The following is a 230686-nucleotide window of genomic DNA, read 5'->3' as shown; positions in this document are numbered from 1 at the left end:
TTGCGCAGGTACAGGCAAATATCGCTAAGGTTCCCAGGCCCGATCGGGATCCGGTAACCGGCCCTGGCGAAGGCATCAATACGCTGTGGCAGCCGTAGCCAGGCCGCAGGGACGCGCTGGCTAACCTTATGGACAAATCAGCTAATCAATAAAGCATTCATCATACATATCCCGCCCGTTTTATGGCTTAAATTGCTGAATCTATGCACGTCTTTACTGTAATTCTGCGGTGTGATTTCGCTCTCCTATGGATGATTAATTTCCCGCTAAAACTATCTCCAGCTCGGGTTGTAAAAACCGCTGATGCTAAAAGCTTGTTTTACATCGACCTTACCTTACGAATAAAAAAATCGATCTGGAGTACGCATGCACAAATTTACTAAAACGCTGGCGGCCATCGGCTTCGCGGCGGTTATGTCACAATCCGCTATCGCCGAGACCATGAAATTAGGTTTCCTGGTCAAACAACCTGAAGAGCCGTGGTTCCAGACGGAATGGAAGTTTGCCGATAAGGGCCGGCCAGGACCTCGGCTTTGAAGTGATTAAGATTGCCGTACCGGACGGCGAAAAAACCCTCAACGCTATTGACAGCCTGGCCGCCAGCGGCGCTAAAGGCTTTGTTATCTGCACCCCGGACCCAAAACTGGGCTCGGCGATTATCGCGAAGGCCAAAAGCTACGACATGAAAGTGATTGCGGTGGACGATCAGTTCGTCACCGCGAAAGGCAAGCCGATGGAAACCGTGCCGCTGGTTATGATGGCCGCCACCAAAATCGGCGAGCGTCAGGGCCAGGAGCTGTATAAAGAGATGCAAAAACGCGGCTGGGAGGTAAAAGACTCCGCCGTGATGGCGATTACCGCCGATGAGCTGGATACCGCCCGTCGCCGCACCTCCGGCTCGATGGAAGCCCTGAAGGTCGCGGGCTTCCCGGAAAAACAGATCTACAAGGTTCCAACCAAATCGAACGATATCCCCGGGGCGTTTGACGCCGCCAACTCCATGCTGGTTCAGCATCCTGAAGTGAAGCACTGGCTGATCGTCGGCATGAACGACAACACCGTGCTGGGCGGCGTGCGCGCTACCGAAGGCCAGGGCTTTAAGGCGCCGGACGTGATAGGCGTGGGCATTAACGGCGTGGATGCGGTAAGCGAACTGTCAAAAGCCCAGGCCACCGGCTTCTACGGTTCTCTGCTGCCAAGCCCGGACGTACACGGCTATAAGAGCAGCGAAATGCTTTACAACTGGGTGACCAAAGACGCTGAGCCGCCGAAATTCACCGAGGTAACCGACGTGGTGCTGATCACGCGGGATAACTTTAAAGAAGAGCTGGCGAAAAAAGGGCTCGGCGGTAAGTAATCAATACGGCGGATGGCGCGTGCGCTTATCCACCCCAATACCGCATTCCTCAATCCGGAACACAGGTCGGGCAAGCGCAGGCCGCCGCCCGACATCAGGTAAAGGGTAAATCATGCAACCACAAACACCGTATCTCTCTTTTCGTGGTATCGGCAAAACTTTCCCCGGCGTGAAAGCGCTCCAGGATATCAGCTTCGACTGTTATGCCGGGCAGGTGCACGCGCTGATGGGAGAAAACGGCGCGGGTAAATCCACGCTGCTGAAGATCCTCAGCGGAAACTATGCTCCGAGCCAGGGCAGCATCGTTTTACGCGGCGAAGAGGTCGCTTTTAGCGACACCACCGCGGCGCTTAACGCAGGCGTGGCCATCATCTATCAGGAGCTGCATCTGGTGCCGGAAATGTCGGTTGCCGAGAATATTTACCTCGGCCAGATCCCGCACCGGGCCGGCTTTGTGAACCGCTCTTTGCTCAATTACGAAGCGCGGCTGCAGCTGGAGCACCTTGGGCTGGATATCGATCCCCAAACGCCCCTTAAGTACCTCTCTATCGGCCAGTGGCAGATGGTGGAAATCGCCAAGGCGCTTGCCCGCAACGCGAAGGTCATCGCTTTTGATGAGCCAACCAGCTCGCTCTCCCGGCGTGAAATCGACAATCTCTTCCGCGTCATCCGCGAACTGCGCGCGGAAGGGCGGGTGATTATTTATGTCTCGCACCGCATGGAGGAGATCTTTGCGCTAAGCGATGCGATCACCGTGTTTAAAGACGGGCGCTACGTGCGCACCTTCGATGATATGCAGCAGGTGAATCACGATTCGCTGGTGCAGGCCATGGTCGGGCGCGACCTCGGCGATATCTACGGCTGGCAGCCCCGCGAGCAGGGGCCGGAACGGCTGCGGCTGGATGAGGTGAAGGCGCCGGGCGTGCGCATGCCGATCTCCCTTAACGTGCGCCGCGGCGAAATCGTCGGGCTGTTTGGCCTGGTGGGCGCCGGGCGCAGCGAACTGATGAAAGGCTTGTTCGGCGGCACGCGCATCACGGGCGGGCAGGTGTGGATTGACGGCGAAGCCGTCGCCATTAATAAACCCGGCGACGCCATTCGCGCCGGAATGATGCTCTGTCCGGAAGACCGCAAGGCCGACGGCATCATCCCCGTCCATTCGGTGCGGGACAATATCAATATCAGCGCGCGGCGCAAGCATATCAGCGCGGGCTGTCTGATCGATAACCAGTGGGAGAGTGAGAACGCCGCCGCGCACATTCGCTCATTGAATATTAAAACGCCGTCTGCGGAGCAGCTGATAATGAACCTTTCCGGCGGCAATCAGCAAAAGGCCATTCTGGGGCGCTGGCTGTCCGAAGAGATGAAAATCTGCCTGCTTGACGAACCTACGCGCGGCATCGACGTGGGCGCGAAGCATGAAATTTATAACGTAATTTATGCCCTCGCGGCCCAGGGCGTGGCGGTGCTGTTTGCGTCGAGCGATTTGCCCGAAGTGCTGGGCCTTGCGGACCGCATCATCGTGATGCGCGAAGGGGAAATTGCCGGCGAGTTGTTGCATGGCGAGGCCAGCGAGCAGCAGGCGCTGAGTCTGGCGATGCCTAAAACCAGTGCGAGTGCAGCATGAGTAAGGGGAACAAAATGTCATCATTAACTAAATCCGACGCGCCGGGAACGGCAGGCGGCGCGCGCAGGTCGACGTTAAGCCTGGGACGCATCTGGGATAACTACGGCATGCTGGTGGTGTTCGCGGTGCTGTTTATCGGCTGTGCGATCTTCGTGCCCAACTTCTCCTCCTTCGTCAACATGAAGGGGCTGGGGCTTGCCATTTCGATGTCCGGCATGGTGGCCTGCGGCATGCTGTTCTGCCTGGCCTCGGGGGATTTCGACCTCTCCGTGGCGTCGGTTATAGCCTGCGCAGGCGTAACCACCGCCGTGGTCATCAACATGACCGAAAGCCTGTGGATCGGCGTCGCGGCAGGCTTGCTGCTCGGCGTGTTAAGCGGCCTGGTGAACGGCTTTGTTATCGCCCGGCTGAAAATAAACGCGCTGATAACGACCCTTGCCACCATGCAAATCGTGCGCGGCCTGGCCTATATCATCTCTGACGGTAAAGCCGTGGGCATCGAGGACGAGCGCTTCTTTACGCTTGGCTACGCCAACTGGTTCGGCCTGCCTGCGCCAATCTGGCTGACGGTGGGCTGCCTGATTATCTTTGGCTTCCTGCTTAATAAAACGACCTTCGGGCGCAACACGCTGGCGATTGGCGGCAATGAGGAAGCGGCGCGGCTTGCGGGCGTGCCGGTTGTGCGCACCAAGATTATTATCTTCGTGCTGTCGGGCCTGGTCTCGGCAGCGGCGGGTATTATCCTCGCCTCGCGCATGACCAGCGGCCAGCCGATGACCTCGATTGGCTATGAGCTGATCGTGATTTCAGCCTGCGTGCTGGGCGGCGTTTCGCTTAAGGGCGGCATCGGCAAAATTTCATACGTAGTGGCGGGCATTCTGATTCTCGGCACCGTGGAAAACGCCATGAACCTGCTGAATATCTCCCCGTTCTCGCAGTACGTGGTGCGCGGCATGATCCTGCTGGCGGCGGTGATTTTCGACCGCTACAAACAGAAGGCCAAACGCAGCGTATAACGTTTTTTCACCGTTCGCTTCAGACTCCTCCTAATCGCAGCGCCAGTCCCCATAAGGGCTGGCGATTTATCTTATAAAATTGCCACACTGCTCTGCCTGTCTATACTTACATGGCTAATATTAATTTTAAGTTATCGGATCGGTGAATATTTTCACCTATTAAGGAGGAGCCACAGGTGGCTGAAGTCGTATCTGTACCGCCTTTACTTTCCGGCAATCTTGCCTTTTTCTTTGACCTCGATGGTACTCTGGCTGAAATCAAACCGCACCCGGACCAGGTTTACATTCCGGCCGCGGTGCGCACCCTGCTGCAGAAAATGTCCGTGATGAGTGATGGGGCGCTGGCATTGATCTCAGGGCGCTCCATGGCCGAGCTGGACAAGCTCGCCACGCCATTCCATTTCCCTCTTGCGGGGGTTCATGGAGCGGAGCGCCGCGATATCAATGATAAAACCCATGTCGTGACGCTGCCGGCACCGCTGGTTAAAACCCTGCATCAGGAACTTACCGAAGCGCTGGCGCTGCTGCCGGGCACCGAGCTTGAAGCCAAAGGCATGGCCTTCGCGCTTCACTACCGCCAGGCGCCGGAGGCGGAAGAGGCAATCATGTGGCTGGCGCAAAGGCTGACCGAACGTTTCCCGGAGCTGGCTCTGCAGCCGGGGAAATGCGTCGTGGAGCTCAAACCGCTGGGCATTAATAAAGGGGCCGCTATTCGGGCCTTTATGCAAGAAGCGCCGTTTAAAGGCCGCACCCCGGTCTTTATTGGCGATGACCTTACCGACGAGGCCGGATTTAAGCAGGTTAACGCTCTGGGAGGAGTGACGGTCAAAGTCGGTGCGGGAGACACCCTTGCAACATATCGCCTCGCCAATGTCAGGATGGTTTATCACTGGCTGGGCAAGCTTACGCACCATATAGAACAACAACAAAAGACAGAAACTTTACGGGGAGAAGATTATGAGTCGCTTAGTAGTAGTCTCTAATCGCATTGCACCACCAGATGACAAGAAAGCCGGGGCCGGCGGGCTGGCGGTGGGTATTTTAGGCGCCCTTAAGGCCGCGGGCGGGCTGTGGTTTGGCTGGAGCGGGGAGATCGGCGATCCCGATGCGCCGCTGCAAAAGGTCACGCGGGGCAACATCACATGGGCTTCATTTAACCTGTGTGAGCAAGATTACGAACAATATTATCTGCAGTTTTCTAACGCGGTCCTGTGGCCGGCTTTCCACTATCGCCTCGATCTGGTGGATTTCCAGCGTGAAGCCTGGGAAGGCTATGCGCGGGTAAATACCCTGCTGGCGAACAAGCTTAAGCCGCTGGTGGAAGACGACGATATTCTGTGGATTCACGACTACCACCTGCTGCCGTTTGCTGCGGAATGCCGCAAGCAGGGGCTTAATAACCGCATCGGCTTCTTCTTGCACATTCCTTTCCCGACGCCGGAAGTGTTTAACGCGCTGCCGCCGCATGAAGATCTGATTGAAGCGCTGTGCGATTACGATCTGCTGGGCTTCCAGACCGAAAACGACCGCCTGGCGTTCCTCGACTGCGTGGCGAGCATGACGCGCCTTGGGAACCAGGGTAAGCATCAGCATCAGGCCTTCGGCAAAACCTTCCGCACGGAAGTTTATCCTATCGGTATCGAGCCGGAAGAGATCGCGCAGAACGCCAAAGGGCCGCTGCCGCCGAAGCTGGTGCAGCTTAAGGCGGAGCTGGGCAATATCAAGAACATATTCTCCGTCGAGCGTCTGGATTATTCCAAAGGGCTGCCGGAGCGATTTCTCGCCTTTGAGGCGCTGCTGGAGAACTACCCGCAGCACCACGGCAAAATCCGCTACACCCAGATTGCGCCCACCTCCCGCGGCGACGTGCAGGCCTATCAGGATATCCGCCACCAGCTGGAAACCGAAGCCGGACGCATCAACGGCAAATACGGACAGCTGGGCTGGACGCCGCTTTACTATCTCAACCAGCACTTTGACCGCAAGCTGCTGATGAAGGTCTTCCGTTATGCCGAAGTCGGGCTGGTTACGCCGCTGCGCGACGGTATGAATCTGGTGGCAAAAGAGTACGTTGCAGCCCAGGATCCGGCCAACCCCGGCGTGCTGGTGCTGTCGAAATTCGCCGGTGCGGCTAATGAATTGACCTCGGCGCTAATTGTTAATCCTTACGATCGGGACGACGTGGCAAGCGCGCTCGACAGGGCGTTAACCATGCCTTTAGCCGAACGAATTTCGCGCCACAGCGAAATGATGGAAGTGATTTGCCGCAACGACATTAACCACTGGCAGGAGAGGTTCGTGGACGATTTAAAGCAGGTAACGCCGCGTAGCGATGCGTCGCACCTGCAGCAGAAAGTGGCGACTTTTCCAAAACTGGCATGATGTTATAAATAACGGGTAGCGATAAGGCTACCCGTTTTTACGTCATATTTAGCAGGAGATAAGCGTTAATAACCGCCGTCGCTTCTCAAACCAGCGGCACCAGCAGCACATCAATTTTACTCGACGCAACCACCGCTTTTGCAGAACAAATCGCTTTGTTGAAAAAGCCCTGATTGTGGTTGCCGCAGACCACTAAATCCACATCCTGCTTCTCACACACCGCCAGAATATGCTCGCTGAGTTCGCCCGTCGCAATCACGGTGCTCTCAATGGGATATCCCGCTTTATCCGTCAGTTCGTCCAGAAAAATCCGCGTCTCTTCGAGCATCAGCTCGCGCAAGTTTTCCATCATCGGCGCGGCGAGCTGGTTGTAGATTTCCGGATCGGAAGCCAGCGTTATCAGTGAGATACGCCCGTTAACGGGTTTAACTATCGAAACGGCCTTTTGTACCAGCCGATGGCTTTCCGGCGTGACGGCGACGGCTACCAACACGTGCGTATAACTCATCTCAACCTCCTGTGGCTCCCGGTACCCTGTGCTTAAGCATCTCATACCTTAGTTTTAACATCTGCGCAACGACAGTAACCGTAAGAAATGTGAGTCTGCTCATGAAAATAGTTCAGTTATTCTTATGTAATGAATTTGCAACATATCCAGCTAGCAGAAAAGCGCCAATAAACCATCCAACTTTAGAATTATTTTTAATGCCAAAATGCGATAGTAACCTGGGTAAACCAGCGCATCTGTAATAGTCATTAGCAGTTAAAGTTCAAAAATGATTTAATTTAACCTTTTGATAAATATAACTTTAATCGCTTATTGGCCGACGAAGCGTGATCCGCTTAACACTTTTGCAGTTGGCAGAAAAAAGGAACTAGTTGAAAAGTCACCAAATTGTTGTTCAAAAGTGAAGCTATTCCCCGGCCGCAGCGTCGGAAATTCCTGATTTGCTTAAAAAACGCTCAATTGAAAAGCCTGGCTGATGGTTTTGCCCGATATATAGGGTAAATTTATGTGATCCACGTCACATAAATTCTAAAATCGCGGCTGGCCGCATTGTATGTGCTATGTGCTACGAGTAGAGTTTGCGCGAATTAGGAAAAATCTTAGTTTTTTGTAAGAAAGCTGAGAAAGACGTTACGCATTCTGACAGCTTCAGGCTGTGGTTTTACCTGGCAGGGCCGCCGGCGGAGCACGACATCAACTAATGCATTTTTGGCCTTAACGTTTGCTTCACTTTTACCGGGTTTACCCGGCGACATCACGGGGTGCGGTTCAACCGCATACAATAATAGTTGGTTATTCTGGATGGGAAAAATGCATACATCCGAGTTGCTAAAACATATTTACGACATTAATTTGTCTTATTTACTGCTTGCACAAAGGCTTATTAGTCAAGATAAAGCTTCGGCGATGTTTCGTTTAGGGGTTGGCGAAGATATGGCTAACACCTTAAGGGAATTAACGCTGCCACAAATGGTGAAATTAGCGGAGACCAATCAGCTGATTTGTCAGTTCCGTTTTAGTGATAACCAGACTATTACTCGCTTAACGCAAGACTCGCGTGTGGATGATTTACAACAAATTCATACGGGTATTTTGTTATCCACCCGCTTATTAAATGAGGTGTCAGTCAGCGACGAGGCACCTAAGAAAAAAAGGGCGTAACAAAATGAGCGAAAAAAGCATTGTCCAGGAAGCGCGCGACATACAGTTAGCGATGGAGCTTATCACGCTGGGTGCCAGGCTGCAGATGCTCGAAAGCGAAACGCAGCTTAGCCGCGGTCGTTTGATCAAACTTTATAAAGAGCTGCGCGGCAGTCCACCGCCGAAGGGGATGCTGCCTTTCTCCACGGATTGGTTTATGACATGGGAGCAGAATATCCACGCGTCGATGTTCTGTAACGCATGGCAATTCCTGTTGCGTAGCGGACAATGCGGCGGCGTCGACGCCGTTATTAAAGCCTACCGTTTGTACCTGGAACAGTGTCCTTCGCAGGCCGACGGCCCGCTTCTGGCGCTGACCCGCGCCTGGACGCTGGTGCGGTTTGTTGAAAGCGGAATGCTCCAGCTAAGCCGCTGCAACTGCTGCGGCGGCAATTTTATTACCCATGCCCACCAGCCGCCGGGCAGCTTCGCCTGTAGCTTGTGCCAGCCGCCATCACGAGCGGTAAAAAGACGTAAACTTTCTGCAAACGCTGCCGATATTATTCCACAACTGCTGGATGAACAGGTAGAACAGGCCATTTAACAGGCCTTGTGTGTACGAGCATTCCAGCAGCGGTAAGCGATTACCGCTGCTTTTTTTTGCCCTGTGCAAGGCCCCTTTGAGGCCGCCTTCCTGTAAGTCCTCGCCACACACCACAGCAGAAGGACTGACTCGTGTTGATATTAATAGGTTACCTGGTTGTACTCGGGACAGTATTCGGCGGCTATATGATGACCGGTGGTCACCTGGGGGCGCTCTATCAGCCCGCGGAGTTTGTCATTATAGGTGGCGCGGGTATTGGGGCCTTTATCGTGGGCAACAATGGTAAAGCGATAAAAAGCACGCTTAAGGCGCTGCCGCTGCTGTTTCGCCGCTCGAAATACACCAAAAGCATGTATATGGATTTAATGGCGCTGCTTTATCGCCTGATGGCGAAATCTCGTCAGCAGGGAATGTTTTCTCTTGAGCGCGACATTGAAAATCCTAAAGAAAGCGAAATTTTTGCCAGCTATCCGCGTATTTTAGCCGACGCCACGATGCTTGATTTTATCGTTGACTATTTGCGTCTGATCATCAGCGGAAATATGAATACTTTCGAAATCGAAGCCCTGATGGATGAGGAAATTGAAACCCACGAAAGCGAAACGGAAATACCGGCAAACAGCCTCGCGCTAATGGGCGATTCGCTGCCCGCGTTCGGTATTGTCGCGGCGGTGATGGGCGTGGTGCACGCTCTGGCCTCAGCCGACAGGCCGGCGGCCGAACTCGGCGGGCTGATTGCTCATGCGATGGTGGGGACCTTCCTCGGCATTCTGCTGGCCTACGGGTTTATTTCCCCGCTGGCAACCGTGCTGCGTCAGAAAAGCGCGGAAACCACCAAGATGATGCAGTGCGTCAAAGTAACGCTGCTTTCAAGCCTTAACGGCTACGCGCCGCCAATCGCCGTCGAGTTCGGCCGTAAAACGCTCTATTCCAGCGAACGCCCCTCCTTCGTCGAGCTTGAAGAACACGTCCGTGCCGTCCGCTCTCCGAATGCCCAGGCGCGCGCCACGGAAGAAGAAGTATGAAGAATCAGGCCCATCCCATCGTTGTCGTAAGACGGCGCAAGCACAAAGGCCACGGCGGCGGACACCACGGCGGCTCCTGGAAGATTGCCTACGCGGATTTTATGACCGCCATGATGGCGTTCTTTCTGGTGATGTGGCTGATTTCCATCTCCAGCCCCAAAGAGCTGGCGCAGATTGCCGACTATTTTAAAACCCCGCTAAGCGCTGCGATAACCGGCGGACAGCGCATCGCCGACAGCTCAAGCCCGATTCCCGGCGGCGGCGATGACGTCACCCAGCAGCAGGGCGAAGTGAAAAAAAATCCGGATATCGACGAGCTGAAAAAACGCATGGAGACCAGCCGCCTGAAACGCCTGCGCGACCAGCTCGATCAGCTTATCGAGGCCGATCCGAAGCTGCGGGCGCTGCGTCCGCATCTGCAAATCGACCTGGTGCAGGAGGGGCTGCGCATTCAGATTATCGATAGCCAGAACCGCCCGATGTTTAAAAACGGCAGCGCGGAAGTCGAGCCCTACATGCGCGATATTCTGCGCAGCATCGCGCCGCTGCTCAATGATATTCCGAACAAGATTAGCCTCTCCGGCCACACCGACGATCTGCCGTACGCCATGGGCGAACGCGGCTACAGCAACTGGGAGCTTTCCGCCGATCGCGCGAACGCTTCCCGTCGCGAGCTGATATACGGCGGATTGGCCGACGGCAAGGTGCTGCGCGTGGTGGGCATGGCCTCCACGATGCGGGTAACCGACCGCGGGCCGGAAGATGCCATAAACCGTCGCATCAGTTTGCTGGTGCTAAATAAACAAGCCGAACAAGCCATCGTGCATGAAAACGCAGAGAGCGACAATCAACCGTTGAGCACTCTGAAAGAACCTGCTGCCGTGGCTCCGGCGCAGTCCACTTTACCGCCACAACCAGGTACGAGGTGATAGCGTGAGCATGGATATCAGCGATTTTTACCAGACATTTTTTGACGAAGCCGACGAGCTCTTGGCTGATATGGAACAACACCTGCTGGACCTGGTTCCCGAAGCGCCAGATTCAGAGCAGCTGAACGCCATATTCCGCGCGGCCCACTCGATAAAAGGCGGAGCCGGCACCTTTGGCTTCTCCGTTTTGCAGGAAACCACCCATTTAATGGAAAACCTGCTCGACGAGGCCCGTCGCGGCGAAATGCAACTTAATACCGACATTATCAACCTGTTTTTGGAAACCAAAGATATTATGCAAGAACAGCTGGATGCCTATAAAAGCTCAACGGAACCTGACGCTCAGAGCTTTGACTATATCTGTAAAGCGCTGCGCCAGCTGGCTCTTGAGGCCAAAGGCGAAGCGGCCGCCGCGCCTGCGAAGCTGACCGTCGTTGAAAACGAGGCGCCGGCCCAGGCGGCGGCCGCTGCGAACGACGGCAGGCTGCGCGTGGCCATCAGCGGGCTTAAGGAAAGCGAGCGCGATCTGCTGCTCGAAGAGCTCTCAAACCTCGGTACCCTTAGCGACGTCGAAAAAGGCGCAAGCTCGGTTACCGCGACGCTTGAAACCAGCGTCAGCGCCGATGACATCACCGCCGTGCTGTGCTTTGTCATTGAACCCGAGCAGATTGCGTTCCTGCCGCTGGCGGCGAGCGCTGCGGTGATGGAAGTGGTTGCGGAAACGGCTCCGGTAGCCGTTGCGGCCCAGGCCGCTGCGGTAGCGGAAGTGGCGGCACCGGCGGCAAAACCTGTCGCCCGCGCGGAAAAACCTGCGGCGCGCGTAGCTGAGTCCACCAGCATTCGCGTGGCGGTGGAAAAGGTCGACCAGCTGATTAACCTGGTAGGCGAGCTGGTGATTACCCAGTCGATGCTGGCCCAGCGTTCTAACGAGCTGGATCCGGTTAACCACGGCGAGCTTATCACCAGCATGGGGCAGCTGCAGCGCAACGCGCGTGATTTACAGGAATCGGTAATGTCGATTCGTATGATGCCGATGGAGTACGTCTTCAGCCGCTTCCCGCGGCTGGTGCGCGATCTCGCCGGTAAACTCAACAAGCAGGTGGAACTGACCCTGCTGGGCAGCTCTACCGAACTGGATAAGAGCCTGATTGAACGCATTATCGATCCGTTAACGCACCTGGTGCGCAACAGCCTCGATCACGGCATCGAGTCGCCGGAAAAACGCCGCGCGGCCGGTAAGTCTGAAGTCGGCAACCTGACGCTATCCGCAGAGCACCAGGGCGGCAATATCTGCATCGAGGTGATTGATGACGGCGCCGGCCTGAACCGCGAACGCATCCTGGCGAAGGCGCTTTCGCAGGGGATGGCGGTGAACGAAAACATGTCTGACGACGAGGTCGGCATGCTGATCTTCGCGCCGGGCTTCTCCACCGCCGAGCAGGTGACCGACGTTTCCGGCCGCGGCGTGGGCATGGACGTGGTGAAAAGAAACATCCAGGAAATGGGCGGCCACGTTGAGATCCAGTCCAAAGCGGGCAGTGGTACCACCATCCGCATTTTGCTGCCGCTGACGCTGGCCATTCTTGACGGCATGTCCGTCAAGGTCGCCGATGAGGTGTTTATCCTGCCGCTGAACGCGGTCATGGAATCCCTGCAGCCGAAAGATGACGATCTGCATCCGCTAGCGGGCGGCGAGCGCGTGCTTGAGGTGCGCGGCGAATACCTGCCGCTGGTCGAGCTGTGGAAACTCTTCGATGTGGAAGGGGCGAAAACCCAGGCCACGCAGGGCATCGTCGTTATCCTGCAAAGCGCGGGCCGCCGCTACGCGCTGCTGGTCGATCAGCTGATTGGGCAGCATCAGGTTGTGGTCAAGAACCTCGAAAGCAACTATCGCAAAGTGCCGGGCATTTCTGCCGCCACCATTCTTGGGGACGGCAGCGTCGCGCTGATTGTTGATGTGTCCGCGCTGCAAAACTTAAACCGTGAACAACGTCTGGCCGGCACCGCCGCCTGATCCTGCAAGATAAAAATAGGTACGCAAATGAACGCATTAACCAATGTGACAAAATTGACCGGCGAGCCGTCCGGTCAGGAGTTCCTGGTGTTTACTCTCGGCGACGAAGAGTACGGTATCGACATCCTGAAAGTGCAGGAGATCCGCGGCTACGACCAGGTTACCCGTATTGCCAACACTCCGGCATTCATTAAGGGCGTCACCAACCTGCGCGGCGTAATAGTGCCGATCCTGGACCTGCGCGTGAAGTTCGCGCAAAGCGACGTTGAGTACAACGAAAACACCGTGGTTATCGTGCTCAACCTCGGCCAGCGCGTGGTAGGCATAGTGGTGGACGGCGTTTCTGACGTGCTGTCGCTGACCGCCGAGCAGATTCGTCCGGCGCCGGAGTTCGCCGTCACGCTTTCTACCGAATACCTGACCGGCCTTGGCGCGCTTGGCGACCGTATGCTGATTCTGGTGAACATTGAGAAGCTGCTGAACAGCGAAGAAATGGCGCTGGTCGACGTGGCGGCCAGCCGCGTAGCTTAAGTAACTTTCGCGGTGGATAGCGCTTCGTTTATCCACCCTGCATTTCTTACAGGGCGGACAGGGCCTGCGCCATCCGCCCTGCAAATCCCGCAGTTAAGCCTCTATTTCTTCCCCAATCGCAGCCGTCTCTTCAAGCAAACCTTCGTTTTTCGATAGCATCGCCGTGGCGACGCCGTTGCCCAGCACGTTGATCGCCGAGCGGCCCATATCGAGGAAATGGTCGATGCCCATCAGCAGTAAAATCCCCGCCACGGGAATGTTAAAGCTCGGAATGGTCGCCGCCAGCACCACTAAAGCCGAGCGCGGCACCCCGGCAATGCCTTTGGAAGCCAGCATCAGGGTTAACATCAGCACCAGGATTTCCGAGAAGGAGAGGTGGATATTGTACGCCTGGGCGATAAACATCGAGGCAAACGAGCAGTAGACCATCGACCCGACCAGGTTGAAGGAGTAGCCAATCGGCAGCACGAACGAGGCAATGTTGCGCGAGCAGCCGAAGCGGGTGAGCTGATCGAGCGTTTTAGGGTAGGCCGCTTCGGAGCTGCTGGTGGTGAAGGCCACCAGCACGGGATCTTTTAGCATCGCCAGCAGGCGGAAGATATCGCCCTTAAGCACCATATAGCCGACGCTAATCAGCACCATGCAGGTCAGCACTATCGCCAGGTAATAGCCGCCGATAAAGGAGGCGTAGTTAAGCAAAATGCCCAGCCCTTCGGTGGCGATAACCGAGGAGATAGCCGCGAAAATGGCCAGCGGCGCGACATACATCACATAGCCCGTCACCTTCAGCATAATGTGCGAAACCACGTCCAGCGCGGCGACCAGCGGTGAGTTAAACTTCTCGCCAAGCGATGCGCCCGCGATGCCGAAGAACAGCGAGAACACCACGATCTGCAAAATTTCGTTGTTTGCCATCGCGCCGGCGATGCTGGTAGGGAAGGTATGGGCGATAAAGCTTTTTAGCGACATGCCGCTGACCGCAAGGCCGGTCTGCACGTCGCCCTGCGGAATTTGCAGATTCATGCCGGCGCCGGGATGCTGCAGCGTGACGATAAACAGCCCCACGAGGATAGACAGCACCGAAGAAGAGACAAACCACACCATGGCTTTGCCGCCTACGCGGCCGATGGTGGCGGTTTCGCCCATGCGCATAATGCCGACGGTTAGCGTGCTGAAGACCAGCGGGGCGATAACCATTTTAATCAGGCGAAGGAAAATATCGGTGAACAGCGTGATGTTGTCGGCGTAGTTTTTAACGGTGTCGGCGGCGGCGTATTCATGAATTGCCGCCCCGCTAAGAATGCCCGCGATCATAAATAAGATAATGAATAACGTGAGTTTGTTTGAGCTTGCCACTTACGTAATAACCCCTGTGATGATTAAGATTAACAAATACGCAACTTGTTGAGCGCTATGCTTTTTTTATAATTGTCCAACAAATGTGCAGGGCATAAACTGAAGCAAAGCGCCGGCAGATTCAACAATTTTTTACTTTTTATTGTCTTTGTTGTTTTTACCGCTTTATTGAACCAATAAGACTCATCCTAATTTCACGTAAAGTTCCCCTGGCGCATGCCGATAACCCTGATATCAAGTCATTCATAGGGTGTTATATGTTGAACCGTATTCGCGTTGTCACCATGCTGATGATGGTGCTGGTAGTGTTTGCCCTGCTGCAGCTCATGTCGGGCGGAATGTTTTTTAACGCTTTAAAAGATAATAACGATAACTCCAGAATTACCCGTGAGTTACGGGTTCAACAATCCGAGCTGCACTTTGCCTGGGACCTGATGCTGCAAACGCGCATTAACCTCAGCCGTTCGTCGGCTCGCGCCCTGCTGGACGCCAGCAACGGCCAGAGCGCGGCCAAAACCGATCTGCTCAACACCGCGAAGGCGACGCTTGCTGAATCAGGCAAGCATTACGCGGCCTTCAGGCAGATTCCGTCGGTGTCGGCGGAAATGGACGCGGTGGTGAAAAGCATCGATGTCGATTACCAGAATTATCATCAGGCGCTCAGCGAGCTGATTGGCTATCTGGAAAGCGGGAACCTGGACGCCTATTTCGCCCAGCCTACCCAGGGGCTGCAAAACGCCCTCGAGAAAGTCTTCAAGCAGTATCTGGCCCTTAATGAAAGCAACTACGAGCAGACTTATCTCACCAGCAACGCCGATTACAGCTTCGCCAAATGGCAGATGGGCGGCCTCGCCTTAGCCCTTGCTGCGGTCATCGTGCTGGTGTGGTTCGGCATTCGCAATATTCTGCTGAAACCTTTGTCCGTCGTCATCGGCCATATCCGTGAAATCGCCAGCGGCAACCTGACGGAAAATATCGTCGCGCAGGGCCGCAACGAGATAAGCGAGCTTACGGCAAGCGTGCGGCATATGCAGCAGGAGCTGATTATCACCGTGGGCAGCGTGCGCGAAGGTTCCGACGCCATTTACAGCGGCGCGACCGAAATTGCCGCGGGCAATAACGATTTGTCATCGCGCACCGAACAGCAGGCCGCCTCGCTTGAGGAAACCGCCGCCAGCATGGAGCAGCTCACCGCCACCGTGAAGCAGAACGCCGAGAATGCCCGCCAGGCTTCGCAGCTGGCGTTAAGCGCCTCCGAAACCGCTTCTCGCGGCGGGAAGGTCGTCGACGGCGTGGTGAAAACCATGCACGAAATCGCCGGCTCGTCGAAGAAAATCGCTGATATCACAAGCGTTATCGACGGCATCGCCTTCCAGACCAATATCCTTGCCCTGAACGCCGCGGTAGAAGCCGCGCGCGCCGGCGAGCAGGGACGCGGATTTGCGGTGGTGGCAGGAGAGGTGCGCAACCTGGCAAGCCGCAGCGCGCAGGCCGCCAAAGAAATCAAATCCCTGATTGAAGATTCCGTCTCCCGCGTGGATACCGGCTCCGTGCTGGTGGAAAGCGCCGGGGAAACCATGAGCGATATCGTCAGCGCGGTAACGCGCGTCACCGACATCATGGGTGAAATCGCTTCCGCTTCCGATGAGCAAAGCCGCGGCATCGACCAGGTGGCGCTTGCCGTTTCAGAGATGGATCGCGTAACCCAGCAGAACGCCTCGCTGGTGGAAGAGTCCGCCTCTGCCGCGGCGGCGCTGGAAGAGCAGGCCAGCCTGCTTACCCAGTCCGTCGCCGCTTTTCGTCTGGAGACCGAAGGCGCCGGGCCGCGGGTTACCGCCGCGCCTGTAGCCGTCGCTACGGCCGGCGCTGCGAACCTTGCCGTGCGCAAACCAGCCGTCGCCGGCGGGGACGATAACTGGGAAACATTCTAATCACCCTTTCTGACCACTAATGAACGCCGGCAGACGTGCCGGCCGAGGGAAGCTTTGATGTTAAACCGTATCCGAATTTCGACCAGTCTGTTTTTGATTTTGATCCTCTGCGGCCTGCTGCAGATTGGCAGTAATGGCTTGTCCTTCTGGGCTTTTCGTAATGATTTTCAAAACCTCAGGATGGTCGAGGCGAGTAATCAACAGCGGGATACGTTAACCCAAAGCCGGGCGGCCCTGTTGCAGGCCAGCACCGCCTTAAGCCGCGCCGGTACGCTGACCGCCCTGAGCTATCCGCCGGAGGATATTAAGCGCCTGATGGCGAACGCGCGCGGCAGCCTCAAGCAGGCGGACATGCTGTTCAACCAGTTTATGGAAATCCCGCCGACCAGCAAAGAAGGCGAGGAGATGATGGCGTCAACGAAGCAGAGCTACGCCGCCTATCGCGATGATTTACAGCATCAGTCCACCTGGCTTGAGAGCAATCAGCTTTCCGATTTCCTGAGCGCGCCGGTGCAGAAGTCGCAGGATATTTTTGACGCCAACTTCAACGCCTGGCAGCAAAGCATCAACGATATCGTGGCCGAGGCCAGCGGCGACAGCCAGGAAAACTATCATATCTCCGCGGTAATTTTTGGCAGCGTGACGGTGATTGCCATCCTGATGCTGCTGGGTTCCCTTGCCTGGTCGCGCAAGATGATCGTACAGCCGCTGGCGATTGTGCGTAACCACTTTGACCGCATTGCGGCAGGCGATCTGGCGAAGCCCGTCGCCGTCTTCGGGCGTAACGAAATCTCGGAGATTTTTCACAGCCTGAGAAATATGCAGGAGTCGCTCAAAGGGACGGTGAGCGAAGTGCGTGCCGGCAGCAGCGCCATGCATACCGGCATCGCCGAAATCGCGGCCGGCAACAACGATCTTTCGGCGCGTACCGAGCAGCAGGCCGCTTCGCTGGCGGAAACCGCCGCCAGCATGGAGCAGCTGACGGCGACCGTCGGCCAGAACGCCGATAACGCCCGTCAGGCCGCGCAGCTTTCCCGCAGCGCCGCGGATACGGCGAAGCAGGGCGGACAGCAGGCGGCGAACGTGGCCCGCACCATGCATGAAATCGCCGGCAGCTCGCAGAAAATTGGCGATATCACCAGCGTTATCGACGGCATTGCCTTCCAGACCAATATCCTGGCGCTGAACGCCGCGGTAGAAGCCGCGCGCGCCGGCGAGCAGGGGCGCGGCTTTGCGGTGGTGGCAGGTGAGGTGCGCAACCTCGCAAGCCGCAGCGCGCAGGCGGCAAAAGAGATCAAAGTGCTGATCGAAGAGTCCGTCGACCGGGTGCAGCAGGGCTCGCAGCTGGTGGATTCGGCGGCCACGACTATGGCTGAAATCGTGCGTTCCGTAACGCAGGTGAACGACATTATGGGAGAAATTGCTTCGGCGTCGGACGAGCAGCGCCGGGGAATTGAGCAGGTCGCTCAGGCAGTAAGCCAGATGGATCAGGTTACGCAGCAAAACGCCGCCTTAGTAGAAGAAGCGGCAGCCGCAACCGATGCCCTGGCCAACCAGGCTGAACACTTAACCGGTGTAGTCTCTGTGTTTAAACTGGCAAACGTTGCAGATCAACGTGAAACCGGGGAAATCGAAACCTCCGGGGTGCTGGCCACCCCATGATTGTGACTGAGAAGGCGCTATGACATCACCCCAGTCCTTTGGACAAACGTCATTAATGTTACAGATGACACAGCGTCTACCGCTGTCCGACACGCATTTTCGTCGGATATGTCAATTGATATACCAACGCGCAGGGATTGTGCTGGCGGACCACAAGCGGGATATGGTTTACAACCGCCTGGTTCGCCGCCTGCGCACCTTAGGGCTTGATGACTTTGGGCGCTACCTGGGCATGCTGGAGTCCAACCCCAACAGCGCGGAGTGGCAGGCGTTCGTCAATTCGCTGACCACCAACCTGACGGCGTTTTTCCGCGAAGGCCACCATTTCCCGGTGCTCGCGGACCATGCGCGCAAGCGCAACGGCGAGTATCGCATCTGGAGCGCCGCGGCTTCCACCGGGGAAGAGCCGTACTCTATCGCGATTACGCTTGCCGATGTGTTGGGCATGGCGCCGGGGCGCTGGAAGGTGTTTGCCAGCGATATCGACACCCAGGTGTTAGAGAAGGCGCAAAGCGGCGTTTATCGCCAGGAGGAGCTGAAAACGCTCTCTGCGCAGCAGATGCAGCGCTATTTCATGCGTGGAACCGGCCCGCACGAAGGGCTGGTCAGGGTCAGGAGCGAACTGGCCAGCCACATTGAATTCGCCAGCATCAACCTGCTGGATAAACAGGCGCCGGTGCCGGGCCCCTTTGATGCGATTTTCTGTCGTAACGTTATGATTTATTTTGATAAAACGACACAGCAGGACATTTTAAGCCGCTTTGTACCCCTGTTAAAACCGGGCGGGTTACTGTTTGCCGGACATTCAGAGAACTTCAGCAACCTCAGTCGTGATTTCTGGCTGCGTGGCCAGACGGTTTACGGGCTGAGTAAGGAAAGATCATGACAAAAATAAGAGTGCTGTCCGTTGATGACTCCGCCCTGATGCGCCAGATCATGACAGAAATTATTAACAGCCACAGCGACATGGAAATGGTTGCCACGGCGCCGGACCCGCTGGTTGCCCGCGATCTGATTAAAAAATTTAACCCGGACGTGCTGACGCTGGACGTGGAGATGCCGCGCATGGACGGGCTGGACTTCCTCGAAAAGCTGATGCGCCTGCGTCCGATGCCGGTGGTGATGGTGTCGTCCCTGACCGGAAAAGGCTCGGAGGTGACGCTGCGCGCGCTGGAGCTGGGGGCGATAGATTTCGTCACCAAGCCGCAGCTGGGCATTCGCGAAGGGATGCTCGCCTACAGCGAAACCATCGCCGAGAAGGTTCGTACCGCCGCGAAGGCGAAGCTGGCGGCGCCCGCCGCGGCGCCCGCGCAGCTTAAAGCCGGTCCGCTGCTCAGTTCCGAAAAGCTGATTGCCATCGGCGCTTCTACCGGCGGCACGGAAGCTATTCGCCACGTGCTGCAGCCGCTGCCGCTTTCAAGCCCGGCGGTGTTGATTACGCAGCATATGCCGCCGGGCTTCACCCGCTCTTTCGCCGAACGGCTAAATAAGCTGTGCCAGATCTCGGTGAAAGAAGCAGAAGACGGCGAGCGCGTATTGCCCGGCCACGCCTATATCGCGCCCGGTGATAAGCATATGGAGCTGTCGCGCAGCGGCGCGAACTATCAAATCAAATTACATGACGGCCCGCCCGTGAACCGGCATCGCCCGGCCGTGGACGTGCTGTTCCATTCGGTGGCGAAATTTGCCGGGCGTAACGCCGTGGGCGTGATCCTCACCGGAATGGGTAATGACGGTGCCGCCGGGATGCTGGCGATGCACCAGGCCGGGGCCTGGACCCTGGCGCAAAACGAAGCAAGCTGTGTGGTGTTCGGCATGCCGCGTGAGGCCATCAATAGCGGTGGCGTCAGCGAAGTGGTCGATTTAAGCCAGGTAAGCCAGCAAATGCTGGCGAAAATTAGTGCCGGACAGGCAATACGTATTTAACAAAGGAGCCCGGATTTTATGGCCGACAAAGAGCTGAAATTTTTGGTGGTAGACGATTTTTCTACCATGCGTCGCATCGTACGTAACCTGCTGAAAGAGCTGGGTTTTAACAACGTCGAGGAAGCGGAAGACGGCGTGGATGCGCTGAACAAGCTGCAGGCCGGCGGTTTTGGTTTCGTCATCTCCGACTGGAACATGCCGAACATGGACGGCCTTGAGCTGCTGAAAACCATTCGTGCCGATGGCGCCATGGCGGCGATGCCGGTACTGATGGTCACTGCGGAAGCGAAAAAAGAGAACATCATCGCCGCAGCACAGGCCGGGGCCAGCGGGTACGTTGTGAAGCCGTTTACCGCCGCGACCCTGGAAGAGAAGCTGGGCAAGATCTTCGAAAAGCTTGGCATGTAAGGAGGGGCATATGCACTCATCGACAAACCCGGCGATGGAGCTACATCAGTCGCCTACAGATATCATTGCGCGCATTGGCAGCCTGACCCGCATGCTGCGCGACAGCCTGCGCGAGCTCGGTCTGGATCAGGCCATCGCCGAAGCGGCGGAGGCCATTCCGGACGCCCGCGATCGCCTGGATTACGTGGTGCAGATGACCGCGCAGGCCGCCGAGCGCGCGCTGAACTGCGTTGAGCTTTCTCAGCCGCACCAGAACAAGCTGGAGTCCGGCGCGAAAGCCCTGACCGGACGCTGGGACGCCTGGTTCGAAAATCCTATTGAGCTAAGCGATGCGAAAGAGCTGGTGACCGATACCCGCAAGTACCTCTCGGGCGTGCCGGAGCACACCAGCTTTACCAACGCGCAGCTGCTGGAAATCATGATGGCGCAGGATTTCCAGGACCTGACCGGTCAGGTTATCAAGCGCATGATGGACGTAATCCAGGAGATTGAGCGCCAGCTGTTAATGGTGCTGCTGGAAAATATGCCGGAGCCGGACGCGCGCGCTAAACGCGTTAACGACGGCCTGCTCAACGGTCCGCAGATGGACGTTACCGCCGCGGGCGTGGTCGCAAGCCAGGACCAGGTTGACGACTTGCTGGACAGCTTAGGATTTTAACCCGGCGGCGGACGGCGCCGGCGTTGAGCCACCCGATAAATCTCGTCACCCTCTTTTGCCATGCTTAAGAGGGTGGCCTGGTTTTAACGCCAAAACAGACGCATAAATCCCCTTATTTTCCCTGCATTAGCCCAACGGCGCTCTGGCATGCTGTCGTAGAAATTGCGGCCATGAGACTGATGCGGTGTCTGAAGAGAGCGACCAGGAAAAGACAGAAGCCCCCACGCCCCACCGGCTTGAGAAAGCGCGTGAAGACGGGCAGATTCCCCGTTCCCGCGAATTAACCTCTTTGCTGATGGTGCTGGCCGGCTTAAGCATTATCTGGATGGGGGGCGAGCCGCTGGCGCGCCATCTTGCCGCCATGCTGTCCGCCGGTTTGCACTTCGATCACAAAATTATTAACGACCCGCGGCTGATTGTGAATCAGATAAGCCTGCTGATTAAGCAGGCCGTGTGGGCGTTGCTGCCGCTGATGAGCGGGCTGGTGCTGGTGGCGATAGCCGCGCCGATGCTGCTTGGCGGCCTGCTGTTTAGCGGTAAATCCATCTCCTTTAAGTTCAGCAAGCTTAACCCGCTGCCCGGCCTCAAACGCCTGTTCTCAGCCCAGGCGGGCGCCGAGCTGCTAAAGGCTTTCCTGAAGGCAACGCTGGTAGGGACGGTCACCGCCTGGTATCTGCTGCACAACTGGCCGGAGATGATGCGGCTGATGAGCGAACCGCCCGTTGCCGCGCTGCGCCACGCGCTGAATATAGTGGCGGCCTGCGGCCTGCTGATCGTGCTGGGCCTGGTGCCGATGGTGGGCTTTGACGTATTTTTCCAGATCTTTAGCAATATCAAAAAATTACGTATGAGCCGCCAGGATATTCGCGACGAATACAAGCAGCAGGAGGGCGATCCCCATGTCAAGGGACGTATCCGCCAGCAGCAGCGCGCGATTGCCCGCCGCCGCATGATGAATGATGTGCCGAAGGCCGACGTGATCGTCACCAACCCGACGCACTATTCGGTGGCGCTTCAGTACGATGAGAAAAAAATGAGCGCGCCAAAGGTGCTGGCCAAAGGCGCCGGCCTGGTTGCGCTGCGCATTCGCGAAATTGGCAATGAAAACCGTATTCCGGTGCTTGAAGCGCCGCCGCTTGCCCGCGCGCTTTACCGGCACGCTGAAATTGGCCAGCAAATACCCGGCCAGCTCTATTCCGCGGTGGCGGAGGTGCTGGCCTGGGTCTGGCAGCTGCGCCGCTGGCGCGTGGCGGGCGGACTGATCCCGAAAAAACCTGAAAACCTGCCGGTGCCAGAAGCACTGGACTTTGCGAATGAGAAGAACACCGATGGCTAATCTGCTCGCTACATTGCGTCTGCCTGGCAACATGAAATCCGGGCAATGGCAAATCCTTGCCGGGCCGATACTTATCCTGATGATCCTGTCAATGATGGTGCTGCCGCTGCCGGCGTTTGTGCTTGATTTGCTGTTCACCTTTAACATCGCGCTGTCGATCATGGTGCTGCTGGTGGCGATGTTTACCCAGAAGACCCTCGAGTTCGCCGCCTTCCCGACCATCCTGCTGTTTACCACGCTGCTGCGCCTGGCGCTGAACGTGGCCTCGACGCGTATCATCCTGATGGAAGGCCACACCGGCGCGGGCGCGGCCGGGCGCGTGGTTGAGGCCTTCGGCCACTTCCTCGTGGGCGGCAACTTCGCCATCGGCATCGTGGTGTTTATCATCCTCGTGATCATCAACTTTATGGTTATCACCAAGGGCGCCGGACGAATCGCAGAGGTCGGCGCGCGCTTTGTGCTCGACGGGATGCCGGGCAAGCAGATGGCGATCGACGCGGATCTTAACGCCGGGCTGATTGGCGAAGACGAAGCGAAAAAACGCCGTTCTGAAGTCACCCAGGAAGCGGACTTCTACGGTTCGATGGACGGGGCGAGCAAGTTCGTGCGCGGCGACGCCGTGGCGGGGCTGATGATCATGGTGATTAACGTCATCGGCGGCCTGCTGGTCGGCGTGCTGCAGCACGATATGGCGGTGGGCGCGGCGGCGGAAAGCTATACGCTGCTGACCATCGGCGACGGCCTGGTTGCGCAGATACCGGCGCTGGTCATCTCCACCGCGGCGGGCGTTATCGTAACCCGCGTGGCGACCGATCAGGACGTCGGCGAGCAGATGGTGACCCAGCTGTTCAACAACCCGCGCGTGATGCTGTTAAGCGCAGGCGTGCTGGGCCTGCTCGGCATGGTGCCGGGCATGCCGAACTTTGTGTTCCTGCTGTTTACCGCCGCGCTGCTGGGCCTCGCGTGGTGGATGCGCGGACGCCAGATGACCGCCCCTGCGGCGCCGGCGCCGGTAAAAATGCCGGAGAATCCGCAGGCGGTGGAAGCGACCTGGAACGACGTGCAGCTTGAAGACTCGCTGGGAATGGAGGTGGGCTACCGCCTGATCCCGATGGTGGATTTCCAGCAGGACGGCGAGCTGCTCGGCCGCATCCGCAGTATTCGTAAGAAGTTCGCGCAGGATATGGGCTTCCTGCCGCCGGTAGTGCATATTCGCGACAATATGGACATGCCGCCCGCACGCTACCGTATTTTGATGAAGGGCGTGGAAATCGGCGCCGGCGAAGCTTATCCGGGGCGCTGGCTGGCGATTAACCCGGGCACCGCAGCCGGAACGCTGCCTGGCGAGGCGACAATCGATCCCGCCTTTGGCCTTGCGGCGACCTGGATTGAAAGCGCGCTGAAAGAACAGGCGCAGATCCAGGGCTTTACCGTCGTTGAGGCGAGCACCGTTGTCGCGACGCACCTGAACCACCTGATTGGCCAGTACGCGCCGGAGCTGTTTGGCCGCCAGGAAGCGCAGCAGCTGCTCGACCGCGTCAGCCAGGAGATGCCGAAACTCACCGAAGATCTGGTGCCCGGCGTCGTGACGCTGACCACGCTGCATAAGGTGCTGCAGAACCTGCTGGCCGAAAAAGTGCCGATCCGCGATATGCGCACCATTCTGGAAACCCTGGCGGAGCATGCGCCGATACAAAGCGATCCGCATGAATTAACCGCCGTGGTGCGCGTGGCCCTCGGCCGCGCCATTACCCAGCAGTGGTTCCCGGGCACGGGCGAAGTGCAGGTTATCGGGCTGGATACCGCCCTTGAGCGTCTGCTGCTGCAGGCGCTGCAGGGCGGCAGCGGGCTGGAGCCAGGCCTTGCGGACCGCCTGCTGGAGCAAAGCCAGGAAGCCCTGCAGCGTCAGGAAATGCTGGGCGCGCCGCCGGTGCTGCTGGTTAACCACGCGCTGCGTCCGTTGCTGGCTCGCTTCCTGCGCCGCACCCTGCCGCAGCTGGTTGTGCTGTCAAGCCTTGAGCTGTCGGACAACCGCAATATCCGTATGACCGCGACGATAGGAGCGAAATAATGCGTACGCTGCTGGCGCTTGTGCTGTTGCCCCTGTTCGCCCAGGCCGCCGGTGAAGGCAGCTGGCAGGCCAGCGGCCCAGGGGTCACTCTTGGCAATCGCGGCGTTGCCGCCTCGTCCCGCGCGCTGGCGCCGTCGCAGCCGGTTGGCAGCGGCGTGATGACGCTGGTCGCCTGGCGCTACGAGCTCAATGGCCCCACGCCCGGCGGGCTGCTGGTCAGGCTTTGTTCAACGACGCGCTGCGTGCCGATTGAAGGGCAGAGCGGCACGACGCGCGGCTTAACCAACGTGGCCGCCGGCGAGCCGCTGCGGTTTATCTGGGAAGTGCCGGGCGGAGGTAAGCTTTTCCCGCCGCTGCGCGTGCAGAGCAACCAGGTGATCGTGAACTATCGCTGAGTGGGCGGTCCCCTGGATGACGCTTCGCTTACCCCCGTAAATCTCATCCGGCACCGCCAATAAAGGGCGCACGGTTGTTGCGCCATTCCCGTCATTACCTCTCATTTTTAATTCCCGCTTTTGATAAAAATAAACCCGTGTTTTATAAATCGGGATGCGGATGCCGAGACTCTTTGTAATTTTGCCAGCATCGGCAAAGGGGTGGCAAAAACGAAAAGGTTTCTCGCGCCCCATACTTTTACTTTAGCCGTGACAGATTTCTCGCAGGCCCGTCCGGGGCCGTGAGGTGCAATCTCCCATAACAAAAGCAACGGGGTTGACGGCGATGAAAAAACGTAAAATTGGGCTGGCGAACTATCTCGCCTACGGGGCGGGCGACTTCCTGGGGGCCGGAACCACAGCGCTGACCGCGGCCTGGTTGCTGTACTTTTATACTACCTTCTGCGGACTGACGCCCATCGAGGCCACCTTTATCTTTGCGCTGGCGAGGGTGCTTGACGCCGTGGTCAGCCCTTTGATGGGCTTTTTAACCGATAACTTCGGCTCGACCCGGCTCGGAAAACGCTTCGGCCGGCGTAAGTTCTTTATTTTGCTCGGGATACCTCTGGTTTTCAGCTACAGCTTTATGTGGGTAGGGGAGATGAGCTACTGGTATTACCTGGTAACCTACCTGATTTTTGACGTGGTCTACACCATGATTCTGGTGCCTTACGAAACGCTGGTGCCGGAAATGACCGATGACTTTAAGCAGAAAACCAAATTTTCCGGCGCGCGTATTTCTATGGCGCAGCTCTCGGCGATCCTTGCGGCCTTCCTGCCGGGCATTCTGTTGAACCATTTCGGCAAAGACAACGCGGTATCTTTCTTCTACGCAAGCCTGGTGTTCGCGACTTTGTGCGCCATCGTGCTGACCCTGGTGTGGCTTTTCACCTGGGAGCGGCCGCGTGCCGAGTGGACGGAAGCCGCGCTGCGCGCGGAAGAAGAGAAGAAAAGCCTGACCTTTGCCCAGAGCATGAAGCGCCTGAACGTGGAGCTGACCTCGACGCTGCGAATCAAGATTTTCCGTCAGCACCTGGGCATGTACCTGGGCGGCTATATCGCGCAGGACGTGTTCAACGCCGTCTTTACCTACTATGTGGTGTTCGTGCTGATGCACAGCGCCTCCACCGCCTCCAGCCTGCTGGGCACCATGGCGATTCTGCAGTTTATCTCCGTTATCGGCATGATCCCGCTGTGCATCAAATACGGCCCGGCGCCGTCGTATCGCATGGTCGTCGTGCTGTTCGGCCTGAGCTCCATCTCTTACGCCGTGCTGTTTTACGCGGGCCTGGGCGACGCGTTCTCGCTGTTGCTGCTGGTGTCCGCTATCGCCGGTCTGGGACGCGGCGGCATCAACTACGTGCCGTGGAACACCTACACCTATATCGCCGACGTGGATGAAGTGATTACCGGCCAGCGCCGTGAGGGGATCTTTGCCGGCATCATGACGCTTACGCGTAAGGCTTCGCAGGCCGGCGCGGTCATGCTGGTGGGTATCGTGATGCAGCTGTCCGGTTTTGTCTCCGGCCAGGCGACGCAGCCGCCCGCGGTCAGCCACACCATCCTGATGATCCTGAGCTTTGGCACCGTCGGCGTGCTGGCGTGCGGTTTCCTGATTTCCCTGCGCTTCAGGCTCAACCTGCAAACCCATAGCGTGCTGCGCGAAGAGACCGCCAAAATGCGCCTCGCCAACCGCGCGGTGCCGGAAGACATTACGCCGCAGGCTCGCGCCACCGTCGAAATGCTGGCGGGCATGCCTTATGAAAATCTCTGGGGTAACAACAATATCGGTTACCTCAACCACCACAAACCCGCCGCGCCGACCCTGAAACAGGCCGCGGCGATGAACGCGAATTCGAACGCTACTCAGAGGTTAAGCTAATGATTATTTACCCCGTCAGGCACAGCCCTAAACTACGCCAGCCGGAGCGCTTTATTGCCCGGGATGAATTAAAAAGCCTGATCCACAAGGTGACGGACAACCTGATCAATATCAAAGATGAAACCGGCCAGTTTTTGCTGCGCCTGGACGACGGCCGCGTGATCGACACCAAAGGCTGGGCCGGCTGGGAGTGGACGCACGGCGTGGGCCTGTACGGCATGTATCAGTACTATCGCCAGACGGGCGATGAGAAGATGCGGCAGATTATCGACGGCTGGTTCGCCGACCGTTTCGCCGAAGGCGCGACCACCAAAAACGTCAATACCATGGCGCCCTTTCTGACGCTCGCGTACCGCTATGAAGAAACGCGCGATCCGTCCTGGCTGCCGTGGCTGGAAAGCTGGGCCGAATGGGCGATGTATGAGATGCCGCGCACCGAGCACGGCGGCATGCAGCATATTACGCTGGCAGAAGAGAACCATCAGCAAATGTGGGACGACACGCTGATGATGACGGTGCTGCCGCTGGCGAAGATCGGCAAATTGCTCAATCGTCCGCACTACGTCGAGGAGGCCACCTACCAGTTCCTGCTGCACGTGCAGAACCTGATGGACAGGGAAACCGGGCTGTGGTTTCACGGCTGGAACTATGAGGGCAACCATAACTTTGCCCGTGCCCGCTGGGCGCGCGGCAACAGCTGGCTGACCATAGCGATCCCGGATTTCCTTGAGCTGGTGGATTTACCGGAGGATAACGCCGTGCGCCGTTATCTGCTGCAGGTGCTGGAAAACCAGACGGCGGCGCTGGTCCGCTGCCAGGACGACAGCGGCCTGTGGCATACGCTGCTTGACGATGCGCATTCTTATCTGGAAGCTTCGGCAACCGCCGGCTTTGCCTACGGCATCCTGAAAGGCATGCGCAAGCGCTACCTCGGCCCGCAGTATAAAGAAGCGGCTGAAAAGGCGATGAAAGGCATCGTGCAGAATATCTCGCCGGAAGGCGAGCTGCTGCAGGTATCGTTCGGAACGGGCATGGGCGGCGATCTGGATTTCTATCGTCAGATCCCGCTGACCTCCATGCCCTACGGCCAGGCGATGGCGATTTTGTGCCTGGGCGAGTATCTGCGCATTTACCTGTAGGCGTAGCGGTGGATGGCGCTTTCGCTTATCCACCCTATAAAACCTTCGGTTCACAGCAGGTCGGGCAGGCGTGAGCGCCGCCCGACATTCGACCTTCCCGGTTAAGTTCAAAAAATAAAGAAAATATATAAGACGTAATCGCGGCGCTATTTCAATATGCTTGTGCGACTCAATTGGCCTCTTGCCGGTTATTTTCTCTCCTTTTGCACCTTCTTCAGGATTGCCCGATGTCCATCTCTTCCTTAGCCCGAATCGCCGGCAGCAGCCTGGTGGAAGCCGGCGCCGTTATCGGCGCGCACGTCATCATCGGCCCTTTTTGCGTGATTTCCGCAGGCGTTGTTATCGGCGAGGGCACGGTTATCGCCTCCCATTCGGTAATCAACGGCCTGACGACCATCGGCCGCGACAATACTTTCGGCCAGTTTGCCTCCGTAGGCGAAGTGAATCAGGATCTTAAATACGCAAACGAACCCACGACGCTTGTGATTGGCGACAGAAACCAGATTGGTAAAAACGCGACCATTCACCGGGGGACGGTTCAGGGCAGGAACGCCACTCTCGTTGGCCACGATAACCGCTTTCGCAATAGCGTACACATCGGCCATGACTGTATCGTTGGCGACGGCACCTTGATTGGCGATAACAGCGGCCTTGCCGGGCACGTGGAGCTCAATGACAGGGCGCAGGTTGGCTTTATGTGCGCCATCCACCAGTTTTGCGTGCTGGGGGCGAATGCCCGCATCGCCAACCAGTCCGCGGTTGTGCAGGACGTGCCGCCGTTCGTGATGGCCGCCGGTAACCGCGCGGTACCGACGGGCGTTAATGAGCAGTCGAACGTTTTTCTCGCGTTAGAAAAGTACCAGCAGGATCTGATTTATACGTTCTATGAAATGCTCTATCACCAGTCGCGGGCGATAGACGAAGTTAAAAAGGCGCTGATGCTGATGGCGAGTGACTATCCGGTAATGGCGTTTTTTGACGGGTTCTTTGCGCGTTCGGTGCGGGGGATCATTCGCTAAGCCGAATGAAAAAAGGCCCGTCGGTAACGAACGGGCCTTTTGCTGTTACATGCGTTCGACGGTTTCGATACCCAGCGTATCCAGACCCAGCTTCAGGGTCTTCGCCGTCAGCAGCGCCAGCTTCAGGCGGCTGTTGCGGGCTTGTTCAGAATCTGCGGTAAGGATAGGGCAGTGCTCATAGAAGCCTGAGAACAGACCCGCCAGATCGTACAGATAAGAACACATGACGTGCGGGGTGCCGTCGCGGGCGACGACGTTCAGCGTCTCTTCGAACTGCAGCAGGCGCGCGGCAAGCTGCGCTTCGCGATCTTCAGTAATCACCACCGGCGCCTTAAGCAGCTCGGCCTCATCGAGCGCGGCTTTACGGAAGACGGAAAGCACGCGGGTATAGGCGTATTGCATATACGGGGCGGTGTTGCCTTCGAAGGCCAGCATGTTGTCCCAGTCGAAGATGTAGTCCGTGGTGCGGCTTTTCGACAGGTCGGCGTATTTCACCGCGCCGATGCCGACCGCGTTTGCCAGGGCTTCCAGCTCGGCGGCCGGCATGTCCGGATTTTTCTCCGCCACCAGATTACGCGCGCGCTCCATTGCTTCATCCAGCAGATCGGTGAGTTTTACCGTGCCGCCGGAGCGCGTTTTAAACGGCTTGCCGTCTTTACCCAACATCATGCCGAACATCTGGTGTTCCAGGGTGACGGAATCCGGCACGTAGCCGGCTTTACGCACGATGGTCCACGCCTGCATCAGGTGCTGGTGCTGGCGGGAGTCGATGAAGTAAAGCACGCGGTCCGCGTGCAGCGTCTCATAACGGTATTTCGCGCAGGCGATGTCGGTGGTGGTGTAAAGATAGCCGCCGTCCTTTTTCTGGATGATAACGCCCATCGGATCGCCATCTTTGTTCTTGAACTCGTCCAGGAACACCACGGTTGCGCCTTCGCTTTCCACCGCCAGACCTTTTTCCTTCAGGTCCGCTACTATGCCCGGCAGCATTGGGTTATACAGGCTTTCGCCCATGACGTCGTCGCGGGTCAGCGTCACGTTAAGACGGTCGTAGGTTTTCTGGTTCTGCGCCATGGTGATGTCGACCAGCTTGCGCCACATCTCACGGCAGTATTCATCGCCGCCCTGCAGCTTGACGACGTAACCGCGCGCGCGTTCCGCAAAGGCTTCGTCTTCGTCGTAGTGTTTCTTCGCGGCGCGATAGAATTCTTCCAGGTCGGCCAGCGCCATTTCACCGGCGTTTTCCTGCTGCTGCTTTTCAAGGTACGCAATCAGCATGCCGAACTGCGTGCCCCAGTCGCCGACGTGGTTGGCGCGGATAACTTTGTGACCGAGGAATTCCAGGGTGCGCACCGCCGCATCGCCGATGATGGTGGAGCGGATGTGGCCGACGTGCATCTCTTTCGCCACGTTCGGCGCGGAGTAGTCAACGACGATGGTTTGCGGCGCAACGGTATTTACGCCGACGCGCTCGGAGGCGACGGCGGCATCGACGCTTTTAGCCAGAAACTCCGGGTCAAGGAAGATATTGATAAAGCCAGGCCCGGCGATTTCAACTTTGCAGGCGATCCCGGTCAGATCCAGATTAGCGATAACGGACTCTGCGACTTGTCGTGGCGGCTTGCCCAGGGATTTGGCAACGGACATCACGCCGTTGGCCTGGTAGTCGCCGAACTGGACTTTGGCTGACTGACGAACCTGGGGTTCGCAATCCGCAGGCGCGCCTGCGGCAACCATCGCCTGACTGACTTTATCTGAGAGAAGAGCCTGAATATTCACCGGGGATACCTTACATTTTGCTAAGGGCCGCCGTGTCGTTACGACAGCCGTATCGTGGGGGATAAAATAAGGGCGTAAGTATAACTTTATTTATTCGCCTTCGTCAGCAAAAGCCTTGCCCCGCGCGCCCTGAACTAATATCAACGGTATAGTGAATAACCATTCATTCCATTTCGCGCGCGGGGGGTGTTGGTGCGGCTTGCGTAAACAGGTAGATTAGCCCCCTTCGTTAGCTAAGAGGACGACGCCATGGCCAACTGGCAGACAATTGCAGAACTGAATGATATTTCAGCGGATCTCCCGCGTTTTACACAAGCGTTAAGCGAACTTGCCGCGCGCCTGGATCTGGAGATCGCAACTCTTGATGCCGATCACATTTCGCTGCGCTGCCATCAGAACGCAACCGCCGAGCGCTGGCGCAACGGCCTTGAAAAATGCGGTACGCTGCTGTCGGAAAATATCATCAACGATCGGCCCATTTGCCTGTTCCGTCTCGACGAGCCGGTCTGCGTTGAGCACTGGCGGTTCACCATCGTCGAGCTGCCGTGGCCGGGCGAAAAGCGCTATCCGCACGAAGGCTGGGAGCATGTTGAAATCGTGCTGCCGGGCGACCCGCAAAAGCTTAACGCGCGGGCGCTGGAGCTGATGTCCGACGCCGGCTTACGCCAGACGGGCATCTCCGTGAAAACCAGCTCGCCAAAAGGGGAGCGCGAACGCTTGCCCAACCCAACGCTTGCGGTCACCGACGGTAAAGTCACTATCAAATTCCATCCCTGGAGCATTGAAGAGATCGTTGCCAGCGAGCAGGAATAATTTCGCGCGGCGGGACGCGCTTACCGGGCGTTAACCGCCGCCGTCATCCGACTGATGGCCTCCTCAAGCGTCGCCGAAGTGCAGCCAAAGTTTATCCGCACGAATTTCGCTTCGCCAAAATCGGCGCCCGGCGAGAAGCCTAAGCCCGCCTTCTGGAAGAACAGCGTCGGGTTCTCTACCGCTAAACCGCTTGCGTCCACCCAGCCCAGATAGGTCGCTTCCGGCGCCGTCATTTGCAGGCCTTGCAGACTATTAACGGCCCCGGCCAGCCTGTCGCGGTTGCGGCGCAGGTAGGGCAGCAGTTCCTGTAGCCACGGCTCGCCGTCGCGCCAGGCGGCGGTTGCCGCGGTTAAGGCCAGTACGTCAACGCTCGGTACAATGCCGTCGCGCGTTCTGTTAAAGCGCTTGCGCAACTCAGGGTTGGGAATAATAGCGACTGAAGCGCCAAGGCCGGCAATATTGAACGTCTTGGACGGCGAAACCAGCGTAATGGAGCGCTGTTCGGCATCGGCGCTTAAGGTGGCGAAGGGAATATGTTTTACGCCGGGTTCAAGAAGCAGGTCGCAATGAATTTCATCGGAGCAGACAAGCAAATCGTGACGCCGGGCGAAGGCCAGCTGCTGCTCAAGCTCTTCGCGCCGATAGACGGTGCCGCCGGGGTTTTGCGGGTTGCACAGCATCAGCAGTTTTTCTTTGCCGCTCAGCGACGCGCTAAGCGAGGTTAAATCTATTTTCCAGCGGCCGTCGTCGAGCTGCAGCGGGGCGCTAAGCTGCGGGCGCGCGGCAAAAGCGGAAGATTTTTTAAAGGGTGGGTAAATCGGCGTGGGGGCAATCGTCGCCGCCTCTGCGTCAGTAAAGGCCCGAACGCTGAGGTTTAACCCGGCCACTACGCCCGGCAGGATAACTAGCCATTCTGGTTTTATCTGCCACTGGTAGCGGCTGGCCATGCGTTCGATAACGACGTCGATGAGCTCATGGGGCCTGTCGCCATAGCCGAAAACGCCGTGCCCGACGCGCCGGTGGAGGGCCTCCAGGATGCAGGGCGGCGAGCGAAAGTCCATATCGGCCACCCACATAGGCAGCACGTCGTGACCATATTTGTTCCACTTCACGCTGTCGCTGTGACGCCGGTCGATCCCTTCGTCGAAATTGAATGTCATGATAGTTTACCCCTGTGTGAACATCGTTTCAGATTATCACTCTGATCCCATGGCACAACCGCAAAGCAGAAGATTTTTAAGGAGTAATCAATGGCTAAGCTGGAAATATGCTGTTATGGCATCGACTGTGCCCTGACGGCTGAACGGGCCGGGGCGGACCGCATTGAGCTGTGCGCGGCGCCAAAAGAAGGGGGGCTGACGCCTTCAGCAGGCGTGCTGCGAAAAGTAAAGCAGCTGGTTTCGATTCCCGTACACCCTATTATTCGCCCGCGCGGCGGGGATTTTTGCTATACCGGGCGCGAGTTCGCCTCGATGCTCGAAGACATCGCCTTCGTGCGCGAGCTGGGTTACGCCGGGCTGGTGATCGGCATGTTGGATGAGGAAGGGCATATTGATATGCCGCGTATGGAGCAGGTCATGGAAGCCAGCCGCGGCATGGCGGTGACCTTCCACCGCGCATTCGATATGTGCCACAACCCCGTTGCGGCCCTTGAGCAGCTAACCGATTTGGGCGTTGCGCGCATCCTGACTTCCGGGCAGCAGCAGAATGCTGAAGCAGGACTTTCACTCCTTAGGGAACTAAAACAGCATTCCCGTGCTCCAATCATTATGGCGGGTGCAGGGGTGCGTTTAAGCAACCTGCAAAAGTTTGTTGAAGCCGGGATTGACGAGGTGCACAGCTCCGCAGGCCAGAGCGTCGCATCCATGATGCGCTACCGTAAAGCAGGCGTGTCGATGAGCGCCGATGCCGAAGCCGATGAGTTTAACCGCTACTGCGTTGATGGCGACGTGGTGGCAGCAATGAAAGCCGTGCTGGCTGCCGCAAAAACGGCCGCCTGAGACGACAACAGTTTTTAACCGCGCATCATGTCGCCCAATGTGATGTTTGCTCGTACCAGGCCCCGGCGCTTTGCTGGGGCTTTTTTTATGCCCCGGGCTAGGGCTTACGCGCTACCAGCACCGCGCGCAGCGGGGCAGGGTAGCCTTCGATAGTCTTCGTGCTGTCGTTCGGGTCGAGGAAATCGGCCAGCGATTCGGTGGTCAGCCAGCCGGTACGGCGCTGCTCTTCGCTGGTGGTGTAGCAGTGGTCGACGATGCGCACGTCCACGAAGCCGCACTTCTCCAGCCAGTTTTTCAGCGCCGGCGCGGAAGGAATGTAATACACGTTGCGCATCTGCGCGTAGCGCTCGCCCGGCACCAGCACGGTATTTTCATCCCCTTCCACCACCAGGGTTTCCAGCACCAGTTCGCCCTCTTTAACCAGCTGGTTTTTCAGCTGGTAAAGGTGGTCCAGCGGCGAGCGGCGATGATAAAGTACGCCCATCGAGAAGACGGTATCGAAGATTTTCAGCTCCGGAAGCTGCTCGATACCCAAAGGCAGCACGTGGGCGCGCTGGTCGTTGCCAAGCAGCTTACGCACGGCTTCAAACTGGCAGACGAACAGCTGCATCGGGTCGATGCCTACCGCCAGCTGTGCGCCGGCGCCAACCATGCGCCACAGGTGATAGCCGCTGCCGCAGCCGACGTCCAGAATGGTGCGCCCGGCAAGCGGAGAAATATGCGGCAGTACGCGATCCCATTTCAGATCGGAACGCCATTCGGTGTCGATATCCACGCCGTAGAGGGAGTACGGACCTTTGCGCCACGGCATCAGGTTGCGCAGAAGCTTTTCAATCCCCAGCCGCTGGCCTTCGCTTAGCGGCGCCTGCGATTCGGCGGTGACGCTGTGCAGCAGGTCAAGACGATGCGGCGTAAGTTCCGGCAGGTATTCAACCGTGTTGTACCAGTGCCTGAACTGGCCGTGCAGGTTTTCGCGCTGCCAGGTGGCGATTTGCGCGGGCAGCGTTTCCAGCCACGGAGCAAGCGGGCTTTTGGCGATAAGCTGATAAAAGTTACCAAAGTCAATCATGCCGGGATTCCTGCTTTCAAAGCGACTAACGAGCCAAAGTTAAAGCACTGGAACCACAGCTCTGCGTGATCGAAGCCGGCTTTTTTCAGGCGTTTTTTATGGGTTTCCACGGAGTCGGTGAGCATAACGTTTTCCAGCATGCTGCGCTTCTGGCTGATCTCCAGCTCGCTGTAGCCGTTGGCGCGCTTGAAATCGTGATGCATGTTGAATAACAGCTCGCCCACTTCCCGGTCTTCAAAGCTGAATTTCTCCGACAGCACCAGCGCGCCGCCCGGATTCAGCCCCTGATGGATTTTCTCCAGCAGCCGCTGGCGGTCGTCCGGCTCAAGGAATTGCAGCGTAAAGTTCAGCACCACCATCGAGGCGTTTTCGATGACGATATCGCGGATATCGCCCTCAATCACCTCGACCGGCGTCTGGCCTTTAAAGGCGTTGAGATGGCGACGGCAGCGCTCAACCATCGCCGGGGAATTGTCGACGGCGATGATTTTGCAGCCGTCATGGCGAACGTTACGACGTACCGAAAGCGTCGCCGCGCCCAGCGAACAGCCGAGGTCATAAACCTGGCTGCCCGGCATCACAAAGCGTTCGGCCAGCATGCCAATCATCGAAATGATGTTGGAATAACCGGGCACCGAGCGCTGGATCATATCGGGGAACACTTCGGCCACGCGTTCATCAAAGGTCCAGTCGCCCAGTTTGTCGATAGGGGCGGAAAACAGCGTATCGCGGTCAGACATAACGTTAAATCCGGAAATTCGAAAGGGGCGTATTTTGCGTTAATGCAGCGAGAAAACCAACTCCCACGGCATATACCAGAGATTCGCCAGCACCATTAGCAACAGCGAGCACCAGGTGGCGCTCATGCCGGAGCGGCGCCAGCGGATCAGTCGGTGGTGGAAACCGTAGTAGTGCATCAGGCGTCCGGCAATCAGCAGAATGCCGCAGATATGCACCATCCAGGTTTCCGCACCGTTCATTTCCATCAGCAATAGCAGCAGCAGGGCGATGGGAATATATTCCACCGCGTTGCCGTGAATGCGAATAGCGCTCTGGAGTTCGGTAAAACCGCCGTCGCCGTAGGAGACGCGGTATTGCAGACGCATACGAACAACATCAAAGGAAAACTTAATCAGCAGTATTGCACCCAGCACGGCGTAGAGCGCGCTTACCATTCTCGCATCCTATAGAGTCAACAGCACGGCGCCTATAATAGCAGTGCAAACGGTGGGCTGTCGCTATCCCTAAAAAAGGGAGTTTTGCTGCGGAATGGCCGGTTCGTCGCCAAGCTCAGGGAAAGCCTGCCGCAGGCCAGGCCAGAGCGTGTGGACAATTTCCGGTGCCTGGCCGATATCGGGCGTATGCAAAAAGAGGTAAGGCGTGGTTGTTTCTTCCCACTTCGCCAGGGTTTTCAGCCATACCGCGAACATGGCCAGGTTTTGCTGCATGTCGTTGCTGCCGATAAAGCGCACCAGCGGATTGCCGGCGGTAACCAGGGCGTGAACGGGCAGCTTGGGTTTTTTACTCTGCGCCTGGCGGATGGCCTCGCTGTCCGGGATCGCGCTGTGCACCGGGCGGCTGTCGAGAATCGCGCGATTTACCCCGCGTTCATGCAGGCCGCGGTTGAGCGCCTGTTCCTCGGCGCCTTTTTCGAAAAAGGCGCGATGGCGGACCTCGACGCCGTAGGTGAAATCCTTCGGCAAGGCGTCGAGAAAATTCCACAGCGCGGGCAAATTTTCCGGCCCGAAGGCGGCGGGCAGCTGCAGCCAGTATTGCCCGATGCGGTCGGCAAGCGGCGACATGCGGGACAAAAAATCAGCGGTGAGATCGCCGCACTGGCGCAGCGCGGCGTTGTGAGAAATGGTGGCCGGAAATTTAAAGCAGAAACGAAAGTCGTCGCCGGTCATTTCGCGCCAGCGCAACACCGTTTCCGCGCTGGGGACCGCGTAGAGCGTAGTGTTGCCTTCCACGCAGTTAAAGTGGCGAGCGTAGTCTTCTAAAGAAGTGATGCCCAGGCGCACCCATTTAGGATGCGACCACTGTGGAAGGCCTAAGTAGATCATAATGCGCAGAGAAGCTCCTCGGTGCTGCGCACGCGGGCAATGCGCGGGAAAATATGCGTCATGCTGCTCTGGTGCTGCTCTCTGCTGGCCGCGCTGCAGGCGTCTTCGACAATCACCAGGTTGAAACCCAGCTCCCACGCGTTGCGGGCGGTGGACTCAACGCCGATATTAGTTGAGATCCCGCAAAGCACAACGGTATCGACGCCGCGGCGGCGCAGCTGCAGTTCAAGATCGGTGCCGTAAAACGCGCCCCACTGGCGTTTAGTGACTTCGATGTCGCTTTCCTGTTTGCCAAGCCCGGCCGGGTATCGCCACCAGTTATCCGGCAGGGCGTGGGCGGGCAGCTGCAGGTCTACCGGTTGTTTAAGCGCTTCGGCAAAGTCTGCTGACCAGCCCACGCGCACCATCACCACCGGCGAACCCTGGGCGCGAAATTTTTCTGCGAGCTTAGCGGCGCGGGCCACCACATCCTCAGCGGTATGCGGGCCGCCGGCAAACGGCAGGATACCTTCCTGCAGATCGATAACTACCAGGGCGGTGCGGGAAGCGTTCAGTTCAAACATAGTGACTCCGGTTCAAAAGTGGTTGGCGGCTGATACCTTACGATGGAACACAGGTTACGCAGTTTACTCTTTTTGTTAATTTTTGTGAGTTTTGACGAAACAAGGCGCTTTGAAACGCGTCAGTCGGTCGTATCGGGCTTATCGCCGGGCATTATTTCCAGTATAATAGCCCCCTTTTTTCATCCAGTTGTGACAGACAAAAATAGCTGCCAACGTGTTGCCTGAGTAGCGGGTAACCAACAGCGCGCGGCTAATTTAAGGGATATCTCATGCGTACAGTATATTGCGGGCAGCTCAATCAATCCCATGTGGGACAACAAGTAACGCTGTGTGGTTGGGTCAATCGTCGTCGTGACCTCGGTAGCCTTATCTTTATTGATATGCGCGATCGCGAAGGCATCGTGCAGGTGTTTTTCGACCCGGACCGTCAGGACGCGTTCCAGCTTGCCTCTGAACTGCGTAATGAGTTCTGCATTCAAATCACCGGCACCGTGCGCCCGCGTGATGAGAAAAACATCAACAAAGATATGGCAACCGGCGCGGTGGAAGTCTTCGCTACCGATTTGACCATCATCAACCGTTCTGAATCGCTGCCGCTTGACTCCAACCACGTCAACACCGAAGAAGCGCGCCTGAAATTCCGCTATCTGGACCTGCGCCGTCCGGAAATGGCGAACCGCCTGAAAACCCGCGCTAAAATCACAAGCTTCGTGCGTCGCTTTATGGATGACCACGGTTTTCTCGATATCGAAACCCCGATGCTGACCAAAGCAACGCCGGAAGGCGCGCGTGATTATCTGGTGCCGAGCCGCGTGCATAAGGGCAAATTCTACGCGCTGCCGCAGTCCCCGCAGCTGTTCAAGCAGCTGCTGATGATGTCCGGCTTCGATCGCTACTATCAGATCGTTAAATGCTTCCGTGACGAAGACCTGCGCGCTGACCGCCAGCCTGAATTTACCCAGATCGACGTGGAAACTTCCTTTATGACGGCGCCGCAGGTGCGCGAAGTGATGGAAGAGCTGGTGCGCAAACTGTGGCTGGACGTGCAGAACGTCGAGCTGGGCGATTTCCCGGTGATGACCTTCGCCGAAGCCGAGCGCCGCTACGGTTCCGATAAGCCGGACCTGCGTAACCCGATGGAGCTGGTGGACGTAGCCGATCTTGTAAAAGACGTTGAGTTTAAGGTCTTCTCCGGCCCGGCCAACGACGCCAAAGGCCGCGTAGCCGCGCTGCGTGTGCCGGGTGGCGCACAGATCAGCCGTAAACAGATTGACGACTACGGCAAGTTCATTGAAATTTACGGCGCGAAAGGGCTGGCATACGTCAAGGTGAACGAGCGTGCTAAGGACATCGAAGGCATCACCAGCCCGGTTGCTAAGTTCCTGAACGCCGACATCGTGGAAGAAATCCTCGCCCGCACCGGCGCGCAGGATGGCGATATGATCTTCTTCGGCGCCGACAGCAAAAAAGTCGTTGCCGACGCGCTGGGCGCGCTGCGTCTGAAAATCGGCAAGGATCTGAAAATCACCGACGAAAGCGCCTGGGCGCCGCTGTGGGTTATCGACTTCCCGATGTTTGAAGACGACGGCGAAGGCGGCCTGACGGCGATGCACCATCCGTTCACCGCGCCGAAAGATATGACGCCTGAACAGCTGGCGGCCGACCCGGAAGCGGCGGTGGCTAACGCCTACGACATGGTTATCAACGGTTACGAGGTGGGCGGCGGTTCCGTACGTATCCACAACGGCCAGATGCAGCAGACCGTGTTCGGCATTCTGGGCATTAACGAAGAAGACCAGCGCGAGAAGTTCGGCTTCCTGTTAGACGCCCTGAAATACGGCACGCCGCCGCACGCGGGCCTGGCGTTCGGTCTGGATCGCCTGACCATGCTGCTGACCGGCACCGACAACATCCGTGATGTTATCGCGTTCCCGAAAACCACCGCCGCGGCGTGCCTGATGACCGAAGCGCCAAGCTTCGCCAACCCTCAGGCGCTGGCCGAGCTGGGCGTGGCGGTGATTAAAAAGGCTGAGAAAGAATAACATGGCCTTTAAGCGTCCCGTTTCGGTACTGGTAGTGATTTTCGCGCAGGATACCGGACGGGTGCTGATGCTACAGCGGCGCGACGATCCGGATTTCTGGCAGTCGGTCACCGGCAGCCTGGAAGAGGGGGAAAACGCGCTGCATGCCGCACTTCGCGAAGTAAAGGAAGAGGTCGCCATTGATGTTGCTCACGAGCAGCTGGCCTTAGTCGACTGTCAGCGTTGTGTGGAGTTCGAGATTTTTACTCATTTGCGTCATCGCTACGCGCCGGGAATCATGCGTAATACGGAATCCTGGTTCTGTCTTGCGCTGCCTCATGAGCGCCAGATAACCATTACGGAGCATCTGGCCTGGAAGTGGGTCGACGCCAGAACGGCGGCGTCCATGACCAAATCATGGAGCAACCGGCAGGCGATTGAAGAGTTTGTAATTGATGCCGCCTGAAAAAGGCGCTTTTGGAGATTGTTATGGCAGGTCATAGTAAGTGGGCCAACACGAAACACCGCAAAGCGGCACAGGATGCCAAGCGCGGTAAAATTTTCACCAAGATTATCCGTGAGCTGGTCACCGCAGCCCGTCTGGGCGGCGGCGATCCCGGTTCTAACCCGCGTCTGCGCGCCGCTATCGATAAAGCGTTGTCCAACAACATGACGCGCGACACCTTAAACCGGGCGATTGCGCGCGGCGTGGGCGGCGATGAAGACGCCAACATGGAAACCATCATTTATGAAGGCTACGGTCCTGGCGGTTCAGCCGTAATGGTTGAGTGCCTGAGCGACAACCGTAACCGCACCGTGGCGGAAGTGCGCCACGCGTTCAATAAATGCGGCGGCAACCTGGGAACCGACGGCTCCGTGGCCTACCTGTTCACCAAAAAAGGCGTTATCTCCTATGCCCCGGGCAAGGACGAGGACACGGTGATGGAAGCCGCGCTGGAAGCGGGCGCCGATGACGTTGTGACCTACGATGACGGCGCAATCGACGTGTTCACCGCCTGGGAAGAGATGGGCGCCGTGCGCGACGCGCTGGAAGCCGCCGGCCTGAAAGCCGATGAGGCAGAAGTTTCCATGATCCCTTCCACCAAAGCGGATATGGACGCGGAAACCGCGCCAAAACTGATGCGCCTTATCGACATGCTGGAAGACTGCGACGACGTGCAGGAGGTTTATCACAACGGTGAGATCTCCGACGAGGTGGCGGCAACCCTGTAATGGCGTTGTCCGGCAGCTTGCCTGTGTTTACGGGAGACGCGCGATGACCATTATTCTCGGCATCGATCCGGGATCGCGCGTCACCGGCTACGGCGTGATTCGCCAGGCCGGACGGCAGCTCACCTATCTGGGCAGCGGCTGTATCCGTACTCAGGTCACCGACTTGCCCTCGCGTCTGAAGCTTATCTACGCGGGGGTGAGCGAAATCATCACCCAGTTCCAGCCGGATTATTTCGCCATCGAATCCGTGTTTATGGCGAAGAACGCTGATTCCGCCTTAAAGCTCGGCCAGGCGCGCGGCGCGGCGATCGTGGCGGCGGTTAACCACGAATTGCCGGTGTTTGAATACGCCGCCCGTCAGGTGAAACAGACGGTGGTCGGTATCGGAAGCGCGGAGAAAAGCCAGGTGCAGCACATGGTGCGCACCCTGCTGAAGCTTTCCGCCAATCCGCAGGCGGACGCGGCGGATGCGCTGGCCATCGCCATCACCCACTGCCACGTTACGCAAAACTCGATGCAGATGAGCGAATCAAGACTCAATCTGGCGCGGGGACGATTAAAATAACCTGCGCGGGTCAGGAAGATAAGGCTGGATATGTATCCAGCCTTTTTTATATGATAAGCGCAATTTTTGGCACAACCGCTAAACGCAGGAGCACAACGTGATTGGTCGACTCAGAGGCATCATCCTGGAAAAACAGCCGCCGCTGGTATTAATGGAAGTGGGCGGCGTAGGGTATGAAGTCCATATGCCGATGACCTGCTTCTACGAACTGCCGGAAACCGGTAAAGAAGCGGTAGTGTTTACCCAGTTTGTGGTGCGTGAAGACGCCCAGCTGTTGTATGGTTTCAATAATAAGCAGGAGCGCACCCTGTTCCGCGAGCTGATTAAGGTGAACGGCGTTGGGCCCAAGCTTGCGCTGGCTATCCTTTCGGGCATGTCCGCGCAGCAGTTCGTGAACGCCGTAGAGCGCGAAGAGATCGGCTCGCTGGTCAAGCTGCCGGGCGTAGGCAAGAAAACCGCCGAGCGCCTAATCGTCGAGATGAAGGACCGCTTCAAGGGCATGCATGGCGATCTGTTCACGCCGGCGGCGGACCTGGTGCTCAGCTCGCCGGATAACGGCGCCGCGGACGATGCGGAGCAGGAAGCAGTTGCCGCGCTGGTTTCCCTGGGCTATAAACCTCAGGAAGCCAGTCGTATGGTGAGTAAAGTGGGCCGCGCGGGCGCCGATTGCGAAACCCTGATCCGCGAAGCCCTCCGCGCCGCACTTTGAGGTAAAGGATGATTGAAGCAGACCGTCTGGTATCGCCAGACACCATCAACCCGGATGAATTAATTGACCGCGCCATCCGCCCGCGCTTTCTGGCGGATTACGTCGGCCAGCCGCAGGTCAGCTCGCAGATGGAGATTTTTATCCAGGCGGCGAAACTGCGTGGGGACGCGCTCGATCATCTGTTAATTTTCGGCCCGCCTGGGCTGGGTAAAACCACGCTCGCCAACATCGTTGCCAATGAAATGGGCGTGAATCTGCGCACCACTTCCGGCCCGGTACTGGAGAAGGCCGGGGATCTGGCGGCCATGCTGACCAACCTCGAGCCGCACGACGTGCTGTTTATCGATGAAATTCACCGCCTTTCGCCGGTGGTGGAAGAAGTGCTTTATCCGGCGATGGAGGACTACCAGCTGGATATTATGATTGGCGAAGGCCCGGCGGCCCGCTCAATCAAAATCGATCTGCCTCCGTTCACCCTGATTGGCGCAACGACGCGCGCCGGCTCCTTAACGTCGCCGCTGCGCGACCGTTTCGGCATCGTGCAGCGCCTGGAGTTTTATCAGGTGGCGGATTTGCAGCACATCGTCGGGCGCAGCGCAGCCGTGCTGGGGCTTGAGATGAGCGAAGACGGCGCGCTGGAAGTGGCCAGACGCGCGCGCGGTACGCCGCGTATCGCTAACCGTTTATTACGCCGCGTGCGTGATTTTGCCGAAGTACGCCACGACGGCACCATCAGCGCCGACATTGCCTCCCAGGCGCTGGATATGCTCAATGTGGATACGGAAGGGTTCGATTATATGGACCGCAAGCTGCTGCTGGCGGTCATCGATAAGTTTCTCGGCGGCCCGGTCGGGCTGGATAACCTGGCGGCGGCCATCGGCGAAGAGCGTGAAACCATCGAAGACGTGCTCGAACCCTTCCTGATCCAGCAGGGCTTCCTGCAGCGCACCCCGCGCGGGCGCATCGCCACGCCAAGAGCCTGGACCCACTTCGGGATTGTGCCTCCGGCGATGCCGTAAAAAAGGCGCCTCAGGCGCCTTTTTTTATGCCGCAGTCTTCTTCGCCATGCTCAGCGTAAACAGCGCCGCCGCGCACAGCACTACCGAAGGCCCGGCCGGCGTATCGTAAAACGCCGAGAAGGTCAGTCCGCCGGTTACCGCAATCATGCCCACGATAACCGCAAAGCCCGCCATCTGTTCAGGCGTGCGGGCAAAGCGCCTGGCGGTCGCCGCCGGAATAATCAACAGCGAAGTGATAATCAGCGCGCCGACAAACTTCATGGCGACGCCAATGGTCAGCGCCGTCACCAGCATCAGCAGCATTTTGACCCGCTGCAGGTTGACGCCGTCCACGTGCGCGAGATCCGGGCTGATGGTCATCGACAGCAAATTACGCCACTGCCATAACAGCACGCCAACCACCACGGCAACGCCAAGGCCGATAGAGATAAGATCCGGCAGGGTAACCGAGAGCAAATCGCCGAACAGGTAGGCCATCAGATCGACGCGCACGTTGGCCATCAGGCTGACCACCACCAGACCGAGCGACAGGGCGCTGTGCGCCATAATGCCCAGCAGGGTGTCAATCGCCAGGTGCGGACGTTTTTCCAGCCACACCAGCCCCAGCGCCAGCACCAGCGTGACGGCGATCACCGCGTAAAAAGGATTCACGTTCAGCAGCAGACCGAAGGCCACGCCCAGCAAAGAGGCGTGGGAGAGGGTATCGCCAAAATAGGACATCCGGCGCCAGACGACGAACGACCCCAACGGACCCGCGGCGCAGGCAAGCAATATCCCGGCAAACCAGCCGGGCAACAACAGTTCAATCATGGCTGGCCATTCCCTCTGCGCAGAATAATGCGTCCGGTAAGATCGTGACGATGGTTATGATGATGGCGATAAATACCCAGCTGTTCAGCGCCGCGCTGGCCGAACATGGAGATAAACTCCGGGTGCATGGAGACCACTTCCGGCGTGCCGGAGCAGCAGATGTGATGGTTCAGGCACAGCACGTCGTCGGTTTTCGCCATCACCAGATGCAGGTCGTGGGAGACCATCAGCACCGCGCAGTCCAGCTCGTGACGCAGCTGGTCAATCAGGTTATAGAGCGCCAGCTGGCCGTTGACGTCCACGCCCTGGGTCGGCTCATCAAGCACCAGCAGCTGCGGACGGTTGAGCAAGGCGCACGCCAGCAGAACCCGCTGGTTTTCGCCGCCGGAAAGTTTTTGCATGGGCGCGTCAATAAGATGCGCCGCCTGCACGCGTTTTAGCGCAGGCAGGATATCGCTTTTCTTCACGCCGGGACGCAGGCGCATAAAGCGATTGACCGTCAGCGGCAGCGTGGCGTCAAGATGGAGTTTTTGCGGCACATAGCCGATGCGTAAACCGCGGTCGCGCTTGATGACGCCGGCGTCGGGTGCTACCAGCCCCAGCACTACGCGCACCAGGGTGGATTTTCCGGCGCCGTTCGGCCCCAGCAAAGTAAGAATGCGCCCCGGTTTTAGATCGAGAGAAATATCAGACAGCACGCGGCGCTGCCCGAACGAGACGGAGATATTTTCCAGTGAAACTAAATTTGTCATGACATTTCAGGGGTTGCAGAAGTTAGCGGATGTTATAATATCACACTTCTCATATTCACAACGATGATAAGTCGCATTATGTTACATAAAAACACACTTCTTTTCGCTGGTTTTTCAGCCGCTCTTTGGGGCGCAGCCGTGCAGCCTTCCCAGGCCGCGGTGGTCGCGTCCATCAAGCCGCTGGGCTTTATCGCTTCTGCCATCGCCGACGGCGTGACCCCTACCGAAATTTTGCTTCCCGACGGCGCCTCCGAACATGACTATGCGCTGCGGCCTTCTGATGTAAAACGCTTACAGGGCGCGGGCTTAGTCGTCTGGGTCGGGCCGGAGATGGAAGCCTTCATGCAAAAATCCGTCAGCCAGCTGCCGCCGCAAAAACAGCTGGCGCTTGCGGCGTTAAAAGAAGTGAAGCCTTTGCTGATGAAAGGCGACGATGACGACGAACATGAGCATGCGCAACATGCCCATTCCGCGGAAAACAGTGATGACGATCACCATCATGGTGAATACAACATGCATATCTGGCTCTCGCCTGAGATAGCGCGCCTGTCAGCGGTTGCAATCCACGATAAATTAGTGGAACTTATGCCCCAAAATAGAACCCAACTTGACGCCAATCTGCAGAAGTTCGAGGCCGGATTATCCAGCACCGATAAGCAGCTTGGTAGCGTGCTGGCACCTTTGAAAGGAAAAGGGTATTTCGTTTTTCACGACGCCTATGGCTACTTTGAAAAACACTACGGATTAACGCCGCTTGGCCACTTTACCGTCAACCCCGAAATCCAACCCGGTGCGCAGCGTTTACATGAAATCAGAACACAGTTGGTTGAGCATAAAGCGGTCTGCGTTTTTGCTGAACCACAGTTCAGGCCAGCGGTAATTAACGCCGTCGCCCGTGGTACTAACGTCCGTTCCGGCTCGTTAGATCCGCTGGGTATCGGTATCGCGCCGGGTAAAGACAGCTATATGCAGTTTTTGACCGGCCTTGCGAATCAGTATGCGAGCTGCCTGAAAGGAGATTAACGAGGAAGTGAATACGTGCAACAGATAGCCCGCTCTGTCGCCCTGGCATTTGACAATCTGTCCCGGCCCCATCGCGTTATGCTGGGGTCGCTCACGGTTCTTACTTTAGCGGTCGCCGTCTGGCGGCCCTATGTTTACCACCCGGAAGCCAGCCCCGTCATCAAAACCATCGAGCTTGAAAAGAAAGAAATCCGCTCTTTGCTGCCGGAAGCCAGTGAACCCATCGACCAGCCGACGCTTGACGAAGGCGACGACGCTCTCCCGCAGGATGAGCTGGACGATAAAACCTCCGATGAGGCGGGCGTTCATGAATACGTCGTTTCCACCGGCGATACGCTCAGCAGCATTCTGAATCAGTACGGCATCGATATGGGCGACATCAGCCAGCTGGCCACCGTCGATAAAGACCTGCGCAACCTGAAAATCGGCCAGCAGATCTCCTGGACGCTGACCGCGGACGGCGAGCTGCAGCGCCTGACCTGGGAGATGTCCCGCCGCGAAACCCGTACCTATGACCGTTCCGGCAATACCTTTAAGCTCAGCAGCGAAATGCAGCAGGGCGACTGGGTCAACAGCGTGCTCAAAGGCACCGTTGGCGCAAGCTTCGTCAGCAGCGCGAAGGACGCAGGCCTGACCAGCGCTGAAATCAGCTCCGTTATCAAAGCGATGCAGTGGCAGATGGATTTTCGCAAGCTGAAGAAAGGCGATGAATTCTCGGTCCTGATGTCCCGGGAAATGCTGGGCGGCAAGCGTGAACAAAGCCAGCTGGTGGGCGTTCGTCTGCGCAGCAGCGGCAAAGACTATTACGCGATTCGCGGCGACGACGGCAAGTTCTACGATCGCAGCGGCTCGGGCCTGGCGAAAGGTTTTATGCGTTTCCCGACGGTAAAACAGTTCCGTATCTCCTCGAACTTTAATCCGCGTCGCCTTAACCCGGTAACCGGACGCATTGCGCCGCATAAAGGCGTCGACTTTGCGATGCCGCAGGGAACGCCCGTGCTGTCGGTGGGCGACGGCGAAGTGGTGATGGCAAAACGTAGCGGCGCGGCGGGCTTTATCGTTGCCATCCGTCACGGACGTACTTACACCACACGCTATATGCACCTGAAAAAACTGCTGGTAAAACCAGGCCAGAAGGTGAAGCGCGGCGACCGCATTGCGCTTTCCGGTAACACTGGCCGCTCTACCGGCCCGCACCTTCACTATGAGGTGTGGATTAACCAGCAGGCCGTAAATCCGCTGACGGCGAAGCTGCCGCGTACCGAAGGGCTGACCGGTTCTGACCGCCGTGATTATCTGGCCCAGGTGCGTGAAGTTGTTCCGCAGCTGCGCTTTGATTAATCCTTCACAACGCGCATAAAACGAAAGCCGGCGCCCGGGCGCCGGCTTTTTCTTTTGTCTGGCAGCAGTTGCCCCGCTAAACTACGGCTAAATTCATGACATCAATGATTTGATGCTGTACTGAGAACCTGCATGGAAAAAGCAAAAAAAAGTCATAGCGAATTTATCCCCGAATTCCAGAAGGCCTTCTGGCACCCTCGCTACTGGGGAGCCTGGCTGGGCGTTGGCGCTTTTGCAGGGCTTGCCTTATTGCCGCCGTCGCTGCGCGACCCGCTATTAGGCAAGGCTGGGCGCATCGCCGGGCGATTCGGCAAGGGCGCGCGCCGCCGCGCGCAGATTAATTTGCTCTACTGTTTCCCCGAGCTGCCGGAAGCCGAGCGCGAGGCCATCATCGACGAGATGTTCGCTACCGCGCCGCAGGCAATGGTGCTGATGGCGGAATTAGGCCTGCGCGATCCGAAGAAGGTGATGCAGCGCGTTGACTGGCACGGGAAAGAGATCGTCGACGAGCTTAAGGCCCGTGAAGAGAACGTTATCTTCCTCGTGCCTCACGGCTGGGCCGTGGATATTCCGGCGATGCTGATGGCCGCTGACGGCCAGAAGATGGCGGCGATGTTCCATAACCAGGGCAACGCGCTGTTCGATTACGTCTGGAATACCGTGCGCCGCCGCTTCGGCGGCCGCATGCACGCGCGAAATGACGGCATCAAACCCTTTATCAGCTCCATACGCCAGGGCTACTGGGGCTACTATCTGCCGGATCAGGATCACGGCGCCGAGCACAGCGAGTTCGTGGACTTCTTTGCCACCTACAAAGCGACGCTGCCGGCGATTGGCCGCCTGATGAAAGTCTGTCGCGCCCGCGTGGTGCCGCTTTTCCCGGTGTATAACAGTAAAACCCACCGGCTGGATATTTTTATTCGCCCGCCGATGGACGATCTGATTGACGCGGATGACAGCAGGATCGCCCGGCGCATGAATGAAGAGGTGGAGATTTTTGTCCGTCCGAACCTTGCGCAGTATACCTGGATCCTGAAGCTGCTGAAAACGCGTAAAGAGGGGGAAACCGAGCCCTATCGCCGCAAAGAGCTGTTTCCTAAAAAATAAGAAAGGGGCCGTTCGGCCCCTTTTTTCATCACGCTGATTTTTACTCAACGCACAGGATGCGCGTGGTGTTGGTGGTGCCGATGGTGCTCATTACGTCGCCCTGGGTGACGATAACCAGGTCGCCGGACACCAGGTAGCCTTTGTCGCGCAGCAGGTTAACGGCGTCGCTGGCGGCGGCTACGCCGTCGCTCTGGCTGTCAAAATACACCGGCGTTACGCCACGGTACAAAGAGGTCAGGTTCAGCGTACGCTCGTGGCGGGACATGGCGAAAATCGGCAGCCCGGAGCTGATACGTGAGGTCATCAGCGCGGTGCGGCCAGACTCGGTCATGGTGATGATCGCGGTAACCCCTTTCAGGTGGTTTGCCGCATACATCGCGGACATGGCGATCGCTTCTTCCACGTTGTCGAACTCTACGTCCAGACGGTGTTTGGAAACGTTGATGCTTGGGATTTTTTCCGCGCCCAGGCAAACGCGGGCCATCGCCGCCACGGTTTCGGCCGGATACTGGCCCGCGGCGGTTTCCGCAGAGAGCATGACCGCATCGGTGCCATCAAGCACGGCGTTCGCCACGTCCATAACTTCGGCGCGGGTTGGCATCGGGTTGGTGATCATCGACTCCATCATCTGGGTTGCGGTGATCACGGCGCGGTTCAGCTTGCGCGCGCGGCGAATCAGGGTCTTCTGAATGCCGACCAGCTCCGGATCGCCGATTTCAACGCCAAGGTCGCCGCGGGCAACCATAACCACGTCGGAGGCGAGGATAACGTCATCCATTGCCGCCTCATCGCAAACGGCCTCGGCACGCTCCACCTTCGCCACGATTTTAGCGTCGCAGCCCGCGTCGCGCGCCAGGCGGCGGGCGTAGTTCAGGTCTTCGCCGCAGCGCGGGAAGGAGACGGCCAGATAATCGACGCCGATTTTCGCCGCGGTGACGATATCGGCTTTGTCTTTGTCGGTCAGCGCTTCCGCAGACAGGCCGCCGCCGAGTTTGTTGATGCCTTTATTGTTGGACAGCGGGCCACCGACGGTAACCTCGGTGAACACCTTCATCCCCTGGACCTCCAGCACTTTCAGCTGCACGCGGCCATCGTCAAGCAGCAGGATGTCGCCGGGCACGACGTCGGCAGGCAGGCCTTTATAGTCGATGCCCACTTTCTCTTTGTCGCCTTCGCCTTTACCGAGGTTGGCATCGAGCAGGAACCTGTCGCCGATGCTGAGGAAAACTTTGCCTTCTTTGAAGGTGGAGACGCGAATTTTAGGACCCTGCAGGTCGCCCAGAATAGCGACATGGCGACCCAGTTTCGCGGCAATTTCACGAACTTTATCCGCGCGCAGCTGGTGATCTTCCGCTGTACCGTGGGAGAAGTTCATTCGCACCACGTTAGCGCCGGCTGCGATAATCTTTTCCAGATTATTGTCGCGGTCGGTTGCCGGGCCGAGGGTGGTAACGATTTTGGTTCTACGTAGCCGTCTGGACATGTATTACTCCGTTGACTGAAACAACTTTGGTGTTGCGTGAACAAAAAACTCGGTTAGTCAGGGGCGCTTAACCGCGCAAAGGGACAACTTAACCGAACGACCTAAAAAGTTACAGCTTTGTTATTAAAACTTAGTGATTATCGCCAGGCGCAAAGCGCCCCTTATCAAAACGCGATTCTTTGAGCGCTTCTTTGACTCGCTTCAAGTTATCCCTGAATTTCGCGCCGCGGCGTAAAGTAAAACCGGTTGCCAGGACGTCAATCACGGTCAGCTGTGCAAGACGCGACACCATCGGCATATAGATGTCGGTGTCTTCCGGGACATCGAGCAATAAAGAAAGGGTCGCTTCCTGGGCGAGCGGCGACCCCTGCGAAGTAATGGCCAGCACGATGGCGTCGTTTTCGCGCGCCAGCTGCGCCAGCTCAACAAGATTCTTTGTGCGGCCGGTATGGGAAATCAGCACCACCACGTCCTCTTCGCTGCAGTTCATACAGCTCATACGCTGCATCACGACGTCGTCTGAGTAGAAAACCGGCACGTTAAAGCGGAAAAATTTGTTCATCGCGTCGTGGGCGACGGCGGCGGAGGCGCCCAGCCCAAAGAAGGCGATTTTCTTCGCCTGGGTGAGCAAATCCACCGCGCGATTTACCGCGGCCATATCAAGGGTTTGCCGCACCTGGTCGAGGCTTGCCATCGCCGACTCGAAGATTTTGCCGGTATAGGATTCAACGCTGTCGTCCTCGTCAACATTCCTGTTTACATAAGGCGTTCCATTCGCCAGACTTTGCGCTAAATGTAATTTAAAATCAGGGAAGCCTTTGGTTTCCAGGCGGCGGCAAAAGCGGTTGACCGTGGGTTCACTGACGTCGGCGTTGCGGGCAAGGGTGGCGATACTGGAGTGAATGGCGTCCTGCGGGACGGCGAGAATCACTTCTGCGACTTTACGCTCTGATTTGCTAAGGTGTTCCAGCTGTGACTGGATTTTTTCCAGCATATTCATAGTTAACAGGCGCTCATGGATTTTGTCGATTTCAGAAAACGAAGAAATCGAGACAGGTTTTAGCAAGAATATACGCTTGCCGTACCCCTAAAGGGCAAGTAAATAGGTTTGAATTTGTTGTTTTTTTTCATTACATGATCGGCGTCTAACTTTAGATAAGATCCTGCTAAGCAAAAAAACGTCATTAAATTTCACTTAGGGATGGAAGCGGCCCGCCCGTCGCGGGCTTTCCGTCCTGAGCACGATCGGACAACCCCCGATCGTTTACGTAAATTCATAAAAGGCGCTACATTGCCTTGTAATTAAATTACAAGAGCGACCTGGTACAAGATACCCGAAACGAGGAGAACGACATGGCGGTAACACAGACAGCTCAGGCATGTGACCTGGTGATTTTCGGTGCAAAAGGCGACCTTGCGCGTCGAAAACTGCTGCCGTCCCTGTATCAGTTGGAAAAAGCGGGGCAGATCCATCCGGAAACGCGCATCCTGGGCGTTGGCCGCGCTGACTGGAGCAAAGAGGCGTACACCAAAGTGGTACGCGAAGCGCTCGAAACCTTCATGAAAGAGAAGATTGACGAAAGCCTGTGGGACAAGCTGAGCAGCCGTCTTGATTTCTGCAACCTGGATGTCAACGACACCGCGGCTTTTAACAAACTGGGTAAAATGCTCGACCAGCAAAAGCGCGTCACCATCAACTATTTTGCGATGCCGCCAAGCACCTTCGGCGCCATCTGCAAGGGGCTGGGCAAAGCGAAGCTGAATGCCAAACCGGCCCGCGTGGTAATGGAAAAACCGCTGGGCACCTCTCTTGTCACCTCTCAGGAAATCAACGATCAGGTTGGCGAGTACTTTGAGGAGTGCCAGGTTTACCGCATCGACCATTATCTGGGTAAAGAGACGGTGCTAAACCTGCTGGCGCTGCGTTTCGCCAACTCCCTGTTTGCCAACAACTGGGATAACAAAACTATCGATCACGTGGAGATCACCGTCGCTGAAGAAGTGGGCATCGAAGGCCGCTGGGGCTACTTCGACCAGGCCGGCCAGATGCGCGATATGATTCAGAACCACCTGCTGCAGATCCTTTGCATGATTGCCATGTCCCCGCCTTCCGATCTCACCGCGGACCATATCCGCGACGAGAAGGTGAAAGTGCTGCAATCCCTGCGCCGTATCGATCGCTCAAACGTGCGTGAGAAAACGGTGCGCGGCCAGTACACCGCCGGCTTCGCGCAGGGCAAAAAAGTGCCCGGCTATCTGGAAGAGGAGGGCGCTAACAAGTCGAGCAGCACCGAAACTTTTGTCGCTATCCGCGTTGATATCGACAACTGGCGCTGGGCGGGCGTGCCTTTCTATCTGCGCACCGGCAAACGCCTGCCGGCCAAATGTTCAGAAGTTGTGGTCTACTTTAAGAGCCCGGCGCTGAACCTGTTCAAAGATTCCTGGCAGGATCTGCCGCAGAACAAGCTGACCATTCGTCTGCAGCCGGACGAAGGGGTGGATATCCAGGTGCTTAACAAGGTGCCGGGTCTGGATCACAAGCACAACCTGCAGACCACCAAATTAGATTTAAGCTACTCGGAAACCTTTAACGAGTCCCATCTGGCGGATGCCTACGAGCGCCTGCTGCTGGAAACCATGCGCGGGATTCAGGCGCTGTTCGTGCGCCGTGACGAAGTGGAAGAGGCCTGGAAATGGGTCGACTCCATCACCGAAGCCTGGGCTGCGGACAACGACGCGCCGAAACCGTACCAGGCGGGAACCTGGGGACCGGTGGCATCCGTGGCGATGATCACCCGCGACGGCCGTTCATGGAATGAATTCGAGTAGGCGGAAAGTGCAAAACCGCTGGAAAAGGGAATTTATTTTACCGGTAACATGATCTAACTCAGACGTGGTAGAAATTTTTATCATTAAAAGCCCTGACTGGATTCACCAGCGGGGCTTTTTTATTTACACTAGCTGAAGCGATTTTGCCCGAATGCCATGGAGAGCGGCTGCTTCAGTAATAAAACAGCCGGTGATTTATTCCTCCTGCGCGCTGCGCTGGCAGCCACTTTATGAGGTCCCTTTATGAATCCGAATTTGTTACGCGTAACACAGCGCATCGTTGAGCGCTCGAAAGAAACCCGTGCCGCCTATCTGGCGCGCATCGAAAAAGCGAAGAGCAACACCGTTCATCGTTCCGAGCTGGCGTGCGGTAACCTGGCCCACGGCTTTGCCGCCTGCCAGCCGGAAGATAAGGCAGCGCTGAAAAGCATGCTGCGTAACAATATCGCCATTATTACCTCCTATAACGATATGCTTTCGGCGCATCAGCCCTATGAGTCTTATCCGGAGCAGATCCGCAAGGCGCTGCATAGCGTGGGCGCGGTGGGGCAGGTTGCGGGCGGCGTTCCGGCAATGTGCGATGGCGTGACCCAGGGGCAGGACGGCATGGAGCTCTCTTTGCTAAGCCGCGAAGCGATCGCGATGTCCGCCGCGATCGGCCTGTCGCATAACATGTTCGACGGCGCGCTGTATCTTGGCGTGTGCGACAAAATTGTCCCCGGCCTGACCATGGCCGCGCTGTCCTTTGGCCATCTGCCGGCGGTCTTCGTGCCGTCAGGCCCGATGGCCAGCGGCCTGGCTAACAAAGAAAAAGTGCGCATCCGCCAGCTTTACGCGGAAGGTAAAGTTGACCGCAACGCGCTGCTGGAGTCAGAGGCCGCCTCTTACCATGCGCCGGGCACCTGTACTTTCTACGGCACCGCCAACACCAATCAAATGGTGGTGGAGTTTATGGGCATGCAGCTGCCGGGCTCCTCTTTCGTTCATCCGGACGCGCCGCTGCGCCAGCAGCTGACGGCCGCCGCCGCGCGCCAGGTGACCCGCCTGACCGGCAACGGTAACGAGTGGATGCCGTTAGGCAGGATGATTGACGAGAAGGTCGTGGTGAACGGTATCGTTGCCCTGCTGGCGACGGGCGGCTCCACCAACCACACCATGCACCTGGTAGCGATGGCGCGCGCGGCGGGCATTATCATTAACTGGGATGACTTCTCCGACCTTTCTGACGTGGTGCCGCTGCTGGCGCGCCTGTATCCAAACGGCCCGGCTGATATCAACCACTTCCAGGCCGCGGGCGGCGTGCCTGTGCTGGTGCGCGAGCTGCTTAAAGGCGGCTTGCTGCACGAAGACGTCAACACCGTTGCCGGTTTCGGTTTGCATCATTACACCCTCGAGCCCTGGCTTGATAACGGCCGGCTGGCCTGGCGTGAAGGCGCCGAAACGGCGCTGGATAGCGAAGTCATCGCCAGCTTCGATAAACCTTTCTCTAAGCACGGCGGCACCAAAGTGCTGAGCGGCAACCTTGGCCGCGCGGTAATGAAAACCTCCGCCGTGCCGGCGGAAAACCAGATTATCGAAGCGCCGGCGGTGATTTTTGAAAGCCAGCATGACGTTGTTCCGGCCTTCGAAGCGGGCCCTCCTTGACCGGGATTGCGTGGTCGTTGTGCGCCATCAGGGGCCTAAAGCGAACGGCATGCCAGAATTACATAAACTTATGCCGCCGCTTGGGGTATTATTGGACCGCCGTTTCAAAATTGCGTTAGTCACCGATGGACGCCTGTCGGGTGCTTCAGGTAAGGTACCCTCCGCTATCCACGTCACGCCGGAAGCCTATGACGGCGGGCTGCTGGCAAAAGTTCAGGATGGCGACATGATTCGCGTCAACGGCCAGACGGGTGAACTGACGCTCCTGGTCGATGAGGCCGAGCTTGAGAAACGCACCGCCTTCCATCCCGACCTGAGCGCCGAGCGCGTCGGGACGGGTCGTGAGCTCTTCGGCGCGTTGCGTGAGCAGTTATCAGGTGCGGAACAGGGCGCGACCTGCATTAAATTTTAAGCACCCCCGCGGCGAGCGCCGCGGCGGTAACAGATTATAAAGTTGGCTTAAGAGGCTCTGAGATGAAAAACTGGAAAACCACCGCGGAACAGATCCTGAAAACGGGTCCGGTCGTTCCTGTTATCGTAGTGAACAAGCTGGAACACGCTGTGCCAATGGCGAAAGCGCTGGTCGCAGGCGGCGTGCGCGTGCTGGAAGTGACCCTGCGCACGCCATGCGCGATGGACGCTATCCGCGCCATCGCCAAAGAAGTGCCGGAAGCCATCATTGGCGCGGGCACCGTGCTTAATCCTCAGCAGCTGGCCGAAGTGACCGAAGCCGGCGCGCAGTTTGCCATCAGCCCGGGCCTGACCGAGCCTTTGTTGAAAGCCGCGACCGAAGGCACTATCCCTCTGATTCCGGGCATCAGCACCGTTTCTGAACTGATGCTGGGCATGGATTACGGCCTGAAAGAGTTCAAATTCTTCCCGGCGGAAGCTAACGGCGGCACCAAAGCGCTGCAGGCCATCGCAGGGCCTTTCGCCAACGTGCGTTTCTGCCCGACCGGCGGCATCTCTCCGGCCAACTACCGCGATTACCTGGCGCTGAAAAGCGTGCTGTGCATCGGCGGTTCATGGCTGGTGCCGGCGGATGCGCTGGAAGCCGGCGATTACGACCGCATCACTAAGCTTGCTCGCGAAGCGGTTGAAGGCGCGAAAGCCTGATTCAGACTGGCCTTTGCGTAGGGCGGACGGCAACAGCGCCATCCGCCGAAGCCTCTCCCTTTCCGGGAGAGGTTTTTTAACCTTCTACCCGCACCGCCGCCGCAGCCTGAACCGCGCGCTCTACCGCATTTTCGATATCGCTGCCCGTTGCCAGCGCTACGCCCATCCGACGTTTGCCGCTGATTTCCGGCTTGCCGAACAAACGCACCTGCAAACCCGCACCTACCGCCGCATGGACATTGCCAAACTTCACGTTATCGCTGGTTAGCTCCGGCAAAATAACCGCGGATGCCGCCGGGCCGTACTGACGAATATCGCCAACCGGCAGGCCGAGGAAGGCGCGCACGTGGAGAGCAAACTCGGACATATCCTGCGAAATCAGCGTGACCATGCCGGTGTCATGGGGACGAGGGGAGACCTCGCTGAAAATCACTTCATCGCCGCAGACAAACAGCTCCACGCCAAACAGGCCGTAGCCGCCGAGGGCGACCACAACTTTCTGCGCGATGTCTTTCGCGCGCGCAAGGGCCAGCTCGCTCATTTGCTGCGGCTGCCATGACTCGCGATAGTCGCCGTCTTCCTGGCGATGGCCAATCGGCGCGCAGAAATGAACGCCGTCCACGGCGCTGATGGTCAGCAGGGTAATTTCAAAATCGAAGTTAACCACCCCTTCGACGATAACTTTGCCTTTGCCGGCGCGTCCGCCTTGCTGCGCATATTCCCAGGCTTTCGCCAGCTGTTCGCGGGTACGCACGAAGCTCTGGCCTTTGCCGGAGGAGCTCATCACCGGCTTAACGATGCAGGGCAGGCCAATCTCTTGCGCCGCCTGCAGGAAATCAGCTTCAGCGTCGGCGAAGCGGTAGCCTGAGGTGGGAAGAGACAGCTCTTCGGCAGCCAGACGGCGAATGCCTTCGCGGTTCATGGTGAGTTTCGTTGCCCGGGCGCACGGCACGACGTGCTGGCCCTGCTGCTCAAGCTCGATCAGCATATCGGTGGCGATAGCCTCGATTTCGGGAACGATAAAATCAGGTTTCTCCGCCAGCACCAGCGCTTTTAGCTCCGCTGCGTCAAGCATATTGATGACGTGGCTGCGGTGCGCCACGTGCATCGCCGGCGCATCCGCATAGCGGTCGACCGCGATGACTTCCAGCCCCAGACGCTGGCATTCAATGGCGACTTCTTTTCCTAATTCCCCCGAGCCTAACAGCATAACGCGCGTGGCCGCTGGACGCAGGGCCGTTCCCAACATTGACATAATCCGCCTACCCGATGTGATAAAATAAACGGCCGCAGTATATACGAAAACGTTTGCGTACGCAGCGTCTTTCCCGCTTGCGGAGCAGGGGAAATGGACTTATACTGTATAAATACACAGTTAAACGGAGCTGCAAATATGGCGGTTGAAATTAAATACGTTGTGGTGCGAGAGGGGCAGGAAAAAATGTCTTTTGCCAGTAAAAAAGATGCGGATGCCTATGACAAAATGCTCGACCTGGCCGAGGTGTTAGGCGACTGGCTGCAGCAAAGCCCGGTCGCCTTCGAAGAAGGCCAAAGCGACGTGCTGGCGATGTGGCTGGCCGAAAACAAAGACGCGCTCTCTACGGTATTAAAAAGCGGTAAACTACCGCAAGCCGCGGCGGACAGCGCTGAACAGGCGTCGGCTGAAGATAACGTTACCGAGCATCCCGGCCGTAAACGCACTAAGGCGGCGTAGGTTCGCTTAGACGCTTGCGCAATACCGGTTTTGTACCAGGCTTTTTCTGATAACCAGGCATCAGGAGAGCCTTATGAACAAAATCGGTATTGTGCTGTGTACGGCCTGTTTTCTCACCAGCTTTCTCGCCTGCGCGGCGGAGTCTAACAAGGTTAAGTTTCCCCGCTGCGAAGGGCTGGATGCGGATGCCGTTGGCGATAGCGTGAAGAACGACTATCAACAAAACCGCATCGTGCGCTGGCCGAAGGAGCGCGAAAAGCTGGGCCAGGCCGACCCCGTCGTTTGGGTGAACAGCAAAGAGATCACCGGCAAAAACGGCCAGTGGAAGGTGCCGCTTACGGTGCGCGGCATGAACAGGGATATCCATTACACCGTGGTGGTGGATTGCAAAGCCGGAACCGCGGATTACCAGTCCTGATCTTCCCGCCGGGTTTTGCCCGGCGTGGTTATTTTCTCATCTTTAGTCTTATCAGACAGTTCTTGACGCCCGTTTGCTTACTCTCAGTCAGTTAAGCGATAACCCAAGGGGTGTCTCATGAGTAATTGGTTACAACAGATCCAGTCCATGCTGGGCCAGACCGGCCTTCCCGGCCCGCAAACGCAGCAAAACGGCGCGTCCGGCGCGGATCAGGGGCTCAGCAAACTGCTGGTGCCCGGCGCGTTAGGCGGCCTTGCCGGCCTGCTGCTGGCGAACAAATCTTCCCGCAAATTATTAACCAGGTACGGCACCAGCGCGCTGCTGGTGGGCGGCGGAGCCGTCGCCGGCAGCGTTTTATGGAATAAATATAAAGATCGTATCCGCCAGACGCATCAGGACGAGCCGCAGTTTGGGCAGCAGCAGTCGCCGGTGGACGTGCGCACCCGGCGCTTGATTATGGCGCTGGTGTTCGCCGCGAAAAGCGACGGCCACATCGATGACAAAGAGCGTCAGGCGATTGAACAGCAGCTGCGGGATGCCGATATCGAAGGGCCGGGGCGCACGCTGATTCAGGAAGCCATCGAAATGCCTCTCGATCCAAAACGCCTGGCGCAGGATGTAAAAAACGAGGAGGAAGCCCTCGAACTTTATTTCCTGAGCTGCGCGGCGATCGACGTCGATCATTTCATGGAGCGCAGCTATCTCAACGCCTTAGGCGATGAGCTGAAGATCCCGCAGGACGTGCGTGAAGGCATCGAGCAGGACCTCAAAAAACAGAAGCTAAGCCTGCCGGGTTAACCCCGGCTTTTTCCTCAAAAGCTCTCGTTGCGCTTGCAAGCCTGTCTGAATTTGCCACCCTTACAGGGTGTTAACTAAAAATGAATAATGACATGCCACCAAAAGCGCAAAAGATCCCCCACACCCTGCATAAGCATGGTGACACACGAATCGATAACTATTACTGGCTGCGTGACGACGACCGTGATAACCCGGATGTCCTCAACTATCTGCACGAAGAGAACGACTACGGGCAGCGGGTCATGGCCACTCAGCAGGCGCTTCAGGAGCGCCTGCTTAAAGAGATGGTCGATCGCATTCCCCAGCATGACGTTTCGGCGCCCTACACGCAAAACGGCTACCGCTACCGGCAGGTGTATGAGGCGGGCAACGAATACGCTATCTACCAGCGCCAGTCGGTGGTGCTGTCGGAATGGGACGAGTGGGATACCCTGCTCGATGCGAACCGACGCGCGGCCCACAGTGAGTTTTACACCATGGGCGGGATGGCGATTACGCTGGATAATACGATTATGGCGCTGGCGGAAGATTACCTGTCGCGCCGTCAGTACGGGCTGCGTTTTCGCAATCTTGAAACCGGGAACTGGTATCCCGAGGTGCTCAGCAACGTCTCAACCAGCTTTGTCTGGGCGAACGATTCCTCCACGCTTTACTACGTGCGTAAGCACCCTAAAACGCTGCTGCCTTACCAGGTGTGGCGTCATACAGTCGGGCATCCCTCAACGGATGACCAGCTGGTGTACGAAGAGAAAGACGATACCTTCTACGTCAGCGTGCATAAAACGACCTCGCAACACTACATTCTGATTTACCTCGGCAGCGCCACGACGAGCGAGGTGCTGCTGCTGGATGCGGAATTACTGGATGCGGAGCCGCAGGTTTTTGCGCCGCGCCGCAAAGATCACGAATACACCCTCGATCACTTCCAGCATAATTTTTATTTACGCTCTAACCGGGAAGGCAAAAACTTTGGTTTATATCGCAGCAAAGTCCGCGATGAAAACCAGTGGGAGGTGCTTATCCCCGCGCGTGAACACATCATGCTGGAAGGCTTTACGCTGTTCACCGACTGGCTGGTGGTTGAGGAGCGCCAGCGCGGCCTGACCAGCCTGCGGCAGATCAACCGCAAAACCCGCGAAGTAACCGGGATCGCGTTTGACGATCCGGCTTACGTCACCTGGCTTGGTTACAATCCGGAGCCTGAATCCTCGCGGCTGCGTTATGGCTACTCGTCCATGACCATGCCGGACACCCTGTTTGAGCTGGATATGAACACCGGCGAACGCCGCGTTCTTAAGCAAACCGAGGTTTCCGGCTTTGATTCCGCCGATTATCGCAGCGAACACCTTTGGGTGACCGCGCGTGACGGCGTGCAGGTGCCGGTTTCGCTGGTTTACCACCGCAAGCACTTCCAGCGCGGGAAAAATCCCCTGCTGGTTTACGGCTACGGTTCCTACGGCAGCAGCATGGATGCCGATTTCAGCAGCAGCCGTCTTAGCCTGTTGGACAGGGGATTTGTCTTTGCCATCGCCCACGTGCGCGGCGGCGGCGAACTGGGCCAACAGTGGTATGAAGACGGTAAATACCTTAAGAAGATGAACACCTTCAATGACTATCTTGACGTCTGCGATGCGCTTTTAAAGCAGGGCTATGGCGATCCGAACCTGCTGTATGGCATGGGCGGCAGCGCGGGCGGCATGCTGATGGGCGCGGTGATCAATATGCGTCCTGAATTGTTCCACGGCGTTATCGCGCAGGTGCCTTTCGTTGATGTGGTCACCACCATGCTCGATGAATCCATCCCGCTGACTACCGGCGAGTTTGAGGAGTGGGGGAACCCGGAGAACGAGGAGTATTACTTCTACATGAAGCAATACAGCCCCTACGATCGGGTTTGTGAACAGGTTTACCCGCATATGCTGGTCACCACGGGCCTGCATGATTCCCAGGTGCAGTACTGGGAGCCCGCAAAATGGGTGGCCAAACTGCGCGATACCAAGCGGGACGACAACCTGCTGCTGCTGTGTACCGATATGGATTCCGGGCACGGCGGGAAATCCGGGCGCTTTAAATCTTATGAAGGGGTGGCGCTGGAGTACGCCTTTTTGATTGCCCTGGCGCAGGGGACATTGCCAGGGCGGGCGGGGTAGCGTTATTTAGCTTCCAGATAGTGCTTTAGCGTCATGCGCAGATCCGGGGTAAGCTCCTTGATGTTATTTAACATCCAGCGCAGGTAGCCCGGATCGTCTTGCGCAATCTCTTCAATTTTTTTACCGCGGTATTTACCAAACATCATGGTGTTAACCAGCGCGGGCCGCCCGGTAATGGTAACCATCTGCTCCGGCGTCCAGCCTGATTCATCCATAATGCGAATCAGCAGGGCCGCGGTGATGTAGCAGTCGAAAAGGGCGCGGTGATGGTGCAGGCCTGCCGGCGTCTCTACGCTCAGCTTCAGGGATTTGTAGAGCGCCATATTGCTGTATTTGATGCCCGGCCATAAACGGCGGGCCAGCTTTACGGTACAAATCCACTCGCCGGGCATATCTGGCAGCATGCGGCTGTCGAAGCTGGCGTTGTGCGCAACGTAATAGGGGCTGCCGTGATAGCGGGGAATAACCTCTTCAATCCACGGCTTATTCGCCACCATCTCTTCGGTGATTTTGTGAATAGCCATCGCCTGATGGCCGATCGGGCGATCCGGACGAACCAGGTCGCTCATCGGGTTGACTATCTTTCCGTTTTCAATATCAACGGACGCCACCTCTACCACGCCGCCCTGCAGCCCGCAGGTTTCCGTATCTATAACGCGCAGCATAATTACTCCAGATTGCCATCGAGCGCTTACTCAAAACGCTAGCGTAAAGGAATGACCTCGCCATGCCAACCTTTCTCATCGCGCCGGCCGATGGTCAGCAGCTCGCCATGGTCGGCTCTGACCACCAGCTGGCCGTAAGCGTCCCAGCAGGCGCTGCGCCCGGCGGTGCGATATTGACCGCAAGAAAAAGCGTGGTTGGCGAGCAGCACCGGCAGCCGATATTTATGCGCCCAGCGCTGCAGATACATTTCGTCATGCTGATAGCTGATTTCATTGACGAACCTGCCGGTGGCATACAGATCGGCGCCCGAGTTCGCGGCGCTGTGCGGCCCGGTTTCTTCATCGCTTGCGGCATTCAGGCTAATCGCAATGCTGCGATGATGATGACTGACCAGCGGCGCAGTATTTTCCTGGCCTGCGATGTCGCTACGTCGCGGCCTGCAGCAGGCTACTCGCGAACCTTCCGGTAAAAAGCTAACGAAACCCGTGGCAACGGCTTTCCCCTTGCGCAGGGGCATGCCGACGATAATGGTCATCTGGTGGGCGATAGCCGCTTCCTGCAGCGGGCAAAGAAGGCTGTCGCTAAAGGGAAGGGCGAGGGAAGCGGCCTGTTCGAGGTCGTAGCCCGTTAGCGAAAGCTCGGGAAAAATAAGTAAATCAATCTGCTCGGCGGCGGCTCGATGAATAAAATCTAAATGGTGAGAGATATTGGCCCGGAGGTCTCCGGGACGGGCGCCATATTGCGCAGCGGCAACGTTCCATGCAGGCATCATTTCTTCCTTAATCAATCCACCTCAGCGGCCCATCCCGGGCCGTGACAGGCGAGCTGTACTCATGGTCAACTGAACGGTAAAAAGCTTAGCATCACTTTTGTAAGAATGATTAAGGAAAACGCAATTATTTTATCTTTGGCTCATAAGGCAGGCGGGACAGGTGAACAGAAGCCAGACGATGGGCAATTAATCTTTCACGGAACCAGTTTCGCAGATTTTCCGGCTGTTCACGTTCGACGACCTCGGCGATAACCGGCATGTTGTAGCGCTCTTTAAAGGGCCACGCCCGCGGCGGCGAGATCGACGTTTACTTTGTCCATTTCATCCTGGGGTAAGTCGGCGAGATTGTAGTTCATAGCGTCCTCCGTTTTTGTCACGGCAGAAGGTACTGCGTGATGAACCCGATGACAAGTTTTTACCTGCATTGATAGCCGTTCTCAATTCGACTTAGTTAACACTCGGCGTTATCCTTTCGCCGTCTCACATAATAAAAAGGAATAGTTGATATGGCTTTCACCCTCCCGCGTATCCTGGCCGCAGCAGCATTTTTCGCTGCGATCTCCGCTTCTCCTGTTGTTTTCGCACACGCGCATCTTAAAAACCAGTACCCGGCGGCGAACGCTGCGGTAACGGCTGCGCCGCAGGCCCTGACGCTCGATTTTTCTGAGGGGATCGAGCCAAATTTCAGCGGCGTGAAAATTACCGGTCCGCAAGAGGCGGCGGTAAAAACCGGGGCGGTTAAACGCAACGAGAAGAACAGCAAACAGCTTATCGTACCGCTGGAAGAGTCGCTCAGGCCGGGCGACTATCTGGTTGACTGGCACGTGGTGTCCGTTGACGGGCATAAAACCAAAGGGAACTATCGCTTCAGCGTGAAATAAAGCGAGATGCTCTCAACGCTGTATATCGCGCTGCGGTTTATCCATTTTGCCGCTTTGATGGTGCTGTTTGGCAGCACCGTTTGCAGCGTGCTGCTTGTGCCGCAGGCGTTTAAACCCGTACTGGGCCGGCGGCTGGAGAAACAGTGGCGCTGCGCCCTGTGGCTGTCTTTGCTAAGCGCCGTACTGCTGCTTGCGGTACAGGCTGGCTTAATGGGCAGCGGCTGGGCGGATACCCTCAACCCGCAGGTTTGGCTTGCCGTGGCTGGAACGCAATTCGGCGCGGTCTGGCTGTGGCAAATTTTTCTTAGCGTTGTCACCGCTGCGGTCTATTTAATCAGGCCGCGTGCGCTGCAGAACGTATTGCTGCTGCTTGCCGCCGCGCAGTTAATTTTGCTGGCGGGCGTAGGGCATGCGGCGATGCGCGAGGGCATTCCGGGCGGTTTCCAGCGCCTGAATCACGCGGTGCATTTGCTTAGCGCCGCATGGTGGGCCGGAGGCTTGTTACCGCTGCTGATGTGCATGCGGCTGGCGCGCAGGCCGCGCTGGCGACAGGCGGCCATCATGGCGATGATGCGTTTTTCACGCTATGGGCATCTTGCCGTCGCGGCGGTGATAGCGACAGGCGTCGCCAACGCTGTGCTGATCCTCGGCGGGACTTTGCCGCTTGCAAGCAGCTATGTACAATTGCTGCTGGTGAAAGTTGTTCTGGTCGCGGTGATGGTGGCAATAGCGCTGATCAATCGCTATTTGCTGGTGCCGCGGTTTACCCGTGCGGCGGCGACGGCTGCGCAGCAACGTTTTATTCAGCTAACCTGGCTGGAATTGATTTTGTCGGTGGCGGTGCTTCTCGCGGTGAGCGCTTTTGCTACCTGGGAGCCGTTTTAGCGGCATACAGATCTAAGAGAGAGTCATGAAAAAGAGTATCCTGGCGCTGTTACTGCTGACCTGCAGCGGCGCGGCCCTTGCGGCATCACAAATCATTACGGTCAGCCGTTTTGAAATGGGCAAAGACAAATGGGCCTTCGATCGCGAGGAGGTCATGCTGAGCTGTCGGGCGAATCACGCCTTGTTTGCTATTAATCCCAGCACCCTGATGCAGTACCCGCTCAATGCCGAAGCGGAGCAGCAGGTAGCAAGCGGCAAAACGACAGGACAGCCCATCTCAGTAATACAGATTGACGACCCGAACGCGCCGGGTAAAAAAAAGAGCCTTGCGCCCTTTATCGAGCGCGCCGGGCAGTTGTGTAACTAAATCCCGCCTGCGCTTTACTCCAGTTCAAAAAAAACAGCAATAACCGTCAAGCGGTTACTGCTGTTTTCGCTGTAATAATCACCTGAAGCAAGGTTTTTTTCTGAACACTTTTGTGCCGGACTGGAAAACCTGCGTCGGTAATCTATTCTTAAGGGGCAAGGCGACTTAGCCTGCATTAATGCCAACTTTTAGCGCACGGCTCTCTCCCAAGAGCCATTTCCCTGGACCGAATATAGGAATCGTATTCGGTCTTTTTTTATCTATTGAAATACAAGGCGTTTTTACGTTATCCCTAACCTTGGCAAAGTGCTGCAGGCCTCGTATTTGCTTTAAACCATAACATACTCAGCACGGCGCTCGTCCAGGTATTTTTTCGATCGTTGTTAAATTTTGTGTCCGGCTATTCGCTGCGCCATTCCTTGCCCTATCCTTGCCATCTCATCTTCTGCTCTGTACCGACCTTACCCATCGCCTTTTAGGGTGTCGGGCACGGTCAAAACCTCTTCCGCTTTAAGCTACGGAGTAGTCTGGAATCAGCGCTTCGCAGCCGTGCGGGAGATAATTGCCGGGCGGTTATATCTGAGATAGTCTATTATTTATAGTTAGTTATGCCCGCGTGAAGCACACTATCTGCAGTCACCTTACTGGCGCATTGATGCGTTTGAGAAACCAGACGAGGTAAAAATGAGTATTGAAGAACACAAGCGAAAAGCCGAAGCGGAGATCTCCGCTCTGATCGCAAAAAAGATCGCTGAATTACGTAAAAAAACGGGAATGGAAGTCTCTGAAATCGAACTTACGCCTCGCGAAACCATGGCCGGCCTTGAGGGCTATGAAGTAAAAATTAAACTCATATAACTTTTGTCTAAAATGGTCGCTGCGGCGGCCTTTTTTGTGGCCGTCGTTACCGTCAGGCGCGGCTTAAACGCTCCTTACGCCGCCATTCCTGGCTATTCTTTATTATTCCCGTACAGACTGTCTGCCTGCTGAACGGCAGTAAATCTTCTTTGATGCCAGGCTCCGGGCTTGCTTTGCCGTAGGGCCCCGGTAAACCGTTAGCAAAGGAAAAACATTCATGGCGACTTATTTTGCAAATTATCATGGCTGGTTAAGTGATGCCCGCGAGATGGAAGATCAGAGCACATTCGTTTCCACAAGCGTGGGCGATAGTCTGGAATCTTATCTCGCGCCAAAAGCACATCTGCAGGATGGCATTCATGCCGGCGGCTTTTCACTTCTGTGCAAAGTTAAAGATGCGGGGAGGCAGCCATGAAAGAGCCTTCGCCGTCAGTAGCTAATGAGCTGGGCAAGTTATTGATCGAAAGAAAGTTATTTCTGACTACCGCCGAATCCTGCACCGGCGGGCACATCGCATCCACCCTGTGCGCGGTGGAAGATACCCCCCATTTTTATGGGACAGGCTTTGTCACCTTCAACGACGATGCCAAAAAAAAGGTGCTGGGCGTGCGGCCTGAAACTATCGATCGCTACACCGCGGTCAGCGGCCAGACGGTGACGGAAATGGCCGCCGGCGCGTTACGTCTTTCGGGCGCCGATGCGAGTATCGCGGTCAGCGGCTATGCCGGCCCGGAAGGGGGAGAAGACGGCACGCCGGCAGGCACCGTATGGTTTGCATGGCAGCTGCCTGATGCGGAAACCTATATAAAATCAGCGCATTTCAAAGGCGACTGCCGGTCGGTCATAGTGCAGGCCGCGGAATACGCCCTGGCCGGCATGCTGATGCTGTTGGGACAAAGCAATCCGCCCGGGCTTTCAGAAGAGTAACGTTACGTCATCGCGGGCGATAACAGGTTAGCAGACCGCCCGCGGCTGCGATCCGCGTCGCATTCATTAGCATCCTCACTAATCTGCCAGTACAATCACGCCCGGCCCGATCCCGCCGCGTCCTGAAGGCGCGGCGATAAAAAAAATAAACCTGCAAAGACGAAACTATGACAACCACTCAAACCCAGATGCACGCGCGGGAGAACTCTCTTCGCTATGTCCTGCACTCGCCGCGCCTGCTGGTCCGGGAGTCGCTCGCCGGAGCGATTACCGCGCTGGCGCTAATCCCCGAAGTCATTTCATTTTCCGTTATCGCAGGCGTTGATCCAAAAGTGAGCCTGGTGGCGTCTGTCGTGCTTTGCCTGGCGATGTCCCTGTTAGGCGGCAGACCCGCGATGGTGACCGCGGCGGCGGGTTCGGTCGCGCTGGTTATCGGACCAATGGTTCATCAGTACGGCGTGGGTTACATCCTGCCCGCGGTGATTTTCGCCGGGCTGATTCAGATTTTATTCGGCGTAACCGGGCTTGCGCGCATGATGCGCTATATTCCGCTATCGGTGATGACGGGATTTGTGAACGCTTTAGGCATTCTTATTTTCTTCGCCCAGGTTCCGCATATCTGGGGGCATAGCCCGATGGTCTGGGGGCTGTTTGCGTTAACGCTCGCCCTTGTTTTGCTGCTGCCGCGGGTGGTGAAAGCGATCCCTTCGCCGCTGGTGGCTATCGTAGTCATCACCGCCGCCAGTACAGGTATGGGGCTTTCGGTTCCCACCGTAGGCGATACCGGCCCCATGCAGGCGGGAATGCCCGGACTCACCGAGCTGCTGGTGCCGCTGAATCTTGAGACGCTACGCATCGTCTGGCCGTGCGCGCTGAGTATCGCTTTCGTCGGCCTGATGGAGTCTTTATTAACCGCGAAACTGGTTGATGAGCTGACGGATACGCCATCCAGCAAACGTCGTGAATGCTGGGGGCTGGGGCTGTCTAATATCTTCGCCGGTTTCTACGGCGGCATCGCGGGCTGTGCCATGATTGGGCAAACCATCGTCAACGTAGAGTTAGGCAAAGGACGCACGCGTATTTCTACCCTTGCGGCGGGCCTGGTGGTGCTGCTTCTGGTCACCGTATTAAGCGACCTGATGGCTAAAATACCGATGGTGGTGCTGGCCGGCATTATGATGATCGTGGCGGTGAAAACGCTCAACTGGCATAGCCTTGCGCCCGCAACGTTAAAACGCATGCCCCTCCCGGAAACGCTGGTGATGGTTGTTACCGTCGCGGGCCACGGTCTTTACCGGGAATCTGGCAATTGGCGTGGCCGGCGGGGTGATTTTTGCGATGATGCTGTTCGCTCGCCGTATCGCCCACGTTGTGCATGCCGAGCGCCAGCTTCTGGCAGACGGCCAGTCTGTACGTTACACCGTAACGGGTCCGCTCTTTTTTGCCAGCAGCAACGATCTGTTTGAGCATTTCCATTACGCCGACGATCCGCAGAACGTGATAATCGATCTTTCCCGGGCGCAAATATGGGATGCCTCGACGGTCGCGGTGCTGGACGCCATCGAAACGCGTTATCAGCGCTATGACGCTAAGGTAAACATCGTCGGGCTTGATATTCGCAGCGCTGATTTCCATCAGCGGCTCAGCGGCAAGCTTTAAAAGCTTCGGCCGGCAACCTGCAAAGGTTACCGGCTTTTCAGCATTAATCACCAGATTTTGCGGCTCTGCTCGCGCAGGTGCCCTATATTTCTCTGCCGCAGCCGCCCTGCAACTTACAAATTGGCGAATCCAATCTTCCTGTCAATTTATCGTTGCGGACATTGCGGAAAAATCTTATTACTCTTTAACCACTTAGCTTAGCTCGCCGCGAATAAGACGGTAAAATGATAACGATAAGAAGGGGATAAAAATGGTTACGCAAGCGCCCACACTTGAAACCGAGCGTCTGATATTACGTCAGATTACGCTGGATGATTTTGATGAGCTGGCGGCCTGCTGGGCCGACCCGGAAATGGTGAAGTTTCTCGGCGGCGGCGAGCCGCAAAGCGCCGAGATGAGCTGGGGCCGCCTGCTGCGCTATATTGGCCACTGGCAGGCGCTGGGCTATGGCTACTGGGCGGTGGTTGAAAAAGCTTCCGGCCGCTACGTTGGCTCGCTGGGTTTCCAGGATGCCCATCGCGAGATTACGCCCGCGCTGGCCCTACCCGGAGGCTGGCTGGTCGCTGATTCCTGCGGTACACGGCCGCGGATACGCAACGGAAGCGCTGGCGGCTATTTTAAAGTGGGCCGATAACGCCTTTAAAGGCCCGGTGTGCTGCATTATTGACGCCGACAATCAGCGCTCTTTAAGGCTCGCCGGGCGCTTTGGTTTTCAGTTCCAGCATGCTGTCGACTATCACGATAAACAGGTGCAAATGCTCATCCGCCAGCCTGCCTGATAGCGCCCATGCCGCTGGCCTATACTTAGTATCGGGTATGAGCCGCAGGAGGCGTTATGTATCAGCGTATCGACGGTGAAAACTGGCGGCACATCTATATCGCGGGCGACCTGCACGGCTGCCTGTCGAAAATGGTTGCGCAGCTTAAGGCCCGGCGCTTCGATCCCTGGCAGGATTTAGTCATTTCCGTCGGGGATGTGATTGACCGCGGCCCGGATAGTCCGGGGTGCCTGGCCTTGCTGGACAAGCGCTGGTTTAAAGCGGTGCGCGGCAATCATGAAGAGATGGCCGTAGACGCGCTCGAGCTGGGCGACAGAATGCTGTGGGTGATGAACGGCGGCGACTGGTTTCGTGGGCTGCCGGAAGCGCGCCGGCAAAGCGTGCGCGACGCGCTGCTGCATTGCCGCGAGCTGCCGCTGGTGATTGAACTGCACGCGCGCAATCAAACCTTTGTGATTGCCCATGCGGACTATCCTTCTTCCCACTATGCCTGGAATAAGCCGGTCGACGAGCATCGTCTGGTGTGGAGCCGCGAGCGGCTGAATCAAAATATGCTGGGAAGAGGCGAGAATATTACCGGGGCCGACCATTTTTACTTTGGGCATACGCCGCTAAAAGAAGCCGCGCACTACCATAACCAGCACTATATCGATACCGGCGCGGTTTTCGGCAATAAGCTCACGCTGGTTCAGGTGCAGTGAGTGTTACAGGTCGCTGTACTCCTGCGCCGGCCGCCAGAAGCCATCGATAAAATCCTCCACCGGGTAACAGCCGCCGTGACGCATCCGTTGCTCTTCCATGGCGGTTACGCACTGCTGCTCGGTATTAAACACCTCAACCACAATATCGTCGCAGCCGCCGTCCAGGTAACAAACAAATAAAACCAAAGCAAACATTAGCGCCTCTTAACCGCTCCGTTTTGCTTAATTGTAGGGGAGATAGCGGGAAGAGGGAAAACCGTGGGGTAAATAACCCGTCTGACGGACGGGTTCATCTGGAATCAGGCAAGGCGCATGATCCATGCATCGGACTGTTGGTCATAACGTTGGCGGTAGAGTACGGAATGTTCGCCATCCAGTACGGCGGGAATGCTGGTTTCGTCATCCCACGCATCTAACTGCATGCACAGGTCAGGGTCTGATTTACAAGGGATGCTTAACGTTCGTTCGCCTTGCTGCTCGCCGTGTAATTCAGCATCTTCAATTTCGAAGTTGCCTATTCGTACGTTAGTTTTCGTCATCTCGCTCTCCTTTGGTGCACCTGATGTGGTATGACCAGTACGGCCACCCACACTTGAGCCTAGTCAATGGTGCAAAAAGTGCCAAATAAAAAACGATTATTTTTAAAGCGAACTAACGGCCGCCGGCGAAAAGCCTGCCGTCGCGAACCAGATCGCGTGGGTAGCTGTTCTTCAGGCGCGAACCGATTTTTCTCGCCAGCCCAAGCGGTTGCCCCTGATAGGTGACCACCACGTCGTCACCGGAAGGCGTCGTTTCCGGATAGATATCACGTCCGTGATACCACTCTTCGGCTTCGTGCTCCGTTAAAGCGAAAGCCAGCGGCGTACTGCCTTTAACGAGGGCGATGACCGCCTCGTGCTGCCAGCGGTAACCCTTGTTGTACTGCTCCGCAAGGCGTAGACCGATGCGCGAAAAACGCACCTTGCCGATGAGCGGAACGATTTCCGCCGGGAACAACCAGATTTCTTTGTCGCGCTGCCACAGTTTCAGCTCTTCGCCCCAGCTGATGCCCGCCTTTGCGGCTGCGGTAACGACATCCGCAGCCTGACGTCCGTGCAGGGGAGCAAACGGGAACTTGCCGACCTTGTAGCCGGGTTCCGGCAGCCGCGCGACGGAAGCGGTTTTACGCAGGCGCGCCACAAAAAAGCCTTCGCAGTCGTAAATCTGCGGGAAGACGTGCAGAAAACCTTCTTCCGTGACGGCTTTGTCCGCACCGGGGAAAAGATCGTTGAGCGGATCGATCTCAACCGCATCCCGCCATTCATCCAGCAGCCACCGGCAAATCTGCTGGTTTTCTTCGCGGTTTAACGTGCAGGTGGAATAAATCAGGGTGCCGCCGGGGCGCAGGGCGTGGAAGGCGCTGGCGATAAGTTCCCGCTGGGTGTCGGCAATGGCCGAGGTGCTTTCCGGCGTCCAGTTGCGTAGCGCATCGGGATCTTTGCGCACCACGCCTTCGCCGGAGCAGGGCGCATCAAGCAAAATCGCATCAAAGCATTCCGGCAGCGCGGCGCCGAAGACCCGGCCGTCAAAGTGGGTCAGCGCGACGTTGCTGATGCCGCAGCGGCTGATGTTAGCGTGCAGCACTTTAACCCGGCTGGCGGAATATTCATTGGCGAGAATGGCGCCCTGGTTGCCCATGCGCGCGGCAATTTGCGTGGTTTTGGAGCCGGGAGCGGCGGCGACGTCCATAATGCGCAGCGGCTGGCGGCCGTCGGCAAACAGGGCCGCGACGGGCAGCATGGAGCTTGCTTCCTGAATGTAGAACATGCCGCTCAGGTGTTCGGCGGTGCTGCCCAGCGGCAGGCTTTCTTCATCTTCGCGCTCGATCCAGAATCCTTCTTCGCACCATGGAACGGGCGTGAGCTGCCAGTTACAGGGAGCGACGAGCTCAAGGAAGTCGGCAACCGAAATCTTTAAGGTGTTGACGCGCAGGCTGCGGCGCAGCGGGCGCTGGCAGTAGTCGATAAAGCTTTCGAGCGTTTGCCCGGCGGGCAGGGCATCGCGCATAACATCAAGAAAAGGCTGCGGCAGATAAGCGGAGTGAGTTTGGGCCACTGGGGAATTCCACGGAAAAATAAGGCGCGCAGTGTAGCATAAAGCGCCCCGGCTGAGCACCGGGGCGCTTTATTTAACGCGGCAGGGCGGTGCCCCACTGACGCCACTCTTTCGGTTCACTTTCCAGCAGCAGGAAGTGTTTGCCCGGCTCGGCTTTCGGCGCCAGCGGCGTGCCCGGCGGCGTGGCAAAGGCGATACCGCCGCGAATAAACTGGTTAAAGGTGCCGGTTTTCACCACGCCGCCGGTCAGCCCGAAATCAAGGCTGTAGCCGGAGGCCAGCCAGAAGACCGAGCTGTCGCGCACCAGGTGCTGGAAGCGTTTGCTGATGCGCAGGCCGACCATCACGCGATCGGACAGGTTGCCAAGCGTCAGCCCCGTTACGGTGCCGACCTCCACGCCGCGGAACAGCACCGGCGTGCCAATGCTCAGCGCGCCGGCTTCAGGTACTTCAAGCACGATGCTCAGGCCATCGGAATAACGGGAGTCGGTAATGGAGGTTTCCTGCAGCTCAAAGTCACGTCGCGGCGAGCCGCGGCCGGGCTCCACGTTGATGTACGGCTGAAGGATGGTATCCAGATGATCGACGCCCGCCGCCGAAATTTGCGGCGTCACCACGGAGAAACGCGTGCCGCCGCGGGCAAATGTCGACACGAACTCAGGGTACAGCACCGCTTTGGCTTCCACTTCGCTGCGCGATTCGGTGAGATTCAGCGACTCAAGCTGGCCGATATTGATCCCCAGATAGCGGATTGGCATGCCGGCGGAGAGTTTGCCGGCGTCAAACGTATGCAGGGTGATTTGGCTACCCACCGCGCGGGCGGCTGTTTCCGACGCGTACAGCACGCGTTTGTCGCCTTTGGTATAGCCCGCGCCCGCGCCGGTAAGGTTATCGAAGCTGATAGCCCCTTTTAAAGCGCGAGAAAGCGGGGAGGCCCTGCACGGTTAAGCCGCTGCCGTTCAGCTGCACGCGCGCGCCGCCTTCGGCCCAGAACACGCTGCTGGAGGTAAGCAGCTTGCGATACTCCGGTTTGATATGCACATCAATATCAAAGCTGTCGGCTTTCGGACGCACGGTGATGATTTCGCCGACCTGGAATTTACGGTACAGCACCACGGAGCCTGCCTGGATATCCGGCAGGCTGGCGGCGGTAAGCGTTAAGGTGGTGGTAGGAAGATCGCTGATGCTGTTTTCGACCGCCTTTTCCAGATTGGCGTACAGCGGATAGCTGGCTTTCATCTCGCCTTTGCTGCCGGGAATAACCCGCACGCCGCCGTTTATCCATTCGCTGGCGCTGGCGCCAAGGAACTCTACGCCGTCCATGCCCAGCTTCACGTCGATGCGGCTGTTGACGACGAATTTGCTGTCGCCCTGCAGCAGGTGACGATACTGCGGCTCGATGGCGACGGCGAAGCTCACCCCTTTGGCGTTTAACGACCGTTCCAGCACCTGGCCTATCTGAATGCCGTGCAGAATAACGGGCTGGCCCGCGTCGATGCCGTAGCTTTCCGGCGCCGTCAGGCTGAGCGTCAGCACATCAGGCTGCTGCAGCGGAGTTTTGTCGCTTGGCAGAATCACAAAGTGATCCTGCGGTGAGCCTTCGCCCGGCACCAGCTCAAAGGTATTGCCCGTCAGCAGACTGCTGACGTCCGGATTGCTTAGCGAAACTTTCGGGCTGCGTAGCTCAATGCGGGTGCCGCTGCGCATAAGGTTAACCACGCCCGGATCCACCGTCATTTCACCGGTTACCGAGCCGCCCGGAACCAGATTAAGCCGGGTCAGCGTCCCGACCTCCAGCCCCTGATACATCAGCGGCGTTGAGCCCGCCTTCAGGCCTTCTCCGCCCGGCAAATCGAGTTTTATTATTACGCCGCGCTGGCTGTGGGCCAGATCCTCGTAGAGGCCGAACTCATCGTCGATTTTGGCGGGCTCCGAGCCTTCCGGCGAGTCGAAGGCGATGGCGCCGTTAACAAGCGCGGCGAGGCTTTCGAGCTGAATCTGCGCGCCGCTGAGGCTGATATTGGTTTTCACCCCCGAGACGTTCCAGAAGCGGCTGCCTTTCTTCACAAGATTGGTGAAGCGGCGGTCGATCAGCACGTCGATAGTCACGCCCTGTTTATTCTGGCTGATGGTGTAATCGTAAACGCGGCCGACGGGAATTTTGCGGAAGTAAACCAGCGAACCGCTGTTAAGCGAGCCCAGGTCCGGGGCGTGAAGATGAATCATCAAATCGCCGTTGTTCAGGCGATATTTGGGCTGCGTATCAAGGGCAACAAAGTGTTCCTTCGGCTCGCCCTTGCCGGGCATCATGCCGATATAGTTGCCGCCGACCAGCGCATCCAGGCCGGAAACCCCCGCCAGGGACGCTTTAGGCGTCACCAGCCAGAACTGCGTTTCCTCGCGCAGCGCATCTTTCATGTCGCTTTTAATGCTGACCTTGACCTCGATTTTATTAAGGTTGTCGCCAAGGCTGACGCTTTGCACGGTCCCCACTTCGACGCCCTGATAGCGTACGGGCGTGCGTCCGGCAACGATGCCGTCGGCGGAGGTGAAGTCAATGGTGGCCGTCGTGCCCCGCTCTTCATAGGTGGTCCAGATAAGCCAGCTGGCAATCAGCAGGGCGATAATCGGCAGCAACCAGAAGGGGGAAATCCGGCGTTTTGTTTTAATTCGCGCTTCAGTCGGTGAAGCGGGCGTTTCCTGACTCATGTGCGTCCCAAAGTAGTCGGCTATCCAGCCATTCGACAGCAAGAATAGTTAAAATTACCGCTGCGCCAAAATAAAACGCGGCGGGTCCCATAGTAAATGCCAACAGCTGGTCTCGATTGACCAGCGACATGGTGAGTGCAATCACGAACAGGTCGAGCATCGACCAGCGGCCGATCCAGGTAATAAATCGCAGCAGCAGGATGCGCGTGCGTAGCCCTCTTTCACACTTAAAGTGGATACTGAGCAAAAGCGTAAGCAGCACGATTATTTTAGTAAAGGGGACGAGGATACTTGCAATAAATACCACCGCGGCGACGGCGATATTGCTGCCGGCAAGGGAGATAATGCCGGAGAGAATGGTGTCTTCCTGGCGCGATCCGTTGACATAAATCACCGAGATGGGCAGCAGGTTGGCGGGCAGCAGAAACATTAAAGATGCAATCAGCGCGGCCCAGGATTTTTGCAGGCTCTGGCGCCGACGGTGGCGCAGCGGCACGTGGCAGCGCGGGCAGCGGCCACGAATGTCGGGTACGCCGGTGAAATGACAGCCGAGGCACACGCGTAGCTGGGCATTGAAGGCGCGAGGAGGCCGCTGGGGATAAAATCTTTCCCACAGCTGCTCGACGTTCAGATGAATCATGGTCAGCAGGCTCAGCACCACGAGGGCGACAAAGGCTACCAGGCCAACGCCGGGCTGCATAAAGGCATATTCTTTGACCTTGATGGAGGCCACGCCGATGCCCACCAGATAAATATCCAGCATCACCCACTCTTTCAGCCTGTCGAGCATCAGCAGGACCGGCCGTAAATTCATGCCGAGTATGTTGCCGAAATAGAGATAGATAATTGCCGCGATCAGGGTTATCGGCGCGCCTACGGCGCAAAACAGCACCATCGCAGCGGTAACCGGGTCGCCCTGCCGGGCCATCTGCCAGATGCCCTGAAAAACGTTGGCGTCAATTTTCGTCCCCAGCAGATAGATGCGCAGCAGGGGTTCGGAGAACGCCAGCGGCATTAGCAGCAACATGGCCGTGGCCATGGCCGCGAGGCGTGTTAAAGACCAGTCGCGCCCGTGATGCACTTTAGCGTCGCAGCGAGGGCAATAGGCACTTTCGGATGATTTCACCGCGGGCAAAAAGAAAAGGGTATCGCATTGGGGACAACGCTGATAACGTGCCTGCGGCGAAACCTGACTAATGGCGTATATTTTCATTTTTCGTCGTCGGCCAGAAATACCCGTGCGGCATGTTGTATCTCGCTGTAAATTGAATTTCACTCAAGCCTATAGTAATTCATAAAATGATACACCTTGTGGCAGGGCGCATTTAGTGCTTATTTTAATATGCAGGGCAGTAGAGTCAGACAACAAAATGGTTATTCAATGAACAAAGAACAATTTTACGTGGATTTAAACCGCGATTTCAGTGCGTTAATGGCAGGTGAAACAAGTTTTCTGGCAACCCTCGCGAACACCAGCGCGCTACTCTTTGAGCGTCTTGACGGCGTGAACTGGGCGGGATTTTATTTGTTGGAAGGCAATACTCTGGTTCTGGGACCTTTCCAGGGCAAAATTGCCTGCGTGCGTATTCCTGTTGGTAAAGGCGTATGCGGCACGGCGATTTCCACCGGTGAAGTGCAGCGCGTAGAAGATGTGCACGCTTTTGACGGCCATATCGCCTGCGACGCCTCAAGCAATTCCGAAATTGTCTTTCCGCTGGTGGTAAATGACGAGGTGATTGGCGTTCTGGATATCGACAGCACCGAATACGGGCGCTTCACGCCGGAAGACCAACAGGGCTTATCCCAACTGGTTACGCAGCTTTCACAGCTCATAACCGCTACGGATTATAAAAAATTCTTCACTCGATAGCATGATAAGCAACGGATAACGTGGCATTTGCCGATAGCGTCATTATAATGTCGCCTGTTCATGCCGCGGTTTGTTGGCAACTCCGTTGTAATCAGGAAATTTCATGGAAAATCAACCTAAGTTGAATAGCAGCAAAGAAGTTATTACCTTTTTGGCTGAGCGTTTCCCGCAGTGCTTTAGCGCTGAAGGCGAAGCTCGCCCCCTGAAGATTGGAATCTTTCAGGATCTGGTCGCGCGCGTTGAAGGCGAAATGAGCCTCAGTAAAACTCAGCTTCGCTCCGCGCTACGTCTTTATACTTCAAGCTGGCGCTACCTGTACGGTATCAAAGTCGGCGCGGTGCGTGTCGATCTTGACGGCAACCCATGCGGTGAGCTCGATGAGCAGCACGTCGAACATGCCCGCAAGCAGCTTGAAGAAGCCAAAGCTCGCGTTCAGGCCCAGCGTGCCGAACAGCAGGCGAAAAAACGCGAAGCCGCAATTGCGAACGGCGAGACTGTCGAAGACAAACCTCGTCGTGAACGTAAACCGCGCCCGGCCCAGGCTGCGCGTCGTAAAGAAACATCAGAACGCAAACCTCGTGCCGATAAGCCGGCCGCCCAGGCGCCGCGCGAAGAAAAACGCACGCCAGTTACGGATATTTCAGCTCTGCAGGTTGGACAGGCAATTAAAGTCAAAGCGGGTAACAACGCGATGGATGCCACCGTATTGGAAATTACCAAAGATGGCGTTCGTGTACAGCTGACTTCTGGTATGGCAATGATTGTACGCGCAGAACACTTGCAGTTCTGAAACGGAGGCCAGACCCGGGCATGAACAAACTCTTTAAGCTTACGGCCGTCGCTAGCCTGTTGTTTCTTACAGGCAGCGCGTTGGCCGTTGAGAACATCACGCGTGCTGACCAAATCCCGCAGTTAAAGGAAGAAGCACAGCATGCCACGGTGAGTGAGCGCGTAACCTCGCGCTTTACTCGTTCGCATTACCGCCAGTTCGACCTCGACCAGAACTTCTCCGCCAAAATTTTCGACCGCTATCTGAACCAGCTCGATTTCAGCCACAACGTGCTGCTCGCCAGCGACGTTGAGCAGTTCGCCGCGAGGAAAAACCAGATTGGCGACGAGCTGCGTTCGGGCAAGCTGGATGTGTTTTACGATTTGTATAACCTGGGTCAAAAGCGCCGTTTTGAACGCTACGAGTATGCGCTAAAGGTGCTGGAAAAACCGATGGATTTCACCGGTAACGACACCTTTAACCTTGACCGCAGCAAGTCGCCATGGCCGACCAGCGTTGAGGAGCTAAACCAGCTTTGGGACAGCAAGGTCAAATATGACGAGCTCAGCCTGAAGCTCACCGGCAAGAGCGAGCAGGAAATTCGCGAAACGCTGACCAAGCGCTATCAGTTTGCGATTCGCCGTCTGGCGCAGTCCAACAGCGAAGACGTTTTCTCTCTGGCGATGACCGCGTTTGCCCATGAGATTGACCCGCACACTAACTATCTCTCTCCGCGCAATACCGAACAGTTCAACACCGAAATGAGCCTGTCGCTTGAAGGCATCGGCGCCGTGCTGCAAATGGACGATGACTACACGGTTATCAACTCCATGGTGGCGGGCGGCCCGGCGGCGAAAAGCAAGGCGATTACCGTCGGCGATCGTATCGTCGGCGTCGGCCAGACGGGCAAAGCGATGGTAGACGTCATCGGCTGGCGTCTGGACGATGTGGTTGCGCTGATTAAAGGACCTAAGGGCAGCAAGGTGCGCCTGGAAATCCTGCCTGCCGGCAAAGGCACCAAAACCCGCATCGTCACCTTAACGCGCGAGCGCATACGTCTGGAAGACCGCGCCGTGAAGCTGACGGTGAAAACCGTGGGCAAAGATAAGGTCGGGGTGCTGGATATTCCTGGCTTCTACGTTGGCCTGACGGATGACGTCAAGGTGCAGCTGCAGAAGCTGGAAAAACAGAACGTGAAGAGCGTGATCATCGATCTGCGTTCTAACGGCGGCGGCGCGCTGACCGAAGCCGTGTCGCTGTCCGGCCTGTTTATTCCAGGCGGCCCGGTGGTGCAGGTTCGCGACAACAACGGCAAGGTCCGTGAAGATAGCGATACCGACGGCGTGGTTTACTACAAAGGCCCGCTGGTGGTGATGGTTGACCGCTTCAGCGCCTCCGCCTCGGAAATCTTTGCCGCCGCGATGCAGGACTACGGCCGCGCGCTGATCGTCGGCGAACCGACGTTCGGTAAAGGCACCGTGCAGCAGTATCGTTCGCTGAATCGTATTTACGACCAGATGCTGCGTCCGGAATGGCCTGCGCTGGGTTCCGTGCAGTACACCATTCAGAAGTTCTACCGCATCAACGGCGGCAGCACCCAGCGTAAAGGCGTCACGCCGGACATTACGATGCCAACCGGCACGGAAGAGACCGAAACCGGTGAGAAGTTCGAAGACAACGCCTTACCGTGGGACAGCATTAACGCCGCTACCTACGTGAAGTCGGGGGATTTGGCGCCCTTTGAGCCGGAGCTGCTGAAGCTGCACCAGGACCGCATCGCTGCGGACCCGGAATTCCAGTACATCATGAAGGACATTGCGCGTTTCAATGCCCTGAAAGAAAAACGCAACATCGTCTCCCTGAACCTCGCCCAGCGTGAGAAAGAAAACCAGGAAGAAGATGCTACGCGGCTGGCGCGCATCAACGACCGCTTCAAGCGTGAAGGCAAAGCGCCGCTGAAAAAACTCGACGATCTACCTAAGGATTACCAGGAGCCGGATCCGTATCTCGATGAAACGGTTCACATTGCCCTGGACCTTGCGAAAATGGAAAAGGACAAACCGGCAGAGCAGCCAGCCGCCGCGAAGTAATCCCCCAGCGGGCACAAGAAATTGTGCCCGTTTTTTTGCCTCCCTCAAGTCAGGTCAGCCCCGCCTCTGTAAAGTGTAAAGTTATGTATTATTAACCACTTGTGGTGCCCGGATGCTTGAAAATGGCAGGCTTGCCCCTACGATGTGGGGTAACGCACAGTGCGTATTTTTAACCGAGGTAAAAAGAAAATTATGATGCGTATCGGGCTTTTCCTGCTGACCAACCTTGCGGTTATGGTCGTTTTTGGGCTTGTGCTAAGCCTGACGGGGATCCAGTCAAGCAGCGTTTCTGGTCTGATGATCATGGCGGTATTGTTTGGCTTTGGCGGTTCAATCGTTTCACTGCTGATGTCGAAATGGATGGCGTTACGTTCGGTGGGCGGGGAAGTTATTGAGCAGCCGCGCAACGAAACTGAACGCTGGCTGATGGAAACCGTCGGCCGTCAGGCGCAGCAGGCGGGTATCGCCATGCCGCAGGTGGCGGTCTACCATGCGCCGGACATCAACGCGTTCGCAACGGGCGCCCGCCGCGATGCTTCGCTGGTGGCCGTCAGCACCGGTCTGTTGCAGAACATGAGCCGTGATGAGGCTGAGGCGGTGATCGCTCACGAAATCAGCCACATCGCCAACGGCGACATGGTCACCATGACGCTGATTCAGGGGGTGGTGAACACCTTTGTTATCTTCATCTCCCGCATCATCGCGCAGGTGGCCTCAGGCTTCCTGTCCGGCAACCGTGACGAAGGCGAAAGCAGCAACGGCAACCCGCTGGTGTACTTTGCCGTGGCGACGGTACTGGAGCTGGTGTTTGGCATTCTCGCCAGCATTATCACCATGTGGTTCTCCCGTCACCGCGAATTCCACGCTGACGCGGGTTCGGCAAAACTGGTTGGCCGTGAAAAGATGATTGCGGCGCTGCAGCGCCTGAAAACCAGCTATGAGCCGCAGGAAGCCAGCAGCATGATGGCGTTTTGTATCAACGGCAGAGCGAAATCCATGAGCGAACTGTTTATGACGCACCCGCCGCTGGACAAGCGTATTGAAGCGCTGCGTAACGGCGACTACCTGAAGTAAGAAGCTAAAACGAAAAAAGCGTGCCCTTATCGGCACGCTTTTTTTATGCCTGAACGCGGGGTTGCGACATGCGTAAGCTGCTGACGATCGCCGCAAGCGTCGCAAAACTACCGGCCAGCAGGAGGGAGGCGTGGGTGCCGTGTTCGTGGAACATATTGAACATCAGGGCTACAAGGGCGGCCCCGGAGCTTTGTCCCAGAAGGCGCGCCGTACCCAGCATGCCGCTTGCTCCACCGCTACGGTGGCGCGGCGCGGCGGAGATAATCGTATGGTTGTTAGGAGACTGGAACAGCCCGAAGCCTGCGCCGCACAGGATCATGCGCCAGACGATATCGATATCGCTCGGGTCAGGCGGCAGCAGCGCCAGGGCGAACAGCCCGGCAGCCATTACCGCAAGGCCAACTCCGCCTAATAATCCCGCATGGACGCGCTCGATTAAATAGCCGGCGAGCGGCGCCATCACCATAGTCGCAAGCGGCCACGGGGTCAGCAGCAGCCCGGTATCCACCTCGCTGCGGCCAAGAACGGTCTGCAGGAAGAAGGGCAGGGAGACAAACGCCAGCATCTGCGCCGCAAACGAACAGACGGAGGTGCCCATCGAGAGTGAAAAAACAGGAATGCGCAGCAGGTCGACCGGCAAAATCGGGAACGGCAGCGCCAGCTGGCGACGGATAAAGAAATAGCCAATGACCACCAGCGCGACCAGCTCGCCGATAATCAGGGCGCCCGGCTGTCCCTGCGAGAAGCCGCTGATGGCGGAAATCAGCAGGCCAAAAGTCAGGGCGTTCAAAATGGCGCCCGGAATATCAAACCGCTGGCCCTGAGCCTTTTGCTGATTCGGCGGCAAATAACGCACGGCTAAAAGAAACGCCATAATGCCGATGGGCACGTTGATTAAGAACAGCCACTGCCAGGAGGCGACAGAGAGTATCGCTGCCGCGACGGTCGGCCCGGCGGCCGAGGAGACGGCGACGATAAAGGAGTTAATCCCCATTCCCCGCCCCAGAAAACGCTGCGGATAAATAAGCCTGATCAGCGCGGTGTTTACGCTCATTAACGCGGCGCCGCCGAAGCCCTGCAGAACGCGCGCCAGGGTGAGCATGGGCAGCGAAGGGGAAAGGGCGCAGAATAATGACGTCAGGCAAAAAAGCACCAGCCCGCACTGATAAATCCGGCGATAGCCAAAAAGATCGCCTAAAAACGACATCGACAGGAGCGAAACGATAATGGCTATCTGGTAGCTGTTTACCACCCAAATCGATTCTGCCGGGCTGGCGTTAAGATCGCGGGCGATGGTCGGGAGCGCGACGTTCGCAATGGCGCCGTCAAGCACCGCCATAGTGATGCCCAGGGCGATGGCGAAGATGGCGCCATAACGCTGGGGCGTCGGCAACCCGTCGGGGAAAGATTTATCCATAGGAGTAGTGTGACTTTATGGGTATTATTTTATGAGTCGTTATTTTAGCATTGATATTTCTGTGATATGTCGCAGATTTGTAACGAAATAGCATTGATTCATTGCGGTAGACCGGGCGTCAATTTATACTAAAAACCGGTTCTGATTTTTATAAAACACGTGCGATCGAGGTGATTAATGGCAATCGCAGATCTGGATAAACAACCTGATTCTGTCTCTTCTGTCCTGAAAGTTTTTGGCATCCTGCAGGCCCTTGGCGAAGAACGTGAAATTGGTATCACTGAACTTTCGCAACGCGTCATGATGTCAAAAAGCACCGTCTATCGCTTTTTGCAAACCATGAAGTCGCTGGGCTACGTCGCCCAGGAAGGCGAGTCCGAGAAATATTCCCTGACGCTGAAGCTGTTTGAGCTGGGCGCCCGCGCGCTGCAAAACGTCGATTTGATTCGCAGCGCGGACATCCAGATGCGCGAGCTGTCGCGCCTGACCAAAGAGACCATTCACCTGGGCGCTCTGGATGAAGATAGCATCGTCTATATCCATAAAATCGACTCCATGTATAACCTGCGTATGTACTCCCGCGTGGGGCGTCGCAATCCGTTATACAGCACCGCGATTGGTAAAGTGCTGCTGGCGTGGCGCGATCCGCAAGAGGTGAAAGAGATTCTGGCGGGCGTGGAGTATACGCGCAGCACCGAACGCACCATCACCAGCACCGAAGAGCTGCTTCCGCTGCTGGATAAGGTTCGCGAGCAGGGCTACGGAGAAGATAACGAGGAGCAGGAAGAAGGGCTGCGCTGTATCGGCGTTCCCGTATTTGACCGTTTCGGCGTCGTCATCGCCGGGTTGAGCATCTCTTTCCCAACCCTGCGATTCTCTGAAGACCGCCTGCACGAATACGTGAAGATGCTGCACAACGCCGCGCGAACTATTTCGGAACAAATGGGTTATCACGATTATCCGTTCTGATTAGACGCAAGAAAAAAACGCCGCATTTAGCGGCGTTTTTTATTGTCCGTCGTCGATGACGGTGGTGCTTTTGCGCAGAACCGGACAGTTGGTGAGGCCGATAATGCCGCTGTCGGTGTGAACGAACTGGGCGGTGACGATATTTCGGGCGGTTAAATATTTACACTGCAGGCCCCAGGCCTGCGGCATTCTCGTTGCTGCCAATCAAAACGCCATAGCCCGATAAGAGCAAACCGATCCACAAAAGAGCTATTACAATAATGGTGCGGATCACCATACGCATGGAAACCTCATTTTTTGCTGTGAATTCTGCCTCTAAGCGTAGCGGATTGTTCTGCGCAAACAATATCAAGATTCCTAAATCGTTAAATGCAGGGACGGTTAAGCCAGGTTTAATTTAGCGGTGGTAGGCTTGAGGAAGATCAGTAATGAAGTGGAGAGATGAGTGAAAAAGTACCGATGGGTGATTCTGGCGGCAATCGTTATCGCCTGCCTGCTTTTATGGACCCAGATGTTTAACGTGATGTGCGATCAGGACGTACAGTTTTTCAGCGGCATCTGCACAATCAATAAATTTATCCCCTGGTAGGGTATTTTTAGTCGATATGATGATCTCCTTGCGCCCGGGCAGGTGTAGAATACGCGTTTTGTTGAGGTGGTAAGATGAACGAACTGAACGTTGGCATTTTTAATATTGCGTCCCTGGCAGTCTCCCTGGTTGTGCTGTTGATCGGTCTGGTACTGTGGTTCTTCGTTAATCGCGCCAGCAGCCGCGCAAACGAACAAATCGCCTTGCTTGAAGAGCTGCTCGATCAGCAAAAGCGCCAGAACGCTTTGCTGCGCCGCTTATGTGAGGCAAACGAGCCGGAAGTAGAGAAAAAAGCGACGGCCGTGAAGGATGAAGACGATGTAGAAGACGATTTCGTCCGCCTGGTCGCAGAGCGGTAACTCTCTGTCGGGCGGTTCACCGCTTTTTCTTCAGGAGCCGGTATGCCCTGGAAAAATCCCTGGTTCGATCCCGAGCTGCCGCACCATCTCCCCGATGGTTTTCGCAACCTGCACTCTGTGAAACGCCAGCCGGGCGACGTTAAGCGCTGGCGTGAAGAACGAAAAGCGCAGGGGCTCCCGCACCCTCCGGCCGGCGGCTATCCGGCCTTTATCGATCGCTGGTGGCAAAAGGCCCGGCTGGCGGGCGACGATGACCGCGCCTGGTGGCTGGGGCACGCAAGCCTGCTGCTACGTCTGCAGGGGCAGTATCTGCTTACCGATCCGGTTTTCTCTCAGCGCGCCTCACCTTTTCCTTTTGCAGGCCCCCTGCGTAAAACGCCGGTTTCATTAAGCGTTGACGAGCTTCCTCAGCTTGATGCGGTGCTTATTTCCCATAACCATTACGATCACCTCGACAGCGCCACGGTGCGCCGGATTGTCAGACGTTTCCCGAAGGTCCATTTTTTCGTGCCGCTTGGATTAAAAAACTGGTTTACAAGGCGCGGTATCCGCCATGTAACCGAACTTGACTGGTGGCAGGCGTTAACCTGGCGGGGAATGGCGGTTACCGCCGTGCCCGCCCAGCACTGGAGCATGCGCTCGCTATGGGATCGCAACCGCAGCCTGTGGTGCGGATGGATAGTTGAAACCGAGCGGCTACGCTTCTGGTTCAGCGGCGATACGGGCTATACAAGCGATCTGGCGGATATTGCGCTGCGTACGGGCCCGCTGGACGCCGCCGCTATCCCGATAGGAGCCTATGCGCCGCGCTGGTTTATGGGCAATCACCATATGGATCCCCAGCAGGCCGTCAGGTTATGGCAGCAGATTGGCCGCCCGGTGACGATACCTATTCACTGGGGCGTCTTTGAGCTTGCCGACGAGCCGCTGGATTCGCCGCCGCAGGAGCTGTTGGCGGCCCTGAAGGATGCCGGAGAACGGCAGGAAGGCTTCACGCCGTTTGTCATTGGTCAAAGCGTCGCCTTATTTAAAAATACGAATTAATTATTACCCCCGTCTTTTTAGCGATTTATTTTTTTGAAAAAAAGATACGTATTTTATGAACTATATTATAGCGAAACGTTTTTATTGCCTCGTCATGAAGCACATTGTCATTAAACTTTCATTATTTTGGTGCAATATTACAGCTTAACTGTTCAAGCTTTATTCTATTTGGCCGCTGCTTTAAAGCTTCGCCGCCCGCACAGGGATACAGGCATTTTGCATTGCACATTTTTTGCATAGTTATGCAGCATAAATCATAAGCATAACGCCTGGCGAGGCGACTTTTTCAGACTTCGCCTGGACGAAGTGAAGCCTTTGAGCTATGGTAAAAAAGTTGTCTGATTCATGCTGTTGCAGGCGCGGCGACGGGCGAAAGCCTGTTAAGTGTTTATTCATCAATCCACGTTTGTTTTCTCTGAACAAACGGGCAGTTTTTGAATCTGTGCGGCAGATCGATACGTGCTTAAAAATGGCTTGCCATTGTTTACGTTGTATGTGATAACACTTTGGGTCAAACGAGGTACAGTTCTGTCTATGTATGGCATTTTCAGTAAAGAAGTTCTGAGTAAACACGTTGTCGTTGAATACCGCTTCTCTGCCGAACCTTATATTAGTGCCTCAAGCAGTAACGTCTCTGTTTTATCTAAGTAATGCCTGCGGGCGAAGAAAACTATCTAAGGAATTTGCAAAATGGCAAAGATTAAAGGTCAAGTTAAGTGGTTCAACGAGTCTAAAGGTTTTGGCTTCATTACTCCTGCTGACGGCAGCAAAGACGTGTTCGTACACTTCTCTGCAATCCAGGGTAACGGCTTCAAAACTCTGGCAGAAGGCCAGAACGTTGAGTTCGAAATCCAGGACGGCCAGAAAGGCCCTGCTGCAGTTAACGTGACTGCCATCTAATTCAGCTGAATTAGGCTCAGGCGTCAAAACGCCTAATTGAGTTAAAAGCCTCGCATTTCACGCGGGGCTTTTTAATGGCTGAAATAAACTCAATATTTTTCAAATTATGACCAGACGCCTCTCCGCGTTGCCTCTTGTTGCAATCCTGTGAAGGATGTAGCACTCCTTTCGTCCGCGCCGTTGCCAATATCTGTTTAAATTTTCAATCGCTTAAGTTTTGATAAGGATTGATTGTGCGGAAACTTTCCCCGTCGTTGATGGGCAATTTCATCCAGTGGCGTTTCGGGCTGCTTTGTCTGGCTATCCTGCTAAGCCTGCTGTTTTTGCTGGGCAGGGTCGCCTGGCTACAGATAGTCTCGCCTGATAACCTGGTCAAACAGGAAGATATGCGTTCCCTGCGTGAAAAAACCATCGTGGTGCCGCGCGGCATGATAGAGGACCGCGATGAACGTCCGCTGGCGGTCAGCGTCCCGGTCAAGGCGGTATGGGCCGATCCTAAAGTCATTATGGAAAAAGGCGGCGTTCAGTTCGACAGCCGCTGGCAGGCGCTTGCTAACGCCCTGCACACGCCGCTGAGCGACATCGCCGCGCGCATCCATCGCAGCGACCAGAGCCGTTTTATCTACCTTGCTCGTCAGCTCGACCCGCAGCAGGCGGCCTGGATCGACAAGCTCAATATTGCGGGTATCTCCCTGCGTGAGGAATCCCGCCGCTTTTATCCCGCCGGGCACGTAGCCGCCAATCTGCTGGGCTTCACCAATATCGACGATCAGGGCATTGAAGGCATTGAAAAGAGCTTTAATCGCCAGTTAACCGGCGTGGCTGGCGAACGGCTGGTACGTAAGGACCGCTATGGACACGTGATTGAGAATATTACGGAGACGCCGCCCAGCCCGGCGCACAACATTATCCTGAGTATCGATGAACGCCTGCAGACGGTAACGGAAGATGCGCTGAGCAACGCGGTGTCCTGGAATAAAGCGGCGTCCGGCGCGGCGGTGATTATCGATGTGAATACGGGCGAGGTGCTGGCGATGGCGAGCTACCCGACGTTCAATCCGAACAATCGCGACGGGGCGACCTTAGACGACTTCCGTAACCGCGCCATCAGCGACACTTTTGAGCCCGGCTCCACGGTTAAGCCCATGGTTATTATGAGCGCCCTGAAGCAGGGCATCGTGCAGCCCGACAGCGTGGTGGACACGCATCCCTATATGCTCGACGGGCACCGGATCCGCGACGTGGGCTTTTATCCTCAGCTCACCCTCACCGGCATTTTGCAAAAGTCGAGCGATACCGGCGTTTCTCGCCTCTCCCTTGCCATGCCGATTCAGGCGCTGCTCGATACCTATAAAAACTTCGGCTTCGGAACGCCGACCGGCCTGGGGCTGACGGGGGAGAGCAGCGGCTTGCTGCCGCATCGGCAGCGCTGGGGGCAGCTGGATCGCGCGACCTTCTCCTTTGGCTACGGGCTGATGGTAACGCCGCTGCAGCTGGCGCACGTCTACGCCACCATAGGAAGCTTCGGCATTTCCAGACCGCTTTCCATTACGCGAGTGGATCCGCCCGTGGTCGGGCAGCGGGTGATGTCCGCTGAGATCGCCCATCAGGTTGAACATATGATGGAAAGCGTGGCGCTGCCGGGCGGCGGCGGCGTTAAGGCCGCCGTGCGCGGCTACCGCGTGGCGGTAAAAACCGGGACGGCGAAGAAAATCGGCGATGACGGCAAATATATCGATAAGTACGTGGCCTATACCGCAGGCGTTGCGCCCGCAAGCAACCCTCGTTTTGCCTTAGCCGTGGTTATTAACGATCCTTCTAACGGCGATTATTACGGCGGGGCGGTTTCAGCCCCGGTATTTAGCCAGATTATGGGCGACGTGCTGCGTCTGGAGAATATCGAACCGGATGGTTTACCGCCGGGCGATGAGCGTCTGGTGATGCTTAATAAGGCAAACCCGACGGCTCCGGCGCCGTAGCCGCTTTTCGTCACCGGGCGTAAGGGTTACACTTGCGCCCTCTACAGCTATCCGGAGTCACCATGTCCTATCTCTGCCCGCTTTGCCATTCCCCCCTTGCCGCGCAGGAAAAAAGTTTTCTTTGTCCGCAGGGACACCGGTTCGACGAGGCGAAAGAGGGCTACGTGAACCTTTTGCCGGTGCAGCACAAGCGCTCTAAGGATCCGGGCGACAGCGCTGAGATGATGCAGGCCCCGCCGCGCTTTTCTGGACGCGGGGCATTACCAGCCTCTGCGCGACGCTATCAGCCGGATGTTGACCGAGCATGCGCCGGCGGCGGTATTAGATATTGGCTGCGGGGAAGGGTATTACACCGCGGGCTTTGCCGAAGCGCTAAAGGGCCGGGCGGAAAATATCTGGGGGCTCGACGTGGCGAAAGTCGCGATTCGCTATGCGGCTAAGCGCTATTCACAGGTGCAGTTTTGCGTCGCCTCCAGCCACCGGCTGCCGTTCGACGACGGCAGTCTGGATGCCGTGGTGCGAATCTTTGCGCCCTGCAAGGCGCAGGAGCTGGCGCGCGTCGTCAAACCAGGCGGCGTGGTAATTACCGCCACGCCGGGGCCGCGCCATCTGATGCAGCTAAAGGGGCTAATTTACCAGGAAGTTTTACTGCATTCGGAAGAGGTGGAATCTCTGCCCGGCTTCGTTGAGGAGCAAACGCAGCGGATCGGCTGGGCCATGACTCTTAATGGAGAGGAAGCGGCGGCGCTGCTGCAAATGACGCCGTTTGCCTGGCGCGCGCGTCCTGAAGTGTGGGAAGCGCTGAAAGCGGAAACGGCGTTTGCCTGCGAAACCGATTTTGTGGTGCGTGTCTGGCGGCGCGAAGCGTAGCTTAAGGGTGAAAATGGCTGTACAGAATCTGGCAGCCGATGCCAATCAGCACCAGGCCGCCGAGGATCTCGGCGCGTTTGCCCAGCATCGGGCCGATAAAGCGGCCGACCATCATTCCCAGCGTGGACATAATCATCGTGGCGCAGCCAATCGCCAGCGCGGTTTCAATGATGTTGACCTTTAAAAACGCCAGGCCCACCCCTACCGCCATGGCGTCCAGGCTGGTGGCGATGGCGGTGGTGACTAATAGCCAGAAGCCGTGTCGCTGTAGCTTCGGCGCCTCTTCTTCATTCCCGCCGCGGAACCCTTCGATAAGCATCCTGCCGCCAAGGAACACCAGCAGCACAAAGGCCACCCAGTGGTTCCATTCCAGCACCACCTGGCTTGCCAGCAGGCCAAGACACCAGCCGATAAGCGGGGTAATAGCCTCAATAACGCCGAAAATAAGCCCGGTGCGCAGCGCTTCGGAAAATTTGGGTTTGTGCAGCGAGGCGCCTTTACCTATCGATGCGGCGAAAGCGTCCATCGACATGCCAAAGGCGAGGAGAAGAGTTGCGGAGAGATTCATTACGGCGCCTCAGTTGGGAAGATCATATACACGTCACCCATCCCCAACGTTCGATGGTTACGTGCCTATGGTCTCGCCTACTCTATCTGAGTCGTACACGCCACGTTCTTAGAACGAGTATGTTGACATGTACATTTTCACGGAAGTGAAAATCGGCTACTCCCCAACGACGGGCGCAACCTTAACATATTTTTTGAAGTTAAAACAATATTTGATATTGACCTTTAACTGCGCAAATGATAACGATTTTCATTTAATTGAAAAGGTTATCAAACCGTTAATAAATAAGCGCGCAAAATAGCCGGAAATAGCTTTGGCTATGTTTTTAAAACCCGCAAACTGGTCAAAAAATATAGGTATTGCTATGTTTTTAAGCTATTGAGTGACAACGAGAAGTTTATAAATTTTTTCCAGGTCGTCTATATTCCTGACGCGGATAAGCAAACGCCGCTGCTCTAATTGCATCACCAGAACGCCGTCCTCGGATAAATTCATCTCTTTTATACGGGAATAGAGGATCCATGCGCCGGCAAAGAAGAAACCTTCATTTTTGAACAGCAGCCTGGGCTGACGAATCCATGAGAGATAAATAGCGACCAGCGCCAGGGCAGATAATAGCCAGGTGGTCAACGCGGTGCCGTTAGCGGTGATGTTGTTGTAAATGAGGATCCCCACCAGGCCGACAAAAATCGTGCTGTCGATGCGGTTACGCCGCAGAAGGGGAATGGCCAGGCGCGTGGTGCCTTTGAGCTTATCCATAATAAATTCGTTATAAATCGCCCAGCCGAGCAGGACGGCGATAAAGACCAGCAGCACCACATCCGTTAACGTCATCACGTCTTAATCTTCCTTCTGAAATAAAAAACCGGGGCAGGGCCCCGGTTTGCATAGCAGCTTAATTACAGGCCCAGCAGGCCCGATAGCATAACCGACAATACCGATGACGAAGAAGCCCATGATTATCCACAGCGCGTTCACTTTCTTACGCAGTAGCCACATACAGGCGAAGGTCAACAGCAGCGGCACAAGGCCCGGCATCAGCTGATCGAGGATGGTTTGCACGGTGGTGACTTTAACCGCGCCGGTCTGGTCGGTGATCCTCGATACCACCAGCGGGATATTAACGTGCGTCCACTTGTTAACCAGCGCCCCCATGACAAAGAGGCCGAGAATCGACGCCCCCTCGGTCAGTTTTTGCAGGAAGCCGCCGCCCATATCCTTAACGATATCAATACCCTTACGGTAACCGTAGGCCACGCCGTAGTAACGGGTCAGCAAACGCACGGCGTTAAACAGGATAAAGAACAGCAATGGACCCAGCAGGCTGCCGCTCATGGCGATCCCGGCGCCCAGGGCTGCGAAGACGGGACGCACGGTGCCCCAGAAGATGGGGTCGCCTACGCCCGCCAGCGGCCCCATCAGACCAACTTTGATGCCGTTAATGGCGCCATCGTCGATCTCCGCGCCGTTGGCGCGCTGCTCTTCCATCGCAAGCGTTACGCCCAGCACGGGCGCCGCTACGTAAGGATGGGTGTTGAAGAACTCCAGGTGACGTTTAATCGCCTGTTTGCGCGCGTCGTTATTCTCAGGATACAGGCGTTTAATCGCCGGAATCATCGAGAAGCAGAAGCCCAGCGCCTGCATACGTTCGAAGTTCCAGGAACCCTGGAAGAGGTTCGAACGCAGGAACACGCCACGAATATCACCAGCGGTGAGTTTCTTCTCGGTAGTCGTTGTTTTGGTGGTATCAACCATTTCGCTCACCTATTAATCTAATTCGTTATCGAGGTCGTTAGAACCAGCTGCCGGCGCCGGGGCACCCGCGGAACGGTTGTATTTCGGGCTAAGCTGGATATACAGGATGGCCATCACGGCGCCAATCACGCCCAGCGCAACGAGGTTGAACTCGGTGAACGCGGCGGTTACGAAGCCCAGGTAGAAGAACGGCATCAGGTAGCCTGCGCGCATCATGTTGATAACCATGGCGTAACCAACAACAACGATCATGCCGCCGGCGATGTTCAGACCGCTGGTTACCACCTCAGGGATGGCGTTAAGCATGTTCTGCACTTCGCTGGTGCCGACGGAAATCGCCACGATGACCGCCGGGATCGCGATACGCATCGCCTGCAGGAACAGGGAGGAGACGTGGATCCAGGAAAGGGCTGAGAGGTTGCCGTTTTCGGCAGCTTTATCCGCCGCGTGCTGGAAACCAACGGTAATGGTACGAACGATGATGGTCAGCACCTGGCCTGCCGCGGCCAGCGGGATGGCCAGCGCGATACCGGAACCAATGCCCTGATGGCCGGCGATAACCAGAATGGTTGAGATAATGGAGGCGAGAGCGGCATCTGGCGCAACGGCGGCGCCGATGTTCATCCAGCCCAGCGCGATCATTTCGAGGGTACCGCCGATAATAATACCGGTTTTCATATCACCCAGTACAAGACCGATTAGAGTACAGGCGACAAGCGGACGGTGGAACTGAAATTCATCAAGGACTGATTCCATACCGGCAATACAGGCTACGATAAACACCAGCACAATCTGAAGAGTGGTAATCTCCATTGTACTTCTCCTTAAACGTATGACTTAAGTGTAAAAACTGAGCAAAACGTAGAATCAGGCAAATTCGGCAGCGGTTAGCTTTTCACCTTCGCGATCAGATCCATCATTTTGAGTTTTTGATCGGTTGAGACCTTACGGGCTTCAAGCTCAATGCCGCGCTCGTTCAGTTTCTTAAAGGCCGCAATATCTTTTTCATCGACTGAAATAGCGTTGTTCACCTGGGTTTTGCCCTGGCGGAACGCCATACCACCGATATTGACCGAAGTAATTTTCACGCCGCCTTCCACCACGCGCTCAACGTCGGTTGGATTAGTAAAGAGCAGCATCACACGATCGCCTGCATATTTCGGGTTGTTATAGACGCGGATCATTTTCGCCACGTCCACCACGTGCGCGGTAACGCCAGGAGGTGCGACCTGGGTTAACAGCGTTTTACGTACGGTATCGGCTGCGACCTCGTCGCTGACGACGATGATGCGCGTGACGTTGGTTTCTTTAGTCCAGCGGGTAGCGACCTGGCCGTGAATTAAGCGGTCGTCGATACGGGCCAGACCAATGTTCATATAGTCGTTTGGACCCATTGGCTTAGCCGGCGCCGCCGCTTTTGGCGCTGCCGCTACAGGGGCTGCTTTTTCAACGGGCTGAGCTTTCAGGGCCTTAACCCCTTCACGGCCGGTTTCTATCGCCAGCGCCACCAGTTCATCAAAGGAAGGGTTATCATCACGCGCCATCAGCGTCTCGACCAGCATCGGAATGTTGACCCCGGCCACGACTTCGTAATGCTCTTTGTCGACGACAATACGGCTTGCCGCATTGAAAGGACTACCGCCCCAGGTATCGACCAGAAACAGCACACCTTTACCGGTGTCCAGATTCGCCAGCCGCGCGTTGTACTTTTCAATCAGCGTTTCGGCGTTTTCACCGGGAACGAAATCTATCCAGCCAACGTTTTCTTGCTCGCCTAATAGCATTTCGGCGGTTTTCAGCAGCTGTTCCGCCGCCCAGCCGTGCGTGCCTATGACAATAGCAATAGTCACTTGCTACCTCCTGAGTTTGTCATTGCAACATCCTTACGAATGTTTCTTTAGATCTGAACCGATCGCATGAATCGATTCAGATAAGGGGTTAAGAAAAGTTGAATCATTTACCGGAATTATTTTAGACAGTGAAAAAATAATTTATGTGATGAAGATCCGTAATTTAACTTTGTTATGCTTTCAATGAATTGAAGTGCAAAATATGACCTGATTAAGTGACATTTAAATTGCAAAGACAGGTAAATCTTTGCAAAAGGGTATTTTGCTCTGATAATGTTGAGCTCCTGTTTAATTTCCAAGGAGTAGAGGGCAGCAGCCCGCCGTATGGACCGTCACCGACGTCTTTTCACTTCCCGGACTCAAGCCTCAGTCCAGCAACGCGACATTTCCCGTCCGTTTACCCATACCGTTAACAGCGCTGCGCCCGCGCATTGTGTGGTGCCGTTTAGCTATTGCAACAGCCGGAGTTTGTCATGGAATTCTTAATGGACCCGCAAATCTGGGCCGGCCTGCTGACGCTTGTCGTGCTGGAGATCGTACTGGGTATCGATAACCTGGTATTTATCGCCATCCTTGCTGATAAACTGCCGCCAAAACAACGCGATAAAGCCAGACTTATCGGTTTATCCCTGGCTTTAGTGATGCGACTCGGCTTGCTGTCGTTAATCTCATGGTTGGTGACCCTGACCCAGCCGCTGTTTAGCGTCATGGACAAGGCCTTCTCGGGACGCGATTTAATCATGCTGGTCGGGGGGATATTCCTGCTGTTTAAAGCGACGACGGAATTGCACGAGCGGCTGGAAAACCGCCAGCACGGCGACGGACACGGAAAAGGCTATGCCAGCTTCTGGGTGGTGGTGCTGCAGATTGTCGTGCTGGACGCGGTATTCTCGCTGGATGCGGTTATTACCGCCGTGGGGATGGTCAACCATCTGCCGATAATGATGGCCGCGGTGGTTATCGCCATGGGCGTGATGCTGCTGGCGTCCAGGCCGCTGACCAACTTCGTCAACCAGCATCCTACGGTGGTGGTGCTTTGCCTTAGCTTCCTGTTAATGATTGGTCTTAGCCTGGTGGCGGAAGGCTTCGGGTTCCATATCCCTAAAGGCTACCTGTACGCGGCCATCGGCTTCTCAATCATCATCGAGCTGTTTAACCAGATTGCGCGGCACAACTTTATTCGCCATCAGTCGAACGTTCCGTTACGCGCCCGTACCGCTGATGCGATCCTGCGTCTGATGAACGGCAAACGCCAGGAACGGGCGGAGCGCGATGAGAGCAAAACCATCACCCCGATTGAAGCGGAAGCCTTTGCGGCTGAAGAGCGCTACATGATTAACGGTGTGCTGACGCTCGCCTCACGTTCGCTGCGCAGCATCATGACGCCACGCGGCGAAATCTCCTGGGTAGACGCGCATAAATCCGTTGCGGAAATTCGCGATCAGCTGCTGGAATCCCCGCACAGCCTGTTCCCGGTGTGCCGCGGCGAGCTGGATGAGATTATCGGCATCGTGCGGGCCAAAGAGCTGCTGGTGGCGCTGGACAAAGGTGCGGACGTCACGGCTATTGCTTCCCGCACGCCGGCAATCGTCGTGCCGGAAACCCTGGATCCGATAAACCTGCTGGGCGTGCTGCGCCGCGCTCGCGGCAGCTTCGTTATCGTCAACAACGAGTTCGGGGTGGTGCAGGGGCTGGTCACGCCGCTGGACGTGCTGGAAGCTATCGCCGGGGAATTCCCGGACGCTGACGAAACGCCGGAAATTATCCGCGACGGCGCCGGCTGGCTGGTGAAAGGCTCAACCGATTTGCACGCCCTGCAGCAGCATCTGGATATCAACACGCTGGTCAATGACGAAGAGGATATCGCCTCTATCGCCGGGCTGGTGATCGCGGTTAACGGCCAGATTCCAAAACCGGGCGATGTGATTGAGGTTGCTCCGCTTAGCGTGCAGATCCTGGAAGCTAACGACTACCGCGTGGACCTGGTTCGCGTCGTAAAAGAGCGCGATCCCCACCAGGATGAAGAAGAGTAATCAGCGCAGCGGCAGCAGAGGAACTGCGTGACCGTTATGGCGAGGGGGCGGCGAATTGCGGCCCTCGAGCCAGCGCGGAAACTCGTTTAACGGCATCGGCCGCGCGTACAAATAGCCCTGCAGGATATTCACGCCGTGGTTGCGCAGATACTCCGCCTGCTCCGGCGTCTCCACCCCTTCCGCCACCAGATCGATGCCCAGGCGCTGCGCCAGCGCGATGATAATATCCGTCACCGTTGAGTTAACCGCATCCGTGCCTATCGCCGCGGTGAAGGATTTATCAATTTTTAATACGTTGGGATTCAGCGTCTCCAGATAGGCCAGCGAACTCTGGCCGGTGCCAAAATCATCAATGGCCAGTTTGACCCCCAGCCGGTGCAAATCACGCACCACGCGATAGTCGACGTCCGGCAGCGCATCACGCTCGGTTAGCTCCAGAATAAGCTGCTGCTTAGGGTCGGCCGGGAACCAGTAGCGCTTCAGGTCGTCGGTAATTTCGCCATCGTGAAAATGGCTGGCCGCCACGTTAATACCGATATGGAATTCGCGGGATTTCGGGAACATATCTATGTGGCGCACCGTTTCATCCAGCACAAAACGCGTCAGCGGCGCGATAAGATCCTGCTGTTCGGCCAGTGGAATAAAGACCTCGGGCGATATCCAGCCCTGGCGTGGATTATTCCAGCGCAGCAGCAGTTCCACGCCCACGCACTGCAGATTCAGCGCGTTTAGCAGCGGCTGGCAGAATACCTCAAACTCGCGCGACGCAAGCCCGAGGTTAATCTCCCAGGAAAAGCTCATGCGGTTGGCCGTGGCAAGCCAGGTGATATAGCCGATCAGCATGCTAAGGATCAATGCCAGGGGGAACTGGGTCGGCAAATTTTTTAGCGCCAGGTCTCCGGCGGAAGGGCCAATGGTGGTAATGGAGAACGGGAATTTCTCCGAAACCATTTCGTGGCTCACCAGGCCGTTATCCACGCTCACGCGCGCGAGTAAACCTTTCCCGTATTCCAGGTGCGAGCCGGCGACGTTGAGCACGGCGCGCGAAACCCAGGGCCGCTCGGGTACCAGCATCAAACCCGTCAGCATCTCAATGTTTATGATTTCCATCACGCCGTCGAGGCTGGAGTTCGCCAGCGGATGCCAGGACACCAGAACGGGGGTGCCTTTAAGCAATGAGCTGTCGGTGGAAAGCAGCAGAAGCGGCGACGCGGAAGGCAGGCCGGGCTGCAGCTGCGAAACAGGAACGTTGCGGGAGCCGAATATGCTCGAACAGTACAGCACGCCGTCTTTAATCAGGGTGATGGATCTTAAGGTCTGCAGGCGCGCCGCGTGCTCGCGGATCCTGAGCTGCGCCGTTTCGCAGGGCGTGCCGACCAGCTGGATGACGTCCGTACCGATCACGTCAAGCGGCGCGAGGATGCTCTCAAGCGTGGTGATAGCTCGCGTATTAAACGCCAGCATCCGCTGTTCGTTAAGGTTGCGTTCCGCGACGTACCTTACGCTGAGCGTCAGGAAGAGGACCAGCACGGCCCATAGCTGCACAGACGGTAAAGCGTCTGCGACGATACCCTTTAATTATGCGTTGCGCGGTCTGCATCCATGGTCACCTTTGCTGAGCACTGCGACCAGAAACGGCACACAGAACATTCAAAGTGTAGTGGCGGAATGGATTTGCGACGAGAAAAAACGGCGGCTTATAAAGTAAAAACGGCGCCTGAGAAGGCGCCGTGAGGGATCAGTCACACTGTACTTTGATGGCCAGCCCGCCGCGCGAGGTTTCGCGGTACTTGGCGTTCATATCCTTGCCGGTTTCATACATCGTCTCGATAACCTTATCGAGAGAAACGCGAGGCTCGCTGGTGCGACGCATCGCCATGCGGGTTGCGTTAATCGCTTTTACCGAGGCAATGGCGTTGCGTTCGATGCAGGGCACCTGCACCTGGCCCGCAACCGGGTCGCAGGTCAGGCCGAGGTTGTGCTCCATGCCGATTTCTGCGGCGACGCAGACCTGCTCAGGACTTGCGCCTAAAATCTCCGCAAGGCCCGCCGCCGCCATCGAACAGGCCACGCCCACTTCGCCCTGGCAGCCGACTTCGGCGCCGGAAATCGACGCGTTCATTTTGTACAGCGCGCCAATCGCGCCCGCAGCCAGGAAGTAACGGATGTAGGTGTCCGGGCTTACCGACTCGATAAAGTGATCGTAATAGGCAAGCACCGCAGGGACGATGCCGCAGGCGCCGTTGGTCGGCGCGGTCACGACGCGTCCGCCGGCGGCGTTCTCTTCGTTAACCGCCAGCGCAAACATGTTGACCCAGTCAACGACGTTCATCGGGTCCTTAGAGTTTTTGTCGCTGGAGACCAGCAAACGTCGCAGCGCGGAAGCACGGCGCGGTACGCGCAGCGGGCCGGGCAGCACGCCTTCGGTATTTACGCCGCGGTCGATACAGGCGCGCATGGTGTTCCATACGTTGGCGAAATACTCTTCGATCTCTTTACGGCTGTGCAGCGCCAGCTCGTTTTGCATGATCACGCCCGACAGGGACATGCCGGTATCTTTACAGTGCTGCAGCATTTCCTGCGCGGAGTTGAACGAGTAGGGCACGATGATTTCATCGACGGCGTCTTTGCCAAAATGCTCCTCATCGACGATAAAACCGCCGCCGATGGAATAATAGGTTTTGGTGAAGATCTCTTTGTCGCCGTTCCAGGCATGGATGGTCATGCCGTTTTCATGCAGCGGCAGGTTGTCGCTGCTAAAGCGCATGCCGTTGTCTTTCGGGAAGTCGACCTCATGGCGGCCCTGCGCCAGCCACAGGCGGCCGCGCGTTTCAACGTCGCGGATAAAGCCGGGAATGGCGTCGATATCTACGGTGTCCGGCTGGTTGCCCGCGAGGCCCATAATAATGGCGATATCGGTGTGGTGGCCTTTGCCCGTCAGCGACAGGGAGCCGTAGACGTCCACCGCCACGCGCGTGGTGCTCTCAAGCAGTCCTTTTTCGACCAGCGAGTCGACAAACTGCTTACCGGCTTTCATCGGCCCGACGGTATGGGAGCTGGAGGGCCCAATGCCGACTTTGAACATGTCGAATATGCTAATCACACTAAAACTCCTCTGAGGCACCGCGTTTGTAAAATATGATGCTAAAAAATGGCTGGTCGCTAGTTTAAAAAGTTATTGCTCACCTGAGTAAACTATTCACATGAATTAAACTAATGATTAAAGATAAAACACCTAATATCAGCCGGTTCTTAGCAAGACTCTCTACTAAATATAGGCTCTTTGGCAGAATTAAAGGGTGATCAAGGTTCCACACCTATCTGTAAGGCCAGCTCACGGATAATGCCGGCGGTCATTCCCCAGACAAAATAGTGTTGATACCAGGAAAGCCAGACGCGGTGCGCATTGCCGCGGCGGTGGATATCCAGCGGGTGATAGCGGCCGAGGCTCAGCGCTTCCATTAGCGGCATTTCAAACACGGCGGAAACCTCGTCTTCGCAGGCGCGGTAGGGCAGATCCGCAGGAATAATGCCGACGACGGGGGTGACCTGAAAGCCCGTTACGCTGTCCACCGGCGGAAGCATGCCGATGATTTCTACCGCTTCGGGCGGTATCGCGACCTCTTCATGCGCTTCGCGCAGGGCTGCGGCGATGAGCGAGGTGTCCGTACTGTCCACGGCTCCGCCGGGAAAGGCGACCTGGCCGGGATGCTTGCGCAGCAGCGGCGAACGCTGCGTCAGAAGCAGGCCGGGCTCCTGACGCCGCACAACGGGCACCAGCACCGCGGCCTGGCGCTTATTGCCGCTCAGGCGAACGTTGGCCGGCTGCAGCATCTGGAAGCGTGACAAAAAATCATTTAGCGTCAGGGACGGGGCGGGCATGCATCAGTTCTCCAGAATGGGAAGGATATGGTTAACTTTATCAAAAGTTTCCTGATATTCCGCCGCTTCAGCGCTGTCGGCAACTATGCCGCCGCCGGCGGAGCAGTAAAGCTTGCCGTCTTCCGCGATGAGGGTGCGGATGGTAATGCTGGTGTCCATATTGCCGCAGAAGCTGATATAGCCAATGCTGCCGCACCACGCGTTGCGGCGCTGCGGCTCAAGCTCCTCAATGATTTCCATCGCCCGCACTTTGGGCGCGCCGGTAATGGAGCCGCCCGGGAAGCTCGCGCGTAGCAAATCTGTCGCCTGCAGCCTTTCAGGAAGCGTTGCCGTAATGGTGCTGACAAGGTGATGCACCGCCGGAAAAGCCTCCACCACAAACAGCTCCGGTACGCGCACGCTGCCGGGAACGGCGACCCGGCCGATGTCGTTACGCAGCAGGTCGACAATCATCAGGTTTTCGGCGCGGTCCTTCGGGGAATGAGCCAGCTTTGCGGCCTGCTTCGCATCTTCGAGCGGGTCCGCAAGACGCGGCAGCGTGCCTTTGATCGGACGAGTCTGTATCCTTTTCCCTTGCAGTAAAATGAAGCGCTCCGGAGAAAGGCTCAGGATCGCGCTGTCCGGCAGGCGGAGAAACGCGCTAAAGGGCGCCCGGTTAGACTTGTTGAGCTTTACGAACGCCTGCCACTCATCCCCGACGTAGGAAGCGCTGAAACGCTGGGCAAGGTTTACCTGATAACAGTCGCCGCTTAAAAGATATTCCTGTACCTGGCGGAATTTACGTCCATACTGCTCGCGGGTCATATTCGACTGCCAGCCGCTCGTCAGGCGGAAGGGTTCGCGGGCCGGCACGCTTAACGATTCCAGCCACTGCAGGCGGGCTGAAATATCGCCCCAGCTTAGCAGCGTGAGCCGCTGTTGCTGATGATCGGCAATCAGCGCCCAGTCATAGATCCCCACCGCCATATCCGGCGTGTGCGCGGAGGCTTGCGCCAGAAGCGGGATTTTTTCAAAATGACGGCCCAGGTCGTATCCGAATAACCCCAGCGCTCCGCCTGAGAAAGGTAAATCCGCATGGCTTTGCGGCGCAAAACCGAAACCGTCCAGCGTCTGCTGCAGTAAAGTCAGCGGATCGCCATGATGCTCAGAGGTTGCGCCATCGCGCACGCAGGTCGTTTGCGGGCCGCGGGTAACCAGCGTGGCGCGGGGCCGGGCGACCAGAATATCAAAACGGTTATGGGGATGATCGGCGAATCCCGAATGCAGCAGCATCGCCCAGGGCTCGTCGGCAAGGGGCGCAAAATAGCGTTGAACAGCGTCTGGCTGCCAGGGAAGGGTGCGAAAAGCGGGAGTTTGCAACGTCATAACCACAACCTGAAACAAAAGCCGCCAGCCTGCCACAAAATCGCTCTTCAGGCATCAACTGATGCGGCAATTATAATTAACTTACAGCAATGTAACAGGAGTCTACGATGATTTCAGGTTTACCAGCACTGTCCCATGAACAGCAGCAGCAGGCCGTTGAGCGTATTCAGGAACTGATGTCGCAGGGAATGAGCAGCGGAGAAGCCATTACCGTCGTGGCGGCGGAGATCCGCGCATCCCATACCGGGGAGATGATCGTCGCCCGTTTTGAAGATGAAGATGAAGATGATAATGATGAAGAACAGGCGCAGGAGTATCAGCAGGATCGCGGCTACGGGCCGGACGAAGAGCAGGAAGACGACTAACTTTTTAGCTTGCGTAGGTCGGGTAAGCGCAGCGCCACCCGACTTATATCGATCACACCGCCGCGATAATCTTAATCTCAATCCTGTAGCGCGGATTCATCAGTTTCGCCTGTACGGTGCAGCGTACGGGCGCCTGTCCCGCCACCACCCACTCATCCCAGGCTTTATTCATCGCGGCAAAATCTTCGCCGTTCGGCAAAAAGATGGTCGCGTCCAGAACGCGCGTCTTATCGCTGTCGAGCTCTGCTAACAAAGCGTCGATCTGCGCCAGTGTATTGGCGGTCTGTTCATAGGCATCCGCATCGAGGTTTTCCGGCACGCCGGTGTAGTAAAGCGTCTGGTTATGGATAACCGCATCGGACATACGGGCTTCTGGTTTTATACGCACAATACTCATGACTCTTTCCTTATCGACTGGCTTAATTTTGCCAACAGACTGCCATAATCGCGGTTCGCCTTCCACCTGCTTGCTGGATTAACCACGTCAGGGCTGACATAATCGCGGGCACGAATCCTGGGGGTAATGTGACGGACGATTTTGCAGCAGACGGCCAGCTCGCTTTGGCGATACCTGGCTTTAAACCGCGTGAACCACAGCGCGAGATGGCGCAGGCCGTCGCCAAAGCCATTACCGACGGCCGCGAGCTGGTGGTCGAAGCGGGGACGGGCACCGGTAAAACCTACGCCTATCTTGCGCCCGCCCTGCGCTCCGGTAAAAAGGTGATTATCTCCACCGGCTCTAAAGCGCTTCAGGATCAGCTTTATTCCCGCGATTTGCCTACCGTTGCGAAGGCGCTTGATTTTAAAGGACGCCTGGCGTTGCTGAAGGGCCGCTCAAACTATCTGTGCCTGGAGCGCCTTGAGCAGCAGGCGCTGGCGGGCGGAGATTTACCGGTGCAAACCCTGAGCGAAGTGATCCAGCTGCGCAACTGGGCCATCGAGACCACCGACGGCGATATCAGCAACTGCACCAACGTGGCGGAAGACTCTTCCGTCTGGCCGCTGGTCACCAGCACCAACGACAACTGCCTGGGCCAGGACTGCCCGCTGTATAAGGACTGCTTTGTCGTTAAAGCGCGCAAAAAAGCGATGGAAGCGGACGTGGTGGTGGTTAACCATCACCTGTTTCTTGCCGATATGGTGGTCAAAGAGAGCGGCTTTGCGGAGCTTATTCCGGAGGCCGAGGTGATGATCTTCGATGAGGCCCACCAGATCCCGGATATCGCCAGCCAGTATTTCGGCCAGTCCGTTTCCAGCCGCCAGCTGCTGGATCTCGCCAGGGATATTTCCATTGCGTACCGCACCGAAGTGCGCGACGCCCAGCAGCTGCAGAAAAGTGCCGACCGCCTGGCGCAAAGCACCCAGGATTTCCGTCTGCAGCTTGGCGATCCGGGCTATCGCGGCAACCTGCGCGAGCTGCTGGCTCAGCCGGCTATTCAGCGCGCTTTGTTACTGCTCGACGACGCGCTTGAGCTTTGCTACGACGTGGCGAAACTCTCGCTTGGGCCGCTCCGCGCTGCTGGATGCCGCCTTCGAGCGCGCGGTGATTTACCGCGGCCGCATCAAGCGCCTGAAAGACGTCGACCAGCCGGGCTACAGCTACTGGTATGAGTGCAACTCGCGCCATTTCACCCTTGCGCTAACGCCGCTTTCCGTCGCCGACAAATTCAAAGAGGTGATTGCCCAGAAAGCCGGGACGTGGATTTTTACTTCGGCAACGCTTTCGGTGAACGACCGGCTCAGCCATTTTACCGACCGTTTAGGCATCGACAATGCCCGTACCCTGCTGCTGGCCAGTCCGTTTGATTACGCCTCCCAGGCGCTTTTGTGCGTGCCGCGCGGTTTGCCCGCGCCGAATCAGCCCCACGCCGCGCGCCATTTAGCCCGCATGCTGCAGCCGCTGATTGAAGCCAACAACGGCCGCTGCTTTATGCTCTGCACCTCGCATTCGATGATGCGTGAACTGGCGGAACAGTTCCGCGCCACCATGACTCTGCCGGTGCTGCTGCAGGGCGAAACCAGCAAAGGCCAGCTTCTGGAGCAGTTCGTCAGCGCCGGCAACGCGCTGTTGGTTGCCACCAGCAGCTTCTGGGAAGGAGTGGACGTGCGCGGCGACGCGCTCTCGCTGGTCATTATCGATAAGCTGCCCTTTACCTCCCCGGACGATCCGCTGCTAAAAGCGCGTATGGAAGACTGCCGGATCCGCGGCGGGGATCCTTTCGACGACGTGCAGCTTCCCGATGCGGTTATCACCCTTAAACAGGGCGTCGGCCGCCTGATTCGCGACGTGGACGACCGGGGCGTGCTGGTTATTTGCGACAACCGTCTGGTGATGCGGCCCTATGGCGCGGTATTCCTCAACAGCCTGCCGCCGACGCCGCGCACGCGGGACATAAATCGGGCAGTCGAGTTTCTTAACTCCCCACCGACGCAGTAATTTGTGCCAGGCTATGGTATGATGCGCGCCGATTTTTGACCTTAAACTCCCGCCAGAGGTTGGCAAGTCCATGCGAATTTTAGCCATCGATACCGCGACAGAAGCCTGTTCGGTTGCCCTGTATAACGACGGCACTGCCTGTGCCCATTTCGAACTCTGCCCGCGCGAACATACCCAACGTATTTTGCCTATGGTGCGGGACATCCTGAACCAGGGCGGCCTTTCTTTGTCTGAGCTTAGCGCGCTCGCCTACGGGCGGGGGCCGGGCAGCTTCACCGGCGTGCGTATTGGGATTGGCATTGCGCAGGGGCTGGCTTTAGGCGCCGGGCTGCCGATGATTGGCGTTTCAACGCTTGCGACCATGGCGCAGGGCGCGTGGCGGCTGTCCGGCGCGACCCGCGTGCTGGCCGCTATCGACGCGCGCATGGGCGAGGTCTACTGGGCCGAGTATCAGCGTGACGAGCAGGGCCTGTGGCACGGCGAAGAAACCGAAGCCGTCTTAAAGCCGGAAGCGGTTGCTGAACGGTTGAAGCAACTTGACGGCGACTGGGCTACAGTCGGCACCGGCTGGCAGGCGTGGCCTGATATGGCCGCGGACAGCGGCGTGACCACGCGTGACGGGCAGGTTACTCTGCCCGCCGCGGAAGACATGCTGCCGCTGGCCATGCAGGCGCTTAATGCCAACCGCACCGTGGCCGTTGAACATGCGGAGCCGGTCTATCTGCGCAACGAAGTGACATGGAAGAAGCTTCCCGGCAAAGAGTGATACTCAGCGTTACCAGGGTGCGTAACGCGGTATAAGGAGAAGGGTATGGCAGGTTTCAGGAAGTACGGTGGCTTATCGACCCTTATCGCCACGCTGTTTCTCAGCGGCTGCGTAACGGTGCCGGACGCCATCAAAGGCACCAGCGCGACGCCGCAGCAGAATCTGGTGCAGGTGATGAGCGCGCCCGAGCTGTATGTCGGCCAGGAGGCGCGCTTTGGCGGGCGAGTGGTAAACATCGACAACCAGGCGGGCAAAACCCGTCTCGAGATCGCTACGGTGAGTCTGGATGAGGGCGCCCGTCCGCGCCTTGGCGAACCGTCGAAAGGGCGTATTTATGCCGACGTAAACGGCTTCCTCGACCCGGTCGATTTTCGTGGCCAGCTGGTGACCGTCGTCGGGCCTGTTAAAGGCACCATCGAAGGAAAAGTGGGCGAGACGCCGTATAAGTTCATGCTGATGCAGGCTAACGGCTATAAACGCTGGAACGTCGTGCAGCAGGTGGTAATGCCGCCGCAGCCGATGGATCCCTGGTTCTGGGGCGGGCCTTATGCGCGTCACGGGCACTATCCCTACGGCGGATACGGCGCGTGGGGCGGCTGGTACGCGCCCGGTCCCGCTCAGGTACAGACCATCGTAACTGAATAACTTATTGTTTTAAAAGCAATCTTAAACAGCGGCCGGTCCGCTGTTTATTTATTTCCAGGACGGAATAAAAAAATTTAGTGATGCGCTTCGCAACCTTAAATCAGGCTAATTAATAAACTGGTACGCTGAGTTAATATTATGTTAACGATATGTGTATTGGTTGGGGCTGTGATGACGACAAATAATAAATTCAGAGGTGAATCCTTGAAGAAGGTTTGGCTTAACCGCTACCCGGCCGACGTTGCGGCTGAGATTAATCCCGATCGTTATCAATCCCTGGTTGATATGTTTGAGCAGGCGACAACGCGTTATGCGGATCAGCCCGCGTTTGTGAACATGGGCGAAGTGATGACTTTCCGTAAGCTCGAAGAGCGCAGCCGCGCTTTCGCAGCTTACCTGCAGCAGGGGCTCGGTCTGCAAAAAGGCGACCGCGTGGCGCTGATGATGCCAAACCTGCTGCAATACCCGGTCGCGCTGTTCGGTATTTTACGCGCCGGGATGGTGGTGGTTAACGTCAACCCGCTTTATACCCCGCGCGAGCTGGAGCATCAGCTCAACGACAGCGGCGCGAGCGCTATCGTTATCGTTTCAAACTTTGCCCATACGCTGGAAAAGGTCGTTGATAAAACTCAGGTTAAGCACGTCATCCTGACCCGCATGGGCGATCAGCTCTCGGCGGCAAAGGGCACGGTGGTGAACTTTGTCGTTAAATACATCAAACGGCTGGTGCCGAAATACCACCTGCCGGACGCCATCTCTTTTCGCAGCGCCCTGCACAATGGCTACCGGCTGCAGTACATAAAACCGGAAGTCATCGGCACCGATCTGGCGTTCCTGCAATATACCGGCGGCACGACGGGCGTGGCGAAAGGCGCCATGCTGACCCATCGCAATATGCTGGCAAACCTGGAGCAGGTGCGAGCGGCCTACAGCCCGCTGCTGTACGAACGCAAAGAGCTGGTGGTGACCGCGCTGCCGCTTTACCACATCTTTGCGTTGACCATGAACTGCCTGCTGTTTATCGATTTAGGCGGCCAGAACCTGCTGATTACCAACCCGCGCGATATTCCGGGCCTGGTGAAAGAGCTGAGCAAATACAAATTTACGGCAATGACCGGCGTCAACACGCTGTTTAACGCCCTGCTCAATAATAAAGAGTTCCAGCAGCTTGATTTCTCAAGCCTGCATCTGTCCGCCGGCGGCGGCATGCCGGTGCAGCACGTGGTGGCGGAACGCTGGGAAAAACTCACGGGACGCTATCTGCTGGAAGGCTACGGCCTGACCGAATGCGCGCCGCTGGTGAGCGCCAATCCGCACGATATCGACTACCACAGCGGCAGCATCGGCCTGCCGGTGCCCTCGACCGAAGTGAAGCTTATCGACGATGAAGGTAACCAAGTGCCGCCGGGAGAGCCGGGCGAGCTGTGCGTGAAGGGGCCGCAGGTCATGCTGGGTTACTGGCAGCGTCCGGATGCCACCGATGAAATTATGCATGATGGCTGGCTGCGCACGGGCGATATCGCCACGATGGACGAAGAGGGCTTTATGCGCATCGTCGATCGCAAGAAAGATATGATCCTGGTGTCCGGTTTTAACGTCTATCCGAACGAAATCGAAGACGTGGTGATGCAGCATCCGGGGGTGCTTGAAGTCGCCGCCGTGGGCGTGCCGGGCGGGGCATCCGGTGAAACCGTGAAAATCTTCGTGGTCAAAAAAGACGCCTCCCTTAGCGAAGAATCACTGGTGACGTTCTGCCGCCGCCACCTCACCGGTTACAAGGTGCCGAAGCTGATCGAGTTTCGCGAAGAGCTGCCAAAATCCAACGTCGGAAAAATTTTACGACGAGAACTGCGTGACGAAGTAGCCAGGGCCGATCAACAATAAAGCCCGAGCTGCGGACCAGTCGCCCCGACGCCGGGAATCCGGCGTTTTTATCGCTGACGACGGCCGAAAACCGTAATTTCCGGCCGTTTGGGGCAAAGCAGAAGATCTCATTCTTTGTTTTTACTGGTCCTGTTAGGTACTGTTAAGAACAGTGAATCTATTCAGCGTTCTGAAACGCCGGTAAGCCGGCGTTTTTTATGGGCGCAAACCTAAGAGAACCGAATTTGACTTACCATATGATTACTACCGATGAGGCCCCTGGCTGAAGTTTGCCTGGCCGCTCGTCAGGTGCCGGCCCTGGCGCTGGACACCGAATTTGTGCGCACGCGCACCTACTACCCGCAGCTTGGCCTGATCCAGCTGTATGACGGCGCGCAGGTTTCCCTTATCGATCCGCTGACCATCACCGACTGGTCGCCGTTTAAGGCCCTGCTGCAGGACGACAAGGTGATTAAGTTTTTGCATGCGGGCAGCGAGGATCTGGAGGTATTTTTAAATACCTTCGGTACGCTGCCGGATCCGTTTATCGATACGCAGATCCTTGCCGCCTTCAGCGGAAGGGCGCTTTCCTGCGGCTTTGCCACCATCGTTGAAGCGTACACCGGCATCGCCCTGGATAAGAGTGAGTCGCGCACCGACTGGCTGGCTCGTCCGCTGACCGAGCGCCAGTGTGTATACGCGGCGGCTGACGTGTTTTATCTGCTGCCTATCGCCCACAAGTTGATGGCAGAGACCGAGACGGCGGGCTGGATGAACGCTGCGCTGGACGAGTGCAATCTGATGGCCAGTCGCCGCGGGGAGATTCTCGATCCGGAAGAAGCATGGCGTGAGATTGGCAACGCCTGGCAGCTGCGCACCCGCCAGCTTGCCTGCCTGAAAAAACTGGCCTCCTGGCGGCTGCGCAAAGCGCGCGAGCGCGACATGGCGGTCAACTTTGTCGTGCGTGAAGAGCATCTGTGGCAGGTGGCGCGCTATATGCCAGGTTCGCTGGGCGAGCTGGAAAGCCTTGGCCTGAGCGGCAGTGAAATTCGCTTCCACGGCAAAACGCTGCTGGCGTTAGTCGCCGAGGCGCAGGCCCTGCCCGAAGCGCAGTGGCCTGCGCCGCTGAGCAACCTGGTGGATATGCCCGGCTACCGTAAAGTGTTTAAAGCCATTAAAGCCCTGGTGCAGGAAATCAGCGAAACCAGCGGCCTGAGCGCGGAATTACTGGCCTCGCGTCGCCAGATTAATCAGCTGCTTAACTGGCACTGGCAATTAAAAACCCGCACGACGGCGCCGGAATTAATCAGCGGCTGGCGTGGCGAATTACTGGGCGACAGGCTTAAAACGCTGCTGGCGGATTATTGATAATCAGCAAAAGCCTGTAAATAAACACAGTGAAGGCGAGAGTAATAAAGAAATTTAAAAGGCTAGTTAACGTAAGCCGCTTTATAAATATCGCAGGCGTAAGGCCAATATAATAAAACCCCCGGCATAAAGCCGGGGGTTTTAAATTTATCAGGCAGACTTTGGTGTTTCCTGCGTCTCCGGTAAGGTGACGTTAAGTTCCAGAACGGAAATATCATCGCCTTTCTGATCGAGCACGACGGTCAACATATCCGGATCGATTTGCACATATTTACAAATAACTTCCAGGATGTCGCGTTTTAGCTGCGGCAAATAGTGCGGCTCGCGGTCGCCGCGACGGCGCTCGGCGACGATAATCTGCAGTCGCTCTTTAGCGATGTTCGCAGTGTTCTTTTTCCGTGAGAGAAAAAAGTCTAGTAATGCCATAACTTATCCTCCGAACAGGCGTTTGAGGAAACCTTTCTTCTCTTCTTCAATGAAGCGGAAAGGGCGTTCTTCTCCGAGAAGGCGTTCAACGGTATCTGCGTAGGCCTGGCCTGCATCTGCTTCCGCATCCAGGATAACGGGCTCGCCCTGGTTAGAGGCGCGCAGCACGGACTGATCTTCTGGAATGACGCCCACAAGAGGAATGCGCAGAATTTCTAACACATCTTCCATGCTCAGCATGTCGCCGCGGTTTACGCGGCCAGGGTTGTAGCGGGTGAGCAGCAGATGTTCTTTAATCGGATCTTCGCCGTTTTCAGCGCGTCGGGATTTGGAAGACAAAATGCCGAGGATGCGATCGGAGTCACGTACGGAAGAGACTTCCGGGTTGGTGGTGATAATTGCTTCATCGGCGAAGTACAGCGCCATCAGCGCGCCGGTTTCGATGCCGGCAGGAGAGTCGCAGACGATAAACTCGAAGTCCATATTTTTCAGATCTTCGAGCACTTTGGCTACGCCTTCGCGGGTCAGCGCGTCTTTATCGCGGGTTTGTGATGCCGGCAGAATATAGAGCTGCTCGGTACGTTTATCGCGGATAAGCGCCTGATTAAGGGTCGCATCGCCCTGAATCACGTTCACGAAATCGTAGACTACCCGGCGTTCGCAACCCATGATCAAATCCAGGTTACGCAGGCCGATATCAAAATCGATGACGACGGTTTTTCTTCCCTTCTGGGCCAAACCCGTAGCGATGGCCGCGCTGGACGTGGTCTTACCAACGCCCCCTTTACCCGATGTAACAACAATAATGCGTGCCATAAAGGAATTCCTTGTTAAAAGGGCTTAATTCAAAGGTTGAACGGAGAGAGCACCGCCCGTAAGACTCAGGCGCGCCGCTTTCCCATAATAATCGGCCGGTATTTGATCACTCAGCCAGTATTCACCCGCTATTGAGACCAGCTCAGCTACCAGGTTGGTACAAAAAATTTGCGCGTCGCGAGAACCGTCGGCACCGGCCAGGGCTCTGCCACGCATCATGCCGTATATATGGATATTGCCATCGGCGATAAGTTCCGCGCCGGCGCTGACGTGATTGGTGACGATTAAATCACAGTGCGGCGCATAAATACGCTGGCCGGAGCGCACCGGGGTATCAATCAAACGCGTTTTTGTGACCGGCACGGCAACAGGCTCAGCGATGGTGACCGGCTCCGGGGCCGTCTCCTGTACGGCGCGAGAAATTTTCTCTTTCCCTTCCGACAGCAGCGGCAGGCCGGCGCGTTCGATTTCCCCCTTCAGGGCTTCGTCTTTACAGCCGCTGATGCCGACCACGCGCAGGCCGGTAGAAATGACCGCCTGCTGAACTTTTTTCCAGTTCACTGAACCATCGAGGCTGGCAACGTTTACAACAACCGGGGCGTTTTTAAGAAACGCAGGCGCCTGGGCGATTTTATCCTGAAGAGCCTTGCGAATAACCTCGGGTCGAGCATCATGTAAATGAACAACGGATAAGGTGAAGCTGCTGCCTTTTAACTCGATTGGCGTGTTTGACATCCTGGCCTTACTCAATTCAGTTTCAATCCCCACGGCTTGTGGGACGATATTCCGAAGCACATTAAGCATGGTATAGTCACAGGTATATTCAGGCAAGCCACCATCCGGCGAAAATAGAGTAAAAAAAATGTTTTGTGTGATCTACAGAAGTAGCAAGCGTGACCAGACTTATCTTTATGTCGAAAAAAAAGACGATTTCTCCCGCGTGCCTGAAGAATTGATGAAAGGCTTTGGCGAGCCCCGGCTGGCGATGGTATTACCGCTCGACGGCAGTAAAAAACTGGCGAACGCAGATTTTGATAAAGTAAAACAAGCGCTCAAGGACGACGGCTATTATTTACAGCTGCCGCCACCGCCGGAAAGTTTGTTAAAAATGCACCTGGAAAAAACGCCGAAAAAATAAGTTTCAGACTAGCGGTAAATCTTTCCTATACATAAAGGAGGAACATAACAGCAGCAAACTAATCGTGAGAGGGTAGATGAATACTTCAGCAATCTGTTTAACCGTCAGCACGTTACTCCTTGCCAGCTGTGCCGCAAAGTCTCCCGGCGCGGAGGCGGTGACGCCCACCGCGCCTCCCGCCGCCGTCCAGCCTGAAGCGCCATCCGCCGCAGGCGGCGCGACAACGCTTGCCGAGCAAGGACGCGACCCCGCCGAATTTCCCGCTTATGTAGAAGAGCTTAAGCAACAGGCCCGCAGCCGCGGCATCAGCGAGGCCACCATCGCCAGCGCGTTCGCCAACGTTCATTTCGTCGATCGGGTCATTAAATCCGACCGCAACCAGCTTGAGAAAAAGACCACGCTGGATGATTACCTCGCGCGCGTCATTACCCCGGCGAAAATTGCGCAGGCAAGAACGCTTTATCAGCAGTATCAGCCGCAGCTGGCTCCCGTGAGCGCGCAAACCGGCGTGCAGAGCAACTACATCGTCGCGTTGTGGGCGATGGAAAGCAACTTCGGCAAAATTCAGGGTAAGGAAGATATCGTCTCGGCGCTCTCCACCCTTGCTTTTGAAGGCCGACGTGAAGCCTTCTTTACCAGTGAGCTGATGGCCTCGTTGAAAATTCTCGACCAGGGGCAGGTTGCGGCGGATGAGCTGAAAGGTTCCTGGGCAGGCGCGATGGGGCAGAACCAGTTTATGCCGAGCTCCTATTTGCGTTACGGAAAAGACGGCGACGGCGACGGCAAGATCGATATCTGGTCTAACGTCAGCGACGTCTTCGCCTCAACCGCTAATTATCTCGCCACCGAAGGATGGCAGGCGGGCGGCGCATGGGGAACGGAAGTGAAGCTGCCTGCAGGATTTAACGCGGACCTCGCCGGCACCAAAACGGCACAGGGAAAAACGGTTTCGCAATGGCAAAAGCTGGGCGTTACCTTACCGGACGGGCTACGGCTGCCGGCGTCCAGCGAACGGGCCTGGATAGTGACGCCGGACGATAATCAGGGACGCTCCTTCCTGGTGTATAACAACTTCAGAACCATCATGCACTGGAACCGCTCCTCGTACTTCGCCATCAGCATCGGTACGATGGCCGATGCAATCGCACAATAACGCGCGCTCCCCGGTATTCACCGGGGATTTTTTTATCTAGTATCAAAAGCAGTTAACACAACGACGCAGAGGAAAGGCATGTATCAACATCATAACTGGCAGGGTGCGCTGCTGGATTTTCCGGTCAGCAAAGTAGTGTGCGTGGGCAGCAATTACGCAAAGCATATTAAAGAGATGGGCAGCGCCACGCCGGAAGAGCCGGTGCTGTTTATTAAACCTGAAAGCGCGTTATGCGATATTCGCCAGCCGCTGGCCCTGCCGCAGGGCTTAGGCTCCGTGCACCACGAAGTCGAGCTGGCCATTTTAATCGGTTCCACCCTCAAGCAGGCGACCGAAGAGCACGTAGCGAAAGCGATCGCCGGCTATGGCGTGGCGCTGGATTTGACCCTGCGCGAGGTGCAGGGACGGCTTAAGAAGGCAGGGCAGCCCTGGGAAAAATCGAAGGGTTTTGATAACTCCTGCCCAATCTCTGGTTTTATCCCGGCGGCTGAATTTGCAGGCGATCCGCAAAATACCGACATTTCCCTGAAGATAAACGGCGAGACCCGCCAGCAGGGGTCAACCTCCGATATGATCCACAAGATTGTCCCGTTGATAGCCTATATGAGCCGCTTCTTTACCCTGCGCGCAGGGGACGTGATTCTGACAGGCACTCCCGAAGGCGTAGGACCGCTTGCCAGCGGCGACGATCTGGAAGTGAGCTTCGACGGACGTAGCCTGACTACCCGCGTACTATAATGAATATGCCGCCCCAGGGCGGCAATACTTGCATCTTTTATCCATAGTGTTTATAAGGTGCAGCTTGTTTTTCAAATGCGGGCATCAATATGACACAGGCACCTTTTTGGCAGAGTAAAACGCTCGATGAAATGAGCGACGCGGAGTGGGAATCACTTTGCGACGGCTGCGGTCAGTGCTGCCTGCATAAGCTGATGGACGAGGACACGGATGAAATTTACTTCACCAACGTCGCCTGCAAACAGCTGAATATTAAAACCTGCCAGTGTAAAAACTACGAACGCCGCTTTGAATACGAGCCGGACTGCATCAAGCTTACGCGCGACAATCTGCCGACTTTCGAATGGCTGCCCCATACCTGCGCGTACCGCCTGCTGGCCGAAGGAAAGGGCCTGCCGGACTGGCATCCGCTGCTGACTGGCTCTAAGGCCGCCATGCACGGCGAACGCATTTCCGTACGCCATATCGCCGTAAAAGAGTCCGAAGTGCGCGACTGGCAGGATCATATCCTTAACAAACCTGAATGGGCAGACTGATCGTCCAGCATAGTGAAAGTACGCAAAAATAAATCGTACAAAGCGAAAACTTTGTGATACGGTGTACTTTCAATAACAAGTAAAAGAAGGCTTTTATCCAGTACTTAACATTCAAGTGTCCGTCATGTGGCGGTTCACAGTATCGCACCTCCCCCTACGATGTCCGAGACACAAATCCTCATGGCGCTGTTTGTATCTTCTGTAAATCAGGGATGCATGCTCTACATCGTCCGATGAGTGCGATCCATCAATATAACGTAGCTGCCCGCTAAGAGCTTATCCCGCTGTTTTTGCGTTCCCCATGCCTGCACTGTTAACATTCAGCCTCCATAACAGGAGGAATAATGAAGAAAATAACGCTACTGCTTGGGGCACTTATTCTCAGCGGCTGTTCGTCGCCTGAACCCATCACGCCACAACCCCCTCGGGTTATCGGTACGCCGAACCCGGCGTCAGTTTACTGCAAAGATAAGGGCGGCGAGCTGCGGGTGGTAAAAACGGATCTGGGCGAGCGCGGCGATTGCATATTGCCAGGCGGTGAGCGCATCGACGAATGGAAGCTGTACCGTCGCGACCATTGATAACAAAAAACCCGCCATGGCGGGTTTTTTACTTTCTGACGTTCATCTGCCGACCTTAGCGGCCAAACAGATCGCGGCGTTTCGGTTTGAGCGGCTGCGCAATCAGCACCAGCACGGCAATAATCAGGAACACGGCGAAAATGCCTAACAGCCACTGCACCATATCCAGGGAGAGAAATTCCCACTGGCGTACGGAGCAGTCGCCGGTGGCGACAAAGACCGACGGCAGCCATTTATCCAGCGGCAGCCAGGACGGGAAGCGCGCGGCGAAGTCACAGGTGACGAAAGGAGAAGGATGCAGCTGCAGCATGGTATGCTCCCAGGTCAGCTGAACCCCTTTGCCTGCGCTGTACAGCCAGATGGCCAGCGCGCCATAGCGCAGCGGCGATTTAGGCGCAACGGCGCCCACGATCCCCGCCCCCATAATCCCGAACAGGGCGCAACGCTCATAAATACACATGACACAAGGCTTCAGCAGCATCACGTGCTGGAACCACAACGCCACCATTTCCAGAGCAAAAGCGGTGATGGCCAGCAACAGCCAGGCGCCGCGCCCACGTGAGCATTGGTTTAAATATCGCAACATAATCTGTTTCCCTGCAATTTGCGGTGATTCGGCAGTGTAAACGAATTCGTTTTTTGCGCCAGTAGCACCGCGAAAAATATGTGATTATTCGGATGTTTAACGGCCAAATAATCTCCTGGGCAGCGAGCTGCCGGTAAAATGACCTTAGTGCGGCAGCTCGCCGGCGAGCGGAGTCGAAATCCATCCCGCATGAAGCATCCAGTCCGTCGCCGGTACCAGCGTAAACTCCACGCACAAAAGGCCGACCAGCGTTAACACCAGCGTATACGGCAGCGCCATCAGCACCATACGGCCATACGAGAGCCGAATTAAAGGCGCCAGGGCGGAGGTGAGCAGGAACAGGAACGCGGCCTGGCCATTTGGCGTGGCCACCGACGGCAGATTCGTCCCCGTATTAATGGCCACTGCCAGCAGCTCAAATTGCTTAATATCAATGGCGCCATTTGCCAGCGCGGTTTTGGCTTCGTTAATGTAAACCGTGCCGACAAACACGTTATCGGAAATGGACGAGAGCACGCCGTTAAAGAGATAGAACAACGAGAGCTGGGCGTGAGGCTCAGCCTGCAGGACGAAGTGAATAACGGGCGTAAAGAGCTGCTGATCGATAATCACCGCCACCACCGCGAAAAATACGGTCAGCAGCGCGGTAAACGGCAGCGCTTCGGTAAAGGCTTTGCCGATCGCGTGCTCGTCCGACACGCCGCACAAAGAGGTGGCGAAGATAATAACGGATAAGCCAATCAGCCCGACCTCGGCCAGGTGCAACGCCAGCGCCACCACTAGCCAGACGCCGATGATGGCCTGTACGGCAAGCTTAACGTTGTCCTGCCTGCTGCGCTTGCGGGCGCTTTGCGTATCGAAATCCTGCAGGATGCCGCGCACTTTTTCCGGCAGCGACGCGCCGTAGCCGAATATTTTGCTGTACTCCAGCAGTACGCAGGTCAGCAGCCCGCAGATAAGCACAGGGACGGAAACCGGCGCCATGCGCAGGAAGAAATCGCCAAAATGCCAGCCCGCATTTTTAGCGATAATCAGGTTTTGCGGCTCTCCCACCATGGTCATGACGCCGCCGAGGGCCGTCCCCACGCCCGCGTGCATCATCAGGCTACGCAGGAAGGCGCGGAACTGTTCGAGGACGGCGCGGTTGTCGCTTGCTATAAGGCTGTCATCCTGAATGTCGCTTTCATCGCTGCCCTGCGAGGCGACCCGGTGATAAATGCCGTAAAAGCCCACCGCCACGCTTATCACCACGGCGACCACCGTTAACGCATCGAGGAAGGCGGACAGGAAAGCTGCCGCAAGGCAAAACGCCAGCGAGAGCAGAACCTTAGAGCGGATCCCCAGCAGCAGTTTGGTGAATACCAGCAGCAACAGCTGCTTCATAAAATAGATGCCCGCCACCATAAAAATAAGCAGCAGTAAAACCTCCAGGTTGCTTGCGACCTCGTCACGCACGTGTTGCGCGCTGGTCATGCCAGCCAGCACCGCCTCGATGGCAAGCAGGCCGCCGGGCAGCAACGGATAGCATTTCAGCGCCATGGCGAGGGTGAAGATAAATTCAGCGACCAGCATCCAGCCTGCGGCGAAGGGGCTGACGAACCAGAAAACCAGTGGATTAATCACCAGAAAGCAAAGGATGGTTACTTTATACCAGTCGGACGACTGGCCTAAAAAATTGCGATAAAGGGCACGGCCAGTGGAAATTTCCATGGTGGGATAATCGTTCTCCGCAAGATTATTGTGACGACTACAACAGGTTGCCTTCAGGGTACTCGCGCCCTGCATGACTATCAAGGCACAGAAAATATTACCTGCCTCGCTATTTCAGAAAATTTAAACGCCGATCCCGTAAATGGCGGGCTGGTCTGCTATCTGGAGCGTGGTGCATCTGGTATGATGAGTGATATTTGCTAAACCTGTGTAATGGAAATCATACTATGGTCATTAAGGCGCAGAGCCCAGCGGGTTTCGCGGAAGAGTACATCATTGAAAGCATCTGGAATAGCCGCTTCCCGCCGGGGTCCATTTTGCCTGCCGAACGCGAACTGTCCGAGCTGATAGGCGTGACCCGCACCACGCTGCGCGAAGTGCTTCAGCGTCTGGCGAGAGACGGCTGGCTGACGATTCAGCACGGCAAGCCCACCAAAGTTAACAATTTCTGGGAAACTTCAGGATTAAATATTCTGGAAACCCTGGCGCGCCTCGACCACGACAGCGTGCCGCAGCTTATCGACAATCTGCTATCCGTGCGCACCAACATCGCCACTATCTTTATCCGCACGGCGATTCGCCAGCATCCGGAAAAAGCGCAGGAAGTATTAGCCACGGCCGATCGTGTGGAAGACCACGCCGACGCGTTTGCCGAGCTTGATTACAGCATTTTCCGCGGCCTTGCCTTTGCCTCCGGCAACCCTATTTACGGTTTGATTCTGAACGGCATGAAAGGGCTGTACACCCGCATCGGGCGTCACTACTTCTCAAGCCCCGAAGCGCGCAGCCTGGCGTTAGGCTTCTACCATCGTCTGGGCAGCATTTGCAAAGAAGGCCTGTATGAGCAGGTGTTCGATACCGTTCGTACCTACGGACGCGAAAGCGGGGAAATCTGGCACCGCATGCAGAAAAACCTGCCGGGCGATCTGGCGATGCACAGCCGTTAACCGTCAGCTGTTAAAAAAGGCTTCCCGAGGGAAGCCTTTTTGTTTTCAGAGGCTGTTCATCCGCGGCGGGCAGCGATCGAGCAGCTCAACGCTTCCGTCTTCGTTTTGCTGTTCCAGCATCACGTCAAAACCCCACAGGCGGTGCACGTGCTTGAGCACTTCGCGACGGCCTTTATCGAGCGGGGCGCGGTTGTGCGGGATGTAGCGCAGCGTCAGCGAACGGTCGCCGCGTAAATCCACGTTCCACACCTGAATATTCGGCTCCAGGTTGCTCAGGTTGTATTGAGCGGAAAGCTGGGTGCGAATTTCACGGTAGCCTTCTTCGTTGTGAATAGCCGAAATTTCCAGGTAGTTGTTGTGATCGTCGTCGAGCACGGTAAACAAGCGGAAATCACGCATCAGCTTCGGCGACAGGAACTGGCTGATAAAGCTCTCGTCTTTAAAATCGCGCATCGCGAAATGCAGCGTGTCCAGCCAGTCGGCGCCGGCGATATCCGGGAACCAGTATTTGTCTTCCTCGGTAGGATTCTGACAGATGCGTTTGATATCCTGGAACATCGCAAAGCCCAGCGCGTAAGGGTTGATGCCGTTGTACCACGGGCTGTTATACGGCGGCTGGAACACCACGTTAGTATGGCTGTGCAGAAATTCCAGCATAAAGCGTTCGGTCACTTTGCCTTCATCATACAGATGGTTAAGGATGGTGTAGTGCCAGAACGTCGCCCAGCCTTCGTTCATCACTTGGGTTTGCTTCTGCGGATAGAAATACTGGCTGACTTTACGCACGATACGCAGGATTTCACGCTGCCAGGGTTCGAGCAGGGGCGCATTTTTTTCCATGAAATAGAGCAGGTTTTCCTGCGGCTCGGAAGGATAACGGCGCGCTTCCGCGACGGTTTTTTCCTCTTCACGACGCGGCAGGGTGCGCCATAACGTATTTACCTGGCTTTGCAGATACTCTTCGCGGCTTTTCTGCCGCGCTTTCTCCTCCTGCAGGGAGATTTTCTGCGGACGTTTATAGCGATCGACGCCGTAGTTCATCAGCGCGTGGCAGGAGTCCAGCAGCCGTTCCACCTCGACCACGCCGTAGCGTTCCTCGCATTCGCTGATGTAATTACGGGCGAAAATCAGGTAATCGACGATCGAACTGGCATCCGTCCAGCTGCGGAACAGATAGTTATTTTTAAAGAAGGAGTTATGCCCGTAGCAGGCGTGCGCGATGACCAGCGCCTGCATGGTGATAGTATTTTCTTCCATCAGGTAAGCGATACAGGGATTGGAGTTAATCACAATCTCGTAGGCGAGGCCCTGCTGCCCGTGCTTGTACAGCCGCTCGGTTTCAATGAATTTTTTACCAAACGACCAGTGCGGGTAGTTTATCGGCATACCGACGCTGGAGTAGGCGTCCATCATCTGCTCAGAGGTGATGACCTCTATCTGATGTGGATAGGTGTCTAAGCGATACAGCTTCGCTACGCGGTCTATCTCAGCGAGGTAGACGTCCAGCAGCTCGAACGTCCAGTCGGGTCCATCACTCAGACGTTTGGAATCCTTTGTGGCGGAAAGATCAACAGTAGCCATCAGCGCGCCCTCATTGTTGGCGGCTCTCTCTGGATGGAAAGCCTCACACAAAGAATAGAACACTCCTCAAACTTAGCGGCGAGAAGAAAAATAATTTCCGCATGATTTCGTGATTTTCAGCCGCCGCTTTTTGCCCGATGCGCAGTATTTTATACCGCGGTAAATATCTTCCATCGCAGGAGATCCTGATTATGTCATGCCAGTCATAATGGGCCAGGTTGTGAGGATGCTCACCATAATAAAGCCATATGTTGAATAACATTTTCATCTGGGTTATCAATTTGTAATCAGAAGATTATTCTTTTAGCTCAAGGGTGGAACGGATATGCATGTAGTGGTGCTGGGAAGTGGGGTTGTCGGCGTCGCCAGCGCCTGGTATTTGCGCCAGGCAGGGCACGAAGTGACGGTTATCGAACGCGAAGCGGGTCCCGCACTGGAGACCAGCGCCGCCAACGCCGGACAAATCTCTCCGGGATACGCCGCGCCCTGGGCGGCGCCCGGCGTGCCGCTCAAGGCAATCAAGTGGATGTTCCAGCGTCATGCGCCCCTGGCTATCAGCCTTGACGGCACCCGCTTTCAGCTTAAGTGGATGCTGCAGATGCTGCGCAACTGCGACACGCGCCACTATATGGAAAACAAAGGGCGCATGGTGCGCCTTGCCGAATACAGCCGCGACTGCTTAAAAGAGCTGCGCCACAGCACCGGCATCCAGTACGAAGGCCGCCAGGGCGGCACTTTGCAGCTGTTCCGTACCGCGCAGCAGTATGAAAACGCGGCAAAAGATATCGCCGTGCTGCAGGAGGCCGGCGTGCCTTATCAGCTGCTGGAGGCCGGCCAGCTAGGCCAGGTCGAACCGGCGCTTGCCGAGGTGGCGCATAAGCTGACCGGCGGCCTGCGTTTGCCTAATGATGAGACGGGCGACTGCCAGCTTTTTACCCAGAATCTGGCGCGCATGGCGCAGGAGGCGGGCGTGAATTTCCGTTTTAATACGCCGGTCGACCGCCTGCTTTACGAAGGGCAAAGCATCTATGGCGTGCAGTGCGGCAAAGAGGTGGTAAAAGCGGACGCCTACGTCGTGGCGTTTGGTTCGTTCTCCACCGGGCTGCTAAAAAATATTGTCGATATTCCGGTCTATCCGCTAAAAGGCTACTCGCTGACCATTCCTATCGCCGACGAGCAGGGCGCGCCGGTTTCCACTATTCTCGATGAAACGTACAAAATCGCCATTACCCGCTTTGATAAGCGTATTCGGGTAGGCGGCATGGCGGAAATCGTCGGGTACAACACCGACCTGCTGCAGCCGCGTCGCGAAACGCTGGAGATGGTCGTTCGCGATCTTTATCCGCGCGGCGGACACGTTGAACAGGCCACCTTCTGGACCGGGCTGCGGCCGATGACGCCGGACGGTACGCCAATCGTCGGCCGCACGCCGTTCAAAAATCTTTGGCTCAATACCGGGCACGGCACGCTGGGCTGGACCATGGCGTGCGGCTCCGGCCAGATGCTCAGCGATTTAATGTCCGGCAGAACGCCTGCCATACCTTTTGACGATCTGTCCGTCGCTCGTTATCTGCCGGGCTTTTCCCCAGCGGGTTCGCAAAGGTTACACAGCGCCCATAATTGACCGGCGCTAAAAAAGGAGTAGTCATGTCTCGTCCCGTTGTGGCAACGCTCGATCTCGGCGCGATGCGCAATAATCTGCAGGTGGTGCGTCAGGCCGCGCCCGGCTCCCGCGTCTGGTCGGTGGTAAAAGCCAATGCCTATGGCCACGGTATCGACAGGGTGTGGTCCGCGCTGGGGAATACCGACGGCTTCGCGTTGCTCAATCTTGAAGAGGCGATTCTGCTGCGCGAACGCGGCTGGAAAGGGCCGATCCTGATGCTTGAGGGCTTCTTCAACGCCGATGAATTACCCCTGTTCGATAAGTATCGCCTCACCACCAGCCTGCACAGCAACTGGCAGGTGAAGGCGCTGGCTAACGCCCGGCTGAACGCGCCGCTTGACGTTTATCTGAAGATGAACAGCGGCATGAACCGCCTCGGTTTTACCGCCGACCGCGTCCACTCCATCTGGCAGCAGCTGCGCGCCATCGCCAACGTCGGCCAGCTGACGTTGATGGCGCACTTCGCCGATGCCGAGCGGCCGGAGGGGATTACTGAACCTTTAGCGCGCGTTGAGCAGGCGGCCGAAGGGCTGGACTGCGCGCGTTCGCTTTCCAACTCCGCCGCGACCCTGTGGCATCCGGAGGCGCATTACGACTGGGTGCGTCCGGGCATCATTCTTTACGGCGCCTCGCCGAGCGGGCAGTGGTGCGATATCGCCAACAGTGGGCTGAGGCCGGTAATGTCGCTGCGCAGCGAAATTATCGGCATTCAGAACCTGAAGGCGGGCGATACCGTGGGCTACGGCAGCCGCTATCGCGCAGCGGGCGAACAGCGTATCGGCATCGTGGCGGGAGGCTATGCGGATGGTTATCCGCGCCATGCGCCGGACGGCACGCCGGTACACGTCGACGGAGCGTTAACCCGCACCGTCGGCACGGTTTCCATGGATATGCTGGCGGTAGATTTAACGCCTTGTCCGCACGCCGGAATCGGCAGCCCGGTAGAGCTGTGGGGTAATGAAGTTAAAATCGACGACGTCGCTTGCGCCGCGGGAACGGTAGGCTATGAGCTAATGTGCGCTCTGGCGCCGCGGGTGCCGGTCGTGGTGCAGTCCTGACTCTTCTTTCTCCCTCTCCGTGCGAAGAGGGAGCTTGCGGCTTTACTCTTCTTGCTGGTCGGCCACGCGAACGCCTATCTTGCGCACCTGATTATTTTCTTTCTCGGCCACCGTCCAGATCATGCCGGCGAACTCCACCTGGTCGCCCACTACCGGCGCGCCGCCGAGCATGCCCAGCACGAACTCGCCCAGGGTTTGCTGGGTGTTGAAGGCTTCATCCAGGTCCAGGCCGTAGATTGTCGCCACATCCGAGAACTGCGCGTTGGCTTCCAGAATAAAGTCGCCAAAGAAGCGCTGGTCGAGGGCAACGGGAGGCGACTGGCTAAAGAGCTTGCCAAGGGCCGGCAGATCCCGCTCGCGGCCTATTACGCACAGGACATCGCCTTCGCGCAGCCTTGTGCTGCCGGTAGGGTGCAGCAGAGCATTGTCGCGGAACAGGGCGGCGATGCGCGTTTCTTCCGGCATATGCAAATCGCGCAGGGCGGCGCCCACGCACCACTTGTCTTCGCTTAGCTGGTAGACAAACTGCTCCCACGGGTTTTCCGGGTGAATATCCAGCCCGACGCGCGACACGGGCCAGCCGACTGGCGGAACCACCACTTTGGCCTTTTTCGCCGCCCAGCTCAGGGACGAGCCCTGCAGCAGAAGCGAGACCAGCACCACGAAAAAGGCGACGTTGAAGAACAGCCTTGCGTTATCCAGGCCCGCCATCATCGGGAAGACGGCGAGGATAATCGGCACCGCGCCGCGCAGTCCCACCCAACTGATGAAAATGCGTTCACGTCCGTTAAAGCCGCGGAACGGCAGCAGGCCGACAAACACGGACAGGGGGCGCGCGAAGAATATCATCCACGCGGAAAGCAGTAGCGCCGGAATGGCGATGGCTAACAGATCGGTCGGATTTACCAGCAGGCCGAGCACCAGGAACATGCCGATTTGCGCAAGCCACGCCAGGCCGTCAAAGGTTTGCAGTATGCCGAAGCGGCTGCGGATCGGACGGTTGCCGAGCAGGAAGCCACACAGGTAAACGGCCAGAATGCCGCTGCCGTTAAGAGCCGTGGTGATGCCAAACACCATGATCCCGCCGCTCAGCGCCAGCAGGGGATAAAGGCCCTGCGGCAGGGTAATACGGTTAATCATTTGCAATAACAGATAGCCGCCGCCTAAACCAAGCACGATGCCGAGGCCAAACTGCTGCAGGATATCGAAGGCGAACATCCAGCTCAGGCCGCTTTGCCCTTTCTCGATCATCTCAATAAGCGTGATGGTCAGGAATACCGCCATCGGGTCGTTGCTGCCGGATTCGATTTCAAGGGTTGCGCCCACGCGCTCGTTAAGCCCTTTGCCGCCCAGCAGGGAAAACACCGCGGCCGCATCGGTAGAGCCGACGATGGCGCCAATAAGCAGGCCCTGAATCAAATCGAGGTTGAACAGCCAGGCCGCCGCCACGCCGGTGAGGCCGGAGGTGATAAGCACGCCCACGGTGGCCAGGGAAAGCGCCGGGCCCAGCGCAACGCGAAACGAACTGGCCTGCGTGCGCATTCCGCCATCAAGCAGGATCACCGCTAACGCAAGGTTGCTGACCAGATAGGCAAAAGGATAATTATCGAACGGGATGCCGCCTACGCCGTCAATACCCGCCAGCATGCCGATGGCGAGGAAGATAACGAGGATGGGGATACCAAGACGGGAGGAAAAAGAACTTAATAAGATGCTACAAGTTACCAGTACGGAACCTAAAATAAACAGACTAATTATCGCACCCGCGTCCAAAATTATCATTCTCCTTTGTGAGAGCCGCTGTGATCGTTGCAAAATGTTAACACGGAAGTGGCTGCTTAAACGTCCGAAAAGCAGGCTTTTTTCATTTAATAACCTGATGGCCGCCGATCGTCAGCACGCTTTCGTCTCCGTTGTGCTTTAATTCGCCAAAAGCGCCGAGCGGCAGGGTCACCGTTTGCGGCTCATGCCCGAACGGCAGGCCCGGCAGCACGGGAATGGCGAGCCTTTCCGTCAGCATTTTGCACATTTCGTTAAAATCATAGCCCGCATCATAATCGCTGAGCGTCGTGCCGTTGAAACTGCCGAGAATCAGCGCTTTTTGACGCCGCAGAATTCCCGCGTTGTGCAGCTGTAGCAGCATGCGTTCAACGCGGAAAGGATGCTCGTTGATATCCTCAACCACCAGAATTCCGCCGTCGATTGCCGGCAGCCACGGCGAGCCCGTCAGCGAAACCAGCATCGCGAGATTGCCGCCCCAGAGGGTGCCGGCAGCCGAACAGGCCGGAGCCGTGTTTTGCCAGCTTACGCTAAAGCAGGGCTCGGTAATCGCCCGCCAGAAATGCTGCCAGGTGTAGCCGTCCAGCTCTTCTGCGCCGAAATTTCCCGCAAGCATCGGCCCGCTGAAGGTGATGACGCCGCACTGCGCCAGCAGGGCAAGCTGGATGGCGGTGAAATCGCTGTGGCCGCAGATCACGGGCGTACGGCTCCGTAACGCATGGCCGAGGCGGGAATAATCAATCTGATCGAGCAGGCGGGTGGCCCCGTAGCCGCCGCGTACGGCAAGAACGATATCGCACTCGGGAGAAAGCGAGGCGAGCTGGTGGATATCGGCCAGGCGCTCTTCGTCGGTGCCGGCAAAGCGTTGAAAGCGCCGGCCTACCGCCTGCTGATTATCAACCTGATGCCCGGCATCCTGCAGACGCTTAATGCCGCGCGCCGCCGCCGCCTGGTTAACACAATAGCCCGAAGGGGCAATCAAACGAATCAGAGACATGGCATTTCCTGGCCGTGGGGTAATTAGTTATGATGCCGTTATCCGGAGCGGTTGTCACTCGCCCGGCGGCGTTGAAACGGCGTAATAACGAGCAAAGTATTTAATAAGGATAGATGGCGTGAAAATAAGATGGCTGATTGTTTTGGTTCTGTTTCTGGCAGGGTGTTCCAGTCACACCGCTAAACAACCGGAATGGGATGCGACGAAACCGGTTCAGCGCGCGCTTACCTGGATGCCGATAACCGAACAGGCGGGTCAGGAGTGGGGCGTGAGCCCGCGGGTGATTACGGCGATCATCGCCGTGGAGTCCGGCGGCAATCCGGCGCTGGTCAGTAAATCTAACGCTGTCGGCCTGATGCAGATTAAAGCTTCAACCGCAGGCGCCGACGTTTATCGCCATCTGGGATGGAGCGGGCAACCGTCCACCAGCGAGCTGAAGGATCCGGCGCGTAATATCTCTATCGGGACGGCCTACCTCAGCATTATGGAGCACGGCATCCTCGCCGGCATTCAGGACCCGCAAACCATGCAGTACGCGCTGCTGGTGTCCTATGCGAATGGGGCGGGAGCGCTGCTCAGGACGTTTTCCGCGGACCGCAAAAAAGCCATCAGCGAAATCAACGACCTGAGTCCTGACGAGTTCTGGCAATACGTCGCGAAGAACCATCCTGCCGCTCAGGCGCCACGCTACTTATATAAAGTATCGCGGGCCATGGAAGCGATGTAGCGGGCAAATAAATCCTATTTAACGCGGTTGGCCTTTTCCCGGGCCGACCGCTCCAGCGAGAAAATAATCCGCTGTAATTCCCGCTCAACCGCCGGGTTGACGTTCAGAAAGCGGAAGCTCAGGCGCGGCGTGACGATGGTCTGATTCTTGCTGTCCACCACCTGGCGTTCTGAAAGCATCACCAGCTGCATATCAACGTAAAATCTCCCCCACTCCATAAGATCGATTTCCACCTGCGCAAAGCGCATGCCGGCGCAAAGCCCGTCGGGCAATGGCCCGTTGACCAAAGCGCCCATGCCGCCGAGGGATAAGTCGCACAGTCTGAAATCGAAAGGAGCGCCGTCAGGCAGGGTAGTGTGGCAGAAATAAAACGGATGGAGCGGGGCGTTGATACGGAAATACTCCCGACGCTGCACGAACCACAACGTTTGCGGCAGCGGCGCGCTAAAGGCCGGCAGGTTAAGGTAATTCACGGCCTGCAGCCCGGGCAGCGTGAACTCCACTTTCGCCCCCTGGGTTTCCGCCGTGAACTGAATATCGACGGCTTTCTGCACCGCCAGGTTTTCCTGGTTCTGGCTGCCAAAATCCATCACCATCTGCGCCGGGGAAACGTCCAGAATCTTACTGATAAATTGTCCCGTGTTCCAGCTAAGGCGTACCGGCACCTGGTGCTTATGGAGGTCGCGCAACACGCCTAAAACGGCGAGAGGACTTTGCTTCAGAAACTGCTCGTTATAGTTACTCAAGGCCCTGGCCCTTGTGATGTTCTGAGATGATGTTAAGGCAGATTATCGGCAGCAGAAAAAGAAACTTAAGATAAATCTCAGCAAGTTAGCGCAATATTTCCAGCGATCTTCCAGTAAACTAGTGATGCCAGTCACGTTTTCCTATGGCTTGATTATACTTAGCGTACCGACAGTCGGAACCCTGCGTGGTGCAGCGGCCCGGCTTTGTTACTACACACAATAATGAAGAGGACTTTCAAAAATGGGTATCATTGCCTGGATTGTATTCGGTTTAATTGCGGGTGTTATTGCCAAACTCATCATGCCCGGCAGAGACGGCGGCGGTTTTATTCTGACCTGTATTCTGGGCGTTGTAGGCGCCCTGGTGGGCGGATGGTTAGCGACCTTCTTCCATATTGGCGGCACGGTAACGGGCTTTAACCTGCCAAGCTTCCTGGTGGCGGTCGTGGGCGCCATCGTCGTGCTGGCGATTTTCCGTATGGTTCGCCGTTAACTTTCCGCACGATTTTTGATCTTAAAAAGCCAGCCTCAGGGCTGGCTTTTTATTTAGCTTCCGTGCATGGCTACCACGTCGCGGGATAGATGATTATCCCAAGCCCCATCAGGCAGCCGCCGGCGATAAACAAATGCAGGCGACGATGTCGACCGGCAAGCGCCAGCAGCAGGTTAATAAAGCTCACCGTAAGCAGCGTAAATAAAGCAGCCATTTTAAACTCCCTCCGTCATGTCCTTTATGACACCTTCAGCCTGCGGGTTACCGCCTCTACGATCACCGGCGCGCTTTTATACGCAGGCGTAGCGCTTTGTCTGTCGTGATGCTCCAAATCGATAAGAATATTGGCTTCCGGGTAATAAGCCCCCACCGCGCCCGCGGCCATTTCATGAATAACCACCGTCAGCCCTGCAAGCATGCGGTCATGCCTTATACCTTCACGGCCGACGGCTTTCAGGTTGACGATATCCCCGGCGCTAAGGCCCAGGCTTTTGGCCTGCATTTCGCTGATAAACATCACGTCCCGGCGCCCGGTAATGCCGCGATAACGATCGTTCATGCCGTAAATAGTGGTGTTGTACTGATCGTGGCTGCGCATGGTGGTCAGCATCAGCGTGTTTTCCGGCAGCCAACTTTCAGCGCCTGCTTTTAGCTGGCAGACGAGGAAGTTCGCTTTTTCGCTGTCGGTAAGCCAGATCCTGCGCGAGGCGCCGTTCCACATTCTGAATCCGCCCGGCTGTTCGATGCGCTGGTTGTAATCGGTAAAACCAGGCACCACGTCCTCAATGGCATCGCGGATAAGACGGTAGTCGTCCACCATTGCCTGCCAGTTCACTTTGCTGTGCGGGAGCGTGGCCATCGCCAGCCCGGCGACGATGGCCGGCTCCGAGCGCAGGTGAGGCGACGCCGGTTTTAGCGAGCCGCAGGAAGCGTGCACCATAGACATGGAGTCTTCGACGGTGACGCTCTGTATGCCGCTTGCCTGCACATCGCGTTCGGTACGCCCCAGCACCGGCAGGATGTAGCTGTGTCGGGCCGTCAGCAGATGTGAACGATTAAGCTTGGTGGTCATATGCACCGCTAAATCCAGCCCGCGCATTGCCGGGTAGGTCACCAGCGGATCCGGCATCGCCACGGCCATATTACCGCCGAGGCAGATAAGGGCTTTAGAACGGCCGTCACGAATCGCCCTGACGCTCTCTACCGCCGAGTGCCCGTGTTTACGCGGCGCGCGAAAACCGAAGCGCCTTTCAAGCGCCTGCAGGAAGGCCTCGCTCGGCGCTTCGTTAATCCCTACGGACCGATCGCCCTGCACGTTGGAGTGGCCGCGCAGCGGACAAATGCCCGCGCCTTTACGCCCCATATTCCCTTTGAGCAGCAACAGGTTAGCCAGCTGCTGAATGTTCTCCGAACCGTTTTCGTGCTGGGTGATGCCCAGACCGTAGCTGATAATGGTGGCCCTGGCGCTTTCGTAGCAGTGCGTCAGCTCGGCGATCTGCTGGAAGCTTAAGCCCGAGGACGAAATAATGCTCTGCCAGGTGGTTTTCGCTAAATCTTCTGCCAGCTCCCGGAAGCCCGTGGTGTGCTCGGCGATAAAAGCTTTATCAATAACGTCTGGCTTGCCGTGGATTTCCGCCGCCAGCTGATGCTCCAGCAGCAGCTTCATAATGCCTTTTATCAGCGCCACATCGCCGCCGACGCGCACGTTATATAAAGCGCTGCTAAGCTGCGTCGAGCCGTTGGTCAGCATGTCAACCGGGCTTTGCGGGAAGCTGAATTTTTCCAGCCCGCGCTCGCGCAGCGGATTGATGGTGACGATCTTTGCGCCGCGCAGGGCGGCTTCCCGCAGCGTGGAGAGCATGCGCGGATGGTTGGTGGCCGGATTATGGCCGACGCAGATAACCAGATCGCAGTGCTCAAAGTCTTCTAAGGCCACGGTACCTTTACCGATGCCGATGGACTGCGGCAGGCCGATGCTGGTCGGGCCGTGGCACATGTTTGAACAGTCGGGAAAGTTATTGGTGCCGTACTCGCGGGCGAACAGCTGATACAGGAATGCCGCTTCGTTGGAGGCGCGCCCGGAGGTATAGAACTCTACGCTGTCGGGATCGTTATAATCACGCAGGCGCTCACCGATTTCCTGCAGCGCCTGTTCCCAGCTGATGGGCTGATAGGTATCGCTTTGCGCATCGTATTTAACGGGATGGGTTAAACGCCCTTCGTCTTCAAGCCTGAAATCACTCCAGTTCCACAGTTCGCTTACCGGATGCGCGGCGAGAAATTCTGGCGTCACTTTTTTCGTTGTGGCTTCCCATGACACGGCCTTTACGCCGTTTTCGCACAGTTCCATTGGCGAGCGGTGCTCGGGGTCAGGCCAGGCGCAGCCTGGACAATCAAACCCTTTGACCTGGTTCATCCTGAAAATTGCAATTACCCCGCGGCGCAGGGTTTTTTGCCCACGTACCGCCTGTGCAACGGCTTTAACCGCGCCCCAGCCGCCTGCCGCGCCGTGGTAATCGCGGATACCTTCAGCATTCTGTTTCATTAATTCACTGCCCGAATGACGAGTAAAAGATCGGTTCTCCGATAATTCAGGCGGGCACCTTAGCAAAAAAGAGACGCGCAGCCGGGATGCTCAGGGGGTAACAATGGTCAGGCTGAATACCCCCTGTAAGAATCAGGAGGCCGGCCTGCTGCGTTAAAAAAGGGCAATATTGTTAAATATTGGCGCGGATATATTCACCATGAATTACTTTTCGCCAAAACTTTGCCCCCAAAGAGTTAGCTTCCAGGAGTGGGTATTCGCCGCTTTCTTTACTCCTTAATTTATTTATGCGCGGTCTGAGGTAGCGATAAAAAAAGCCGGTCAGTTTTACCCGACCGGCTCGAAGAGCAGGGCTGTGGAAGAAATCGATTAGAAATCGATTAGAAATCGTAGCCCACGGTGGCGATGACCGAACGCTCGGCGCCCCAGTAGCAATAGCCGGTGCCGTAGCAGCCCGCGACGTAATCACGCCCGGTCAGATTGGTGGCGTTCAGCTGCACGTAGGCGCCTTTCAGCGCCGGCGTCCACGCGCCCATATCGGCGCGCACCATCGCGTCGAGCAGCGTTACGGAAGGCACGCGCAGGGTATTTTCGTTATCCGCCCACTGTTTGCCGATGTAGCGTATCCCGGCGCCCAGGCTGATGCCGAAATCGGCTTTGAACCTGCCCCACAGGCTCGCCATTTGATCCGGCGTTACGTACGGCGTGTTTCCGTCGTTGCCGTCGATGGCGTCTTTAAAGCGGACCTTGTTCCAGGTATAGCCCGCGATAGTCGAGAAGCGATCGTTCCACTGCGAGCGGGCCTCCAGCTCGACACCCTGCGAGTGCACTTTACCCGCAGGCTCGTAGTAGCTGCCCTGCACAACGCGGTTGCCCACATCTTTCTGGGTCAGATCGTATAGCGCAACGGTGTACATATCCGCCGTGCCCACGGGCTGGTACTTCAGGCCCGCTTCGTACTGCTCGGCGGTCGTGGGCTTCAGCAGCTTGCCGTCGGCGCCCGGCAGTACCTGCGGGGTGATTGCCTGGCTGTAGCTGACGTAAGGAGAAACACCGTTCTGGAACGCGTAAAGCAGCGAAGCGCGGCCGCTGAAATGGTCGTCGGTGCGGTTATCGGTAACGTCGCTTGCGATAGCTGGCGCAACGATATGGCTTTTGGTGACGATATGGTCGTAGCGGCCGGACAGCGTCATGTGCCACTGATTCCATTGCATATCGTCCTGCAGATAGGCGCCGCTTTGCTCATACTGGCGCTTGCCGGACTTAGTCAGCAGACCCTGATTGATAGTGGAGTAGGTGGGATCCCGCGGATCGTAGTAATAAAAACCGCCCGCGCCGCCGGACTCGCCGGTCCACGGATTCAGGTTTGTCGTATAAGCGGAGTCGTCGGAAAGATTGTTGCTGTATTTATGGAATTCGCCTCCCAGCACGACCTTATGCTCCAGCTCGCCGGTGGCGAAATCAGCTTCCAGCTGGTTATCGATTGCCCAGGCGTCAAGGGAGGAGGTTTCGCCGCTGTAATAGCGCATCAGCTCGTCGTGCGCCGTATCCGCCCAGCCGATCTGGTAAGCCTGCTTCAGGTCTACGTTCGAGTGGGTATAGCTCGCGTTGGAGCGGAACGCCCAGACGTCGTTAAAGCTGTGGGCAAACTCATAGCTGTAAATCTGCTGATGGCGTTTGAATTCATCGTTACCGGGCTCTACGTCAGAATAACCGGTGCTGATTTTACGCCCGGTGCTGGAATAAATACTGCCGTCGGCGGGAACGGAGCCGTGGAAGCCGCCGGACGGATCTTTTTCCAGATACGCGCGCAGCAGCAGGGATGTATTTTCGTCCGGCTGCCAGAGGACGGAAGGCGAAATCGCGTAACGCTCTTCACGAGTGTGCTCATACTGGGTGTCGGTATTTTTCGTCATACCGGTAAGACGCCAGGCCCAGTCGTCGTTTATCGCATTGGTGTAGTCGAATGCCGTGCCGTTGGTATTGTTATTACCGTACTGGGCGCGCACGTGGCCTTCTTCGACAAACTGTGGGCGTTTGGAGGTTTCCATTACCAGGCCGCCGGGAACCGTTTGCCCGTAAAGCGCGGAGGAGGGGCCTTTGATAACGTCGATACGCTCGAGGAACCAGGGATCGATCTGCACCACGTTGTAGCTGCCGCCGTCGCTCATCAGACGCAGGCCGTCCAGGAAGGTGTTGTCCACGTCGCCGCCGTGGAAGCCACGCAGGGCGACGGTGTCATAACGCGTTGCGCCGCCAGCGAAGCCGGTAAAGGCCCCTGGCGTATAGTTAAGCGCATTGTTGACGGACAAGGCGCCCTGATCTTCAATCTGTTGGCGAGTGACTACCGAAACGGACTGAGCGGTGGTAATAAGAGGCTTATCGGTTTTGGTCGCCCCGCGGCTGACGGGAGCGGTGTAACCCTGGGTCTGGCTGGTGGCGGTTTCCGCCGGTTTGGCGGTGACGACGACCGTGTCTTCGGCCATAACGTATGCCGGAGCGGCAAGCGCAAGCGCGCAGAGTAAAGCGGAGCGCTTTACGGTGAATGCCAGTTTCATTTTCTTATTTTCCCGTGAAGGTAGAGTTGGAATCACATAAGGACGCCGTAAGCCATCAAGGCCGCCAGGCGTCTGGGGCTGCCACTGCATATGGAATGCGAATTATTATCGTTATTGTTAGCGGTTTCAAGTGCGGAATCTGGCGGGGAGAAGATTAAAAAACCATGATAAAAAGGATGTTTTTTGCGACCGGGAAGGGTGAAGAAGGCGGGTAAGCATGGCGCTACCCGCCGGATTGAATAAGGTTGCTAACCCGCCTTAATCATTGTCATTGCGCCACGGAAGGCTGCGGCGCTTGCTCAGGCGTTGTGGAGGTCGCAGGGCCGGGCGTTGCGGAAGGAAGCTTGTCCGGCGTTGAATCGCACGGTTTTTCACTGCCGCAGAGCATATCGAGCATTTTTAACGTTACGCCGTTGGTCCAGCCAAAGCCGTCCTGCAACGGATATTCTCCGCCGCCGCCGCCCGTACCGGTGCTCGTCACATCATATTTTTCCACCAGTTTTTTCTCGCGGTTATACGTGTGCTGAACGTTGGTCAGGAAACGCCAGGTGACCTCCATCGCGAGGTCTTTATGGCCGTAGTTCTGCAAACCTTCGGTGGCTACCCACTGTAGCGGGGCCCAGCCGTTCGGGGCATCCCACTGCTGGCCCGTTTTCACATTGGTGGTCGCAAGCCCGCCGGCCTTCAGCAGCTGCGCGCGGGTAACGCCGGCCATCTTGTCAGCGCGATCCTTTGACGCCAGGTTTACATACAGCGGGAACAACGCCGCCGCGGTTAACTGGTTTCTTACGGCGTTACGTTTCAAATCGTAATCCGCATACCAGCCTTCTTTGGCGTTCCACATATTCGCTTCAATGGCCTTCTGGCGCGCGTCCGCCAGCTGCTGATACTCTTTCGCCGCCGCGTCGTCTTTCGCCGCGGTGCTGGCATGCGCCAGGGTTTTTTCAAGCTGGTACATCAGCGCGTTCAAATCCACCGGCACGATAGAGGTGGTGCGAATGGAGCCCAGCTGGTTTGGATCGTCCATCCAGCGCGAGCTGAAGTCCCAGCCCGATGCGGCGCCCGCGCGCAGGTCACGGTAAATCTCCGTGGCCGGGCGGTCCGGGTTGTTTTTTGCCGTGGTCACGTCGTCAAGCCAGGATTCGGTACGCGGCGTGTCGCGATCGTCCCAGTAGCGGTTCAGAACCGAACCATCCTTAAGCTTCACCACGCGCTTGTTCGCCTCGCCCTGCGCCAGGCTATCGCTGCCTTCCATCCAGTAGGCGTACTCTTTTTTAAGCTGCGGCAGGTATCTGGTATAAACCTCGTCGCCGTTATGGCCGGCGAGCAGTTCGACCATAAACGAGAAGAACGGCGGCTGCGAGCGGCTCAGATAATAGCTGCGGTTGCCGTTGGGAATATGGCCCCAGGTGTCAATCTCGCTGGCAAAGTTATCGGTCATGTCCTGCACTTTGTCCCAGTGTCCGCTTTCGGCAAGGCCCATCATGGTGAAGTAGCTGTCCCAGTAATAGACTTCGCGGAAGCGGCCGCCCGGCACCACGTAAGGTTTGGGCAGCGGCAGCAGGGAATCCCATTTGCCGGCGCTGTCCGTCGTGCGCGTCAGAACGGGCCACAGGCCGTCAATATGTTCGCGCAGCGATTGCCCCGCGGGGGGAACGTATTTTTCACCGTCTTTCGGCAGGACGAAGTTCACCTCGACAAAATGCTTCAGGTCAAAGCTGGACTGGCTGCGCTGCATCCGGTAATCAGCCAGGATCGTCAGCGGGTCGCTTTTCGGCACCGCATCGGCAAAGGTTTTCTGATCCGGGAAAAGCTTCGCGGACTGCACATCGGTGAATAGCGGCCCGAGCAGGGCGTCCGGCGGCTGCGGCTGGGTACGGATTTGTGAAGTGTCATCGGCAGCGGCGGGAAGGGTGAAAGTAACGAAGGCGCATCCAAGCGCCATCTGGACAACAAGCAGCAGCGCTCGCGGACGGCGCAAAACAGGATTTATCATCTAATGTTCTCCTTTGCAGGATCGCAGCCAAAAGTTTACCGCGATCAACCATATGAAAACCTTAGACGAATTTGAACGAGCCTGTGTGCAGGATGTAGCAAAAGTGACGAAAGCAGATAAATTACCTCCGCCACTTAAGTTTTACTCTTGTGGATTTAAAAGCCAGGTGCCGGGTTTATCCACGGATAGCGTTACGCTGCGTGAGCGGCCCTGGTTAAGCAGCGTAACCGTATATTTCCCCGCGGGGAGCTGCAGAACGCCGTAGCCATTAGTGATGGGGATATTTTTTTGCGGCTTACCGTTAACCTCCATCTGTTCGCCATCTTCAATGCGAATATAAACGCGGGCCGTCGGGCTGCTGGCGGGCGCGGCGGCCGGCGCGGCCGCAGAATCGGCTTTGCCCTTCGCAGCCAAAGTTTCGCTGGCCGGTGCCGGCTCACCGGCAGGCGTCTGCGGCGCTCTGCCAAATATGACTGCGCCGACGATAATCCCCACCAGAACGCCTGCGGCAATCTGCAGCGGGGATTTATAACGTTTCCACAGCGGCAATACGCCGGCGCCGGTTTCTTCTTCCTCGACCGCGACCAGCATTGTGCCGGGCTTTTTAGCGCCGGAAAGCTCACCGATGTCCCCTAACGGGATCTCCGCCAGGGCCGCAAATTCTGCAATGGACTGCGGACGGTCTTCGGGCTTGAGCGCCAGCGCGCGGTCCACCGCCAGCAGCAAACTTTGCGAGTAGCCTTTTGGCTGGGTTTCTGCAAGAAGCGCGCAGGTATCCTGGATGCTGCGGGCAACGCTTGCCTGCGGGCTGGCGCCGGTAATAAGCGTGTAGATCACCGCGCCTAAAGCATAAATATCCGTCCACGGACCAAGCTGGTTTTCCAGGTCCTCGGTGTACTGCTCAAGCGGGGCGAAGCCGGGATGCAGCAGCGTTTTGCTTTCGTCGCTCAGGCCGTTTACGTTGCGGCGCGAGGCGGCGAAGTTAAGCAGCAGCGGGATGCCGTTGTCCTGAATCTGAATGCTTTTAAGCGACAGATCGCGATGGATATAGTCGCCCTCATGGAGCGCGGCGAGGGCGCCGCACAACATCGGCAGCATGCGCCTTATCCAGGCTTCATCAATAATTTCCGGCTGCTGCTGATGCAGTTCCGCAAGGGAAATGCCGCTGTAGAACAGCGTGGCGGTATAGGCGGTTTCGTTTAACGTCCAGAAGCGCAGCACCTGCAGCAGATTCGGATGGTTGAAATGGGCGAGCTGGCGCGCCTCCTGGATAAAGCTGTTCAGGCCGGCGTTAAACGCGGCGCTGTCCTGCTTGCTGCGCAAAACCAGGCGCATATTATCGCTGCGCACCGTCAGGGCTCGCGGCATAAATTCGCGGATGGCGACCGGGCGTTCAAGCTGGTGATCCCAGGCGCGATAGATGATGCCGGCGTTGGTTGAATCAATGACTTCCTGAATTTCAAACTCGTCGAAGCGATAACCGGGCGGCAGAGCGTCGGGGATCCTTGGGGTGTAGTCGTTATCTGTCATCATGGCCTTATGTGCTCGAAAATTGACGAATATTCAGGGTTATTTCTGGGCACGCCAGGCACCGACTGCCGGATCGCGCAATTGCGGATGCAGGGAATCAATCAATAACAGCGTTATGTTGGCGTCGGGCTCAAGCCAGCCGGACCAGACTTTACGCACCTCGTTAAGCCGGGTTTGCAGGCGGGTCTCGTCAAGCGCCATTTCGCGCGGCACTTCAACGGCAATAGTACCGCTGGCCTGCCAGCCGTTGAGCTCGGGTTTATAAGGCAGAATCATCCAGCTTAGAGGAGCGTGCTCCGTGCTGACCACCATACGTTCATTATTCAGGCCGGTAATAAGCAGGCTGTCCGCGTTGGCGTTGCTGTTTAAACCGCTGACCGGGAAACCGTGCACAAAAGTCATGGCGAGGCGTTTTTCGCCGTTTTTGCCGCTTTGAATGATTTCGCTGCGCCCGTTGAGCCAGCCGCCTTTTTCGCATTTGCCGTCAGGAATAAAGAGGGCGGAAGTCTCCGCGTCCCCCTGCCAGAAAGTGCGCAGATGGCAGCCGTCCTGCAGGGTGAACTCCTGCCACGGCGTGCGGTCGGCCGGAGGAGACATCTCTTCAGCGCGTTCAGCGGAGTTTACCGTGCCCGCAACGACCGGGGCGATGGTCACCGCCCAGTCGCTGCTTTTCGTCGTGGTGCCGTAGGCCAGCGTATCGCCCCGGTCATCCTCCATCCGCCAGCTGACGCTTTCGATTTTTGCGCACTGGTTTTCCAGCAGGGTGCCAAGACGGGGCATAAAGGTATTCAGTAAGGAAGGATTTTTATCACCGTTGGCGACAATACGCAGCGGCAGCTCCGTGTCGCACCAGCTTTGCGGAGAGTTATTCTTGATGTTATCTATCCAGACATCCAGCTTCAGCGAAGGGGATTGCACAAGACGATAGTTCCCTGCCAACACGGTTGTAGATGCCAGTAGCAATGCCACACCACAGAGCCAGAGTTTCATAAAATTCCTTGAAAGCCAAAATGAATAATGATGAGCGGGGCGCCGCATCAAGCAGAAGTTGATGTCGGACACGCCCCTATATTCTCATGGTAACTGTTTGTTTTAAATATTTACTTTCGCCTGCGCCCCGGCCGGTTAATCAATAATCCACGTTCCGCTGTTGGCGTTCTGGCACGCTTTGCTGTCGTTATCGACGGCCACACAGGTGGAGGCGGCTTTCTTCGAGGCCTTGCGCGGACGCGGCCGGTCTTTTTTCAGCGTCTGGTCATAAAGCTCGCTTTTGACCAGCGCGCGCATCGGCACATAGCCCAGCATTTCTTCTTTGTCCTGCTCGGCGACCGCAAGCCAGGCGTGCTCCACCTGGCCGAGTACCGTATAGGTCTGGCCGTTTTCAAGCTGGCTGATGACCTTGCCGCCAAAGTCCGGTTTGCTCATGATGGAGCCGGGGTAGAGCGCCCGATAGCTGGCGTTGATCGGCGTAAATTCGCTCGGCGCGGCTACCGCGTAACGGTGGGTCAAGGTTACGCCGTTAACCTCGCTGGTTACCAGGGTATCGTCCGTCATTTTCGGGGGCGGTGCTTTACATCCAACTACGCTTGTGACCACAAGAAGGGCTAACAGATTTCGCAATTTCATTGTGACTTTCCCTGAAAAAATGGTTTAGACCCGACTGACGTGGAGCGTGCGAGTGCCGCAGAGAAAAAATAGTCCATGGAGCAGGAAATGCCCATCGACATTTTACCTTATGAGCAGGAAACGTCCCGGTCGGAATAGCAAAATTATACGCATGGGTTAAGCATAGTAGCCGTGATTTTACATAGCCTGAATAACAATTCAATGGTGAGATAAGCTGCGGACAACATTAAACGAAGCAGACATAAAAGAAGAGGGGCGCTTGCCGATGTGGCCTGCAGATGATGACCCCGTAAAGCCAGCTTAAGAAAAAGTCTTTCAATCAATGGGCTTAATTTAACTTATTGAATTTATTGTATTAAATTAGGATTGGTCCAGGCGGGGCAACGTTCGCCGCCGCGAAAAGAAAGCAGGCTGAAAGGATTTAACTGAGGTTAATCTTAAATCAGAGATATCTCTTTACTGGCGGCCGGTATTGTTTCGGGCCGCAGCGAAGCCGCTATTTTAACGGGTCGCCCATGCCCGATTCGATAAAGAATTTTTGAATGAACATTCTGCACAAGAATAAAGTGCGTCAGCCGGCCAGATAAAAAAGACGCCGGCAGGGAGGCCTGTATCCCAATTAATGAACATGTATCCAATATGCCTGATAGCGGAATTAAGCCGTTCGGCGACGGGAAGCGGGCAGAGAGGATGCACCGCCGTTAACGAAGCGCCGCCTGTGCAGTGCAAATATCTACCAAATAGCGATATGGCAGAACAAAAAACTTAAATCGTTTTAATATATTGATAATTATGACAAAATATAAACGCTTCCCGTTGAAATAAATTATTGAGTAGCGCGCTAAAAAAACCTATATTGGCCGCGTTTTTCACAGGCTACCTATTTTCCTTTCAATTATTCAACCGTGGCGCGGTCCATAACCCCGGTTGTAGGAGTGATATGATGACGGATAAAGTCCGTATTGATACTTTTGGTGCGAATTCATTAGAAGGCAACAACGAGACTTATTTAGCCAGACAGGCTGAATTTGAATCAAATGTCAGAAGCTATCCGCGCAAATTGCCGCTGGCAATCGCCAAAGCCGAAGGCGTATGGATAACAGACGTCGAGAATAATCAGTATCTTGACTGCCTGGCGGGAGCGGGAACCCTGGCTCTCGGGCATAATCATCCTGACATGCTGCAAAGCATCCAAAATGTCATTACCAGCGGCTTGCCGTTACATACACTGGATCTGACAACGCCGTTGAAAGATCGCTTCTCCGAATATCTGCTTTCTTTATTGCCTGAGCAGGGCAAAGACTACTGCCTGCAGTTCACCGGGCCGTCCGGCGCCGATGCGGTTGAAGCGGCGTTGAAACTGGCAAAAAAATACACCGGCCGTTCAGGCGTGATCAGCTTCTCCGGCGGCTATCACGGCATGACCCACGGCGCGCTGTCGGTTACCGGCAACCTGTCGCCGAAAGAAGCGGTCGACGGCATGATGCCGGAAGTACAGTTTATGCCTTATCCGCACCTGTACCGCTGCCCGCTGGGCATTGGCGGCGAGGCCGGCGTTAAGGCTTTGACCTATTACTTCGAAAACCTGATTAACGACGTTGAAAGCGGCGTGCGCAAACCTGCGGCGGTTATCCTTGAGGCGGTTCAGGGCGAAGGCGGCGTTAACCCGGCTCCCGTTGAGTGGCTGCAGCGCATTCGCAAAGTGACTCAGGAACACGGCATCCTGCTGATAATTGATGAAGTCCAGGCAGGCTTCGCGCGTACCGGTAAATTCTTCGCCTTTGAACACGCCGGCATTCAGCCGGACATCATCGTGATGTCAAAAGCCGTTGGCGGCGGTTTACCGCTGGCCGTGCTGGGCATCAAAAAAGAGTTCGACGCCTGGGAGCCTGGCCACCATACCGGTACCTTCCGCGGCAACCAGCTGGCTATGGCCACCGGTCTGACGACGTTAAAACACCTGAAAGAACACAACATCGCGGACAAAGTGGCCGCGCAGGGCGAATGGCTCAAAGGCAAACTGGCTGAATTGCAAAAGCGCTACCCGGTTATTGGCCATGTGCGCGGTCTGGGCCTGATGATCGGTATTGAGATCGTCAAGCCGAACGAAGCGCAGGATCATATGGGCTGCTACCCGGCCGACGCCGAGCTTTCCGCGCTGCTGCAGAAAAAATGCTTCCAGTCCGGGCTGATTCTGGAGCGCGGCGGCCGTAACGGCTGCGTGCTGCGCCTGCTGCCTTCACTGCTTATCACTAACGATGAGCTGGGCATTTTCCTGGATAAATTTGAGCAGGCCCTGTTAGCGGCCGGCGTCAAACCTGTCTGAACGGAGCAATAACCGCGATGTCCGAGTTACACCCGATTCTTGCGGCCTCAGCGCAGAGCACCGAGGCCTATCAGCAGGCGATTGCGCAGAGCAGCCAGGCCGTAGTGCAGTGGTTGCAGCAACCTGAGATGTATCAGGGAAAAACCGTTGCCGAACTGCGCGAGCGCATCAGGCTGGATTTTAATCCGCAGGGCCTGGGCAACCAGGCGGCGATTGAACGCGCGATTGAATACTTCTTAAAGGACAGCCTGTCGGTGCATCATCCGCAGTGCGTCGCGCATCTGCACTGTCCGAGCCTGGTGGTAAGCCAGGCCGCTGAGGTGTTGATTAACGCCACCAACCAGAGCATGGACTCCTGGGACCAGAGCCCGTCGGCGACCATCATCGAGATGAAGCTTATCGAATGGCTGCGCGCCCAGGTGGGCTATCAGCCAGGGGACGCGGGCGTATTCACCAGCGGCGGCACCCAGAGCAACCTGATGGGGCTGATGCTGGCGCGCGACGCCTTCTTCGCCCGTCAGGGACACTCTATCCAGCAGGATGGCCTGACAGGTAACCTGAAGAAGATTAAAGTTTTATGTTCTGAAAATGCCCATTTCTCGGTGCAAAAGAACATGGCTTTGCTTGGCCTGGGCTACCAGTCCGTTACGCTGGTGAAAACCGACCGCTTCGCGCGTATGGATCTGGATGATTTAGCACAGAAAGTGGCGCAGGCGCAGGCTAACGACGAGCAGATCCTCGCGATTGTGGCGACCGCAGGCACGACGGACGCGGGCGCCATCGATCCTCTGCGCGCCATTGCTACCCTTGCGGCAGAGCACAATATCTGGGTGCACGTTGATGCGGCATGGGGCGGAGCGTTGCTGCTTTCTGAGAAGTACCGCGACTATCTCGACGGTCTTGAACTGGTGGACTCCATCACGCTGGATTTCCATAAGCAATTCTTCCAGACCATCAGCTGCGGCGCGTTCCTGTTAAAAGAAGCCCGCCATTATGAGCTGATGCGCTATCAGGCGGCCCTACCTGAACTCCGAGTTCGATGAGGCTCAGGGCGTGCCGAACCTGGTGTCTAAATCTTTGCAGACCACGCGCCGCTTTGATGCGTTAAAGCTGTGGATGGGTCTGGAAGCCTTAGGTCAGAAGCAGTATGCCGCCATTATCGACCATGGCGTCACCCTGGCGCAGCAGGTTGCGCAATACGTGGCTGAACAGGACTCGCTTGAGCTTGTGATGCAGCCGCAGCTGGCAAGCGTGCTGTTCCGCTATCGTCCGCAGCAGCTGGCTACCACCGGCGATGCGGCGGTGGCGTTATTAAACCAAAAGATTGGCGATGCCTTGCTGGAGTCCGGACGTGCAAACGTTGGGGTAACCGAGTTTAACGGCGTTACCTGTCTGAAGCTGACGTTGCTAAACCCTACGGTCAGCCTGGAAGATATTAAAGTTCTGCTGGCGCTGGTGGAGAAAACGGCGCAGCCATTGCTGAGCACTTAATCTTTTCTCCTGACATGGAAATATAAAAAGCCGATAACTGAGTTATCGGCTTTTTTTACGCTTTGAAGAAGGGAGGCGGGGCAGACGTTGAGCCTGGGCATACTTTAATAATTTAGAGTGCAGTGATATTTTGCAATTAAATCCGGTACATATTGTTCTTATTTCAGAACAATATGTACCAGATTTAAAACAATATGTCCTCTTATATAAATAAAACACGTACATTAAGTAAGATTACTTGCATTTTTTTTTATTTTAAAAAAGGAAATATTTTTTCTGTTTTTTATTAAAGTGGTATTAATACTAATTGTATATAAATCAATTGATTAATGCATTTTCTTTGTTAAAGAAAAGTGGTTTTCCTGTAAACCCTATGTGATTTGCATCATAAAATCTTTTAAAGGCAATGGACGATGGGCGTTCATTAAAGCTAGTGTATTTGTATTGTATACAATGCGGCGCAAAAATATTTATCCGTAATAAAATATTCAGAAATGAATTTTCATCTATGCGCTTAAGCTAATTCACAGAAATAACTCGGTCGAAATTCATTCTCGCTCGGATATACGTAGCAACTAATATCTTCAACCAGAGAGGTCTGCTGCAATGCAACTGGAAACTTCAGAAACATCCGGCTTGCGCGATAAAGCCAATATGATGAAAAAAACCAACGTGCGTTGGCTGGTGGTTACGATGTTATTTTTTATGACGCTAATCAATTACGCCGACCGTTCCTCAATCTCTCTTGCTGGGGCCGCAGATGGCAAAAGAGCTTGGTCTGAATCCGGTAGATATGGGGATTATCTTCTCCGCTTTTGGCTGGGCGTACGTGATATTTCAGCTGCCCGGTGGCTGGCTCCTGGATAAATTTGGCTCAAAACTGATTTACAGTTTAAGCATCTTTTTTTGGTCGCTGTTTACACTGATGACCGGTCTCGCAGGCTTTGTTACCGGTGCCACAGCAGTCGCTTTTATTTTTGCGATGCGCTTTTTGGTCGGTGCCTCTGAGGCTCCTTCATTTCCTGCTAACAGTCGCATAGTCGCTTCGTGGTTCCCCTCTTCCGAACGCGGAACGGCAGCCGCCATTTTTAACTCGGCACAGTATGGATCTACGGTCTTTTTTGCTCCTCTAATGGGGTGGCTGGCGCATACTTATGGCTGGCATTCGGTATTTACCGTGCTCGGACTGCTGGGGATCGCCTTTTTACCTTTATTTCGCAAAATCGTGAAAAGTCCGAAGATGCATCCGTCAGTGAACGAGGCTGAACTGGAGTATATTGCTGCGGGCGGCGCCCTTGTTAATCTCGACGAGAGAAAAGAGGGTCAGGCAAAAACGGCAGATCCGAAGCTGCATTATCTGACGCAGCTGCTTACCAGCCGCATGATGCTTGGGACCTATCTGGCACAATATTGTCTGAACGCCATTGGCTTTTTCTTTATTACCTGGTTCCCGATTTATCTGGTCGAGGAAAAGAATATGTCGATTATGAAAGCGGGTATGGTCGCTGCCATTCCGGCAATCTGTGGATTCCTGGGCGGTTTAATCGGCGGCTTCTTTTCTGACTTCTTGATCCGCAAAGGCATCTCTGTGTCGGTGGCGCGTAAAATTCCGATTATCGGCGGTATGACGCTCTGCTGCGTGATGGTGCTCTGTAACTATACCAACTCGGAAGCGGCGGTGATTGCCATCATGGCACTGTCGTTTTTGGGCAAAGGCATTGGCGGCATGGGCTGGACTATTAATACCGATACCGCGCCGAAAGAAATTGCAGGACTCTCTGGCAGCATGTTGAATACCTTTAGTAATGCTTCCAGTATCACCACGCCGATTATTACCGGCTATATTCTGAGTATCACCGGTTCCTTTAATGGCGTGCTGTGGTTTGTTATCGCGCATGCGGTAATGGTTATTTTTCTCTATTTATTTATGGTCGGAAAAATTCAACGTTTTGTCCTTAAATAAGCAACTTCATACTTCAAGGTTGGAAATGCATTATGGTAACCATCGACGCGTCAGAAATAAAAAAATCATTGAGCCTGGTCGCCTATGACGAAATAAAAAGCATGATCCTTAATTTAACCCTGAAACCGGGTAGCTCGCTGACGGAAATGTGGTTAATTGACCGGCTGCAAATGAGTCGTACCCCGATTCGCGAGGCGCTTTACCGTCTGCAGCAGGAACATTTTGTCGAACTGGCGCCAAGAAAGGGTTGGTTTGTCAGTGAAATAAAATTGCGTGATATTCAGGAGCTATTTGTCATTCGCGAGGCGCTTGAGGGTATTTCTGCGCGCCATGCGGCGGTACGTATCAGTGATGAAGAGTTACAAAAAATGGAGAACTATCTGGATTCGTTGGAAAGTTTGTTGGAAGAAAATGAAGAGGCGGTCGACGATCCGGGTGACTCGATACATAGCCTTATATTTCGCTTTTCCAGCAATGCACTGATTAATGAAGTGATGAGTATTCACCTTGAACGTTTACAGATGTTCCACCTTATAACCAGCAGTTTGCCCGGCCGGAAATATCAGTCATGGCGCGAACACAAGGAAATATTTTTTGCGCTCAAAGCAAGGGATGGTGAACTCGCAGAAGAGTTGATGCGCAAGCATATCAGAAGCAGCCTGGATAGTCTGTTACAAAGCTTAATTGAAAATAAAGTTGATTATCAGAAAGTTATCAATCTCCCTCACGCAGTGATGGATAAATGAAATTTCATGAGGAATCCTGGAATGCGTAAAGTTATTGTTTTTGGCGTGGACGGCTTATCAATGCCATTGTTAAAACGCTATGTACAAAATGGCGATCTTCCCCATATTGCGCGGATGCTGGACCGTGGCGCCGCCACTGAGCTATTGCCGTTTATCTCGGCGTGGGGAGATATTAACTGGGTGACGTTTCTCAGCGGCCAGGCGGTAGGCACCTCATGGCTGGGGCAGGGAATGCCGCCGGACAATGTACGCACCGGTAATTTGCTCGAACAGATGAGTAAACACAGTTTACGCGCCTCGCTGGTGCATTTCCCTGAGAGTGTTGTAGCCGATAAAGAACATTTCAGTTTCGCCCCTTACTGGGGCAGAAGTGCAGCCTGGCCTGGCGAAATCTTTAAACCTATGGGTCATACCACTCGTTATAGTGCCCGTACCGGCAATAAACGGATCAAGCAGCAAAAATTGGGCTGGCCACCCACGTCCGCACTTGCCTATCACGATAAAGGGGCGTGGCAACCCTTAACGCGGCTGCAGGAAGGTTATCAGATAACCATGAACGGCAATAACGGTGAAACGCTTAGCGCAACTCTGGTCAACCAACACGGGAAACCCATGATACAACTGGCAGGGCAGCTGGTTCAGCTTGAGGTGGGTAAATGGAGCGACTGGATCTCTTTGCAGAATGCCGATATTGCGGGCAGCGTACGTTTCTTTATCGGCAGCTTTAACCCGGAAGCTGATGAAGTGGAAATCCTTCAAAGTCAGGTAACCGACTGTCAACGCCTGGCGGAGGACCAGCAGCTCGCCAGCAGCCTCTTAAAGGCTTACGGTCCGTTTTATAGTAAATGGGTGGTTAAAGCATCACCGCAGGAGGATTATCCTCAAGCAACGTTTCAGGAAGCGGAAGAGCAGTCACTGTGGCTGGCGGAAAGCGCATTAGAGCTGACTCAGCGAAAAAATTTCGCGCTGTGGGCGACCGTGCATCGTCTGGTGGATGAATCCCATCATAACTGCCTTGGTCAGTGCGACCCCGCTTCGCCATTCTATGATGCATCGCAGGCCGAAAGGTATGACGACGTCATGCGCGACTGCTACCAGGTGCTGGATCGCACTATGGGCAAATTAATGCAGGAGATGGACGACGATACGGTGCTGATGCTGGCCTCTGACCACGGCGCCGTGCCCAATGCTTATATGTGCGATATCTATCGCTACCTTGCTAAGCAACGGCTGGTTACGCTGGATGCCCAGGGTCTACCCGATATGTCACGCAGCCAGGTATATCTAAAAGATGAGCGCGGCGGTCTGGAGATCTTCGTCAACCTCGCCGGGCGAGAAGCCGCTGGCATCGTCAGCGCACAGGAATACGATGCGGTATGCGCCCGTACATTACTGGCTCTCGGTAGCTGGCAGGTGGAAGAGAACGGCGTGGCGCGCAATGCGGTCAGTCTGGCGCTACTGAAAGCGGATGCGGTCGGCATTGGTTTTTGGGGTGAATGCGCAGGCGATATTATCTTTGCCTATAACTCAGGTTTTGTCTGGGGTGTCAGCCAGGGCGGAGAAGATATTTGTCCGGTAGAAATGCCTGGCGCCAATCACGGTCCGCAAAAACCCACGGCCGAAACAACAATGTCCAATAATTATGGTGCGTTGCTGATGTATGGCACGGGCGTGCGTCAGGGATATTATCGAGATCGCCAGAAACTCGGCCCTTACCATATGACCGATCCGGCAGCGACAATTGCCCATTTACTCGAATTACCGCTGGATACCCTGGATGGCCGCGTAATGCACGATCTGATTTTGCCAAACAGCTAAGGGGATACTATGAAAATTACTGGCGTAACCACACATTTACTGACGGCAAAATTAAGCGAACCCTTTTCTTACTCGCGCGCGCGTTACGATACCCGTACCGCGATGCTGGTGGAAGTTGAAACTGACGAGGGTATTAGCGGTTGGGGGGAGTGTTATGGTCCGGCGCGCATAACCAAAGCGGTCGTCGATGAACTGGGCAGTATGATTATTGGCAGTGATGCGCTCAACAGCGAATTTATCTGGCAGGATCTGTATGCACGCCTGCGCGACCATGGCCAGAAAGGGCTGTTAATCGAAGGGTTAAGCGGTATCGATATTGCCTTATGGGATATTCGGGGTAAATATTTTGGCGTTCCGGCTTACCGGTTATTGGGCGGGCAGATGCGCAATGAGGTACAGGCCTATGCCACAGGCCTTTATCGTCGCGACAATGGTGATGCGGCGCAATATCTGGCGGAAGAGGCTGCCTGCTACGTCGAGCAGGGCTTCAAAGCCATGAAGCTGAAAGTGGGCTTCGGTGTCAATGAAGATTATGACCTTACCCGAATCATTCGTGACGCTATTGGTGACGATATTATGCTGATGGTGGATGCCAACCATGCCTATGACGCGGTTGCGGCAATTAAGCTGGCGCATAAAATTGAACATCTCGATATCGCCTGGTTCGAGGAGCCGGTGCCGCCAGAAGATCTTGATGGTTATCTTCGGGTTAAGGCCGCCACTTGCATTCCGCTGGCAGGTGGGGAATGTGAATTTACGCGCTACGGTTTTAAAAACGTTCTTGGCGCAGGTGCGATGGATATTATTCAGCCGGATATCTGCGCTGCGGGTGGCCTGACGGAATGTAAAAAGATATCGGATATGGCGCAGGCATTTGGCATACGTACCAACCCGCATGTCTGGGGCAGCGGCATCGGTATCGCCGCCTCACTGCAATGGATGGCGCTGGTGCCAACCCATACGCCGATATCATTGTCACCCACTCAGCCACTGCTGGAGTTCGATCAGACTGAACACCCGATTCGTCAGGCGATTCTGGAAACCCCGATCGTGCATCATAATGGTGTGGTTCAGATTCCGACGGCGCCAGGATTAGGTATCGAAATTAATCGTGACGCTTTAGCATTTTTTAAAAATAATATTTAACGCTCTCTGTCGCCACCGAAAAGGTGGCGAATGAAAATATTAATGAGAAGGAAATTAACCCTAAATCATCTTTGGCAAAGCGAATTTTTCTGTTGGTTTTTTTTAAAAATTGTAAGCGTGCTTTTTTACCCGGGTTTTCACTATTCCGGAATTTCTGACGGCAGATGCTGCGCCTGTATAATTTTCTGCTAATTTACTACTCCGATAAACAGAGAACTTCCGTCGGTTTTTATGGTGTGATTACCCAGGGTACCTGCTTGTTATAATTTTTTTGCGCGCTTGCTAAATTTAGCTCAATAAAATTACCTTCGCGATGAGGCGGTTAATATGAGTGAAATTATGTTATTGGTAGTGCCGGATAATCTTCCACCTTATCTTCTGCACCAGGTGAATAATTATTTTAACGCCGTTAGCTTATCTGATGTAATAAATGACGAGCAATGGTTTAAGCAGCAGGGGAGAAAAGTTAGCGCTATTCTCACTAATGGTATTGTAGGTGCCAGCGGTGATTTAATTAACCGTATGCCCGGGCTCAAAATTATTGCCAGTAACGGGGTCGGATATGATGCTATTGATCTCGTCACGGCGCAGCAGCGTAATATTGTCGTCACTAATACTCCGGAGGTGCTTAATGACTGTGTCGCCGATCATGCCATGGCTTTGTTATTGGATATCTCACGTCGCCTGAGCGAGTCGGATCGCTATCTGCGTAGCGGAAAATGGTTGACGCAGGGCAAGTTTCCTGCCGGGAAAAAGGTTAGTGGTAAAGCGTGCGCCATTGCTGGTCTCGGCAATATTGGCCGTGCCGTCGCCCGCCGCGCTGAGGCTTTTGGTATGCAGATCCATTATTTCAATCGTACGGCCAGGCAAGATGTTCCTTATACCTTTCATGCCGATCTGGTTTCGCTGGCTCAGGCCGCGGACTATTTGGTAGTGACGCTTCCCGGCGGCGCGGCTACCCGCCATTTGATTAACCGGCAGGTGCTGGATGCACTTGGACCAGATGGCTATGTCATTAATGTATCACGCGGCACTCTCCTTGATGAAAGTGCGTTGGTTTCTGCTTTGTTGGATAACAGAATTGCCGGAGCGGCACTGGACGTATTTGAACATGAACCGCAAGTACGCGATGAACTGATAGCGGCGGAAAATGTGGTATTGACACCACATATCGCCAGCGCCACTCAAGAAACATCAAAAGCAATGGCGGATCTGGTAATTGAAAATTTACTGGCGTTCAGCCGCGGCCAACCGGTTTTAACGCCGGTTAATTTCTTCGTGCAGGAGTAAAAATCGTTATGAGTGACGATTATATTGCCTTCGACTGGGGATCCACTCATTTACGCGCCTGGCGCTTTCAGCAGGGACAGTGTATTGACAGTTGCAAAATGGAAGCAGGCATTACTCGCCTGGCAGGGCCGTCATCCGCGCGATATCTTTCAGGCCATCATCGCACGCTGGCAGGCCCAGCAGGTGCCAGTGATTATGGCGGGTATGGTGGGAAGTAATGCAGGTTGGCGCAACGTGCCTTATCTCCCTTGCCCGCTGGAGCTGAACCAGTTGGCCAGGCATCTGACCCCCATTGAGAATTTGGCCTGGATCGTGCCGGGTGTCAGCATTAACGATGAAAGCGGCGTGAATATCATGCGTGGTGAGGAGACGCAGCTGTCAGGCGCCTGGCAACTGCGTCCCTCTTCGCTGTACATACTCCCGGGCACCCACTGCAAATGGGTGCAGGTAGAACAGGGCAGGTTGCTGCGTTTTAAAACCGTCATTGCTGGCGAAATGCATCACCTGCTGCTTAACCATTCGCTAATTGGTGCCGGTTTACCACCGCAGATCGCCGACCGACAGGCGTTTATTGCAGGGTTAGAATGCGGTCTGCAGGAAGGTGATATTTTGCCGCTGCTGTTTGAAGTACGCGCTGCACATATTCTGGGTCGGCTGGCGCAGGAATCGGTAAGTGAACAGCTATCAGGGTTGTTAATCGGCGCAGAAGTAGCACAAATGTGCCGTGTGTACGGCTCGTTGACCGGGCAATGTGTGACTATTGTCGGCAGTCCGCAGCTGTCGGCGCGCTATCAGTCGGCGCTGGCCCTGATCGGCATTACGGCGGAAATTGTGGCGGGTGATACCGCTTTTCAACAGGGGATCAGGAGCATAGTAAATGAACTGGCAAATTGATATTCCATTGATCGCTATACTTCGTGGGATCCAGCCAGAAGAGACGTTGGAGCACGTCGCTATATTACTGGAGAATGGTTTTACGGCGGTTGAGATCCCCACCAACTCGCCACGCTGGCAGGAGAGCATCACCAGTATGGTAACGCAGTTTGGCGATCGCGGCCTGTTTGGTGCTGGAACGGTATTGCACCCGCAGCAGGTAGATACCCTGGCGGCGCTCGGTGGACGCTTGCTGGTGACGCCAAACGCTAATCCGGCGGTGATCCGGCGTGGCGTAGAGCAAGGCATGATGGTATGCGCCGGCTGTGCTACGGCGACTGAAGCCTTTATTGCACTGGAGGCTGGTGCACAAATACTGAAAATCTTCCCTTCGGCCAGCTTCGGCCCCGATTATATTAAAGCGTTGAAGGCGGTGCTGTCGCCGGAAATACCGGTGCTGGCGGTAGGGGGCGTGACGCCCGAAAATCTTGGCAGCTGGCTCCAGGCCGGTTGTGCTGGCGCTGGACTGGGCGGCGATTTGTATCGCGCGGGTCAAATGGTGACGCGCACTCGCAGCCGGGCGCATGACTTTGTTAAGGCTTATCAGCACTTCAGGGCACAGCTTCCTGAGGATCGGAAATAGCATGCCGCTGTTGCCTTATCGCCGGATCATTCGTCGTGCCGGAGCAGCCCTGCGCCTGCGCCAGATGGCGTAAAAGAGAATAAAAATAAGTATCTCAAAGAGTTGCTATTGCTCAAAAAAAATACTGGATATTTAACCAGGCATTTGTATACTATTTCGGTAAGTTATTCGTTAATAGTACTGGTTAGGGGGAAGTATGGTGATTCCATTGGAAAGTTTCAGTTCGCACGATCGGTCTCCCATCATGAGCAGTCGTGAAATCGCAAGGCTTACGGGCATCGCTCATAAAGAAGTGAAGCGCATGGTCAAAAGCCTGGAAACGGCGCAGCGTCTGTCGCAGTCGGTTACCACTAGCCAGTATGAGCAGGAAGGCGAGGTTCGGCAGGAGTTTTTGCTTAACAAGCGGGACTCACTGCTGACCGTTGCCAGCGTATCGCCGGGCTTTACGGTAGAAGTGCTGGATCGCTGGCAGGAGCGTGAAAAGAGCGTCAGCCTGCCGGATTTTACCAATCCTGCCGTCGCGGCGCACGCCTGGGCCGAACAGTATGAAAAGCGCCAGCGGGCGGAGGAGCAGCTTGCTCTTATCGCCCCAAAGGCAGAGTTTTTTGACTGGTACGTTAAGGTCAATGATTCGCTGGGCTTCCGCCAGCTTTGCAAAATGCTGAAGGTGAAAGAGCCCGAATTCCGGCAGTTTTTGCTGGAGCGCAACATCATGACCCGCGCAAGCGGCGTGCTGATGCCTTCGCAATCTTATGTTCAGGCGGGCTATTTCACCGTGCATAGCGGTACCGGCGAGAACAAGCATACCTGGGCCCAGGCGCGCTTTACCGCGCGCGGCGTCAAGTGGATCGCAGGCCTTTGGGCAACGCATCTCTCCACGCGGCCGGTAGAGGTACGTCCTCCCGAGCGCGCTGAGAACTACGCCGCAGGCCCTGGCTGGTTTTAACCTGTTATCGTCGCAATATACTGCGCCATTCAGGGCTGGGGCGCACCGGGCAAAGGAACGCCCGGTTTGTTGGCGATTAAGGCATTCGTGTCCCGACACCATGATGCTGAGAAAAAATTCACGCAGGCGTACGATGTTCAGGGATGCTTTCAAAGTTCATATCCCAGGCGTCTTGTTGCAGTTCTGAAGTCATTCGCATTGCAATAGGTGTATTTAGAGGGATAGTGGTTTGAACAAACCACACAGAGTAAGACTTCGGCTGCCGAATCTCCATGAATGTACTACGTTCAGTAGGGTTGCTTTGACGTGGAGAGCAAATGAAACCATTATCGCTTTTAATCTTAACAAGCCTGACATTGTCGGGCTGCGGCGCGAATAACACTTCCCCGAAAGTGCCGGTTCCCGGCGAAAAAACCTCGGCCCAAATGCGAACGCTTGAAACCGGCGCGCAGCTCATCCAGTCCCGCCCGCCCGTTGACGCCATAAGCGCGTATCTTGACGGATTTCATTTTTATAACGGTGATAAAAATGGCCAGATGGAAGCCCATCACTACGTGACGGTACTTAATGACGATGTCATGCAGGCGGTGATTTACGACAGCAACACAAAAGACGCCCGGCTGATGGGCGTTGAATACATCATTAGCGAACGTCTGTTTAAAACGCTGCCGCCGCAGGAGAAAAAACTTTGGCACAGCCATCAGTATGAGGTGATGTCCGGAAGTCTCATCGCCCCCGGCTTGCCCGCGGTGGCCGACAAAGCGCTGATGAGCAAGATTGTTAATACCTATGGAAAAACCTGGCATACCTGGCATACCGATCGCGATAAGTCTCTGCCGCTCGGCATTCCGGCGTTGATGATGGGTTTTACCGGTGAAGGACAGCTTGATCCGGCTCTGCTGGCAGACAGAGATCGCCGCTTTGGGGTGAATACGAAGGCCGTCAAACGCGAGCGCGAAGATTTGGTGGCGCATCCTGTTGCCGAAGGTGCCGACGCGTGGCGGCGAGGCGAGGTTATTCAGCTCAGGCGGGAGTATGGCTCTGGTGAGCATGCTCAAGGCGAAACCGCGCATTTCGGAACATCGGAGCAAAACAGAAAAGCACATGAATAATTTCTGGGAAAATCATTACCGCTCACCGTATCAAATTGATGAACAGTAGTTTGGTACGGGATGATATATTTTAGTCGGGCCGCTTAATTGAGGCCTGATATGGACACCTTCCCTTACATCTTCTCACCGCCGAAAGCTACCTGGATGGTGACCGTCGCCCGCGGCTTATCCGATCGCTGACTATACTTTTTCCTCCCTGCGTTATTACCGGCTGTCATAGCGGGCATTAACAGCCAGCTATAAGGCCTTTTCTGTTACTGAAAAGAGGAGACAGTATGAAAGCTCTCGTCTGGCACGCTATTGGCGATATCCGTCTTGATGAGGTCGCCGAGCCGCAGATTGAACAACCCACCGATGCGGTTATTCGGCTTACCGCCTCAGCGATTTGCGGTACCGATCTTCATTTTATTCGCGGCACCTTCAGCGATATGAAAGAGGGCACTATTCTCGGCCATGAAGGGGTCGGCATTATTGAGCAACTGGGCGATCGGGTGCGGAATTTCGATATCGGCGATAGGGTGGTGGTCTGCTCTACGCTCTCCTGCGGCTACTGTCCACCCTGCCGCAGCGGCAATACCGCGCAGTGCGATAATGCCAACCCGAACGGCCCGCAGGCCGGCACCTGCTTTTTTGGCGGTCCGCAAGCTACCGGTCCGATCAACGGGCTGCAGGCGGAAAAAGCGCGTATCCCCTTCGCCGCTAATACTCTGGTAAAGGTGCCGGAGGGCGTCAGCGATGAACAGGCGATTCTAATCAGCGATATTTTCCCCACCGGCTGGTTTGGCGCGGAAATGGCGGAAATCAAACGCGGCGACACCGTAGCGGTGTTCGGTTGCGGGCCCGGTCGGTCAGTTTACTATCGCCAGCGCGCTGTTAATGGGAGCCGGTCGGGTGATCGCGGTCGACCCACATGAAGATCGGCTGGCAATGGCCCGTCGTCAGGGAGCCTTCACCGTCAATTTTGAAAAAGAAGATCCGCTGGAAACCATCAAATTACTTACCGGCGGCACCGGCGTCGATATCGCCATTGACGCCGTGGGCGTTGACAGCCAGCACGCCCACCATGGCCCGGCGGCGCAACAGGCCGAACAGAAAAAGGAGCAATACCGCAAGGAAGTACAGGAAGTAGCGCCGGAAAATGCTGAGCATCAACATGCGCACAACGGAAACTGGATACCGGGCGACGCCCCGACTCAGGCGCTGGAATGGGCGATACAGGCGCTGAAAAAAGCTGGCACGTTGAGTATTATCGGAGTTTATCCTCCCGCCGCCCGAACTTTCCCCATCGGTATGGCGATGAATAAAAACCTCACCATGAAGATGGGCAATTGCAACCATCACACCGTTATCCCGCATCTGCTGGAACTGGTGCGCATGGGCACAATCGACCCGACTCAGGTACTGACCCAGGTGGAGCCGTTATCCGATGTGGTCTCCGCCTACGAAAGCTTTGATAAGCGCCAGCCGGGATGGATCAAAACCGAGCTGTTGCCGTCGCAATAATAAAGCGTCATACGGGGCTGGAGGTTTATAGCGCCCGGCCTTAAACCTTATGTTTACTTCCTTCATCGCCCGTTAATCATTATGTTAACGGGCGTTTTATTTCTCTGGTTTTGCCCTGACGATCGAAGCGTTGCCTGGCTATGCCCGAGCGCGCATGCCGTTATGATTTTTTACCCGGCAATATCTCATTCATGATCTGGCTGGCGGTGTCGGCGAAAATTTTCCCGGCGGAGCGGTCCCCTTTAGCCATCGAGGCCATAAAGGCTTTCGCCTGTTTCAGGGTGATATGCGGCGGCAGCGGCGCGACTTCCGGATCGGTTTTTACTTCCAGCACTACCGGGCGGTCGGCCGTTAACGCTTCTTGCCAGGCGCTCTGCAGCTTCTCCGGGTCGTCAACGAAAATACCTTTCAGCCCCAGCGATTGCGCGAACCGGGCATAGCTGACGTCGGGAATGTCCTGGGTCGTCCCAAACCGAGGATTGCCTTCCATCACCCGCTGCTCCCAGGTGACCTGGTTAAGATCCTCGTTATTGAATACGCACACGATCAGGCGCGGATCGCTCCAGCCCTGCCAGTATTTCTGAATGGTGATCAGCTCGGCCATATTGTTCATCTGCATCGCTCCGTCTCCCACCAGCGCCACCACCGTTTTTTGCGGATAGGCGAATTTGGCGGCGATGGCGTAAGGCACCGCCGCGCCCATGCAGGCAAGGCCGCCGGAAAGGGAGGCGCGCTGTCCCTGTTTCACCTTATAGTCACGGGCGAACCAGTTGGCGCAGGAGCCGGAATCGGAGGTAACGATAGCGTCTTCCGGCAGCAGCGGCGACATTTCCCATACCACCCGCTGGGGATTGACCGGGTTGGCCGCGGCCATCGCCCGCTCTTCCAGCGTCTGCCACCACTCTTTCACGCCCAGGGCAATCTCTTCCTGCCAGCTACGATCGGTTTTGTGCTGCAGCAGCGGCAGCAGGGCGCGCAGGGTTTCCGCCGCGTCCCCGTGCAGATTGACTTCCACCGGATAGCGCAGCCCAAGCATCGCCGGGTCGATATCCACCTGCACGGCGCGCGCCTGACCCTCTTGCGGCAGGAATTCCGTCCACGGAAAGCCGGTGCCGATCATCAGCAGGGTATCGCAGTTCATCATCATGTCATAAGACGGTTTGGTGCCCAGCAGGCCAATCGAGCCGGTAATAAAAGGCGCGTCATCCGGCAGCACATCTTTGCCCAGCAGCGCCTTCGCCACTCCCGCGCCAAGAACGTTGGCCAGCTGCACCACTTCCAGCGCGGCGCTGCGCGCCCCGGCGCCTACCAGAATCGCTACCTTTTTCCCGCCGTTAAGGACGTCCGCCGCCCGTTGAAGATCCGCTTTATAAGGTATGATTTTTGGCTTCTGGTATCCCGTTCCCGAATGGGTGAAGCCGTGGGTATGCGGCGGCGCCTGCCAGGGTTCGTCCTGGATGTCCTTCGGCAACACCAGTACCGTCACGCCGTTTTGCGCTACGGCGATACGCACGCCGCGATCCACCAGATGCCGCAGCTGGCCGGGAGAGGCCACCTCCTGCACAAAGTTCGCCACGTCCGCAAAAATACGGTCGAGGTTTAATTCCTGCTGGTAGCTCGCTCCGCGCGCCGTGACTTCCGCCTGGCCGGCTATCGCCAGCACCGGGGAGTGATCAAGCTTAGCGTCATACAGGCCGGTCAGCAGGTGGGTGGCGCCGGGGCCGCCAGTAGAGAGGCATACCCCCAGCTCGCCGGTGAATTTGGCATGACCCGCGGCCATAAACGCCGCCATCTCTTCATGACGCACCTGAATAAACTCGATGCCTTCGCCCGCTTTATTCGCGCGTTGTAGGGCACCGAGCACACCGTTGATGCCATCACCGGGATAGCCATAGATGCGGGTGACGCCCCAGGCTTTCAGTCGTTCAATGAAAAAGTCGCTGGTCATTTTTGTCATCGTTTTCCCCTAACCGAAAAAAGTAAGCCGTCGTTAAGGATAGTTCGCAATTAACAGGTTATGCGGAGAAAGCCGTCAGGAAGGTTTACAGGGAGGGAACAGAAAGGCTATGAAAAGAAAAATCCACGCGGGCGCGTGGATTTTACTGGCTTTGCGATCTTCATGAGATGGGCTGACACCTCATGAGAAAAAAATGGCTATTAGACGTTGAACAGGAAGTTCATCACATCGCCATCTTTCACGATGTAGTCTTTGCCTTCCGCACGCATTTTGCCCGCTTCTTTCGCGCCTTGCTCACCTTTGTAGGTGATGAAGTCTTCATAGGCGATGGTTTGCGCGCGGATAAAGCCTTTCTCGAAGTCGGTGTGGATTTTACCTGCCGCCTGCGGAGCGGTGGCACCGACTGGAATGGTCCATGCGCGCACTTCTTTTACGCCGGCGGTGAAGTAGGTTTGCAGGTTCAGCAGCTCGTAGCCGGCGCGAATAACGCGGTTAAGGCCCGGCTCTTCCAGACCCAGCTCCGCCATGAATTCGTCACGGTCGGCGTCGTCGAGTTCAGCAATATCAGATTCAACGGCCGCGCAAACGGCAACCACCACGGAACCTTCGCCAGCGGCGATTTCGCGCACTTTATCGAGGTACGGGTTGTTCTCGAAGCCGTCTTCGTTGACGTTTGCGATATACATGGTTGGTTTCAGCGTCAGGAAGCTCAGGTACTTGATAGCGGCCTTGTCTTCATCGGTCAGGGTTTTCAGCGCGCGCAGCATGCCCGCGTTCTCAAGCTGCGGCAGGCATTTTTCCAGCGCGGGCCAGTTCAGCTTTCGCGTCTTTATCTCCGCCTTTGGCTTTCTTCTGCACGCGGTGAATGGCGCGTTCGCAGGTGTCCAGATCGGAGAGCGCAAGCTCGGTGTTGATAACGTCGATATCGTCAGCCGGATCCACTTTGTTGTTCACGTGGATGATATTGTCGTTCTCAAAGCAACGCACCACGTGGCCGATAGCTTCGGTTTCGCGGATGTTGGTCAGGAACTGGTTACCCAGGCCTTCGCCTTTGGACGCGCCTTTAACCAAGCCCGCGATATCCACGAATTCCATGGTCGTTGGCAAAATTCGCTGAGGTTTTACGATTTCGGCAAGCTTATCCAGACGTGGGTCCGGCATTGGCACGACGCCGGTGTTCGGCTCGATGGTACAGAACGGGAAGTTTGCAGCTTCGATTCCCGCTTTGGTGAGCGCGTTGAACAGGGTGGATTTACCGACGTTCGGCAAGCCGACGATACCGCATTTGAATCCCATGGTTTAAATCACCTTAATTGCTTGATAATCAAAGAGTTAACCTTAACTCAATGAAAAAATGTAGATAACTTTGCCTATTATACACGTAAACCGTTTATAAGGGGCGGGGAAATAGGCCCGCACGCCCCCTGCGGGCGCTACTGCGCCTTAAAAGCGTGCAGACGATTAGTCGCCTTCGTCAGTCCTTCTTTCAGCCAGACCTCGGTGCAGCGCGCCGCTTCGTCCACCGCTTCATCAATCAGCTTTTGTTCGCTGAGCGGCGGCTTGCCAAGCACAAAGCCCACAACTTTGTTTTTATCGCCCGGATGGCCGATGCCGACGCGTAAGCGGTGAAAGTTAGGGTTATTGCCCAGCTTGTTAATAATATCCTTCAGGCCGTTGTGTCCGCCGTGGCCGCCGCCGAGCTTAAACTTCGCCACGCCCGGAGGCAGATCCAGCTCATCGTGGGCAACGAGGATTTCGTCCGGCGCGATGCGGAAGAAGGTGGCCATGGCGCTTACCGCCTTGCCGCTCAGGTTCATAAACGTGGTCGGCACCAGCAGGCGGACATCCTCACCGGCAAGATTAATGCGCGCGGTATAGCCGAAGAATTTCGCTTCTTCTTTTAACGACTGGTTATGGCGTTCGGCCAGCAAATCCACATACCAGGCACCGGCGTTATGACGGGTTGCCGCATATTCCGCACCCGGGTTGGCCAGGCCGACGATTAATTTAATACTCACGTTTTATTTCCTGAAAGCAGACTCAAGCCGCGTAGTTTACTGTGCCGCCGGCGCGATGACAAAGCGCAATGCGGCGCTAGCCGAACTATTGAATAGTTCAATCTGTGAACCATTAGAATTTCATGGTATTCAGCAGCTTATTTGTAAATTTTTGTCATAGTTTCATGCGTAATTGTGATCGCTGGCGCACATGAAGCCAAAGGGTGGTGTCTATACTTTACACACAAGGAGAGGGGATATTCCCCGCCGACCCAGGAAACATCCGGAGGTGACAGATGAAACGCAAAAACGCTTCGTTACTCGGTAATATTCTTATGGGGGTGGGATTGATAGTTATGGTGGTTGGCGTGGGTTATTCCATTTTAAACCAGCTGCCTCAGTTCAATTTACCTCAGTTTTTTGCTCACGGCGCCGTGCTCAGTATTTTCGTTGGGGCCGTGCTGTGGCTTGCCGGAGCGCGCGTAGGCGGACGCGAGCAGGTCTGCGACCGCTACTGGTGGGTACGCCACTATGACAAGCGTTGTCGCCGCAACGAACATCATCACCACGGTTAACCAGCCGGCAGATTTGAAAAGCTCCGCCAGATGCGGAGCTTTTTTGTTTTAGCCTGCCAGCGCCGCCTGTACGTCAGGGAAGAAGGCAAGACGCCCGGGTATCGGCTTCACGCCGGCGCGGGCAAACGTTCTGAGCGGCTGAAACTCCAGGTTGGTTACGCGCAGCTCGCAGCCCTCCGGCATTTTTTCCACAAAGCGTTGAAACGCATCAAGCCCGCCGGCGTCCAGCACCGGAACGGCATCCCATTGCAGAATAATAATGCGGTGTTGCTCTATGCGCTGTTGCAGGTCGGTAAACAGTCCTTCCGCCGCGGCAAAAAACAGCGGGCCCGTGACGCGCAGCGCCAGCACCTCTTCCGGCGCGGCGATATTCAGCGGCGCCAGCCTGGTCATTCTTGCTATGCGACGCATAAACAGCAGCGAAGCCAGCACAATCCCCACGCTAATGGCGATCACCATATCGAACAGCACGGTCAGCGACATGCAAATCAGCATCACGATGATGTCATCTTTCGGCGCGCGCCTGAGCAGGTTGATAACTTTGTGCGCCTCGCTCATGTTCCAGGCGACCATAAGCAGCAGCGCGGCCATGGCGGAAAGCGGCAGCCAGGAGAGCAGAGGAGCCAGCACCAGCAGCGCCATAATCACCAGCAGCGAATGGATGATGGCCGCCACCGGGGAAGTTGCGCCGGCCCGAACGTTCGCCGCCGAGCGGGCGATGGCCGCCGTGGCGGTAATGCCCCCAAAGAATGGCGCGATGATATTGCCCAGCCCCTGGCCGATAAGCTCGCTGTTGGCGTTGTGTTTAGTGCCGGTCATACCGTCAAGGACTACGGCGCACAGCAGCGACTCAATGGCGCCAAGCATCGCCATAGAAAACGCGGCGGGCAAAAGGGCGGTCAGCGAATCCCAGCTCAGGATAAAGTTTGACGCCGGGATATTCCACGGCAGCATCAGCTGGGGCAGAAGCTGAGGGATGCCGTTGCCCTGCGTGCCGTCAGCCAGCACATAGTGGAAGCGGGAACCGATGGTCGCCACGTCGCCGCCGGCTAAATGTACGAGGCCCATGACGGCGCAGCCTGCCAGCAGCGCAGGCAAATGCCCCGGCAGACGAATGCCCAGACGCGGCCAGAGAATCAATACGGCGAGCGTAACTACGCCAATCGCGGCATCGCCAAAATTAAGGGTCGGCATGGCCATCGCCAGCGCGGCGACCTTATTCAGGTAGTGCTCCGGCACGGTTGCCAGCGTCAGGCCAAAGAAATCCTTCACCTGCATGGTGGCGATGGTAATGCCGATCCCCGAGGTGAAGCCGAGCGTCACGGACAGCGGGATATATTCGATTAAGCGGCCAAAACGCGCCAGGCCAAACAAAATAAGAAACAGCCCGGACATCAAAGTGGCGATCAGCAGGCCCGCCAGGCCAAACTGCTGGGCCACGGGGTACAGGATCACCACAAAAGCGGCGGTTGGTCCGGAAACGCTGTAGCGCGAGCCGCCGCTCAGGGCGATCGCTATGCCTGCGACGGCGGCGGTGTAGAGCCCGTATTGCGGCGCAACGCCGCTGCCGATAGCCAGAGCCATCGCCAGCGGAATGGCGATAATCCCGACGGTAATACCAGCAATAGCATCGCGGGTAAAACGAGAAAGGGTGTACTTTTCGCGCCAGCAGGCGTCTATCAGGGCACGAAAAGGCATAACAGGAGAAGATACGTTTTTCACATTGATTCCATCCGTGAGCGCATCATCTGTCATTAATGGCAGGTGAAGGAGGCCATGCTGAAAATAGGGTCTGAAAACGAAAAAACCCGCCGTAGCGGGTCTTTAATGCGCATTCAATTAATGTTCGAACATCGCAGAGATTGATTCTTCATTGCTGATACGGCGAATTGCTTCGGCCAGCATGCCGGACAGCGTCAGGGTACGGACGTTCGGCAACGCTTTAATTTCATCAGACAGCGGGATGGTATCGCAAACAATCACTTCGTCAATAACCGAGTTACGCAGGTTGTGAACCGCGTTGCCGGAGAAGATCGGGTGGGTTGCATAGGCGAATACACGTTTAGCGCCGCGTTCTTTCAGCGCTTCCGCAGCTTTACACAGGGTGCCGCCGGTATCGATCATATCGTCAACCAGCACGCAGTCACGGGCCGCTTACATCGCCGATGATGTGCATAACCTGGGAAACGTTAGCGCGCGGGCGACGTTTGTCGATGATAGCCATATCGGTGTCGTTCAGCAGCTTGGCGATAGCACGGGCACGCACTACGCCGCCGATGTCCGGAGAAACCACGATTGGGTTTTCCAGGCCGATTTGCAGCATGTCTTCCAGCAGGATTGGGCTGCCGAAGACGTTGTCTACCGGGACGTCGAAGAAGCCCTGGATCTGTTCTGCGTGCAGGTCCACGGTGAGAACGCGGTCAACCCCAACGCTTGAGAGGAAGTCAGCAACAACTTTCGCGGTGATCGGCACGCGGGCGGAACGCACGCGACGGTCCTGACGAGCATAGCCAAAGTAGGGGATAACAGCGGTAATACGACCTGCAGAAGCGCGGCGCAGGGCGTCGACCATAACAACGAGTTCCATCAGGTTGTCATTGGTTGGTGCACAGGTGGACTGGATGATGAAAATATCGCCACCGCGTACATTTTCGTTGATTTGTACGCTTACTTCACCGTCGCTAAAACGACCGACGGCGGCGTCACCAAGAGAGGTGTACAGGCGGTTGGCAATACGTTGTGCTAGTTCCGGGGTGGCGTTACCAGCAAAAAGCTTCATATCAGGCACGAGAAAAACCTCAGGCATGCGTCCAGTGGCGGATGGCTGCTACCGCAACAGTGCGGAAGGCGGGTGGGGCAACACCCATCCAGGCGGTGTATAAAGAGCTTGATGCAACGTCTGAAACAAGGTGACGTTGTCACCAATACTCAGCTTGCCCGGATATGGCCTGATGCAGCGGGGAGAGATTAACGCCTCGCGCAACAAACCCGTGCAGCCATTCCGGGGCTTGCTCAAGCACCTGGCGGGCTTCGGACTCGGTGTTGAATTCAGCAAACACGCAAGCGCCGGTGCCAGTCAGGCGCGACGGCGCGTATTCTAACAGCCAGGAAAGCAGCTCATCAACCTTACGAAAACGTTTTCTTGCGATAACCTCACAATCATTCCTAAATTCACAATCCAGTAACGTCTGAATTGTGCGAGGCGGAGTATTTCTCGGCAGCTCGGGATCTTTAAAAATAACCGGCGTCGGAATGCTCACGCCCGGATGCGCGACCAGGTACCATTTTTCTTCCGGTTTCGCAGGCGTGAGAATCTCCCCCACGCCTTCGGCAAAGGCGGCGTGACCGCGAACAAAAACAGGCACGTCCGCGCCCAGCGCTATGCCCAGCGCAGCGAGTTGGTCTTCGCTAAGGCCGGTTCGCCACAGATGGTTTAACGCCACCAGCACCGTCGCCGCGTTGGAAGAGCCGCCGCCCAGCCCGCCGCCCATCGGCAAGCGTTTCTCAACGGCCAGATCCGCGCCCGCGCCCGCGGGCAGCGTGCCCAGCCGCTGAGCTTCGGCCATCAGCAAACGCGCGGCCCGGACTATCAGATTTTCTTCTTGCGCGACGCCCTCAACGGGCGTCAGAAGCTGAAGCACGCCGTCCCGGCGCGGTTCGATAGCAATGGTGTCGCCATAATCAAGGAACTGAAACAGCGTCTGCAGAGTATGGTAGCCGTCTGCCCGACGGCCGGTGATATACAAAAAAAGATTCAGTTTTGCCGGAGATGGCCAGCGGGTAATCATTATTTAACGATCCAGTTATCCATTTTCAGCTTGATGCGCTGGTCGCCTTCGCGCAGCTCCATATTCGACGGCAGAGCGGGCTGTACCTTGTCGTTATAGTCGCTGTACACCACTTTCCAGGTTTTGCCGTTCTGGGTGTAGTTCACCTCGCTCAGGCGATACTGGCTGTCGAGCTTATAGTCGGTTGCCTCGCCCGGCAGGCCGAGAATCCACTGGCGCAGGCTGTTTAACGGAATCGGCATGCCTGTCAGACGGCCCACCATATCTTCGGCGTCCTGCGCTTCGTAGCGTTTGCCGTTGCGGTCAACCAGCTGCACTTTGCCCGGCTGCGCATTGAGCTCAAGCTCGGTGCTGCCAAGCGGGTTGGTCAACAATAAACGATAGCGGTCCGGCGCGGTTTGCTGCCAGTTAAAGCGCGCGTATACCTTCTGGCTATCGGAAAGATAAGCGAAAGCACCACGCGTCTGATACTGGGTGATTTTTTGCACCTGCTGCTGGTGTTGCAGCCACTGGGGCGAATCCGGACTTTTGCCAGGACCGGTCGGTTGGTTGACGGCGCAGCCGGCCAGAACCAGGCTTGCAAGGGGCAGAAGGCGCATCAGACGGGCTTTAGGCATAATCATAGCGGCAGTAAATCCTTAGCAATCTTTATTGTAGTTAACCGTTCATGCTAGCGGTGCGTTGGCGGATCGTCTACGGTCAAGTTATCTTAAATCATAAATTAACCTGCTACTCCGCAAGGGGGGCTCTCTTTTATTGACCGCCCGCATCCTGTATGATGCGCCAAGTCAATTCTTATCAACATCGGTATTATTCAGACCGCTCAATGACCCTGTTAGCGCTAGGCATCAACCATAAAACGGCTCCGGTATCGCTGCGAGAACGCGTAACGTTTTCGCCGGACACGCTCGACCAGGCTTTGGGCAGCCTGCTGCAACAGCCGATGGTGCAGGGCGGCGTGGTGCTTTCTACGTGCAACCGCACCGAGCTGTACCTGAGCGTTGAAGAGCAGGATAACCTGCACGAAAGGCTGGTGCGCTGGCTGTGCGATTACCACAACCTTAACGAAGAGGAAGTGCGTAATAGCCTGTACTGGCATCATGACAACGACGCCGTCAGCCACCTGATGCGCGTCGCCAGCGGTCTGGACTCGCTGGTGCTCGGCGAGCCGCAAATTTTAGGGCAGGTGAAAAAAGCCTTTGCCGATTCCCAGAAGGGCCATTCGCTCTCCAGCGAGCTGGAGCGCATGTTCCAGAAGTCCTTCTCCGTCGCTAAACGCGTCCGCACCGAGACGGACATCGGCGCCAGCGCCGTGTCGGTAGCTTTTGCCGCCTGCACGCTGGCTCGCCAGATCTTCGAATCCCTTTCTACCGTGACGGTTCTGCTCGTCGGCGCGGGCGAAACCATTGAGCTGGTTGCTCGCCACCTGCGCGAACACAGCGTGCAGAAAATGCTGATTGCTAACCGTACCCGCGAGCGGGCGCAGACGCTGGCTGACGAAGTGGGCGCGGAAGTCATCGGCCTTGGCGATATCGACGAGCGCCTGAAAGATGCCGATATTATTATCAGCTCCACGGCCAGCCCGCTGCCGATTATCGGCAAAGGGATGGTGGAGCGCGCCCTGAAAGCGCGTCGTAACCAGCCTATGCTGCTGGTGGATATCGCCGTTCCGCGCGATGTGGAGCCGGAAGTCGGTAAGCTTGCCAACGCCTACCTTTACAGCGTGGACGACCTGCACGCCATCATTCAGAACAACCTCGCGCAGCGCAAAGCCGCCGCGGCGGAGGCTGAAACCATAGTCGCGCAGGAATGCAGCGAATTTATGGCCTGGATGCGCGCCCAAAGCGCAACCGAAACCATCCGCGACTATCGCAGCCAGGCGGAGCTTATTCGCGATGACCTGGCGGGCAAAGCGCTCGCCGCCCTGGCTCAGGGCGCTGACGCCGAAACCGTTCTTCAGGATCTGGCCTGGAAATTAACCAACCGCCTGATCCATGCACCAACCAAATCGCTTACGCAGGCTGCCCGTGACGGGGATGAAGAACGCCTGCAGATTCTGCGCAACAGCCTCGGGCTGGATTAGCACAACAACTCTTATTACAAGGTGATACCCCACCAATGAAGCCTTCTATTGTTGCCAAACTGGAAGCCCTGCAGGAGCGCCATGAAGAAGTTCAGGCCCTGCTTGGCGACGCAGCCACCATCGCCGATCAGGATCGTTTCCGCGCGCTTTCCCGCGAATACGCTCAGCTGAGCGATGTCTCACGCTGCTTCCTGCAATGGCGTCAGGTTCAGGAAGATATTGAAACCGCACAGAGCATGCTCGACGACCCGGAAATGCGTGAAATGGCGCAGGAAGAGTTGAATCAGGCAAAAAGCGACAGCGAAGAGCTGGAGCAGCAGCTGCAGGTTCTGCTGCTGCCTAAAGATCCGGACGACGAACGCAACGCCTTCGTGGAAGTGCGCGCAGGCACCGGCGGCGATGAAGCGGCGCTGTTTGCCGGCGATTTGTTCCGCATGTACAGCCGCTACGCCGAATCCCGCCGCTGGAAAGTGGAAATCATAAGCGCCAACGAAGGTGAGCATGGCGGCTACAAAGAGGTGATCGCCAAAATCAGCGGCGACGGCGTTTATGGCCGTCTGAAATTTGAGTCCGGCGGCCATCGCGTGCAGCGCGTGCCGGCGACCGAGTCACAGGGGCGCATTCATACCTCTGCCTGTACCGTCGCGGTGATGCCGGAAATTCCGGAAGCGGAACTGCCGGATATCAACCCGGCCGATTTGCGTATCGACACCTTCCGCTCCTCCGGCGCGGGCGGCCAGCACGTCAACACCACCGACTCGGCGATCCGTATCACCCACTTGCCAACCGGCATCGTGGTGGAGTGCCAGGACGAGCGTTCACAGCATAAAAACAAAGCGAAGGCGCTGTCCGTGCTGGGCTCCCGTATTCGCGCGGCCGAAATGGCGAAGCGCCAGCAGGAAGAGGCATCTACCCGCCGCAACCTGTTAGGCAGCGGCGAGCGCTCGGACCGCAACCGTACCTACAACTTCCCGCAGGGCCGCGTCACGGATCACCGCATCAACATCACCCTGTATCGTCTGGACGAAGTGATGGAAGGCAAAATCGATGCGCTGATCGAGCCTATCGTGCAGGAATACCAGGCCGACCAGCTGGCGGCGCTGTCCGAGCAGGACTAATGGATTTTCAGCACTGGTTACGGCAGGCGATAGCCCGGCTGCAGCACGGCGAAAGCCCGCGTCGCGACGCGGAGATCCTGCTGGGGTTTGTCACCGGCAAGGCGCGAACTTTTATCCTCGCGTTTGGCGAAACCGAGCTTACGGCGCCGCAGCTGCAGCAGGCTGAGGCGCTGCTGGCTCGCCGCGTGCGCGGTGAGCCTGTCGCCCATCTTGTCGGCGAGCGCGAGTTCTGGTCGCTGCCGCTGCGCGTCTCTGCGGCAACTCTTATTCCGCGTCCCGATACCGAATGCCTGGTAGAGCAGGCGCTGGCGCGCATGCCTGCCGAACCCTGCTCCGTGCTCGATTTAGGCACCGGCACCGGAGCCATTGCGCTGGCCATCGCCAGCGAACGCCCGGACTGTGAAATTACCGCGCTGGATCTTATCCCCGCAGCCGTAGAGCTTGCCCGCAGCAATGCCGACCGACTTGGCATTACCAATGTTAAGGTCTTGCAAAGCGACTGGTTTAGTGCGCTCAATAGCCAGCGTTTTTCCATTATTGTCAGCAATCCGCCCTATATCGATCGCGACGATCCGCATCTGGCGCAGGGGGACGTGCGTTTTGAACCGCGCAGCGCGCTGGTTGCCGACAATCTTGGACTGGCGGATATACACAGGCTGATTGAAAACGCGGGGCGGTTTCTCGAACCCGGCGGCTGGCTGCTTTTAGAGCACGGCTGGCAGCAGGCGCGGCAGGTGCAGCAGCTGTTCACCGCGGCCGGTTTTGTTGAGGTTCAGACCTGTCAGGACTACGGCGGCAACGATCGCCTGACCATAGGACGTTACTTCTGACCATAAGGAACGGAACAGTTGACAACTTACTTTGCAGTCAAAAACTTGCATATTTTGACGGTCGTCATTTCCGTGAGTCTGTTTATTTTACGCTACTGGTGGCAGTACCGTAATTCAGCCATGTCAGACAAGCGCTGGGTGCGCATCGTACCGCACGTCAACGACACCCTTCTGCTGGTCTGCGGCATTATACTGGTAATGATGACGCATTTTTACCCGTTTACCCCGCAGGGAACATGGCTGACTGAAAAACTATTTGGCGTTATCATCTACATCGTTTTGGGTTTTATCGTGCTGGGGCCGACGCCCGCGCAGCCAACAGGTACGGTGGTTTGCCTTTCTGTTGGCGCTGGTGGTGCTCTTCATCATCGTTAAACTCGCCACCACAAAAATACCGTTATTGGGGTTTGTATGAGGTCGTTAGCCGATTTCCAATTTAATCAGGCACCGCTGTGCGAAGGGATGATTTTAGTCTCGCAACTGATACGCGATGATTTTCCGGAAGCGGAAGTGCGCGCGCAACTTGAACGGCTGGTCAGCCAGGCTCGCGAAGATATCTGCGAAGCCGATCACTCCGATCAGCAGTTAGAAAAGCTTCTTGAACTGTTTTACGGCGAATGGGGATTCAAAGACGCCGGCGGCGTATACCGTCTGTCGGACGCCCTGTGGCTGGATAACGTGCTGAAGAACCGCCAGGGCAGCGCGGTCTCCCTTGGGGCGATTTTGCTGTGGGTGGCTGAACGTCTTGATATTCCTTTGATGCCGGTTATCTTCCCGACGCAGCTTATTCTGCGCGGGGACTGGATGGATGGAGAGATGTGGCTGATTAACCCGTTTAACGGCGACACCCTCGACGAGCATACGCTTGAGGTGTGGCTGAAGGGCAATATCAATCCTTCCGCCGAGCTTTTCGAAGAGGACCTTGATGAGTCCGACAACGCCGAGGTCATCCGCAAACTGCTGGACACGCTAAAATCCGCGTTGATGGAAGAACGGCAGATGGAGCTGGCGCTGCGCGCCAGCGAAGCCCTGCTGCAGTTCAATCCGGAAGATCCGTACGAAATCCGCGATCGCGGTCTTATCTATGCGCAGCTTGATTGCGAACATGTGGCCCTTAACGATCTGAGCTATTTTGTCGAGCAGTGCCCGGAAGACCCGATCAGCGAAATGATTAAAGCGCAAATTAATTCGATTTCGCATAAGCAGGTCACCCTGCATTAATGCAAAATTTTTGATTCACACCTGATAAGGCGATCTGAAAGATGGAACAAAAAGTGGTTAGCATTGGCGATATCAAAGTCGCAAACGATCTGCCGTTTGTGCTGTTTGGCGGCATGAACGTGCTGGAATCGCGCGATCTCGCGATGCGTATCTGTGAGCATTACGTCACCGTCACGCAGAAGCTGGGCATCCCTTACGTGTTCAAGGCATCGTTTGATAAAGCCAACCGTTCATCCATTCACTCTTACCGCGGGCCGGGTCTTGAAGAGGGGATGAAGATTTTCCAGGAGCTGAAGCAAGCCTTTGGCGTGAAAATCATCACTGATGTTCATGAAGCAAGCCAGGCGCAGCCTGTTGCCGACGTGGTGGACGTCATTCAGCTGCCGGCGTTCCTCGCGCGTCAGACTGACCTGGTTGAAGCTATGGCGAAAACCGGTGCCGTCATCAACGTGAAAAAACCTCAGTTCGTAAGCCCCGGCCAGATGGGCAACATCGTGGATAAGTTCCACGAAGGCGGCAACGACCAGGTTATTCTCTGCGACCGTGGGGCAAACTTCGGCTACGACAACCTGGTGGTGGATATGCTGGGCTTTAGCGTGATGAAGCAGGTTTCTAACGGCGCGCCGGTTATTTTTGACGTAACCCACGCCCTGCAGTGTCGCGACCCGTTTGGCGCCGCGTCCAGCGGCCGTCGCGCTCAGGTTACCGAACTGGCTCGCGCCGGTATGGCGACGGGCCTTGCCGGTCTGTTTATCGAAGCGCATCCGGATCCGGACAACGCGCGCTGCGACGGCCCGTCCGCGCTGCCGCTGGCAAAACTGGAACCTTTCCTTAAGCAGATCAAAGCGATTGACGATCTGGTAAAAGGTTTTGAGCCGCTGGATACCAGCCACTAAGCTTCTTTAGCGCTTAAATGCAAAAAGCCCTTATCAAACAATAAGGGCTTTTTTTATGCCGGCGAAACGTCAGGCGAATATCGTCATCAGGTAGGCGGCGAACAGCGCCAGGTGCGCGGTACCGTTAAGCACGTTGGTGCGCCCGGTTGAGAATGAAATCTGGCACAGCACCAGCGAGGTGAGCATCACCACCATTTCAGGTTTGCCGAGGCCGAAAATCAGCTCGTGGCCCGTCAGCATCGCAATCAGCGTTACCGCAGGCACCGTCAGAGAAATTGTGGCCAGCACCGAACCGAAGAACAGGTTCATAGCGCGCTGCACCTGGTTGCTCAGCACCGCTTTCAGCGCGCCCAGGCCTTCCGGCGAGAGAATCAGCAGCGCCACCAGGAAGCCGGTGAACTGCGCCGGCGCATTAAGGGTGCTCAGCAGTGATTCCAGCGGGTTGGCATTCATTTTTGTCACGGCAATAACCGCAATCAGGTGCACAATCAGCCAGACTGCATGCCAGGTGCTGCTGTGCGCGGACGGCTTGCCGTGGTGCGGGTCATCGTCATCCGCCTCGTCTTCGTGTTCATACACGAACAGGCTCTGGTGCGTTTTGGTCTGGATTAGCAGGAATACGCCATACATCGCGGCGGAAATAGCGGCCACCATCAGCGACTGGCCGACGCTGAAATTGCCTTCCGGCAGGGCCGTAGGAAACACCAGCACGATCACCGCAAGCGGGAACAGCGCTATCAGATACTGTTTAATACCAAACAGATTCATATACTGAGTGGCAAATTTACGCCCGCCTAACAGCAGCGAAAAGCCCACCAGACCGCCGGTGACAATCATAATGATGGAATAAAGCGTATCGCGCATTAGGGTGGGCGCGGCATCGCCGGTCGCCATCAGGGCGGAAATTAAGCTGACTTCAAGGATAACAACGGAAAGGCTGAGAATTAAAGAGCCGTAGGGTTCACCTAAACGGTGTGCCAGCACATCTGCATGGCGTACTACGCTAAAGGCGCTGCTTAAAATAGCCACTAACGCCAGAATGTTAATTCCGACTACCACTGGCAACGACTGGCTGGAACCCCACATAGCCAGTATGGCCAGCGCCAGTACCGGGAAAATGAGGGAACTCTCCTTATGGCGGGTTTTTACCGCCTCCGGGTGTGTTTTTGGCATTGTGTTTCTCCATCAACGCAATTGATAAGCTAATTCTTCATTATAGTCAGGATTTTTAACCCTGATAAAATAGCAAAAAAAGGGCGACCACTCGGAAATATTTACTTAATTTTACGGCTTTTATGTGGTTAGCACGTTAGTTGCGTAAAAACAGATTTTATCCTCATTTTTAGCTTCAAAAACAACGTATTATTATGAGTTAAAAGCAATATATTCGAATTTCTGGCGGCCCGGGTATCTTTGTCTCACACTTAAGAGTCACCCATCAAGGAGATTAATCTATGCCCTATAAAAGCAAAAGCGATCTGCCGGACAACGTGAAAAATGTTTTGCCTGCCCATGCGCAGGATATCTACAAAGAGGCTTTCAACAGCGCCTGGGATGAATACAAGGATAAAGAAGACCGCAAAGGCGACGCCAGCCGGGAAGAAACGGCCCACAAGGTCGCCTGGGCTGCGGTGAAGCATCAGTATCAGAAAGGCGACGATGATAAATGGCATAAGAAAAAATAACCTTATTTAAGATAGCGTTATCCTTTCAGACGCCGTCCATTTCCGCCCGGTCTGGCAGGTGAAAATGACATTTATACCTTTTTGTGATGGTCATCAAACTTGCCAGCGCCCCGCTAATTGCTTATCGTCACCGCTATGCTGCTTTATAAATGAGCAGGCACGGCCCGGGAAGGCGCAGTTGACGTAGTCACAGGGAAGTATGCGGTGGCGGAGGGTAGGGTGTTAACACGTGATTTCTTAATGAAGGCGGATTGCAGGACGGCTTTTGGTTCCATCGAGGAATCTTTGTTATGGACGCCCGAACAGCGATTAGCCTCGCTTGCGGCGACCCTTGCCTGTCGGCCCGATCTAAGCCCGGTATGGATATTCGGCTACGGTTCGCTGATGTGGAACCCGGCCTTCGAATTTGACGAGTCCGCGCCGGGCACCCTGGTGGGCTGGCATCGGGCGTTTTGTCTGCGGCTAACCGCCGGGCGCGGCACCGCCAGCCGGCCGGGAAGAATGCTGGCGCTAAAAGAGGGCGGGCGCACGACGGGTCTTGCCTATCGCCTGCCGGAAGCGCAGCTTGAAGATGAGCTGACGCTGCTGTGGAAGCGCGAGATGATAACCGGCTGCTATCTGCCCACCTGGTGCAGGCTGGCGCTGGACGACGGCCGCACCGTTAACGCGTTGGTCTTTATCATGGATCCGCGTCACCCGCTGTATGAAGCCGACACCCGCGCACAAACCATCGCCCCGCTGATCGCCGCGGCCAGCGGCCCGCTGGGAACCAACGCGCAGTACCTGTTCTCTCTGGAAAGCGAGCTGAAAAAGCACGGCATGCATGATGACTGCCTTGACGAGCTGGTAAACCAGGTGCGCGCCTGGCTGCAAAAACCGCAGCAAGACGGCGCAGGCTTTGAACCAGGCTTTGCCTGACTTCTTTTATCGCCGTTAAACGGGCCGTCCTCCCATCAAGAGGGCGACCAGTAGTTCACTTTCTTTCTAAATGCGGAAATGCCCCGCGGTTTCCGCCAGCTCGCCCGCCTGGCTCTGTAGCGCGCCCGCGGCGGCGGCGGACTGCACCACCAGTTCGGCATTTTGCTGCACCATATTATCCAGGTGCGTTACCGCGTGGTTAATCTCCTGAATCCCTTTCATCTGTTCGCTGGTAGAGATAGTGATTTCGCGCATGATGCCGGAAACGCTGCCGACGCTTGTGACAATCTCATCCATCGCTTCACCGGCCTGGCGCACATACTTCGAGCCGTTCGAGACGCTTTGCGTGGTGGAGTCGATAAGCGTTTTGATCTCTTTCGCCGCCTGGGCGCTGCGCTGGGCAAGATTGCGCACTTCTCCTGCCACCACCGCGAATCCACGGCCTTGTTCACCGGCGCGAGCAGCCTCTACCGAGGCGTTCAGCGCCAGGATATTTGTCTGGAAGGCAATGCCGTCGATAACGCCCGTAATATCGCCAATTTTCCCCGATGCGGTTTCGATGGCCTGCATGGTGGAAATCACCTGCGAAACCACGCGCCCGCCGCGTTCTGCGGCCTCGGTAGCGCTGGTGGTCTGCAGATTGGCCTGCGCCGCGGCTTCGGTAGAGTTGGCAACCGAGGCGGTAATCTGCTCCACGGCGCTGGCGGTTTCACGCAGGCTCGAAGCGGCTTGCTCGGTACGTCCTGACAGGTCCTGGTTCCCCGCGGCAATCTCATTGGCGGCGACTTTTACCGACGCGCTGGCGTCGCGCAGCTGCACCATCACCACTGCCAGTTTATCGCTGAAGGCGTTAAAGGCATGGGCGATTTGCGCCACCTCGTCGTTTCCCTCCTCGGGAAGGCGCTGCGAAAGATCGTTGGTGCCGGAGCTGATGGCGCGCATCGCATCACGAATAGTGTTCAAGCGCCTGAGCACCGTCGCCACCAGCAAATGCACCACGGCTCCGGAGATAAGCACCAGGGCGACCAGCGCAATGGCCGAGGCCTTCAGCAAAGCTTTCATACCCGAGGTCGCGTCGCCGTTATCAAGCGCGACAATCAGGAACCAGTGCGTACCGGGAACCGGCGTGGCAAGCAGGCGTTTGGATTTATCGCCGATGCTGCCCGTTGCGCGGTGATCGCCCTCCAGCAGCCGATCGAAGCTGGTGCCAGTTACCGCATCGCTGAAAGGCTTGAGGGTTAAGGCAGGGTCCGATGCCGCGATAACCGAGCCGTCGCCGTCAACCAGCATCCCGCTGCTGTTGGGCGTCGGGTGTATGCTGCGCACGTTCGCGACGACGCTGTCCATCGTCACGTCACCTGCGACAACCGCTTTCAGCTCGCCGTTTTCGGAAACCGGCACCGCAAAAGTAACCACCAGTTTCCCGGTGCCCGCGTCCACGTAAGGCGCGGTGACAATCGGGCCCTTCTCTTTTACAACCTGCTGATACCACGGACGGCCCGTTGGATCATAATCGGCGGGAACGCCGGTAGGATCGGAGAACTTTGCCGTTTTGCTGGCATAGCCGACATAGACATTGCTGAAGCCGCCCGCCGCGGCCAGCTGGCGAAAAATGGGCACCGGATCTTCGGACAGCGCCACGCCGTCCAGCGAATGAATCATTGCCATTTTACTGTTTACCCACTCGGTGATGGCTACCGCATGGCTTTCACTGGTGCTTTTTAGCGTTTCATCCACGGATTGCTGATTGTCTTTGCGTGTCACCTGGTAGTTAATAACGGTGTTAAGAAGAAGTGCGACAATCAAACAGCCTGCCGTCACACAAATAATCCGAGCGCGTATCGACCTGAACATGATATTTTCCTGCTGTGTTGTTTCCAGAAATATCGGCAAACACAGCAGGAAACTTGATGGTGCGGGGTGGGGTATAAGTAAATAATATTACTGTCGGGCAATTATTAGAATGTTAATACTTTATCCGCGTTCAGCGTCCATCCGGCCAGCTCCGGCAGGGTACCTATCGCCACGCCGTCGGCCAGCGGAAGCTGTGTGATGCCGCGGCCGTCGGTGCAGGTTTTGCATAATTTCACCGGCACATCCTGCGCGGTAAGGATTTCCAGCATCTGCTGGATGTTATAGCCCTCGGCCGGCTTCTGGCCGCGTAATCCCGCGGTGACCGCATCGGACATTAAAAAGAGTTTCAGCTCCGGTGGCTGCGGCTGTTCAAGCAGCGCGATAGCGAGGCGCAGGCTGTTAAACAGCGATTCGCTGCCGTAGGCAGCCCCGTTGGCAATAATGACGATCTTTTGCATGATTTGGTGCTCCTTGTCGTTGAGACGATATGTTAAATCCATCCTGGCCGCAGGGGAAAGGTCTTACTGGCCGAATCGACCAATTAAACCGGCCGCCGCCAGCGTGTGATCCTTAATTTTTTCAAACAGCTGGACGCGCGTCAGGCCGGCAGGAAGAGCGTCCGCCCGTAGGTCAGTGGCGATTAACGTCCAGGTATAATGATGCGCGCCGCTGCCGGGCGGAGGGCAGGGACCATACCAGGCGCTCGTGCCGGGAGTGTTTTTACCGCCGGTGAAGCCTTTGCCGTCGCGCAGTTCGTTGGTGGCAAAGCCGGTGACGCTTGCGGGAATGTTATAGGCAACCAGATGGGTCACGCCGAGGCCTTTTGCGCCTTCGGGATCGTGGACTATTAACGCGTAGCTTTGCGTGGCGGCAGGGGCATTGCTCCACACCACCGCGGGGGAAAGGTTTTCACCGGTACAGTTAGGGTTTTCCTTCGCGTTGCCGGCGAATTTTTTATTCAGCATGGCGTTATCGGTAAAGTCGGGTGACTGAAGCATAAACAATCCTTCAGCCTGTGCCGCAAAACAGCCGAACAGGAGAACGGCGGATAAACAGCGTAATGAGGTTTTCATAGTTGAATGCTCGAAAGGCAGGAGCTTTAAGCGTAGCGCTGAAATGCAAAAACGCGATATGTTATAATTTCCCAATGTTAAGAAAAGCTGTTCCGCTGTTTACCCTCTCTTACGTGCTCCTCTCCGCCGGAGGGGCCGCCGGCGCCCGCCAGACTTTTATCGAACGTTCCGAAAATCCTTTTGCCGCCGCGCCGAACGAGCTTCCCGACATGGGGCTTGCCCCTGAAACGGACGCCGCGGCAAAACGCATTGCCGAGATGGCGAAGAAATTCGGCGAGGCCCAGCATGACCGATAACGGTCTGGATACCGGCGAGCAGGCCCGCCTGTTCGCCTTTACCAGCCTGCGCGACGTGCTGACCGATAAAGTGACCAACGAGGCGGAAACGCTGCTTTCGCCCTGGGGCAAAGCCAGTTTTAACCTGAACGTGGATGAGCGCGGTAACTGGAACGGCAGCAGCGGCTCGATGTTTACGCCCTGGGCCGACAACGATCGCTATCTCACCTGGAGCCAGCTGGGCTTTACTCAGCAGGATAACGGCCTGGTGGGCAACGCCGGCGCCGGGCAGCGCTGGGTGGCGGGAAAATGGCTGCTTGGCTACAACACCTTTTACGATAATCAGCTCGCCAGCAATCTTCAGCGCGCCGGGTTTGGCGCCGAAGCGTGGGGCGAATACCTGCGGCTGACGGCAAACTACTATCAGCCGCTTAACGGCTGGCAGGGCGAAACGGAAACGCTGGAACAGCGGCTGGCGCGGGGATATGACGTTACCGCCCAGGCCTGGCTGCCGTTCTATCGCCATATTAATACCAGCGTCAGCCTTGAGCAGTACTTCGGCGATCGCGTCGACCTGTTCGACAGCGGAACGGGCTACCGTAACCCCGTCGCGGTGACCATGGGGCTGAACTACACGCCGGTTCCGCTTGTCACGCTAACCGCTCAGCATAAACAGGGCGAAAACGGCGTGGCGCAGGAAAACCTTGGCCTGAAACTCAATTACCGCTTCGGCGTGCCGCTGGGAAAACAGCTTTCCGCAGGCGAGGTGGCGACTACCAGTTCGCTGCGCGGCAGCCGTTACGATAACGTCGATCGCGACAATCTGCCTGTTATGGAGTATCGCCAGCGTAAAACCCTGTCGGTGTTCCTCGCCACGCCCCCGTGGGAGCTGCATCCCGCAGAGACGGTGGAGCTGAAGCTGCAGGTGCGCGCAAGCCATGAAATTCGCCATATCGCCTGGCAGGGGGATACGCAGGCGTTAAGCCTTACGCCGCCGGCTAACAGCAGGCGTGCAGAGGGCTGGAGCGTAATCATGCCGGCCTGGAAAGAGGGCGGCCCGAACGAATATCGTCTCTCGGTGATCATTGAGGATGATAAAGGGCAGAAAGTGACCTCGAACTGGATCACGCTTAAACAGGCGGAGCCGCTGCTGGCCAACCCGGCAAAAGACCCGCGTTACGATCTGCTGCCGGGGGAAGGGGCATTCCCTTAGAAAATACGTTCCTGATGCACCCACACCGCCGCTTCAACGCGGGACTTGAGCTTCATTTTTTTCAGCAGGTGCTTCACGTGTACTTTTACGGTGCTTTCGGTGATATCCAGACGGCGGGCGATCATTTTGTTCGGCAGGCCCTGGGCGATAAGCTTCAGAATATCGCGCTCGCGCGGCGTTAGCTGATTAACGTCACGATCGGACGTGGTGCGGTTGGCGCGCAGGCTTGCCGCCAGCACCGGCGTTAACGCTTCGCTTAGCACCATTTCACCGGCAGCGGCCTGTTGCAGGGCCTTGAGCAGGTCTTCCGGCTCCATGTCTTTGAGCAAGTAGCCGTCTGCCCCGCGCTTTAGGGCGGTCACCACATCTTCTTCGTGATTCGATACGCTAAACACCACGATACGGCCGGACAGCGCCTTTTCGCGCAGGCAGTCGAGGGTTTCCAGACCGTTCATGCCGGGCATATTTAAATCGAGCAGAATCAGATCCGGATCCAGGGATTCCGCAAGCTGAACGCCCTGAGCGCCGTCTCCGGCTTCACCGACGACCGCAAGTTCGGGCGCCATACTGATTAGCTGCTTGACGCCGCTGCGAAGCATGGGGTGATCATCAATCAGCAATATAGTTGCTGCTTCCGGGTTCGGGCTACTCATCGTTTACTCCTGTGGCAGAAGGCAAATGCGCTTCGGGCATAAAATTGACGACCACTTCAGTGCCGCCACCTGCACGAGCCCGTATCTGGCAATCCCCTTTCAGGCTTTGCGCGCGGTCTCGCATAATGATCAGTCCGTAATGGTTTCGGCGCTCTCCGTTATCCGGAATACCGCAGCCGTTGTCCCATACGGTGAGTGTAACCTGTTTATTTTGGTACACGGCATTTACGCCGCACGCTGAAGCGCGGGCATGCTTAAGGCTGTTGTTCAGCGCTTCGCGAGCAATTTGCACCAGGTGTATGGCCTGATAAGAGGGCACCAGGCGTGGCGGCAGCTGGTAGTTCAGCTGCACCGTAAAGCCGAGCTTTTCGCTGAATTCCAGGCAGCTTGACTCAAGGGCGGGGCGCAGCCCCGGCTCAATTAATTGCAGACGGAAAGTGGTCAGCAGCTCGCGCAGCTGTCGCCACGAGGTGTTTAGCTCATTGCGCATCTGGCCCAGCAAATCACGGCTTTGTTCAGGCAGGCTTGCACCCTGCATTTGCAGGCAGCTGACCTGCATTTTCAGACAGGAGAGCGACTGGGCGATGGAGTCGTGCAGTTCGCGAGCGATGGCCGCGCGTTCTTCCATCACCACTAATTGCTGCTGGTGCTCATACTGTCTTTCCAGCGCCAGGGTGGCGGTGAACTGCTCGATTAGCGTTAAGATCAGCTGCTGCTGGTCAACGGTCAGGCTGCAGCCCTGCGGCAGCTGCGCCAGCACCAGGCCATACTGGATATGGTTATCGGTTAATCGCCATTTCAGCGCGGTGGACTCAACCGGCGCGGGCGCCGGCTCTCGCGGGCACAAATGGCAGCCTTTTTCTTCACAGCTGCTGTCCGGCTGATAGGTGTATTCGTCGTAATTTTCTTCGTCTTCGTATTCATAAACGCGCAGCTCAATGTCGCGCAGCGGCGTGAGCTTTTGTAGCTCGCTTAACACGGGGGAAAGGCGCTGGCACAACGGCGCCTGCGAATGCAGCCGACGATTGGCCTGGTAAAGAAAAGAGAGAATCTGGTTCTTCTGCTCAAGACCGGCCGTTTTTTCACGCACGCGCTGTTCAAGTACGGCATAGCTTTCTGCCAGCTCCGCTGACATGCTGTTAAGCGCGATGCCGAGCGTCGCCATTTCGTTACGGCCGTTAATAGCTACCCGATGGGTGAAGTCTTTTTGCCCGATGGCGGAGGCCCATCACCAACAGCTGTCGCCAGGGACGAAGCAGGCGCTTACGCAGCCAGACTACGGTAAACACCAGCAGCAGGCCCATAAATAACGCCATGCCCTGCTGCAGCAGAATGACGCGGTGCAGGCGAAGCTCCGTAGTTTTGTCGAATGAGCTGACTAACCGGTCGATGCGCCCGACAAACTGAACAACGTGCGGTGTAACCTGCTGCGTATTTTTAGCGTTTTTTATCGCCGGTTCGAGCGTGTTGCGCCAGTACTGCTGTATTTCGTTAAGCTGCGCCAGCTGCCCGTCGCGGCGCGCCGCCTGCTGTAAATCTTCGCTCCAGGCCGTTTGTTCCATTTCGCTAAACAGGGTATTGTCTTTTGCGGCAAGCGGAATAGCGGCCAGCAGACGGTAGCTTTGCATGCGCAGCGAACCGGCCTTGTTGATAGCGTGAGCGTTACCCTGAATTCCCTGCGCAAGCCAGCTGGCAAGACTCATTCCCGCAATGCCTAACGTCGCCAGCAGCAGCACGATAAGCGCCAGCTGGTTAACGAGCGTTAGCGGGGAAAACAGGCGTTTCAACATAAAAGAGCGTGCTCCGGTTAAGGGCCTGACGTAAAAAACAGAGGGACATTCTCAGCTATCCACCGGAGTATACCCATACCCCCTAATGATTACTCCTTAATTGCCGTAGGTGGCATAACCCTTATCGATTGTAAGCATAATCCATAGCAGCCATGTGAAAAACCACGTTTTTTTTACGCGCGGCCATTACTCATAAAGAATCATGGTTAATTTCTGAGCGTTATTCTGTTCGGTTATCCCTTGATTTATATCAAATTAGAATCATCAATACTGCCTAATGTGACCGCCATTACTCCTACTAACTTTGAGGTGTTTATGTCGCAGTCATCTGCCAACGGGCAGAAAGCGGGTCCGCTTATTACGGAATGGCGTCCGGAGGAGCCTGCTTTCTGGCAAAACACAGGTCATCGTATTGCCAGCCGCAATCTGTGGATTTCTGTACCCAGCCTTCTGCTGGCGTTTTGTGTCTGGATGCTGTTCAGCGCGGTTGCGGTCAATCTGAATAAAGTCGGCTTTAATTTTGCCACCGAGCAGCTGTTTATGCTGACGGCTTTGCCTTCCGTTTCCGGCGCGCTGCTGCGCGTGCCTTACTCCTTCATGGTGCCCATTTTCGGTGGCCGTCGCTGGACGGCGTTTAGCACCGGCATTCTGATTATCCCCTGCGTCTGGCTGGGTTTTGCGGTACAGGATACCAGCACGCCGTTTAGCACTTTCATCATCATCTCCCTGCTGTGCGGCTTCGCCGGAGCAAACTTCGCCTCCAGCATGGCCAATATCAGCTTCTTCTTCCCTAAAGCAAAACAGGGCGGGGCGCTGGGCATCAACGGCGGTTTGGGCAACCTGGGCGTAAGCGTGATGCAGCTTGTTGCTCCGCTGGTCATTTCGCTGTCAATGTTCGCCGTGTTTGGCGGAACCAGCGTGGCGCAGGCAGACGGCACTATGCTGTTTCTGGAAAACGCCGCCTGGATCTGGGTGCCGTTCCTGGTGATCCTCACCCTTGCCGCTTGGTTTGGCATGAACGATCTTTCCGCTTCGAAAGCCTCCCTGCGCGAGCAGCTGCCGGTACTCAAGCGCGCGCACCTGTGGATTATGGGTCTTCTGTACCTGGCAACCTTCGGCTCCTTTATCGGTTTCTCCGCCGGCTTTGCGATGCTGTCGAAAACCCAGTTCCCGGACGTGGATATTCTGCACTTCGCCTTCTTTGGTCCGCTGTTTGGCGCGCTGGCGCGTTCTGCGGGCGGCGCTATTTCCGACCGCTGGGGCGGCACCAGGGTTTCGCTGATTAACTTTGTATTTATGGCCGTGTTCAGCGCGCTGCTGTTTACCACGCTGCCGCATGACGGCGTGGGCGGAAACTTCATCGCCTTCTTCGGCGTGTTCCTGATGCTGTTCCTGACCGCCGGCCTGGGCAGCGGCTCCACCTTCCAGATGATCTCGGTCATCTTCCGTAAGCTGACTATGGACAGCGTGAAGGCTAAAGGCGGTACCGAAGAGCAGGCGATGCGCGAAGCCGCGACGGACACCGCGGCAGCGCTGGGCTTTATCTCGGCGATTGGCGCGATTGGCGGGTTCTTTATTCCTAAGGCATTCGGCACTTCGCTGGCGCTGACCGGCTCTCCGGCGGACGCGATGAAAGTCTTCCTGGTGTTTTACATTCTTTGCGTGGTGATTACCTGGGCCGTCTATGGCCGTAAATCATCCCGGTAACCTTTTGACCTTTTGGTTATCCCTTGCGCGGCTTCGGCTGCGCTTTTTTTTATCCTCCATTAGTTACAACATACTAAAACATTAGTCGGCTCCCTACCTCTGGCATCAGAGCAGGGGGCTACGCAGTACCTACCCCTTAATACCTCCGGAGCGAATTTTTATACTCACTACAAATTGAAATAAGAAATAAGTATTTAAAAATCAATAAATTAAGAATTCGTCAGGGATTACACTTTGGTGGTATATGGCGCATTTTGTCCGACAAACAATTTTTAGTCTGTTGATCGTTATCAATTATCCCCGCATATGAGCACGCTACCGTGCAAGCCAAATCAGCAATGTCGATTTCATAAGATAGAGCCTCAAGGCTCCACATCAGGAGAACCCCGATGAGCAAGTTTCTTGACCGGTTTCGTTACTTCAAACAGAAGGGTGAAACCTTTGCCGATGGGCATGGCCAACTGCTCGATACCAATCGCGATTGGGAAGAAGGCTACCGCCAGCGCTGGCAGCACGATAAGGTCGTGCGTTCCACCCACGGTGTAAACTGCACCGGTTCCTGTAGCTGGAAGATTTATGTCAAAAGCGGCCTGGTGACCTGGGAAACCCAGCAAACCGACTACCCGCGCACCCGTCCTGATATGCCAAACCATGAGCCGCGCGGCTGCCCTCGCGGCGCCAGCTACTCCTGGTATCTCTACAGCGCTAACCGTCTGAAATATCCTCTGATGCGTAAGCGCCTGATTAAACTGTGGCGCGAAGCGAAAACCCAGCATGCCGATCCGGTTAACGCCTGGGCTTCAATCATCAACGATCCGGAAAAAGCGAAAAGCTATAAACAGGCCCGTGGTCGCGGTGGTTTTGTCCGCTCAAGCTGGCAGGAAGTAAACGAGCTGATTGCTGCGGCCAACGTCTTTACCGCAAAAACTTTCGGCCCTGACCGTATCGCCGGCTTCTCACCGATTCCTGCCATGTCGATGGTTTCCTACGCGTCCGGCGCACGCTACCTTTCCCTGATTGGCGGCGCCTGCCTGAGCTTCTACGACTGGTATTGCGATTTACCGCCTGCGTCGCCAATGACCTGGGGCGAACAGACCGACGTGCCGGAATCCGCAGACTGGTACAACTCCAGCTACATCATGGCCTGGGGTTCTAACGTTCCGCAAACGCGTACGCCGGACGCGCACTTCTTCACAGAGGTTCGTTACAAAGGCACCAAAACCGTAGCCATCACCCCGGACTACGCGGAAATCGCCAAGCTTTGCGACCAGTGGCTGGCGCCGAAACAAGGTACCGACTCCGCAATGGCGCTGGCGATGGGGCACGTAATGCTGCGTGAGTTCCATCTGGACAACCCAAGCCAGTACTTCACCGACTACGTTCGTCGCTATACCGACATGCCGATGCTGGTCATGCTGGAAGAGCGTGACGGCTTCTATGCCGCCGGCCGCATGCTGCGCGCATCCGACCTGGTGGACGGCCTGGGCCAGGAAAACAACCCGCAGTGGAAAACCGTAGCCTTAGACGACCGCAGCGGCGAGCTGCTGGCGCCGACAGGCTCCATCGGCTACCGCTGGGGCGAGAAGGGCAAGTGGAACCTGGAGCAGCGCGACGGGACCAGCGGCGAAGAAACCGAGCTGCGCCTGAGCCTGCTGGGCAGCCATGATGAAGTGGCCGACGTCGGCTTCCCGTACTTCGGCGGCGAAAGCAGCGAACATTTCAGCAACGTTAAGCTTGATAACGTGCTGATGCACAAACTGCCGGCAAAACGCATTCAGCTGGCGGATGGTTCAAGCGCTTTAGTCACCACCGTTTACGATCTGACGCTTGCGAACTACGGCTTAGAGCGCGGTCTGAACGATGATAACTGCGCAACCAGCTACGACGATGTAAAAGCGTATACCCCAGCGTGGGCCGAGCAAATTACCGGTGTTTCCCGGCAGAACATCGTGCGTATTGCGCGCGAATTCGCAGAAAACGCCGATAAAACCCATGGTCGTTCGATGATCATCGTCGGCGCCGGTATGAACCACTGGTTCCATATGGACATGAACTACCGCGGCCTGATTAATATGCTGATCTTCTGCGGCTGCGTCGGTCAAAGCGGCGGCGGTTGGGCGCACTACGTGGGCCAGGAAAAACTGCGTCCGCAAACCGGCTGGACGCCGCTGGCGTTTGCCCTGGACTGGCAGCGTCCTCCGCGCCATATGAACAGCACCTCCTTCTTCTACAACCACTCCAGCCAGTGGCGCTACGAGTCGTTGACGGCGGAAGAGCTGCTTTCCCCGCTGGCGGATAAATCCCGCTACAGCGGCCATCTGATTGACTTTAACGTGCGTGCCGAACGCATGGGCTGGCTGCCGTCCGCGCCTCAGCTGAGCGTCAACCCGCTGACCATCGCCGCCCGGGCGAAAGCGGCAGGCATGTCCCCTGCGGACTACACCGTTCAGCAGCTGAAAGACGGCGATATTCGCTTTGCGGCCGAGCAGCCGGATGCGGGCAATAACCATCCTCGCAACCTGTTCGTCTGGCGTTCAAACCTGCTGGGCTCTTCCGGTAAGGGCCATGAGTACATGCTCAAGTATCTGCTCGGCACCGAAAACGGTATTCAGGGCAAAGACCTGGGTAAAGAAGGCGGCGTGATGCCGGAAGAAGTGGAGTGGGTGGACAACGGCCTCGACGGCAAGCTGGATCTGGTGGTGACGCTGGACTTCCGCCTGTCGAGCACCTGCCTGTATTCCGATATCGTCCTGCCGACCGCCACCTGGTATGAGAAAGACGACATGAATACTTCGGATATGCATCCGTTTATTCATCCGCTTTCCGCCGCCGTCGATCCGGCGTGGGAATCAAAAAGCGACTGGGAAATTTATAAAGCCATCGCGAAGAAATTCTCCGAAGTCTGCGTCGGCCATCTGGGTAAAGAAACCGACGTGGTGACGCTGCCTATCCAGCACGATTCCGCAGCAGAGCTGGCGCAGCCGTTTGGCGTCATGGACTGGAAAAAAGGCGAATGCGACCTGATCCCGGGCAAAACGGCTCCGCACCTGATGACGGTTGAACGTGACTACCCGGCGACCTACGAGCGCTTTACCTCCGTCGGTCCGCTGATGGATACCATCGGCAACGGCGGGAAAGGTATTTCCTGGAACACCCAGACCGAAATGGACCTGCTGCGTAAGCTGAATTACACCAAGGCAGAAGGCCCGGCAAAAGGTCAGCCGATGATCAACTCGGCGATTGACGCCGCGGAAATGATTCTGACCCTTGCGCCGGAAACCAACGGCAACGTGGCGGTGAAGGCCTGGGCTGCGCTCAGCGAGTTTACCGGACGCGACCATACGCATCTTGCGCTGCCTAAAGAGGAAGAAAAGATTCGCTTCCGCGATATTCAGGCCCAGCCGCGCAAAATCATCTCCAGCCCGACCTGGTCCGGCCTTGAAGATGAACACGTGTCCTATAACGCCTGCTACACCAATGTGCATGAGCTGATTCCATGGCGCACGCTCTCCGGTCGTCAGCAGCTGTATCAGGATCACCAGTGGATGCGTGATTTTGGCGAAAGCCTGCTGGTTTACCGTCCGCCGATTGATACCCGCTCCGTGAAAGGCGTAATGGGTAAAAAATCCAACGGCAATCCGGAAAAAGCGTTGAACTTCCTGACGCCGCACCAGAAATGGGGCATTCACTCAACCTACAGCGACAACCTGCTGATGCTGACGCTTTCCCGCGGCGGTCCGATCGTATGGATGAGTGAAATCGACGCCAAAGATTTGGGCATTGAGGACAACGACTGGATCGAGGTGTTCAACAAAAACGGCGCGCTTACCGCGCGTGCGGTAGTCAGCCAGCGCGTGCCGGAAGGCATGACGATGATGTACCACGCTCAGGAACGTATCGTGAACCTGCCGGGTTCTGAAATCACCGGCCAGCGCGGCGGTATTCATAACTCGGTCACCCGCATCAGCCCGAAACCGACGCATATGATCGGCGGCTATGCGCAGCTGGCCTACGGCTTTAACTATTACGGCACGGTGGGCTCAAACCGCGACGAATTCGTGGTGGTTCGTAAGATGAAAAATATTGACTGGTTAGACGGTGAAGGCAATGACCAGAAACAGGAGAGCGTAAAATGAAAATTCGTTCACAAGTCGGCATGGTGCTGAATCTTGATAAGTGCATCGGCTGTCACACCTGTTCTGTGACCTGTAAAAACGTCTGGACCAGCCGCGAAGGGATGGAGTACGCGTGGTTTAACAACGTGGAAACCAAACCGGGTATCGGCTATCCGAACGACTGGGAAAACCAGGAAAAATGGAAGGGCGGCTGGATCCGTAAAATCAACGGCAAGCTGCAGCCGCGCATGGGCAACCGTGCCATGCTGCTGGGTAAAATCTTCGCTAACCCGCATCTTCCGGGCATCGACGATTACTACGAGCCGTTTGATTACGACTATCAGCATCTGCATAACGCGCCGGAAGGCAAGCATCAGCCGATAGCGCGTCCGCGCTCGCTGATCACCGGCCAGCGCATGAATAAAATCGAAGCGGGTCCGAACTGGGAAGAGATCCTCGGCGGCGAGTTTGAAAAACGCGCCAAAGACCAGAACTTCGAAAACATGCAGAAGGCGATGTACGGCCAGTTTGAAAACACCTTCATGATGTATCTGCCGCGCCTGTGCGAACACTGCCTTAACCCGGCCTGCGTGGCGACCTGCCCGAGCGGCGCCATCTATAAGCGTGAAGAAGACGGCATCGTGCTTATCGACCAGGACAAGTGCCGCGGCTGGCGTATGTGCGTGACCGGCTGCCCGTACAAAAAAATCTACTTTAACTGGAAGACCGGCAAATCCGAGAAGTGCATTTTCTGCTATCCGCGTATCGAAGCGGGTATGCCGACGGTGTGTTCCGAAACCTGCGTGGGCCGTATTCGCTACCTAGGCGTGGTGCTCTACGATGCGGATGCTATCGAAGAAGCCGCAAGCACCGAGCACGAAAAAGATCTGTACGAGCGCCAGCTGGGCGTGTTCCTGAACCCGAACGATCCGGCCGTTATCGAACAGGCTTTGAAAGACGGCGTGCCGCAGAGTGTTATTGATGCCGCTCAGCAGTCGCCGGTTTACAAAATGGCGATCGACTGGAAGCTGGCGCTGCCGCTGCACCCGGAATACCGCACGCTGCCGATGGTGTGGTATGTGCCGCCTTTATCGCCGATTCAGTCCGCCGCGGACGCGGGCCAGCTGCCGCATACCGGTATTCTTCCTGACATCGAAAGCCTGCGTATACCGGTTGAATACCTGGCGAACCTGCTGACCGCGGGCGATACCGCGCCGGTGCTGAGCGCTCTTAAACGTATTATGGCGATGCGCCACTACAAACGAGCCGAAACCGTCGACGGCGTGCACGATATCAGCGCGCTGGAAGAAGTGGGTCTGACGGAGGCGCAGGCGCAGGAAATGTATCGCTATCTGGCCATCGCTAACTACGAAGATCGTTTTGTTATCCCAACCAGCCATCGCGAACTGGCGGCGGACGCCTTCCCTGAGCGTAACGGCTGTGGCTTCAGCTTCGGCGACGGCTGCCACGGCAGCGACAGCAAGTTCAATCTGTTCAATAGCAAACGTATCGACGCTATCGATGTGACCAGTAAAACGGAGCCGCATCCATGATTGAACTTCTGGTTATTTCACGCCTGCTTGAGTACCCGGATGCTGCCCTGTGGCAGCATCAACAGGAAGTACGCGACGCGCTGGCCGAAGGTGACGCGCTGAATGCTCAGCAGGCAGCGCTGCTGAATGAATTTATCACTAAGCTGTGCGGTCGCGACCTGCTGGACGCGCAGGCAAGCTACAGCGAACTGTTCGATCGCGGTCGCGCAACGTCTTTGCTGCTGTTTGAGCACGTCCACGGCGAGTCGCGCGATCGCGGCCAGGCGATGGTCAACCTGATGGGGCAGTACGAGCAGGCCGGTATGGAAATCGACAGCCGCGAGCTGCCCGATCATCTGCCGCTGTATCTGGAATATCTGTCTCAGCGGCCGGCGGCGGACGCCCGCGAAGGCTTGCAGGATGTCGCCCCGATTCTGGCCTTGCTGAGCGCACGTCTGAAGCAGCGTGAAAGCGATTATGCCGCGCTGTTTGACGTGCTGCTTGGCCTGTCTGAAAGCAACGTGGCGGTTGAGAGCGTAAGCCAGCAAATCGCTGACGAAGCCCGCGATGATACGCCACAGGCGCTGGACGCGGTGTGGGAAGAAGAACAGGTGAAATTTATTGCCGACCAGGGCTGCGGTGAATCTGAAATTACCAGCCACCAGCGTCGTTTTGCCGGGGCCGTGGCTCCGCAGTATCTGAATATTGGAGGAAAGTGATGATGCATTTTCTAAATGTGTTCTTCTATGACATCTATCCGTACCTTTGCGGCACGGTGTTCCTGCTGGGCAGCTGGCTGCGCTATGACTACGGCCAGTACACCTGGAAAGCAAGCTCCAGCCAGATGCTCGACAGAAAAGGGATGAATCTTGCATCAAACCTGTTCCATATCGGTATCCTCGGTATTTTTGCAGGCCACTTCCTCGGCATGCTGACGCCGCACTGGATGTACGAGTCATTTTTGCCAATCGACGTGAAGCAGAAAATGGCGATGTTCGCCGGCGGCGCGTGCGGCGTGTTGACGTTAGTGGGCGGCTTGCTGCTGCTTAAACGCCGTCTGTTTAATCCGCGAATTCGCGCGACCTCGACCGTGGCCGATATTCTGATCTTAAGCCTGCTGGTGATTCAGTGCGCGCTGGGCCTGTTGACTATCCCGTTCTCGGCACAGCATATGGACGGCAGCGAGATGATGAAACTGGTGGGATGGGCGCAGTCGGTGGTGACCTTCCGGGGCGGCGCATCTGAGCATCTGGACGGCGTGGCGTTTATCTTCCGCGTGCATCTGGTGCTGGGCATGACGCTGTTCTTACTCTTCCCGTTCACCCGTCTGGTGCACATCTGGAGCGCGCCGGTTGAATATCTGACGCGTAAGTACCAGGTGGTACGCGCGCGTCGCTGATGGTTGATGACGTTTGATAAATACCTGGCTTCGGCCGGGTATTTTTTTGCCTGTCGTTTAGCCCGGCGCGGGTGACGCTGCGCTTACCCGCCCTACAAAATCTGACCCGATGGATGACAGGGCAGGTAAGCGAATGCTGCATGCACGGTTACGCGCAGGAGGGATAAGCGGATGCGCCATCCACCGAAAAGTTGGGCGAGTCAGACAGGTTAAATCCTTCCCCAACGGGGATCTGGAAAAGTGTGCGATTTGAAAATTTGAGGGTTACTAAAAGATGGTGGTGGGGGAAGGATGACCGCGCAGCGCGCGTTCTCACTGACGTGAGTCGAACCTTAGTCGAAGCTTCTCATCCTTCCCCAACGGGGATCTGGAAAAGTGTGCGTTTTGAAAGTTTGAGAGTTACTAAAATATGGTGGGGGAAGGATGACCGCGCAGCGCGCGTTCTCACTGACGTGAGTCGAACCTTAGTCGAAGCTTCTCATCCTTCCCCAACGGGAATCTGGAAAAGTGTGCGATTTGAAAGTTTGAGAGTTACTAAAAGATGGTGGTGGAAGGATGACCGCGCAGCGCGCGTTCTCACTGACGTGAGTCGAACCTTAGTCGAAGCTTCTCATCCTTCCCCAACGGGGATCTGGAAAAGTGTGCGTTTTGAAAATTTGAGAGTTACTAAAAGATGGTGGTGGGGGAAGGATTCGAACCTTCGAAGTCGATGACGGCAGATTTACAGTCTGCTCCCTTTGGCCGCTCGGGAACCCCACCAGGGGTGTTGGTTTACTGTGGTACTGAAATTTGTAGATGGTGGTGGGGGAAGGATTCGAACCTTCGAAGTCGATGACGGCAGATTTACAGTCTGCTCCCTTTGGCCGCTCGGGAACCCCACCACGGGGTATGACATTTACTGGCCTGCTTCCTTCGGCTGGAAGCGGGGCGCATCATATCAAATGAAGCGCCGCTGTAAAGCTTTCGCTGTAAGAAAATGAATCGTTTGCCGTTTTTTTACGCTTAACGTCGTAAAGCTCAACGATTCATCCCGCTGCGTTACAGAATGATGGTGCGGTTGCCGTAAACGAATACCCTTTGGGCCAGCACCTGATACAGGGCGCGGCTTAAAACGTTCTTTTCCACGTCGCGGCCTGCTCGCATCATATCTTCTGCGGTGTAGGTATGATCGACGTGAATAACGTCCTGCATGATGATTGGGCCTTCATCCAGATTGTCATTCACGTAGTGCGCCGTGGCGCCGATAATCTTCACGCCGCGCTCGTACGCCTGGTGATAAGGACGTGCGCCAATAAATGCCGGCAGGAACGAGTGGTGAATGTTGATTATCTGATTGGGGAAGCGTGAAACGAACGAAGGCGTCAGCACGCGCATGTATTTCGCCAGCACGACATAGTCTGGCTCAAAAGCGCTGATAGCATCCGCCATCTGCGTATCGTGCTCTTCGCGGGTCATGCCTTCATGGCTGACGAGCTGGAAGGGAATATCGAAGCGTTCAACCAGCGTGCGCAGCGTGTCATGGTTGCCGATAACGGCGGCAATATCCACATCCAGGCCGCCGTAGGTGGCCTTCATCAGCAAATCGCCCAGGCAGTGCGCCTCTTTGGTGACCAGAATAACGACCCGGCGGCGGCCTGCGGGCGTCAGTTCACGCACGGAGCCTTCGGGTAACGCTCCGTCCAGATCGGCAAGCAGCGTGGCGTCGTTAAAAATCCCTTCAAGCTCGGTACGCATGAAAAAACGGCCGGTGCGGTGATCGACGAACTCGTTGTTCTGCACGATATTCAATTCGTGCTTGTAACAGATGTTGGTGATCTTGGCGATCAGACCTTTTGCGTCAGGGCAGATAGTACGAAGTACTTTTCGTTGCAGTGCTTGCATCGCTTGGTAAATCCTGTGAACTGTGTTTGCTAAACAAGAGTGTGGTGACGGGGCTGAAGCTTACCGCCCACAACATTTTTTAAATTTTTTCCCGGAGCCGCAGGGGCAGGGGTCATTACGACCCAGCTGAGGGCGCGTACCCTCGACATAGTACCACTGACCGGATTCTTTTAAGAAACGGGAACGTTCGATAATGGCGCTTTCGCGCTCCTGGTCTTTGAAACGGGCAGCAAAACTGACGTATCCTTCGTTATCATCTCGCCCATGGGCCTCTTCAAAGACGGTTAAACCCAGCCACTGGGTGCCGGTAAAAGAGGCGGCGATATCCGCTTTTAGCGTTTCATAACGCATCTGCGGATGCCAGCTGGCGACCAGATAATCTGCGTCGTGCATCACGTATGCGCTGTAGCGTGAGCGCATAAGCCGTGCTGGCGTCAAAGGCAGGCTTTCACCGCGTAGGTAAGGCTGGCAACATAGGCTATACTCCAAACCGCTGCCGCAAGGACAAAGTTGCGCCACAGTAACTCCTTAAAATGAATAAACGGCGCAGGCGCCAGGCAGCGCTATGTTAACTGAGCAGTGGCGACGACGCCACGGGATGCAAATCCTGTAAAGATTGACCGAGGCGGAATGAGACAGGTAAAAATCGGCCTGGCGTTAGGGTCGGGTGCAGCGAAAGGTTGGGCACATATTGGCGTTATCAACGCGTTAAAGCGAGCAGGCATTCAGATTGATATCGTAGCGGGATGTTCGGTAGGGGCGCTGGTTGGCGCCGCTTATGCCTGTAATCGGTTACCCGTGATGGAACGTTGGGTAAGATCGTTTGGCTACTGGGACGTTTTACGCCTGATGGATCTTTCCTGGCGCCGGGGAGGTTTACTGCGCGGCGAAAGGGTTTTTAACAACGTTCGCAAAATTATTCCCGAAGAATCAATCGAAAGTTGCCATCTGCGCTTTGGCTCCGTGGCCTGCAACCTGAGCACCGGTCGTGAGCTTTGGTTTACCGACGGCGACCTGCATCAGGCCGTGCGCGCCTCGTGCAGCATGCCGGGGCCTGCTTTCACCGGTGGGCTACAACGGCTACTGGCTGGTGGATGGCGCGGTAGTCAATCCTGTTCCGGTCTCGTTAACGCGTGCTTTGGGGGCCGATATAGTTATCGCCGTAGATTTGCAGCACGACGCCCATCTGATGCAGCAGGATTTGCTGTCCGTGAATATGGCCGGGCCGGCAACGGAAGAGGTTGGGCAGTCCGCCACCTGGCGCGGCCGCCTGCGCGAGCAGCTGGGGAAAATGAAAAATCGGCGCGCCTTTACGACGCCGACGGCGATGGAAATCATGACCACCTCGATTCAGGTGCTGGAAAATCGCTTAAAACGCAACCGTATGGCGGGCGATCCGCCGGATATTTTACTCCAGCCATTCTGTCCGCAAATCTCGACGCTCGATTTCCATCGTGCCGCTGAAGCCATTACCGCCGGAACGCAGGCGGTTGAAAAAAAGATGGATGAGCTGTTACCACTGGTCCGTACCCATGACTGAGTATTGGGTTTTTATACATCTTCGGGTAATTCTGACAGGCGCTCAAAGCCATACCATGCCACTATTTACTTATTGCCAGTCAGAGGAGAGAGCATGACACAGCCACTCGCGGGAAAACAGATTCTCATCGTTGAGGATGAGCCCGTTTTTCGCTCCCTTTTGGATAGCTATCTCTCCTCGCTTGGGGCAATCACCACTGTAGCCTGGGACGGTATTGATGCGCTGGAAAAAATGTCGAGCGTGTCCCCCGACCTGCTGATTTGCGATCTTGCCATGCCGCGCATGAACGGCTTAAAACTGGTTGAGCATATCCGTAACGAGGGCAATCAGACGCCCATTCTTGTGATTTCTGCGACGGAAAATATGTCGGATATCGCAAAAGCGCTGCGCCTGGGCGTGCAGGACGTGCTGCTAAAGCCGATAAAAGATCTCAATCGCCTGCGTGAAACCGTTTTCGCCTGCCTCTATCCGACGATGTTTAACTCCCGTGTCGAAGAGGAAGAGCGCCTTTTCCAGGACTGGGATGCGCTGGTCAGCGATCCGCAGGCCGCCGCAAAACTGCTGCAGGAGCTGCAGCCGCCGGTCCAGCAGGTGATGTCCCATTGCCGCGTTAACTACCGCCAGCTTGTCGCCGCCGATCAGCCTGGGCTGGTGCTTGATATCGCGCCGCTATCAGAAAACGATCTCGCCTTTTATTGTCTTGATGTCACGCGTGCCGGAGATAATGGCGTGCTGGCTGCTTTATTATTGCGCGCGCTTTTTAACGGCCTGCTCCAGGAGCAGCTTTCCCATCAGCGTCAGCGCTTGCCGGAATTAGGTAATTTACTTAAACAAGTGAACCAGTTATTGCGTCAGGCTAATCTGACCGGGCAATTTCCGCTCATCGTCGGCTATTACCACAGCGCATTAAAAAACCTCATTTTGGTCTCCGCCGGTCTTAATGCAACGTTAAATACCGGAGAGCATCAAATTCAAGTCAGTAACGGTGTGCCATTGGGCACTTTGGGCAATACTTATCTGAATCAAATCAGCCAGCGTTGCGACGCCTGGCAGTGCCAGGTGTGGGGCGCGGGTGGCCGTTTACGCTTAATGTTGTCTGCGGAATGAGCACCTGAATCACTGATTACATTTAGCTTTTCTCCCCCCCCTGGGCTGGTGGTAATATTGCGCCATACCGATTCGTATTAGTCTTAAATTACCAACGCAGCGGGTAAACAGCGGCAGATTTAGATTTTAAGCTGATATACTCGAACGCGTTTTTAAATTGACGAGCAAGTTTAACACTTGAACAGTCCAGGAGGTTTTTCAATGGCTGCCATTAATTCTAAAGTTAGAAAAGCAGTAATCCCTGTTGCGGGATTGGGAACGCGTATGTTGCCTGCTACTAAGGCAATTCCGAAAGAGATGCTGCCGCTGGTAGATAAACCATTAATTCAGTACGTCGTGAATGAATGTATTGCGGCAGGAATTACTGAAATTGTTCTGGTAACTCACTCTTCGAAAAACTCCATCGAAAACCACTTCGATACCAGCTTCGAGCTCGAAGCCATGCTGGAAAAACGCGTCAAGCGTCAGCTGCTGGAAGAAGTTCAGGCGATTTGCCCGCCGCACGTCACCATTATGCAGGTCCGTCAGGGGCTGGCCAAAGGCCTGGGGCACGCGGTGCTGTGCGCTCATCCGGTTGTAGGTGACGAGCCCGTCGCGGTTATTTTGCCCGATGTGATTCTCGACGAATTCGAATCCGATCTTTCCCAGGATAACCTGGCAGAGATGATTAAACGTTTTGATGCTACCGGCCACAGCCAGATTATGGTTGAGCCTGTAGCAGATGTGACCGCCTATGGTGTCGTTGACTGTAAAGGCGTTGAGCTAAGCGAAGGCGACAGCGTGCCGATGGTCGGCATCGTTGAGAAACCTAAAGCTAACGTCGCGCCATCGAACCTCGCCGTGGTAGGGCGCTATGTCCTGAGCGCCGACATCTGGCCGCTGCTGTCCAAAACGCCTCCGGGCGCGGGCGACGAAATCCAGCTGACCGACTCCATCGCAATGCTGATGGAAAAACAGACCGTCGAAGCCTACCACATGAAAGGCGTGAGCCATGACTGCGGTAACAAACTGGGCTACATGCAGGCGTTTGTGGAATACGGCATTCGTCACAAGACGCTTGGCGAAGATTTTAAAGCCTGGCTTGAAGAGACCGTTGGCAAGTAATTCCATTCAAGGCAGGATAGAAAGATGAAAGTTACCGTATTTGGTATCGGCTACGTTGGGCTTGTACAGGCCGCCGTACTTGCAGAAGTTGGCCACGAGGTCATGTGTATTGATGTCGATGCCCAGAAGGTTGAAAACCTGAAAAACGGCGTGATCCCGATTTTTGAACCGGGCCTGACGCCGCTGGTGAAGAAAAATTACGAAGAAGGACGTCTGTTGTTCAGCACCGACGCTGAGCTGGGCGTTCAGCATGGCGAGATGCAGTTTATCGCCGTGGGCACGCCGCCAGACGAAGATGGTTCCGCGGATCTGAAATACGTCACCGCGGTTGTCCGCACCATCGCACAGCATATGACTTCCCATAAAGTGGTGCTGGATAAATCTACTGTTCCGGTGGGTACAGCAGATAAAGTCCGCAGCGTCATGGCGCAAACGCTTAAAGAGCGCGGCGTTGACCTCCCGTTCGACGTCGTTTCAAACCCTGAGTTCCTTAAAGAAGGCGCCGCGGTTTCCGACTGCATGCGCCCTGAGCGCATCGTTATTGGTACGGATAACGAAGATGTGGTGGATCTGCTGCGTGAACTCTACGAGCCGTTCAACCGCAACCACGATCGTATGATCCTGATGGATATCCGTAGCGCCGAGCTGACCAAGTACGCCGCAAACTGCATGCTGGCGACCAAAATCAGCTTTATGAACGAGATTTCGAACCTGGCGGAACTGCTGGGCGCGGACGTTGAGAAAGTGCGTCAGGGTATTGGTTCCGATCCGCGTATCGGCTACCACTTTATCTATCCCGGCTGCGGCTACGGCGGCTCCTGCTTCCCGAAAGACGTACAGGCGCTGATCCGCACCGCCGAGCAAATTGGCTATCAGCCGCGCCTGCTGCAGGCGGTTGAGCAGGTTAACCAAGCACAGAAGATGAAGCTGCCTGAGTTTATCCAGCGTCATTTTGGTGAAGACCTGCTGGGCAAAACCTTCGCGCTGTGGGGGCTTTCTTTCAAGCCCAATACCGACGATATGCGCGAAGCCTCAAGCCGCGTCCTGATGGAAGCGCTGTGGGAACGCGGCGCTCAGGTACAGGCGTTTGATCCTGAAGCGATGGACGAAACCCAGCGTATCTATGGGCACCGTACCGACCTGAAGCTGATGGGCACCAAGGAGGCCGCGCTGCAGGGCGCTGACGCGCTGGTGATTTGCACCGAATGGCAAAACTTCCGCGTACCGGATTTTGACGTCATTAAAAGTTCCCTGAAGCAACCAGTTATCTTTGACGGCCGTAACCTGTATGATCCTGAGAGACTCAGCAAACGCGGCTTTGTTTATTATGCAATCGGCCGCGGAGCGTCCATCAATATTGCATAATAAATGAGGGTTGTATGAAATTTCTGGTTACCGGCGCAGCAGGCTTTATTGGATTTCATGTTAGCGAGCGCCTGCTTGCTGCCGGTCACCAGGTTATCGGTATCGATAACCTGAATGACTATTATGACGTCAACCTCAAGCTCGCCCGCCTTGATTTACTTAAACCACATTCTCACTTCCAGTTCGAAAAAATTGATCTTGCCGACCGCGGCGCGATGGAGCAGTTATTCGCCACGCAACGGTTCGACCGCGTAATCCACCTTGCCGCTCAGGCAGGCGTACGTTATTCAATCGATAATCCCCATGCTTATGCCGATTCAAACCTTGTTGGGCATTTGAATGTGCTGGAAGGCTGCCGCCATAATAAAGTGGGGCATTTGTTGTACGCTTCTTCCAGCTCCGTGTATGGTTTAAACCGCAAGCTACCGTTTTCTACCGATGATTCTGTCGATCACCCGGTCTCTTTATATGCGGCAACTAAAAAAGCCAATGAGTTGATGGCGCATACTTATTCGCATTTATATGGCTTGCCCACGACGGGGCTGCGCTTTTTCACGGTTTATGGCCCGTGGGGGCCGTCCGGATATGGCGTTATTTAAATTCACCCGCGCAATTGTTGAGGGTAATAGCATTGATGTATACAACCACGGACAAATGCGCCGCGATTTTACCTACATTGATGATATTGCCGAAGCGATTGTGCGTTTGCAGGATAACATTCCGCAGGCCGATGCTTCATGGACTGTAGAGCAGGGATCGCCTGCTACAAGCTCTGCGCCTTATCGCGTATATAACATCGGTAATAGCGATCCGGTGACGCTGATGGACTATATAACCGCGCTGGAGACCGCGCTGGGTAAGGTGGCGCAGAAGAATATGATGCCGATGCAGCCGGGCGACGTGCTGGAAACCAGCGCCGATACGCGCGCCTTATATGAGGTTATAGGATTTAAGCCTCAAACCTCTGTCGCAGACGGCGTGGCGCGTTTTGTTGAATGGTATAAAACCTTCTATAAGGTAAGTTAATGCGGATAAAAAGGAAGCTCAGGCTTCCTTTTTTATTGCGCGCAATAAAAAAAATCCCGCCGCAGCGGGATTTAATAAGCAGCACACTTAAAGTGTAAGACTCAGGCAATCAGGAAATCTTCCAGTTTTTTACCCTGGTCTTCCATTGCTTTTTTGATTACCGCAGGAGTACGGCCCTGACCGGTCCAGGTCTTGGTTTCGCCGTTCTCATCAATGTACTGATATTTAGCCGGGCGCGCAGCGCGCTTGGCTTTGCCTGCGGATTTAACAGCAGCCATGCTGTTCAGTAATTCGTTAGGATCGATACCGTCTGCAATCAGCATTTCACGGTATTGCTGCAGTTTACGGGTACGCTCTTCAATTTCCGCAGCCTGTGCATTTTCTTCTTCACGGCGTTCGTTAACTACAACTTCTAATTTCTCCAGCATTTCTTCCAGAGTTTCGAGAGTGCATTCTCTTGCCTGTGCACGAAGAGTACGGATGTTGTTCAGAATTTTAAGTGCTTCGCTCATTTTAGTAATCTCAAACTTATATTAGGTGGCTTGTTGGTGTAATAATAGAGCCTTAAATTAGGTTCTGCAATAGGGGGGAATGTAAGGAATCCAAAATTTCAGGTTATTTACCGCTTTTATAAAAGTTCGCTAAGTTAAATTTGGCTTGATGTGACTCACAAAAAAACAGGAGCCACTCACTTTTTCGACAACAACCCTGGGAGTAACAGGGATTGCCGAACTTAGGAAAACAGCGGTCAGGTAGCATCAATGGCTAAATATCCGCCTTTGGTATTATTGCGCTAACCAGCGAATATTCTTAACAAGTTAATATTAATTATTGATGTATTAATTTAAGCACGCGCATTAAAAAGGCTGAAAACTCCGGGTGTTACAGTGCGTTCATGCCGCCGCTGACAGGCTTATATGGCGTTGAGACTATTAGAAAGGCTTTATATATCGCGGCGCGTAAAGCTAATGTTCCGGGCGCGCGCTACGGCACAGGCTGAGGCCGCGGCTTATGGTATAATCCTTTCGTTAACAATATTTACACTTTGACTTAGGTTATCTGCGAATGGCGCAACTCTATTTCTACTACTCGGCGATGAATGCCGGAAAATCTACGGCGTTACTTCAGTCTTCCTACAATTATCAGGAAAGAGGTATGCGCACGCTGGTGTATACCGCCGAAATTGATAATCGATATGGTTCAGGAAAGGTGAGTTCCCGTATCGGCCCTGTCGTCGCCGGCGAAACTGTATAACTCCTCCACGTCGCTGTTCGACGATATTCGTAATGAGCACGAGCGTGAGCCCGTACACTGCGTTCTGGTTGATGAAAGCCAGTTCCTTACGCGCGAGCAGGTTCATGCCTTATCTGACGTGGTGGATGAATTAGATATTCCCGTGCTGTGTTACGGCCTGCGTACCGATTTCCGCGGCGAGCTGTTTGGCGGCAGCCAGTATTTACTGGCATGGTCAGATAAACTCGTCGAGCTAAAAACCATCTGTTTCTGCGGCCGTAAGGCCAGCATGGTTTTACGCCTGGATAGCGAGGGGCGTCCTTATAATCAGGGTGAGCAGGTGGTGATCGGCGGCAATGAGCGCTATGTCTCGGTTTGCCGTAAGCATTATAAAGAGGCGCTGCAAAAAGGCTCTCTGCAGGCCATACAGCGCGTTTAACGCCGCTGCCAGGGGATAAGCCCTATAGACGCTCACAGGGCAGCACAGGCCGTTTGAGCAAATATTTTCTCAGGCCATAAAAAAACCCGCCGAGGCGGGTTTTTTATTAAGGACCGGCAATTAAGCGGTTTTTTTCGCTTTTTTGTCAGCTTTCAGTACCGTCGGCGCAGCTTCTTTGGCAACTTCGCCTTCTACGTATTCACGGCCGTAGTAGGTATCCATCAGAATCTGTTTCAGTTCAGCGATCAGCGGGTAACGAGGGTTCGCACCGGTACACTGGTCATCAAACGCATCTTCAGACAGCTTATCAACGTGTGCCAGGAAGTCCGCTTCCTGAACGCCAGCTTCGCGGATGGACTTAGGAATACCCAGTTCAGCCTTGATGCTATCCAGCCATGCCAGTAGCTTCTCGATCTTAGCCGCGGTACGGTCGCCCGGCGCGCTCAGACCCAGATGGTCTGCGATTTCAGCGTAACGACGACGCGCCTGTGGACGGTCATACTGGCTGAAAGCGGTCTGCTTGGTTGGGTTGTCATTCGCGTTGTAGCGGATAACGTTGGAAATCAGCAGGGCGTTCGCCAGACCGTGAGGAATGTGGAACTGAGAACCCAGTTTGTGAGCCATTGAGTGGCACACGCCGAGGAAGGCGTTCGCAAACGCGATACCTGCGATAGTCGCGGCGTTATGAACACGCTCACGGGCAACCGGATTTTTTGCGCCTTCGTTATAGGACGCCGGCAGGTTCTCTTTCAGCAGTTTCAGCGCCTGCAGAGCCTGACCGTCAGAGAACTCACTCGCCAGTACGGAAACGTAAGCTTCCAGGGCGTGAGTTACCGCATCCAGACCACCGAACGCACACAGGGACTTAGGCATATCCATCACCAGGTTGGCATCAACGATGGCCATATCTGGAGTCAGCGCGTAGTCAGCCAGCGGGTATTTCTGACCGGTAGCGTCGTCGGTTACAACCGCAAACGGCGTTACTTCAGAACCGGTACCGGAAGTGGTGGTGACGGCGATCATTTTCGCTTTCACGCCCATTTTCGGGAACTTGTAGATACGTTTACGGATATCCATAAAGCGCAGCGCCAGCTCTTCGAAGTGGGTTTCCGGATGTTCGTACATTACCCACATGATTTTCGCAGCATCCATCGGGGAGCCGCCGCCCAGCGCGATAATCACGTCTGGTTTAAAGGAGTTGGCCAGCTCGGCGCCTTTACGTACTACGGAAAGGGTAGGGTCAGCTTCAACTTCAAAGAAGACTTCGGTTTCAACGCCGGCCGCTTTGAGCACGGAAGTGATCTGGTCCGCATAACCGTTGTTGAACAGGAAACGGTCGGTAACGATCATCGCACGCTTGTGACCATCAGTAATCACTTCGTCCAGCGCGATTGGCAGGGAGCCACGGCGGAAGTAGATAGATTTCGGAAGTTTATGCCACAACATGTTCTCAGCTCGCTTAGCAACGGTTTTCTTGTTGATCAGGTGCTTAGGACCAACGTTTTCAGAGATGGAGTTACCACCCCATGAACCACAACCCAGAGTCAGGGAAGGTGCGAGTTTGAAGTTGTACAGGTCGCCGATACCACCCTGAGATGCAGGGGTGTTAATCAGGATACGTGCAGTCTTCATTTTGTCGCCGAAGTGCTTAACGCGTTCTGGCTGGTTGTCCTGGTCGGTGTACAGGCAGGAGGTGTGACCGATGCCGCCCATCTCGACGAGTTTCTCAGCTTTAACAACGGCGTCTTCGAAGCTGCTGGCGCGATACATAGCCAGAGTCGGCGACAGTTTTTCGTGAGCAAACGGTTCGGATTCGTCAACGATGCTAACTTCGCCAATCAGAATTTTGGTGTCTGCCGGCACGGTGAAGCCTGCCAGCTCAGCGATTTTAGTCGCCGGTTGACCCACGATAGCCGCGTTCAGCGCGCCGTTTTTCAGGATGATGTCCTGCACGGCCTTCAGCTCCTGGCCCTGCAGCATGTAGCCGCCGTGGGTAGCGAAGCGTTCGCGAACTGCGTCGTAGGCGGAATCCACAACGATAACGGACTGTTCAGAAGCACAGATAACGCCGTTGTCGAAGGTTTTGGACATCAGGATGGAGGCAACAACACGTTTGATGTCGGCGGTTTCGTCAACCACGACAGGGGTGTTGCCTGCGCCTACGCCGATTGCTGGCTTACCGGAGCTGTAGGCCGCTTTAACCATGCCCGGGCCGCCGGTTGCCAGGATCATATTAATGTCCGGGTGGTGCATCAGGGCGTTAGACAGCTCAACAGAAGGCTGGTCGATCCAACCGATCAAATCTTTAGGCGCGCCGGCCGCGATCGCCGCCTGCAGGACGATATCCGCCGCTTTGTTGGTGGCGTCTTTTGCACGTGGGTGTGGAGAGAAGATGATCGCGTTACGCGTCTTCAGGCTTATCAAAGACTTAAAGATAGCCGTTGACGTCGGGTTAGTCGTTGGCACGATACCGCAAATGATGCCGATTGGCTCAGCGATAGTGATGGTCCCGAAGGTTTGGTCTTCAGACAAAACACCGCAGGTTTTCTCATCTTTATAGGCGTTATAGATATATTCGGAAGCAAAGTGGTTTTTGATCACTTTATCTTCGACGATACCCATGCCGGATTCGGCAACGGCCAGTTTCGCCAGAGGGATTCGAGCATCGGCGGCAGCCAGGGCGGCGGCGCGGAAGATTTTATCAACTTGCTCTTGAGTGAAGTTGGCATATTCACGCTGGGCTTTCTTGACACGCTCTACGAGTGCGTTAAGTTCAGCGACATTAGTTACAGCCATAATGCTCTCCTGATAATGTTAAACTCTTTTAGTAAATCAGCTGCTCGAGTCGACAGTACAGTATAGTCAGCGGGCAACAGCTTGGGTAAATGACGGGACATGACTATGCAAAAACTTACACTAACGTCTCGCTGATTTACTAAAAGAGCCTTACCTGGCAGGTAAATTCGTGTGATGAATAACTTGCTCTTCAGGTGTAACCAAGGGTACTCACTTCTGAGTAGCGATTTCATGATCTGGATCACATAATTTCAATGCTGACTCCTTTCAGCCAGCCTTATTTATGTGCCTGAAAAGGCTTTAAAATTTTAGTCACAGCGAGGACAAATCAAACTACCATATTTCCAACATACGGATAACAATATTGGTTAATCTCGCCATAAAGCCCGTTAGCAGCGATCTATGCTGTGAAATGCCGTAGCGCTGGCAGTGCTTTTCCATTACATTACGCCTGCGTTTGCTATCTTCACTTGCGGAGTTTCGCGTGGCTCAATCCTGGTTTGATTTGCCCACCTATTTTAAATTTTTTATTGGTCTTTTTGCTCTGGTAAACCCGGTAGGCATTATTCCCGTCTTTATCAGCATGACAAGCTACCAGACCGCCGCGGCGAGAAATAAAACTAACCTCACGGCGAACCTTTCCGTAGCCATTATTTTATGGACCTCTTTGTTCCTCGGCGACGGCATCCTGCAGGTATTCGGCATTTCTATTGATTCCTTCCGCATCGCCGGCGGCATCCTTGTGGTCACCATTGCGATGTCGATGATCAGCGGTAAGCTGGGCGAGGATAAGCAGAACAAACAAGAGAAATCAGAAAGCGCGATACGCGAAAGCGTGGGCGTCGTGCCGCTTGCGCTGCCGCTTATGGCCGGGCCGGGGGCCATCAGTTCTACCATCGTCTGGGGAACGAAATATCACAGCTGGGGACACCTGTTTGGCTTCTCCATCGCCATTGCGCTTTTTGCCCTCAGCTGCTGGATGGTGTTCCGCATTGCGCCGTGGCTGGTGCGTTTGCTGGGCCAAACCGGCATCAACGTTATTACCCGTATAATGGGTCTGTTACTGATGGCGTTGGGGATAGAGTTTATCGTCACCGGCCTGAAGGCCATTTTCCCGGGGCTGTTAAGTTAGTTGTTCTGCATCTTTCATATGAAAAAGCAGAATATCAATTCTGCTTTTTTTGTTAATAAAACCCCAAATCCTCCCTGCAAATGCGCTTTATGGCGCAGGTCATAAGAAAATCATCCATAAGAAATTACTTTGGCAACCGCTAATTAACTGCGGGTACAAAGAGCTGCTGTACAGAAAAGTTACAGTCGCGCTGTTATTTAACTCACACTACACAATGACACTTGCTGCCGCTTTATTGAGATGATATTAGTAATTCAAGCGCTCCCGTAGAGGAATGTGCTAAAAAATAATCAATTGTTAATTTTTTGTTGGTGCAGTGCGAGCGCAGAACGTTTCCGCCATTCAAACGATCTTCCTTTAGCTATGTAGTTGATTTAGATTGCTAAAAATTAGCTACAGCGCCCGCTGTCCTGCCGCAATAAATCCACGCTGCAATTGATAAAAGAGAAATGGTTAACAAATTTGCAAATTGTATTGGCGGCGCCTGGGTGCTTTTGATACTTTCCGGACAAAACAATTCGCTGCAAAACGTTTCATTTTCAGAGGAGTTTGATTTCCGTATGAAATCATATTCCTCTGGAACATGATTTATCCCGCAACCCGGCCTGTTACAGGGCAGGCTGGAAAGAATCGACGGAAGAGGATGCCATTAAGAGCCTCCCACAAATAAAGTCGTTGATAGCAAGAAGTGCAGATAAAGCAGTACTCCTTACAGTCGCTTAACGCTCCGCGCTGTAAAGGAACCCCAAGGGGAAGAGGCTGGCCTTCGGGCCGGTAATTATAATGAGTGGAGTATCAACACAATGTCCATCATCACAAAAAAAAGTCTGATAGCAGCAAGTATTTTTACCGCGCTAATCGCGGGTAACGTGGCCCATGCGGCAGACGTGCCGGCAGGCGTCCAGCTGGCAGAAAAGCAAACGCTGATTCGTAACAACGGCGCCGAGCCGCAGTCTCTGGATCCCAACAAAATTGAAGGCGTGCCTGAGGCAAACGTCAGCCGCGATCTCTTTGAAGGTCTGCTGATTACCTCTCCGACCGACGGCCACCCGATTCCGGGCGTAGCGGAGTCCTGGGATAATAAAGATTTTAAAGTCTGGACTTTCCATCTGCGCAAAGATGCGAAATGGTCCAACGGCGATCCTGTTACCGCGCAAGATTTCGTCTATAGCTGGCAGCGTCTGGTTGATCCTAATACCGCCTCTCCTTATGCGAGCTATCCGCAGTACGGCCATATCGTCAACGTTGATGAGATAATCGACGGCAAGAAAAAACCGAGCGAGCTGGGCGTAAAAGCTATCGACGACCACACGCTGGAAGTCACCCTGAGCGAGCCTGTTCCATACTTCTATAAGCTGCTGGTTAACCCGGCGATGTCCCCGGTGAACAAAACCGCCATCGAGAAGTTTGGCGAGAAGTGGACCCAGCCTGCGAACCTCGTTTCCAACGGCGCCTACAAGCTGAAGGACTGGGTGGTTAACGAACGCATCGTGATGGAGCGTAATACCAATTACTGGGACAACGCCAAAACCGTCGTAGACCAGATTACCTATCTGCCGATTTCTTCAGAAGTGACCGACGTTAACCGCTACCGCAGCGGTGAAATCGACATGACCTATAACAACCTGCCGATCGAACTGTTCCAGAAACTGAAAAAAGAGATCCCGGCGGAAGTGCATGTTGACCCATACCTGTGCACTTATTATTACGAAATCAACAACCAGAAAGCGCCGTTTACCGACGAGCGCGTGCGTACCGCGCTGAAGCTGGGCCTGGATCGCGACATCATTGTGAATAAGGTGAAAGCGCAGGGTGACCTGCCGGCCTATGGCTACACCCCTCCTTACGCCGATGGCGCCAGGCTGACCAAGCCTGAGTGGTTCTCCTGGACCCAGGAAAAACGTAACGAAGAAGCGAAGAAGCTGCTGGCTGAAGCGGGCTATACCAAAGACAAGCCGCTGACCTTCAACCTGCTGTACAACACCTCCGATCTGCACAAGAAGCTGGCAATCGCTGCGGCATCCATCTGGCAGAAAAACCTCGGCGTGAACGTCAAGCTTGTGAACCAGGAGTGGAAAACCTTCCTCGATACCCGTCATCAGGGTAACTACGATGTGGCGCGCGCCGGCTGGTGTGCGGACTACAACGAACCTACTTCGTTCCTGAACACCATGCTCTCAACGAGCTCCATGAACACCGCGCACTATAAGAGCCCGGCGTTTGACGCCATTATGGCGGAGTCTTTGAAAGCCACGGATGATGCTCAACGCAGCGCGGCTTACGATAAGGCCGAACAGCAGCTGGGCAAAGACTCTGCGATCGTTCCGGTTTATTACTATGTGAACGCCCGTCTGGTGAAACCATGGGTCGGCGGCTATACCGGCAAAGACCCTATGGATAATATCTACACTAAAGATATGTACATCATCAAACATTAATGGCAATTCGTGGGGCAGGGCGAAGGGCCTTGCCCCATCGTGTCTTATTTCATCGCACTCTAAAGGCACAGGCCAGAAGGTATGGGCAATGTTGAAATTTATTCTACGTCGTTGTCTGGAAGCAATTCCGACACTCTTTATTCTTATAACAATTTCCTTCTTTATGATGCGTCTTGCGCCGGGCAGTCCATTCACCAGCGAGCGCGCGCTTCCGCCGGAAGTCATGGCGAACATCGAAGCTAAATATCATTTAAACGATCCGATAACTACCCAGTATTTCAGCTATCTGAAGCAGCTGGCGCACGGTGATTTTGGACCGTCATTTAAATATAAAGATTATTCAGTGAACGATCTGGTGGCCTCAAGCTTCCCGGTATCGGCTAAATTAGGCGCGGCCGCGTTTATTTTCGCCGTGGTGCTGGGCGTACTGGCGGGGGTTATTGCAGCGCTGAATCAAAATACCAAATGGGATTATGCGGTAATGGGCATAGCCATGACCGGGGTGGTTATCCCCAGCTTCGTGGTCGCCCCGTTGCTGGTGCTGATATTTGCCATCACCCTTAAATGGTTGCCGGGAGGAGGCTGGAACGGCGGAGCATTGCAGTACATGATCCTGCCGATGGTCGCGTTGTCATTAGCCTATATCGCAAGTATCGCGCGTATTACCCGCGGCTCGATGATTGAAGTGCTGCACTCCAACTTTATCCGTACCGCACGCGCAAAAGGCCTGCCGATGCGCCGCATTATTTTGCGTCACGCTCTGAAGCCCGCGCTGTTACCGGTGCTGTCTTATCTTGGGCCGGCGTTTGTGGGGATCATTACGGGCTCGATGGTTATTGAAACCATTTACGGCCTGCCGGGCATCGGCCAGCTGTTCGTAAACGGCGCGCTGAACCGTGACTATTCGCTGGTGCTCAGCCTCACCATTCTGGTGGGTGCCCTGACGATTCTGTTTAACGCGATTGTTGACGTGCTGTATGCCGTTATCGATCCGAAAATTCGTTACTGATACTGGAGTTCGCCATGATGTTGAGTAAGAAAAACAGCGAGGCGCTGGAAAACTTCAGTGAAAAGCTTGAGGTTGAAGGCCGCAGCCTGTGGCAGGATGCGCGTCGTCGTTTTATGCATAACCGCGCCGCGGTCACCAGCCTGCTGGTGCTGGCGCTGATTGCGCTCTTTGTGACCTTTGCGCCGATGCTGTCGCAGTTCACCTATTTCGATACCGACTGGGGCATGATGTCGGCGGCGCCCGATATCGAATCCGGCCACTACTTCGGCACCGACTCTTCAGGCCGCGATCTGCTGGTGCGCGTGGCTATCGGCGGGCGTATCTCGCTGATGGTGGGCGTCGCCGCGGCGCTGGTCGCGGTTATCGTCGGCACCTTGTACGGCTCGCTGGCGGGTTATCTGGGCGGCAAAACCGACTCCGTGATGATGCGCCTGCTGGAAATCCTTAACTCCTTCCCGTTCATGTTCTTCGTTATCCTGCTGGTGACCTTCTTCGGGCAAAACATTCTGCTTATCTTCGTGGCCATCGGCATGGTCTCCTGGCTGGATATGGCGCGTATCGTGCGCGGCCAGACGCTGAGCCTGAAACGTAAAGAGTTTATTGAAGCGGCGCAGGTGGGCGGGGTCTCTACCGCCAGCATCGTGGTGCGTCATATCGTGCCGAACGTGCTGGGCGTGGTGGTGGTTTATGCCTCGCTGCTGGTGCCAAGCATGATCCTGTTCGAATCTTTCCTGAGCTTCCTCGGTCTGGGAACCCAGGAGCCGCTGAGCAGCTGGGGCGCGCTGTTAAGCGACGGCGCCAATTCCATGGAGGTTTCCTCATGGCTGCTGCTGTTCCCTGCGGGCTTCCTGGTCATCACCTTGTTTTGTTTCAACTTTATCGGCGATGGCCTGCGTGATGCCCTCGACCCGAAAGATCGTTAAGGAGTGCCGCGATGAGCACAATTGAAAATCCTGCGGTGGTCACTCCACTGAGCCAGCATGCCGCGCTGCTTGACGTAAAAGATCTGCGCGTCACCTTTGGCACCCCCGACGGCGATGTTACCGCGGTCAACGATCTGAACTTCAGCCTGCGGGCCGGCGAAACGCTGGGTATCGTCGGCGAATCGGGTTCGGGGAAATCCCAGACGGCGTTTGCGCTGATGGGCCTGCTGGCGGCTAACGGCCGCATCGGCGGCTCGGCGAAGTTTAACGGCAAAGAGATTCTCAACCTGCCGGAAAACCAGCTAAACCGCCTGCGCGCCGAACAGATTTCGATGATTTTCCAGGACCCGATGACCTCTCTTAACCCGTATATGCGCGTGGGAGAGCAGCTGATGGAAGTTCTGATGCTGCATAAGAAACTGGGCAAGGCGGAAGCGTTCGAAGAATCCGTGCGCATGCTCGACGCGGTGAAAATGCCGGAAGCGCGCAAGCGCATGCGCATGTTCCCGCATGAGTTCTCCGGCGGTATGCGCCAGCGCGTGATGATCGCCATGGCGCTGCTGTGCCGGCCAAAGCTGCTAATTGCCGATGAGCCGACCACCGCGCTGGACGTTACCGTTCAGGCGCAGATCATGACGCTGTTAAACGAGCTTAAGCGCGAGTTTAATACCGCCATTATCATGATCACCCACGATCTGGGCGTCGTTGCCGGGATCTGCGACAAGGTGCTGGTGATGTACGCCGGACGCACCATGGAATACGGCAAGGCGCGGGACGTGTTTTATCAACCCGTTCATCCTTATTCTATCGGCCTGCTAAACGCGGTGCCGCGTCTGGATGCGGAAGGCGAATCCTTATTAACCATTCCGGGCAACCCGCCGAACCTGCTGCGCCTGCCGAAAGGCTGTCCGTTCCAGCCGCGCTGCCCGTACGCCATGGAAATTTGCAATACCGCGCCGCCGCTGGAGCACTTTGGCGAAGGCCCGCCTGCGCGCCTGCTTTAAGCCGGTGGAGGAGCTGGTATGAACGCCATGACAGAAGAGAGAAAGGTCCTGCTGGAAATTGCCGATCTTAAGGTCCATTTCGACATTAAGGACGGTAAACAATGGTTCTGGCAGCCGTCAAAAACCCTCAAGGCGGTCGACGGCGTCACCCTGCGGCTGTACGAAGGGGAAACCCTCGGCGTGGTGGGCGAGTCCGGCTGCGGTAAATCGACCTTTGCCCGCGCTATTATCGGCCTGGTGAAAGCAACCGACGGCCGCGTGGCCTGGCTTGGCAAAGATCTGCTGGGCATGAAACAGGAAGAGTGGCGCGACGTGCGCAGCGATATCCAGATGATTTTCCAGGATCCGCTGGCGTCCCTTAACCCGCGTATGAATATCGGCGATATCATCGCCGAGCCGCTGCGTACCTATCATCCGAAAATGCCGCGCCAGGAAGTTCGCGACCGCGTGAAAGCCATGATGATGAAAGTCGGGCTGCTGCCTAACCTTATCAACCGCTATCCGCACGAGTTCTCCGGCGGCCAGTGTCAGCGTATCGGCATTGCGCGCGCGTTGATTCTTGAGCCGAAACTGATCATCTGCGACGAACCGGTTTCGGCGCTGGATGTCTCTATCCAGGCGCAGGTGGTTAACCTGCTGCAAAAGCTGCAGCGTGAGATGGGGCTGTCGCTGATCTTTATCGCGCACGATCTGGCGGTGGTGAAGCACATTTCCGATCGCGTGCTGGTGATGTATCTCGGCCACGCCGTGGAGTTAGGCACTTATGACGAGGTGTACCACAACCCGCTGCATCCTTACACCAAAGCGCTGATGTCCGCGGTGCCGATCCCCGATCCGGATCTGGAGAAAAACAAGGTAATCCAGCTGCTGGAAGGGGAGCTGCCGTCGCCAATCAATCCGCCGTCCGGCTGCGTGTTCCGCACCCGCTGTCCGATAGCCGGGCCGGAATGTGCGAAAACCCGTCCGGTACTGGAAGGCAGTTTCCGCCATGCGGTTTCCTGTCTGAAGGTGGATCCGCTTTAAGCTTGCACGGCTATAAAAAAGGGCAGCCTGAGCTGCCCTTTTTATTCTTTATTACTCGCGCCAGAGAATATGGCAGAGCTTATGATCTTTTTCGCGACACAGCAGAACGCGCGCGAAGATATCGTTAAGTTCTCCGCCGTCGGTATCGGCGAGGCCAATCACCACCTCGGCAAAGAAGTCGGGATTCAGGTCAAAATCTACGTGCTCCTGCCAGTCTTCCGCCGGATCGAACAGTTCGGCACCGCCGCGCTCTTCAAACTGCAGGTTAAATAAAATCACGTCTGCCGGATCGAGATTATCTACCGCCAGCTCGAGAAAAATGTCGTAGGCCTGTTCCAGCGTTTCGTCTTCTGTCAGGCGGTTATTCAGATCCATTTCCATTTTTACATCCACATATCAAGTGCCGATCGCCACGTTTTACAGCAACGGGCTGAAGAAGTAAAACAGTCGCTCAACCACGCGCTGCCACATCGGGCGTTTCGCCCACAGGCGGGCATCCACGAGCCTTGAACGAGAGATATAGTCGTCCTGCACGCCGGCCAGATCGCCTGCGAATCCGGAGTCGTCGATCACAAGCGTAATCTCGAAGTTAAGCCACAGGCTGCGCATATCAAGATTCACGGTGCCCACCAGGCTGAGCTGGCCGTCGACCAGCACGCTCTTGGTATGCAGCAGTCCGCCTTCGAACTGGTAGATTTTAACCCCGGCCGCCAGCAGCTCGCTAAAGAAAGCGCGGCTTGCCCAGCCGACCAGCAGCGAATCATTATGGCGCGGTATGATAATGCTCACATCAACGCCGCGCTGCGCGGCGGTACAGATGGCGTGCAGAAGATCGTCGCTTGGCACGAAATAGGGGGTGGTCATTATCAGATATTCACGCGCGGCATAAACGGCAGTCAGCAGCGCCTGGTGAATCAGATCCTCAGGGAACCCCGGGCCGGAGGCGATGGTGTGAATGGTGTGGCCGCTGGCCTCTTCAAAAGGCATGATATTGGCGTCAGGCGGCGGCGGCAAAATGCGCTTGCCGGTTTCGATTTCCCAGTCGCACGAATAGACGATACCCATAGCCGTGGCAACCGGGCCTTCCATACGCGCCATTAAATCAATCCACTGCCCGACGCCTGCATCCTGCTTGAAGAAGCGCGGGTCAACCAGATTCATGCTGCCGGTATAAGCGATATAGTTGTCGATCAGCACCATCTTGCGATGCTGACGTAAATCCATGCGGCGCAGGAAGACACGCATCAGATTTACCTTCAGCGCCTCGACAACCTCCACGCCTGCGTTGCGCATCATATTCGCCCACGGGCTGCGGAAAAACGCCACGCTGCCCGCGGAGTCGAGCATCAGGCGGCAGTGAATGCCGCGCCGCGCCGCCGCCATCAGCGATTCCGCCACCTGGTCGGCCATCCCGCCCGGCTGCCAGATATAGAAGACTATCTCAATATTGTGGCGCGCAAGCTGGATATCGCGGATTAATGCCTGCATGGTTTCATCGGAGGTGGTCAGCAGCTGCAGCTGGTTGCCTTTTACGCCGCCGATGCCCTGGCGACGCTCGCAAAGCTGGAACAAGGAGGTGGCGACCGCGCTGTTTTCTTCGGCAAAGATATGTTTGCAGCTTTTAAGATCGGTCAGCCATTTGGCCGTGGACGGCCACATGGCCCGCGCGCGTTCGGCGCGGCGCTTGCCCAAATGAAGCTCGCCGAAGGAGAGGTAGGCAATAATCCCTACCAGCGGCAGAATATAAATGATTAATAGCCAGGCCATCGCGGAGGGAACCGCCCGGCGTTTCATTAAAATACGAAGCGTAACCCCGGCTATAAGCAACCAGTAGCCTAAAATGACCAGCCAACTAACCACCGTGTAGAAGGTTGTCATACCCTAAAAATCCTTTTGAAATCGTATGGTTTCGAGTTTACGCATAACCGCCGCTTGTTCACAATAAAACTAGTCGTAAAACGGCTGGTCTGCTGGCAATAAGCCTCTATAATGACTCGTCTGTTTTAAAGTTGAGTCGTAAAAATGAGGCGTAGTAGAACCGAGGTCGGACGCTGGCGAATGCAGCGTCAGGCGCAACGGCGCAAAGCGCGTTGGCTGGAAGGTCAGTCGCGTCGTAATATGCGCATTCACGTCATCAGAAAGTGCCAGGTCAATAAGCAGCGTAACTCTTTGCTGTTTGCCATTCACGATCGTTGGGCGTAAAGAAAAGGGCACCGCCAGCCGGTGCCCAAAATATTTCTCACCCCGTCATTTCCGTTTCAGAAAACTTTCTTAAAGGGTTTGACCGCTACCTGCTTGTAGACCCCCGCAGCGATATAAGGATCGGCCTCCGCCCAGGCCTGAGCTTCTTCCAGAGAGGTAAACTCCGCGATCACCGTTGAGCCGGTAAAGCCCGCGGCGCCGGGATCGTTACTGTCGACCGCAGGCATCGGGCCGGCAGTCAGCAGGCGGCCTTCATCACGTAATAGTTGCAAGCGCGCCAGATGGGCGGGACGCACGGCCAGACGTTTTTCAAGCGAATCGGCGTTATCTTCTGCGTAAATGACATACAGCACGGGCAGGACTCCTTTTTAAATGGGGATGTAAAATACCGTAAGTGAATGATGCTCAGACTGCAATTGAAACATAAACAAGATGTTAAATCCCTGACGCAGATGCCGGAAAAAGGATGCTTTGTGGAGAAAAAGCAGCGCTGCAGGCAATGCGTTATTGAATATGATTGCTATTTGCATTTAAAATTACCGCCTGTTTAAGATATCGAAGCCATTATGACGTCAATGACCATTGATTTACCTCGCCGCTTCCCGTGGCCGACCGCGCTCTCCGTCGTGTTGCATGGTGCTGTAGTGGCGGGGTTACTTTATACCTCGGTACATCAGGTTATTGAGATGCCTGCGCCCGCACAGCCTATCAGCGTCACCATGGTTGCGCCTGTCGACCTTGAACCGCCGCCGCAGCCAGAAGTTGTGCAGCCGCCGCCGGAACCCGTCGCGGAGCCTGAGCCGGAGCCAGAACCGATCCCCGAGCCGCCAAAAGAGGCGCCGGTCGTTATTCATAAGCCTGAGCCCAAGCCAAAACCAAAACCTAAGCCGAAACCGGTGAAAAAGGTTGAGCAGCCGAAGCGCGAGGCGAAACCTGTCGAACCGCGTCCGGCAGCGCCCGTTGAGAATACCGCGCCCGTGCGTGCGGCACCGACGGCGAGGGCCTGCGCCGGCTACCAACGTCGCGCCAGTGGCTACAGGACCCCGCGCGCTCAGCCGTAACCAGCCGCAGTATCCTTCCCGCGCCTTTGCATTACGCATGGAAGGCAACGTTCGCGTGAAGTTTGACGTCGCCGCCGACGGCAGCGTCAGCAACGTAACTATCCTTTCGGCGAAGCCTGCCAATATGTTTGAGCGAGAAGTAAAGCAGGCGATGAAGAAGTGGCGCTACGAAAGCGGCAAGCCCGGACAGGGGCTGGTTGTGAATATCGTCTTCCGCATTAACGGCGGCGCGTCGATGGAATAAAAAAACCTCCCGTTCGGGAGGTTTTTTTCAGGCCTGCTGCGGTAGCTGACGGGGCTTTCCGTCGTTATCAACGGCGACGTAAATAAAGATAGCTTCCGTCGCTTTATAACGCTGCCCGATCGGCTCCGATGACACTTTCTTTACCCATACTTCCACGTTGATAGTCACCGAGGTGTTGCCGCGTTTTACGCAGCTGGCGTAGCAACACACCACGTCGCCTACCGCTACGGGCTTGAGGAAAGTCATGCCGTCAACGCGGACCGTTACCACGCGACCGTGGGCGATCTCTTTTGCCAGAATGGCGCCGCCCATGTCCATTTGCGACATCAGCCAGCCGCCAAAAATATCACCGTTTGCGTTGGTATCGGCGGGCATTGCAAGGGTTCGCAATACCAGCTCACCGCCGGGCGTGCTCTGATTCATCTCTCTTCCTGAAAAATAGTGCTGGACTTCATCATAATTGAACTCGTTTTATTTTGCTTGCCAAAACATGGCTATGGGCAAACGGATGACGCAGGGACGGGGATAGGCCAGTGAAAAGCCGTATACGGGCTTGTCTGTTCCGGGCGACAGACATATTTTGAAAAATCATTATCCTTTACACGGGTAGGGTCTTTACTTATCCTCTGCGCCCGGTAAATTCCCTGATTTACCTTCCCACAAACCGCCACTAGCTCATCGGGAAGAGCGGCAACCTTAGCGTTGTAGTACGGGGTTCGAGGCTCCGGTGGCGGACCAACGCCGACTTAGCTCAGCAGGTAGAGCAACTGACTTGTAATCAGTAGGTCACCAGTTCGATTCCGGTAGTCGGCACCAGATTCTTCTCCCTTCTCAACCGCTGTTCTAAGGCCCGGCAAGGAATTAACCAGGGCTTTCGTCTAGACTTAGCATTCCGGAAGCAAAAAGGAGAAGCTAATGTCACAACTTGACTCAAACGAACAGCGAAGAAAAGAGGGTGAGGTTAATAAAGGCCTGCCAGAGACGGCTCCTCATTCCGCTAACGCTTACGAAGAGGATGAGCACAAAGTCAAAGAGGAGCCGCGAAAACAAGGCGAGGTTCCCCGTACGCGCGACGACAGCGATCATGATAAAAAAGATCCGTATAAAGAGAAGTAGGCCCGGCCGGACGCTTACGGCTCTTTATCCAAATGCAAATCCCCGCCCAGGCGGGGATTTTGTTTAATAGACGTCGATGAGTAATTAACAGCTGCGGCGGCTATTTCTCTTCCTGCGGCATATGGCGATAAATGTAAACACCGCTGAGCAGGGTAAACACCAGCGTGGCGGCGGTCAGGCCGAACACTTTAAAGTTAACCCAGACGTTTTGCGGCAGCCAGAAGGCGATATAAATATTCGCCACGCCACAGATGATAAAGAACAGCGCCCACGCCACGTTAAGTTTCGCCCATACGTGTTCCGGCAAAGTAATCTCTTTGCCCAGCATGCGCTGGATAAGCGGTTTTTTCATCACCAGCTGGCTGACCAGCAGGGCAATGGCGAACAGCGCGTAAATCACCGTGACTTTCCATTTGATAAATTCATCGTTATGGAAGAACAGGGTCAGCCCGCCGAACACCGCAACCATCACGAAAGTGATAAGGGTCATTTTTTCCAGCTTGCGGTATCTGTACCAGCTGTAAACCAGCGCCAGGGCGGTAGCGACAATCAGCGCGCCGCTGGCGGCGTAGATGTCGTACATCTTGTAAAACGCAAAGAAGACAATCAGGGGCAGGAAGTCGAGAAACTGCTTCATAAACTTTTTCCGTAAGATGAGAGAACTCCTGACTGACTATAACCCGCAGTCAGGAGCGGATGAAGGTTACTGGCGAATAAGCATATATAAACGGAATAAATAAATGAGCAACACGCCGGAAATAAGGTTGCTTATCGTGTTGGCGATAGTCGCGCCAACTGCCGGAGACAGCGCAGCAAAGGAAGACGCGAGCAGCAGCAGGGCGGTTTTCGCCGCAAGCCAGGAGATCACCGCCGGCGCGACCAGACGCATATTGCTCCACGTCAGACGGATGCTGTTACGCATGGCCTGAAAAATACCCGCTTTATCCTGCACCAGCATCACCGGCGCGAAGGCCAGCACAATGGCTAACAAAACTCCCGGCACCACAACCAGCATAATGCCGATCTGCACCAGAAAGGTGGTCAGAAACATCAGGATAAACATTTTTGGCAATACGGGCGCCGCAGCGCCTACCGCGCGCAGCGCGCTTACGCGATGCCCGGCTGAAACCATCTGCATTAACACCAGCATGCTGGCGGCCAGAATCGCGTTGCCGATAAGCCCGGAGAACGTCGATGCCGCAGAAGCTTTGAGTAACACCTGCTGTTGCTCAGGCGTCATGTTTTGCACAAGGTCAAACAGGCCAACGCTTCCTGCTAGGTTGTCGCCTTCGCTCAGAATGGCCATCTGTTCATCGCTGGGCGAAAACGCGTGACCGATAATCACCGAAATAAAGGCGCAAAGTAATGCGATCAGTAAAATAGTAACGAACTGATTGCGTAGAAAATTCCCCGTGTCACGGTACACAGAACCCGCCGTGATAGACATGCACTCTCCTTTGAAATTGCCCGGATATACCTTAGCGCGCAATTGTACCCCGAAAGCGCGAGCTGTGGCACCACTAAGGCCGCGCGGAAAAAACCACGTCCGCTCCGGTAAATCGAGAAATCGCTCTTTGAGCGGGCTTATGCATAAAAATGCTCCAGCAAGCGGTGCGTTTTTGCGCAAAAGCGGAACGTAAAGATTTTAAAATCCGGGTTGGTGGTAAAAATTGACTCCGGATCAATAAAGGTCTTTTTGCATTGTCGGCAAAAATTAATCCAGATCATTGAATGTTAAATTAGCTAATGAAGTGTGATCGATGCCGGATCACTTTGTACCTAAAAGTGAGTATATTCAGCCCCGCTTATAAAACCATAACAAGGGAAGGGCTATGAAAAAATTATCTGTAGCAATACTCGCGCTGGGCTGTTTATCAGGTGAAGTTTTAGCGCATGAGGCGGGCGAATTCTTTATGCGTGCCGGTACGGCAACGGTTCGTCCTACAGAAGGTTCAGACAATGTGCTCGGGATGGGCGGTTTTAACGTCAGTAACAATACCCAGCTGGGACTGACCTTTGATTATATGGTGACGGACAATCTCGGTATCGAACTGCTTGCCGCCACCCCGTTCCGCCATAAAGTTGGCCTGGGCGCAACGGGCGATCTGGCCACGGTCAAGCAGCTGCCGCCTACGCTGATGGCGCAGTGGTATTTCGGCGATGCGAAAAGCAAAGCGCGCCCGTATATTGGCGCCGGTATCAACTACACAACTTTCTTTGACACGGACTTCAACCAGACGGGCAAAGACGCAGGTCTAACCGATCTGAGCGTAAAGGATTCATGGGGCGCCGCGGGCCAGGTGGGGCTGGACTATATGGTCAACCAGGACTGGCTGCTTAATATGTCGGTGTGGTATATGGATATCGACACCGAAGTGAAGTTTAAAGCGGGCGGCGAGCAGCAGAATATTAAAACCCGTATCGATCCATGGGTGTTTATGTTCTCTGCGGGTTACCGCTTCTGATAAACGATGATAAAAGCTGGTCATTTAACATGACCAGCTTTTATTTTTTAATTAAATGAGCAGGAGCGTCCGGAAGGTGAACCAACAACGCGTGACATACGTTCACATACAACGGTGACTTGCTGACCTTTTTTCAGGGAAATGGCCATCGATTTCTCTGAGTCTTTCATCTGCATTCTTGCTGGCATGAACTGATTATCAGTTTTGAAGCTGATAATAATGGAGTCGGCAAAATCTTTATCGATCGACTGAACGACACCTTTCACGGCGACCAGCTGTCCTTTCATTTTCTCATCAGTTGCCACTTCATTTTCTTCATAGGAAGCGGCTAATTGACGGGCAGTGGTCTGGAAGACCTGTTTTTCTGGCGGAGCCTGACGGGTTTCGGTGCTCGCTGAGCTGGTGTTGCCAGCAGAATCACTCGTGGAATCTTCTTTCTTGCTGGAAATATATCCCAGAATGATTAGCGCCACGAAAATATAAAATATCCATTTGAAAAACTTCTTCATTAGTCCTATCCCCTTCAGGTTTTGTTAATAATTTCGCACGGCAATTAATTCTGGCGTAAGCCGCAGCTATTTATATCATCTGCTAAGAGCAGAGAACTATCTTTTAGGTTTGCTAGTGAAGTGACCGGTTATTTTATAAGCAATTTTTTCACGGCAGCTGATTCAGCCACGCATAAGCACAACATGTTGACTACATTTTGGCTATTAGTCGGTGGGGTTTTTTAGCTTGTGGATCTTAGCTGTTAAGCGCCATACCAGAATATGTCGATTTTTTCTTGTCAGGCCAAAAGCAATTTTTAGATGAAAGAAAAACGAAAAAAAGCTCAGCAAAAGGCCGGAATAGCGCCGGCCTTTTGTGTCAAAAATTAACCTCTGGTCGCCGCCTTCATCGCCTGCACAAAGGTTTTCAGCTCGCCAAGCATGGCGTCTTCATCGTTAAGGTTCTTCTCAATAATCTTTACGATGGCCGAGCCGGAAATGGCCCCGGCGGCGCCGGCTTCAATGGCGTCACGCACCTGGGAAGGTTCGGAGATGCCAAAGCCCTGCAGCGAAGGCGCGGCATGATATTCGGTTAATTTCTCCACCAGATGGTAAAGAGGCAGCTGCGCGCGCGTTTCGGCGCCGGTTACGCCAGCGCGAGAAAGCAGGTAGGTATAGCCGCGACCGTGAGAGGCAATCTCGCGCAGCAGGTCGTCATTGGCATTCGGCGGACAGATGAAAATCGGCGCAACGTTATGGCGCATCGCCGCCTGGCGGAACGGCGCGGATTCTTCGATCGGCACATCGGCAATCAGCACCGAATCCACGCCCACTTTGGCGCACAGCGCATAAAACTCATCGATGCCGCGGTTGTAGACCAGGTTTGCGTACATCAGCAGGCCAATGGGAATGGTTGGGTGCTTCTGGCGAATCGCGGCCAGCATTTCAAAACACTGGGTCGGCGTGACGCCTGCGGCGAAAGCGCGTAACGCGGCATTCTGAATGGTTGGGCCGTCCGCCAGCGGGTCGGAGAAGGGGATACCCAGTTCCAGCGCGTCGGCGCCCGCCGCAATCAGCGTATCAATAATTTTCAGCGATTGTTCAGGCGACGGATCGCCAAGCGTGACAAAGGGAACAAACGCGCCTTCGCGGCGTGCCTGCAGCTGCTCAAATGCGTGCTGATAACGTTCCATTACATTTCCCCTCGTGCTTTTAAAATGTCGTGAACGGTGAAGATGTCCTTGTCGCCCCGGCCGGAGAGGTTCACCACTAGCAATTGTTCTTTTTCAGGATCTTCGCGCATCATTTTCAGCGCGTGGGCCAGCGCGTGAGAAGACTCTAACGCCGGAATAATCCCCTCTTTGCGGCACAGCAGCTTAAAGGCGTCCAGCGCTTCGTCATCGGTAACGGACACGTAGTCCGCGCGGCCAATGCTGTTCAGATGCGCATGCTGCGGCCCAACGGACGGGAAGTCCAGGCCTGCGGAAATAGAGTAGGACTCTTCAATCTGGCCCTCATCGGTCTGCATCATCGGGGACTTCATGCCGAAGTAAATCCCCACGCGGCCATGTTTTAGCGGCGCGCCGTGCTCGCCGGTTTCGATGCCGTGGCCCGCAGGCTCAACGCCGATCAGGCCGACGTTGGTTTCGTTAATAAAATCAGCGAACATGCCGATGGCGTTTGAACCGCCGCCGACGCAGGCGATAACCGCATCCGGCAGGCGTCCTTCTTTTTCGAGGATTTGCGCCTTCGTCTCTTCACCGATCATGCGCTGGAATTCACGCACGATGGTCGGGAACGGGTGCGGGCCTGCCGCCGTGCCAAGCATATAGTGCGCGGTATCGTAGCTGCCGGACCAGTCGCGCAGCGCTTCGTTACAGGCGTCTTTCAGGGTGGCGGAACCGCTGTGAACAGGAATAACCTCTGCGCCCATCAGACGCATACGGAACACGTTTGGCGACTGGCGCTCAACGTCCTTCGCCCCCATATAAATGCGGCATTTCAGGCCGAGGAGGGCGCTCGCCAGCGCGGAAGCTACGCCATGCTGGCCGGCGCCGGTTTCCGCGATGATTTCGGTTTTGCCCATTTTTTTAGCGAGCAGCGCCTGGCCGAGCACCTGGTTAGTTTTATGCGCGCCGCCGTGCAGCAAATCTTCACGCTTAAGGTACAGCGTGGTTCTGGTGCCTTTGGTGATGTTTTTGCATTTCGTCAGCGCGGTAGGGCGACCTGCATAGTTTTTCAGCAGATCGTTAAACTCCGCCTGGAACTCAGCATCGCTTTGCGCCGCCACAAAGGCTTCTTCCAGCTGGCGCAGGGCCGGCATCAGGATTTGTGGCACATACATGCCACCAAACTCGCCGAAATAGGGGTTAAGTAACGTCATGATTATTTTTCCTTAGTAAGCCCGCAGCGTCTGAAACACGGCCGCCAGCTTGTTAGCATCTTTAATGCCCGGCGCGCTTTCCACGCCAGAGTTGAAGTCCAGTCCCGCGCAGCCGGTATTAGCCGCTTCCACGCAGTTGTCGGCGCCCAGGCCGCCGGCGAGAAGCACGTTATCGAGCTTCTGGCCCGCCAGCAGCGACCAGTCGAAACTCTGGCCCGTGCCGCCCTGGCCGTTGTCGAAGACGTATTTATCGACGTGGTTTAAATTGCGTTCGGGCAGAGATTCCTGCACGCTCAGCGCCTTCCAGATTTGTACGTTATCCGCTAATTCAGCGCGTAGTTCGTCAATGTACGGCTGGTCTTCGTCGCCGTGAAGCTGCACCGCGCAAAGCGTAAAACGCGCGGCCTTCTGTGCTACTTCGCTAACCGGCGCATTGCGGAAGACGCCCACGTAGCGCAGCGGAGCTGCGGCCATGACCGACGCGGCTGCTTCATCGCTGACAAAACGCGGGGAGGTCGGCACAAAAATCAGCCCGCCGTAAATCGCCCCGGCTTCATGCGCCGCGCGAGCGTCTTGTGGACGCGTCAGGCCGCAAATTTTGTTTTCGCCGAGCGTGACGCGGCGTACCGCCGCGTTAAGATCGTCTTCGCCCATCAACGCCGAGCCTATCAGGAATCCGTTGGCAAAATGGCTCAGCTCGCGGATCTGACCGTAGGTGCTGATGCCGGATTCGCTAATCACCGTCACGCCGTGCGTAAGGCGCGGAGCGAGCTGGCGCGTGCGATTCAGGTCGATGGACAGATCGCGCAGGTCGCGGTTGTTAATGCCGACGACTTTGGCTTCCAGCGCGATGGCCCGCTCGAGCTCTTCTTCGTTGCTGACCTCCGTCAGCACGCCCATATTCAGGCTATGCGCCACGGCGGCAAGCTGGCGATAATGGTCGTCATCAAGCACGGAAAGCATCAGCAGGCAGGCATCGGCCTGATAAAAACGCGCCAGGTAAATCTGGTAGGCGTCGATAATAAAATCTTTGCACAGCACCGGCTGGGTCACGATGCCGCTAACGATGGGCAGAAAATCAAAGCTGCCCTGAAAATATTTCTCGTCGGTCAAAACGGAAACCGCGGAGGCGTAGTGTTTGTAAACACCGGCAATGCGCGCCGGGTCAAAATCATCGCGAATTACGCCTTTAGAAGGGGACGCCTTTTTGCATTCAAGGATAAACGCGGTACGCGCGCCCTGCAGCGCATGATAAAAGCTGCGTGTGGCAGGGGTGACTTCATTCTGAAAACTTGCCAGGGGCTGCTGCTTTTTACGCGCTTCAACCCAAATCGCCTTATCCGCGACGATTTTCGTTAATACGGTGTCCTGCATTTCTTATCCTCTTGCTGCAAGTAGCGTAACGCGGTCATAAGCCGCACCGCTGCGCAATACGTTCAGCACCTGTTGTGCGTTTGCTTTGAGATCTTCCTTGCCGTGCAGGCGCATAAGCATAGCTACGTTCGCCGCCACGGCTGACTCATGGGCCATCTCTCCTTTACCTTGTAGCAGGCGGGTGAGAATGTCACGGTTTTCTTCCGGCGTGCCGCCCGCAAGCTGATCCTGATGGTAGGCCGGGAGGCCGAAGTCTTCGGCGGTCAGCTGATAGCTTTTAATATCGCCGTCGATAAGTTCCGCCACCTGCGTCGGCGCATGTAATGAAACCTCATCCATGCCGCCGCTGTGCACCACGGCCGCACGTTTGTAACCCAGAACGCGCAGCGTTTCGGCAATCGGCAGCACCAGCTCCGCGCTGTAAACGCCAATCAGCGCCAGCGGCGGGTGAGCCGGGTTAATCAGAGGCCCTAACACGTTAAACAGGGTGCGGGTTTTTAACTGCTGGCGCACCGGCATGGCATGGCGGAAGCCGGTGTGGTATTTCGGAGCGAACAGGAAGCACACGCCCAAATCATCCAGCGCCTGGCGGGAGGTTTCGGCGCTCATATCCAGATTGATGCCAAAGGCCGCCAGCAAATCCGAAGAGCCCGAGCGGCTGGAAACGCTGCGGTTGCCGTGTTTCGCCACCTTCATTCCTACCGCCGCCGCGACAAATGCGCTGGCGGTAGAGATATTGATACTGTTGCTGCCGTCGCCGCCGGTGCCGACGATATCCGCAAAGGGGTAGTCCGGGCTTGGGAACGGCGCTGCGGCCTCCAGCAGGGCGGATGCGGCGCCGGCGATTTCATTCGGATGCTCGCCGCGCACCTTCATGCTCACCAGCGCGGCGGCCAGCTGTTCTGGCTTCAGCTCGCCGCGCACGATGGCCGAGAAAAGCTGATGGCTCTCTTCGCGGCTCAGCGTTTGCGCCTGGTACAGCTTGTCCAGAATCGGCTGCAGCGTATTGGTTTGTTTTAACTTCAGCAGCGCCCAGTCGAGGGTTTGCTCCAGCAGACGTGCGCCCTGGGTCGTCAGGATGGATTCCGGGTGGAACTGGAAGCCGCACACGCGGTCGGCGTCGTGACGCACGGCCATCACCATGCCGTCAAAATGCGCGTTGATGGTTAAGCCCGCGGGAATATTGCTGCCGACCAGCGAATGGTAGCGGGCGACCGGCAGCGGATTCGGCAGGCCGGCAAACATGGCTTCGCCGTCGTGAGAAATGGTCGAGGCTTTGCCGTGCAGGATCTCTCCTGCCTGGCCGACATAACCGCCGTAGGCTTCGACAATCGCCTGATGGCCCAGGCAGATGCCGATGATCGGCAGTTTGCCGCGCAGACGGGTCAGCAGTTCCGGCATGCAGCCGGCCTCGCTCGGCGCGCCCGGACCCGGAGAGAGCATCAGGACCGGGTTATCCATCGTTTCAAGGCGTTCAATTAAGGTCTGCGCCGGAACATGGTTGCGATAGATAACCACGTTGTGCCCGTTGGCGCGCAGCTGATCTGCCAGGTTATAGGTAAATGAGTCGATGTTATCGAGCAGCAGAATGTCAGCCATCAGAAAATCTCCTTTGCATGGTGCGCGGTGGCAATAGCGCGCAGTACAGCGCGGGCTTTATTACGGGTTTCGTCCGCTTCGGACTGTGGTACGGAGTCGAGCACCACGCCAGCGCCAGCCTGAACGGTGGCAATGCCGTCCTCTACGTAGGCGGAGCGAATCACGATGCAGGTATCCAGATCGCCATGGGCGGTGAAATAACCCACCGCGCCGCCGTAGCTGCCGCGGCGCACGCCTTCCGCTTTGGCAATCAGCTGCATCGCGCGAACTTTCGGCGCGCCGCTAAGCGTGCCCATGTTCATGCAGGCGCGGTAAGCGTGCAGCACGTCCAGATCGTTACGCAGCTCGCCCACCACCCGTGAAACCAGGTGCATGACGAATGAATAACGGTCGACTTTAGTAAGGTCCGCAACGTAGCGGCTGCCCGGCGTGCAGATGCGCGCCAGGTCGTTACGCGCAAGATCTACCAGCATAAGATGCTCGGACATCTCTTTATGGTCGGTACGCATTTCGAGTTCAAAACGGCTGTCGAGATCGCGGTCGAGCGAGCCGTCCGCGCGGCGGCCGCGAGGACGGGTGCCGGCGATGGGGTAGATTTCGATCTGGCGCGAGGCGGCGTCGTATTTCAGCGAGCTCTCAGGCGATGCGCCAAACAAAGTAAAATCATTGTCCTGCATAAAGAACATATAAGGGCTTGGATTGCTTTTCTTCAGCGTCTGATAGGCCGCCAGCGGGGAAGGGCAAGGCAGCGAGAAGCGGCGGGAAGGCACCACCTGGAAGATTTCTCCGGCGCGAATCGCTTTTTGCATATGACGGACTACGGCGCCGTACTCTTCGTCGCTCTGATTGCATTCGCAGCTCATATGCTCAACTTTCTGCACCGGCAGCGCGGCAGGCGCTTCCTGCAGCTGACGGCACAGCTGCTCGGTGCGTTGCAGCAGGCGCGTTTTCTCTGATGCGGAAGGGGTGAACAGGCTTGCCTGAATGCGGGTCTGCTTTTTCTGATGATCGATAACCAGCAGCGTTTCAGCCAGGTAGAAGCAGTAGTCCGGGCAGCGGTTGTCCTGGCTTAGGGCGGGCAAATCTTCAAAGCCTGCGACCAGGTCATAGGCGAACAGGCCGCCGAAGAACATCGCCTCGCGCTCGTTTTCCGGCACGCTGACGAGCTCCTGCATCAGGCGGAAGGCGTCGAACACGGAAAGCGAACACAGACGCGCGTCTTCATCCAGCAGCTGGCTGACGGCAGGGAAATGAAGTACGCGGCCCTGCGGCAGACGTTCGTTCTGTACGCCAGCCGGCAGCGCGGCGTCCAGCAAATCCAGCAAGGCGGAACCGTTGTCTGAGAGCGCCTGAATGGTGACAGTGTCACCCAGGGCGGTAATACGCAGCGCGCTGTCTACCAGCAGCAGGCTTTTTAAATCATCTTTGCTGTCGATGTCGGCAGACTCAAGCAGCAGCGTCGCCGGGCGTGCGCCGCACAGCTGGTGGAATACGGCGGTAGGGTTATCCCGGTACGGCGCGTCTTTGGTCAGTAATTCGAGCGCTGGTTTTTGTGTGTGCATGGTTTGCTCTCAGTTATTTTGTTCAAAAAAAAGCCCGCTTCGATGGCGGGCCAGGTATCCGGGCTGGTTAACAGCCATAGCGATGACACTGCCCGTTTCAGGAAGTGCGCCACCAGCTGTTGTGCAGGTTGAGAATCGCTTTCATTTTCAGATACCTTTCTTGCGTGAACTTGCGTACTAGTTAACTGGTTCATGGATATAAAGTCAATAGCGATTTTTAGTTAGCGGCGAATATCGCTATCATGAACGGTGTTTTTCATTTTTTTAACAGTTCCGGAGCCAATTTGAGCGAACCTACCCTTGCGGTGATTTACGACCTGCACAGCCATACCACCGCCTCAGATGGCCTTTTAACCCCCCAGGCGCTGGTACAGCGTGCGGTGGATAATCGCGTCGGCATTCTTGCCATTACCGATCACGACACCGTAGCGGGCCCTGCCGGCGGCGCGGGCTGAAATCGCTGATAAACAGCTCCCCTTACGGTTGATCAGCGGCGTGGAAATATCAACCGTCTGGGAGAATCACGAGATACATATCGTCGGCCTGGGCATTGATGAACATCATCCGGAAATGGTGACGTTGCTGGCGGAACAAAACGCGCGCCGTAACCTGCGTGCTGAAATGATTGCCGACAGGCTCGATAAAGCCCGTATTCCCGGCGCGCTTGAGGGCGCGCTGCGTCATGCGAACGGCGGGGCGATAACTCGCGGGCATTTCGCACGTTTTCTGGTCGAATGCGGTAAAGCCGGTACGATGGCGGACGTCTTTAAGAAGTACCTTGCGAAAGGGAAAACCGGATACGTTCCGCCGCAGTGGTGTACAATAGAACAAGCTATTGATGTCATTCATCATTCCGGCGGGCAGGCGGTGCTGGCGCATCCAGGCCGCTATGACCTGACCGCAAAATGGCTGAAAAGATTGCTGGCGCAGTTTGCGCAAAGTGGTGGCGATGCCATGGAAGTTGCGCAGTGTCAGCAAGCCCCCAACGAAAGAACCGTACTTGCGGGCTATGCCCGGCAGTTTAACCTGCTGGCCTCGCAGGGCTCTGATTTCCATCAGCCCTGTTCGTGGATAGAGCTGGGACGCAAGCTATGGTTGCCAGCGGGCGTTGAGCCAGTATGGCGAGAGTGGGGAAACAGCCTCATCGCAAAAGAGAGGGCAGTATGAGTCAGTTTTTCTATATTCATCCGGATAACCCGCAGCAGCGCCTGATTAACCAGGCCGTGGAAATCGTCCGCAAGGGCGGCGTCATTGTCTATCCGACCGATTCCGGCTACGCGCTGGGCTGCAAGCTGGAAGATAAAGCGGCGATGGAACGCATTTGCCGCATTCGTCACCTGCCGGACGGGCACAACTTCACGCTGATGTGCCGCGATTTGTCCGAGCTTTCGACCTATGCGTTTGTCGATAACTCGGCGTTTCGCTTAATTAAAAACAACACGCCGGGCAACTACACCTTTATTCTTAAAGGCACGAAGGAAGTTCCGCGACGCCTGCTGCAGGAAAAGCGTAAAACCATCGGCCTGCGCGTCCCGTCTAACCCAATAGCGCTGATGCTGCTTGAGGTGCTTGGCGAACCGATGCTGTCAACCTCCTTGATGCTGCCGGGCAGCGAGTTTACCGAGTCCGATCCGGAAGAGATTAAAGATCGCCTCGAAAAGGTGGTCGATCTGGTGATCCACGGCGGCTATCTTGGCCAGCAGCCAACGACGGTCATCGATTTAACGGATGATTCTCCGGTCGTGGTGCGTGAAGGGGTAGGCGACGTTAAACCTTTCTTATAACCGCGGTCCAAAATGGGGTGCAAGCCCCATTATTCCACTTAATCATCAGGTTTAACTATCCACGCTTGCTGGGAACGGTCGGGTAATAAAAATGTGCACGGCTATCTTTTTCAGAATCACGGAAAGGATTTTGCCTGGAACAGGTGAAAATTCATTAGTATGATCGTGCAGTTAATCGGCAGCCGGGAAGCCTGTTTTATGCATAAAGGAAGCAAGAGCATGATTGTTACTGAGGCGGCTTTGTTGGATTCTGGCTTCACGCCGTCGGATTTGCAAAAGATAAAAAATAATATAGAGAGCTATGGCGGGACTCTTGAGGAAGCTATCAATGATCTCGCCCGGCGATTTAGTACGCTACTCTGGGTTTCTGTTGTTTGTATCGCAATCTTATTGCTACTTGTCGTATTCAGTTCACCTGTCAGAGCATTAGCGTGGGGGCTGGCGATTTTTGTGGGGATTATAATAATGTCGCTCGCGCAGCCGCCAATACTTTCATACAAGTCCTGGCGTTACCGAAAAATTAGCAAGGATTAACTGTTTTCGTTATCCATCGTTAAAAGATCGAAAATCACTTTTGCTTTTACACCCTGACCCGCAATCTTCATTGTTAGCTTAGGTCTGCTCATCGTGTTGACCTTACGGTAATAATCATGAGGTATCCATTTAAATAACCTCCATGCTTCCGGTTTTCGTGTGAGACCAATGATGCTATAGATATTGGCACTGAGTGTGACCGCATTATAAAAAGCCAGACCATTTTGGGGACTGAATCCCATAAACCGGGCCGTTTGCATTACTGAATCTGCAACAATACCCTGTGAAGGTATATGACCCGGTGGCTGTTCAAAGTTCATCGCCTCCCTGGTTAATCCGTTAATTCCATCAATAATCAGGACAGCGCCAGCTAGTGCGCCTGTTGGTCCCATTGTGGATAGCATCACAAACCCACCAAAGAGTACCAAACCTGATAGCGCCACATTTACAGCTGAAATCACATAGCCGACGATTTTGTTATTTTCCCGGATAAACTCCACCTTCGCATAAAGCTGCGCGGCTCTGGTTCTTAACAGACGATCCTGTTCCCGGAGATTTTCCGTTTCAGCCCGCAGATTCCTGATGCATATCATGCACTCCTCGTCTGTTCTGGCTCGTCGTGCCGCGGCGAATTGGTGTTCGACGACCTGTTTTATCTCTTCGACAAACTTTATGCGTATCAGGCCATTATGCAGATGAAAAGCTGACAGCCTGTTTGCCGTTTCGACCAGTTTTCGGGCTTCCAGATTGACCATCGTATCTGACCAGCTTCTGTTCCACCCTTTGTTAAGCAGTGCAATATCCATACAGAAAACTTTCCCTGTTGATAACAGCCAAACCATGGTTTAGGTGTTATATCCGCGTGTCTGGATAGTTTATGCGCAGCACGTTTCAGGGCAACAGAAATTGATTTAGCAAAATCTGATTTTGCCGTCCTGTCTCGCCTGATAAGAAAGTCCCTCTGGCCTGCCACAGGGCCTCTGAAAAAATACGCATCAAACTTGATGAACCATTTAATCTAAAATTCGTGTAGTATGTCCCGCCCACGAACCATTGTGCGTGACGGCCTGCATGACATGTTGTGTGCAATGAAATAGTTACATATCAGTGAGTTAATTTACTTTTGGTGTTAACTCATTGTTTCATAAAGTATATCAGACGCCTGTGAAGGCGACACCCGAGGAAGCTCAATGAGCGATAAGAGCGAAAAGTTACAAAAAGTGCTGGCTCGCGCCGGCCACGGTTCACGCCGTGAAATCGAAACCATTATTTCTGCAGGCCGCGTCAGCGTCGACGGCAAAATTGCCACGCTGGGCGACCGTGTTGAAGTGACTCAGGCCCTGAAAATTCGTATCGACGGCCACCTGATCTCTATTAAAGAATCCGCCGAGCAGATTTGCCGCGTGCTGGCTTACTACAAGCCGGAAGGCGAGCTGTGCACCCGCAACGATCCTGAAGGCCGTCCAACGGTGTTTGATCGCCTGCCGAAGCTGCGCGGCGCGCGCTGGATTGCCGTGGGCCGTCTGGATGTTAATACCTGTGGCCCTGCTGCTGTTCACCACCGATGGCGAACTGGCTAACCGTCTGATGCACCCAAGCCGTGAAGTTGAACGCGAATACGCCGTGCGCGTGTTTGGTCAGGTTGACGATGACAAAGTGAAACAGCTGGCGCGTGGCGTTCAGCTTGAAGATGGTCCGGCGGCGTTTAAAACCATCAAATTCACCGGCGGCGAAGGCATCAACCAGTGGTACAACGTGACGCTGACCGAAGGCCGTAACCGTGAGGTTCGTCGTCTCTGGGAAGCGGTTGGCGTGCAGGTCAGCCGTCTGATTCGCGTCCGCTACGGCGATATTCAGCTGCCAAAAGGTTTGCCGCGCGGTGGTTACACCGAGTTAGATCTGGCGCAGACCAACTATCTGCGCACGCTGGTAGAGCTGCCGCCCGAAACGGCAAGTAAAGTGGCGGTGGAAAAAGATCGTCGTCGTATGAAGGCGAACCAGATTCGTCGCGCTGTTAAGCGTCACACGCAGGTCACCGGCGGCGGTCGTCGTCCCGGCGGGCGAAACAGCTAAAGATTCAATCGATTGTATAAAGCCCCTTGTCTGGACTGGACCGATATTATTGGACAGAACATATCAGGGGCTTAATTGCTACTTGAGATACCCTCTCTATAGCTGCTGTTGATTACTGCCGTAGCCTCTGCTTTTTTTGATATATGTTCTTCTTTCGTAACATTCGTTCCGTAGCGGATAAATACTTTATTCTGGAAACGTTATTTAGAGTGCTCCTTCTAAACTCATAATATTCCAGTTGTTATCTATAAAGAAATTATAACGATAATTAATGCCGTTTAAGGTGTATTTTGAGTAATATTGATAGCCTTTTTCTAGTTTGATTTTTATACAGGTGTCAGGGAATGAAAGATTTAATGGTTTATATTGTGCAACCAATAGTTCCTTAACCTGGTTGTTTTATTGGAGGATAGATAGTAGTAATCTAAAATATCATTCTTATTTACGCTGTAGCACACTCTTTCTCTGTCAACGCTCAGCCAGCCCCACCTGCCATAAGCGAGCCTGTCTGCTCCGCTGGGACACCCTGTCAGTAGGATGCATAAAGGTAGCAATATCCTCTTCATTATGGGAAATTCCTTAATAACTTTTTATACCTTGCTAACAGCTTTAATACGGGCTCAGCAGGATCATAGTCTCTGAGTTTATAGAGGGTGCTATGGTCAGCGAAACCATGTCTTTTTAATAGCTATAAAGAGAACCGGCAAGATTGATTTATCCCTGCGTTAATAGCCTCAGGCCGTCCTTTTTAATGGGCTCGTATTTCACCGGATTATGATGCATATACCCTCCTTAATATAGCAGGCTATGCTAGCACTATGTGATTAATAATCAATTATTTAGTTGGTGAATGAATGGTGGTTGTAATATTTCACAAAACAGTGTCGTTAACCCTAAGCAGCCTGTCAAAAAGCATTAATATCCGTTTACGGGAAAAAGATTTTCAGCCAAAAAAACGAACACTATTAATAGGAAGAACAGGCATGATTGTACCAGGTGCGGCAGACAGGCCTTTTGGTCAGCAAAAAAGGCGAAAAAAAAGCCCATCGTTGAGATGGGCAAAGACTACACACAGCAATTCGTTGTTTCACTCAGGGGATTTCCATGCTTATAAATCAATGTGTTGATTCATAACCGTGTGATAATAGTAGGCATCCGCGCCGGAGGAGTCTCTCAGATTCGTCTCAATAGTTAACGACAGGTTAACGATTAACATCACATTATCGCGCGTTAGCCAAATCAAAGGGGTTAATGGAGGATAAAAAGCAGCAGACTGATTAGGTGCGTTAACCAATGGTTTAACGGCTCCCCCACGGGTGAGGGAGCGGCGGATTACTTCACGCTGTTTTCTTCTTGTTCTTCAAGCAGCTCAACGATTTCGTCGGTGTTGTCCTGCGGCAGCGGGGCTTCATGCATCCAGACTGAAATCAGACGATAGGAGACCGCCAGCAGCACCGGGCCGATAAACAGGCCGATCATGCCAAAGGCGATTAAGCCGCCGATAACGCCGGAGAGGATTAGAATCATCGGCAAATCGGCGCCCATACGGATTAGCACAGGGCGGATAACGTTATCCATGGTGCCCACTACGCAGCTCCAGACCAGCAGCACGGTGCCCCACGTCGTATCGCCGGACCAGTAGAGCCAGACGATGGACGGGATAAGCACCAGCAGCGGGCCAATCTGTACCAGACAGCACAGCATCATCACGACGGTAAGCAACGTCGCATTCGGAATGCCGGCAACCGCCAGACCAAAACCGCCGAGCACCGACTGCACCAGCGCGGTTACCACCACGCCCAAAGCGACAGCGCGAATGGCCTGGCCCGCCAGCAGAATAGCCGCGTCGCCGCGTTTACCCGCCAGCCGGAATGCGAAATGACGTATCCCGTTGCCGAGGGTTTCGCCTTTCGCATACAGCAGTACGCTAAACAGCAGCATCAGGCCGCAGTGCATCAGGAAGCTGCCGATATGCACCGCCTGGCCCAGGAACCAGGTTGTGGTGGTGCCGATATAAGGGCGGATTTTCGCCATAATCGCGCTGCCGCCGCTTTCGACCAGCGTATTCCAGCCGACATAAAGCTTATCGCCCACCACCGGAATAGCATGCAGCCATTCGAAGGTCGGCAGGGCCATATTGCCTTTGGTCGCCCAGCGGATGATTGGCCCGCTGTTATCGACCAGGCTGTTCACCAGCAGGGCGACGGGAATCACAAAGAGCATCAGCAGTAAAAAGGTCATGACCATTACGGCCAGCGAGCGTTTTCCCCACAGTAAACGCTGGAGCCTGAGCATTACAGGCCAGGTGGAAAGCACGACGGTGCCAGCCCAGGCAAAGCCGAGAATAAAGGGCCGTACAATCCACAGACAGGCAATAATCATTACCGAGATAAACAGCACTGAAAGCAAGATCTGCAGCAGATCCTTTGGCGGACTTACTTTGACCATAGAAATAATCACCTTAAAAAAAGATAACGGGCAAATTGCCTGCGTTAAAACCGCGAAGCGGATAACATAATGATGATGTATTTCCTCGCTTTTTGACAGCCGCAAAACAGACGCGCTTGTCTGAAAAAAATGTGTTAAAAACGAAAGGCAGTATACGCAAACGATAACTCACAACTTAAATAACGTCAGGCAGGGTCGACAGTCAATGATCCCACAAATTTCTCAGGCGCCGGGGCTTGTTCAACTGGTGCTCAATTTTTTGCAGGCACTGGAGCAGCAGGGTTTCACCGGCGATACCGCAACCAGCTACGCTGACCGGTTGACTATGGCAACCGATAACAGCATTTATCAGCTGTTGCCGGACGCGGTGCTTTTCCCTCGTTCAACGGCCGACGTGGCGCTCCTTGCCCGCCTGGCCTCCGAAGAACGTTTCAAATCTTTGGTCTTTACCCCCAGAGGCGGCGGCACCGGCACCAACGGCCAGGCGCTGAACACCGGCATCGTGGTCGATATGTCGCGCTACATGAACCGCATCATTGAAATCAACCCTGAGCAGGGCTGGGTGCGCGTGGAAGCGGGGGTAATTAAAGACCAGCTCAACCAGTATTTAAAACCTTACGGCTATTTTTTCGCCCCGGAGCTGTCCACCAGCAACCGCGCAACGCTCGGCGGGATGATAAACACCGATGCCTCCGGGCAGGGCTCGCTGGTGTACGGCAAAACTTCTGACCACGTAATGGGCGTGCGCGCCGTGCTGCTGGGCGGCGATATTCTGGATACCCACCAGATGTCCACGGCGCTGGCGGAAGATCTGGGGCGCGATGAAAGCCCTACCGGGAGAATTTATCGCACCGTGCTTGAACGCTGCCGCGAACAGCGCCAGCTAATTATCGATAAATTCCCGAAGCTCAACCGTTTCCTTACCGGCTACGATCTGCGCCACGTCTTTAACGACGATCTTTCACAGTTCGATCTCACGCGCATTCTGACAGGCTCCGAAGGCACGCTGGCGTTTATCACCGAGGCGAAGCTGGATATTACGCGCCTGCCGAAAGTGCGTCGGCTGGTGAACGTGAAGTATGACTCTTTTGACTCCGCTTTGCGCAACGCGCCTTTTATGGTCGAGGCCCGTGCGCTGTCCGTGGAAACGGTGGATTCGAAAGTGTTGAACCTGGCGCGGGAAGATATCGTCTGGCACTCGGTGAGCGAACTGATTACCGACGTGCCGGATAAAGAGATGCTCGGCCTGAACATCGTTGAATTTGCCGGAGACGACCTTGAGCTCATCGAAAGCCAGGTCGCCGCGCTGTGTACGCGTCTTGATTCGCTGATAGCCGAAGGCGAGGGCGGCGTTATCGGCTGGCAGATTTGTAGCGACCTGGCGGGCATCGAACGTATTTATGGCATGCGCAAGAAAGCCGTCGGCCTGTTGGGCAATGCAAAAGGGCAGGCAAAGCCTATTCCCTTTGCCGAAGATACCTGCGTGCCGCCGCATCACCTGGCGGATTATATTGCGGAATTTCGCGCGCTGCTGGATGGCCATAATCTGAGCTATGGCATGTTCGGCCATGTGGATGCGGGCGTGCTGCACGTTCGCCCGGCGCTGGACATGTGCGATCCGCATCAGGAAGTGCTGATGACGCGTATTTCCGACGAGGTAGTGGCGCTGACGGCTAAATACGGCGGCCTGCTGTGGGGCGAACACGGCAAAGGCTTCCGCGCGCAATACAGTCCGGCCTTCTTTGGCGAAACGCTCTATGAGGAGCTGCGCCGCATTAAAGCCGCGTTCGATCCGGATAACCGCCTGAACCCCGGTAAAATCTGCCCGCCGCTCGGCGTGGACGATCCGATGATGCAGGTGGACGCGGTGAAGCGCGGCACCTTCGACCGGCAAATTCCTATTGCGGTTCGCACCTCATGGCGCGGCGCTATGGAGTGCAACGGCAACGGCCTGTGCTTTAACTTCGATGTGAAAAGCCCGATGTGCCCGTCGATGAAAATAACCAGCAACCGCATTCATTCTCCGAAAGGCCGCGCCACCTTAACCCGTGAGTGGCTGCGCCTGCTGGCCGATCGCGGCGTGGATCCTGAAGCGCTGGAAAAGCAGCTGCCGCAGCAGCGCGCCAGCCTGCGGGGCCTTATCGAGCGAAGCCGCAACTCCTGGCACGCGCGCAAAGGCGAATACGATTTCTCCCACGAAGTGAAAGAGGCGATGTCCGGCTGTCTGGCCTGTAAAGCGTGCTCCACGCAGTGCCCGATTAAAATCGACGTGCCGGAGTTCCGTTCGCGCTTCCTGCAGCTGTACCACACCCGCTATCTGCGCCCGATGCGCGATCATCTGGTAGCCACGGTCGAAAGCTATGCGCCGCTGATGGCGCGCGCGCCGAAGACGTTTAATTTCTTTATGAGCCAGCCGTGGGTGCGCAATCTGTCGCAAAAGCACATCGGCATGGTTGATTTGCCGCTGCTCTCCACGCCAACGCTCCAGCAGCAGCTGGTGGGGCATCGTTCGGCAAACGCCACGCTTGAGCAGCTTGAGGGCTACAGCGCGGAACAGCGCGCTAAAACCGTACTTGTGGTGCAGGACCCCTTCACCAGCTACTACGATGCGCAGGTGGTTGCAGATTTCGTCCGCCTGGTGGAAAAGCTTGGTTTCGAGCCCGTTGTGCTGCCGTTTTCCCCGAATGGCAAGGCTCAGCACATCAAAGGCTTTTTGCAAAAATTCGCCCGCACGGCGCGTAAAACCTCCGAGTTCCTGAACCGCGTCGCGGCGCTCGGTATGCCAATGGTGGGCGTCGACCCGGCGCTGGTGCTTTGCTATCGCGACGAGTACAGGCAAACGCTGGGCGAGGAGCGCGGAGATTTCCACGTGCAGCTGGTTCACGAATGGCTGCCGGGCGTGCTGGCAGATCGCGAAACGACCGCCGTCGGCGGCGAATCCTGGTATTTATTCGGCCACTGTACCGAGGTGACCGCCTTGCCAACCGCGCCGAACCAGTGGGCTTCTATTTTTGCGCGCTTCGGGGCGAAGCTTGAGAACGTAAGCGTCGGCTGCTGCGGCATGGCGGGCACCTACGGACATGAGGTCAAAAATCACGCCAATTCCCTCGGTATCTATGAGCTTTCCTGGCATCAGGCGATGCAGCGCCTGCCGCGCGGCCGCTGTCTGGCAACCGGCTATTCCTGCCGCAGCCAGGTCAAGCGCGTGGAAGGCAACGGCGTGCGCCATCCGTTACAGGCGCTACTGGAGATTATGGGATGATCTGGCGACGTGAAACCACGCTTGCGGCGCTTAACGCCATGAGCGCCGGGAATATGGTCGAGCATGTTGGTATCGAATTTACCCGCATTGGCGATAACGAACTGGAAGCCACCATGCCGGTGGATAACCGCACCCGCCAGCCCTATGGCCTGCTGCACGGCGGCGCTTCCGTCGTGCTGGCTGAAACGCTCGGTTCGGTGGCAGGTTACCTGTGCACCGAGGGCGAGCAAAAGGTCGTCGGCCTCGAAGTCAATGCCAACCACGTTCGTTCTGCGCGAGAAGGCGTAGTGCGCGGGGTCTGTAAGGCGGTGCACGTCGGCCGCCGTCATCAGGTATGGCTGATTGAAATCAGCGACGAACAGGGGCGGCTTTGCTGTACTTCTCGGCTGACGACGGCGGTGGTTTAAAGCCGGCTGAACTTAAGCAGCGATAAAATGAACGGTGGGTGACCTGGCGGTCATCCACCGTTTTCGTTTTAAGGGCGAAAATAAGCGCAGCGCCCGGGGAAAAAATTCTCAAATTAATATTTTCTGAATTTATATTAAGGCACTCATCTGCACTTTTTATTAGAGCTTTTTTCAGCACTTGCTGATTTATTCTGGTGGGTATTTTTTATTTTTTTCTGTCACGATAAATCCCTGCCTGTTGTGTCAATGCATGAGCGTCGACTTATTCATAAACTAAATAATTGCCGGCTCAATTCTCAGTGATATATTGATATTTTCAGCAAGGAGAAAACTTTATGAGTTTTGAAACGGATCTTAAAAAAGCTATCGCTGTCGGCGGTTTAAGAAGGCTAACCAACGGTGAGATAAATTTAGCCGCTACGCTGTTCGGCCACACTGTCAGCTATAACAAAGTATGGATTCACCGAGGCAGCTATCTTCCTTTTAATCTGCAGAGCAGAAATACGGCCATGACGCCCAATGGTGAGGTAGGGTTTCAGGAGGGGGTGTACAGGCCGGACTTTCGAGTAGCGATTACTCCAGTCAACATATGTTCCTTCATGAAATGATGCACGTATATCAGTTTCAACGGGGAATGTTTGTTAAGGCCAGAGGCGCGTTTTCATGGGTCGTGAATTATCAATACAGATTGGATAAAGAGAATTTAAATGAATATGGTATGGAGCAGCAAGCAAGCCTCGTTAGCGATTACTGGTTATTAATTAATCAGGGTTTTCTGGCCATATGCAGAATGTGAATCTGCAAGATTATAATTTTATGGAATCAGAAAAACAATTGACTGGAAGATATAAGAAAATATTAAGGAGATTCCCGTTATGAGAAAGGTTATGATTGCTGGGATGTGTTTCTGCCTGAGTGGTTGCCTGCTGGGGGAAAAGTTTCCATTCACTGACCAGGGCAGCGCCATAATTTATGGTGACAGAATTTGCATAAGTGTCGATAAGAAAGATGTGTTGGACTTTTATAGTATTTCCTCATCAGAAAATAATTATAAAAAAGAGTTGGTGAATAGTGGAGATACTCCGCTTCAATATCGATACCCTAAAACGTGTTTTAGCGCCCCGTTAAAAAATGGATTTGAATATGTTCTTCTTTATAAAATGAATTCGCACACTTTTCGCTACGAGTTTTTTATAGATCTTAATGGCAGAGTGTTCGATATCAGAAGAGGAAAAGAGTAAGGCCGTTATCAGAGCACGGGTAGTAGCGAGGTAGACGTAGTGGGGAAGGCTTCATAGCCCTCAGGTTTTTCCATCAGGTGATTTGAAAAGCTTATGTATGCTTCCCCCCATCGGCACATTCTTTCCAGGCTATATAAAAAAGTTTTAAAGGGGTTTTATTTATGAAAAAAATATTTTTCTGTCTCTGGGTTTTCCTTTTATGCGCCTGTCAAAGCGAAGCGGACAAGCTGGCTTTTGCCAACGCAGGCGCTGCCATCATCGAAGCTAACAGGATTTGCCTGAGCGTGAATAAAAGGGATGTGCTGAGCTATTATTATTTATCTTCCAGTGAAGATGGCTACAGGAAGTCAATTTTAATGTCGGGTCACCATCCGCTTCATCTTTCTTATCCTGATACCTGCATCAAGGTAGCTTTAAAGCCCGGGTACAAATATGGGCTGCTATATACGATGAATAATATTGATTACCGATATGAATTTTTTATCGATTTAAACGGGGTCGTAACCGGTTTGTAAAACCGAGGGGCATAATGCTTTCCCCCGGATCGGCACATCCTTTCGCTAGCTAACGCATAAACAGATAGCGTTTAAGGAACACAACTCTGAAGGGAATAGCCCGGGTTAAGCCTGCGGGCACCATCCAGCAAAAGCCCGATTTTAGAAAAGGCTCGGGATGGGGTTAGCGTATTTTCCAGAAACGCCTGTTTTAACCTCCGCCTCTCACTTAAATAGATATTCTCTATACATCTTTTGCTTTCTATCGTCCAGCGCCCCAGTACGCGGCTAAAATCTCTCTATTTCAGCGGCTTAAATAGCTCTTTTCGCCATCTGCAAGAGTTTCAGCAGGGTCTATCCTTAGTAAAGACGCCCAAAAAAGCAGCATTTCGTGAATACCCCTGTTATCAGGATGTTGTATTGATAATTGTTATCATTAACATAGGGGCATTGGCCTTTGGGCGGCAACACATAAGAGGTGAACTATGGAAGTGCAAACTGGTAGCTTCGATCCCAATGAATTCGCCTGGCGGGGTCTGACGCTAACCCCGGACGCGGCCGCGCATATTTGTAAGCTGACAAGCCAGCAGCCGGGACTGCTCGGCGTGCGCCTTGGTATTAAGCAGACCGGATGCGCGGGCTTTGGCTACGTGCTGGATACCGTGAAAGAGCCTCATAAAGACGATCTCCTGTTCGAAACGAACGGCGCAAAGCTTTGGGTTCCGCTATCGGCCATGCCGTTTATCGACGGCACAGAGGTCGACTATGTGCGCGAAGGCTTAAACGAGATATTCAAATTCAACAACCCGAAAGCGCAGCACGAATGTGGCTGCGGTGAAAGCTTTGGGGTGTAGGCGGGATTATGTCACGTAATACTGAAACGTCCGACGAAGTACAAACCTGGGCCGGCAGCCATCACTATAAAGAAGGCTTCTTTACCCAGCTTAAAACCGACGAAATGGCTCACGGCATCAATGAAGAGGTGGTGCGGGCAATTTCCGCGCGGCGTAACGAGCCGGAGTGGATGCTGGAGTTTCGCCTGAGCGCCTACCGCGCATGGCTTGAGATGGAAGAGCCGCACTGGCTGAAGGCAAACTATGAAAAGCTGAACTATCAGGATTACAGCTACTACTCCGCGCCTTCCTGCGGCAGCTGCGACGATAACTGCGAATCCCAGCCTGGCGCCGTGCAGCAGCCCGGCAGCAACGCTTATCTGACGGGCGAGGTGGAAGAGGCCTTCAAACAGCTCGGCGTTCCGGTGCGCGAAGGCTCCGAAGTGGCGGTGGATGCGATTTTTGACTCGGTCTCCGTGGCGACCACCTATCGCGAAAAGCTTTCCGAACAGGGCATTATCTTCTGCTCCTT

Annotated in this window: 187 protein-coding genes, 3 tRNA genes, 2 other RNA genes, 31 pseudogenes, 1 riboswitch and 1 other annotated feature (2 of these 225 only partly in view); of the genes and pseudogenes, 138 read left to right on the top strand and 85 right to left on the bottom strand. The window is 55.7% G+C overall.

Going from position 1 to position 230686, the window contains the following annotated elements:
* The 6 genes and pseudogenes from WLO32_RS12510 to otsA all read left to right on the top strand — a co-directional run.
* On the top strand, positions 1–98 hold the 3' end of the coding sequence (locus WLO32_RS12510; RefSeq protein WP_435945433.1) for a cupin. 409 nt of this gene lie to the left of the window's left edge; only the last 98 of its 507 coding nucleotides appear in the window; its start codon lies beyond the left edge, outside the window; the stop codon is at positions 96–98.
* A 268-nt stretch (positions 99–366) separates the two neighbouring features.
* Positions 367–1357 (top strand): annotated as a pseudogene (locus tag WLO32_RS12505) (arabinose ABC transporter substrate-binding protein).
* 112 nt (positions 1358–1469) lie between these two features.
* Entirely contained in the window at positions 1470–2984 is a 1515-nt protein-coding gene (gene araG / locus WLO32_RS12500; protein ID WP_435945432.1) for an L-arabinose ABC transporter ATP-binding protein AraG, read from the top strand.
* Positions 2985–2998: 14 nt separating this feature from the next.
* Complete coding sequence (gene araH, locus WLO32_RS12495; protein ID WP_435945431.1) at positions 2999–4000, top strand: L-arabinose ABC transporter permease AraH; 1002 nt, start codon at positions 2999–3001, stop codon at positions 3998–4000.
* 176 nt (positions 4001–4176) lie between these two features.
* Positions 4177–4983: a trehalose-phosphatase gene (otsB, locus tag WLO32_RS12490; protein WP_435945430.1), complete on the top strand. Its 807-nt coding sequence runs from the start codon at positions 4177–4179 to the stop codon at positions 4981–4983.
* A complete protein-coding gene (gene otsA / locus WLO32_RS12485; protein WP_435945429.1) occupies positions 4958–6382 on the top strand; it encodes an alpha,alpha-trehalose-phosphate synthase in 1425 nt (474 codons plus the stop codon). Before otsB ends, otsA begins: the two co-directional genes overlap by 26 nt.
* Before the next feature lie 85 nt (positions 6383–6467).
* Here the strand turns inward: otsA and uspC are convergent, their stop codons facing one another.
* Positions 6468–6890 (bottom strand): universal stress protein UspC, encoded by a 423-nt coding sequence (gene uspC / locus WLO32_RS12480; RefSeq protein WP_435945428.1) that lies wholly within the window; start codon positions 6888–6890, stop codon positions 6468–6470.
* 810 nt (positions 6891–7700) lie between these two features.
* Here uspC and flhD point away from each other — a divergent pair.
* The 6 genes from flhD (at position 7701) to cheW (ending at position 13133) form a co-directional block, all read left to right on the top strand.
* Complete coding sequence (flhD, locus tag WLO32_RS12475) at positions 7701–8051, top strand: flagellar transcriptional regulator FlhD (RefSeq protein WP_220667447.1); 351 nt, start codon at positions 7701–7703, stop codon at positions 8049–8051.
* A gap of 4 nt (positions 8052–8055) precedes the next feature.
* The gene (flhC, locus tag WLO32_RS12470; RefSeq protein ID WP_121269058.1) at positions 8056–8634 is read left to right on the top strand and encodes a flagellar transcriptional regulator FlhC; all 579 of its coding nucleotides are present in this window, start codon (positions 8056–8058) and stop codon (positions 8632–8634) included.
* A 131-nt stretch (positions 8635–8765) separates the two neighbouring features.
* Complete coding sequence (gene motA / locus WLO32_RS12465) at positions 8766–9659, top strand: flagellar motor stator protein MotA (protein ID WP_435945427.1); 894 nt, start codon at positions 8766–8768, stop codon at positions 9657–9659.
* A complete protein-coding gene (motB, locus tag WLO32_RS12460) occupies positions 9656–10588 on the top strand; it encodes a flagellar motor protein MotB (protein ID WP_435945426.1) in 933 nt (310 codons plus the stop codon). Before motA ends, motB begins: the two co-directional genes overlap by 4 nt.
* A 10-nt stretch (positions 10589–10598) precedes the next feature.
* A complete protein-coding gene (gene cheA, locus WLO32_RS12455) occupies positions 10599–12602 on the top strand; it encodes a chemotaxis protein CheA (RefSeq protein WP_435948299.1) in 2004 nt (667 codons plus the stop codon).
* Between the two features lie 27 nt (positions 12603–12629).
* Positions 12630–13133: a chemotaxis protein CheW gene (cheW, locus tag WLO32_RS12450; protein ID WP_435945425.1), complete on the top strand. Its 504-nt coding sequence runs from the start codon at positions 12630–12632 to the stop codon at positions 13131–13133.
* Between the two features lie 93 nt (positions 13134–13226).
* Here the strand turns inward: cheW and WLO32_RS12445 are convergent, their stop codons facing one another.
* A complete protein-coding gene (locus WLO32_RS12445) occupies positions 13227–14489 on the bottom strand; it encodes a dicarboxylate/amino acid:cation symporter (protein ID WP_435945424.1) in 1263 nt (420 codons plus the stop codon).
* Between the two features lie 257 nt (positions 14490–14746).
* Between WLO32_RS12445 and tar the strand changes: the two genes are divergently transcribed.
* The 12 genes from tar to lpxA all read left to right on the top strand — a co-directional run bounded on the left by tar (position 14747) and on the right by lpxA (position 28955).
* Positions 14747–16420 (top strand): methyl-accepting chemotaxis protein II, encoded by a 1674-nt coding sequence (gene tar, locus WLO32_RS12440; RefSeq protein ID WP_435945423.1) that lies wholly within the window; start codon positions 14747–14749, stop codon positions 16418–16420.
* A 57-nt stretch (positions 16421–16477) separates the two neighbouring features.
* On the top strand, positions 16478–18082 hold the full coding sequence (locus WLO32_RS12435; protein ID WP_435945422.1) for a methyl-accepting chemotaxis protein: 1605 nt from the start codon (positions 16478–16480) through the stop codon (positions 18080–18082).
* Between the two features lie 19 nt (positions 18083–18101).
* Positions 18102–18968, top strand: a complete 867-nt coding sequence (cheR, locus tag WLO32_RS12430) for a protein-glutamate O-methyltransferase CheR (protein WP_435945421.1) — start codon at positions 18102–18104, stop codon at positions 18966–18968.
* Complete coding sequence (locus WLO32_RS12425) at positions 18965–20008, top strand: protein-glutamate methylesterase/protein-glutamine glutaminase (RefSeq protein WP_435945420.1); 1044 nt, start codon at positions 18965–18967, stop codon at positions 20006–20008. The genes cheR and WLO32_RS12425 overlap by 4 nt, the downstream gene beginning before the upstream one ends.
* Before the next feature lie 18 nt (positions 20009–20026).
* Positions 20027–20416, top strand: coding sequence for a chemotaxis response regulator CheY (cheY, locus tag WLO32_RS12420; protein ID WP_121269051.1), 390 nt, complete (start codon positions 20027–20029; stop codon positions 20414–20416).
* A 10-nt stretch (positions 20417–20426) separates the two neighbouring features.
* A complete protein-coding gene (cheZ, locus tag WLO32_RS12415; RefSeq protein WP_435945419.1) occupies positions 20427–21074 on the top strand; it encodes a protein phosphatase CheZ in 648 nt (215 codons plus the stop codon).
* 184 nt (positions 21075–21258) lie between these two features.
* On the top strand, positions 21259–22410 hold the full coding sequence (flhB, locus tag WLO32_RS12410) for a flagellar biosynthesis protein FlhB (RefSeq protein ID WP_435945418.1): 1152 nt from the start codon (positions 21259–21261) through the stop codon (positions 22408–22410).
* Positions 22403–24481 carry a flagellar biosynthesis protein FlhA gene (gene flhA / locus WLO32_RS12405; protein ID WP_435945417.1) on the top strand — a complete coding sequence of 693 codons (2079 nt, stop codon included), beginning with the start codon at positions 22403–22405 and terminating at the stop codon, positions 24479–24481. Before flhB ends, flhA begins: the two co-directional genes overlap by 8 nt.
* Positions 24481–24876 carry a flagellar protein FlhE gene (gene flhE, locus WLO32_RS12400; RefSeq protein ID WP_435945416.1) on the top strand — a complete coding sequence of 132 codons (396 nt, stop codon included), beginning with the start codon at positions 24481–24483 and terminating at the stop codon, positions 24874–24876. The genes flhA and flhE overlap by 1 nt, the downstream gene beginning before the upstream one ends.
* Positions 24877–25201: 325 nt before the next feature.
* Positions 25202–26797, top strand: a complete 1596-nt coding sequence (locus WLO32_RS12395; RefSeq protein ID WP_435945415.1) for an MFS transporter — start codon at positions 25202–25204, stop codon at positions 26795–26797.
* Positions 26797–27936: a glycoside hydrolase family 88/105 protein gene (locus tag WLO32_RS12390; RefSeq protein WP_435945414.1), complete on the top strand. Its 1140-nt coding sequence runs from the start codon at positions 26797–26799 to the stop codon at positions 27934–27936. Before WLO32_RS12395 ends, WLO32_RS12390 begins: the two co-directional genes overlap by 1 nt.
* A gap of 227 nt (positions 27937–28163) precedes the next feature.
* Positions 28164–28955, top strand: coding sequence for an acyl-ACP--UDP-N-acetylglucosamine O-acyltransferase (gene lpxA, locus WLO32_RS12385; RefSeq protein WP_435945413.1), 792 nt, complete (start codon positions 28164–28166; stop codon positions 28953–28955).
* Positions 28956–29000: 45 nt separating this feature from the next.
* Here lpxA and argS read toward each other — a convergent pair whose 3' ends face one another.
* Complete coding sequence (gene argS, locus WLO32_RS12380; RefSeq protein ID WP_435945412.1) at positions 29001–30734, bottom strand: arginine--tRNA ligase; 1734 nt, start codon at positions 30732–30734, stop codon at positions 29001–29003.
* Between the two features lie 249 nt (positions 30735–30983).
* On the opposite strand from argS, the gene WLO32_RS12375 reads away from it, so the two are divergent.
* Complete coding sequence (locus tag WLO32_RS12375) at positions 30984–31547, top strand: VOC family protein (protein WP_435945411.1); 564 nt, start codon at positions 30984–30986, stop codon at positions 31545–31547.
* A gap of 20 nt (positions 31548–31567) precedes the next feature.
* Here the strand turns inward: WLO32_RS12375 and WLO32_RS12370 are convergent, their stop codons facing one another.
* Positions 31568–32707 carry a MalY/PatB family protein gene (locus WLO32_RS12370; protein ID WP_435945410.1) on the bottom strand — a complete coding sequence of 380 codons (1140 nt, stop codon included), beginning with the start codon at positions 32705–32707 and terminating at the stop codon, positions 31568–31570.
* A 90-nt stretch (positions 32708–32797) separates the two neighbouring features.
* Here WLO32_RS12370 and cutC point away from each other — a divergent pair, with 90 nt between their 5' ends.
* Positions 32798–33547: a copper homeostasis protein CutC gene (gene cutC / locus WLO32_RS12365; RefSeq protein ID WP_435945409.1), complete on the top strand. Its 750-nt coding sequence runs from the start codon at positions 32798–32800 to the stop codon at positions 33545–33547.
* Between the two features lie 97 nt (positions 33548–33644).
* On the opposite strand, the gene cmoB is transcribed toward cutC, so the two are convergent.
* The 5 genes from cmoB to WLO32_RS12340 all read right to left on the bottom strand — a co-directional run bounded on the left by cmoB (position 33645) and on the right by WLO32_RS12340 (position 37242).
* Entirely contained in the window at positions 33645–34616 is a 972-nt protein-coding gene (gene cmoB / locus WLO32_RS12360; protein WP_435945408.1) for a tRNA 5-methoxyuridine(34)/uridine 5-oxyacetic acid(34) synthase CmoB, read from the bottom strand.
* The gene (cmoA, locus tag WLO32_RS12355; protein WP_435945407.1) at positions 34613–35356 is read right to left on the bottom strand and encodes a carboxy-S-adenosyl-L-methionine synthase CmoA; all 744 of its coding nucleotides are present in this window, start codon (positions 35354–35356) and stop codon (positions 34613–34615) included. Before cmoA ends, cmoB begins: the two co-directional genes overlap by 4 nt.
* A 39-nt stretch (positions 35357–35395) precedes the next feature.
* Positions 35396–35791: an MAPEG family protein gene (locus WLO32_RS12350; protein ID WP_435945406.1), complete on the bottom strand. Its 396-nt coding sequence runs from the start codon at positions 35789–35791 to the stop codon at positions 35396–35398.
* A gap of 69 nt (positions 35792–35860) precedes the next feature.
* Positions 35861–36679: a DUF72 domain-containing protein gene (locus tag WLO32_RS12345; protein WP_435945405.1), complete on the bottom strand. Its 819-nt coding sequence runs from the start codon at positions 36677–36679 to the stop codon at positions 35861–35863.
* The gene (locus tag WLO32_RS12340; protein WP_435945404.1) at positions 36676–37242 is read right to left on the bottom strand and encodes a hydrolase; all 567 of its coding nucleotides are present in this window, start codon (positions 37240–37242) and stop codon (positions 36676–36678) included. The genes WLO32_RS12345 and WLO32_RS12340 overlap by 4 nt, the downstream gene beginning before the upstream one ends.
* Positions 37243–37511: 269 nt before the next feature.
* Between WLO32_RS12340 and aspS the strand changes: the two genes are divergently transcribed.
* The 6 genes from aspS (at position 37512) to ruvB (ending at position 42789) form a co-directional block, all read left to right on the top strand.
* Positions 37512–39284, top strand: a complete 1773-nt coding sequence (aspS, locus tag WLO32_RS12335) for an aspartate--tRNA ligase (RefSeq protein WP_435945403.1) — start codon at positions 37512–37514, stop codon at positions 39282–39284.
* A gap of 1 nt (position 39285) precedes the next feature.
* Positions 39286–39729 (top strand): dihydroneopterin triphosphate diphosphatase, encoded by a 444-nt coding sequence (nudB, locus tag WLO32_RS12330; RefSeq protein ID WP_435945402.1) that lies wholly within the window; start codon positions 39286–39288, stop codon positions 39727–39729.
* A 23-nt stretch (positions 39730–39752) separates the two neighbouring features.
* On the top strand, positions 39753–40496 hold the full coding sequence (locus WLO32_RS12325) for a YebC/PmpR family DNA-binding transcriptional regulator (RefSeq protein ID WP_435945401.1): 744 nt from the start codon (positions 39753–39755) through the stop codon (positions 40494–40496).
* A gap of 43 nt (positions 40497–40539) precedes the next feature.
* Positions 40540–41061 (top strand): crossover junction endodeoxyribonuclease RuvC, encoded by a 522-nt coding sequence (ruvC, locus tag WLO32_RS12320; protein ID WP_435945400.1) that lies wholly within the window; start codon positions 40540–40542, stop codon positions 41059–41061.
* A 97-nt stretch (positions 41062–41158) separates the two neighbouring features.
* Positions 41159–41770: a Holliday junction branch migration protein RuvA gene (gene ruvA / locus WLO32_RS12315; protein ID WP_435945399.1), complete on the top strand. Its 612-nt coding sequence runs from the start codon at positions 41159–41161 to the stop codon at positions 41768–41770.
* An 8-nt stretch (positions 41771–41778) separates the two neighbouring features.
* Positions 41779–42789 (top strand): Holliday junction branch migration DNA helicase RuvB, encoded by a 1011-nt coding sequence (gene ruvB, locus WLO32_RS12310; protein ID WP_435945398.1) that lies wholly within the window; start codon positions 41779–41781, stop codon positions 42787–42789.
* Positions 42790–42813: 24 nt separating this feature from the next.
* Here ruvB and znuB read toward each other — a convergent pair whose 3' ends face one another.
* Together znuB and znuC are read right to left on the bottom strand one after the other, a co-directional pair.
* Positions 42814–43599: a zinc ABC transporter permease subunit ZnuB gene (gene znuB / locus WLO32_RS12305; protein ID WP_435945397.1), complete on the bottom strand. Its 786-nt coding sequence runs from the start codon at positions 43597–43599 to the stop codon at positions 42814–42816.
* Positions 43596–44351, bottom strand: coding sequence for a zinc ABC transporter ATP-binding protein ZnuC (gene znuC / locus WLO32_RS12300; RefSeq protein WP_435945396.1), 756 nt, complete (start codon positions 44349–44351; stop codon positions 43596–43598). The genes znuB and znuC overlap by 4 nt, the downstream gene beginning before the upstream one ends.
* Positions 44352–44429: 78 nt before the next feature.
* On the opposite strand from znuC, the gene znuA reads away from it, so the two are divergent.
* The 3 genes from znuA to lpxM all read left to right on the top strand — a co-directional run bounded on the left by znuA (position 44430) and on the right by lpxM (position 47822).
* Positions 44430–45374 carry a zinc ABC transporter substrate-binding protein ZnuA gene (gene znuA, locus WLO32_RS12295; protein WP_435945395.1) on the top strand — a complete coding sequence of 315 codons (945 nt, stop codon included), beginning with the start codon at positions 44430–44432 and terminating at the stop codon, positions 45372–45374.
* 15 nt (positions 45375–45389) lie between these two features.
* Positions 45390–46715, top strand: a complete 1326-nt coding sequence (mepM, locus tag WLO32_RS12290) for a murein DD-endopeptidase MepM (protein WP_435945394.1) — start codon at positions 45390–45392, stop codon at positions 46713–46715.
* 132 nt (positions 46716–46847) lie between these two features.
* On the top strand, positions 46848–47822 hold the full coding sequence (gene lpxM / locus WLO32_RS12285) for a lauroyl-Kdo(2)-lipid IV(A) myristoyltransferase (protein WP_435945393.1): 975 nt from the start codon (positions 46848–46850) through the stop codon (positions 47820–47822).
* Positions 47823–47862: 40 nt separating this feature from the next.
* Here lpxM and pyk read toward each other — a convergent pair whose 3' ends face one another.
* Positions 47863–49305, bottom strand: coding sequence for a pyruvate kinase (pyk, locus tag WLO32_RS12280; protein WP_435945392.1), 1443 nt, complete (start codon positions 49303–49305; stop codon positions 47863–47865).
* Between the two features lie 130 nt (positions 49306–49435).
* Positions 49436–50305 (bottom strand): MurR/RpiR family transcriptional regulator, encoded by an 870-nt coding sequence (locus WLO32_RS12275; RefSeq protein ID WP_435948298.1) that lies wholly within the window; start codon positions 50303–50305, stop codon positions 49436–49438.
* 353 nt (positions 50306–50658) lie between these two features.
* Between WLO32_RS12275 and zwf the strand changes: the two genes are divergently transcribed.
* From zwf to kdgA, 3 genes and pseudogenes are all read left to right on the top strand, one after another.
* Positions 50659–52134: a glucose-6-phosphate dehydrogenase gene (gene zwf, locus WLO32_RS12270; protein WP_435945391.1), complete on the top strand. Its 1476-nt coding sequence runs from the start codon at positions 50659–50661 to the stop codon at positions 52132–52134.
* 243 nt (positions 52135–52377) lie between these two features.
* Positions 52378–54190, top strand: a pseudogene (edd, locus tag WLO32_RS12265) (phosphogluconate dehydratase).
* A gap of 62 nt (positions 54191–54252) precedes the next feature.
* Entirely contained in the window at positions 54253–54894 is a 642-nt protein-coding gene (kdgA, locus tag WLO32_RS12260) for a bifunctional 4-hydroxy-2-oxoglutarate aldolase/2-dehydro-3-deoxy-phosphogluconate aldolase (protein WP_121269024.1), read from the top strand.
* Positions 54895–54970: 76 nt separating this feature from the next.
* On the opposite strand, the gene purT is transcribed toward kdgA, so the two are convergent.
* On the bottom strand, positions 54971–56149 hold the full coding sequence (gene purT / locus WLO32_RS12255) for a formate-dependent phosphoribosylglycinamide formyltransferase (RefSeq protein WP_435945390.1): 1179 nt from the start codon (positions 56147–56149) through the stop codon (positions 54971–54973).
* A 138-nt stretch (positions 56150–56287) separates the two neighbouring features.
* Here purT and WLO32_RS12250 point away from each other — a divergent pair, with 138 nt between their 5' ends.
* The 4 genes from WLO32_RS12250 (at position 56288) to ptrB (ending at position 59974) form a co-directional block, all read left to right on the top strand.
* The gene (locus tag WLO32_RS12250; protein WP_435945389.1) at positions 56288–56608 is read left to right on the top strand and encodes a YebG family protein; all 321 of its coding nucleotides are present in this window, start codon (positions 56288–56290) and stop codon (positions 56606–56608) included.
* A gap of 73 nt (positions 56609–56681) precedes the next feature.
* Entirely contained in the window at positions 56682–57026 is a 345-nt protein-coding gene (yebF, locus tag WLO32_RS12245) for a protein YebF (protein WP_435945388.1), read from the top strand.
* 117 nt (positions 57027–57143) lie between these two features.
* The gene (locus WLO32_RS12240) at positions 57144–57824 is read left to right on the top strand and encodes a tellurite resistance TerB family protein (RefSeq protein WP_435945387.1); all 681 of its coding nucleotides are present in this window, start codon (positions 57144–57146) and stop codon (positions 57822–57824) included.
* Between the two features lie 92 nt (positions 57825–57916).
* Positions 57917–59974, top strand: a complete 2058-nt coding sequence (gene ptrB / locus WLO32_RS12235; RefSeq protein ID WP_435948297.1) for an oligopeptidase B — start codon at positions 57917–57919, stop codon at positions 59972–59974.
* A 2-nt stretch (positions 59975–59976) separates the two neighbouring features.
* Here ptrB and exoX read toward each other — a convergent pair whose 3' ends face one another.
* The 3 genes and pseudogenes from exoX to WLO32_RS12220 all read right to left on the bottom strand — a co-directional run bounded on the left by exoX (position 59977) and on the right by WLO32_RS12220 (position 61768).
* Entirely contained in the window at positions 59977–60639 is a 663-nt protein-coding gene (exoX, locus tag WLO32_RS12230) for an exodeoxyribonuclease X (protein WP_435945386.1), read from the bottom strand.
* 38 nt (positions 60640–60677) lie between these two features.
* Positions 60678–61412, bottom strand: a complete 735-nt coding sequence (locus WLO32_RS12225) for a carbon-nitrogen hydrolase family protein (RefSeq protein ID WP_435945385.1) — start codon at positions 61410–61412, stop codon at positions 60678–60680.
* Positions 61413–61536: 124 nt separating this feature from the next.
* Positions 61537–61768, bottom strand: a pseudogene (locus WLO32_RS12220) (DNA polymerase III subunit theta).
* A 150-nt stretch (positions 61769–61918) separates the two neighbouring features.
* On the opposite strand from WLO32_RS12220, the gene yobA reads away from it, so the two are divergent.
* The 9 genes and pseudogenes from yobA to pphA all read left to right on the top strand — a co-directional run bounded on the left by yobA (position 61919) and on the right by pphA (position 68469).
* Entirely contained in the window at positions 61919–62293 is a 375-nt protein-coding gene (gene yobA / locus WLO32_RS12215; RefSeq protein ID WP_435945384.1) for a CopC domain-containing protein YobA, read from the top strand.
* A gap of 6 nt (positions 62294–62299) precedes the next feature.
* On the top strand, positions 62300–63178 hold the full coding sequence (gene copD, locus WLO32_RS12210; protein WP_435945383.1) for a copper homeostasis membrane protein CopD: 879 nt from the start codon (positions 62300–62302) through the stop codon (positions 63176–63178).
* A gap of 25 nt (positions 63179–63203) precedes the next feature.
* Complete coding sequence (locus WLO32_RS12205) at positions 63204–63545, top strand: YebY family protein (RefSeq protein ID WP_435945382.1); 342 nt, start codon at positions 63204–63206, stop codon at positions 63543–63545.
* A 684-nt stretch (positions 63546–64229) separates the two neighbouring features.
* Positions 64230–64403 carry a GnsA/GnsB family addiction module toxin gene (locus WLO32_RS12200; protein WP_435945381.1) on the top strand — a complete coding sequence of 58 codons (174 nt, stop codon included), beginning with the start codon at positions 64230–64232 and terminating at the stop codon, positions 64401–64403.
* Positions 64404–64620: 217 nt separating this feature from the next.
* Positions 64621–64818 carry a hypothetical protein gene (locus WLO32_RS12195; RefSeq protein ID WP_435945380.1) on the top strand — a complete coding sequence of 66 codons (198 nt, stop codon included), beginning with the start codon at positions 64621–64623 and terminating at the stop codon, positions 64816–64818.
* A complete protein-coding gene (locus WLO32_RS12190) occupies positions 64815–65330 on the top strand; it encodes a 2-oxo-tetronate isomerase (protein ID WP_435945379.1) in 516 nt (171 codons plus the stop codon). Before WLO32_RS12195 ends, WLO32_RS12190 begins: the two co-directional genes overlap by 4 nt.
* Positions 65331–65497: 167 nt before the next feature.
* A pseudogene (locus WLO32_RS12185) lies at positions 65498–66989 on the top strand (SulP family inorganic anion transporter).
* A 250-nt stretch (positions 66990–67239) separates the two neighbouring features.
* Positions 67240–67768 (top strand): annotated as a pseudogene (locus WLO32_RS12180) (GNAT family N-acetyltransferase).
* Positions 67769–67824: 56 nt separating this feature from the next.
* A complete protein-coding gene (gene pphA / locus WLO32_RS12175) occupies positions 67825–68469 on the top strand; it encodes a protein-serine/threonine phosphatase (RefSeq protein ID WP_435945378.1) in 645 nt (214 codons plus the stop codon).
* 3 nt (positions 68470–68472) lie between these two features.
* On the opposite strand, the gene WLO32_RS12170 is transcribed toward pphA, so the two are convergent.
* From WLO32_RS12170 to yebS, 5 genes and pseudogenes are all read right to left on the bottom strand, one after another.
* On the bottom strand, positions 68473–68664 hold the full coding sequence (locus WLO32_RS12170) for a YebW family protein (protein ID WP_121269009.1): 192 nt from the start codon (positions 68662–68664) through the stop codon (positions 68473–68475).
* Between the two features lie 104 nt (positions 68665–68768).
* Positions 68769–69008: a YebV family protein gene (locus WLO32_RS12165; RefSeq protein WP_121269008.1), complete on the bottom strand. Its 240-nt coding sequence runs from the start codon at positions 69006–69008 to the stop codon at positions 68769–68771.
* A gap of 112 nt (positions 69009–69120) precedes the next feature.
* Positions 69121–70563, bottom strand: a complete 1443-nt coding sequence (rsmF, locus tag WLO32_RS12160) for a 16S rRNA (cytosine(1407)-C(5))-methyltransferase RsmF (RefSeq protein ID WP_435945377.1) — start codon at positions 70561–70563, stop codon at positions 69121–69123.
* 73 nt (positions 70564–70636) lie between these two features.
* Positions 70637–73271: pseudogene (locus WLO32_RS12155) on the bottom strand (MlaD family protein).
* Complete coding sequence (gene yebS, locus WLO32_RS12150) at positions 73240–74484, bottom strand: membrane integrity lipid transport subunit YebS (RefSeq protein ID WP_435945376.1); 1245 nt, start codon at positions 74482–74484, stop codon at positions 73240–73242. Before yebS ends, WLO32_RS12155 begins: the two are co-directional and overlap by 32 nt.
* A gap of 168 nt (positions 74485–74652) precedes the next feature.
* On the opposite strand from yebS, the gene WLO32_RS12145 reads away from it, so the two are divergent.
* From WLO32_RS12145 to htpX, 4 genes are all read left to right on the top strand, one after another.
* A complete protein-coding gene (locus WLO32_RS12145; protein WP_435945375.1) occupies positions 74653–75141 on the top strand; it encodes a GAF domain-containing protein in 489 nt (162 codons plus the stop codon).
* A 103-nt stretch (positions 75142–75244) separates the two neighbouring features.
* Positions 75245–75931, top strand: a complete 687-nt coding sequence (gene proQ / locus WLO32_RS12140; protein ID WP_435945374.1) for an RNA chaperone ProQ — start codon at positions 75245–75247, stop codon at positions 75929–75931.
* A 20-nt stretch (positions 75932–75951) separates the two neighbouring features.
* Complete coding sequence (gene prc, locus WLO32_RS12135) at positions 75952–78000, top strand: carboxy terminal-processing peptidase (protein WP_435945373.1); 2049 nt, start codon at positions 75952–75954, stop codon at positions 77998–78000.
* A 192-nt stretch (positions 78001–78192) separates the two neighbouring features.
* Complete coding sequence (htpX, locus tag WLO32_RS12130; protein ID WP_435945372.1) at positions 78193–79074, top strand: protease HtpX; 882 nt, start codon at positions 78193–78195, stop codon at positions 79072–79074.
* Positions 79075–79117: 43 nt separating this feature from the next.
* Here the strand turns inward: htpX and WLO32_RS12125 are convergent, their stop codons facing one another.
* A complete protein-coding gene (locus WLO32_RS12125; RefSeq protein WP_435945371.1) occupies positions 79118–80491 on the bottom strand; it encodes an MFS transporter in 1374 nt (457 codons plus the stop codon).
* A 177-nt stretch (positions 80492–80668) separates the two neighbouring features.
* Here WLO32_RS12125 and kdgR point away from each other — a divergent pair, with 177 nt between their 5' ends.
* The gene (gene kdgR, locus WLO32_RS12120; protein WP_435945370.1) at positions 80669–81460 is read left to right on the top strand and encodes a DNA-binding transcriptional regulator KdgR; all 792 of its coding nucleotides are present in this window, start codon (positions 80669–80671) and stop codon (positions 81458–81460) included.
* A gap of 39 nt (positions 81461–81499) precedes the next feature.
* Here kdgR and WLO32_RS12115 read toward each other — a convergent pair.
* Positions 81500–81743, bottom strand: a pseudogene (locus WLO32_RS12115) (YobH family protein).
* 162 nt (positions 81744–81905) lie between these two features.
* Between WLO32_RS12115 and mgrB the strand changes: the two are divergent.
* The 7 genes and pseudogenes from mgrB to rlmA all read left to right on the top strand — a co-directional run bounded on the left by mgrB (position 81906) and on the right by rlmA (position 87201).
* A complete protein-coding gene (gene mgrB, locus WLO32_RS12110) occupies positions 81906–82049 on the top strand; it encodes a PhoP/PhoQ regulator MgrB (RefSeq protein ID WP_121268998.1) in 144 nt (47 codons plus the stop codon).
* A gap of 74 nt (positions 82050–82123) precedes the next feature.
* Positions 82124–82408: a YebO family protein gene (locus tag WLO32_RS12105; protein ID WP_121268997.1), complete on the top strand. Its 285-nt coding sequence runs from the start codon at positions 82124–82126 to the stop codon at positions 82406–82408.
* A gap of 42 nt (positions 82409–82450) precedes the next feature.
* A complete protein-coding gene (locus tag WLO32_RS12100; protein ID WP_435945369.1) occupies positions 82451–83452 on the top strand; it encodes an MBL fold metallo-hydrolase in 1002 nt (333 codons plus the stop codon).
* 534 nt (positions 83453–83986) lie between these two features.
* Entirely contained in the window at positions 83987–84103 is a 117-nt protein-coding gene (locus WLO32_RS12095; RefSeq protein ID WP_121268994.1) for a DUF2627 domain-containing protein, read from the top strand.
* 39 nt (positions 84104–84142) lie between these two features.
* Positions 84143–84352: a transcription antiterminator/RNA stability regulator CspE gene (gene cspE / locus WLO32_RS12090; protein ID WP_001062678.1), complete on the top strand. Its 210-nt coding sequence runs from the start codon at positions 84143–84145 to the stop codon at positions 84350–84352.
* Positions 84353–84609: 257 nt separating this feature from the next.
* On the top strand, positions 84610–86331 hold the full coding sequence (ftsI, locus tag WLO32_RS12085) for a peptidoglycan glycosyltransferase FtsI (RefSeq protein WP_435948296.1): 1722 nt from the start codon (positions 84610–84612) through the stop codon (positions 86329–86331).
* Between the two features lie 62 nt (positions 86332–86393).
* A pseudogene (gene rlmA / locus WLO32_RS12080) lies at positions 86394–87201 on the top strand (23S rRNA (guanine(745)-N(1))-methyltransferase).
* Position 87202: 1 nt separating this feature from the next.
* Here rlmA and mntP read toward each other — a convergent pair.
* The 5 genes and pseudogenes from mntP to manX form a co-directional block, all read right to left on the bottom strand.
* On the bottom strand, positions 87203–87769 hold the full coding sequence (gene mntP / locus WLO32_RS12075) for a manganese efflux pump MntP (protein ID WP_435945368.1): 567 nt from the start codon (positions 87767–87769) through the stop codon (positions 87203–87205).
* A gap of 6 nt (positions 87770–87775) precedes the next feature.
* A riboswitch (yybP-ykoY riboswitch) is annotated at positions 87776–87946 on the bottom strand.
* Between the two features lie 198 nt (positions 87947–88144).
* Entirely contained in the window at positions 88145–88603 is a 459-nt protein-coding gene (locus WLO32_RS12070) for a DUF986 family protein (protein WP_435945367.1), read from the bottom strand.
* Positions 88604–88675: 72 nt separating this feature from the next.
* Positions 88676–89524 (bottom strand): annotated as a pseudogene (locus tag WLO32_RS12065) (PTS mannose transporter subunit IID); the annotation flags it as partial.
* A 12-nt stretch (positions 89525–89536) separates the two neighbouring features.
* Positions 89537–90337, bottom strand: a complete 801-nt coding sequence (locus tag WLO32_RS12060; RefSeq protein ID WP_121268984.1) for a PTS mannose/fructose/sorbose transporter subunit IIC — start codon at positions 90335–90337, stop codon at positions 89537–89539.
* Positions 90338–90411: 74 nt separating this feature from the next.
* The gene (gene manX, locus WLO32_RS12055) at positions 90412–91374 is read right to left on the bottom strand and encodes a PTS mannose transporter subunit IIAB (protein ID WP_435945366.1); all 963 of its coding nucleotides are present in this window, start codon (positions 91372–91374) and stop codon (positions 90412–90414) included.
* Between the two features lie 473 nt (positions 91375–91847).
* On the opposite strand from manX, the gene yoaE reads away from it, so the two are divergent.
* Complete coding sequence (yoaE, locus tag WLO32_RS12050; protein WP_435945365.1) at positions 91848–93407, top strand: CNNM family cation transport protein YoaE; 1560 nt, start codon at positions 91848–91850, stop codon at positions 93405–93407.
* Here yoaE and WLO32_RS12045 read toward each other — a convergent pair.
* The 4 genes and pseudogenes from WLO32_RS12045 to pabB all read right to left on the bottom strand — a co-directional run bounded on the left by WLO32_RS12045 (position 93408) and on the right by pabB (position 98654).
* Positions 93408–95007, bottom strand: a pseudogene (locus WLO32_RS12045) (EAL domain-containing protein). It lies immediately after the preceding gene.
* A gap of 138 nt (positions 95008–95145) precedes the next feature.
* Positions 95146–96510, bottom strand: a complete 1365-nt coding sequence (sdaA, locus tag WLO32_RS12040) for an L-serine ammonia-lyase (protein ID WP_435945364.1) — start codon at positions 96508–96510, stop codon at positions 95146–95148.
* 200 nt (positions 96511–96710) lie between these two features.
* Positions 96711–97289, bottom strand: a complete 579-nt coding sequence (locus WLO32_RS12035) for a CoA pyrophosphatase (RefSeq protein ID WP_435945363.1) — start codon at positions 97287–97289, stop codon at positions 96711–96713.
* 3 nt (positions 97290–97292) lie between these two features.
* Entirely contained in the window at positions 97293–98654 is a 1362-nt protein-coding gene (gene pabB, locus WLO32_RS12030) for an aminodeoxychorismate synthase component 1 (RefSeq protein WP_435945362.1), read from the bottom strand.
* Positions 98655–98761: 107 nt separating this feature from the next.
* Here pabB and WLO32_RS12025 point away from each other — a divergent pair.
* Positions 98762–98938, top strand: a pseudogene (locus WLO32_RS12025) (YoaH family protein); the annotation flags it as partial.
* A 133-nt stretch (positions 98939–99071) separates the two neighbouring features.
* On the opposite strand, the gene WLO32_RS12020 reads toward WLO32_RS12025, so the two are convergent.
* The gene (locus WLO32_RS12020) at positions 99072–99416 is read right to left on the bottom strand and encodes a RidA family protein (protein ID WP_435945361.1); all 345 of its coding nucleotides are present in this window, start codon (positions 99414–99416) and stop codon (positions 99072–99074) included.
* Between the two features lie 128 nt (positions 99417–99544).
* On the opposite strand from WLO32_RS12020, the pseudogene WLO32_RS12015 reads away from it, so the two are divergent.
* The 5 genes and pseudogenes from WLO32_RS12015 to rnd all read left to right on the top strand — a co-directional run bounded on the left by WLO32_RS12015 (position 99545) and on the right by rnd (position 106098).
* A pseudogene (locus WLO32_RS12015) lies at positions 99545–101456 on the top strand (ATP-dependent DNA helicase).
* Between the two features lie 70 nt (positions 101457–101526).
* Entirely contained in the window at positions 101527–102222 is a 696-nt protein-coding gene (tsaB, locus tag WLO32_RS12010) for a tRNA (adenosine(37)-N6)-threonylcarbamoyltransferase complex dimerization subunit type 1 TsaB (RefSeq protein WP_435945360.1), read from the top strand.
* A 45-nt stretch (positions 102223–102267) separates the two neighbouring features.
* Positions 102268–102867, top strand: a complete 600-nt coding sequence (locus WLO32_RS12005; protein ID WP_435945359.1) for a Slp family lipoprotein — start codon at positions 102268–102270, stop codon at positions 102865–102867.
* Between the two features lie 204 nt (positions 102868–103071).
* Positions 103072–104755: pseudogene (fadD, locus tag WLO32_RS12000) on the top strand (long-chain-fatty-acid--CoA ligase FadD); the annotation flags it as partial.
* 232 nt (positions 104756–104987) lie between these two features.
* A pseudogene (gene rnd / locus WLO32_RS11995) lies at positions 104988–106098 on the top strand (ribonuclease D).
* Between the two features lie 150 nt (positions 106099–106248).
* Here the strand turns inward: rnd and minE are convergent.
* The 3 genes from minE to minC are packed head-to-tail and all read right to left on the bottom strand — an operon-like array spanning position 106249 to position 108075.
* Positions 106249–106524, bottom strand: a complete 276-nt coding sequence (gene minE, locus WLO32_RS11990) for a cell division topological specificity factor MinE (protein ID WP_271122865.1) — start codon at positions 106522–106524, stop codon at positions 106249–106251.
* A 3-nt stretch (positions 106525–106527) separates the two neighbouring features.
* Positions 106528–107340: a septum site-determining protein MinD gene (minD, locus tag WLO32_RS11985; protein ID WP_435945358.1), complete on the bottom strand. Its 813-nt coding sequence runs from the start codon at positions 107338–107340 to the stop codon at positions 106528–106530.
* Between the two features lie 24 nt (positions 107341–107364).
* Positions 107365–108075 (bottom strand): septum site-determining protein MinC, encoded by a 711-nt coding sequence (minC, locus tag WLO32_RS11980; RefSeq protein WP_435948295.1) that lies wholly within the window; start codon positions 108073–108075, stop codon positions 107365–107367.
* A gap of 127 nt (positions 108076–108202) precedes the next feature.
* On the opposite strand from minC, the gene WLO32_RS11975 reads away from it, so the two are divergent.
* From WLO32_RS11975 to WLO32_RS11950, 6 genes are all read left to right on the top strand, one after another.
* Positions 108203–108478, top strand: a complete 276-nt coding sequence (locus WLO32_RS11975) for a YcgL domain-containing protein (RefSeq protein ID WP_435945357.1) — start codon at positions 108203–108205, stop codon at positions 108476–108478.
* Positions 108479–108554: 76 nt separating this feature from the next.
* Positions 108555–109631, top strand: a complete 1077-nt coding sequence (locus tag WLO32_RS11970) for a lytic murein transglycosylase (protein WP_435945356.1) — start codon at positions 108555–108557, stop codon at positions 109629–109631.
* 78 nt (positions 109632–109709) lie between these two features.
* Positions 109710–110369 carry a fumarylacetoacetate hydrolase family protein gene (locus WLO32_RS11965; protein WP_435945355.1) on the top strand — a complete coding sequence of 220 codons (660 nt, stop codon included), beginning with the start codon at positions 109710–109712 and terminating at the stop codon, positions 110367–110369.
* Between the two features lie 89 nt (positions 110370–110458).
* Positions 110459–110905 (top strand): YcgN family cysteine cluster protein, encoded by a 447-nt coding sequence (locus WLO32_RS11960; RefSeq protein WP_435945354.1) that lies wholly within the window; start codon positions 110459–110461, stop codon positions 110903–110905.
* A gap of 95 nt (positions 110906–111000) precedes the next feature.
* The gene (gene ymcF, locus WLO32_RS11955) at positions 111001–111177 is read left to right on the top strand and encodes a cold shock small protein YmcF (protein WP_435948294.1); all 177 of its coding nucleotides are present in this window, start codon (positions 111001–111003) and stop codon (positions 111175–111177) included.
* A gap of 72 nt (positions 111178–111249) precedes the next feature.
* Positions 111250–111486, top strand: a complete 237-nt coding sequence (locus WLO32_RS11950; protein WP_435945353.1) for a putative hemolysin — start codon at positions 111250–111252, stop codon at positions 111484–111486.
* Positions 111487–111541: 55 nt separating this feature from the next.
* Here WLO32_RS11950 and dsbB read toward each other — a convergent pair whose 3' ends face one another.
* Both dsbB and nhaB read right to left on the bottom strand, forming a co-directional pair.
* Entirely contained in the window at positions 111542–112072 is a 531-nt protein-coding gene (gene dsbB, locus WLO32_RS11945) for a disulfide bond formation protein DsbB (RefSeq protein WP_435945352.1), read from the bottom strand.
* A 144-nt stretch (positions 112073–112216) separates the two neighbouring features.
* Positions 112217–113782, bottom strand: coding sequence for a Na(+)/H(+) antiporter NhaB (nhaB, locus tag WLO32_RS11940; protein WP_435945351.1), 1566 nt, complete (start codon positions 113780–113782; stop codon positions 112217–112219).
* Positions 113783–114009: 227 nt separating this feature from the next.
* On the opposite strand from nhaB, the gene fadR reads away from it, so the two are divergent.
* The gene (gene fadR, locus WLO32_RS11935) at positions 114010–114729 is read left to right on the top strand and encodes a fatty acid metabolism transcriptional regulator FadR (protein ID WP_121268943.1); all 720 of its coding nucleotides are present in this window, start codon (positions 114010–114012) and stop codon (positions 114727–114729) included.
* Between the two features lie 45 nt (positions 114730–114774).
* Here fadR and WLO32_RS11930 read toward each other — a convergent pair whose 3' ends face one another.
* On the bottom strand, positions 114775–116310 hold the full coding sequence (locus tag WLO32_RS11930; RefSeq protein WP_121269130.1) for a SpoVR family protein: 1536 nt from the start codon (positions 116308–116310) through the stop codon (positions 114775–114777).
* A gap of 325 nt (positions 116311–116635) precedes the next feature.
* Here WLO32_RS11930 and WLO32_RS11925 point away from each other — a divergent pair, with 325 nt between their 5' ends.
* The 3 genes and pseudogenes from WLO32_RS11925 to WLO32_RS11915 all read left to right on the top strand — a co-directional run.
* The gene (locus WLO32_RS11925; protein ID WP_435945350.1) at positions 116636–117934 is read left to right on the top strand and encodes a D-amino acid dehydrogenase; all 1299 of its coding nucleotides are present in this window, start codon (positions 116636–116638) and stop codon (positions 117932–117934) included.
* A gap of 23 nt (positions 117935–117957) precedes the next feature.
* On the top strand, positions 117958–119031 hold the full coding sequence (gene dadX / locus WLO32_RS11920; protein WP_435945349.1) for a catabolic alanine racemase DadX: 1074 nt from the start codon (positions 117958–117960) through the stop codon (positions 119029–119031).
* A gap of 51 nt (positions 119032–119082) precedes the next feature.
* Positions 119083–119139, top strand: a pseudogene (locus WLO32_RS11915) (hypothetical protein); the annotation flags it as partial.
* Here WLO32_RS11915 and WLO32_RS11910 read toward each other — a convergent pair.
* Both WLO32_RS11910 and ldcA read right to left on the bottom strand, forming a co-directional pair.
* A pseudogene (locus WLO32_RS11910) lies at positions 119140–120813 on the bottom strand (potassium/proton antiporter); the annotation flags it as partial.
* A gap of 82 nt (positions 120814–120895) precedes the next feature.
* Complete coding sequence (ldcA, locus tag WLO32_RS11905) at positions 120896–121807, bottom strand: muramoyltetrapeptide carboxypeptidase (RefSeq protein ID WP_435945348.1); 912 nt, start codon at positions 121805–121807, stop codon at positions 120896–120898.
* Between the two features lie 118 nt (positions 121808–121925).
* On the opposite strand from ldcA, the gene emtA reads away from it, so the two are divergent.
* Positions 121926–122534 (top strand): membrane-bound lytic murein transglycosylase EmtA, encoded by a 609-nt coding sequence (gene emtA / locus WLO32_RS11900; RefSeq protein ID WP_435945347.1) that lies wholly within the window; start codon positions 121926–121928, stop codon positions 122532–122534.
* Between the two features lie 14 nt (positions 122535–122548).
* Here emtA and ycgR read toward each other — a convergent pair whose 3' ends face one another.
* Positions 122549–123280 (bottom strand): flagellar brake protein YcgR, encoded by a 732-nt coding sequence (ycgR, locus tag WLO32_RS11895; RefSeq protein WP_435945346.1) that lies wholly within the window; start codon positions 123278–123280, stop codon positions 122549–122551.
* A gap of 241 nt (positions 123281–123521) precedes the next feature.
* Between ycgR and WLO32_RS11890 the strand changes: the two genes are divergently transcribed.
* Positions 123522–123773: a GlsB/YeaQ/YmgE family stress response membrane protein gene (locus WLO32_RS11890; protein ID WP_435945345.1), complete on the top strand. Its 252-nt coding sequence runs from the start codon at positions 123522–123524 to the stop codon at positions 123771–123773.
* Positions 123774–123843: 70 nt separating this feature from the next.
* On the opposite strand, the gene WLO32_RS11885 is transcribed toward WLO32_RS11890, so the two are convergent.
* The 7 genes from WLO32_RS11885 to WLO32_RS11855 all read right to left on the bottom strand — a co-directional run bounded on the left by WLO32_RS11885 (position 123844) and on the right by WLO32_RS11855 (position 134028).
* Positions 123844–123987, bottom strand: a complete 144-nt coding sequence (locus tag WLO32_RS11885; RefSeq protein ID WP_435945344.1) for a hypothetical protein — start codon at positions 123985–123987, stop codon at positions 123844–123846.
* A 24-nt stretch (positions 123988–124011) separates the two neighbouring features.
* Complete coding sequence (locus WLO32_RS11880) at positions 124012–126318, bottom strand: FdhF/YdeP family oxidoreductase (protein WP_435945343.1); 2307 nt, start codon at positions 126316–126318, stop codon at positions 124012–124014.
* A 380-nt stretch (positions 126319–126698) separates the two neighbouring features.
* A complete protein-coding gene (locus WLO32_RS11875) occupies positions 126699–128876 on the bottom strand; it encodes a TonB-dependent siderophore receptor (protein WP_435945342.1) in 2178 nt (725 codons plus the stop codon).
* A gap of 268 nt (positions 128877–129144) precedes the next feature.
* Entirely contained in the window at positions 129145–130872 is a 1728-nt protein-coding gene (gene treA / locus WLO32_RS11870; RefSeq protein WP_435945341.1) for an alpha,alpha-trehalase TreA, read from the bottom strand.
* A gap of 141 nt (positions 130873–131013) precedes the next feature.
* Complete coding sequence (locus WLO32_RS11865; RefSeq protein WP_435948293.1) at positions 131014–132402, bottom strand: serine/threonine protein kinase; 1389 nt, start codon at positions 132400–132402, stop codon at positions 131014–131016.
* Between the two features lie 39 nt (positions 132403–132441).
* Positions 132442–133392, bottom strand: a complete 951-nt coding sequence (locus WLO32_RS11860; RefSeq protein WP_435945340.1) for a hypothetical protein — start codon at positions 133390–133392, stop codon at positions 132442–132444.
* Between the two features lie 135 nt (positions 133393–133527).
* Complete coding sequence (locus WLO32_RS11855; protein ID WP_435945339.1) at positions 133528–134028, bottom strand: SH3 domain-containing protein; 501 nt, start codon at positions 134026–134028, stop codon at positions 133528–133530.
* A 943-nt stretch (positions 134029–134971) separates the two neighbouring features.
* Between WLO32_RS11855 and WLO32_RS11850 the strand changes: the two genes are divergently transcribed.
* The 13 genes and pseudogenes from WLO32_RS11850 to WLO32_RS11790 all read left to right on the top strand — a co-directional run bounded on the left by WLO32_RS11850 (position 134972) and on the right by WLO32_RS11790 (position 149885).
* Positions 134972–136354 (top strand): diaminobutyrate--2-oxoglutarate transaminase, encoded by a 1383-nt coding sequence (locus WLO32_RS11850; RefSeq protein ID WP_435948292.1) that lies wholly within the window; start codon positions 134972–134974, stop codon positions 136352–136354.
* Between the two features lie 17 nt (positions 136355–136371).
* A pseudogene (locus WLO32_RS11845) lies at positions 136372–137845 on the top strand (pyridoxal phosphate-dependent decarboxylase family protein).
* Positions 137846–138451: 606 nt separating this feature from the next.
* Positions 138452–139808 (top strand): annotated as a pseudogene (locus WLO32_RS11840) (MFS transporter).
* 32 nt (positions 139809–139840) lie between these two features.
* Positions 139841–140554, top strand: a complete 714-nt coding sequence (locus WLO32_RS11835) for a GntR family transcriptional regulator (RefSeq protein WP_435945338.1) — start codon at positions 139841–139843, stop codon at positions 140552–140554.
* 21 nt (positions 140555–140575) lie between these two features.
* Entirely contained in the window at positions 140576–142372 is a 1797-nt protein-coding gene (locus tag WLO32_RS11830) for an alkaline phosphatase family protein (RefSeq protein ID WP_435945337.1), read from the top strand.
* 9 nt (positions 142373–142381) lie between these two features.
* Positions 142382–143518: a mandelate racemase/muconate lactonizing enzyme family protein gene (locus WLO32_RS11825; RefSeq protein ID WP_435945336.1), complete on the top strand. Its 1137-nt coding sequence runs from the start codon at positions 142382–142384 to the stop codon at positions 143516–143518.
* A gap of 327 nt (positions 143519–143845) precedes the next feature.
* The gene (locus WLO32_RS11820; protein ID WP_435945335.1) at positions 143846–144808 is read left to right on the top strand and encodes a 2-hydroxyacid dehydrogenase; all 963 of its coding nucleotides are present in this window, start codon (positions 143846–143848) and stop codon (positions 144806–144808) included.
* 8 nt (positions 144809–144816) lie between these two features.
* Positions 144817–145702, top strand: a pseudogene (locus tag WLO32_RS11815) (2-dehydro-3-deoxygalactonokinase).
* Entirely contained in the window at positions 145686–146324 is a 639-nt protein-coding gene (locus WLO32_RS11810; protein ID WP_435945334.1) for a 2-dehydro-3-deoxy-6-phosphogalactonate aldolase, read from the top strand. The pseudogene WLO32_RS11815 and the gene WLO32_RS11810 overlap by 17 nt, the downstream one beginning before the upstream one ends.
* A gap of 196 nt (positions 146325–146520) precedes the next feature.
* Positions 146521–147270 carry a phage antirepressor KilAC domain-containing protein gene (locus WLO32_RS11805; protein ID WP_435945333.1) on the top strand — a complete coding sequence of 250 codons (750 nt, stop codon included), beginning with the start codon at positions 146521–146523 and terminating at the stop codon, positions 147268–147270.
* 317 nt (positions 147271–147587) lie between these two features.
* Positions 147588–148382 carry an OBAP family protein gene (locus tag WLO32_RS11800; protein ID WP_435945332.1) on the top strand — a complete coding sequence of 265 codons (795 nt, stop codon included), beginning with the start codon at positions 147588–147590 and terminating at the stop codon, positions 148380–148382.
* 275 nt (positions 148383–148657) lie between these two features.
* A complete protein-coding gene (locus tag WLO32_RS11795) occupies positions 148658–149296 on the top strand; it encodes an alcohol dehydrogenase catalytic domain-containing protein (protein WP_435945331.1) in 639 nt (212 codons plus the stop codon).
* Positions 149274–149885, top strand: coding sequence for a zinc-binding dehydrogenase (locus WLO32_RS11790; protein ID WP_435945330.1), 612 nt, complete (start codon positions 149274–149276; stop codon positions 149883–149885). The genes WLO32_RS11795 and WLO32_RS11790 overlap by 23 nt, the downstream gene beginning before the upstream one ends.
* A 160-nt stretch (positions 149886–150045) precedes the next feature.
* Here the strand turns inward: WLO32_RS11790 and WLO32_RS11785 are convergent, their stop codons facing one another.
* The 3 genes and pseudogenes from WLO32_RS11785 to pth all read right to left on the bottom strand — a co-directional run bounded on the left by WLO32_RS11785 (position 150046) and on the right by pth (position 153860).
* Positions 150046–151842, bottom strand: a complete 1797-nt coding sequence (locus WLO32_RS11785; RefSeq protein WP_435945329.1) for a thiamine pyrophosphate-requiring protein — start codon at positions 151840–151842, stop codon at positions 150046–150048.
* Between the two features lie 200 nt (positions 151843–152042).
* Positions 152043–153138, bottom strand: a pseudogene (ychF, locus tag WLO32_RS11780) (redox-regulated ATPase YchF).
* A 137-nt stretch (positions 153139–153275) separates the two neighbouring features.
* Complete coding sequence (pth, locus tag WLO32_RS11775; protein WP_435945328.1) at positions 153276–153860, bottom strand: aminoacyl-tRNA hydrolase; 585 nt, start codon at positions 153858–153860, stop codon at positions 153276–153278.
* A 275-nt stretch (positions 153861–154135) separates the two neighbouring features.
* Here pth and ychH point away from each other — a divergent pair, with 275 nt between their 5' ends.
* On the top strand, positions 154136–154414 hold the full coding sequence (gene ychH, locus WLO32_RS11770) for a stress-induced protein YchH (RefSeq protein WP_435945327.1): 279 nt from the start codon (positions 154136–154138) through the stop codon (positions 154412–154414).
* A gap of 48 nt (positions 154415–154462) precedes the next feature.
* Here ychH and dauA read toward each other — a convergent pair whose 3' ends face one another.
* The 4 genes and pseudogenes from dauA to lolB form a co-directional block, all read right to left on the bottom strand.
* Positions 154463–156112 carry a C4-dicarboxylic acid transporter DauA gene (dauA, locus tag WLO32_RS11765; RefSeq protein ID WP_435948291.1) on the bottom strand — a complete coding sequence of 550 codons (1650 nt, stop codon included), beginning with the start codon at positions 156110–156112 and terminating at the stop codon, positions 154463–154465.
* A gap of 141 nt (positions 156113–156253) precedes the next feature.
* Positions 156254–157202: pseudogene (gene prs / locus WLO32_RS11760) on the bottom strand (ribose-phosphate diphosphokinase).
* Between the two features lie 130 nt (positions 157203–157332).
* On the bottom strand, positions 157333–158199 hold the full coding sequence (gene ispE / locus WLO32_RS11755) for a 4-(cytidine 5'-diphospho)-2-C-methyl-D-erythritol kinase (RefSeq protein ID WP_435948290.1): 867 nt from the start codon (positions 158197–158199) through the stop codon (positions 157333–157335).
* A gap of 2 nt (positions 158200–158201) precedes the next feature.
* Positions 158202–158825, bottom strand: coding sequence for a lipoprotein insertase outer membrane protein LolB (lolB, locus tag WLO32_RS11750; RefSeq protein ID WP_121268905.1), 624 nt, complete (start codon positions 158823–158825; stop codon positions 158202–158204).
* 203 nt (positions 158826–159028) lie between these two features.
* Here lolB and hemA point away from each other — a divergent pair, with 203 nt between their 5' ends.
* From hemA to kdsA, 6 genes and pseudogenes are all read left to right on the top strand, one after another.
* Positions 159029–160285, top strand: coding sequence for a glutamyl-tRNA reductase (hemA, locus tag WLO32_RS11745; RefSeq protein WP_435945326.1), 1257 nt, complete (start codon positions 159029–159031; stop codon positions 160283–160285).
* Between the two features lie 35 nt (positions 160286–160320).
* A complete protein-coding gene (prfA, locus tag WLO32_RS11740; protein WP_435945325.1) occupies positions 160321–161403 on the top strand; it encodes a peptide chain release factor 1 in 1083 nt (360 codons plus the stop codon).
* Positions 161403–162233 carry a peptide chain release factor N(5)-glutamine methyltransferase gene (gene prmC / locus WLO32_RS11735; RefSeq protein ID WP_435945324.1) on the top strand — a complete coding sequence of 277 codons (831 nt, stop codon included), beginning with the start codon at positions 161403–161405 and terminating at the stop codon, positions 162231–162233. Before prfA ends, prmC begins: the two co-directional genes overlap by 1 nt.
* Before the next feature lie 18 nt (positions 162234–162251).
* A pseudogene (locus WLO32_RS11730) lies at positions 162252–162648 on the top strand (SirB2 family protein).
* A complete protein-coding gene (gene sirB1 / locus WLO32_RS11725; protein WP_435945323.1) occupies positions 162645–163454 on the top strand; it encodes an invasion regulator SirB1 in 810 nt (269 codons plus the stop codon). The pseudogene WLO32_RS11730 and the gene sirB1 overlap by 4 nt, the downstream one beginning before the upstream one ends.
* A gap of 41 nt (positions 163455–163495) precedes the next feature.
* A complete protein-coding gene (gene kdsA, locus WLO32_RS11720; RefSeq protein WP_121268895.1) occupies positions 163496–164350 on the top strand; it encodes a 3-deoxy-8-phosphooctulonate synthase in 855 nt (284 codons plus the stop codon).
* A gap of 69 nt (positions 164351–164419) precedes the next feature.
* Here the strand turns inward: kdsA and chaA are convergent, their stop codons facing one another.
* Positions 164420–165523 carry a sodium-potassium/proton antiporter ChaA gene (gene chaA, locus WLO32_RS11715; protein WP_435945322.1) on the bottom strand — a complete coding sequence of 368 codons (1104 nt, stop codon included), beginning with the start codon at positions 165521–165523 and terminating at the stop codon, positions 164420–164422.
* A 281-nt stretch (positions 165524–165804) separates the two neighbouring features.
* On the opposite strand from chaA, the gene chaB reads away from it, so the two are divergent.
* Positions 165805–166035, top strand: a complete 231-nt coding sequence (chaB, locus tag WLO32_RS11710; protein WP_121268891.1) for a putative cation transport regulator ChaB — start codon at positions 165805–165807, stop codon at positions 166033–166035.
* A gap of 219 nt (positions 166036–166254) precedes the next feature.
* Positions 166255–166953 carry a gamma-glutamylcyclotransferase gene (locus WLO32_RS11705; protein ID WP_435945321.1) on the top strand — a complete coding sequence of 233 codons (699 nt, stop codon included), beginning with the start codon at positions 166255–166257 and terminating at the stop codon, positions 166951–166953.
* A gap of 66 nt (positions 166954–167019) precedes the next feature.
* On the opposite strand, the gene WLO32_RS11700 is transcribed toward WLO32_RS11705, so the two are convergent.
* The 3 genes from WLO32_RS11700 to WLO32_RS11690 all read right to left on the bottom strand — a co-directional run bounded on the left by WLO32_RS11700 (position 167020) and on the right by WLO32_RS11690 (position 169880).
* Positions 167020–168807: a methyl-accepting chemotaxis protein gene (locus tag WLO32_RS11700; RefSeq protein ID WP_435945320.1), complete on the bottom strand. Its 1788-nt coding sequence runs from the start codon at positions 168805–168807 to the stop codon at positions 167020–167022.
* Positions 168808–168911: 104 nt separating this feature from the next.
* A complete protein-coding gene (locus tag WLO32_RS11695; RefSeq protein WP_435945319.1) occupies positions 168912–169265 on the bottom strand; it encodes a DsrE/DsrF/TusD sulfur relay family protein in 354 nt (117 codons plus the stop codon).
* Between the two features lie 63 nt (positions 169266–169328).
* On the bottom strand, positions 169329–169880 hold the full coding sequence (locus WLO32_RS11690) for a YbhB/YbcL family Raf kinase inhibitor-like protein (protein WP_435945318.1): 552 nt from the start codon (positions 169878–169880) through the stop codon (positions 169329–169331).
* Between the two features lie 74 nt (positions 169881–169954).
* Here WLO32_RS11690 and WLO32_RS11685 point away from each other — a divergent pair.
* Positions 169955–171368, top strand: a pseudogene (locus WLO32_RS11685) (YchO/YchP family invasin).
* On the opposite strand, the gene narL reads toward WLO32_RS11685, so the two are convergent.
* Positions 171365–172021, bottom strand: coding sequence for a two-component system response regulator NarL (gene narL / locus WLO32_RS11680; RefSeq protein ID WP_435945317.1), 657 nt, complete (start codon positions 172019–172021; stop codon positions 171365–171367). The pseudogene WLO32_RS11685 and the gene narL sit on opposite strands and share 4 nt — an antisense overlap.
* A pseudogene (gene narX / locus WLO32_RS11675) lies at positions 172014–173811 on the bottom strand (nitrate/nitrite two-component system sensor histidine kinase NarX). Before narX ends, narL begins: the two are co-directional and overlap by 8 nt.
* A gap of 315 nt (positions 173812–174126) precedes the next feature.
* On the opposite strand from narX, the gene WLO32_RS11670 reads away from it, so the two are divergent.
* The 5 genes from WLO32_RS11670 (at position 174127) to narI (ending at position 182564) form a co-directional block, all read left to right on the top strand.
* On the top strand, positions 174127–175518 hold the full coding sequence (locus tag WLO32_RS11670) for a NarK family nitrate/nitrite MFS transporter (protein ID WP_435945316.1): 1392 nt from the start codon (positions 174127–174129) through the stop codon (positions 175516–175518).
* A 389-nt stretch (positions 175519–175907) separates the two neighbouring features.
* Positions 175908–179654 carry a nitrate reductase subunit alpha gene (locus WLO32_RS11665; RefSeq protein ID WP_435945315.1) on the top strand — a complete coding sequence of 1249 codons (3747 nt, stop codon included), beginning with the start codon at positions 175908–175910 and terminating at the stop codon, positions 179652–179654.
* The gene (gene narH, locus WLO32_RS11660; RefSeq protein WP_435945314.1) at positions 179651–181186 is read left to right on the top strand and encodes a nitrate reductase subunit beta; all 1536 of its coding nucleotides are present in this window, start codon (positions 179651–179653) and stop codon (positions 181184–181186) included. The genes WLO32_RS11665 and narH overlap by 4 nt, the downstream gene beginning before the upstream one ends.
* Complete coding sequence (gene narJ / locus WLO32_RS11655; protein ID WP_435945313.1) at positions 181183–181884, top strand: nitrate reductase molybdenum cofactor assembly chaperone; 702 nt, start codon at positions 181183–181185, stop codon at positions 181882–181884. The genes narH and narJ overlap by 4 nt, the downstream gene beginning before the upstream one ends.
* A 2-nt stretch (positions 181885–181886) precedes the next feature.
* Positions 181887–182564 (top strand): respiratory nitrate reductase subunit gamma, encoded by a 678-nt coding sequence (narI, locus tag WLO32_RS11650; protein ID WP_435948289.1) that lies wholly within the window; start codon positions 181887–181889, stop codon positions 182562–182564.
* Between the two features lie 275 nt (positions 182565–182839).
* Here the strand turns inward: narI and WLO32_RS11645 are convergent.
* The 5 genes from WLO32_RS11645 to WLO32_RS11625 form a co-directional block, all read right to left on the bottom strand.
* Positions 182840–182935, bottom strand: a non-coding RNA gene (locus tag WLO32_RS11645) — RtT sRNA.
* A gap of 303 nt (positions 182936–183238) precedes the next feature.
* Positions 183239–183323, bottom strand: a tRNA-Tyr gene (locus WLO32_RS11640).
* 37 nt (positions 183324–183360) lie between these two features.
* Positions 183361–183445: transfer RNA gene (locus tag WLO32_RS11635), tRNA-Tyr, on the bottom strand.
* 157 nt (positions 183446–183602) lie between these two features.
* Positions 183603–184445 carry a formyltetrahydrofolate deformylase gene (gene purU, locus WLO32_RS11630; RefSeq protein ID WP_435945312.1) on the bottom strand — a complete coding sequence of 281 codons (843 nt, stop codon included), beginning with the start codon at positions 184443–184445 and terminating at the stop codon, positions 183603–183605.
* Positions 184446–184505: 60 nt separating this feature from the next.
* Positions 184506–184964 (bottom strand): YchJ family protein, encoded by a 459-nt coding sequence (locus tag WLO32_RS11625; RefSeq protein WP_435945311.1) that lies wholly within the window; start codon positions 184962–184964, stop codon positions 184506–184508.
* Positions 184965–185075: 111 nt separating this feature from the next.
* Here WLO32_RS11625 and rssA point away from each other — a divergent pair.
* The 5 genes and pseudogenes from rssA to WLO32_RS11600 all read left to right on the top strand — a co-directional run bounded on the left by rssA (position 185076) and on the right by WLO32_RS11600 (position 190587).
* A pseudogene (gene rssA, locus WLO32_RS11620) lies at positions 185076–185985 on the top strand (patatin-like phospholipase RssA).
* 93 nt (positions 185986–186078) lie between these two features.
* Positions 186079–187092, top strand: coding sequence for a two-component system response regulator RssB (rssB, locus tag WLO32_RS11615; protein WP_435945310.1), 1014 nt, complete (start codon positions 186079–186081; stop codon positions 187090–187092).
* A 201-nt stretch (positions 187093–187293) separates the two neighbouring features.
* The gene (galU, locus tag WLO32_RS11610; RefSeq protein WP_435945309.1) at positions 187294–188196 is read left to right on the top strand and encodes a UTP--glucose-1-phosphate uridylyltransferase GalU; all 903 of its coding nucleotides are present in this window, start codon (positions 187294–187296) and stop codon (positions 188194–188196) included.
* A 24-nt stretch (positions 188197–188220) separates the two neighbouring features.
* On the top strand, positions 188221–189561 hold the full coding sequence (locus WLO32_RS11605) for a UDP-glucose dehydrogenase family protein (RefSeq protein ID WP_435945308.1): 1341 nt from the start codon (positions 188221–188223) through the stop codon (positions 189559–189561).
* A gap of 14 nt (positions 189562–189575) precedes the next feature.
* Positions 189576–190587, top strand: a pseudogene (locus WLO32_RS11600) (NAD-dependent epimerase).
* Positions 190588–190688: 101 nt separating this feature from the next.
* Here WLO32_RS11600 and hns read toward each other — a convergent pair.
* Positions 190689–191099: a histone-like nucleoid-structuring protein H-NS gene (hns, locus tag WLO32_RS11595; protein WP_121268858.1), complete on the bottom strand. Its 411-nt coding sequence runs from the start codon at positions 191097–191099 to the stop codon at positions 190689–190691.
* Between the two features lie 553 nt (positions 191100–191652).
* Between hns and tdk the strand changes: the two are divergent.
* A pseudogene (gene tdk / locus WLO32_RS11590) lies at positions 191653–192259 on the top strand (thymidine kinase).
* Positions 192260–192379: 120 nt separating this feature from the next.
* Here tdk and adhE read toward each other — a convergent pair.
* The gene (gene adhE, locus WLO32_RS11585; RefSeq protein ID WP_435945307.1) at positions 192380–195055 is read right to left on the bottom strand and encodes a bifunctional acetaldehyde-CoA/alcohol dehydrogenase; all 2676 of its coding nucleotides are present in this window, start codon (positions 195053–195055) and stop codon (positions 192380–192382) included.
* Positions 195056–195539: 484 nt separating this feature from the next.
* On the opposite strand from adhE, the gene WLO32_RS11580 reads away from it, so the two are divergent.
* The 6 genes and pseudogenes from WLO32_RS11580 (at position 195540) to oppF (ending at position 202584) form a co-directional block, all read left to right on the top strand.
* The gene (locus WLO32_RS11580; protein ID WP_121268853.1) at positions 195540–196187 is read left to right on the top strand and encodes a YchE family NAAT transporter; all 648 of its coding nucleotides are present in this window, start codon (positions 195540–195542) and stop codon (positions 196185–196187) included.
* 803 nt (positions 196188–196990) lie between these two features.
* Positions 196991–198625 (top strand): oligopeptide ABC transporter substrate-binding protein OppA, encoded by a 1635-nt coding sequence (gene oppA / locus WLO32_RS11575; RefSeq protein ID WP_435945306.1) that lies wholly within the window; start codon positions 196991–196993, stop codon positions 198623–198625.
* Positions 198626–198713: 88 nt separating this feature from the next.
* Positions 198714–199634, top strand: coding sequence for an oligopeptide ABC transporter permease OppB (gene oppB / locus WLO32_RS11570; protein ID WP_121268847.1), 921 nt, complete (start codon positions 198714–198716; stop codon positions 199632–199634).
* Positions 199635–199648: 14 nt separating this feature from the next.
* Positions 199649–200557, top strand: a complete 909-nt coding sequence (oppC, locus tag WLO32_RS11565) for an oligopeptide ABC transporter permease OppC (protein WP_121268845.1) — start codon at positions 199649–199651, stop codon at positions 200555–200557.
* 11 nt (positions 200558–200568) lie between these two features.
* Positions 200569–201583: pseudogene (locus WLO32_RS11560) on the top strand (ABC transporter ATP-binding protein).
* Complete coding sequence (oppF, locus tag WLO32_RS11555) at positions 201580–202584, top strand: murein tripeptide/oligopeptide ABC transporter ATP-binding protein OppF (RefSeq protein ID WP_121268841.1); 1005 nt, start codon at positions 201580–201582, stop codon at positions 202582–202584. The pseudogene WLO32_RS11560 and the gene oppF overlap by 4 nt, the downstream one beginning before the upstream one ends.
* A gap of 51 nt (positions 202585–202635) precedes the next feature.
* Here oppF and WLO32_RS11550 read toward each other — a convergent pair whose 3' ends face one another.
* Positions 202636–202965: an HI1450 family dsDNA-mimic protein gene (locus WLO32_RS11550; protein WP_034494996.1), complete on the bottom strand. Its 330-nt coding sequence runs from the start codon at positions 202963–202965 to the stop codon at positions 202636–202638.
* Positions 202966–203001: 36 nt separating this feature from the next.
* Positions 203002–204462 carry a cardiolipin synthase gene (cls, locus tag WLO32_RS11545; RefSeq protein WP_435945305.1) on the bottom strand — a complete coding sequence of 487 codons (1461 nt, stop codon included), beginning with the start codon at positions 204460–204462 and terminating at the stop codon, positions 203002–203004.
* A 144-nt stretch (positions 204463–204606) separates the two neighbouring features.
* Between cls and WLO32_RS11540 the strand changes: the two genes are divergently transcribed.
* Positions 204607–204786, top strand: a complete 180-nt coding sequence (locus WLO32_RS11540) for a YciY family protein (RefSeq protein ID WP_121268837.1) — start codon at positions 204607–204609, stop codon at positions 204784–204786.
* 56 nt (positions 204787–204842) lie between these two features.
* Here the strand turns inward: WLO32_RS11540 and WLO32_RS11535 are convergent, their stop codons facing one another.
* Complete coding sequence (locus tag WLO32_RS11535; protein ID WP_435945304.1) at positions 204843–205139, bottom strand: YciI family protein; 297 nt, start codon at positions 205137–205139, stop codon at positions 204843–204845.
* Between the two features lie 222 nt (positions 205140–205361).
* Between WLO32_RS11535 and tonB the strand changes: the two are divergent.
* A pseudogene (gene tonB, locus WLO32_RS11530) lies at positions 205362–206091 on the top strand (TonB system transport protein TonB).
* Positions 206092–206118: 27 nt separating this feature from the next.
* Here tonB and yciA read toward each other — a convergent pair.
* On the bottom strand, positions 206119–206514 hold the full coding sequence (gene yciA, locus WLO32_RS11525) for an acyl-CoA thioester hydrolase YciA (protein ID WP_435945303.1): 396 nt from the start codon (positions 206512–206514) through the stop codon (positions 206119–206121).
* 317 nt (positions 206515–206831) lie between these two features.
* Here yciA and WLO32_RS11520 point away from each other — a divergent pair.
* Together WLO32_RS11520 and WLO32_RS11515 are read left to right on the top strand one after the other, a co-directional pair.
* Positions 206832–206907 (top strand) — tRNA-Thr (locus tag WLO32_RS11520).
* Between the two features lie 99 nt (positions 206908–207006).
* Positions 207007–207207: a hypothetical protein gene (locus WLO32_RS11515; protein ID WP_435945302.1), complete on the top strand. Its 201-nt coding sequence runs from the start codon at positions 207007–207009 to the stop codon at positions 207205–207207.
* 100 nt (positions 207208–207307) lie between these two features.
* On the opposite strand, the gene WLO32_RS11510 is transcribed toward WLO32_RS11515, so the two are convergent.
* Together WLO32_RS11510 and WLO32_RS11505 are read right to left on the bottom strand one after the other, a co-directional pair.
* Positions 207308–207844, bottom strand: coding sequence for a septation protein A (locus tag WLO32_RS11510; RefSeq protein WP_121268829.1), 537 nt, complete (start codon positions 207842–207844; stop codon positions 207308–207310).
* 66 nt (positions 207845–207910) lie between these two features.
* On the bottom strand, positions 207911–208654 hold the full coding sequence (locus WLO32_RS11505; protein ID WP_435945301.1) for a YciC family protein: 744 nt from the start codon (positions 208652–208654) through the stop codon (positions 207911–207913).
* A gap of 385 nt (positions 208655–209039) precedes the next feature.
* On the opposite strand from WLO32_RS11505, the gene ompW reads away from it, so the two are divergent.
* A complete protein-coding gene (gene ompW / locus WLO32_RS11500; RefSeq protein WP_435945300.1) occupies positions 209040–209672 on the top strand; it encodes an outer membrane protein OmpW in 633 nt (210 codons plus the stop codon).
* Positions 209673–209719: 47 nt separating this feature from the next.
* Here ompW and WLO32_RS11495 read toward each other — a convergent pair whose 3' ends face one another.
* The 6 genes from WLO32_RS11495 to WLO32_RS11470 all read right to left on the bottom strand — a co-directional run bounded on the left by WLO32_RS11495 (position 209720) and on the right by WLO32_RS11470 (position 217078).
* A complete protein-coding gene (locus WLO32_RS11495) occupies positions 209720–210181 on the bottom strand; it encodes an OB-fold protein (RefSeq protein WP_435945299.1) in 462 nt (153 codons plus the stop codon).
* A 365-nt stretch (positions 210182–210546) separates the two neighbouring features.
* Positions 210547–211353: a tryptophan synthase subunit alpha gene (trpA, locus tag WLO32_RS11490; RefSeq protein WP_435945298.1), complete on the bottom strand. Its 807-nt coding sequence runs from the start codon at positions 211351–211353 to the stop codon at positions 210547–210549.
* Positions 211353–212546 (bottom strand): tryptophan synthase subunit beta, encoded by a 1194-nt coding sequence (gene trpB / locus WLO32_RS11485; protein ID WP_435948288.1) that lies wholly within the window; start codon positions 212544–212546, stop codon positions 211353–211355. Before trpB ends, trpA begins: the two co-directional genes overlap by 1 nt.
* Positions 212547–212555: 9 nt before the next feature.
* Positions 212556–213917: a bifunctional indole-3-glycerol-phosphate synthase TrpC/phosphoribosylanthranilate isomerase TrpF gene (gene trpCF / locus WLO32_RS11480; RefSeq protein WP_435945297.1), complete on the bottom strand. Its 1362-nt coding sequence runs from the start codon at positions 213915–213917 to the stop codon at positions 212556–212558.
* A 3-nt stretch (positions 213918–213920) separates the two neighbouring features.
* Positions 213921–215516: a bifunctional anthranilate synthase glutamate amidotransferase component TrpG/anthranilate phosphoribosyltransferase TrpD gene (gene trpD / locus WLO32_RS11475; RefSeq protein WP_435945296.1), complete on the bottom strand. Its 1596-nt coding sequence runs from the start codon at positions 215514–215516 to the stop codon at positions 213921–213923.
* Complete coding sequence (locus WLO32_RS11470; RefSeq protein WP_435945295.1) at positions 215516–217078, bottom strand: anthranilate synthase component 1; 1563 nt, start codon at positions 217076–217078, stop codon at positions 215516–215518. Before WLO32_RS11470 ends, trpD begins: the two co-directional genes overlap by 1 nt.
* 24 nt (positions 217079–217102) lie before the next feature.
* Positions 217103–217199: a sequence feature (Trp leader region), on the bottom strand.
* A gap of 121 nt (positions 217200–217320) precedes the next feature.
* Here WLO32_RS11470 and rnm point away from each other — a divergent pair.
* From rnm to WLO32_RS11455, 3 genes and pseudogenes are all read left to right on the top strand, one after another.
* Positions 217321–218245, top strand: a pseudogene (rnm, locus tag WLO32_RS11465) (RNase RNM).
* Positions 218242–218862 (top strand): L-threonylcarbamoyladenylate synthase, encoded by a 621-nt coding sequence (locus WLO32_RS11460; RefSeq protein ID WP_435945294.1) that lies wholly within the window; start codon positions 218242–218244, stop codon positions 218860–218862. Before rnm ends, WLO32_RS11460 begins: the two are co-directional and overlap by 4 nt.
* A gap of 219 nt (positions 218863–219081) precedes the next feature.
* Complete coding sequence (locus tag WLO32_RS11455) at positions 219082–219396, top strand: hypothetical protein (protein WP_435948287.1); 315 nt, start codon at positions 219082–219084, stop codon at positions 219394–219396.
* On the opposite strand, the gene WLO32_RS11450 is transcribed toward WLO32_RS11455, so the two are convergent.
* A complete protein-coding gene (locus WLO32_RS11450; protein ID WP_435945293.1) occupies positions 219393–220202 on the bottom strand; it encodes a DUF4225 domain-containing protein in 810 nt (269 codons plus the stop codon). The two genes, WLO32_RS11455 and WLO32_RS11450, sit on opposite strands and share 4 nt — an antisense overlap.
* Before the next feature lie 384 nt (positions 220203–220586).
* Here WLO32_RS11450 and rluB point away from each other — a divergent pair.
* Positions 220587–221469, top strand: a pseudogene (gene rluB / locus WLO32_RS11445) (23S rRNA pseudouridine(2605) synthase RluB).
* A gap of 1031 nt (positions 221470–222500) precedes the next feature.
* Here rluB and rprA read toward each other — a convergent pair.
* Both rprA and ydiK read right to left on the bottom strand, forming a co-directional pair.
* Positions 222501–222607: antisense sRNA RprA (gene rprA, locus WLO32_RS11440), an RNA gene on the bottom strand.
* 194 nt (positions 222608–222801) lie between these two features.
* Positions 222802–223917: an AI-2E family transporter YdiK gene (ydiK, locus tag WLO32_RS11435; RefSeq protein ID WP_435945292.1), complete on the bottom strand. Its 1116-nt coding sequence runs from the start codon at positions 223915–223917 to the stop codon at positions 222802–222804.
* Positions 223918–224122: 205 nt separating this feature from the next.
* Between ydiK and ydiJ the strand changes: the two genes are divergently transcribed.
* The 7 genes from ydiJ to sufB all read left to right on the top strand — a co-directional run.
* The gene (gene ydiJ / locus WLO32_RS11430; protein ID WP_435945291.1) at positions 224123–227179 is read left to right on the top strand and encodes a D-2-hydroxyglutarate dehydrogenase YdiJ; all 3057 of its coding nucleotides are present in this window, start codon (positions 224123–224125) and stop codon (positions 227177–227179) included.
* Positions 227176–227586, top strand: a complete 411-nt coding sequence (menI, locus tag WLO32_RS11425) for a 1,4-dihydroxy-2-naphthoyl-CoA hydrolase (protein WP_435945290.1) — start codon at positions 227176–227178, stop codon at positions 227584–227586. Before ydiJ ends, menI begins: the two co-directional genes overlap by 4 nt.
* Before the next feature lie 335 nt (positions 227587–227921).
* Positions 227922–228194: a hypothetical protein gene (locus WLO32_RS11420; RefSeq protein ID WP_435945289.1), complete on the top strand. Its 273-nt coding sequence runs from the start codon at positions 227922–227924 to the stop codon at positions 228192–228194.
* A gap of 267 nt (positions 228195–228461) precedes the next feature.
* Positions 228462–228827, top strand: a complete 366-nt coding sequence (locus WLO32_RS11415) for a putative T6SS immunity periplasmic lipoprotein (RefSeq protein WP_435945288.1) — start codon at positions 228462–228464, stop codon at positions 228825–228827.
* 161 nt (positions 228828–228988) lie between these two features.
* Positions 228989–229342 carry a putative T6SS immunity periplasmic lipoprotein gene (locus WLO32_RS11410; RefSeq protein ID WP_435945287.1) on the top strand — a complete coding sequence of 118 codons (354 nt, stop codon included), beginning with the start codon at positions 228989–228991 and terminating at the stop codon, positions 229340–229342.
* 464 nt (positions 229343–229806) lie between these two features.
* A complete protein-coding gene (sufA, locus tag WLO32_RS11405; protein WP_435945286.1) occupies positions 229807–230175 on the top strand; it encodes a Fe-S cluster assembly scaffold SufA in 369 nt (122 codons plus the stop codon).
* Between the two features lie 8 nt (positions 230176–230183).
* Positions 230184–230686, top strand: the 5' end (the start) of a protein-coding gene (sufB, locus tag WLO32_RS11400; RefSeq protein ID WP_435945285.1) for a Fe-S cluster assembly protein SufB. It continues 982 nt past the right edge of the window; the window shows 503 of its 1485 coding nt (coding positions 1–503); the start codon lies at positions 230184–230186; the stop codon falls past the right edge of the window.

It is taken from the genome of Dryocola mayonis, from assembly GCF_051307045.1.
GTDB lineage: Bacteria > Pseudomonadota > Gammaproteobacteria > Enterobacterales > Enterobacteriaceae > Dryocola.
This window is presented reverse-complemented; position numbering and strand designations above follow the sequence as displayed.

What these genes read in the sequence shown, in the direction of transcription:
- motB (WP_435945426.1), top strand. Translation starts at nt 9,656, where the DNA reads ATGAAGAATCAGGCCCATCCCATCGTTGTCGTAAGACGGCGCAAGCAC.
- mntP (WP_435945368.1), bottom strand. Translation starts at nt 87,769, where the DNA reads ATGAATCTCTCCGCAACTCTTCTCCTCGCCTTTGGCATGTCGATGGAC.
- chaA (WP_435945322.1), bottom strand. Translation starts at nt 165,523, where the DNA reads ATGCCAAAAACACACCCGGAGGCGGTAAAAACCCGCCATAAGGAGAGT.
- WLO32_RS11665 (WP_435945315.1), top strand. Translation starts at nt 175,908, where the DNA reads ATGAGCAAGTTTCTTGACCGGTTTCGTTACTTCAAACAGAAGGGTGAA.
- WLO32_RS11605 (WP_435945308.1), top strand. Translation starts at nt 188,221, where the DNA reads ATGAAAGTTACCGTATTTGGTATCGGCTACGTTGGGCTTGTACAGGCC.
- WLO32_RS11810 (WP_435945334.1), top strand. Translation starts at nt 145,686, where the DNA reads ATGAACTGGCAAATTGATATTCCATTGATCGCTATACTTCGTGGGATC.
- oppC (WP_121268845.1), top strand. Translation starts at nt 199,649, where the DNA reads ATGATGTTGAGTAAGAAAAACAGCGAGGCGCTGGAAAACTTCAGTGAA.
- WLO32_RS12275 (WP_435948298.1), bottom strand. Translation starts at nt 50,305, where the DNA reads ATGAATATGCTGGAAAAAATCCAGTCACAGCTGGAACACCTTAGCAAA.
- oppF (WP_121268841.1), top strand. Translation starts at nt 201,580, where the DNA reads ATGAACGCCATGACAGAAGAGAGAAAGGTCCTGCTGGAAATTGCCGAT.
- nhaB (WP_435945351.1), bottom strand. Translation starts at nt 113,782, where the DNA reads ATGGAAATTTCCACTGGCCGTGCCCTTTATCGCAATTTTTTAGGCCAG.
- WLO32_RS12205 (WP_435945382.1), top strand. Translation starts at nt 63,204, where the DNA reads ATGAAAAAGAGTATCCTGGCGCTGTTACTGCTGACCTGCAGCGGCGCG.
- oppA (WP_435945306.1), top strand. Translation starts at nt 196,991, where the DNA reads ATGTCCATCATCACAAAAAAAAGTCTGATAGCAGCAAGTATTTTTACC.
- yebS (WP_435945376.1), bottom strand. Translation starts at nt 74,484, where the DNA reads ATGAAAATATACGCCATTAGTCAGGTTTCGCCGCAGGCACGTTATCAG.
- WLO32_RS12125 (WP_435945371.1), bottom strand. Translation starts at nt 80,491, where the DNA reads ATGGATAAATCTTTCCCCGACGGGTTGCCGACGCCCCAGCGTTATGGC.
- WLO32_RS11950 (WP_435945353.1), top strand. Translation starts at nt 111,250, where the DNA reads ATGAAGAAAATAACGCTACTGCTTGGGGCACTTATTCTCAGCGGCTGT.
- WLO32_RS11670 (WP_435945316.1), top strand. Translation starts at nt 174,127, where the DNA reads ATGTCGCAGTCATCTGCCAACGGGCAGAAAGCGGGTCCGCTTATTACG.
- araH (WP_435945431.1), top strand. Translation starts at nt 2,999, where the DNA reads ATGTCATCATTAACTAAATCCGACGCGCCGGGAACGGCAGGCGGCGCG.
- kdgR (WP_435945370.1), top strand. Translation starts at nt 80,669, where the DNA reads ATGGCAATCGCAGATCTGGATAAACAACCTGATTCTGTCTCTTCTGTC.
- WLO32_RS11785 (WP_435945329.1), bottom strand. Translation starts at nt 151,842, where the DNA reads ATGACAAAAATGACCAGCGACTTTTTCATTGAACGACTGAAAGCCTGG.
- zwf (WP_435945391.1), top strand. Translation starts at nt 50,659, where the DNA reads ATGGCGGTAACACAGACAGCTCAGGCATGTGACCTGGTGATTTTCGGT.
- pyk (WP_435945392.1), bottom strand. Translation starts at nt 49,305, where the DNA reads ATGTCCAGACGGCTACGTAGAACCAAAATCGTTACCACCCTCGGCCCG.
- WLO32_RS12020 (WP_435945361.1), bottom strand. Translation starts at nt 99,416, where the DNA reads ATGAGTATTGTGCGTATAAAACCAGAAGCCCGTATGTCCGATGCGGTT.
- ydiK (WP_435945292.1), bottom strand. Translation starts at nt 223,917, where the DNA reads ATGGTCAAAGTAAGTCCGCCAAAGGATCTGCTGCAGATCTTGCTTTCA.
- oppB (WP_121268847.1), top strand. Translation starts at nt 198,714, where the DNA reads ATGTTGAAATTTATTCTACGTCGTTGTCTGGAAGCAATTCCGACACTC.
- cheR (WP_435945421.1), top strand. Translation starts at nt 18,102, where the DNA reads ATGACATCACCCCAGTCCTTTGGACAAACGTCATTAATGTTACAGATG.
- WLO32_RS12350 (WP_435945406.1), bottom strand. Translation starts at nt 35,791, where the DNA reads ATGGTAAGCGCGCTCTACGCCGTGCTGGGTGCAATACTGCTGATTAAG.
- WLO32_RS11450 (WP_435945293.1), bottom strand. Translation starts at nt 220,202, where the DNA reads ATGGATATTGCACTGCTTAACAAAGGGTGGAACAGAAGCTGGTCAGAT.
- WLO32_RS12425 (WP_435945420.1), top strand. Translation starts at nt 18,965, where the DNA reads ATGACAAAAATAAGAGTGCTGTCCGTTGATGACTCCGCCCTGATGCGC.
- WLO32_RS12390 (WP_435945414.1), top strand. Translation starts at nt 26,797, where the DNA reads ATGATTATTTACCCCGTCAGGCACAGCCCTAAACTACGCCAGCCGGAG.
- cmoB (WP_435945408.1), bottom strand. Translation starts at nt 34,616, where the DNA reads ATGATTGACTTTGGTAACTTTTATCAGCTTATCGCCAAAAGCCCGCTT.
- prfA (WP_435945325.1), top strand. Translation starts at nt 160,321, where the DNA reads ATGAAGCCTTCTATTGTTGCCAAACTGGAAGCCCTGCAGGAGCGCCAT.
- uspC (WP_435945428.1), bottom strand. Translation starts at nt 6,890, where the DNA reads ATGAGTTATACGCACGTGTTGGTAGCCGTCGCCGTCACGCCGGAAAGC.
- galU (WP_435945309.1), top strand. Translation starts at nt 187,294, where the DNA reads ATGGCTGCCATTAATTCTAAAGTTAGAAAAGCAGTAATCCCTGTTGCG.
- nudB (WP_435945402.1), top strand. Translation starts at nt 39,286, where the DNA reads ATGGCCTTTAAGCGTCCCGTTTCGGTACTGGTAGTGATTTTCGCGCAG.
- lpxM (WP_435945393.1), top strand. Translation starts at nt 46,848, where the DNA reads ATGGAAAAAGCAAAAAAAAGTCATAGCGAATTTATCCCCGAATTCCAG.
- flhA (WP_435945417.1), top strand. Translation starts at nt 22,403, where the DNA reads ATGGCTAATCTGCTCGCTACATTGCGTCTGCCTGGCAACATGAAATCC.
- cheW (WP_435945425.1), top strand. Translation starts at nt 12,630, where the DNA reads ATGAACGCATTAACCAATGTGACAAAATTGACCGGCGAGCCGTCCGGT.
- WLO32_RS11515 (WP_435945302.1), top strand. Translation starts at nt 207,007, where the DNA reads ATGTCACAACTTGACTCAAACGAACAGCGAAGAAAAGAGGGTGAGGTT.
- treA (WP_435945341.1), bottom strand. Translation starts at nt 130,872, where the DNA reads ATGATAAATCCTGTTTTGCGCCGTCCGCGAGCGCTGCTGCTTGTTGTC.
- WLO32_RS11860 (WP_435945340.1), bottom strand. Translation starts at nt 133,392, where the DNA reads ATGAAACTCTGGCTCTGTGGTGTGGCATTGCTACTGGCATCTACAACC.
- narJ (WP_435945313.1), top strand. Translation starts at nt 181,183, where the DNA reads ATGATTGAACTTCTGGTTATTTCACGCCTGCTTGAGTACCCGGATGCT.
- WLO32_RS11690 (WP_435945318.1), bottom strand. Translation starts at nt 169,880, where the DNA reads ATGAAAACCTCATTACGCTGTTTATCCGCCGTTCTCCTGTTCGGCTGT.
- WLO32_RS12005 (WP_435945359.1), top strand. Translation starts at nt 102,268, where the DNA reads ATGGCAGGTTTCAGGAAGTACGGTGGCTTATCGACCCTTATCGCCACG.
- cheZ (WP_435945419.1), top strand. Translation starts at nt 20,427, where the DNA reads ATGCACTCATCGACAAACCCGGCGATGGAGCTACATCAGTCGCCTACA.
- znuC (WP_435945396.1), bottom strand. Translation starts at nt 44,351, where the DNA reads ATGACAAATTTAGTTTCACTGGAAAATATCTCCGTCTCGTTCGGGCAG.
- WLO32_RS11855 (WP_435945339.1), bottom strand. Translation starts at nt 134,028, where the DNA reads ATGAAATTGCGAAATCTGTTAGCCCTTCTTGTGGTCACAAGCGTAGTT.
- hemA (WP_435945326.1), top strand. Translation starts at nt 159,029, where the DNA reads ATGACCCTGTTAGCGCTAGGCATCAACCATAAAACGGCTCCGGTATCG.
- rssB (WP_435945310.1), top strand. Translation starts at nt 186,079, where the DNA reads ATGACACAGCCACTCGCGGGAAAACAGATTCTCATCGTTGAGGATGAG.
- exoX (WP_435945386.1), bottom strand. Translation starts at nt 60,639, where the DNA reads ATGCTGCGCGTTATAGATACGGAAACCTGCGGGCTGCAGGGCGGCGTG.
- ptrB (WP_435948297.1), top strand. Translation starts at nt 57,917, where the DNA reads ATGCCACCAAAAGCGCAAAAGATCCCCCACACCCTGCATAAGCATGGT.
- araG (WP_435945432.1), top strand. Translation starts at nt 1,470, where the DNA reads ATGCAACCACAAACACCGTATCTCTCTTTTCGTGGTATCGGCAAAACT.
- WLO32_RS12145 (WP_435945375.1), top strand. Translation starts at nt 74,653, where the DNA reads ATGAACAAAGAACAATTTTACGTGGATTTAAACCGCGATTTCAGTGCG.
- WLO32_RS11495 (WP_435945299.1), bottom strand. Translation starts at nt 210,181, where the DNA reads ATGAAGAAGTTTTTCAAATGGATATTTTATATTTTCGTGGCGCTAATC.
- WLO32_RS11505 (WP_435945301.1), bottom strand. Translation starts at nt 208,654, where the DNA reads ATGTCTATCACGGCGGGTTCTGTGTACCGTGACACGGGGAATTTTCTA.
- adhE (WP_435945307.1), bottom strand. Translation starts at nt 195,055, where the DNA reads ATGGCTGTAACTAATGTCGCTGAACTTAACGCACTCGTAGAGCGTGTC.
- hns (WP_121268858.1), bottom strand. Translation starts at nt 191,099, where the DNA reads ATGAGCGAAGCACTTAAAATTCTGAACAACATCCGTACTCTTCGTGCA.
- WLO32_RS12165 (WP_121269008.1), bottom strand. Translation starts at nt 69,008, where the DNA reads ATGACGAAAACTAACGTACGAATAGGCAACTTCGAAATTGAAGATGCT.
- WLO32_RS12035 (WP_435945363.1), bottom strand. Translation starts at nt 97,289, where the DNA reads ATGCCCGCCCCGTCCCTGACGCTAAATGATTTTTTGTCACGCTTCCAG.
- prc (WP_435945373.1), top strand. Translation starts at nt 75,952, where the DNA reads ATGAACAAACTCTTTAAGCTTACGGCCGTCGCTAGCCTGTTGTTTCTT.
- WLO32_RS11550 (WP_034494996.1), bottom strand. Translation starts at nt 202,965, where the DNA reads ATGGAAATGGATCTGAATAACCGCCTGACAGAAGACGAAACGCTGGAA.
- minC (WP_435948295.1), bottom strand. Translation starts at nt 108,075, where the DNA reads ATGTCAAACACGCCAATCGAGTTAAAAGGCAGCAGCTTCACCTTATCC.
- cls (WP_435945305.1), bottom strand. Translation starts at nt 204,462, where the DNA reads ATGACAACCTTCTACACGGTGGTTAGTTGGCTGGTCATTTTAGGCTAC.
- znuB (WP_435945397.1), bottom strand. Translation starts at nt 43,599, where the DNA reads ATGATTGAACTGTTGTTGCCCGGCTGGTTTGCCGGGATATTGCTTGCC.
- cmoA (WP_435945407.1), bottom strand. Translation starts at nt 35,356, where the DNA reads ATGTCTGACCGCGATACGCTGTTTTCCGCCCCTATCGACAAACTGGGC.
- yobA (WP_435945384.1), top strand. Translation starts at nt 61,919, where the DNA reads ATGGCTTTCACCCTCCCGCGTATCCTGGCCGCAGCAGCATTTTTCGCT.
- ftsI (WP_435948296.1), top strand. Translation starts at nt 84,610, where the DNA reads ATGGGCAATTTCATCCAGTGGCGTTTCGGGCTGCTTTGTCTGGCTATC.
- WLO32_RS12070 (WP_435945367.1), bottom strand. Translation starts at nt 88,603, where the DNA reads ATGACGTTAACGGATGTGGTGCTGCTGGTCTTTATCGCCGTCCTGCTC.
- narL (WP_435945317.1), bottom strand. Translation starts at nt 172,021, where the DNA reads ATGAGTAGCCCGAACCCGGAAGCAGCAACTATATTGCTGATTGATGAT.
- sirB1 (WP_435945323.1), top strand. Translation starts at nt 162,645, where the DNA reads ATGAGGTCGTTAGCCGATTTCCAATTTAATCAGGCACCGCTGTGCGAA.
- WLO32_RS11455 (WP_435948287.1), top strand. Translation starts at nt 219,082, where the DNA reads ATGATTGTTACTGAGGCGGCTTTGTTGGATTCTGGCTTCACGCCGTCG.
- WLO32_RS11850 (WP_435948292.1), top strand. Translation starts at nt 134,972, where the DNA reads ATGACGGATAAAGTCCGTATTGATACTTTTGGTGCGAATTCATTAGAA.
- WLO32_RS11420 (WP_435945289.1), top strand. Translation starts at nt 227,922, where the DNA reads ATGAGTTTTGAAACGGATCTTAAAAAAGCTATCGCTGTCGGCGGTTTA.
- WLO32_RS12200 (WP_435945381.1), top strand. Translation starts at nt 64,230, where the DNA reads ATGAGTATTGAAGAACACAAGCGAAAAGCCGAAGCGGAGATCTCCGCT.
- trpCF (WP_435945297.1), bottom strand. Translation starts at nt 213,917, where the DNA reads ATGCAGGACACCGTATTAACGAAAATCGTCGCGGATAAGGCGATTTGG.
- WLO32_RS11875 (WP_435945342.1), bottom strand. Translation starts at nt 128,876, where the DNA reads ATGAAACTGGCATTCACCGTAAAGCGCTCCGCTTTACTCTGCGCGCTT.
- minD (WP_435945358.1), bottom strand. Translation starts at nt 107,340, where the DNA reads ATGGCACGCATTATTGTTGTTACATCGGGTAAAGGGGGCGTTGGTAAG.
- tsaB (WP_435945360.1), top strand. Translation starts at nt 101,527, where the DNA reads ATGCGAATTTTAGCCATCGATACCGCGACAGAAGCCTGTTCGGTTGCC.
- WLO32_RS12375 (WP_435945411.1), top strand. Translation starts at nt 30,984, where the DNA reads ATGGCCAACTGGCAGACAATTGCAGAACTGAATGATATTTCAGCGGAT.
- WLO32_RS11510 (WP_121268829.1), bottom strand. Translation starts at nt 207,844, where the DNA reads ATGAAGCAGTTTCTCGACTTCCTGCCCCTGATTGTCTTCTTTGCGTTT.
- WLO32_RS11885 (WP_435945344.1), bottom strand. Translation starts at nt 123,987, where the DNA reads ATGGCTGCTTTATTTACGCTGCTTACGGTGAGCTTTATTAACCTGCTG.
- kdsA (WP_121268895.1), top strand. Translation starts at nt 163,496, where the DNA reads ATGGAACAAAAAGTGGTTAGCATTGGCGATATCAAAGTCGCAAACGAT.
- znuA (WP_435945395.1), top strand. Translation starts at nt 44,430, where the DNA reads ATGTTACATAAAAACACACTTCTTTTCGCTGGTTTTTCAGCCGCTCTT.
- WLO32_RS11695 (WP_435945319.1), bottom strand. Translation starts at nt 169,265, where the DNA reads ATGCAAAAGATCGTCATTATTGCCAACGGGGCTGCCTACGGCAGCGAA.
- yciA (WP_435945303.1), bottom strand. Translation starts at nt 206,514, where the DNA reads ATGAATCAGAGCACGCCCGGCGGTGAGCTGGTATTGCGAACCCTTGCA.
- purU (WP_435945312.1), bottom strand. Translation starts at nt 184,445, where the DNA reads ATGCAAGCACTGCAACGAAAAGTACTTCGTACTATCTGCCCTGACGCA.
- WLO32_RS11925 (WP_435945350.1), top strand. Translation starts at nt 116,636, where the DNA reads ATGCATGTAGTGGTGCTGGGAAGTGGGGTTGTCGGCGTCGCCAGCGCC.
- yebF (WP_435945388.1), top strand. Translation starts at nt 56,682, where the DNA reads ATGAACAAAATCGGTATTGTGCTGTGTACGGCCTGTTTTCTCACCAGC.
- cheA (WP_435948299.1), top strand. Translation starts at nt 10,599, where the DNA reads ATGGATATCAGCGATTTTTACCAGACATTTTTTGACGAAGCCGACGAG.
- pabB (WP_435945362.1), bottom strand. Translation starts at nt 98,654, where the DNA reads ATGACGTTGCAAACTCCCGCTTTTCGCACCCTTCCCTGGCAGCCAGAC.
- yoaE (WP_435945365.1), top strand. Translation starts at nt 91,848, where the DNA reads ATGGAATTCTTAATGGACCCGCAAATCTGGGCCGGCCTGCTGACGCTT.
- WLO32_RS12225 (WP_435945385.1), bottom strand. Translation starts at nt 61,412, where the DNA reads ATGATGCCTGCATGGAACGTTGCCGCTGCGCAATATGGCGCCCGTCCC.
- flhE (WP_435945416.1), top strand. Translation starts at nt 24,481, where the DNA reads ATGCGTACGCTGCTGGCGCTTGTGCTGTTGCCCCTGTTCGCCCAGGCC.
- trpD (WP_435945296.1), bottom strand. Translation starts at nt 215,516, where the DNA reads ATGGCTGACATTCTGCTGCTCGATAACATCGACTCATTTACCTATAAC.
- ldcA (WP_435945348.1), bottom strand. Translation starts at nt 121,807, where the DNA reads ATGTCTCTGATTCGTTTGATTGCCCCTTCGGGCTATTGTGTTAACCAG.
- WLO32_RS11470 (WP_435945295.1), bottom strand. Translation starts at nt 217,078, where the DNA reads ATGCACACACAAAAACCAGCGCTCGAATTACTGACCAAAGACGCGCCG.
- ydiJ (WP_435945291.1), top strand. Translation starts at nt 224,123, where the DNA reads ATGATCCCACAAATTTCTCAGGCGCCGGGGCTTGTTCAACTGGTGCTC.
- copD (WP_435945383.1), top strand. Translation starts at nt 62,300, where the DNA reads ATGCTCTCAACGCTGTATATCGCGCTGCGGTTTATCCATTTTGCCGCT.
- lolB (WP_121268905.1), bottom strand. Translation starts at nt 158,825, where the DNA reads ATGATTATGCCTAAAGCCCGTCTGATGCGCCTTCTGCCCCTTGCAAGC.
- kdgA (WP_121269024.1), top strand. Translation starts at nt 54,253, where the DNA reads ATGAAAAACTGGAAAACCACCGCGGAACAGATCCTGAAAACGGGTCCG.
- WLO32_RS12095 (WP_121268994.1), top strand. Translation starts at nt 83,987, where the DNA reads ATGTATGGCATTTTCAGTAAAGAAGTTCTGAGTAAACACGTTGTCGTT.
- WLO32_RS11460 (WP_435945294.1), top strand. Translation starts at nt 218,242, where the DNA reads ATGAGTCAGTTTTTCTATATTCATCCGGATAACCCGCAGCAGCGCCTG.
- WLO32_RS12240 (WP_435945387.1), top strand. Translation starts at nt 57,144, where the DNA reads ATGAGTAATTGGTTACAACAGATCCAGTCCATGCTGGGCCAGACCGGC.
- WLO32_RS11835 (WP_435945338.1), top strand. Translation starts at nt 139,841, where the DNA reads ATGGTAACCATCGACGCGTCAGAAATAAAAAAATCATTGAGCCTGGTC.
- flhC (WP_121269058.1), top strand. Translation starts at nt 8,056, where the DNA reads ATGAGCGAAAAAAGCATTGTCCAGGAAGCGCGCGACATACAGTTAGCG.
- WLO32_RS12395 (WP_435945415.1), top strand. Translation starts at nt 25,202, where the DNA reads ATGAAAAAACGTAAAATTGGGCTGGCGAACTATCTCGCCTACGGGGCG.
- dadX (WP_435945349.1), top strand. Translation starts at nt 117,958, where the DNA reads ATGTCTCGTCCCGTTGTGGCAACGCTCGATCTCGGCGCGATGCGCAAT.
- purT (WP_435945390.1), bottom strand. Translation starts at nt 56,149, where the DNA reads ATGTCAATGTTGGGAACGGCCCTGCGTCCAGCGGCCACGCGCGTTATG.
- fadR (WP_121268943.1), top strand. Translation starts at nt 114,010, where the DNA reads ATGGTCATTAAGGCGCAGAGCCCAGCGGGTTTCGCGGAAGAGTACATC.
- sufA (WP_435945286.1), top strand. Translation starts at nt 229,807, where the DNA reads ATGGAAGTGCAAACTGGTAGCTTCGATCCCAATGAATTCGCCTGGCGG.
- WLO32_RS12170 (WP_121269009.1), bottom strand. Translation starts at nt 68,664, where the DNA reads ATGTTTGCTTTGGTTTTATTTGTTTGTTACCTGGACGGCGGCTGCGAC.
- WLO32_RS11800 (WP_435945332.1), top strand. Translation starts at nt 147,588, where the DNA reads ATGAAACCATTATCGCTTTTAATCTTAACAAGCCTGACATTGTCGGGC.
- proQ (WP_435945374.1), top strand. Translation starts at nt 75,245, where the DNA reads ATGGAAAATCAACCTAAGTTGAATAGCAGCAAAGAAGTTATTACCTTT.
- WLO32_RS12190 (WP_435945379.1), top strand. Translation starts at nt 64,815, where the DNA reads ATGAAAGAGCCTTCGCCGTCAGTAGCTAATGAGCTGGGCAAGTTATTG.
- narI (WP_435948289.1), top strand. Translation starts at nt 181,887, where the DNA reads ATGCATTTTCTAAATGTGTTCTTCTATGACATCTATCCGTACCTTTGC.
- WLO32_RS11795 (WP_435945331.1), top strand. Translation starts at nt 148,658, where the DNA reads ATGAAAGCTCTCGTCTGGCACGCTATTGGCGATATCCGTCTTGATGAG.
- ychH (WP_435945327.1), top strand. Translation starts at nt 154,136, where the DNA reads ATGAAACGCAAAAACGCTTCGTTACTCGGTAATATTCTTATGGGGGTG.
- WLO32_RS11805 (WP_435945333.1), top strand. Translation starts at nt 146,521, where the DNA reads ATGGTGATTCCATTGGAAAGTTTCAGTTCGCACGATCGGTCTCCCATC.
- WLO32_RS11975 (WP_435945357.1), top strand. Translation starts at nt 108,203, where the DNA reads ATGTTTTGTGTGATCTACAGAAGTAGCAAGCGTGACCAGACTTATCTT.
- WLO32_RS11415 (WP_435945288.1), top strand. Translation starts at nt 228,462, where the DNA reads ATGAGAAAGGTTATGATTGCTGGGATGTGTTTCTGCCTGAGTGGTTGC.
- cheY (WP_121269051.1), top strand. Translation starts at nt 20,027, where the DNA reads ATGGCCGACAAAGAGCTGAAATTTTTGGTGGTAGACGATTTTTCTACC.
- WLO32_RS11825 (WP_435945336.1), top strand. Translation starts at nt 142,382, where the DNA reads ATGAAAATTACTGGCGTAACCACACATTTACTGACGGCAAAATTAAGC.
- WLO32_RS11880 (WP_435945343.1), bottom strand. Translation starts at nt 126,318, where the DNA reads ATGAAACAGAATGCTGAAGGTATCCGCGATTACCACGGCGCGGCAGGC.
- minE (WP_271122865.1), bottom strand. Translation starts at nt 106,524, where the DNA reads ATGGCATTACTAGACTTTTTTCTCTCACGGAAAAAGAACACTGCGAAC.
- WLO32_RS12100 (WP_435945369.1), top strand. Translation starts at nt 82,451, where the DNA reads ATGCCCTGGAAAAATCCCTGGTTCGATCCCGAGCTGCCGCACCATCTC.
- WLO32_RS11820 (WP_435945335.1), top strand. Translation starts at nt 143,846, where the DNA reads ATGAGTGAAATTATGTTATTGGTAGTGCCGGATAATCTTCCACCTTAT.
- cspE (WP_001062678.1), top strand. Translation starts at nt 84,143, where the DNA reads ATGGCAAAGATTAAAGGTCAAGTTAAGTGGTTCAACGAGTCTAAAGGT.
- cutC (WP_435945409.1), top strand. Translation starts at nt 32,798, where the DNA reads ATGGCTAAGCTGGAAATATGCTGTTATGGCATCGACTGTGCCCTGACG.
- WLO32_RS11930 (WP_121269130.1), bottom strand. Translation starts at nt 116,310, where the DNA reads ATGGCTACTGTTGATCTTTCCGCCACAAAGGATTCCAAACGTCTGAGT.
- WLO32_RS12340 (WP_435945404.1), bottom strand. Translation starts at nt 37,242, where the DNA reads ATGTTTGAACTGAACGCTTCCCGCACCGCCCTGGTAGTTATCGATCTG.
- WLO32_RS11540 (WP_121268837.1), top strand. Translation starts at nt 204,607, where the DNA reads ATGAGGCGTAGTAGAACCGAGGTCGGACGCTGGCGAATGCAGCGTCAG.
- WLO32_RS11830 (WP_435945337.1), top strand. Translation starts at nt 140,576, where the DNA reads ATGCGTAAAGTTATTGTTTTTGGCGTGGACGGCTTATCAATGCCATTG.
- tar (WP_435945423.1), top strand. Translation starts at nt 14,747, where the DNA reads ATGTTGAACCGTATTCGCGTTGTCACCATGCTGATGATGGTGCTGGTA.
- WLO32_RS11970 (WP_435945356.1), top strand. Translation starts at nt 108,555, where the DNA reads ATGAATACTTCAGCAATCTGTTTAACCGTCAGCACGTTACTCCTTGCC.
- pphA (WP_435945378.1), top strand. Translation starts at nt 67,825, where the DNA reads ATGTATCAGCGTATCGACGGTGAAAACTGGCGGCACATCTATATCGCG.
- trpA (WP_435945298.1), bottom strand. Translation starts at nt 211,353, where the DNA reads ATGGAACGTTATCAGCACGCATTTGAGCAGCTGCAGGCACGCCGCGAA.
- WLO32_RS12435 (WP_435945422.1), top strand. Translation starts at nt 16,478, where the DNA reads ATGTTAAACCGTATCCGAATTTCGACCAGTCTGTTTTTGATTTTGATC.
- ruvC (WP_435945400.1), top strand. Translation starts at nt 40,540, where the DNA reads ATGACCATTATTCTCGGCATCGATCCGGGATCGCGCGTCACCGGCTAC.
- WLO32_RS12195 (WP_435945380.1), top strand. Translation starts at nt 64,621, where the DNA reads ATGGCGACTTATTTTGCAAATTATCATGGCTGGTTAAGTGATGCCCGC.
- dauA (WP_435948291.1), bottom strand. Translation starts at nt 156,112, where the DNA reads ATGCCTTTTCGTGCCCTGATAGACGCCTGCTGGCGCGAAAAGTACACC.
- narH (WP_435945314.1), top strand. Translation starts at nt 179,651, where the DNA reads ATGAAAATTCGTTCACAAGTCGGCATGGTGCTGAATCTTGATAAGTGC.
- WLO32_RS11700 (WP_435945320.1), bottom strand. Translation starts at nt 168,807, where the DNA reads ATGTTCAGGTCGATACGCGCTCGGATTATTTGTGTGACGGCAGGCTGT.
- WLO32_RS12345 (WP_435945405.1), bottom strand. Translation starts at nt 36,679, where the DNA reads ATGATCTACTTAGGCCTTCCACAGTGGTCGCATCCTAAATGGGTGCGC.
- chaB (WP_121268891.1), top strand. Translation starts at nt 165,805, where the DNA reads ATGCCCTATAAAAGCAAAAGCGATCTGCCGGACAACGTGAAAAATGTT.
- WLO32_RS12325 (WP_435945401.1), top strand. Translation starts at nt 39,753, where the DNA reads ATGGCAGGTCATAGTAAGTGGGCCAACACGAAACACCGCAAAGCGGCA.
- prmC (WP_435945324.1), top strand. Translation starts at nt 161,403, where the DNA reads ATGGATTTTCAGCACTGGTTACGGCAGGCGATAGCCCGGCTGCAGCAC.
- WLO32_RS11965 (WP_435945355.1), top strand. Translation starts at nt 109,710, where the DNA reads ATGTATCAACATCATAACTGGCAGGGTGCGCTGCTGGATTTTCCGGTC.
- flhD (WP_220667447.1), top strand. Translation starts at nt 7,701, where the DNA reads ATGCATACATCCGAGTTGCTAAAACATATTTACGACATTAATTTGTCT.
- WLO32_RS12105 (WP_121268997.1), top strand. Translation starts at nt 82,124, where the DNA reads ATGAACGAACTGAACGTTGGCATTTTTAATATTGCGTCCCTGGCAGTC.
- WLO32_RS11890 (WP_435945345.1), top strand. Translation starts at nt 123,522, where the DNA reads ATGGGTATCATTGCCTGGATTGTATTCGGTTTAATTGCGGGTGTTATT.
- menI (WP_435945290.1), top strand. Translation starts at nt 227,176, where the DNA reads ATGATCTGGCGACGTGAAACCACGCTTGCGGCGCTTAACGCCATGAGC.
- WLO32_RS11865 (WP_435948293.1), bottom strand. Translation starts at nt 132,402, where the DNA reads ATGACAGATAACGACTACACCCCAAGGATCCCCGACGCTCTGCCGCCC.
- otsA (WP_435945429.1), top strand. Translation starts at nt 4,958, where the DNA reads ATGAGTCGCTTAGTAGTAGTCTCTAATCGCATTGCACCACCAGATGAC.
- WLO32_RS12370 (WP_435945410.1), bottom strand. Translation starts at nt 32,707, where the DNA reads ATGACATTCAATTTCGACGAAGGGATCGACCGGCGTCACAGCGACAGC.
- htpX (WP_435945372.1), top strand. Translation starts at nt 78,193, where the DNA reads ATGATGCGTATCGGGCTTTTCCTGCTGACCAACCTTGCGGTTATGGTC.
- ruvB (WP_435945398.1), top strand. Translation starts at nt 41,779, where the DNA reads ATGATTGAAGCAGACCGTCTGGTATCGCCAGACACCATCAACCCGGAT.
- ompW (WP_435945300.1), top strand. Translation starts at nt 209,040, where the DNA reads ATGAAAAAATTATCTGTAGCAATACTCGCGCTGGGCTGTTTATCAGGT.
- lpxA (WP_435945413.1), top strand. Translation starts at nt 28,164, where the DNA reads ATGTCCATCTCTTCCTTAGCCCGAATCGCCGGCAGCAGCCTGGTGGAA.
- WLO32_RS11410 (WP_435945287.1), top strand. Translation starts at nt 228,989, where the DNA reads ATGAAAAAAATATTTTTCTGTCTCTGGGTTTTCCTTTTATGCGCCTGT.
- WLO32_RS11960 (WP_435945354.1), top strand. Translation starts at nt 110,459, where the DNA reads ATGACACAGGCACCTTTTTGGCAGAGTAAAACGCTCGATGAAATGAGC.
- dsbB (WP_435945352.1), bottom strand. Translation starts at nt 112,072, where the DNA reads ATGTTGCGATATTTAAACCAATGCTCACGTGGGCGCGGCGCCTGGCTG.
- WLO32_RS12250 (WP_435945389.1), top strand. Translation starts at nt 56,288, where the DNA reads ATGGCGGTTGAAATTAAATACGTTGTGGTGCGAGAGGGGCAGGAAAAA.
- aspS (WP_435945403.1), top strand. Translation starts at nt 37,512, where the DNA reads ATGCGTACAGTATATTGCGGGCAGCTCAATCAATCCCATGTGGGACAA.
- WLO32_RS12060 (WP_121268984.1), bottom strand. Translation starts at nt 90,337, where the DNA reads ATGGAGATTACCACTCTTCAGATTGTGCTGGTGTTTATCGTAGCCTGT.